General features: G+C 69.5%; 170 protein-coding genes, 2 tRNA genes and 2 pseudogenes (1 of these 174 running past the window's edge). 108 read left to right on the top strand and 66 right to left on the bottom strand.

Annotation, left to right across the window (positions count from 1 at the left end; genetic code table 11):
* Nucleotides 1-519: 519 nt before the first annotated feature.
* A complete protein-coding gene (locus AB7E03_RS12545) occupies nt 520-1,497 on the bottom strand; it encodes a carbohydrate ABC transporter permease (protein WP_441784107.1) in 978 nt (325 codons plus the stop codon).
* On the bottom strand, nt 1,497-2,468 hold the full coding sequence (locus AB7E03_RS12540) for a carbohydrate ABC transporter permease (protein WP_489941730.1): 972 nt from the start codon (nt 2,466-2,468) through the stop codon (nt 1,497-1,499). The genes AB7E03_RS12545 and AB7E03_RS12540 overlap by 1 nt, the downstream gene beginning before the upstream one ends.
* Before the next feature lie 526 nt (nt 2,469-2,994).
* Between AB7E03_RS12540 and AB7E03_RS12535 the strand changes: the two genes are divergently transcribed.
* The 9 genes from AB7E03_RS12535 to AB7E03_RS12495 all read left to right on the top strand — a co-directional run bounded on the left by AB7E03_RS12535 (nt 2,995) and on the right by AB7E03_RS12495 (nt 11,047).
* Complete coding sequence (locus tag AB7E03_RS12535; protein WP_489941729.1) at nt 2,995-4,029, top strand: LacI family DNA-binding transcriptional regulator; 1,035 nt, start codon at nt 2,995-2,997, stop codon at nt 4,027-4,029.
* Nucleotides 4,030-4,163: 134 nt separating this feature from the next.
* The gene (locus tag AB7E03_RS12530) at nt 4,164-5,201 is read left to right on the top strand and encodes an N-acetylglucosamine kinase (RefSeq protein ID WP_489941728.1); all 1,038 of its coding nucleotides are present in this window, start codon (nt 4,164-4,166) and stop codon (nt 5,199-5,201) included.
* Nucleotides 5,198-6,475: a 6-phospho-beta-glucosidase gene (locus tag AB7E03_RS12525; protein WP_489941727.1), complete on the top strand. Its 1,278-nt coding sequence runs from the start codon at nt 5,198-5,200 to the stop codon at nt 6,473-6,475. Before AB7E03_RS12530 ends, AB7E03_RS12525 begins: the two co-directional genes overlap by 4 nt.
* Nucleotides 6,472-8,022, top strand: a complete 1,551-nt coding sequence (locus AB7E03_RS12520; protein WP_489941726.1) for an FAD-dependent oxidoreductase — start codon at nt 6,472-6,474, stop codon at nt 8,020-8,022. Before AB7E03_RS12525 ends, AB7E03_RS12520 begins: the two co-directional genes overlap by 4 nt.
* Nucleotides 8,023-8,095: 73 nt before the next feature.
* The gene (locus AB7E03_RS12515; protein WP_441784100.1) at nt 8,096-8,410 is read left to right on the top strand and encodes a DUF7882 family protein; all 315 of its coding nucleotides are present in this window, start codon (nt 8,096-8,098) and stop codon (nt 8,408-8,410) included.
* Nucleotides 8,411-8,505: 95 nt separating this feature from the next.
* On the top strand, nt 8,506-8,997 hold the full coding sequence (locus AB7E03_RS12510; RefSeq protein WP_489941725.1) for a hypothetical protein: 492 nt from the start codon (nt 8,506-8,508) through the stop codon (nt 8,995-8,997).
* Nucleotides 8,978-9,427: a DUF6098 family protein gene (locus AB7E03_RS12505; RefSeq protein WP_489941724.1), complete on the top strand. Its 450-nt coding sequence runs from the start codon at nt 8,978-8,980 to the stop codon at nt 9,425-9,427. The genes AB7E03_RS12510 and AB7E03_RS12505 overlap by 20 nt, the downstream gene beginning before the upstream one ends.
* Nucleotides 9,420-10,085, top strand: a complete 666-nt coding sequence (locus tag AB7E03_RS12500; protein ID WP_489941723.1) for a hypothetical protein — start codon at nt 9,420-9,422, stop codon at nt 10,083-10,085. The genes AB7E03_RS12505 and AB7E03_RS12500 overlap by 8 nt, the downstream gene beginning before the upstream one ends.
* On the top strand, nt 10,082-11,047 hold the full coding sequence (locus AB7E03_RS12495; protein WP_489941722.1) for a glycosyltransferase: 966 nt from the start codon (nt 10,082-10,084) through the stop codon (nt 11,045-11,047). Before AB7E03_RS12500 ends, AB7E03_RS12495 begins: the two co-directional genes overlap by 4 nt.
* A gap of 15 nt (nt 11,048-11,062) precedes the next feature.
* Here AB7E03_RS12495 and AB7E03_RS12490 read toward each other — a convergent pair whose 3' ends face one another.
* The 5 genes from AB7E03_RS12490 to AB7E03_RS12470 form a co-directional block, all read right to left on the bottom strand.
* Nucleotides 11,063-11,959 (bottom strand): hypothetical protein, encoded by an 897-nt coding sequence (locus AB7E03_RS12490; RefSeq protein WP_489941721.1) that lies wholly within the window; start codon nt 11,957-11,959, stop codon nt 11,063-11,065.
* 100 nt (nt 11,960-12,059) lie between these two features.
* Nucleotides 12,060-12,752, bottom strand: coding sequence for a hypothetical protein (locus AB7E03_RS12485; RefSeq protein ID WP_489941720.1), 693 nt, complete (start codon nt 12,750-12,752; stop codon nt 12,060-12,062).
* 96 nt (nt 12,753-12,848) lie between these two features.
* The gene (locus AB7E03_RS12480; RefSeq protein ID WP_489941719.1) at nt 12,849-14,384 is read right to left on the bottom strand and encodes an FAD-dependent oxidoreductase; all 1,536 of its coding nucleotides are present in this window, start codon (nt 14,382-14,384) and stop codon (nt 12,849-12,851) included.
* Between the two features lie 45 nt (nt 14,385-14,429).
* Complete coding sequence (locus AB7E03_RS12475) at nt 14,430-14,711, bottom strand: hypothetical protein (protein ID WP_489941718.1); 282 nt, start codon at nt 14,709-14,711, stop codon at nt 14,430-14,432.
* An 82-nt stretch (nt 14,712-14,793) separates the two neighbouring features.
* Complete coding sequence (locus AB7E03_RS12470) at nt 14,794-15,132, bottom strand: hypothetical protein (RefSeq protein WP_489941717.1); 339 nt, start codon at nt 15,130-15,132, stop codon at nt 14,794-14,796.
* Between the two features lie 87 nt (nt 15,133-15,219).
* On the opposite strand from AB7E03_RS12470, the gene AB7E03_RS12465 reads away from it, so the two are divergent.
* The 7 genes from AB7E03_RS12465 (at nt 15,220) to AB7E03_RS12435 (ending at nt 20,402) form a co-directional block, all read left to right on the top strand.
* Entirely contained in the window at nt 15,220-15,831 is a 612-nt protein-coding gene (locus tag AB7E03_RS12465; RefSeq protein WP_489941716.1) for a flavodoxin family protein, read from the top strand.
* A 101-nt stretch (nt 15,832-15,932) separates the two neighbouring features.
* The gene (locus AB7E03_RS12460; protein ID WP_489941715.1) at nt 15,933-16,277 is read left to right on the top strand and encodes a hypothetical protein; all 345 of its coding nucleotides are present in this window, start codon (nt 15,933-15,935) and stop codon (nt 16,275-16,277) included.
* A 57-nt stretch (nt 16,278-16,334) separates the two neighbouring features.
* Complete coding sequence (locus AB7E03_RS12455; protein ID WP_489941714.1) at nt 16,335-17,036, top strand: GAF and ANTAR domain-containing protein; 702 nt, start codon at nt 16,335-16,337, stop codon at nt 17,034-17,036.
* Complete coding sequence (locus AB7E03_RS12450; protein ID WP_489941713.1) at nt 17,033-17,743, top strand: GAF and ANTAR domain-containing protein; 711 nt, start codon at nt 17,033-17,035, stop codon at nt 17,741-17,743. The genes AB7E03_RS12455 and AB7E03_RS12450 overlap by 4 nt, the downstream gene beginning before the upstream one ends.
* 26 nt (nt 17,744-17,769) lie before the next feature.
* Nucleotides 17,770-18,564: a putative protein N(5)-glutamine methyltransferase gene (locus tag AB7E03_RS12445; RefSeq protein WP_489941712.1), complete on the top strand. Its 795-nt coding sequence runs from the start codon at nt 17,770-17,772 to the stop codon at nt 18,562-18,564.
* 62 nt (nt 18,565-18,626) lie between these two features.
* Nucleotides 18,627-19,442, top strand: coding sequence for a TspO-related membrane protein (locus tag AB7E03_RS12440; RefSeq protein WP_489941711.1), 816 nt, complete (start codon nt 18,627-18,629; stop codon nt 19,440-19,442).
* A gap of 36 nt (nt 19,443-19,478) precedes the next feature.
* A complete protein-coding gene (locus AB7E03_RS12435) occupies nt 19,479-20,402 on the top strand; it encodes an AEC family transporter (protein ID WP_489941710.1) in 924 nt (307 codons plus the stop codon).
* A 7-nt stretch (nt 20,403-20,409) separates the two neighbouring features.
* On the opposite strand, the gene AB7E03_RS12430 is transcribed toward AB7E03_RS12435, so the two are convergent.
* The 3 genes from AB7E03_RS12430 to AB7E03_RS12420 are packed head-to-tail and all read right to left on the bottom strand — an operon-like array spanning nt 20,410 to nt 22,388.
* Nucleotides 20,410-20,925 (bottom strand): tetratricopeptide repeat protein, encoded by a 516-nt coding sequence (locus tag AB7E03_RS12430; protein WP_489941709.1) that lies wholly within the window; start codon nt 20,923-20,925, stop codon nt 20,410-20,412.
* A 9-nt stretch (nt 20,926-20,934) separates the two neighbouring features.
* Nucleotides 20,935-21,480: a TOPRIM nucleotidyl transferase/hydrolase domain-containing protein gene (locus AB7E03_RS12425; protein WP_489941708.1), complete on the bottom strand. Its 546-nt coding sequence runs from the start codon at nt 21,478-21,480 to the stop codon at nt 20,935-20,937.
* 32 nt (nt 21,481-21,512) lie between these two features.
* A complete protein-coding gene (locus AB7E03_RS12420) occupies nt 21,513-22,388 on the bottom strand; it encodes a serine hydrolase domain-containing protein (protein ID WP_489941707.1) in 876 nt (291 codons plus the stop codon).
* Nucleotides 22,389-22,503: 115 nt separating this feature from the next.
* On the opposite strand from AB7E03_RS12420, the gene AB7E03_RS12415 reads away from it, so the two are divergent.
* Entirely contained in the window at nt 22,504-22,800 is a 297-nt protein-coding gene (locus AB7E03_RS12415) for a hypothetical protein (RefSeq protein WP_441784080.1), read from the top strand.
* 15 nt (nt 22,801-22,815) lie between these two features.
* Here AB7E03_RS12415 and AB7E03_RS12410 read toward each other — a convergent pair whose 3' ends face one another.
* Both AB7E03_RS12410 and AB7E03_RS12405 read right to left on the bottom strand, forming a co-directional pair.
* Complete coding sequence (locus AB7E03_RS12410; RefSeq protein ID WP_489941706.1) at nt 22,816-23,349, bottom strand: hypothetical protein; 534 nt, start codon at nt 23,347-23,349, stop codon at nt 22,816-22,818.
* Between the two features lie 40 nt (nt 23,350-23,389).
* The gene (locus AB7E03_RS12405; RefSeq protein WP_489941705.1) at nt 23,390-23,662 is read right to left on the bottom strand and encodes a TetR family transcriptional regulator; all 273 of its coding nucleotides are present in this window, start codon (nt 23,660-23,662) and stop codon (nt 23,390-23,392) included.
* An 83-nt stretch (nt 23,663-23,745) separates the two neighbouring features.
* Between AB7E03_RS12405 and AB7E03_RS12400 the strand changes: the two genes are divergently transcribed.
* Together AB7E03_RS12400 and AB7E03_RS12395 are read left to right on the top strand one after the other, a co-directional pair.
* On the top strand, nt 23,746-24,675 hold the full coding sequence (locus tag AB7E03_RS12400; RefSeq protein WP_489941704.1) for an aldo/keto reductase: 930 nt from the start codon (nt 23,746-23,748) through the stop codon (nt 24,673-24,675).
* A 95-nt stretch (nt 24,676-24,770) separates the two neighbouring features.
* Nucleotides 24,771-25,973: a GDSL-type esterase/lipase family protein gene (locus AB7E03_RS12395; RefSeq protein ID WP_489941703.1), complete on the top strand. Its 1,203-nt coding sequence runs from the start codon at nt 24,771-24,773 to the stop codon at nt 25,971-25,973.
* Nucleotides 25,974-26,009: 36 nt separating this feature from the next.
* Here the strand turns inward: AB7E03_RS12395 and AB7E03_RS12390 are convergent, their stop codons facing one another.
* Nucleotides 26,010-26,918, bottom strand: a complete 909-nt coding sequence (locus AB7E03_RS12390; protein ID WP_489942908.1) for a 5'-3' exonuclease — start codon at nt 26,916-26,918, stop codon at nt 26,010-26,012.
* 109 nt (nt 26,919-27,027) lie between these two features.
* Here AB7E03_RS12390 and AB7E03_RS12385 point away from each other — a divergent pair, with 109 nt between their 5' ends.
* The 4 genes from AB7E03_RS12385 (at nt 27,028) to AB7E03_RS12370 (ending at nt 30,008) form a co-directional block, all read left to right on the top strand.
* Nucleotides 27,028-27,432, top strand: coding sequence for an NUDIX hydrolase (locus tag AB7E03_RS12385; RefSeq protein ID WP_489941702.1), 405 nt, complete (start codon nt 27,028-27,030; stop codon nt 27,430-27,432).
* A 101-nt stretch (nt 27,433-27,533) separates the two neighbouring features.
* Nucleotides 27,534-28,748, top strand: a complete 1,215-nt coding sequence (locus tag AB7E03_RS12380; RefSeq protein WP_489941701.1) for an alpha/beta hydrolase family protein — start codon at nt 27,534-27,536, stop codon at nt 28,746-28,748.
* A gap of 41 nt (nt 28,749-28,789) precedes the next feature.
* Entirely contained in the window at nt 28,790-29,155 is a 366-nt protein-coding gene (locus tag AB7E03_RS12375) for a VOC family protein (protein ID WP_489941700.1), read from the top strand.
* A gap of 1 nt (nt 29,156) precedes the next feature.
* On the top strand, nt 29,157-30,008 hold the full coding sequence (locus tag AB7E03_RS12370; protein ID WP_489941699.1) for an SDR family oxidoreductase: 852 nt from the start codon (nt 29,157-29,159) through the stop codon (nt 30,006-30,008).
* 108 nt (nt 30,009-30,116) lie between these two features.
* Here AB7E03_RS12370 and AB7E03_RS12365 read toward each other — a convergent pair whose 3' ends face one another.
* From AB7E03_RS12365 to AB7E03_RS12355, 3 genes are read right to left on the bottom strand one after another with little or no spacing between them, the layout of a single operon-like run.
* Complete coding sequence (locus AB7E03_RS12365) at nt 30,117-31,805, bottom strand: phospholipase C (protein ID WP_489941698.1); 1,689 nt, start codon at nt 31,803-31,805, stop codon at nt 30,117-30,119.
* A gap of 59 nt (nt 31,806-31,864) precedes the next feature.
* Entirely contained in the window at nt 31,865-33,100 is a 1,236-nt protein-coding gene (gene efeB, locus AB7E03_RS12360) for an iron uptake transporter deferrochelatase/peroxidase subunit (RefSeq protein WP_489941697.1), read from the bottom strand.
* On the bottom strand, nt 33,097-34,314 hold the full coding sequence (locus AB7E03_RS12355) for an EfeM/EfeO family lipoprotein (RefSeq protein ID WP_489941696.1): 1,218 nt from the start codon (nt 34,312-34,314) through the stop codon (nt 33,097-33,099). Before AB7E03_RS12355 ends, efeB begins: the two co-directional genes overlap by 4 nt.
* A gap of 227 nt (nt 34,315-34,541) precedes the next feature.
* On the opposite strand from AB7E03_RS12355, the gene AB7E03_RS12350 reads away from it, so the two are divergent.
* A complete protein-coding gene (locus tag AB7E03_RS12350; RefSeq protein WP_489941695.1) occupies nt 34,542-34,760 on the top strand; it encodes a hypothetical protein in 219 nt (72 codons plus the stop codon).
* Between the two features lie 3 nt (nt 34,761-34,763).
* Here the strand turns inward: AB7E03_RS12350 and AB7E03_RS12345 are convergent, their stop codons facing one another.
* On the bottom strand, nt 34,764-35,411 hold the full coding sequence (locus AB7E03_RS12345) for a response regulator (protein ID WP_489941694.1): 648 nt from the start codon (nt 35,409-35,411) through the stop codon (nt 34,764-34,766).
* Nucleotides 35,412-35,427: 16 nt separating this feature from the next.
* On the bottom strand, nt 35,428-35,682 hold the full coding sequence (locus AB7E03_RS12340) for a hypothetical protein (protein ID WP_489941693.1): 255 nt from the start codon (nt 35,680-35,682) through the stop codon (nt 35,428-35,430).
* A 40-nt stretch (nt 35,683-35,722) separates the two neighbouring features.
* Here AB7E03_RS12340 and AB7E03_RS12335 point away from each other — a divergent pair, with 40 nt between their 5' ends.
* The 18 genes from AB7E03_RS12335 (at nt 35,723) to AB7E03_RS12250 (ending at nt 52,333) form a co-directional block, all read left to right on the top strand.
* The gene (locus AB7E03_RS12335; RefSeq protein ID WP_489941692.1) at nt 35,723-38,692 is read left to right on the top strand and encodes a PAS domain-containing sensor histidine kinase; all 2,970 of its coding nucleotides are present in this window, start codon (nt 35,723-35,725) and stop codon (nt 38,690-38,692) included.
* Nucleotides 38,693-38,848: 156 nt separating this feature from the next.
* Nucleotides 38,849-39,154: a hypothetical protein gene (locus AB7E03_RS12330; protein ID WP_441784064.1), complete on the top strand. Its 306-nt coding sequence runs from the start codon at nt 38,849-38,851 to the stop codon at nt 39,152-39,154.
* A gap of 61 nt (nt 39,155-39,215) precedes the next feature.
* Nucleotides 39,216-39,665, top strand: coding sequence for a hypothetical protein (locus tag AB7E03_RS12325; protein ID WP_489941691.1), 450 nt, complete (start codon nt 39,216-39,218; stop codon nt 39,663-39,665).
* Nucleotides 39,662-40,894 (top strand): NRAMP family divalent metal transporter, encoded by a 1,233-nt coding sequence (locus AB7E03_RS12320; RefSeq protein ID WP_489941690.1) that lies wholly within the window; start codon nt 39,662-39,664, stop codon nt 40,892-40,894. The genes AB7E03_RS12325 and AB7E03_RS12320 overlap by 4 nt, the downstream gene beginning before the upstream one ends.
* Entirely contained in the window at nt 40,891-41,295 is a 405-nt protein-coding gene (locus AB7E03_RS12315; protein WP_489941689.1) for a hypothetical protein, read from the top strand. The genes AB7E03_RS12320 and AB7E03_RS12315 overlap by 4 nt, the downstream gene beginning before the upstream one ends.
* Nucleotides 41,282-41,626: a PRC-barrel domain-containing protein gene (locus AB7E03_RS12310; protein ID WP_489941688.1), complete on the top strand. Its 345-nt coding sequence runs from the start codon at nt 41,282-41,284 to the stop codon at nt 41,624-41,626. The genes AB7E03_RS12315 and AB7E03_RS12310 overlap by 14 nt, the downstream gene beginning before the upstream one ends.
* 72 nt (nt 41,627-41,698) lie before the next feature.
* Entirely contained in the window at nt 41,699-42,193 is a 495-nt protein-coding gene (locus AB7E03_RS12305) for a DUF4383 domain-containing protein (RefSeq protein WP_489941687.1), read from the top strand.
* A gap of 8 nt (nt 42,194-42,201) precedes the next feature.
* Nucleotides 42,202-43,461: a cytochrome P450 gene (locus AB7E03_RS12300; RefSeq protein ID WP_489941686.1), complete on the top strand. Its 1,260-nt coding sequence runs from the start codon at nt 42,202-42,204 to the stop codon at nt 43,459-43,461.
* Nucleotides 43,458-44,438 (top strand): glycosyltransferase family 2 protein, encoded by a 981-nt coding sequence (locus AB7E03_RS12295; protein ID WP_489941685.1) that lies wholly within the window; start codon nt 43,458-43,460, stop codon nt 44,436-44,438. Before AB7E03_RS12300 ends, AB7E03_RS12295 begins: the two co-directional genes overlap by 4 nt.
* A gap of 31 nt (nt 44,439-44,469) precedes the next feature.
* Complete coding sequence (locus tag AB7E03_RS12290) at nt 44,470-45,507, top strand: iron-containing redox enzyme family protein (protein ID WP_489941684.1); 1,038 nt, start codon at nt 44,470-44,472, stop codon at nt 45,505-45,507.
* Nucleotides 45,504-45,710 (top strand): CDGSH iron-sulfur domain-containing protein, encoded by a 207-nt coding sequence (locus tag AB7E03_RS12285; protein ID WP_489941683.1) that lies wholly within the window; start codon nt 45,504-45,506, stop codon nt 45,708-45,710. Before AB7E03_RS12290 ends, AB7E03_RS12285 begins: the two co-directional genes overlap by 4 nt.
* 165 nt (nt 45,711-45,875) lie before the next feature.
* Nucleotides 45,876-46,355: a CinA family protein gene (locus AB7E03_RS12280; protein ID WP_489941682.1), complete on the top strand. Its 480-nt coding sequence runs from the start codon at nt 45,876-45,878 to the stop codon at nt 46,353-46,355.
* A complete protein-coding gene (locus AB7E03_RS12275) occupies nt 46,352-46,858 on the top strand; it encodes a DUF6328 family protein (protein WP_489941681.1) in 507 nt (168 codons plus the stop codon). The genes AB7E03_RS12280 and AB7E03_RS12275 overlap by 4 nt, the downstream gene beginning before the upstream one ends.
* 62 nt (nt 46,859-46,920) lie before the next feature.
* Nucleotides 46,921-49,293: a molybdopterin oxidoreductase family protein gene (locus tag AB7E03_RS12270; protein WP_489941680.1), complete on the top strand. Its 2,373-nt coding sequence runs from the start codon at nt 46,921-46,923 to the stop codon at nt 49,291-49,293.
* A complete protein-coding gene (locus AB7E03_RS12265; RefSeq protein WP_489941679.1) occupies nt 49,290-49,751 on the top strand; it encodes a hypothetical protein in 462 nt (153 codons plus the stop codon). The genes AB7E03_RS12270 and AB7E03_RS12265 overlap by 4 nt, the downstream gene beginning before the upstream one ends.
* Before the next feature lie 7 nt (nt 49,752-49,758).
* Complete coding sequence (locus AB7E03_RS12260; protein WP_489941678.1) at nt 49,759-50,295, top strand: HPP family protein; 537 nt, start codon at nt 49,759-49,761, stop codon at nt 50,293-50,295.
* Entirely contained in the window at nt 50,292-51,170 is an 879-nt protein-coding gene (locus tag AB7E03_RS12255; RefSeq protein ID WP_489941677.1) for a DUF6457 domain-containing protein, read from the top strand. The genes AB7E03_RS12260 and AB7E03_RS12255 overlap by 4 nt, the downstream gene beginning before the upstream one ends.
* On the top strand, nt 51,167-52,333 hold the full coding sequence (locus AB7E03_RS12250) for a molybdopterin molybdotransferase MoeA (RefSeq protein ID WP_489941676.1): 1,167 nt from the start codon (nt 51,167-51,169) through the stop codon (nt 52,331-52,333). The genes AB7E03_RS12255 and AB7E03_RS12250 overlap by 4 nt, the downstream gene beginning before the upstream one ends.
* Before the next feature lie 15 nt (nt 52,334-52,348).
* Here AB7E03_RS12250 and AB7E03_RS12245 read toward each other — a convergent pair whose 3' ends face one another.
* Nucleotides 52,349-53,245 (bottom strand): glucose 1-dehydrogenase, encoded by an 897-nt coding sequence (locus tag AB7E03_RS12245; RefSeq protein ID WP_489941675.1) that lies wholly within the window; start codon nt 53,243-53,245, stop codon nt 52,349-52,351.
* 284 nt (nt 53,246-53,529) lie between these two features.
* Between AB7E03_RS12245 and AB7E03_RS12240 the strand changes: the two genes are divergently transcribed.
* The 8 genes from AB7E03_RS12240 to AB7E03_RS12205 all read left to right on the top strand — a co-directional run bounded on the left by AB7E03_RS12240 (nt 53,530) and on the right by AB7E03_RS12205 (nt 62,318).
* A complete protein-coding gene (locus AB7E03_RS12240; protein ID WP_489941674.1) occupies nt 53,530-54,531 on the top strand; it encodes an SIS domain-containing protein in 1,002 nt (333 codons plus the stop codon).
* A 10-nt stretch (nt 54,532-54,541) separates the two neighbouring features.
* Nucleotides 54,542-55,465 (top strand): PfkB family carbohydrate kinase, encoded by a 924-nt coding sequence (locus tag AB7E03_RS12235; RefSeq protein WP_489941673.1) that lies wholly within the window; start codon nt 54,542-54,544, stop codon nt 55,463-55,465.
* Nucleotides 55,466-55,500: 35 nt separating this feature from the next.
* Nucleotides 55,501-56,598 carry a LacI family DNA-binding transcriptional regulator gene (locus AB7E03_RS12230; protein WP_489941672.1) on the top strand — a complete coding sequence of 366 codons (1,098 nt, stop codon included), beginning with the start codon at nt 55,501-55,503 and terminating at the stop codon, nt 56,596-56,598.
* Between the two features lie 308 nt (nt 56,599-56,906).
* Nucleotides 56,907-58,232: an ABC transporter substrate-binding protein gene (locus AB7E03_RS12225; RefSeq protein WP_489941671.1), complete on the top strand. Its 1,326-nt coding sequence runs from the start codon at nt 56,907-56,909 to the stop codon at nt 58,230-58,232.
* Nucleotides 58,229-59,227, top strand: a complete 999-nt coding sequence (locus tag AB7E03_RS12220) for a carbohydrate ABC transporter permease (protein ID WP_489941670.1) — start codon at nt 58,229-58,231, stop codon at nt 59,225-59,227. Before AB7E03_RS12225 ends, AB7E03_RS12220 begins: the two co-directional genes overlap by 4 nt.
* Complete coding sequence (locus tag AB7E03_RS12215; protein ID WP_489941669.1) at nt 59,221-60,057, top strand: carbohydrate ABC transporter permease; 837 nt, start codon at nt 59,221-59,223, stop codon at nt 60,055-60,057. The genes AB7E03_RS12220 and AB7E03_RS12215 overlap by 7 nt, the downstream gene beginning before the upstream one ends.
* Nucleotides 60,058-60,329: 272 nt before the next feature.
* Nucleotides 60,330-61,211 carry an MFS transporter gene (locus AB7E03_RS12210; RefSeq protein ID WP_489941668.1) on the top strand — a complete coding sequence of 294 codons (882 nt, stop codon included), beginning with the start codon at nt 60,330-60,332 and terminating at the stop codon, nt 61,209-61,211.
* 225 nt (nt 61,212-61,436) lie between these two features.
* Nucleotides 61,437-62,318, top strand: coding sequence for a manganese catalase (locus tag AB7E03_RS12205; protein WP_441784041.1), 882 nt, complete (start codon nt 61,437-61,439; stop codon nt 62,316-62,318).
* A gap of 3 nt (nt 62,319-62,321) precedes the next feature.
* On the opposite strand, the gene AB7E03_RS12200 is transcribed toward AB7E03_RS12205, so the two are convergent.
* From AB7E03_RS12200 to AB7E03_RS12180, 5 genes are read right to left on the bottom strand one after another with little or no spacing between them, the layout of a single operon-like run.
* A complete protein-coding gene (locus AB7E03_RS12200; protein ID WP_489941667.1) occupies nt 62,322-63,794 on the bottom strand; it encodes an aminotransferase class I/II-fold pyridoxal phosphate-dependent enzyme in 1,473 nt (490 codons plus the stop codon).
* 43 nt (nt 63,795-63,837) lie between these two features.
* Nucleotides 63,838-65,031 carry an MFS transporter gene (locus tag AB7E03_RS12195; RefSeq protein ID WP_489941666.1) on the bottom strand — a complete coding sequence of 398 codons (1,194 nt, stop codon included), beginning with the start codon at nt 65,029-65,031 and terminating at the stop codon, nt 63,838-63,840.
* 55 nt (nt 65,032-65,086) lie between these two features.
* Nucleotides 65,087-66,025, bottom strand: a complete 939-nt coding sequence (locus AB7E03_RS12190; protein WP_489941665.1) for a helix-turn-helix transcriptional regulator — start codon at nt 66,023-66,025, stop codon at nt 65,087-65,089.
* A 54-nt stretch (nt 66,026-66,079) separates the two neighbouring features.
* Nucleotides 66,080-66,253 carry a hypothetical protein gene (locus AB7E03_RS12185; RefSeq protein ID WP_489941664.1) on the bottom strand — a complete coding sequence of 58 codons (174 nt, stop codon included), beginning with the start codon at nt 66,251-66,253 and terminating at the stop codon, nt 66,080-66,082.
* Nucleotides 66,250-66,657, bottom strand: coding sequence for a ChaB family protein (locus AB7E03_RS12180; RefSeq protein ID WP_489941663.1), 408 nt, complete (start codon nt 66,655-66,657; stop codon nt 66,250-66,252). Before AB7E03_RS12180 ends, AB7E03_RS12185 begins: the two co-directional genes overlap by 4 nt.
* A gap of 185 nt (nt 66,658-66,842) precedes the next feature.
* Between AB7E03_RS12180 and AB7E03_RS12175 the strand changes: the two genes are divergently transcribed.
* The 6 genes from AB7E03_RS12175 (at nt 66,843) to gadC (ending at nt 73,312) form a co-directional block, all read left to right on the top strand.
* Nucleotides 66,843-68,057: a zinc-dependent alcohol dehydrogenase gene (locus tag AB7E03_RS12175; protein ID WP_489941662.1), complete on the top strand. Its 1,215-nt coding sequence runs from the start codon at nt 66,843-66,845 to the stop codon at nt 68,055-68,057.
* A 27-nt stretch (nt 68,058-68,084) separates the two neighbouring features.
* Nucleotides 68,085-68,846 carry an alpha/beta fold hydrolase gene (locus tag AB7E03_RS12170; protein WP_489941661.1) on the top strand — a complete coding sequence of 254 codons (762 nt, stop codon included), beginning with the start codon at nt 68,085-68,087 and terminating at the stop codon, nt 68,844-68,846.
* Nucleotides 68,843-69,529: an esterase/lipase family protein gene (locus AB7E03_RS12165; RefSeq protein ID WP_489941660.1), complete on the top strand. Its 687-nt coding sequence runs from the start codon at nt 68,843-68,845 to the stop codon at nt 69,527-69,529. The genes AB7E03_RS12170 and AB7E03_RS12165 overlap by 4 nt, the downstream gene beginning before the upstream one ends.
* 78 nt (nt 69,530-69,607) lie before the next feature.
* Nucleotides 69,608-69,982, top strand: a complete 375-nt coding sequence (locus AB7E03_RS12160) for an META domain-containing protein (RefSeq protein WP_441784033.1) — start codon at nt 69,608-69,610, stop codon at nt 69,980-69,982.
* A gap of 150 nt (nt 69,983-70,132) precedes the next feature.
* Nucleotides 70,133-71,569, top strand: coding sequence for a glutamate decarboxylase (gene gad, locus AB7E03_RS12155; protein ID WP_489941659.1), 1,437 nt, complete (start codon nt 70,133-70,135; stop codon nt 71,567-71,569).
* A gap of 60 nt (nt 71,570-71,629) precedes the next feature.
* Nucleotides 71,630-73,312 carry a glutamate/gamma-aminobutyrate antiporter GadC gene (gadC, locus tag AB7E03_RS12150; protein ID WP_489941658.1) on the top strand — a complete coding sequence of 561 codons (1,683 nt, stop codon included), beginning with the start codon at nt 71,630-71,632 and terminating at the stop codon, nt 73,310-73,312.
* An 80-nt stretch (nt 73,313-73,392) separates the two neighbouring features.
* Here the strand turns inward: gadC and AB7E03_RS12145 are convergent, their stop codons facing one another.
* From AB7E03_RS12145 to AB7E03_RS12135, 3 genes are all read right to left on the bottom strand, one after another.
* On the bottom strand, nt 73,393-73,854 hold the full coding sequence (locus tag AB7E03_RS12145) for a hypothetical protein (protein ID WP_489941657.1): 462 nt from the start codon (nt 73,852-73,854) through the stop codon (nt 73,393-73,395).
* Entirely contained in the window at nt 73,851-74,312 is a 462-nt protein-coding gene (locus AB7E03_RS12140; protein ID WP_489941656.1) for a hypothetical protein, read from the bottom strand. The genes AB7E03_RS12145 and AB7E03_RS12140 overlap by 4 nt, the downstream gene beginning before the upstream one ends.
* Before the next feature lie 177 nt (nt 74,313-74,489).
* Nucleotides 74,490-75,395: an SDR family oxidoreductase gene (locus tag AB7E03_RS12135; RefSeq protein ID WP_489941655.1), complete on the bottom strand. Its 906-nt coding sequence runs from the start codon at nt 75,393-75,395 to the stop codon at nt 74,490-74,492.
* Between the two features lie 106 nt (nt 75,396-75,501).
* Between AB7E03_RS12135 and AB7E03_RS12130 the strand changes: the two genes are divergently transcribed.
* Nucleotides 75,502-76,065 carry a TetR/AcrR family transcriptional regulator gene (locus AB7E03_RS12130; protein ID WP_489941654.1) on the top strand — a complete coding sequence of 188 codons (564 nt, stop codon included), beginning with the start codon at nt 75,502-75,504 and terminating at the stop codon, nt 76,063-76,065.
* A gap of 85 nt (nt 76,066-76,150) precedes the next feature.
* Nucleotides 76,151-77,089: a PrsW family intramembrane metalloprotease gene (locus AB7E03_RS12125; protein WP_489941653.1), complete on the top strand. Its 939-nt coding sequence runs from the start codon at nt 76,151-76,153 to the stop codon at nt 77,087-77,089.
* Nucleotides 77,090-77,105: 16 nt separating this feature from the next.
* Here the strand turns inward: AB7E03_RS12125 and AB7E03_RS12120 are convergent, their stop codons facing one another.
* Nucleotides 77,106-77,783 (bottom strand): helix-turn-helix transcriptional regulator, encoded by a 678-nt coding sequence (locus AB7E03_RS12120; RefSeq protein ID WP_489941652.1) that lies wholly within the window; start codon nt 77,781-77,783, stop codon nt 77,106-77,108.
* 85 nt (nt 77,784-77,868) lie between these two features.
* Here AB7E03_RS12120 and folE point away from each other — a divergent pair, with 85 nt between their 5' ends.
* Together folE and tal are read left to right on the top strand one after the other, a co-directional pair.
* On the top strand, nt 77,869-78,450 hold the full coding sequence (folE, locus tag AB7E03_RS12115) for a GTP cyclohydrolase I (RefSeq protein ID WP_489941651.1): 582 nt from the start codon (nt 77,869-77,871) through the stop codon (nt 78,448-78,450).
* A gap of 29 nt (nt 78,451-78,479) precedes the next feature.
* Nucleotides 78,480-79,583, top strand: coding sequence for a transaldolase (tal, locus tag AB7E03_RS12110; RefSeq protein WP_489941650.1), 1,104 nt, complete (start codon nt 78,480-78,482; stop codon nt 79,581-79,583).
* Here the strand turns inward: tal and rimK are convergent.
* Nucleotides 79,570-80,769 carry a 30S ribosomal protein S6--L-glutamate ligase gene (rimK, locus tag AB7E03_RS12105; RefSeq protein WP_489941649.1) on the bottom strand — a complete coding sequence of 400 codons (1,200 nt, stop codon included), beginning with the start codon at nt 80,767-80,769 and terminating at the stop codon, nt 79,570-79,572. The two genes, tal and rimK, sit on opposite strands and share 14 nt — an antisense overlap.
* A 26-nt stretch (nt 80,770-80,795) precedes the next feature.
* Here rimK and AB7E03_RS12100 point away from each other — a divergent pair, with 26 nt between their 5' ends.
* Nucleotides 80,796-81,278, top strand: a complete 483-nt coding sequence (locus AB7E03_RS12100) for an ATP-dependent zinc protease family protein (protein ID WP_489941648.1) — start codon at nt 80,796-80,798, stop codon at nt 81,276-81,278.
* 72 nt (nt 81,279-81,350) lie between these two features.
* Here AB7E03_RS12100 and AB7E03_RS12095 read toward each other — a convergent pair whose 3' ends face one another.
* Nucleotides 81,351-82,232 (bottom strand): hypothetical protein, encoded by an 882-nt coding sequence (locus AB7E03_RS12095; protein WP_489941647.1) that lies wholly within the window; start codon nt 82,230-82,232, stop codon nt 81,351-81,353.
* A 31-nt stretch (nt 82,233-82,263) separates the two neighbouring features.
* Here AB7E03_RS12095 and AB7E03_RS12090 point away from each other — a divergent pair, with 31 nt between their 5' ends.
* Nucleotides 82,264-83,151: a DNA-methyltransferase gene (locus tag AB7E03_RS12090; protein WP_489941646.1), complete on the top strand. Its 888-nt coding sequence runs from the start codon at nt 82,264-82,266 to the stop codon at nt 83,149-83,151.
* A 71-nt stretch (nt 83,152-83,222) separates the two neighbouring features.
* Nucleotides 83,223-84,047, top strand: coding sequence for a phosphatase PAP2 family protein (locus AB7E03_RS12085; protein ID WP_489941645.1), 825 nt, complete (start codon nt 83,223-83,225; stop codon nt 84,045-84,047).
* A gap of 9 nt (nt 84,048-84,056) precedes the next feature.
* Here the strand turns inward: AB7E03_RS12085 and AB7E03_RS12080 are convergent, their stop codons facing one another.
* Both AB7E03_RS12080 and AB7E03_RS12075 read right to left on the bottom strand, forming a co-directional pair.
* Complete coding sequence (locus tag AB7E03_RS12080; RefSeq protein WP_489941644.1) at nt 84,057-84,920, bottom strand: alpha/beta fold hydrolase; 864 nt, start codon at nt 84,918-84,920, stop codon at nt 84,057-84,059.
* An 11-nt stretch (nt 84,921-84,931) separates the two neighbouring features.
* Nucleotides 84,932-86,593 carry a hypothetical protein gene (locus tag AB7E03_RS12075; protein WP_489941643.1) on the bottom strand — a complete coding sequence of 554 codons (1,662 nt, stop codon included), beginning with the start codon at nt 86,591-86,593 and terminating at the stop codon, nt 84,932-84,934.
* Nucleotides 86,594-86,629: 36 nt separating this feature from the next.
* Here AB7E03_RS12075 and AB7E03_RS12070 point away from each other — a divergent pair, with 36 nt between their 5' ends.
* Nucleotides 86,630-87,175 (top strand): CGNR zinc finger domain-containing protein, encoded by a 546-nt coding sequence (locus AB7E03_RS12070; RefSeq protein WP_489941642.1) that lies wholly within the window; start codon nt 86,630-86,632, stop codon nt 87,173-87,175.
* A 7-nt stretch (nt 87,176-87,182) separates the two neighbouring features.
* Here AB7E03_RS12070 and AB7E03_RS12065 read toward each other — a convergent pair whose 3' ends face one another.
* The 6 genes from AB7E03_RS12065 to AB7E03_RS12040 form a co-directional block, all read right to left on the bottom strand.
* On the bottom strand, nt 87,183-88,205 hold the full coding sequence (locus AB7E03_RS12065; RefSeq protein ID WP_489941641.1) for a LacI family DNA-binding transcriptional regulator: 1,023 nt from the start codon (nt 88,203-88,205) through the stop codon (nt 87,183-87,185).
* Between the two features lie 27 nt (nt 88,206-88,232).
* Nucleotides 88,233-89,693 carry a GH1 family beta-glucosidase gene (locus AB7E03_RS12060; protein ID WP_489941640.1) on the bottom strand — a complete coding sequence of 487 codons (1,461 nt, stop codon included), beginning with the start codon at nt 89,691-89,693 and terminating at the stop codon, nt 88,233-88,235.
* A 2-nt stretch (nt 89,694-89,695) separates the two neighbouring features.
* Entirely contained in the window at nt 89,696-90,592 is an 897-nt protein-coding gene (locus tag AB7E03_RS12055) for a carbohydrate ABC transporter permease (protein WP_489941639.1), read from the bottom strand.
* Nucleotides 90,589-91,668, bottom strand: coding sequence for a carbohydrate ABC transporter permease (locus tag AB7E03_RS12050; protein ID WP_489941638.1), 1,080 nt, complete (start codon nt 91,666-91,668; stop codon nt 90,589-90,591). Before AB7E03_RS12050 ends, AB7E03_RS12055 begins: the two co-directional genes overlap by 4 nt.
* Before the next feature lie 67 nt (nt 91,669-91,735).
* Entirely contained in the window at nt 91,736-93,058 is a 1,323-nt protein-coding gene (locus tag AB7E03_RS12045) for an ABC transporter substrate-binding protein (RefSeq protein WP_489941637.1), read from the bottom strand.
* A gap of 219 nt (nt 93,059-93,277) precedes the next feature.
* The gene (locus AB7E03_RS12040) at nt 93,278-95,299 is read right to left on the bottom strand and encodes an MDR family MFS transporter (RefSeq protein WP_489941636.1); all 2,022 of its coding nucleotides are present in this window, start codon (nt 95,297-95,299) and stop codon (nt 93,278-93,280) included.
* A gap of 354 nt (nt 95,300-95,653) precedes the next feature.
* Here AB7E03_RS12040 and AB7E03_RS12035 point away from each other — a divergent pair, with 354 nt between their 5' ends.
* Together AB7E03_RS12035 and AB7E03_RS12030 are read left to right on the top strand one after the other, a co-directional pair.
* Complete coding sequence (locus AB7E03_RS12035; RefSeq protein WP_489941635.1) at nt 95,654-96,553, top strand: amidase domain-containing protein; 900 nt, start codon at nt 95,654-95,656, stop codon at nt 96,551-96,553.
* Between the two features lie 60 nt (nt 96,554-96,613).
* Nucleotides 96,614-97,444 carry a M15 family metallopeptidase gene (locus AB7E03_RS12030; RefSeq protein ID WP_489941634.1) on the top strand — a complete coding sequence of 277 codons (831 nt, stop codon included), beginning with the start codon at nt 96,614-96,616 and terminating at the stop codon, nt 97,442-97,444.
* 3 nt (nt 97,445-97,447) lie between these two features.
* Here the strand turns inward: AB7E03_RS12030 and pgm are convergent, their stop codons facing one another.
* The gene (gene pgm, locus AB7E03_RS12025) at nt 97,448-99,067 is read right to left on the bottom strand and encodes a phosphoglucomutase (alpha-D-glucose-1,6-bisphosphate-dependent) (RefSeq protein ID WP_489941633.1); all 1,620 of its coding nucleotides are present in this window, start codon (nt 99,065-99,067) and stop codon (nt 97,448-97,450) included.
* A 56-nt stretch (nt 99,068-99,123) separates the two neighbouring features.
* On the opposite strand from pgm, the gene pheA reads away from it, so the two are divergent.
* Entirely contained in the window at nt 99,124-100,110 is a 987-nt protein-coding gene (pheA, locus tag AB7E03_RS12020) for a prephenate dehydratase (protein WP_489941632.1), read from the top strand.
* Nucleotides 100,111-100,155: 45 nt separating this feature from the next.
* Complete coding sequence (locus tag AB7E03_RS12015; protein ID WP_489941631.1) at nt 100,156-100,854, top strand: hypothetical protein; 699 nt, start codon at nt 100,156-100,158, stop codon at nt 100,852-100,854.
* Here AB7E03_RS12015 and AB7E03_RS12010 read toward each other — a convergent pair.
* Nucleotides 100,851-101,867 (bottom strand): diacylglycerol/lipid kinase family protein, encoded by a 1,017-nt coding sequence (locus AB7E03_RS12010; protein WP_489941630.1) that lies wholly within the window; start codon nt 101,865-101,867, stop codon nt 100,851-100,853. The two genes, AB7E03_RS12015 and AB7E03_RS12010, sit on opposite strands and share 4 nt — an antisense overlap.
* A gap of 44 nt (nt 101,868-101,911) precedes the next feature.
* Between AB7E03_RS12010 and serS the strand changes: the two genes are divergently transcribed.
* From serS to AB7E03_RS11995, 3 genes are all read left to right on the top strand, one after another.
* Nucleotides 101,912-103,177 (top strand): serine--tRNA ligase, encoded by a 1,266-nt coding sequence (serS, locus tag AB7E03_RS12005; RefSeq protein WP_489941629.1) that lies wholly within the window; start codon nt 101,912-101,914, stop codon nt 103,175-103,177.
* Complete coding sequence (locus AB7E03_RS12000; protein ID WP_489941628.1) at nt 103,174-103,977, top strand: HAD family hydrolase; 804 nt, start codon at nt 103,174-103,176, stop codon at nt 103,975-103,977. Before serS ends, AB7E03_RS12000 begins: the two co-directional genes overlap by 4 nt.
* A gap of 142 nt (nt 103,978-104,119) precedes the next feature.
* Nucleotides 104,120-105,409 carry an LCP family protein gene (locus tag AB7E03_RS11995; RefSeq protein ID WP_489941627.1) on the top strand — a complete coding sequence of 430 codons (1,290 nt, stop codon included), beginning with the start codon at nt 104,120-104,122 and terminating at the stop codon, nt 105,407-105,409.
* A gap of 50 nt (nt 105,410-105,459) precedes the next feature.
* Here the strand turns inward: AB7E03_RS11995 and AB7E03_RS11990 are convergent, their stop codons facing one another.
* Nucleotides 105,460-105,876 carry a hypothetical protein gene (locus AB7E03_RS11990; RefSeq protein WP_489941626.1) on the bottom strand — a complete coding sequence of 139 codons (417 nt, stop codon included), beginning with the start codon at nt 105,874-105,876 and terminating at the stop codon, nt 105,460-105,462.
* Nucleotides 105,877-106,000: 124 nt separating this feature from the next.
* On the opposite strand from AB7E03_RS11990, the gene AB7E03_RS11985 reads away from it, so the two are divergent.
* A tRNA-Ser gene (locus AB7E03_RS11985) sits at nt 106,001-106,085 on the top strand.
* A 54-nt stretch (nt 106,086-106,139) separates the two neighbouring features.
* Here AB7E03_RS11985 and AB7E03_RS11980 read toward each other — a convergent pair.
* Nucleotides 106,140-106,889: a CDP-alcohol phosphatidyltransferase family protein gene (locus AB7E03_RS11980; RefSeq protein ID WP_489941625.1), complete on the bottom strand. Its 750-nt coding sequence runs from the start codon at nt 106,887-106,889 to the stop codon at nt 106,140-106,142.
* A 95-nt stretch (nt 106,890-106,984) separates the two neighbouring features.
* Between AB7E03_RS11980 and AB7E03_RS11975 the strand changes: the two genes are divergently transcribed.
* The 8 genes from AB7E03_RS11975 to AB7E03_RS11940 all read left to right on the top strand — a co-directional run bounded on the left by AB7E03_RS11975 (nt 106,985) and on the right by AB7E03_RS11940 (nt 114,064).
* Complete coding sequence (locus AB7E03_RS11975) at nt 106,985-107,962, top strand: zinc-dependent alcohol dehydrogenase (protein WP_489941624.1); 978 nt, start codon at nt 106,985-106,987, stop codon at nt 107,960-107,962.
* Entirely contained in the window at nt 107,962-108,357 is a 396-nt protein-coding gene (locus AB7E03_RS11970; RefSeq protein ID WP_489941623.1) for a 6-pyruvoyl trahydropterin synthase family protein, read from the top strand. The genes AB7E03_RS11975 and AB7E03_RS11970 overlap by 1 nt, the downstream gene beginning before the upstream one ends.
* Complete coding sequence (locus AB7E03_RS11965; protein WP_489941622.1) at nt 108,354-109,427, top strand: glycosyltransferase family 4 protein; 1,074 nt, start codon at nt 108,354-108,356, stop codon at nt 109,425-109,427. Before AB7E03_RS11970 ends, AB7E03_RS11965 begins: the two co-directional genes overlap by 4 nt.
* Complete coding sequence (locus AB7E03_RS11960; RefSeq protein ID WP_489941621.1) at nt 109,424-110,242, top strand: SAM-dependent methyltransferase; 819 nt, start codon at nt 109,424-109,426, stop codon at nt 110,240-110,242. Before AB7E03_RS11965 ends, AB7E03_RS11960 begins: the two co-directional genes overlap by 4 nt.
* The gene (locus AB7E03_RS11955) at nt 110,239-111,321 is read left to right on the top strand and encodes a lysylphosphatidylglycerol synthase transmembrane domain-containing protein (protein ID WP_489942907.1); all 1,083 of its coding nucleotides are present in this window, start codon (nt 110,239-110,241) and stop codon (nt 111,319-111,321) included. Before AB7E03_RS11960 ends, AB7E03_RS11955 begins: the two co-directional genes overlap by 4 nt.
* The gene (locus AB7E03_RS11950) at nt 111,203-111,946 is read left to right on the top strand and encodes a RibD family protein (RefSeq protein ID WP_489941620.1); all 744 of its coding nucleotides are present in this window, start codon (nt 111,203-111,205) and stop codon (nt 111,944-111,946) included. The genes AB7E03_RS11955 and AB7E03_RS11950 overlap by 119 nt, the downstream gene beginning before the upstream one ends.
* Nucleotides 111,943-113,583 (top strand): alkaline phosphatase family protein, encoded by a 1,641-nt coding sequence (locus AB7E03_RS11945; protein ID WP_489941619.1) that lies wholly within the window; start codon nt 111,943-111,945, stop codon nt 113,581-113,583. The genes AB7E03_RS11950 and AB7E03_RS11945 overlap by 4 nt, the downstream gene beginning before the upstream one ends.
* 76 nt (nt 113,584-113,659) lie before the next feature.
* Nucleotides 113,660-114,064 (top strand): hypothetical protein, encoded by a 405-nt coding sequence (locus tag AB7E03_RS11940; RefSeq protein WP_489941618.1) that lies wholly within the window; start codon nt 113,660-113,662, stop codon nt 114,062-114,064.
* A gap of 43 nt (nt 114,065-114,107) precedes the next feature.
* Here AB7E03_RS11940 and AB7E03_RS11935 read toward each other — a convergent pair whose 3' ends face one another.
* On the bottom strand, nt 114,108-115,760 hold the full coding sequence (locus tag AB7E03_RS11935) for a thiamine pyrophosphate-binding protein (RefSeq protein WP_489941617.1): 1,653 nt from the start codon (nt 115,758-115,760) through the stop codon (nt 114,108-114,110).
* Nucleotides 115,761-115,899: 139 nt separating this feature from the next.
* Nucleotides 115,900-116,715, bottom strand: coding sequence for an MIP/aquaporin family protein (locus tag AB7E03_RS11930; RefSeq protein WP_489941616.1), 816 nt, complete (start codon nt 116,713-116,715; stop codon nt 115,900-115,902).
* Between the two features lie 182 nt (nt 116,716-116,897).
* Between AB7E03_RS11930 and AB7E03_RS11925 the strand changes: the two genes are divergently transcribed.
* The 3 genes from AB7E03_RS11925 (at nt 116,898) to AB7E03_RS11915 (ending at nt 118,251) form a co-directional block, all read left to right on the top strand.
* Entirely contained in the window at nt 116,898-117,221 is a 324-nt protein-coding gene (locus tag AB7E03_RS11925) for a hypothetical protein (protein ID WP_489941615.1), read from the top strand.
* A gap of 2 nt (nt 117,222-117,223) precedes the next feature.
* Nucleotides 117,224-117,862 carry a DUF2510 domain-containing protein gene (locus tag AB7E03_RS11920; RefSeq protein ID WP_489941614.1) on the top strand — a complete coding sequence of 213 codons (639 nt, stop codon included), beginning with the start codon at nt 117,224-117,226 and terminating at the stop codon, nt 117,860-117,862.
* A gap of 300 nt (nt 117,863-118,162) precedes the next feature.
* A tRNA-Ser gene (locus AB7E03_RS11915) sits at nt 118,163-118,251 on the top strand.
* Between the two features lie 41 nt (nt 118,252-118,292).
* On the opposite strand, the pseudogene AB7E03_RS11910 reads toward AB7E03_RS11915, so the two are convergent.
* A pseudogene (locus AB7E03_RS11910) lies at nt 118,293-118,703 on the bottom strand (tyrosine-type recombinase/integrase); the annotation flags it as partial.
* A 353-nt stretch (nt 118,704-119,056) separates the two neighbouring features.
* Between AB7E03_RS11910 and AB7E03_RS11905 the strand changes: the two are divergent.
* Both AB7E03_RS11905 and AB7E03_RS11900 read left to right on the top strand, forming a co-directional pair.
* Nucleotides 119,057-119,503: a hypothetical protein gene (locus AB7E03_RS11905; RefSeq protein WP_489941613.1), complete on the top strand. Its 447-nt coding sequence runs from the start codon at nt 119,057-119,059 to the stop codon at nt 119,501-119,503.
* A gap of 380 nt (nt 119,504-119,883) precedes the next feature.
* Nucleotides 119,884-120,714 carry a hypothetical protein gene (locus tag AB7E03_RS11900; RefSeq protein ID WP_489941612.1) on the top strand — a complete coding sequence of 277 codons (831 nt, stop codon included), beginning with the start codon at nt 119,884-119,886 and terminating at the stop codon, nt 120,712-120,714.
* Here AB7E03_RS11900 and AB7E03_RS11895 read toward each other — a convergent pair.
* Nucleotides 120,711-122,336, bottom strand: a complete 1,626-nt coding sequence (locus AB7E03_RS11895) for a DUF8189 domain-containing protein (protein WP_489941611.1) — start codon at nt 122,334-122,336, stop codon at nt 120,711-120,713. The genes AB7E03_RS11900 and AB7E03_RS11895 overlap by 4 nt on opposite strands.
* An 849-nt stretch (nt 122,337-123,185) precedes the next feature.
* Between AB7E03_RS11895 and AB7E03_RS11890 the strand changes: the two genes are divergently transcribed.
* Nucleotides 123,186-123,599 (top strand): hypothetical protein, encoded by a 414-nt coding sequence (locus AB7E03_RS11890; RefSeq protein ID WP_489941610.1) that lies wholly within the window; start codon nt 123,186-123,188, stop codon nt 123,597-123,599.
* Between the two features lie 11 nt (nt 123,600-123,610).
* Here AB7E03_RS11890 and AB7E03_RS11885 read toward each other — a convergent pair whose 3' ends face one another.
* The 3 genes from AB7E03_RS11885 to AB7E03_RS11875 all read right to left on the bottom strand — a co-directional run bounded on the left by AB7E03_RS11885 (nt 123,611) and on the right by AB7E03_RS11875 (nt 127,139).
* On the bottom strand, nt 123,611-124,714 hold the full coding sequence (locus tag AB7E03_RS11885) for a hypothetical protein (RefSeq protein ID WP_489941609.1): 1,104 nt from the start codon (nt 124,712-124,714) through the stop codon (nt 123,611-123,613).
* Between the two features lie 621 nt (nt 124,715-125,335).
* Nucleotides 125,336-126,232, bottom strand: a complete 897-nt coding sequence (locus tag AB7E03_RS11880) for a serine hydrolase (protein WP_489941608.1) — start codon at nt 126,230-126,232, stop codon at nt 125,336-125,338.
* Nucleotides 126,225-127,139, bottom strand: a complete 915-nt coding sequence (locus AB7E03_RS11875; RefSeq protein WP_489941607.1) for a LysR family transcriptional regulator — start codon at nt 127,137-127,139, stop codon at nt 126,225-126,227. The genes AB7E03_RS11880 and AB7E03_RS11875 overlap by 8 nt, the downstream gene beginning before the upstream one ends.
* A gap of 87 nt (nt 127,140-127,226) precedes the next feature.
* Here AB7E03_RS11875 and bla point away from each other — a divergent pair, with 87 nt between their 5' ends.
* Nucleotides 127,227-128,153 carry a class A beta-lactamase gene (gene bla, locus AB7E03_RS11870; RefSeq protein WP_489941606.1) on the top strand — a complete coding sequence of 309 codons (927 nt, stop codon included), beginning with the start codon at nt 127,227-127,229 and terminating at the stop codon, nt 128,151-128,153.
* Between the two features lie 182 nt (nt 128,154-128,335).
* Here bla and AB7E03_RS11865 read toward each other — a convergent pair whose 3' ends face one another.
* Nucleotides 128,336-129,274 carry a DUF389 domain-containing protein gene (locus tag AB7E03_RS11865; RefSeq protein ID WP_489941605.1) on the bottom strand — a complete coding sequence of 313 codons (939 nt, stop codon included), beginning with the start codon at nt 129,272-129,274 and terminating at the stop codon, nt 128,336-128,338.
* A 110-nt stretch (nt 129,275-129,384) separates the two neighbouring features.
* On the opposite strand from AB7E03_RS11865, the gene AB7E03_RS11860 reads away from it, so the two are divergent.
* Nucleotides 129,385-129,678, top strand: coding sequence for a putative quinol monooxygenase (locus AB7E03_RS11860; protein WP_489941604.1), 294 nt, complete (start codon nt 129,385-129,387; stop codon nt 129,676-129,678).
* A 682-nt stretch (nt 129,679-130,360) separates the two neighbouring features.
* Here the strand turns inward: AB7E03_RS11860 and AB7E03_RS11855 are convergent.
* Nucleotides 130,361-132,613, bottom strand: coding sequence for a choice-of-anchor D domain-containing protein (locus AB7E03_RS11855; protein ID WP_489941603.1), 2,253 nt, complete (start codon nt 132,611-132,613; stop codon nt 130,361-130,363).
* A 265-nt stretch (nt 132,614-132,878) separates the two neighbouring features.
* Between AB7E03_RS11855 and AB7E03_RS11850 the strand changes: the two genes are divergently transcribed.
* Nucleotides 132,879-134,192 (top strand): MFS transporter, encoded by a 1,314-nt coding sequence (locus AB7E03_RS11850; protein ID WP_489941602.1) that lies wholly within the window; start codon nt 132,879-132,881, stop codon nt 134,190-134,192.
* Nucleotides 134,193-134,233: 41 nt separating this feature from the next.
* Here AB7E03_RS11850 and AB7E03_RS11845 read toward each other — a convergent pair whose 3' ends face one another.
* A complete protein-coding gene (locus tag AB7E03_RS11845) occupies nt 134,234-135,427 on the bottom strand; it encodes an ROK family protein (RefSeq protein WP_489941601.1) in 1,194 nt (397 codons plus the stop codon).
* 461 nt (nt 135,428-135,888) lie between these two features.
* On the opposite strand from AB7E03_RS11845, the gene AB7E03_RS11840 reads away from it, so the two are divergent.
* The 3 genes from AB7E03_RS11840 (at nt 135,889) to AB7E03_RS11830 (ending at nt 139,506) form a co-directional block, all read left to right on the top strand.
* Entirely contained in the window at nt 135,889-136,797 is a 909-nt protein-coding gene (locus AB7E03_RS11840; RefSeq protein ID WP_489941600.1) for an ABC transporter permease, read from the top strand.
* Nucleotides 136,791-137,741: a carbohydrate ABC transporter permease gene (locus tag AB7E03_RS11835; RefSeq protein WP_489941599.1), complete on the top strand. Its 951-nt coding sequence runs from the start codon at nt 136,791-136,793 to the stop codon at nt 137,739-137,741. Before AB7E03_RS11840 ends, AB7E03_RS11835 begins: the two co-directional genes overlap by 7 nt.
* Before the next feature lie 82 nt (nt 137,742-137,823).
* Nucleotides 137,824-139,506, top strand: coding sequence for a type 2 periplasmic-binding domain-containing protein (locus tag AB7E03_RS11830; protein WP_489941598.1), 1,683 nt, complete (start codon nt 137,824-137,826; stop codon nt 139,504-139,506).
* A gap of 197 nt (nt 139,507-139,703) precedes the next feature.
* Here the strand turns inward: AB7E03_RS11830 and AB7E03_RS11825 are convergent, their stop codons facing one another.
* The 4 genes from AB7E03_RS11825 to AB7E03_RS11810 form a co-directional block, all read right to left on the bottom strand.
* Nucleotides 139,704-140,966 carry an alpha-hydroxy acid oxidase gene (locus AB7E03_RS11825; RefSeq protein ID WP_489941597.1) on the bottom strand — a complete coding sequence of 421 codons (1,263 nt, stop codon included), beginning with the start codon at nt 140,964-140,966 and terminating at the stop codon, nt 139,704-139,706.
* A complete protein-coding gene (locus AB7E03_RS11820) occupies nt 140,960-142,243 on the bottom strand; it encodes an enolase C-terminal domain-like protein (protein WP_489941596.1) in 1,284 nt (427 codons plus the stop codon). The genes AB7E03_RS11825 and AB7E03_RS11820 overlap by 7 nt, the downstream gene beginning before the upstream one ends.
* A gap of 97 nt (nt 142,244-142,340) precedes the next feature.
* Nucleotides 142,341-143,042, bottom strand: coding sequence for a GntR family transcriptional regulator (locus tag AB7E03_RS11815; RefSeq protein ID WP_489941595.1), 702 nt, complete (start codon nt 143,040-143,042; stop codon nt 142,341-142,343).
* Between the two features lie 29 nt (nt 143,043-143,071).
* Nucleotides 143,072-144,166, bottom strand: coding sequence for a mandelate racemase/muconate lactonizing enzyme family protein (locus tag AB7E03_RS11810; protein ID WP_489941594.1), 1,095 nt, complete (start codon nt 144,164-144,166; stop codon nt 143,072-143,074).
* Nucleotides 144,167-144,218: 52 nt separating this feature from the next.
* On the opposite strand from AB7E03_RS11810, the gene AB7E03_RS11805 reads away from it, so the two are divergent.
* Complete coding sequence (locus tag AB7E03_RS11805; protein ID WP_489941593.1) at nt 144,219-145,058, top strand: amidohydrolase family protein; 840 nt, start codon at nt 144,219-144,221, stop codon at nt 145,056-145,058.
* Nucleotides 145,059-145,064: 6 nt separating this feature from the next.
* On the opposite strand, the gene AB7E03_RS11800 is transcribed toward AB7E03_RS11805, so the two are convergent.
* From AB7E03_RS11800 to AB7E03_RS11785, 4 genes are read right to left on the bottom strand one after another with little or no spacing between them, the layout of a single operon-like run.
* Nucleotides 145,065-145,811: an SDR family NAD(P)-dependent oxidoreductase gene (locus AB7E03_RS11800; RefSeq protein ID WP_489941592.1), complete on the bottom strand. Its 747-nt coding sequence runs from the start codon at nt 145,809-145,811 to the stop codon at nt 145,065-145,067.
* A 28-nt stretch (nt 145,812-145,839) separates the two neighbouring features.
* Nucleotides 145,840-146,691, bottom strand: coding sequence for a fumarylacetoacetate hydrolase family protein (locus AB7E03_RS11795; protein ID WP_489941591.1), 852 nt, complete (start codon nt 146,689-146,691; stop codon nt 145,840-145,842).
* Nucleotides 146,692-146,701: 10 nt separating this feature from the next.
* Nucleotides 146,702-147,868, bottom strand: a complete 1,167-nt coding sequence (locus tag AB7E03_RS11790) for an ROK family protein (protein ID WP_489941590.1) — start codon at nt 147,866-147,868, stop codon at nt 146,702-146,704.
* A 14-nt stretch (nt 147,869-147,882) separates the two neighbouring features.
* A complete protein-coding gene (locus AB7E03_RS11785; protein WP_489941589.1) occupies nt 147,883-150,294 on the bottom strand; it encodes a glycosyl hydrolase family 95 catalytic domain-containing protein in 2,412 nt (803 codons plus the stop codon).
* Between the two features lie 87 nt (nt 150,295-150,381).
* Between AB7E03_RS11785 and AB7E03_RS11780 the strand changes: the two genes are divergently transcribed.
* From AB7E03_RS11780 to AB7E03_RS11745, 8 genes and pseudogenes are all read left to right on the top strand, one after another.
* The gene (locus AB7E03_RS11780; protein ID WP_489941588.1) at nt 150,382-152,580 is read left to right on the top strand and encodes an alpha-galactosidase; all 2,199 of its coding nucleotides are present in this window, start codon (nt 150,382-150,384) and stop codon (nt 152,578-152,580) included.
* Between the two features lie 93 nt (nt 152,581-152,673).
* A complete protein-coding gene (locus AB7E03_RS11775) occupies nt 152,674-155,271 on the top strand; it encodes a X2-like carbohydrate binding domain-containing protein (protein ID WP_489941587.1) in 2,598 nt (865 codons plus the stop codon).
* Nucleotides 155,272-155,328: 57 nt separating this feature from the next.
* Nucleotides 155,329-156,417, top strand: a complete 1,089-nt coding sequence (locus AB7E03_RS11770) for an enolase C-terminal domain-like protein (RefSeq protein ID WP_489941586.1) — start codon at nt 155,329-155,331, stop codon at nt 156,415-156,417.
* The gene (locus AB7E03_RS11765; protein WP_489941585.1) at nt 156,414-157,358 is read left to right on the top strand and encodes an acetylxylan esterase; all 945 of its coding nucleotides are present in this window, start codon (nt 156,414-156,416) and stop codon (nt 157,356-157,358) included. The genes AB7E03_RS11770 and AB7E03_RS11765 overlap by 4 nt, the downstream gene beginning before the upstream one ends.
* A pseudogene (locus tag AB7E03_RS11760) lies at nt 157,355-159,490 on the top strand (glycosyl hydrolase family 95 catalytic domain-containing protein); the annotation flags it as partial. The gene AB7E03_RS11765 and the pseudogene AB7E03_RS11760, both read left to right, overlap by 4 nt.
* Complete coding sequence (locus AB7E03_RS11755; RefSeq protein ID WP_489942906.1) at nt 159,488-159,769, top strand: glycoside hydrolase family 95-like protein; 282 nt, start codon at nt 159,488-159,490, stop codon at nt 159,767-159,769. The pseudogene AB7E03_RS11760 and the gene AB7E03_RS11755, both read left to right, overlap by 3 nt.
* Nucleotides 159,738-160,727 carry an aldo/keto reductase gene (locus AB7E03_RS11750; RefSeq protein ID WP_489941584.1) on the top strand — a complete coding sequence of 330 codons (990 nt, stop codon included), beginning with the start codon at nt 159,738-159,740 and terminating at the stop codon, nt 160,725-160,727. Before AB7E03_RS11755 ends, AB7E03_RS11750 begins: the two co-directional genes overlap by 32 nt.
* 112 nt (nt 160,728-160,839) lie before the next feature.
* On the top strand, nt 160,840-161,571 hold the full coding sequence (locus AB7E03_RS11745) for a flavodoxin family protein (RefSeq protein ID WP_489941583.1): 732 nt from the start codon (nt 160,840-160,842) through the stop codon (nt 161,569-161,571).
* A 63-nt stretch (nt 161,572-161,634) separates the two neighbouring features.
* On the opposite strand, the gene ykgO is transcribed toward AB7E03_RS11745, so the two are convergent.
* Together ykgO and AB7E03_RS11735 are read right to left on the bottom strand one after the other, a co-directional pair.
* Nucleotides 161,635-161,757 (bottom strand): type B 50S ribosomal protein L36, encoded by a 123-nt coding sequence (gene ykgO, locus AB7E03_RS11740; RefSeq protein ID WP_089907341.1) that lies wholly within the window; start codon nt 161,755-161,757, stop codon nt 161,635-161,637.
* A gap of 66 nt (nt 161,758-161,823) precedes the next feature.
* Nucleotides 161,824-162,675 (bottom strand): trypsin-like serine protease, encoded by an 852-nt coding sequence (locus tag AB7E03_RS11735; RefSeq protein ID WP_489941582.1) that lies wholly within the window; start codon nt 162,673-162,675, stop codon nt 161,824-161,826.
* 299 nt (nt 162,676-162,974) lie between these two features.
* On the opposite strand from AB7E03_RS11735, the gene AB7E03_RS11730 reads away from it, so the two are divergent.
* Both AB7E03_RS11730 and AB7E03_RS11725 read left to right on the top strand, forming a co-directional pair.
* A complete protein-coding gene (locus AB7E03_RS11730) occupies nt 162,975-163,256 on the top strand; it encodes an antibiotic biosynthesis monooxygenase (protein WP_489941581.1) in 282 nt (93 codons plus the stop codon).
* 155 nt (nt 163,257-163,411) lie between these two features.
* Nucleotides 163,412-165,025 carry an LPXTG cell wall anchor domain-containing protein gene (locus tag AB7E03_RS11725; RefSeq protein ID WP_489941580.1) on the top strand — a complete coding sequence of 538 codons (1,614 nt, stop codon included), beginning with the start codon at nt 163,412-163,414 and terminating at the stop codon, nt 165,023-165,025.
* Nucleotides 165,026-165,051: 26 nt separating this feature from the next.
* Here the strand turns inward: AB7E03_RS11725 and AB7E03_RS11720 are convergent, their stop codons facing one another.
* Both AB7E03_RS11720 and AB7E03_RS11715 read right to left on the bottom strand, forming a co-directional pair.
* On the bottom strand, nt 165,052-167,112 hold the full coding sequence (locus AB7E03_RS11720) for a sigma-70 family RNA polymerase sigma factor (protein WP_489941579.1): 2,061 nt from the start codon (nt 167,110-167,112) through the stop codon (nt 165,052-165,054).
* 355 nt (nt 167,113-167,467) lie between these two features.
* Entirely contained in the window at nt 167,468-169,069 is a 1,602-nt protein-coding gene (locus AB7E03_RS11715) for a helix-turn-helix transcriptional regulator (protein ID WP_489941578.1), read from the bottom strand.
* Nucleotides 169,070-169,209: 140 nt separating this feature from the next.
* Between AB7E03_RS11715 and AB7E03_RS11710 the strand changes: the two genes are divergently transcribed.
* From AB7E03_RS11710 to AB7E03_RS11695, 4 genes are all read left to right on the top strand, one after another.
* Nucleotides 169,210-170,880: an ABC transporter ATP-binding protein gene (locus tag AB7E03_RS11710; protein WP_489941577.1), complete on the top strand. Its 1,671-nt coding sequence runs from the start codon at nt 169,210-169,212 to the stop codon at nt 170,878-170,880.
* Nucleotides 170,877-171,602 carry an energy-coupling factor transporter transmembrane component T gene (locus AB7E03_RS11705; protein ID WP_489941576.1) on the top strand — a complete coding sequence of 242 codons (726 nt, stop codon included), beginning with the start codon at nt 170,877-170,879 and terminating at the stop codon, nt 171,600-171,602. Before AB7E03_RS11710 ends, AB7E03_RS11705 begins: the two co-directional genes overlap by 4 nt.
* A gap of 260 nt (nt 171,603-171,862) precedes the next feature.
* Nucleotides 171,863-179,317 carry a DUF5979 domain-containing protein gene (locus tag AB7E03_RS11700; RefSeq protein WP_489941575.1) on the top strand — a complete coding sequence of 2,485 codons (7,455 nt, stop codon included), beginning with the start codon at nt 171,863-171,865 and terminating at the stop codon, nt 179,315-179,317.
* A 298-nt stretch (nt 179,318-179,615) separates the two neighbouring features.
* The gene (locus AB7E03_RS11695) at nt 179,616-180,194 is read left to right on the top strand and encodes a hypothetical protein (RefSeq protein WP_489941574.1); all 579 of its coding nucleotides are present in this window, start codon (nt 179,616-179,618) and stop codon (nt 180,192-180,194) included.
* Here the strand turns inward: AB7E03_RS11695 and AB7E03_RS11690 are convergent.
* A complete protein-coding gene (locus AB7E03_RS11690) occupies nt 180,170-181,744 on the bottom strand; it encodes a helix-turn-helix transcriptional regulator (RefSeq protein WP_489941573.1) in 1,575 nt (524 codons plus the stop codon). The two genes, AB7E03_RS11695 and AB7E03_RS11690, sit on opposite strands and share 25 nt — an antisense overlap.
* A gap of 213 nt (nt 181,745-181,957) precedes the next feature.
* On the bottom strand, nt 181,958-182,773 hold the full coding sequence (locus AB7E03_RS11685) for a hypothetical protein (RefSeq protein WP_489941572.1): 816 nt from the start codon (nt 182,771-182,773) through the stop codon (nt 181,958-181,960).
* Nucleotides 182,774-182,987: 214 nt separating this feature from the next.
* On the opposite strand from AB7E03_RS11685, the gene AB7E03_RS11680 reads away from it, so the two are divergent.
* Nucleotides 182,988-184,705, top strand: partial view of a DUF7507 domain-containing protein gene (locus AB7E03_RS11680; protein WP_489942905.1) — the 5' portion only. It continues 1,699 nt past the right edge of the window; only the first 1,718 of its 3,417 coding nucleotides appear in the window; it begins with the start codon at nt 182,988-182,990; its stop codon lies beyond the right edge, outside the window.

Here is a 184,705-nt window from a genome sequence, read left to right as displayed (position 1 = left end):
TGCGGCGTCTCAGGGCGGCAGGAACCGTGAGGTGCTCGTAGTGGCGGCGCGGTGCGGCGTGTCGGGCGCACCTGCGAGCACCTCGCCGATGTGGGGTGACGGGCAGCGGGAGCTGCTTCGGAGCACGGCCGCCCGAGTGACACGTAGTCGCTACTCGCGTGCCATTCCAGCATCCACTTACCACTCGCGCTGCTCCGGCCGCTGCGGCGTCTCAGGGCGGCAGGAACCGTGAGGTGCTCGTAGTGGCGGCGCGGTGCGGCGTGTCGGGCGCACCTGCGAGCCCCTCGCCGAAGTGGGCGGGAGCGGGAGGCTCCTTCGGAGCCATCACCGACCGGAGGTAGTTGCGGTCGAGGCAGGCAGGCAGGACGCCGACGACATCTCTGGCGACCAGCGGCGGCCCCGTCGAACCCGGAACGGATGGTCCCCTTCCACCCGGGGCTGATCCGAAATCGTCGCTAGGGGTTAACGCCACCGGGCGCGGTGGACGATGTCCGACCGCGCCCGGTAACGGGTGAGCGCTCAGCCCTTGCGGCCCTGAGTCGCCACGCCTTCGATGAAGTACCGCTGGCCGAATCCGAACAGCAGCAGCATGGGCAGTGTCACGATGAGGGCCGCGACCATGACGTACTGGTAGTCGCCGTGCCCGCCGTTGGTCGGGCTGAAGGTCGTCATCGCGTACGAGATTCCCAGCGGAACGGTGAAGCCCTCGACGCCTCCCGCGTTCAGGTAGATCAGCGCTGCCTGGAGGTTGTTCCAGCTGGCCTGGAACTCGAACAGGAAGATGATGATGAACGACGGGATGCTGAGCGGCATCGCGATCTTGGTGAACAGCTTCCAGTAGCTCGCGCCGTCGAGGCGTGCGGCCTCGAACAGCTCACGCGGCAGCCCCATGAAGAACTGCCGTTGCAGGAAGATGTAGAACGCCGACCCGAACAGGTTCATCCCGAACAGTGGCAACCACGTGCCGATGAGGCCCAGGTTCTTCCAGATCAGGTACTGCGGAACCATGGTCACCGCGCCCGGCAGCATCATCGTCGCTAGCACCAGGCCGAACAACAGCGTCCGCCCCGGGAACTTGAAGTACGCGAACCCGAACGCGACGACCGAGCTCGAGATGGCGACGAGGCCGGCGGCGAGGATCGCGATGAGGACGCTGTTGCCGATCCAGTTGAGCAGGGGCAGCTTGTCCCATACGTCGACGTAGTTCTGCGGCGTGAACGTCTTCGGCCACAGGGAGTTGTCGAAGACCTCCTGCCGGGGCTTCAGGCTCGCGGCCAGCAGCCAGGCGAACGGGTAGAGGAACAGCAGCGCGAAGCCGATGGCGACGATCCAGAGAACCGTCTTGCCGACGATCGTCTTCGGCTTGTACCAGCGGCCGCCGACGGGCTTGTCGCCGCGCCTGTTGGGGGCGCCGCTGCCTTGCAGCTGGGGGGCGTCCAACTCGGAGGCGAGCGGGGCCAGGGCCGCGGCAGCGGTGGACTGGGTCGCGGAGGACATCACTTGTCTCCTTCGTAGTAGACGAGGCGGTTGCTGACCTTCACCTGGATGAGCGTGATCAGCAGGATGATCACGAACAGCAGCCAGGCCATGGCCGCGGCGAAGCCGAAGTTGAACTGGCGGAAGGCCTGCTGGAAGAGGTACACGCCGTAGAACAAGGATGAGTCGGGCGAGGCGTTCGTCTGATCTCGCCAGAACAGCAGATACGCCTGGTCGAAGACTTGCAGCGCGGCGATGGTGAGCACGACCACGTTGAAGAAGATGGCCGGCGAGATCATCGGGATGGTGATCGTGATGAACTTGCGGATCGGACCGGCCCCGTCGAGCGACGCCACCTCGTAGAGGTCCTGCGGCACGTTCTTGAGTGCCGCGAGGAAGATGACCATCGTGCCGCTGACGCCCCACAGGGTCATCAGGACGATGGACGGCTTCACCCAGTTCGGGTCGATCAGCCACTGCGGGCCTTCGATGCCGAAGATCGCGAGGAACCGGTTGATCGCTCCCGTGTTGCCGTTGAGCAGCAGCAGGAAGATGGATGCGGTCGCCACGGCCGGCGTCATCTTCGGCAGGTAGTAGATGGTGCGGAAGGCCCCAGCTCCGCGTCCCACCCAGTTGAGCAGGAGGGCGAGGAGGAGCGCGAAGATGATTTCCAGCGGCACGGCCATGACCGCGTAGAAGAGCGTGTTCCCGAGCGACAGTGCGACCTTGGGGTCGTTGAAGAGCTCGGCGTAGTTGTCGAATCCAGCAGGGCTCGCGGTGTTCGTCGCCAGGTTGTAGTTGCTGAACGAAATGAAGAGGCTGTACAGCATGGCGCCGAGCGTGAACACCAGGAAGCCGATGATCCACGGGCTGATGAAGAGGTAGCCCGCGATCGCCTCGCGCCTGTTGTACTTGGTCCCGCGCTTCTTCTTGGCGGGCTTGCGGTCGCCCGTTCGGGTTGTGCTGCCTGACGTGTCAGTGAGGACGGCCATCACCGGCCCCCTTTCGCGTCATCGAGCTCGGTGATCCTCATCGCCACCCTTTCGATCCGTCCCCCGCCTCGTCGGCGCGGTGTGGCATCGTTACCACATAGCAGCGACTATAAGTCCTTCCGAGCGTGCCTTGCAACCGGAGCCCAGGCCTTTCCCGGGCGGGGACCGGCCTCGACGCGGATGCGACCCGTCTCGGCTATGTGGGCGGTGCCGACGGGGGAACTGCCTGTGTGAGGCGAACGGTACACCCGCATCCCGGCACCGTCACCCGGTCGCTCGGCGCACTCGCCGTCGTACCGCACCCTCCTCACCCCTCCTCCGCACCCCCACGACGGTGAGGTGCTCGTAGTTGTGCGTTCGGGCGGCGTGTCGGGCGCAACTACGTGCCCCTCGTCGTTCAACGGGGAGGGAGGGGTGGAGGGAGGGAGGGAGGGAGGAGGGAGGGGGCTGGCGCCGGGCGCGGGCGGTGAGCATTAGGGTGGGATCGCCGGGCGTCAGGCCGTCCGGCGCCCGTGGGAAGGGTGCGATGATCGAGAACGACGCCGATGGGGCACCGCGTCGTGCCACGCTGAAGGATGTCGCGCTGGCGGCCGGCGTGTCGCAGTCGACGACGTCGCGCGCGCTCAGCGGTGAGGGGTATGTCGCCGCGGGAGTCCGCGAGCGCGTCCTCGCCGCAGCCGAATCCCTCGGCTACGTGCCCCACGCCATGGCCCGCAGTCTGCGCAAGCAGGACAGTCGCACGATCGGGGTGCTCGTCTCCGACCTGCGCAACGCCTTCTACGCCGACCTGGCTGCCGGTATCGCCGCCCGGGCCCGCCGCGAGGGCTACACGATGATGCTGGTCGATGACCAGGGGTCGACCGAGGCCGAGATGGATGCGGCGCGGGCGTTCGTCGCGACGCGGGTCGCCGGCGTGATCGTCACTCCGCTCTCGGGCGACGTCTCCAACTACCTGATGCGCCAGCACATCCCCGTCATCGAGGCCGACAGGCAGTTCTCGGCGGGCCGCACCGACGGCGTGATCGTCGACAATGCGGGCGTCGCGAAGCGGATGACGGACCACCTGATCGACCTCGGCCACCGCCGGATCGCCCTGTTCATCGACGAGACGACCTGGACCACCGGTGGCGAGCGAGCCGCCGGCTACCGCAACTCGCTCGAGGGATCGGGGATCCCGGCCGACCCGTCCCTGGTGATCTCGACCGGGTGGGATGCTGACGGCGCCCGCAAGTCGGCGATCGACATTCTGGCCCGCCGCGACCACCCCACCGCGATCTTCGCGGCGAACAACCTGCTCGCCGAGGGCGTGTGGCGGGCGACGAACGACTTAGGCCTCCGCATCCCGGAGGATCTGAGCGTCGTGTCGTTCGACGACTCCGAGTGGATGAGCATGGTGAGCCCCGGAATCACCGCCGTGGCGCAGGATGCGGTGTCGCTCGGCGAGACGGCGCTCGGCCGCCTGCTCGGCCGCCTGGCGAACCCGGCCGCCGAGCCGCAGACCGTCGTGTTGGAGGCCCAGGTGCTGCCCCGGGGGTCCACGGCGGCGCCCCGCGCGCTCTAGTCGCGGAAGTCGCGCGCGTCGCGCGCACGCGCACGTCCGCGAGTCGCGAGGTCTCGTCCCGACTCGACGCGCAATCCCGCAACGACTCACGCTTCGGCACGCGGGAGTGGAAACGATCCCATAAGTGCGGCAGGATGGGGCCCGTCGAAAGGACGGACGTCATCACGCACACGCACATCACCTCGGCTCCCGGGCTGGTCGTCGCGCTCGACGGCGGCAACTCCAAGACGGAGATCGTCGTGCTCACCGACGGCCCCGGCGGCCTGAAGGAGCAGGTGCGCGCGATCGGAGCGGGCAGCGGGGCAGGGCCCCACGCGGTCGGGGCGGCGGTGGCAACCCTCCTGCAGGAGCACGGCATCGACGCGACGCGGGTACGCCGGGTCTCCGCTGCTGTCGCCGGACTCGACTTCCCCGGTGACGAGGAGGGACACACTGCCGCGCTTGCGACCCTCTTCCCGGCCGCGGCGATCACCGTCGTCGGCGACGCGATCGCCGTTCTCGAGGCAGGCGGCGGGGCGGGGGATGCGCTGGCGATCGTCTGCGGCGCCGGACTGAACGCGGTCGCCCGCGGCCCTCGCGGGCTGGCGACGGTGCCGGCCCTCGGCTGGGCGAGCGGCGACTGGGGCGGCGGCGACGAACTCGGCCGCGAGGCGGTGCGTGCGGCGGCGCGGGCCGAGGACGGTCGCGGTCCGGCCACAGCCCTCCTCGGCCTCGTCCTCGCCGAGACGGGGATGACGGACACCGTTGAGCTGGCACGCGCGATCCGCGACGGGAGAGTGCCGACGCGCCAGGTGGGCGCCCTGGCAACCACGGTCGCGGGGGCGGCCGCCCGGGGCGATGAGGTCGCAGCAGAGCTGATCGGCCGTGTGGCGCGCGAGGCCGTGCTGCTGGCCGACGTGGTCGCGGGACGCGCCTGGGCGGACGGAGTCGTCCCGCCCCACACCCCCGCAACACTGGCGGGCGGGCTGTTCGCCGACGACGGGTTCCGCACGGCGGTCTCCGACGGTCTGCGCGACCGCGGCTTCGATCCGCGCCCGCTGGAGTTCCGTCCCGTGGACGGGCTGGTGCGCGCCCTTCGCGACCGCGCCGCTACCGGGACTGCTTCTGCACCGGTATCTACGCCCGCCGGGCGCATCCTGAACCCCCATCCTCGAAGAAAGGACCCGCGATGAAGGTCACGGTCATCGGCGCCGGCTCCACCTACACGCCCGAGCTCGTCTCTGGCCTGTGGAACGAGCGCGAGCGTCTCACGGTCGACGAGCTGTGGCTCATGGACATCGACGGGCCGCGCCTCGAGATCGTCGGCGGCATGGTGCGGCGGATGCTCGCCCGGCAAGGGGCCGACGTCTCGGTCACGCTGACCACCGACCGCACCGCCGCGATCGAGGGGGCGGATGCCGTCCTCATCCAGCTGCGCGTCGGGGGCCAGAGCGCGCGCCTGCAGGACGAACTGTTCCCGCTGGCGTGCGGCTGCGTCGGTCAGGAGACGACCGGCGCAGGAGGGCTCGCGAAGGCGCTGCGTACGGTTCCCGTCGTGCTGGACATCGCCCGCGAGGCGCGGGAGCGGGCGAATCCGGACGCCTGGATCGTCGACTTCACAAATCCGGTCGGCATCAACACGCGCGCCCTGCTCGACGACGGCCACAAGGCCATCGGACTCTGCAACTTCGCGATCGGCGTGCAGCGCTGGATCGCGCGCGAGCAGAGCGTCGAGCCTCACCGTGTGGAGGTCGATCCGGTGGGGCTCAACCACCTCTCGTGGGTCCGGCACATCCGGGTCGACGGCGTGGATGTGCTCCCGGCGATGATCGAGGAGCGCTCCGACGAGCTCGGGCGCCGTGGTGGCGTGCCGGGCGAGCTCATCCGCGATCTCGGCGTTCTGCCCTCCTACTACCTGAAGTACTACTACGCGCACGACGCAACGGTCGCCGAAATGAACGCGGGAACGCCGCGCGCGACCGTCGTCGCAGACGTCGAACGAGAACTGCTCGCGCTGTACGCGGACCCGTCCGTCGACACGAAGCCGCCCCAGCTGGAGGCGCGCGGCGGCGCGTTCTACAGCGAGGCGGCCACCGCGCTCCTCGCCTCGCTGGTCGCAGGGACGGGCGACACGCACGTCGTGAACGTCCGCAACAACGGCCTGATCGCGGGGCTGGCCGACGACGACGTGGTCGAGACGCTCTGCCGTGTGGATGCGTCCGGCGCCACTCCCTTGCGGCAGGCGCCGGTGGCGCCGGAACTGCTGGGGCTGATCCAGCACGTCAGCTCGTACGAGCGGCTTGCCGCGCGTGCCGCGGTCACCGGTGACCGGCGGCTGGTGCGGATGGCGCTGCTCGCGCATCCACTCGTCGGCCAGTGGGACCTGGTGACGGCGCTGGAGAGGGGCCTGTTCGAGACCGGCGGCGACCTGCTGCCGCAGTTCGCGGCGGGAACGGCGCGAGCATGAGCCGCTCCGCCGAAGTCGTCGTCTACGGCGCGACGTCGGCGGGCGTCGCTGCAGCTGTCGCCGCGGCCGAGGCCGGCGTTCGCACTCTGCTGGTGGAGCCGGGAGGGCACTTGGGTGGGATGACGTCGGGCGGCCTCGGGTACACCGACGTGGGCGACGTGCGGGCCTTGGGCGGCGCGGCGGCTCGGCTGCGCGCCGACATCGCCGAGCACTACGGCACCGCTCCCGGCCACTATGCGGGACCTGAGCCGCACGTCGCCGAGGGCATCTTCCGGCGCTGGCTGGAGCGGGCCGGGGTGGACGTGCTGTTCCGGGAGCGCCTGACCGGCGTCGAGACGGTCGAGGGTCGCGACGGCCGGGAGCTGCGCGCGATCACCGTCACGAGCGGCGAGCGGATCGAGGCGGGCGTGTTCATCGATGCGGGTTACGAAGGCGATCTGCTCGCCGAGGCCGGCGTCCCGTACCGGGTCGGGCGCGAGGATCGCAGTCTGTACGGCGAACGGTTCGCCGGGCGGCAGGAACTGGTCCCGGGGATGCACAACATGCCGCCGTGGGTGTCGCCGTTCGCCGGCGACCCGACCGGCCGCACCGAGGGGCGCATCCTGCCTCAGCTGCACAACCGGCCGCTCGCAGCACTGGGCGAGGGCGACGGCGGCGTCATGTCGTACGGGTTCCGGGTGTGCCTGACGACCGCGCCCGATCGCATCCCGTTCGACCGGCCGGACGACTACGACGAGGAGTACTGGGAGCTGGGTCGCCGGCTCTTCGCGCGGGACCGGCATGAGGGAGTCGAACGGACGGCCGGGCGCATGCTGGGCCTGGAGCCGAACCTGCCGGGCGGGATGGCGGACGGCAACTCGCTCGGTCCCGTGTCGCTGAGCGTGCTCGACGGGTCGGCGTGGGAGTACCCGGATGCGTCGCCCGAGCGCCGCGAGGAGCTGCGCCGGCATCACATCGCGCACACCCGCGGGTTCCTGTACTTCCTGTCGCACGACCCCGGGGTGCCGTCGGCGATCCGCCGGGAGCTGTCCCGCTGGGGGCTGCCGCGCGAGGAGTTCGCCGACACCGGGCACCTTCCGCACCAGCTGTACGTGCGGGAGGCGCGGCGGATGGTCGGCGAGCGCGTGCTGACCGAGCACGACCTCCTCGCGGGCGCCATCCCGGCCGACACGGTGGCGCTCGGTTCGTACCACATCGACATCCGCGAGGTGCAGCGGATCTGGCGCTGGGTGTACGAGCACCCCGAGCCGATCGGCACCGTCTTCACCGAGGGGTACCTCTCGGTGCCCGTGCCTCTGTACGGCATCCCCTACTCGGCGCTGCTCCCGCGGCGTCAGGATGCGGGCAATCTGCTGGTGCCGGTGTGCCTGTCGGCCTCCGCGGTGGCTTTCGCGTCCATCCGGATGGAGCCGCAGTACATGATGCTCGGGCAGGCGGCCGGTGTTGCGGCGGCGCTCGCCGTGGACTCAGGCCAGGCGTTGCACGACCTCGATCGCGAGGTGCTCACGGGGCGTCTGCGCGACTCCGGACAGGCGATCGGACGATAACCACGGTCTGGTACCGGTGTCAATCCCCCTGACACGACAGGAATCCGGTGCCTCGTTAGGGCACTATGAGGGCATGGGAAAACTCGTCTACGGAGCGGGGCAGGAGTACGACCTCGATGACCGCGTGCTCAGTCACGTCAAGCTCGCCATCGTCGCCAAGCTCCGACGGCACGAGAGTTTCCTCCTCAACTGGGATGTGCCCGTCGAGCAGGGGTCCGGCCGCGTCTCGCTCTGGATCAGCCGCGAGGTCCCGCTCGCGTTCCAGTTCAGCGGAAGCCGCCCGCCCGCGATCAACCCGCAGTGGCTCGAAGCCCTGATGCACACCTCTCAGCGCACCGGCGGGATGGTCATCATGCCCGAGGACGACGTCGCACGGCACCTGCCGTAAGCAACCACCGGGCAACCTCCGGGCCGCACCCAGCACGATCCGGGCACATCGTCAATCCCGTGTTTTCGAGTCGCACCCGACTTAGCTTTGGTTGTATGGGCGATATGACCGCGACGGCGGTGCTGATGATGCTGCCGCGCCGTGCCCGGACCCCGGTCGGCGTGCTGGTGGATGGGCCGGTCCCGTCGTCGCTCCGGCTGGACGCGTTCGGCGGACGCGACCTCTTCGTGCGTATGCGCCGTGGTCCCGGAGTGCACGGGCTCAGCGAGCCGTACCGCGAGCAGCCGCGCGACGACTACCCGGCCGAGTCCGAGCCGGCCATCATCGTGAACTCCGACCGGTACGTCCAGGCGCGGTTCGCGTGCTCGGCGTCCGTCTTCGGAGCGAACGACGTCGTCGTACTGGTGCCCCTCGACGACGAGGGCGAAGCGCCGGCGCACATCCGCATCCCGATCCCCTCGCTCGACCGGCCGTCCTGGCACGAGTTCGAGCTCGTCTCGCGCACCCGCATGGAGTGCCGCTATCGCGTCGCGGGGCTGCGCGACGCCGTCCCGACCGGAGGTTCTCGTGCTGTATCAGCTGTCTGAGGTCGAACGCCTTCTCGACGACGAGCCCGGACTGTACGTCCGCTTCTCGGCGGGCTTCGCGGCCGACCTCGAGTCCGGATCCGTCGACGCCGAGAGTGGTCTGCCGCTTCCTGGTCTCGCAGCGCATCCCCTCGACCCCGAGGAGTGGTGGACGCTGCCCAGCCGCGAGTGGGTCGCCCGCCAGCTGACCCGTCTCCCGGCCCCGCGGCATGCCCCGAAGGACGGAGTGCGTCCTGAGCGCTTCGCGTGGCTGCTGCGCGGTCGCCCGGCCGGTCACGGTCCGGAGGGCGAGGTGCTGGTCACCGACATCGAGGTGGTCGGCCGGTTGGCCGAGTGCCTGATCGAGCAGGCCGACCGGGTGTGGGGTGAGCGTTTCGACGCCGAACTGGGGCGGCGCGAGGCGGAGTTGGTGTCGGTTGCGCATGCCTGAGGTCTCGTCCGCCGAGGCCGCGCACGCCGACGTCACGCGTGTGGAGGCGACCGCGATCCTGCAGCTCATCTCGGACAGCCCGTCCGGCGGGACGGCGATCCTGTTGCGCACGCCGGAGGCCCCGCCGTTCGTCGTGATGGGGGACGACTCCGAAGAGGGGTTCTCGCGGCTCCGCCGCGGCGCGATCGCGTACGGCGTTCCCGAGCTGTACCAGGTGCTTCCGCGCGACATGCTCCGCGCCGGCCACATCCTGCACGTCCGCGAGGACCACCGGCCCGCGCATGTCGACAAGGCCGGTTCGGTGTTCGGTCCGGCCCCGGAGAAGTTGTGGGTTCCGCTGGCCGACGACGGCCGGCCTTTCGAGAGGGTGTGCGTGCCGCTCCCGTCGCTGGAGCGCCCGGCATTCGTGGAGTTCGTTCTGGAGCACGACGGGGATGTGCTGGAGTACCGGCTCGACGGCGAGGCCCGCATGGGCGACGGTTACATCTGCTCGTACTGCGGCAAGCTGTGTCCGCAGAAGGAGCCGCACACCGCCGCGCACGGCGTCGCGGGCCACACGCACGCCGGCGTCTCCGCCGGGCAGGACCAGGACGGGCCGGCTCCGGAGACCGGCCCCCTCGAGGTCCGGGGTCACCCCGGCCCCGGGGCTCACCTGTGAGCCGCGCTCTGCGGCTGCTCGTCTGGCAGGTCCACGGCGGCTGGATGGATGCGTTCGTCCGCGGGCGTCACACCTACCTGCTGCCGGTGGATGCGGCGGGCGAGGGCGGTGTCGGGGCCCGCGACTGGCCGGCGAACGTGGTCGATGTTCCGGAGGCGGAGCTGTCGTCCACCCCGTTCGATGCCGTGGTCTTGCAGCGGCTGGAGGAGTTCGACCTGGTCGAGCGGCTCACCGGCCGCAAGCCCGGGGTGGACGTGCCGGTGGTGTTCGTCGAGCACAACACTCCGCAGGAGGGTGTGCCGAACTCGCGGCATCCACTCGCCGACCGTGACGACCTGATCATCGCCCACGTCACGCACTTCAATGCTCTCTACTGGGACACAGGATCCACCCGGACGACGGTCATCGAGCACGGGGTCGTCGACTACGGCACCTTCTTCACCGGCGAGCTGCCGAGGGCGGCGGCGGTGATCAACGAGCCGGTGCGGCGCTGGCGGGTGACCGGATCCGACCTGCTCGGAGGGTTCGCCGCGGTGGCGCCCGTGGACGTGTTCGGGATGCAGGTGGACGGGCTGGCGCAGGCGCTCGGCGTCGGTGCGGACCGCGTCGTCGCGGCGGGTGATATCGAGGCGCCGCGGCTGTTCTCGGAGGTGGGGCGGAGGCGCGTCTACGTGCATCCGAACCGCTGGACGTCGCTGGGGCTGTCGCTGCTGGAGTCGATGACGGCCGGGGTCCCTGTGGTGGCGCTGGATGCGACGGATGCCCGCCGCGCGGTGGTGCCGGGCGTCGGCGCGATCTCCACGGATGTGACGGAGCTGCACGACGCCGTCCGCGCGTTCGTCGACGACCCGGGCCGCGGGGCGGTGGCGGGCGAGCGGGCGCGCGAGTGGGCGCTGGAGCGGTTCGGCCTGGGCCGCTACCAGGCCGACTGGGATGCGCTCCTGGAGCGCTGGGTGGGCTGACCCGGCCCCTGAGCGTCAGTCTTCGCGAGCGTCGCGGAGGGCCCTCTCAGCCTCGCGGACGGCCCGCTGCGCGTCCGAGAGGCGGCTCCGCAGGTCCCGCTCGGTGCCCCGGGTCTCGGTGAGCTCGTCGGCGACGCGTTGCAGCCTCCGCTGCAGCGACTCTCGCTCGGCCTGGAGGTCGCCGCGCCGGTCGACCATCTCATCCAGCTCGTCATCGAGGGCGTCGGCGTCGTGCCGGGCGCGTTCGACGGCCTTTTCGGCGGCGCGGATGCGTCGCTGGCGCTCACGGCGCTCGCTCGGCGACTCCTCCGCCTCGGCGGGCTCCTCGGCCTCCTCGGGCTCCTCGCCCTCTTCGGCCTCCGGCGACGAGCCGTCCTCGTCACCGCCGGCGACCGGCTCGGCCGCCTTCCGCCGTCGGGCTTTCGGCGCGGGGAAGTCCTCGATCTCGACCGGCAGGGCGACCGCATCCGACACGTCGACCTGTTCGAGGCCCGTCGACTCCAGGGCCCGCACCAGCATCCCGCTGCGCACCGCGGCCGCAGCGGCGGGGTCGATCACCGCCGCCTGCAGCGTCTCCTCGACCTCGCGCTGCACCGCCGGGCTCAAGTCGAGGCCCTCGGTGGTGCGCTGGAGAATTCGTTGGCGTTCCTGCGTGAGCGAGCGGATCTCGGCGCGGTCGCGCGCGGCGAAGGCGTCGCGCATCCGTGAGCCGATGTCCAGCACGTCGCCGATGAGGTCCGGGTGCTCGCGCACCAGCGCGTTGATGGCGGCGGCGGATGCCGACGGCTTCCGGAGCGTCTTGATCTGCTTGGCGGTGGACCGGTCGGCCGACGCCGCAGCGGCGTTGCGCCGGGCGATGAAGTCGTCGGATGCTCCGGCGTACAGCTCGCCGGCCACATCCCGCAGGTCCATGCGGCGAGTGTACGCGCAGAACGCCGCCGCGGCCGGGCGGGTGCCCGGGACGCGGCGGCGTTCGAGGTGTCGGCGGCCGCTCAGCGGCCGATCCGGTGCGTCAGGTGCGCGGGACCTTGGTGGCCTTCACTGCGGAGAAGTACTCGTTGGACGGACGCAGCCACATCAGGACCAGCGCCACGACGGTGGCGACGAACTGGATGAAGCCGACGCCGTAGCCGGCGAGGACATTGAAGAGCGACAGAGCCGTGAGGACCGTGAGGATGATGCGCGCCCAGTTGGCGCCGCGGCGCATGAAGAAGGCGAACAGCACGAACGTCACCGCCCAGAAGATCAGCGTGACGATCGCCCACACCGTGGCGCCGGCGATGACCGCATCCACCACGCTCTGCGCGTTCTGGCCGTTCGTCTGGTTCGAGTCCTGGACGCTGCGCAGGAACTGGTCGCGCTGGCCGCCGATCGTGGCGACCGTGATGATGCCGCTGATGACGCTGAGCACAGCGCCGGCGACGTACAGCCAGAAGGCGATGTTGACGGTCCGCGGCGGCGCGGTGGGCGCGGCGACCGGCCCTCCGGCGGCGTTCCCGTACGAAGCCGGGTAGGCGGCGGGCGGGGGCGGGGGAGCGGCCGGGAAGCCCTGGCTTTCAGCTGGGGGCGTCGGTGCGGCTGGGGGCGTCGGTGCGGCAGGAGGCGTCGGCTCGGCTGCGGACGTCGGCTCGGCTGCGGGCGGCGGGGTCGTCGGCTCGCCGGACCCGGCGGGGCGCGGCGTGCTCTCGTCGTCAGGAATCGTCATGCGGCGACCCTACTCCCGCGCGGAAGCGCCTGACTAGGGGCGCGCGGGCGATGGCGAGAGCCGCAAAGAACCGTCCCGATCCGCGAGGCCCAGCGGTCAGGCGGTGGTCTCCTCCGACTGGACGGCCGGCGCGGGGGCCGGTGCGGGGGACAGCGGCTGGGTGGCCGGGCCTTCCAACACGGTGCCGTCGGGTGCGAACCGGGATCCGTGCAGCGGGCAGTCCCACGACAGTTCGGCGTCGTTCCAGCGCACCACGCCGCCGAGGTGGCTGCAGACGGCGGTCAGCGCGCACGTGGTCCCGTCGACGGTGGAGACGGCGACGGGGGTGCGGCCCCGGCGACCGACCGTTCCGGTCCCTTCGGCGACGGGGGCCTCGCCGAGCTCGGGAGCCGTCTGGGCCGCCGCCCAGTCGGTGACGGCTGCCTTGCCGACGCCCGCGTTGATCGCGACGCCCGACGCGATGTCGACCGGGCGGGTGACCCGGTGGTGCATCACGCGCGCCCATTCGAGCGTCTCGCCGGTGAGGTCGGCGGTGAGGCTGAGCGCCGAGGCGACGGCGTTGGTCATGCCCCATTTGTCGTAGCCGGTCGCCAGGTAGACCCGCCCGCGGCCGCGTGGCAGCCAGCCGACGAAGGGGATGCGGTTGGCCGAACGGTAGTCCTGCGCGGCCCACCAGTGGGTGCGTTCGGCGCCCGGGAAGGTCCGCTCCGCCCAAGCGGTGAGGTCGGCGAGCTTCTCGGCGGGTGAGTCGGCTCGCCCGGCCGGGTGGCCGTTCCCGCCGACGAGCAGCAGGGTGCTGCCGTCTGCGGCCGTCGCTGTGCGCAGAGAGCGCGTCGGGGAGTCCGCCGAGATGTACATACCCTGCGGCACCTCCCCCGGCACGCGGAAAGCGGTCACGTACGACCGGGTCGGCTCGACCTTCGCGAAGTACAGGCCGCGGTCGAGGATGGGCGTGCCCGTCGCGATGACGACCTGATCGGCCCGGGCGGTGCCGGAGGTGCTGGTCACCACGGCCGGCTTGGCCGCCGACACATCGGTGACGCGTTCCCCCTCGACGATCCGTCCGCCGAGCCGGCGGAACTCAGCGGCGAGGGCGGCGAGCACCTTCAGAGGGTGGACCTGCGCCTGGCCGGCGAGGGTCAGCGCGCCCTCCACGCCGAAGGGCAGCTCGGTGGTCCGCTCCTCGGTCGCGGCGAGGCCGGCGATGCGCGCGGCGGCGAGTTCCGCATCCAGCTTGTCCAGTCCGTCGAGCGTCGTGGCGTAGGTGACGGCGTCCCGCACCTCGTAGGGAACGCGCTGCTCCTCCAGGAAATCGAGCAGCCAGCCCTGCCCAGCGGTGTTGCCGTCGACGTAGGCGCACAGGGTCGCCTCGGAGGCGTGGCGGCGAATGGAGGAGAACGTCGTGCCCTGAAGCAGGCTGACTTTTCCGGTCGTGTTGCCGGTTGTGACGGCTCCGACGGTACGCGCCTCGAGCACGAGCACGTGCATCCCCGAGCGAGCCAGCATGAGTGCGGTCGCGAGACCGGTCAGGCCCGCTCCGACGACGATCGTGTCGTAGTGGCCGTCCCACTCGAAGGAGTCGGTGGGGATGGGAGGGGCGGTCTCGAGCCAGAGGGACGTCGACGTCGGCATGTGACGAGCATCCCCCGTCACGCTGCTGTGTGGAAGCGGTTGACTTCAGGCCAGTGAATCGAAGTCGAACCAGAAGGCGTCGTCGTCGTCTTCGCCGGAGGCGGATCCGTTGGCCACCGGGTCGCGAGGGATGGTGGCCGTCTCGATGCGAACGCGGGTCTGCGCGGTGACGAAGATCTCGCTGGGCGGGCGGCTGGACTGCGAGATCGCGACGAAATCGCCGTCGCTTCGACTCGCCTCGACGACCCGGGCTTTCAGCTCCTCGACCGGGGCGCGGTCGACGAAGGTGAATCTCAGGTCGTCGATGTAGACGTGAAACACCTGCATTACCTCTCCCCGGTCGTCAGTTTCCTGCCCGATAGTACGCGGCGATGAGGGTTGCGCCAGTCCGGTCCGATTCCCGGCGTCGTCACATGAGATCGAAGTCGGCATCGGGAAGCTCGTCCGTCCCGTGCTCGACGTAGGTGGCGCGTTGCGGCCCGAGTGCCGCGATCTTGTGCTCGAACTCGGCGACGAAACGCTCGTCGTGGAGTTCGGCGCCGCCGTACTCCTCGTGCTCGGCGAGCATCTGGCTGGACGGCCCGAGCAGCAGAAGGACATCGTCCTTTCCGCCGCCTTCGGTCACGGCCGGCGCGCGCACCTCCGCCGCATCATTGTTGTGCGCCAGTGCGGCGGCGAAGCGCACGAGGACATCGGCGATGTCGTCTCCGGTGAGGAGCGAACCGCTCGCATAGTGGATGCGCTTCATCACCCATCCATACGATCAGGTCGTCCGCAGGTCAAGCTTCGTGCGGCAGACCTTGCGCTTCACGGGTGCCGCGCGTTCACTCACGGCATGACCGATGACACGCGCCCTCTGACCGCAATCGCCCTCGTCTGCACCCTGAAGCCCTCCCCGGGGGAGTCGAGCAGCCAGCTCCTCGCCCGGCAGGTGCTCGATGAGCTTGCGACGCACGATGTGACGGGCACGGCCGTGCGCCTGGCGGACTACGACATCAAGCCCGGTGTGCAGGTCGACGAGGGCGACGGCGACCAGTGGCCGCACATCCGCGAGCAGATCCTGGCCTCCGACATCCTGCTGATCGTCACGCCGACCTGGATGGGGCACCTCTCGTCGATCGCGCAGCGGGCTCTCGAGCGACTGGATGCGGAGCTGTCCGAGACCGACGACGCCGGACGCCCGCTCGTCGAGGGCAAGGTCGCGATCGTGGGAGTCGTCGGCAACGAGGACGGCGCACACGGCATCATCGCGGACATCTTCCAGGCGCTCAACGACGTCGGCTTCAGCATCCCGTCGCAGGGCTCGACCTACTGGAACGGCGAGGCGATGGGGTCGGTGGACTACAAGGACCTGGACGAGACCCCCGAGGCGGTCGAGAGCACCAACGCGACCGTCGCGAAGAACGCCGCCCACCTCGCCCGGCTGCTCGCCGACCGTCCGTACTGAGGTCTCGTCGGGGTTGATTCCGGAGCGATTGCTCCTAGTCTTGGGAGAGTCATTGGAGCGCCCCGGACCCTGGCGCCTCTGTCGTGAGAAGAGGCGTGGAGATGAAGTCCATACGTACCCGGGTGGGTACCTTCCTGACCGGCTCGGAGATCGCCGACGCGGTGCTGCATCTGTCGGCGGCGTCCGCCAACGTTCAGCGCCAGGAGACCGTGGACATCCCGGTGGTCCTGGATCGTCGCATCCATCGTGCCCGTTTCATGGTCGGCTGGATGACGGACGTGTGCGTCCTCACCTCGGCGGAGGATGCGGACGAGCTGGAGGAGCCGGCCTCGGTCATCGCTCTCCTCGACCGTGCCGCCATGGTCGGGGTCCGCAAGGCGCGTCCGTTCACCGCGGAAGAGATGGGTTCCCTTCCGGACCTCGACCCGGACATCGACCTCGATTGAGGTGTCGGTGAGCCCAGGGCCGCCACGCCACCGGCAAGCGGTCTTACAGTAGACACTGTGGGCGCACAGGAGGATGAGGTGACCGGGGGCGACCGCCAGGAGCTGGCGCGCTCCTTCCTCCGTGCCCTGCCCGTGGCCGGCACCGCGGTGTCGACGATCGGCGATCTGCTCGGCACCGAGACGGTCGCGGCGAGCGACGCGACCGCGGCCCGCCTCGACGAAATGCAGTTCGACCTCGGTGAAGGACCGTGCTGGGATGCGGTGAGATTGCGTCGTCCGGTGCTCCATCCCGATCTGCGTACGGTCAACGCCGCGCTGTGGCCGGCTTTCTCGCACGCGGTCCTCGCCGAGGACGTCCGTGCGCTGTTCGCGTTCCCGCTGCTGGTCGGACCGCTGCAGGTCGGTGCCGTGGATCTGTATTCGCGCCGGCCGATGACGCTGAACAGCGACCAGACCCGGCGCGCCTCCGAGCTCGCCGATGTGACGGCCCGGCAGGTGCTGCAGCGTGCGCTGGCTTCGATGGCCACCGAGCCGGGGGACGACGTAGCGCCTGACGACAATCCGTATTCGCGGAAGATCGTGCACCAGGCGACGGGGATGGTGCTGGCGCAGCTGAGGATCAGCGCCGACGATGCGCGGTTGGTCATCCAGGCGCACGCGTTCGCGAACAACCGGTCGATGATGGAGGTCGCCCAGGACATCCTGGATCGCCGCATCGACCTCTCCGACCCGGACATCTCATCGGGGAGCCGGTCATGACGGCGACGCGGGAACAGCAGCTGGTGAGGGCGTTCGCCGTACTGGCCGACACGATGGTGGACGACTACGACGTCGTCGACCTGCTCCAGACACTGGTCGACACGTGCAACGAACTGCTCGGGACCACAGCCTCCGGTGTCCTGCTGGCCGATGACAACGACGAGCTGGATGTGATCGCCTCCACCAGCGAGGCGAGCCGGCTGGTCGAGGTGATGCAGCTGAGCGCCTCCGCTGGGCCGTGCATCGAGAGCTTCCAGACGGGGAGGGTCGTCTCCGTTCCTGACATCAGCCGAGCGCCGGACGAGTGGTCGAAGTTCCGGGCGAAGGCGCTCGACGTCGGCTTCAACGCGGTGGACGCCGTCCCGATGCGGTTGCGGGATCACACCATCGGCACCTTGAACCTGCTGCGTGCGGAGACGGGCGACCTCCCGGAGGACGACCTCATCGCGGCCCGGGCCTTCGCGGATGTCGCGACCATCGGGATCCTGCACGAGCGCACGCTGGCCGAGAGCAGCCGCGTACGGCAGCAGTTGCAGACCGCGCTCGACAGTCGCGTGCTCATCGAGCAGGCGAAGGGCGTGGTCGCGTACACGCGCCGCATCTCTGTGGAGGAGGCGTTCACGGTCATCCGCGAGTACGCGCGCTCCCATCAGGCCCGACTGTCCGTGGTGGCGCAGGCGATCATCGAGCGGACGCTGGAGCTCTGAGCTCTCCTCGCCGCTAGCATTGCGGCGTGCCCGAAGCCCCCGCCGTTGCTGCCGTCGTCGCGCGCCTCCGTGCTGCGGGATGCGTCTTCGCCGAAGACGAGGCGCGCCTGCTGATCGAGGCGGCCGGTTCTCCGGCAGAGCTGGAAGAGCTGGTGTCCCGGCGGGTGGCCGGCGAGCCGCTGGAGCCGCTGCTCGGCTGGGTCGAGTTCGGCGGCCTGCGGCTCCGCGTGGAGTCGGGGGTGTTCGTCCCCCGCAGGCGAACGGAGCTGCTCGCCCGGCGGGCGGCCGCGCTCGCGGCGGACCGCATCCGCACCCACGGCCGCGCGGTCGTCGTCGACCTCTGCTGCGGCGTCGGGGCGATCGGCGCTGTCGTGGCTTCGCTTGCCCCCGGTGCTGATGTGTACGCGGCCGACCTGGACCCGGCGGCCATCCGCTGCGCCCGGCTCAACCTGCCCGCCGGCCGCGTCTTCGAGGGGGACCTCTTCTCGGCGTTGCCCTCCGAACTGGGTCGTCGCGTCGACGTCCTCGCCGTGAACGCACCATACGTGCCGACCGAGGCGATCGCACTGATGCCGCCGGAGGCCCGCGACCACGAGCCGGCCCTTGCGCTGGATGGAGGAGCGGACGGGCTCGACTTCCACCGCCGCATCGCCGCCGAGGCGACGGACTGGCTCGCCCCGGGCGGATCGCTGCTCATCGAGGCCGGCGCTGAGCAGGCAGACGTGTCGGCCGCCCTCTTCGTCGCGGAGGGCCTGGCGGCGCACGTCGAGTCGGACGACGAACTCGGGTCGACCGTCGTGATCGCCGTCTCCCCGCCCTAGGCGCCGGGGCGGCGGCCGCGCATCCCTTCCGGGGCGGGCGTCTCGGGACTACGGTGCAGGGCATGAGCACGCTCGCCGCCGCGCGGCCCATGCCGGTCGACCGCGTCCGCCAGTCCCTCGTCATCGCCGGCACGGTGGTGGCACTGGTGGGAGCCGTGGTCGGGTCCGGCTTCGCAGGTGGGACGCCCATCCCGGAGGTCGCCGGCGGAGCATTGAGTGCGGATGCGACGCTGCTGGCACCGGCCGGCCCCGCCTTCGCGATCTGGTCGGTGATCTACGCCGGCCTCGTCGCCTACGCGATCTGGCAGGCGCTTCCGTCGCAGGCCGCCCGCGAGCGCCAGCGCCGGGTGGGGTTCTGGGTACTCGCGTCGCTGCTGCTGAATGCCGCGTGGATTCTGTCCGTGCAGGCCGGGCAGCTCGCGCTCTCGGTCGTCGCCATCCTCGCGCTGCTGGTGGTGCTGGTCGTGGCGTTCGTCATTCTCCGCCGGAATCCCGGTGACTCGACGGCCGACGGCATCCTGCTCGACGGGGTCATCGGCCTCTACCTGGGCTGGGTGATGGTGGCGAGCGTCGCGAACGTGACTTCGCTGCTCCAGGTCGCCGGATTCCACGGTTTCGGGGCCAGCCCGCACGCCTGGGCGATCGGGATGCTGGCTGCCTTCACCGTGATCGGGTGCGCACTCGCCGTCTGGGACGGTGGCCGGTTCGCTCCCGTTGTCGCGTCGGCGTGGGGGCTGGCGTGGATCGGCGTCTCACGGCTGACCGGATCCCTGCCCTCGGCTCCGGTCGCGATCACGGCCTTCGCCGGAGCGGCGCTGATCCTGCTCGTCGCGCTCGCCGTCCGTGTCGCCCGGCCGACGGGCGGCCGCCGCCGCTGATCGCGACGACCCCCGGACCTCCCGTACGCTGGAGGAGTGGGCGGTGTGCTGACCGGGTTCGGGATCATCGCCTTCGTCATCCTCGTCGGCTACCTGGCAGGACGATTGCGGATCGGCGGCCCGACCGCACCGTTCGTGCTCAACCGGATCGCGTTCTTCGTGACCAACCCGGCACTGCTCTTCGTGACGCTCGCGCGCGCCGACCTGCACGTCGTCTTCTCGACCCAGCTGCTGGTGGCGGCGATCGCCGCGGTCGTGTCGGCCGGGCTCTTCGTCGCTCTGTCGCGCGCCTTCTTCCGGGCGAAGGCTCCGGAGACCACCATCGGGGCCCTGGGCGCCGGCTATGTCAACGCGAACAACATCGGGCTCCCGGTGGCGGTGTACGTGCTCGGCAGCGCGTCGTTCGTGGCACCTGTCCTGCTGCTCCAGTTGATCGTGTTCGCGCCGATCGCGCTCACGGTGCTCGACTCCACCAGCCGCGGGTCGGTGTCGGTCCGGTCGATCCTGACCCAGCCGGTGCGCAACCCGATGATCATCGCCTCACTGCTCGGCATCCTGGTCGACGTGAGCGGCGTGAAGCTGCCGGATGCGGTGTTCAAGCCGTTCGAACTGCTCGGCGGAGCCGCCGTTCCGCTCGTCCTTCTGGCCTTCGGGATGTCGCTCGTCGGCTCACGCCCGCTGCAGGCGGGGGCGGGACGCGCGCAGATCATCGTCGCGGTCGCCCTCAAATCCGCGGTGATGCCGCTCGTCGCTTTCGCCGCCGGGCGTTACCTCTTCGGTCTGGAGGGGCAGTCGCTGTTCGCCGCGGTCGCTCTCGCCGCCCTGCCGACGGCGCAGAACGTCTACAACTTCGCCGCACGCTACGAGCGCGGCGTCGCGGTGGCGCGCGACGTCGTGCTGCTCACCACGATCTTCGCTGTGCCGGCGCTGCTGCTGATCGCCGCGCTGCTGGCCCCGTGACGCCCGCTCAGCGTCCGGAGTCGAGCGAGCGCAGGTAGTCGGCGTTGCCGCGCACGGCCGCCTCGTAGCGCAGCAGGTCGGGTGTGCGGATGCGGTCGGCGGCCAGCTCCATCAGCTCCGCGACCGCCCGGTCGCTGCGACCCGCGGCGTGCAGCGACAGCGCGTGCCAGACGCGAATGGACTCCGACTCCGGAAAGAGATCTCGCGCGCGGTCGAGCGCCGCAAGCGACTCGTCGAAGCGGTCGAGATTGCGCAGGGTGCTGCCGTACTGCAGCAGGCAGCGTCGCAGGGTGTCGCCCGCCAGCCCCGCCCCGAGCGCGCGCTCGTAGTATCCCGCCGCCGTCTCTTCCTCACCGGCAGTGTCGTAGGCGCCCCCGACCTCGTAGAGCACGTGCGGGTCGGTGGGATGCGCCTCCAGCACCGCGAGCAGCGCCGCGATGGTGGGTGCCATGTCGCCGCGGTCGCGGGCGTCGAACAGCTCCTTCAGGCGTGCGAGCAGGGCGGGATCGGTCGTGACGGACATCCCGCCACCCTAGACCGGCGACGGCTGCGACAGGACGACACCGCGCAGGGGTGCCGGTAGTTCATCGGCGGCGAGCGCCGCGGTGAGGACGGCGCCGTAGTGCTCCTTCCGGCCGGAGGTCGTGCCGAGGAACCGGTGGAGCTGCGCCTCCACGGGCCGCGCGCGCTGCGCAGGCTGCTGCTGGAACATCCGAAACAGCCGGAGGTCGCCCTCCGCCTCGAGCACCGCCTCGGCCCTGCCGATGCCGAGAGCGCGGAGAAGCTCGGCCTCCAGATCGGGGCGGCAGAGGTAGATGTCCGGCGAAGCAAGCCCTGCCCGCTCGAAGAAGCGCACCTCGCCCGCATCGCACAGCCCGCGAAGCCGGAGTCCCGCCCCGGCGGGCCCGAGCTCCGCGGCGAAGCGGCGGACGCTCATCGCGCCGCCCATCGGCACCACGGAGACGCCTCCCGACGCGAGGTCCATGCCGAGCAGCCGCGCGGCCTCCAGCACCGCGGCGCGGTCGCTGGCACCCTCGACCAGGATCACCGACGTGGTGCTCGTGCGCTCTGTCGTCACGGGGACATTGTGCTCCCGGCGTGAGGGCTCGGTCAGCCGAGGACTGCCTCGTGAGCCGCCTCCAGCAGGCGGCCTGTGCGGAACTCCTCGTGGGCCGTGACGGTGAGGACGGCGCCGTGGGCGTCGTCCACCACCACGTACTGGCCGTAGCGCCCATCGAATCGCCACAGGCCCGACGGGCCCTCCCACGTGCCGATGCCGTAGTGCGCAGACGTCGCGGCCTCGCCGGTCTCGCGCCAGTCCGTATGCATACCGTCGATCCAGGCGGCGCTGACGATGCGCGAGCCGTGCCACTCACCGCGGTCGCGCAGCACCCTGCCGATGCGCGCCAACTCCTCCGTGCGCAGCAGGAGCCCGCTCCCGGCGACGATCCAGCCCAGCGGGCACCGCATCCACTGCGGGTTGTCGATTCCAAGCGGCTCGAAGAGGCGCGGGATGAGCCAGTCGCGCACATCGCCGACGGCAGCGCCGAGCATCCGCATGGCGACGTAGGTGCTCGCGTCCGAGTAGAGGAAGTGCTCCCCCGGCCCGCGAGTGGGGTGGCGCAGCATCTCCTGAGCGAGGTCAGGGCCCGGCACCGGCTGGTCGCCGAACCAGACGAACGGGATACCGCTCGACATGGTGAGCAGGTGGCGGAGGGTCACCCGCTCCACCCCCTCCCCGAGCTCGAACTGCGGGAGGGCCTCGGCGACGGAGGTCTCGAGCGAGAGGAGGCCCTCGTCCACGGCGATGCCCGCGGCCAGCGCGCTCACGCCTTTCGAAACGGAGTACAGGTTGACGCGGTCGTCGCTGCGCCAACGGTGCTGAGCCTCCTCGTCGGCAACGAGCGCATGGGCGCCGTAGACGGCCAAGCCCTCTTGATCGACGGTGCGGACGAAACGGGCGAGGAGAGCTTCGGCGGCGGTCATGTCCCTATTCTGGCGAGCTGCCGCACGCGAGGCACCCTCATCCTCGCTGTTCGGGGCCCTCGTCGCGCGCGTTCGGCCCTGTCGCGTTCGGCCGCTCGCGCGTACCGTGCAGGCCATGAAGATCATCACCTTTGCCGCAGGAGTCGCCGTCGGTTTCATCATCGGGTCGCGCGCAGGCCGTGGGGCCTACGAGGACATGCGCCGCAAGTGGCGCGGGTTCGCGGAGTCCGACACCATCCAGAACGTGAAGGGCGACGTGAAGGACTTCGCCGGGCGTGCCGCATCCGATGTCGGGGGCAAGGTCAGTGAGACCGTCAGCAAGGTGACCGATAAGGCGTCGGCCAAGATCGACGAGGTCACCGGCAAGGGCGGGAACGACTCCGGCCCGGCCTCCCCCGCTCCCGCAGTCTGACTCGATTTCCTGAATTCAGGCGCCCACGGGCGGGTGGGCCAGGAGGTCCACCCGCTCGGCCAGGTAGCCGCTGAAGTCACGCGCTCCGGCGTCACCGGCTGTCGGACTCCAGCGCACCAGCGCCTCGCCGTCACGCAGGAACAGCGGGCCGCGCGCCTCCCGCAGGGCCGCTGCCTCCAGAGGGATGGTCGGGGCGTCGAAGTTCACCGTCTCGCCGTCCCGGAACCGGCCTCGCTGGGCCGCGGCCCGGAGCGAGCGGCGTTCCTCCGCAGACTGCGATTGGTAATGCGGCCGCCCGGGCGGGGTCGCACGGACCAGCGTGCCGGTCGCCCGGAGTTCGCCCTCCGCATCGAGCAGGAAGACGCCGAGGCGCCACACGCTGCCGATCCGGCGCAGCTTGGGCTCGCGGTGGATCACCAGCGTCCGGTGGGCCGGGACGAACTCTGCAAGGGCTTCCTGCCGCGCGTCGGCGACCGAGAGGGCGGCGACGGCGGCACCGATGGCGGCGTGGATGCGTGCGATCGCGCCCTCGTCCGTGCCGGCATCCACGCGAGAAGCTTACGACCGCGGTCCTGCGCCCCGGCTGCGGTTACGGCGCCGTACGGATCGAGAACGAGTTGTCGTCGGTGACCAGCAGGAGCTCGACGCCCGCCTCATGGCGCAGCACGACGAGCGCGGAAGCGTCGGTGGCCGCCACCCGCTCGACCTGGTTCAGGAAGATGCGCGCCATCTCGTCGGTGACCCGGAAATCACGCCCCAAGGCATGGACGATGTAGCCCGTCCGGAGCGCCGGGTGATGACCCAGCTCCGTCTCCTCTGCGAAGTCGTCGACAGCGACGCGGAAGTCGGGGGTCATGGTCATGCGCGGCTCCTTCTTTAGCATCACAGACGGTAGTCGCAGAATTCCGCAGATCCAGGGGGTTGACGAGGGGTTAGATGGAAGGCATGAAGACGTTCACTTTCCCCCGCACCGACATCTCCGCGTCGAACATCATCCTCGGGCTGATGCGCATCTCGTCGCTCGACGACGAACAGATCCGCACCCTCGTCCACACCGCACGCGACGAGGGCATCACCATGTTCGACCACGCCGACATCTACGGCACCGAACGTCACGGGTGCGAACGCCGCTTCGGCGACGCCGGTGCCATCCCTGCTTCGGAGCGCGACCAGGTCGTCATCCAGTCGAAGGTCGGCATCCGCGAGGGCTACTTCGACTTCTCGCGCGAGCACATCCTGCGATCGGTGGATGAATCCCTCGCCGCCCTGCGGACCGACTACCTCGACATCCTGCTGCTCCACCGCCCGGACACCCTGATCGAGCCGGACGACGTCGCGCTCGCCTTCGACGAGCTCCAGAGCGCCGGAAAGGTGCGCGCGTTCGGCGTCTCGAATCAGACGCCCGGCCAGATCGAGCTGCTCCAGCGCTCCCTCTCGCAGCCCCTCGTCGCCAACCAGGTGCAGCTGAGCATCACGCACGCGCCGATCATCGCGCAGGGTGTAGCCGCCAACATGGCAGGACTCGACCAGTCGATCTCCCGTGACAACGGCATCCTCGACTACGCCCGCCTGCACGACATCGTGCTGCAGGCGTGGTCGCCGTTCCAGAAGGGCTTCTTCGACGGCGTCTTCCTCGACGACCGGGAGAACTTCGCCGACCTCAACGATGTGCTCGACGAGCTGGCCCAGAAGTACGGCGTGACGCCGACCGGGATCGCGGTCGCCTGGATCACCCGCCACCCCGCCAACATGCAGGTGGTGCTCGGAACGACCAACGCCCAGCGCGTGCGCGACTCGGCGGCCGGCTCCGACATCCCGCTCACCCGTGAGGAGTGGTACCGCCTGTTCACCGCGGCAGGGCACACGCTGCCGTAACGCGCACGGCCCCGTCGCCCCGGAGGAGTGGCGTCAGCGAACAGAACGTACCGCCCGATTGGGAGACGCGCCGAACGGCGGGTTACGGTCGAGAGGTGGACGACGAACGGCTGTCGCTGCCCCTCCGGGTGGCGACACGCGCGCGACTCGCGCGCGTGACTACGGTTCACGCTGGGCTGGCGCGGCCCCTGGGCGGCCGCCAGGCCCACGTCGCCGGCCGCCTGCCGAATCGCGTGCTGTTGATCGGCTCCGGGCCGGTCATCGGCTGGGGCGTCGGCAGCCACGACCTGGCGCTCCCTGGCGCCATCGCGCGGGCGCTCGCCGCCTGCACCGGACACGGAGTGGTCGTCGATGTGGTGCCGCGGGCGTCCGTCGGCGTCCGGAGGCTGAGGCGGATGCTCGCCGCGGCCGACCCTGCGCGGTACGACGCGATCGTGCTCAGCGGTGCGGTCTCGGACGCGCTCCGGCTGGCGGAGCCGCAGGCGTGGAAGCAGCAGCTTCGGCGGCTCCTGCAGGACGCGCGGTCGGATGGCGCCCGCGTGGCGGTGTGGATCAGCGCACAGCCGGTCAGTTCCATCCCGGGCTTCGACTCCGCCGCCGGGCGCGTCGCCGAGAGGCACGCCGATCAGCTCAATGCGATCGCGCAGGATGTGTGCCACGAGACGGGCGCGCTGTTCGCACCCCTCGGCGCCCCTCACCAGAGAGACGCGCAGAGGCACCGCTCACCCGACGACTATTTGGTCTGGGGCCGTCAGATCGTGGATGTGCTCGGCCCTGCACTGCAGGAGCGGTCGCCGGAGCGACGGGCGCCGAGCAGCCAGGGGGAGAAGCGCGTCGCCGCCATCGAGCGGCTCAAGCTGAGCCGGCGCGGGGGTGACTCTCGACTCGACGGCATCGTCGGCACGGCCAAGCGGACCCTGGGGACGGAGATCGCTATGTTCACCGTGCTGGACGACGTGCGGCAGTGGCCCCTCTCGTCGACGGGGTCCGTGTTCGCCGAGATCCCGATCGAGCAATCGGCATGCATCCACACCATCCAGAGTCCCGATGGGATGGTCGTGCCGGACGCAGAGGACGACGAGCGCTTCGCGGGCAACGCGCTCCTCAACGGACCCGGTGGACTGCGGTACTACGCCGGGTACCCGGTCGAGGCACCGGACGGGACACGGATCGGGGCGCTCTGCGTGTTCGGCCGCACTCCCCGGGAACGCTCCGACGGCGAAGCGGACCTCGACGTACTCCGCGAGCTGGCCCTGCTGGCGCAGCGCGAGTTGTGGCGCTGGGATCCCGGCACCTAAGCCGGTTCCTTCTCGGAGCCCGGCCGCGGTCGGCGCTCAGCCCTCGAGCGCGGTGAGCAGCCGATCGAGCGAGCCGCCCAGCCCCCACCGCTCCGAAAGCACCCGCAGCGCCGCCCGTCCCGCATCGCTCGGTGGCGTCACCCGCGCATCCACCTCGGGCAGCGGGAGGTCGCGAACGACCTCCACCACCCGCGGCGCCACCGCCAGATAGTCGGTCGCGGCCGCGAAGCGCGCTCGCGCTGCCGGCTTTATGCCGCTCCCGGAATCTTCTGCCGCGGCGATGATGCCGGCCAGGTCACCGTAGTCCGCGAGCAGCGCTGCGGCGGTCTTCTCGCCGATGCCCGCGACGCCCGGCAGGCCGTCGGAGGTGTCGCCGCGCATCGCTGCGAAGTCGGCGTACTGGTCGGCGCGGACGCCGTATTTGCCCTGTACCACGTCGCCGGTCAGCACTTCCAGATTGCTCATGCCGCGAGCGGTATAGATGACCCGGACGCCGTGCGCATCGTCCACCAGCTGAAACAGATCGCGGTCGCCGGTCACCACATCCACGGGGCCGGGAGTGCGCGTGGCGAGGGTTCCGATCACGTCGTCCGCCTCGTGCTCGGCCGCTCCCACGATCGGAATGCCCACCGCATCCAGCACCTCGCGGATGATCGGGACCTGGACGACCAGGGCGGCCGGCGTCTCCTCCACGTCGACACCTCCGGGCACGGCTTTCGCCACCCGGTGCGCCTTGTAGCTCGGGATGAGTTCCACCCGCCAGCCTGGGCGCCAGTCGTTGTCCCAGCACGCGATCAGGGCGCTCGGCCGGTAGTCCGTGACGAGCTTCGCGATGATGTCCAGGAAGCCGCGTACCGCGTTCACCGGAGTGCCATCTGGCGCCTTCACCGTGTCGGGCACTCCGTAGAAGGCGCGGAAGTAGAGGGAAGCACTGTCGAGGAGCATCGTCGGGCCGGTCACGCTCCGATCCTGGCAGACGGAGGCTCGTGCGGGAACGGTCGCCGTGACGGGCCGCCGGGCCGCCGCTCGGTGACGCTCCCGCTAGCGTGGACGGGTGATCCCCGCTCCCCTGATCGTGTCCGCCGTCGCCCTCGTGCGCGACCGCACCGTGCTCATGGTGACGGCGCGCGACCGCGACGTGTACTACATGCCGGGCGGCAAGGTGGATCCCGGGGAGACCAGTGCGCAGGCCGCCGCCCGCGAGGCCTTCGAAGAGGTGTCGCTCCGCCTCTCGCCCGACGACCTGGAGGAACTGTTCGAAGTGCGCACCCAGGCGCACGGCGAGCCCGACGGCCGGCAGGTGCACATGCGCGTGTTCCGGGCGTGGACCGACGACGAGCCGGTCGCGTCGAACGAGGTGGGCGCCATCCACTGGACGACGAGCGGGGATGCGGATCGCTGCCCGCCGGCCGGCGTCGAGGTGCTGCGGCGGCTGGTCGAGCTGGGGCTCATCGACTGACGAGCGATAGACGAGCGGCTGCCGAGCGCGGCGAACGGACCGCATCGCCTACCCCGCATGAGGGATGGCGGCCGCCCGCCGTCACCGGCCAGGCTGGGGTCATGGCGCGTTCGCACGAATTCCGGTTCTCCGGCGATCCCGACTTCGACTTCGAAATCCGCACCACCATCGGCCAGGCGTTCAGCGGCGCCGCCGACATCGGGGAGGTGCTGGCCGCCGTCCACGGCATCCGCGAGAAGGACCACGACGGGTGGTTTCGCGCGTGGCTCGGCCTCGGCGACCGCGTCCTGGCTCAAGCCGATACCTCGGCCGAGGCAGGCCACCGGGTGAGTGCGGCGAGCGCTTACCTGCGCGCCGCGTCGTACTACGCGACGGCGGTCAACGCGGTGGCGTCGCTGGCCTCGGAGGATGAGCTGCTGCCGACGTTCCGCAAGCACCGAGCCGCCTGGGATCGCTGGGTGGATCTGGTCGACCTGGAGATCGCGCGGGTCGACATCCCCTACGAAGACACCACCCTGCCCGGTTACCTGTTCCGTGCACCCGGTGCGGCGGCCGGCGCCCGTCCGCTGCTCATCGTCGCCAACGGGAGTGACGGTGCGCTCACCGGGCTGTGGTCGTCCGCCGTCTCCGGCGCCCTGCGGCGTGGCTATGACGCGCTCGTCTTCGACGGGCCGGGCCAGCAGTCGATGCTGTTCGAGCGGAACGTGCCGTTCCGCCCCGACTGGGAGGCGGTGCTCACCCCGGTTCTCGACTTCGCCCTCGCCCAGCCGGGAGTGGATGCCGAGCGCGTCGCCGTCTACGGCATCAGCCAGGCGGGCTACTGGGTGCCGCGGGCCCTCGCGTTCGAGCACCGGTTCGCCGCCGCGATCGCCGACCCCGGCGTCGTGGATGTGTCCACCTCGTGGACCGAGCATCTCCCGGCGAACATGCGAAAGCTCCTCGACGAGGGGCAGGACGAGAAGTTCGACCGTGACATGCAGCTGGGGATGAAGTTCTCGCACGACCTTGCAAACACCTGGCGCTTCCGTGCACGCCCGTACGGCACGACCGGCTACGCCGACACGATGCGCGCGGTGCTGCAGTACTCGGTGAAGGATGTCGCGGCGCAGATCACCACCCCGCTGCTGATCACCGACCCCGAGCACGAGCAGTTCTGGCCGGGCCAGTCGGAGCAGCTGGTGGCCCTGACCTCCTCCGTGTCGACGCTGGTCCGCTTCACTGCGGCGGAGGGCGCCGACTTCCACGTCCAGCCGCTGGCGCGGGCCCTGACCGAGCAGCGGATGTTCGACTGGCTGGACGAGCGCCTCGGTCGCTGACCGCTCTTGCCGGTGTCGGTGGTGTGGGGTTGGATTCTGTCATGCAGATCAGACGCCAGATCGTCGTGTTCGACACTCCTGACCTGGAGCGCGAGTCGTCCTTCTGGGCGGCGCTGATGGGAGGCGAGGTGCGCGGCGACGAGGACGATTGGCGTTCCGTCTACGTCGACGGCGAGCCACGACTCGGCTTCCAGCTGGCGCCGAATCACGAGCGCCCGGACTGGCCGGACGGCGCGCAGCAGCAGCTGCACCTCGACCTCTACGTCGACGACATCCGCGAGGCGCACGAGCACGCCGTCTCTGTGGGCGCGACGCTGCTGCGACCGGCCGACGATCTGGATGCCGCCGACGGCTTCCAGGTCTACGAGGACCCGTCGGGTCATCCCTTCTGCCTGTGCTGGGGCTGACGTGACCGAGGCAGAGCCCGCACTCGCCCTCACCGGTGTGACCGGCGCGGTCGGCCGGAGGACGGCGGACGCCCTCGCCGACGCCGGTGTTCCGTTCCGCATGCTCGCGCGCTCACCCGAGCGTGCGCCGCGCTACCCAGGTTCGTCGGTGGTCGCGGCGTCCTACGGCGACAGGGATGCGGCGCTCGCGGCACTCGACGGAGTCGAGACGCTCCTGATGGTGTCCGCCGCGGAGAACGCCGAGCGGCTGAGCCAGCACCTCGCGTTCGTGGAGGCCGCCGCGGAAGCCGACGTCCAGCACATCGTCTACACCTCGTTCTTCGGGGCGGCTCCGGATGCGGCATTCACGCTGGCGCGCGACCACTACGCGACCGAGCAGCGCATCCGCTCGTCCGGCATGCGGTTCACCCTCCTCCGCGACAACCTGTACCTCGACTTCGCCGAGCAGCTGGTGGGCGAGGACGGCGTCATCCGCGGTCCGGCGGGCGATGGCCGGGCGGCGATGGTCGCGCGCGCCGATGTCGCACACGTGGCGGCCGAGGTGCTGCAGCATCCGGAAGCCCACATCGATGCGACATACGACCTGACCGGCCCGGAGGAGCTCACCCTGGCCGAGGTGGCAGAGAAACTGAGCGCGCACACCCGCCGCCCGGTCTCCTACCACGATGAGACCATCCCGGAGGCGTACGAGTCGCGTGCGAAGTGGAACGCCCCCGACTGGCAGGTCGATGCCTGGGTGTCGACGTACACCGCGATCGCGTCCGGGGAGCTCGCCGGCGTCAGCGAAGACGTCGAGCGCATCACAGGCCGGCGTCCGCTCTCGCTCGACGAGCTGCTGCGCGACCACGATTAGCCAGGCGACCGCCGACACGACGACCGCTGACTCGACGACCGCTGACACGACGACCGCTGACACGACGAAGGGCGGCCCGCACACTGCGGACCGCCCCTCGCGGTGACGTTACGGCTGCGTCGACCAGCCGCCGCGCGGCGGCGTCGGCCAGTGCGGCTTCGTCGAGACGACCGAGCTGACGGCGCCGGTCGCCGGGTCGAGCAGCACCTGACGCTGCTGCGGGTGCCGCCAGTCGAACATCCCGCCGAGCGATCCGGCACGGCTGTCGAAGGAGGCGTCGCCGATGCGGCCGGTCAGCCAGTTGCTCTCGATGAAGCGCAGCACGCTGGTCTGCTCGACCGGGGTGTGGTCGACGCGGTTCTGCGCGGCCCAGGGCGAGATGACCAGCATCGGGAGACGCTGGCTGGGCCCGCAGCGGTCGGCGTAGCCGCCTGCCGCGTGCTTCACGGTCGTGCACACAGTCGAGTCGACCGCGGGGTCGTTCGAGCCGTTCGCGATCTTCGGCGCGACGTGGTCGTACCAGCCGTCGGAGTCGTCGTACGCGACGACGACCGCCGTGCTCGACCAGCTGTCCGACTTCTGGATGGCGTTGATCTCGTTCACGAGGAACTTCTGCTCATCGATCGGGTTGGAGTAGCCGGCGTGGCCGTCCTGCGCCTCCGGTGCCTTCAGGAACGAGACGGCAGGCAGGTTGTCGCCCTTGAGCGCCGCGTCGAACGAGGTCAGGTCGTACTGGTGGTTCGCCTGGTCCGTGTGCCCGACCGCCTTCACCGAGGTCGGCGGCAGGTGGTGCGGGTTGGACGTCGACTTGTAGTACTGGAACGGCGAGTGGTGCGGCGAGTAGTCCTTCGGCGTCGCGCCCGCGATGTTGGCCGTGACGGCGTCGCACTTGGCGTACGAGCCGGCCTGCCCGTTCCAGGCAGTGGTCGGCGTGAAGCCGCCCTGGAACCATCCCCAGGTCACGCCACGCGCGTTCAGCAGGTCGCCGACATTGCGGCCGGACATTCCGACGACGGCGGAGGCCGCCGTGTGGTCGTTGTCGGAGCAGTCGTCGTAGGCCGGGTCGGGGTCGCCGATCACCGTGCCGACGCCCTGGGCGTTCGCCGACTGAACCGCGGTGGAGGTGGTGAGCACGGCTCCGGTTTTCGGGTCGTACGCGGTGCCGCCGTGCGTCTGACCGGAGATGAGGTTCAGCGCGCCGGGCGTGGACGGACCGAACACCGTGTCCCAGCTGTTGTCGCTCATGGCGTAGTTCTGCGCGTAGTTCCACAGGCCGGTGACGGTGTTGCCGTCGTAGTAGTCCATGACGAGCCCCGGAGCGCCGTACGCGCCCGTACACGTGTCGGTCTCGGTCTTCTGGACGAACTGGTCCATCTTGCCGCCGTCGACGGCGGCCTGCTCCGCCGCGTAGCTGTGGTTCTGGTCGCAGGTCACCGCCTGGGCAGAGCTGAGACGCTTGGGTGCATACAGGTTGGGGTTGTTCGTCAGTGTGCCGGACGAGGCGAGGGTGTTCGCGCGGGGCGTGTTCGCGGCCGCGGTGAACGTGGTCCCGTCGGTGTTCGCCGCCTTCGGGTAGGTGCCGAAGTAGTGGTCGAACGAGACGTTCTCGTCGAAGATGACGACGAGGTGCTTGATCGGGGTGAGGGTGTGATCGGAGTGGTCGGCGTGCGAACCGCCGGGCGAGGCGACCGCGGGCGCACCCGCGAGGATTCCGGCGCCCGCGAGAGCTGCCGCGCCGGCGAGCGCGACGCCCGCGAGGGCGATCGGGGAGCGGCGCAGACGTGAGGGTCTGAACACGATTCCTTCTTCCTGTTTTTCATGTGCCCGGCACGGTCGTGACGGGTGGCCTCCGCTGGTCAGGCGAGCATCGTGCGCCCGAGCCAGTCGGAGGAGTCGCGCGCCCCGGGGAGGGCGAAGTAGTAGCCGCCGCCGAAGGGCTGGATGTAGTCGGCGAGCGGTTCGCCGGCGAGGCGTTTCTGCACGGTGACGAACTGCCGGTCGAGGTCCTGGTTGAAGGCCACGAAGATCAGGCCCATGTCGAGGTTGCCGTTGGCGTCGAGCCCACCGTCGTAGTTGTAGGCGCGGCGCAGCATCCGCTGACCGTCGGTGTCGTGGGTGCGCGGGTTGGCCAGCCGGATGTGCGCGTCCAGCTGGATGACATCGCCGGTGGGATCGTTCTCGAAGTGCGGGTCGTCGAACTCGGCGGATGCGGTGAGCGGCGCTCCGCTGTCGCGGCGGCGGCCGATCATGTTCTCCTGCTCGTGGAGGTTCACGCGGTCCCAGAACTCCACCAACATCCGGATGACCCGGACGACGTGGTAGCTGCCTCCGGCCACCCAGTCCGGCTCAACGCCGCCGGCTTTGGTCCACACCAGGCGCGACATCTCCGCTGCATCCCCGATGTCGGGGTTGCTGGTGCCGTCCTTGAATCCCATCAGGTTGCGCGGTGTTCCGCTCGGGCGGGGCGGCGAGACGAAGCCGTCCTGGCGCCAGCGCACCTGCATGGCTCCGCGCGTCGCCCTCGCGATCTCGCGGACGGCGTGCGTGACGGCGTCCCGGTCGGCGGCGCACACCTGCAGCAGTAGGTCGCCGTCACTGACCTCGCGCCGTAGCGCGTCGTCGGGGAACTCGTCCATCGTCCGCAGTCGGGCGGGCTTCACGCCGGCGAGTCCGAACCGCCCGTCGAAGAGGGATGCGCCCGCCGACAGGGTGACGGTGAGGGAGTCGGGCACGACCGTCGGCCCGAGCACGCCGGAGTCGCGGGGCGGAGCGGTGATTCCCGGATCCGGCGGCGTGCCGCCTGTCGTGAGGAAGCGCGCTCGCTCGGTGACGGTCTTCAGCAGGTCGGCGAGCTCGGCCCTCGTCGTCGCGGTGACGTCCAGCGCGACGAAAGACGACTCCCGCTGTGGCGGGGTGAGGATGCCGTGCTGGTGTGACCCGTGGAAGGGGACGGCGGCGGCGTGGGCCGGGCTACTACCCGTAGTCGTCGTCGCGGATGCGGGAGGCACCGCCGACAGGGCGCCGGCGGCGGCTGCGCCGGCAGCGGTCGTTGCGGTCGCCTGCAGGAAGCGCCGTCGTCCGATCGCGGTCATGAGTCCCTCCGGGGGTCGCAGATGGCGGCGACGGGAGCCAGCAGTTCCGCCGCCTGGCCGAGGGCCGCATCCACTCGCTCCCGGGATGGGCGATCGAGGGCGTCTAGCGGTGTCCACCTGCCGTCGGCTGAGCGGTACGACTCGACGAGTGCCCGCGCGTCGGCAAGCGCCTGCTGGGTATCCGCGAGGCGGTCGTACCGTCCGGTGAGCACAGTTGCCAGCGGGGCGAGCGCTTCGCCGGCCCCGGTCAGCTGGGCGTCCACGGTCGCCAGGGACGTTCCGGACCCGGCGTCGGTCGCTCCGGTCAGGGTGTCCTGAATGGCGTCTTCCACGATCTCGTGCGCGCGGAGTGCGATGTCGCCCGGGTCCAGCTGCGCGTCGGCGAACTGTGTCTGGAGGCGATCGACGAGCGACCCGAGGTCTCGAGCGGACACGGCCACAGCCGGCGCAGGCGCTCCCTGCCAGAGCTGCGACTCGACCAGGTGGAAGCCGGTCAGCCCGCGGTGCGGCAGCCCGTCGAGCTGATCGCCGAGCTCGCCGAAGGCGTCGTATGCCGCGCCGAGCGTCTCATAGGTGAAGTGGGCGGTCAGCCAGTCCCGTTTGGCCGCCGGTAAGTCGCCCTCCTCGGCGTCGGCCGCCACCGCGGCGACCTGCGCGCGGAGCGCGGGCAGACGTGACGACACCCAGCCGGTGTACGCCTTCGCGACCGGGATGAGGTCGGTCCGGGTGACGGGTACGACGCCAGGTGTGAGCCGCGAGCCGGGTGGTGCCGTGCCTACCGCGACGGTGGGACCACGCACAGGGTCGATGTCGGCGGCCAGGCAGACGAATCGGTAGCGGCCCGCTCCGAGGGTGATCCGGGCGGCGGCGTGGGCTCCGGCGCCGAGGCTCTCCAGGTCGAGATACACACGTTTGCTGTCCACCGACTGGAGATACACCTCCATGCCGCCCACTGTGGTGTTCGTCACGGTGAAGGTCTGGTCGCCGCCGGCGACGTGCGCCGTGCCGCTTTCGCCGGTAGCGCCGCCGGTACTGGTGGCCGCGTCGCCGCCCCACCCTCGCCCGCAGTCGTCCAGCCCCGCCGTCACCTCGAAGGCCGAGGGTGCCGCGGCCGAGACCGCCATCGGCCGCAGCACGATGGTGAGGACCGCGGCGATCACGACGAGCGCACCCAGTGCCGCGAAGAGCGCGGTCAGGCGGGCGCGAGTCGACATCGGCGGATGGCTCCAGTGGGGGTCGGATGCCGGCGACGACCGGCGTCAGCGATCCTAGAAGCGCCCGCGGAGCCGTGGAGGCCGCTTCACGCGGTGTTCACGTCGTCGTCACCCGGGCGCCCTCGAACGGGGGACAGCGGCAGTGCGCGCGCGTTCGGGAGACGAATAGGGCTCTCTAGGCATCTGGCCTAACAAGCGCATGATGGGACCGAGGGAAAGGGGGATGGATGCGTGAATCGACGTGTCCGCAGTGCCGTGGCGCCGCGCGTCTCATCGCCAACCCCTACTACGGTGCAGGCCTCGCCGTGCACCGCGATCTGCTCGTCTGCGAGGACTGCGGGTTCTCGGGCTTCGCCGAGAATGCCCTCGCGGAGAGCGAGGAAGCCGTCACCTCGCCCTACGAGAGCGCCCTGCGGCGGATTCTGCGGCGGCTCGCCGGCCGCTGACGATCAGCGGATCCGCACGCGGCCCTGCTGCCACATCCGTGCGGCGGTGACGCGCGGGTTCGCCTGCTCGTCCGCATCCACGCCGAGTGCTGTGTAAAGGCGGGCCAGCATGGTCTCGACCGCGCGCACGCTGGTTCCGCGCTCGGCGGCGATGCGGCGAGTGGATGCGCCGGAAGCGACGAGTCTCAGCACCTCGGCCTGCGCCCGGGTGACCGTGCGGACGTCGCCGTCCGGCTCTGCAGCCTGGTGCTCGCCGCCCACGATCGCGGCGTCGACGGCCGCGACGAGTACGTCCACATCCTTCACCTGCGACTTCACGAGGTACACGACGGAGGGCGGGAGGGTGTCGTCGCCGACGGCAAGCTCCGGCGAGAGGTGCGAAGTGAGCACCACGAGCCCGACCCAGGGCAGTTCCCGGTGGACGCGCCACAGCAGCTCGGCCCCCGAGTCACCCCCGCCGAAGTCGAGGTCTGTGACGATCGCGTTGGGTTCGATCTCGACGATGGCGTCCCACGCCTCGGCGGCGCTGACGGCCTGCGTCGCCTCTATGCCCGTCGAGCGCAGGGCGGAGGCGACCATGGATGCCGTGAAGACGTCGTCGTCGGCCACCACGGCGCGCAGGGTCCGGGCTCGCGTGGAAGTGTCGGTCATCGTTTTGGCTCCTGCCCTAAGTCACCGTCCCGGAGCTGGACGCCACGAGCGTCTCCGGCCGGGCCGGAGCACCGCTCCTCCCCAGTATCGGCTGGGCGCGGTCGTCGCTCCGGCGGCGGACGGCCTCATCGTTTTCGCTGAGCGAACGTCGGACCCGGGCCTCCGGGGGCGCGACGAGGCCCCGATCGGTGTCGCCTGCGCTCAGTGCGGTCCCGATGAGCGGGCCCTCGTCGACGATGACGAGGCCCTGGTCCGGGGTTTCCGTGCCCATGGCGGTCAGTGTAGGCCGATCTCCGCCTACAATCCCTCCCATGCCCCACCCGACCGGTCCGCGCCCGTCGCTGACGACCCCCGAGGACGCCCTGCGCCTCAACGGACTGGACGCCCTGTTCCACGGTCATCCGGACGGCGTCTGCGTGGTCGACGTCTCCGGCACCTTCGTCGAGTGCAACAGCGCGCTCGCCGCCCTGACCGGGTACCCGGTCGAGGAACTGACAGGGATGACGTTCTCGCGGCTGCTGCATCCGGCCTACATCGACTACACGCTCGCCCGTTTCGGGGAGGCGCTCGCTGGCGACAACCGGCGGTACGTGACGCGCATCATCACCCAGGAGGGGCAGACGCGTTCGCTGGATGTGACGATCATCCCGTTGCGCGGCAGCGACGACGAAGTGGCCGCGGTGCTGGCCATCGCGCGCGACATCGGTGACGTCGAGCGGTCGGCCGCGGCGGCGGCCGGCAACGAGGCCCTGGTGCGGATGGCGGCGCGCATCGCCGGGTTCGCCGGCTGGGTCGTCGACGTGGCCACCGGCGAGATCGTCTGGAGCGAGGGCCTCTTCCGTCTGCTCGGGATGGAGCCGGGCCGCGTGCCCGTTGACGCGGAGGCACTGGCGCTCTTCCAGCCGGAGGACCGGCGCGCCGTGCGGGCCGCGTTCCAGCGCACGGTGAACTACGGCGACCCGCTCGACCTGCACGCGACGATCGTGGATGCCTCCGGCCGGCTGCTGCACGCGCACCTCGTCGGCGAGCCGGAGCGCAACGAGAACGGTGACATCGTGCGCATCAATGGCGCCTTCCACGACGTCAGCGCGCTGGTGCGGCACCGCGAGGAGCAGCGCGCGATGGCCCGGCTGCTGCGCAGTTCCCTCGACCAGGTGCACGACGCGATCGGCTTCGTCGACCGCTCCTGGCGGCTGACGTTCGCGAACTCGTGGGCGCTGCAACTGGTGGGACTGGACGAGGCGCGGCTGCGGGACCGCACGATGTGGGAGCTGTTCCCGACGGCGCTCGGCAGTCCGTTCGAGAAGATCTACCGCGACGCCATGGAGGAGGGGACGGCCGGGAGCGCACGCGCCTTCTCGCCGGAGTGGGGTTCGTGGTTCGAGGTGGATGCGCATCCCACCGAGGAAGGCATCGCGATCATCGTGCGCGACGTCACCGAAGACCAGGAGGCGCGGCGCAAGCTGGAGCAGTACACGCGCCGCGTCGCATCGCAGGCCGCACTGCTGGACGCCGCGCGCGACGCGATCCTCGTCCGCGACCTCTCCGGTGTCATCCGCTACTGGAACCGCGGCGCGGAGACGATCTACGGCGTCTCGGCGGCGGACGCCGTCGGCCGGTCCGTCCGCGACCTGCTGTACGAGGACCCGACGGAGTTCGACCGGGCGACCACGGCACTGCTGCGGGACGGCTTCTGGGTGGGCGAGCTGCGCCAGCGGCGTGCCGACGGCTCGGTCCTCCTCGCGGACTGCCGGTGGCAGTTGTCCCACAGCGAGGACGGGGAGGTGACCGTGTTCGCCGTGAACTCGGACATCACGGAGCACCGCAGGCAGGAGGAGCAGCGGATCCGGGCCCAGCGCCTCGAGAGCCTCGGCACCCTGGCCGGCGGGATCGCGCACGACCTCAACAACGTGATGACGCCCATCCTCATGTCGGTGCAGCTGCTTCGCCGGGAGGAGGAGGACGCCCGCCGCCGCGACACACTCGACGCTCTGGATGCTGCGGCCCAGCGGGGCGCCGCGATGATCCGCCAGGTGCTCTCCTTCGCCCGGGGAACGGAAGGCCGTAAGGAGCTTGTCGACCTGACCGGGCTGCTCTGGGAACTCGAGCGGTTCTGCCGCGAGACGCTGCCCCGACACATCGAGTTCCGAGTGGAGGCGCCCGAAGGGATGCCGCCGGTCCTGGGCGACGGAACAGAGCTGTTCCAGGTGCTCGTCAACCTGATCACGAACGCCCGCGACGCGATGCCCGGCGGCGGGGTGCTGACCCTCCGAGCCGCTGTCAGCGACGAGACGGTCTGGCTGGAGGTCCAGGACACCGGGTCGGGGATGGATGACGCGACCCGCGCGCGCATCCTGGAGCCCTTCTTCACCACGAAGGAGACCGGAACCGGGCTGGGCCTGCCGACGTCCGCCGCCATCGTCACCGCGCACGGTGGAGAGCTCAAGGTGGACACCTCGCCGGGCGAAGGGACGACGATCGGATTCGCGTTGCCGACGGCGAGGCTCGGCTTCGAAGCTCCTGCCATCGTCGACGGGCCGGCGCCGCGGCCGGGCGACGGCCGGCGCATCCTGGTGGTGGACGACGAAGCAGCGATCTGCGAGCTGGTGCGGCAGACGCTCGACCACCACGGGTTCGTCACCGAGGTGGCCCAGGGGAGGGAGGCGCTGGAGCTGATCGCTGCGGGCCGGCGGTTCGACGCTGTGCTGACCGACATCATGATGCCCGGGGTGTCCGGCGACGTGATCGCCCGGCGAGTGGCCGAGGAGCAGCCGCATGCGGCGGTCGTGCTGATGAGCGGGCTTCTGCCCGGGCCGGCGGCGAGAGCCGCGATCGAACGCGACGGAGCGCACTTCCTGGCCAAGCCGTTCACCCCGGCGACTCTGCTCTCGACCCTCGACGCCGCTTTGGAGCAGCGCAGCGACCACGACGCGGCCCCTCGAGCGGATGAGGTGCTGAACTCCCTGCTGGAGCCGGCGCTTCGGGAGGCGGCGGAGGCGCTGGCGGCCGGTGCTCCGTCCGACGCCGAGCGGGATCGGCTGCAGCGACTGCTCGCGGCCGCGGCGGAGGCGTCGCAACTCGCGCTCGGCGACCGGGCGCGCGATCCGCGCATCCATCGCATCGTCGGGGCGGCAGCGTCGTCGGCGATGGCGCTGTCCTTCGGCGCGGATGCGGTGCCCGCGGAGGATGTCCGGCGGCGGCTCCTGGACGGAGTGGCCCTCCTCACGGCGGGATCCCGGCCACCCGAAGACCGGGATCCCACCGACGAGGTGTCGCGCTGACGCCGCCGTGGACCGGGGGGACGAGGCGGCGTCGAGCACGCGACGACTTGATCTTCGGCGCGTTGCGATGGTCGTGCAACATCGCAGGACGACGGTTGTACGTTGCGCGAACAAAAAAGTAGCGCGGAGAGCGCTCTCCTGTGCGAAGCTTCAGACATGAAGGAATCTCACGCTGTTGAACTGACGGAGCCGGCGTCCGTTCACGGGCCGGGGCGCGCCCCGGCCGGGATGCCCCTCACCATCCGCCTCGGGGAGCGCGAATTCGCCGCCCTGGTCCGGATCGCCCGTTCGCGGGACACGACCGCCGCCACCCTCGTCGAACAACTCGTCCTGCACGCACTGAGCAAGGCGGAAGTGCCCCCGCCGGCGGACTCACACCCCGCCCGACGGCACACCACCTACGAAGAGGCGACGGCGGGCTTCCGCCAGGACGAGCCCGTGAGGACGCCGCCCGACATGTGAACCGTCGAGGAGGAGTGCCCGGGTCCTGGCACCGCTTCACAGCGGGCGTACAGTCCTGGGCGTGATCCATCGACATCTCGTTGCCGGGGTGTCGGCGCTGATCGTGATCGGCGCCCTCTCCGGCTGTTCAGCGGACAGCGCAGCGCGAGGCAGCCTGTCCCAGTCGGCCGGTACCGCGGCCTCGGCGGCGCGCTCCGCCGGACTCGCCCTCGGTCTCGATGAAGACGACCACCTGCTGCCGACGGTCCTCGACACGGGCCTTTCCGATTCCGCCGACCGTCTGGGGCAGGAAGCGCAGGCCGTCGCGACCATGACCGCGATCGGCGGCATCGGCGCCAGCCGTGACAGCGTGCTCGCCGACATCCGTGCCGCCCAGGACGCCGTCGCATCCGCCCAGCGCGCGGTCGCAGCCGGACGCGACTCGGGGCATGTCCTCGACCGGCAGCGGCGCGAACTCGATCGCCTGGCGAAGGACCTCGACGCGGCCTCCAAGCGGCTGGAGCGCGGATGAAGGCGATCTTCGCGGTCGCGCTCGGCGTCCTCACGGCGATCGGCGGTTTCGTCGACATCGGCGACCTCGTCACGAGCAGTGTGGTGGGTTCCCGGTTCGGGATGACGCTCAGCTGGGTGCTCCTGGTGGGCGTCATCGGAATCTGCATCTTCGCGCAGATGTCTGGGCGCGTGGCCGCCGTGAGCGGACGCGCGACGTTCGAGATCATCCGCGAACGGCTGGGCGCACGGATGGCTCTCGCCAACCTGTCCGCCTCGTTCCTGATCAACCTCCTGACCCTGGCCGCCGAGGTCGGAGGCATCGCGCTCTCGCTGCAGCTCGCCTCCAGCATCTCGCCGGCCCTGTGGTTCCCTGTGGCGGCGTTCGCGGTCTGGATCGTCGTCTGGCGGGTGAAGTTCTCGATCCTCGAGAACGTCACGGGCCTGCTCGGCCTCGCCCTGGTGGTGTTCGCCGTCGCGCTCTTCGCGCTCCACCCCGACTGGGCGTCGCTCGGTTCCCAGGTGCTCCTTCAGCCCTCCCCGCACACCGACGAGTCGCCGGCGACCTACTGGTACTACGCCGTCGCCCTGTTCGGCGCCGCGATGACTCCCTACGAAGTGTTCTTCTTCTCCTCCGGGGCGATCGAGGAGAAGTGGAAGACGAAAGACCTCGCACAGTCCCGGCTCAACGTGCTGGTCGGCTTCCCCCTCGGGGGCCTGCTGTCCCTGTCGATCGCCGCGTGCGCCGCGGTCGTCCTGCTACCGAAGGGCATCGCGGTGGATTCGCTGTTCGAGACGGCACTGCCGGTGGCGCAGGCGCTGGGCAAGATCGGGCTCATCGTCGCCATCCTGGGCTTCGTCGCCGCGACGTTCGGCGCAGCGCTCGAGGTGACGCTGTCGAGCGGGTACACGCTCGCGCAGTTCTTCGGCTGGCCGTGGGGCAAGTTCCGGCGGCCGGCGGCGGCGTCGCGGTTCCACGCGGCCATGATCCTGTCGCTGGTGGTCGCCCTCGGCATCCTCTTCACCGGGGTCGACCCGGTCCAGGTCACGGAGTTCTCCGTCGTGTTCTCGGCGATCGCCCTGCCGCTGACCTACTTGCCGGTCCTCATCATCGCCAACGACCCGAAATACATGGGCGACAAGGTCAACGGCAAGGCGACGAACTTCTTCGGGCTGATCTATCTGGGCATCATCCTGGTGGCGTCGATCGCCGCCATCCCTCTCATGATCGTGACGGGAGCCGGAGCATGACGAAACAGCGCGACCTTCCCTCGCCGCCGCGGGTCGCCGGCCGGGTCATCGACGCCGGGCTCGACCTCCTCGACCGGCAGCTCCTCGACCCGGACGGCGTACCGGTCAGCACGGTCGACGACTTGGAACTGAGCACACCGGACGACCTCGGGCGCCTCGACGCCGAGCACCCGCCGGTCGTCACGGCGCTGCTCACCGGGCCCATCCTGCTGACTCGGGTGTTCGGCGGCCGCCTGCCGGACTCCCGCTTCATCCGCATCCCCTGGAAGGTCGTCTCCGATGTCGGGATCGTCGTCACCGTCGGTGTGGCGGCCGACTCGCTGGACGCCAGCTGGACCGAGAGGTGGATGCGCGAGCACGTGATCGGCCGCATCCCGGGAGGCCGCCATGATCCTGAGTGACCTGCTCGGAAACACTGTGCTCACGGCGGAGGGCGAACGCGTCGGCGAGGTGGTGGATGCGCGCCTCGCGCTCGACGGACCGCCCGACGGCATGCTCGCGGCGGCGCGGCTGTACGGGCTGGTGGTCAGCCCGCACTCGCACAGCTCCTTCGCGGGGTACGAGCGGAGCGGGGTGGACGCCCCGGCGCTGGTCGCACGCTTCCTCCGCTGGCGGGGCCGGGGCTCCGTCCTGGTGCTGTGGCCGGACCTCGCCTCGATCGGGGATCACGTCCTGCAGCTGCGCCCCGGTGCGACCCTCTACTCGCCGCTGCTGAAGGAGTCGGGCGAATGAGAGCCGCGATGTCAAGGGCTCCTGAAGACGGCCTGCCGCTGGTTGCCTGATTCGGTAACGAAAGGAGTCATCATGACGACCGCTGATCCTTCCGACCGGGCATTCGCCGACCGCGATGACCGTCGCTACGCAGGCACCGCCGTCCAGAAGGCCGCACTGATCGCGGGGATCGTGTTCCTCGTGGTCGGTCTCGCGGGCTTCATCCCCGGGTTGACCACCAACTACGGCGACATGTCGTTCGCCGGGCACGATTCCATGGCACTGCTGCTGGGCGTGTTCCAGGTCTCGGTCCTGCACAACCTCGTCCACCTCCTCTACGGCGTCGCCGGAATCGCGTTCGCGCGCTCGCGGATGGGCTCGCGCAACTACCTGGTGATCGGCGGCGTGGTGTACGCGGTGATCTGGCTGTACGGGCTGTTCTTCAGCGGCGACCACCCGGCGAACTTCGTCCCGCTGAACAGCGCTGACAACTGGCTGCACCTCTTCCTCGCAGTGGCCATGATCGCCCTCGGCATTTTCCTGAGCCCGCGCGGCGCGGGCGTCGACCGGCCCGCCACAAGGGTCTGAGGCGGCGGATGGGTGACAGCAGCCTGAGGTTCGTGCGCGACGGTTACCTGTTCGGGACGCGCGGCTTCCGCGCCGCCGGCAGCGACCGGTTCCGCACGCGCCTCCTCGGCCGGTCGGTCCTGGTGATCCGGGGAGCGGACGCGGCGCGCTTCTTCTACGAGGGCGGCCGGTTCTCGCGCGCGGGTGCGATGCCACGTTCGGTGCTGAAGGTGCTGCAGGACGTGGGAAGCGTCCAGTCGCTGGAGGGGGATGCGCACCGCCGGCGCAAGGAGTTGTTCATCGGCCTGCTGAGCGGGCCGTCGGGCGAGGCGTTGGTGGACCGCTTCCGCGACGAGGTCCGGCGAGCGGTGGCCGACAGCGGTAGCGCAGAGGTCGTGATGCTCGACCTCTTCCACGACGTCCTCACCCGCGCCGTCACCACCTGGGCCGGGCTCCCCGAGTCGGTCTCCGCCGATCTGCGGCGAAGCGGAGTGCTGGCCGAGATGGTGGAGGCAGCGGGCATGGTCGGCCCCGGGAATTGGGCTGTTCGGTGGAGGCGGTCGGCGGCCGAGCGGATGCTCGCCGAGACGGTCGCGCGGGAGAGGGCGACGCCGCGGGCGCCGGACGGTTCCGCGCTCGCCGTGGTGGCCGCGTACACGGAGCCGGACGGGTCGGCGCCATCGGGGTCATCGGACGAGGCGCCGCTTCCGCCGGGGGTCGCCGCGGTCGAACTCCTGAACCTCCTGCGTCCGACTGTCGCGATCGGCCGGTTCCTCACCTTCGCCGCTCTCGCACTGCACCGCCATCCCGGCTGGCGCGACGACCTCGCGGCGGGCGACGACATCGGCGTGCGCTGGTTCGCCCAGGAGGTTCGGCGGTTCTACCCGTTCTTTCCCCTCATCGGCGGACGTGCGACGCGCGACCTGGAGTGGCAGGGCGAGCGGGTTCGCACCGGCGACTGGGTCTTGCTCGACCTGTATGGCACGACCCACGATCCGGCGATCTGGGAGCAGCCGGACCGCTTCCTGCCCCAGCGCTTCGACGGCCTCGTCGTTGAGCCCAACACGCTCATCCCGCAGGGCGGCGGCAGCATGCACGCGGACCACCGTTGCCCGGGTGAGCCGGTGACGATCGACCTGCTCGAGGAGGGCATCCGGATGCTGACGCGCGAGCTGCAGTACGAGGTCCCGGAGCAGGATCTCCGCGTGAGCCTCCGCACCTTCCCGGCCCGCCCGGAGAGCGGGTTCGTCGTGAGAGGTCTCCGCGAGACCCAGCGGGCCGTGGCGTGACGGTCGACGCCGAGTACGTCCTTCCCCTGCGGTGGACGGACGACGCCGGCCTGGATGAACTGGTCGCCTACCTGACGGACCTGCGCGACCTCATCGACGTGACGGTCGTCGACGGCTCGTCGCCGGAACGCTTCGCCGCGCATGCGCGCGCGATTCCGGCCGGCGTCCGGCACCTCTCCCTCGATCCGTGGCCAGGGCACAACGGCAAGGTGGCGGGCGTGATGACGGGGCTTCGCGGGGCGCGTCACGATCGTGTCGTGATCGCCGACGACGACGTGCGCTACGACGAGGGGGCGCTCCGGGCGGTGGTCGGGATGCTCGAGTCGGCCGACCTGGTGCGACCGCAGAACGTGTTCGTCCCGGCACCCTGGCATGCGCGCTGGGACACGGGACGCACCCTCCTCAATCGCGCGCTCGGCCACGACTACCCGGGCACGCTCGCGCTGCGGCGGCGGATAGTCATCGACGCGGGCGGGTACGACGGCGACGTCCTGTTCGAGAACCTGGAACTCATCCGCACGGTGCGCGCCGCGGGCGGCCGGGTCGTCGCGGCCGACCGGATCGGCGTGGTGCGCCGGCCGCCGGAGGTGCGCCACTTCCTCCGGCAGCGCGTGCGGCAGGCCTACGACGACTTCGCGCAGCCGGCGAGGCTGCTGACCGAATTGGCCGTGCTGCCGCTGGTGCTGCTCTCCGTCCGCCGGCCGCGCCGGTTGCTGGCGGGCATCGCCGCGGTGGTCGCCCTGGCCGAGTTGGGGCGGCGGCGGGCGGGCGGTCGGCGCCTCTTTCCGGCGACCGCGGCGCTGTGGGCGCCGCTCTGGCTCGCCGAGCGCGCCGTCTGCGTGTGGCTGGCGCTCGCATCCCGGCTCCGCGGTGGCGTCCGGTACTCCGATGGCCGGTTACGGCGGGCGGCGACCCCCCTCCGCGAGCTGCGTCGCCGCCGTGCAGAGCACGCAAGCCGCGCGGGGGCAACCACTTGACCGGCGGCCCTCCCGCCGGTTCTCTCGGGGTATGACACCACGCATCACCCCGCGGGGGCCGGTGAGCGAGGCGCTGCTCGACGCGCTGCGAACCGCACCCTCCGCCGCTTCGGACGACGTCGTCCGATTCTCCGACAACGCCGGCGCCGCGCTGGACGCCCAGCCGGACCTCCTCACCGATGACGACCTCCAGCTCACCCTGCTGCTGCTCTACGGGCTCCACTATGGCGGCACCGTCGACGCCGACGACGAATGGGAGTGGAATCCCGAGCTGCTGCGCGTCCGCCGGACCATCGAGCGCGAGTTCGAGCGGCAGCTGCGGGCACGCGTCCCGGTCGGCGACCTCCCCGAGCCGAACGCGGACGCCGTCGCCGCGTACCTGTTCGACCTGACGTCGGAGGACTCCGGCCCCAGCCTCTCCCGCTACCTCGCCAAGAAGGCCACCGAGGAGCAGGCCGTGGAGTTCGTCATCCAGCGCTCCATCTACACCCGCAAAGAGGCCGACCCGCATTCGTGGGCCATCCCGCGACTCACCGGACGGGCGAAGGCCGCTCTGGTCGAGGTGCAGGCGGACGAGTACGGCGGCGGGCGGCCCGAGCGCATCCACGCGGAGATCTTCGGCCGGACCATGCGCAACCTGGGGCTCCAGGATGCCTACGGCGCCTACATCGACAACGTGCCCGCGATCACTCTCGCGTCGTTCACGATGATGTCGATGTTCGGGCTCAACCGGTCGCTTCGAGGTGCCATCACCGGTCACCTGGCGGCGTTCGAGATGACCTCGTCCATCCCGAACCGCTTCTACGGCAACGGTTTCCGGCGTCTCGGCCACGACGACGACGTCACCTGGTACTACGACGAGCACGTCGAAGCGGATGCGGTGCACGAGCAGATCGCCGGCCGTGACCTCGCCGGAGGCCTGGCGGAGCAGCATCCCGAACTCCTGCCCGACATCGTCTTCGGCGCCGCGGCCTGCCTCTACGTCGACGGCCTCGCCGCCCAGCACATGCTGGAGAGCTTCGAGGCCGGCAGGAGTTCGCTCCGCCAGCCTTTGGCGGTGCCCGCATGAGCGCGCACGAGGAGGAGCCCGTCATCGTCGCCTGTCCCGACGGGCCGTTGCTCGTCCGGGGCCACATCGACCTGACGACACCCGACGGGACCCCGATCGAGCAGCACCGGCGTACGGTCGCGCTGTGCCGGTGCGGGGTCTCCACGATCAAGCCGTTCTGCGACGGCAGCCACAAAGCGGTGCACTTCCGCACCGACACGTGACCGAACCGACACCTGACCGAACGAGAAGGAGTGAAAATGTCCGACCAGCGGAACACAGAGGATGACCGTCACGACGACGACACGAAGGCGGAGCAGCAGATCATCGACAAGCCCTCGCAGGCGGAAGGCGACGAGGGCGACAGCGACGCCGGTTAGGGTTCATGCATGACGACGGAGAACATCACCGATCTGGGTGAACGCATCGCCGACCTCGCGTCGTCCGCTGGCATGACCATCGCGGTCGCCGAGTCGCTCACCAGCGGCGCGATCGCCTCGGCGCTGGGTGCTTCGCCCCAGGCCGGCGACTGGTTCGCGGGCGGCGTCGTGGCGTACTCCGAGCACGTCAAGTTCGACCTGCTCGGAGTCACGCCCGGGCCGGTCATCACGGCGGAGTGCGCCGAACAGATGGCGTCCGGTGTCGCGCGGCTGCTGTCGGCGGACATGGTGGCCGCCGTGACGGGCGCGGGCGGACCCGGACCGCAGGAGGGCAAGGATGCGGGCACTGTGTTCCTCGCGCACGGCAGGCCGGACGCCGTGCGGGTGGAGGAGCTCCACCTCGACGGCGACCCGGAGGACGTCGTGAAGGGCACCGTGGATGCGGCCCTCCGCGCGCTCGCCGCAGACCTGGAGGAGGCCCGGCGGTGAGTGAGGGCCAGGATGCCGCCCCCGGCGACGGCCGCAACGAGACCAGGGAGCAGCGCGCAGACCGCAACTGGAACGAGCTGCTGCAGGAGTTCCGTGTCTTCCAGACCGGGACGCAGATCCTCGCGGCCTTCCTGCTGACACTGCCCTTCCAGCAGCGCTTCACGAAGCTGTCGCCGTTCGACCTCGGCGTGTACCTGGTTCTCGTCTTCCTCGCGGTGGTCACCACGCTGCTGGCGCTCGCGCCGGTCGCCCTGCACCGGCTGCTGTTCCGTCAGCGGGCGAAGACCGAACTGGTGGGTCTCGGCAGCAAGATCCTGATCCTGTGCCTTGCGGCGGCATCCCTGCTGTTCACGGGCATCGTGCTCTTCATCGTCGACTTCCTGCTGAACCCGACCGCGGGGATCATCTCGGCGGGCTGCGTCTTCGTGCTGCTGCTGGTGATCTGGGTGGTGCTGCCGTTGGTGATCCGGGCGCAGCGGCGGAGGCACGTCGGGGCATCCTGAAAACGCACGAAGGATGCCGCCAGGGGATTGAATCGCCGCCGCCCTGAGCCGACAGTGGCTGCATGGACCAGCCAACGACGGTGTCCGCAGGAGACCGATCCCGTATTCAGGATGTGTGGGGCCACCGCACCCCCTTCGCACAAGGTGCCCTCTGGCCAGAGCGCGCCGACCTCATGCTCCAGGAGGGCCTCAGCGAGAGCGATGTGGACGCGTGGGTGCGCAGCGCCTGCGTCCTCTGCAGCAACGGCTGCGGCTGCGACATCGCGGTCAAGGACGGGCGGATGGTCGGCATCCGCGGCCGCACCGACGACCCGATCAACCGCGGCCGGCTCGGACCGAAGGGTCTCTACGCCAGCTGGGAGGGGATGCGCGGGCGCGACCGCCTGACGCATCCCCTCATCCGCCGCGACGGCGAGCTGGTGCAGGCGACCTGGGACGAGGCGATGTCCGCGATCGTCCATCGCAGCCGCGCGCTCCTCGACGAGGCCGGGCCGCTGAGTCACGGCTTCTACACGTCCGGTCAGCTCTTCCTCGAGGAGTACTACGCGCTGGGTGTGATCGGGAAGGCCGGCATCGGCACCCCGCACATGGACGGCAACACCCGTCTCTGCACAGCGACCGCCGCATCCTCTCTGAAGGAGACCTTCGGCGCCGACGGGCAGCCGGGATGCTACGACGACATCGACGAGTGTGACGCGATGTTCCTGTGGGGGCACAACCTGGCGGCCACGCAGACCGTCACCTGGGCGCGCGTGCTCGACCGTCTCGCCGGTCCGAATCCGCCGCGGCTGGTCGTCATCGACCCGCGGCGGACAGCGACGGCCGAGCAGGCCGAGGTGCACCTGGCACTGCGCCCCGGAACCAACCTCGCCCTCCTGCTCAGCCTCGAGCGCGAACTGATCCAGAACGGCTGGATCGACGACGACTACGTGTCTGCGCACACGATCGGCCTCGACGAGCTGAAGGGCCAGGCGGAGCAGTGGACGCCCGAGCGCGCCGCCGAGGTGTGCGGCGTGCCAGCGGACGACATCCGCCGGGCCGCCCGCATCTTCGCCGAGTCGCCGCGCGTCCTGTCCACGGTGCTGCAGGGTTTCTACCAGGCGCCGCAAGCCACCGCATCGGCATGTCAGGTGAACAACCTGCACCTCCTGCGCGGGATGATCGGCCGGCCGGGCGCGGGCATCCTCCAGATGAACGGGCAGCCCACCGCGCAGAACAACCGCGAGTGCGGCGCGGACGGCGACCTGCCGGGCTTCCGCAATTGGGAGAACGTGGAGCACGTGAAGCAGCTCGCCGAGCTGTGGGGCGTCGACCCGCTGGTCATCCCGCACTGGGCGCCGCCGACGCACGCAATGCAACTGTTCCGGTACGTGGAACAGGGCTCGATCCCGTTCCTCTGGGTGTCGGCGACGAACCCGGCGGTGTCGTTGCCTCAGCTGCTGCGCATTCGCGAGATCCTGGCAAAGCCGGAGCTCTTCCTCGTCGTGCAGGACCTGTACCTGACCGAGACGGCTCAGCTCGCCGACGTGGTGCTGCCGGCGGCCGGGTGGGGCGAGAAGACGGGCACCTTCACGAACGCGACGCGCACCGTCCACCTCTCCGAGAAGGCGGTGGAGCCGCCCGGGGAGGCGCGGGCCGACCTCGACATCTTCCTCGATTACGCCAAGCGGATGGACTTCCGCCGCTCTGACGGCGCTCCCCTGATCGAGTGGCGGACTCCCGAGGACGTCTACAGGGCCTGGCAGGAATGCTCGCGCGGCCGGCCGTGCGACTACACGGGAATCTCGTACGACGACCTGCGACGCGAGTCGGGCATCCAATGGCCGCGCCGGGAGGGAGAGACGGAGAGCGTGACGCGCCTGTACGCCGACGCGGACTTCCCGTCGCACGCCGACTACTGCGAGAGCTTCGGCCACGACCTCCTCACGGGCGCCACCGTCGGCGAGGAGGCGTTCCGTGCGCTGCGGCCCGACGGCCGGGCTCTCCTCAAGTCGGCCCCGTATTCAGGACCGCACGAGCCGCCGGACGACGAGTTCCCCCTGCAGCTGACCACGGGCCGCAGCGTCTACCACTTCCACACCCGCACGAAGACGGGCCGCAGTCAGGAGCTTACGGATGCAGCCCCGCACGTCTGGGTGGAGCTGGCCGCGTCCGACGCGGAGTCGCGTGGCGTCGCCGACGGCGACCTCGTCGAGGTGGTGTCGCGGCGCGGGCGGCTGGTGGCGCCCGTCCGGATCGGCAAGGCGCGCAGCGGCACGGTGTTCGCGCCCTTCCACTACGGGTACTGGGATGCTCCGCCCGGGGCGGAGGAGCGGCATCCCACCGCGGCCAATGAGCTCACGGCGACCGAGTGGGATCCCGTCTCGAAGCAGCCCGTCTTCAAATCGGCCGCGGTTCAGGTGCGAAAGCTGGATGCGACGGGAGCTGCGTCATGAAGCTCCCGGTCTATCTGGCGCTGCTCGCCGAATCCGAGTCGACGCTCGCCCGTTCGTTCCGGCAGGTGGCCGACGCGCACGGCGACGAGCCGGATGTGCACTTCCTCTGCCTCACGCTCGCGCAGCAGTGCGAGAGCCACCGCGAGAAGCTGGATCCCGTGATCGAGCGGTTCGGCGCCGCGGGGACGGACGATGAGCCGGAGCGGCTGCACGCGGACGCCATCGAGGAGGCGCGCTCCGGTCCGCTCGGACTGCTCCGCGACCTGCAGGACCTCTACCTGCTCGCCAGCCTGACCGACGTCACCTGGACGATGGTGAAGCAGGCGGCCCAGGCGCTGCAGGACGCTCACTTGCTCCAGGTGATCACCGGCTGCGAGCATGAGACGTCGGTTCAGCTGCGCTGGCTGATGACCAGGATGAAGCAGGCCGCACCGCAGGCCCTGATCGCGGCGAGGTGAGCATCCGATGAAACCGTCACTGTTGTCACGTGCGTCGAAGCGGGCCGGCGAGGCGGGAGCCGGTGTCTACACCGGCGTCCTGTCGCTGATCGTGCTCGCCGCCTCCGGTGCAATCGGCCTGCTGCTGAGTTCGCCCTGGCTCTTCCCCAGCCTCGGCCCGACCGTCATGCTCATCTTCGGCGCTCCGTCGGAGCGGTCCTCGCGCCCGGTGAACGCCGCCGTCGGCCATGCCGTGGCGATCGTCGCCGGCGTGGTGTGCCTTTTCCTGTTCGGGATGAACGGCAAGCCATCGGCGCCGTCTGCAGGGCTCACCGTGGGGTATGTGCTCGCCGGCGCCCTCTCGGTCGCGATCACGGCGTTCGTGCTGCACGTGCTGAAGCTGCAGCATCCACCCGCCGGGGCCACGACGCTGATCGTCAGCCTGGGGGTGATCGCCACACCGCCGGGCATCCTGTCGATGGCTGCGGCGATCGCGTTCACGATCGTCGTCGGGTGGGGCGTCAACTGGGCTCTCGGCGAGCGTCCGCCCGGCGTGACGGCATGACACGTGTCGAGGCGGTGATCGTGGTGGCCGGCGGGCGATCCAGCCGGTTCGGCTCCGACAAGCTGGAGCACCGCGTCGGCGGGCTCACCCTGCTGGAGCGGACGGTGGATGCTGCCGGTGCGGCCGGCCGGGTGGTGCTGGTGTCGGCGGCGGAGGTTCCCGCCGGCGTTGCGGTCGCGGTGTCGGAGAGTCCCCGCTGGGGCGGGCCGTGCGCGGCGATCGCGGCGGGGCTGGATGCGGCGGTGCGGGATGCGGCGGTGCTGGATGCGGCGGACGCGGATGTGTCCGCCGGCGACGTCCTGATCCTGCCAGCCGACCTCGCTGATCCGTACGCCGCCGTCGCCGCATTGACCGAGATCGACGAGGGCGTCCTCACCGACGCCGACGGTCATTCGCAGTGGCTGCTCGCCCGCGCACCGCTGGCTGCCCTGCTGCGCCGCGCTGCCCAACTGCGACAGGAACGCCGGGAATTGGACGGGGTGTCCGCCCGCGACCTGCTCGGTTCCATCCACGGCCGCCATTCCGTCGCCGCAGCCGTCTCGACCGACATCGATACCCGGGACGACCTTGGCGCCCTAGACGGACCCGCGCCCGACGAGCCGACCCTCCCATCCGCCGCCCCCGAGAGGAACCACGCCATGGAACCGTCCGAACTCGACGCCTGGGCCGACGAGGCCGCCGCTGTCGTCGGCACCCGGCTGGAGCCCGGCGACGTCGCCGCCGTTCTCGACCTGGCCAGGGACGCCGCCCACGGCATCGCGCGCCCGGCCGCGCCGCTGACGACGTTCATCGCCGGGATCGCCGTCGGTCGGGGTCAGCCGCTCCCAGAGGCCATTGCGGCACTTCTCGCTGCGATCGACAGGCGGTCGTCGTGACCTCCTGGCGGGAGGCGCGGCGGATCGCGGAACAGCTGGGACGCGAGACGCCGACCCGGGTGCTGACCGTGCCGGTCGGCCGGGCGGCCGGTCTCGTCCTCGCGGCGGACGTCTGCTGCGGGCGCCCGCTGCCTCCGTTCGACAACTCCGCGATGGACGGCTGGGCGGTCGCCGGCGACGGCCCGTGGCGCGTGGGCGAGCCCGTGCTCGCGGGCAGTATCCCTCCGGCGCTTCCCCTCGCGCCGGGCGAGGCGCGCCCCGTCGCCACCGGCGCGCCCGTGCCGCCGGGGACACTGACGGTGCTCCGCACGGAGGACGCCGTGGTGGAGGGTGCAGCAGCGGACGAGGGCGCCGACCTCCTCGATGTGCCCGGGTCGTGGATCCCGGGCCGCGACATCCGGCGGGCGGGTGAAGAGGCGGATCAGGGGGAGGTGCTGCTCACGGCGGGGTCGGTGCTCACGCCTCCCGCTCTGGGCCTCGTCAGCGCTGCGGGCGTGCGGCACATCGACGTCTCATCGCCGCCGCTCGTGACCTTCGTGGCGATCGGGGACGAACTCGCCGGTGCGGAGCCGGCCCCCGGTCAGCTCATCGACAGCCTCACCCCGATGATGCCGTCGGTACTCGCAGGCCTCGGCGGGCGCTGCGCGACGACCGCGCGGTCCTTGGATCGCCCGGCGGAAGTCGCCGCGGCGATACGCCGCGCCCGCACCGAGACCGTGGTCACGTCCGGCGGAACAGCCCATGGCCCGGCCGACCCGGTGCGCGAGGCGCTCGACCGGCTCGGGGCGCGCATCCTGATCGACGGGATCGACCTGCGGCCCGGCGGCTCGCTCCTGCTGGCGCGCCTGGATGACGACCGTCACGTGCTGTCGTTGCCGGGCAATCCGCTCGCCGCCGTCGTGGCGCTGCTCATGGTCGGCTGGCCGCTGCTCCAGGGCCGGCTCGGTCGCGCGGCGCCCGAGCCGGCGCCCTGTGCGGCCCCGACCGGATCCGCGGGCGACGACCGCGAGCGGGCGGTGGCCTGCGCGCTGGTGGACGGCGTACCCGTCGCGCTGCCGTACCAGCGGTCCGGGATGCTTCGCGGGATCGCGTCCGCATCCCACCTCGCGCTCGTCCGCAGGACCCAGGCGGAGCTGTTGCGGCTCCCCTGGGCCTGCGACTGAGCGCGTGGGCGCTTCTTACGGCGTGGGCATCCCGCCGGTCACCGCGAGGGTCTCGCCGAGGACGTAGCTCGACTCCGGCGAGGCGAGGAAGACATACGCGGGCGCGAGCTCGGCCGGCTGGCCCGCGCGCCCGAGCGGGGTCTGCTGCCCGAACTCGGGGATCGCCTCGGGCAGCTGGCCCTTGCTGACCTGCAGCGGCGTCCAGATCGGGCCGGGTGCGACGGCGTTCACGCGGATGCCCTTGGGCGCCAACTGCTGGGCGAGGGCCTTGGTGAACGCGTTGATCGCGGCCTTGGTCGTTGCGTACTCGACGAGCTGCTCGCCCGGCTGATACGCCTGGATGGACGTGGTGTTGATGATCGTCGCGCCTGCCGGCAGGTGCGGGAGCGCCGCCCGGGTCAGCCAGAACATCGCATAGACGTTCGTCTTCATCGTGTGGTCGAACTGGTCGTCGGGGACATCGGTGAGACTCTCGGTGGCGACCTGCTTGCCGGCGTTGTTCACCAGGATGTCGATCCCACCGAGCTCGTCGAGCGCGCGGCGGACGATCTCGTCGCTGAACGCGCGCTCCTTGAGGTCGCCGGGGATGGTGACCGCGGTGCGGCCGGCGTCACGGATGATCCCGGCGATGCGCTGAGCATCCTCTTCCTCTTCTGGCAGGTAGACGATCGCGACGTCGGCGCCCTCGCGGGCGAAGGCGATGGCGGTCGCTGCGCCGATCCCGGAGTCGCCGCCGGTCACGATCGCCTTGCGCCCCGTGAGGCGGCCGGTGCCGACGTAGCTGTCCTCGCCAAGGTCGGCGGCCGGGTTGAGGTCGCTCTCGAGGCCTGGCTCGGGGACCTGCTCCTCGTCGGGGGAGATGGACGGATAGCGGTCGACGGGGTTGTCGAAGGTGTACTGGTTCTCTGGCATACCCTCACGCAATCACGCCTCGCGCACGCGTCCAGGGGGATGCATCACGCCCGCCCTTGGGGTACTGGCCCGTCCCTCCCGTCCCTCCCCTCCCGCGCCTCGCCCATCCCTCACCGTCGAGTGGTGACATCTCGTCACCACTCGACGCGCGAACCCGCAACGACTCACCACTCGACCAAGGGATGCGACGAAACGGAGGGATGGATGTTGCGCGATGGCGGAGCGTGTGCCAGCATTGAGACGAATTGATACCGGTACCAAAACGGATCGGTGGAGGGAGACACATGCTGGGCTTCAACGAAGAGGAATTCCTGGAGCAGGTGCGGAGCACCGTCGCGCTCCGGTCGCAGATCGAGGAGCTGGCCGAGCGCGTGAGCGCAGGCCGCTGGAAGAACATCTACTTCATCGGCGCGGGCGGCACCTACGCCGCAGCGCTGCCGTACGAGCGCTTCTTCCAGACGCGCTCCGCGTTCCCGGTGCGCGCCGTCATCGGCAAGGAGTTCGTGCTCGCGCCGGACCCGCAGTTCGGCCCCGACTCGGTCGCGATCTTCGCCTCCGTCTCCGGTACGACCGAGGACATCCTCGACTGCGTCGAGTTCGCCCGCGAGAAGGGCGCCCTGACCATCGGCTTCACCGGTCAGGCCGACAGCCCGATCGCATCCGCCGTGGATGAGGTGCTCCTGTCGGCGCCCAAGGCGTGGCCGTTCGACGTGCAGTTCCTCACCTTCGGCGCGAAGTTCCTCTCGCTCCGCGGCGAGTTCGACGGCTACGACCGTCTCGTGAAGGACCTCGAGGCGATCCCGGAGGCGCTGATCGCGGTGACGAAGCAGGCCGACCCGATCGGCAAGGCCTTCGCCGAGAAGCACGCCGAGAACGACTACCACTTCCTGACCGGCGCCGGCCAGCTGTGGGGCTTCACCTACCTCTACTCGATGTGCATCCTCGAGGAGATGCAGTGGCTCAAGACGACGCGCGTCCACGCCGCCGAGTTCTTCCACGGCTCGCTGGAGCTCATCGAGAAGGACACCAGCATCATCGTGTTCGCCGGTGAGGATGAGACCCGGCCGCTCACCGACCGCGTCATCTCCTTCGCCAAGGAGTACAGCGACGACGTCACCGTCATCGACACCAAGGAGTACGAGCTGCCGGGCGTGAGCGACGAGTTCCGCGGTCTTCTGGCTCCGATCGTCGTGGATGCTGTCGTCGACCGCTTCAGCAAGCACCTCGCCCAGGTGCGCGACCACTCCCTCGACCTGCGCCGCTACTACCGCGTCGTGGCGTACTGAGCAGGCACCGATGAGCACGGTGCGCGTCCTCGGTCTCGGGGACAACATCGTCGACCGGTTCGTCGACCGCGGGGTCGAGTATCCGGGAGGGAACGCCGTGAACGTCGCGGTGTTCGCGCGGCAGCTCGGCGCCGAGGCAGCCTACCTCGGGGTCTTCGGCGACGATGAGCAGGGGCGCTTCGTGCGGCAGGCCATCGAGGACTGCGGGGTCGACACCTCGCGGTCCTCGGTGCGCCCTGGCCCGAACGGCGTGACGGAGATCGAGACGGTCGACGGCGAGCGACGGTTCCTCGGCTGGAACCACGGCGGCGTCACCCTCAGCGATCCGGTCGTGCTGGGGGAGGAGGACGTGCGTTACGCGGCGGGCTTCTCGCTCATCCACTCGAGTGCGTACTCCGGCGTCATCCCGGAGCTGCCGAAGCTCAGCGCCACGCGGACCCTGCGATCGTACGACTTCTCGTCCGAGCCGGAGTACCGCACCGGGGAGTACCTGGATGCGGTCGGCCCGTGGATCGACCTGGCCCTGGTCTCGCTCGGCGGGATGTCGCGCACCGACACGTGGGCGGAGCTGCGCCGCATCGCATCACACGGTCCGTCGCTCGTGCTGGGGACCCTGGGCGACGCCGGAGCCGTGCTGTTCGACGGCGACGCCTACTACTACTCCGACGCGGCCCCCGTGCCGGGTCCGTTCCTCGACACGATGGGATGCGGCGACGCGTACGTGAGCGCGTTCGTGGTTGAATTGCTGCGGTCCGGCTGGCGCAGGAATGCGCGACCGGGTGGCGCGGCGCTGCATCGGTCGATGCGGCGTGCGGCGCAGTTCGCCGCACGGCAGTGCACGGCCGAGGGGGCGTTCGGTCACGGACGTCCGGTTGACGAGACGGCGCGGACGGTCGGCTCGCTGCCGCCGGTGGCGGCGGGCGACGTGGGCTGAGGGCGTGAGCCGCCCCGGATCAGGAAGGGGTGGCGATGTCCACGGAACGCGACCACCGCATCCCGTCGCCGACGATCTCCGAGGTGGCGGCCGCGGCCGGTGTCGGCCGTGCCACCGTCGCGCGCACGCTCGGCGGCTACGGCTCGGTCAGCCCCAAGACGCGTGACCGCATCCTCGCCGTCGCGAAGGAGCTCGGCTACCGGCCGAACTCGATCGCGCGGAGCATGACCACCGGCGAGACGCGGACGCTCGGCGTCGTGCTGGCCGACGTCGGCAACCCGTTCTTCGCGGGCGTGCTGCGCGGCATCACCGATGCCGCCCGTAAGGCCGACTACGACGTGCTCGTGCTGAGCACCGACGAGGATCTGCAGCTGGAGGCGGCGGCCATCGAGGTGCTCGTCGACAAGCAGGTCGACGGGATCGCGCTGGCGCCGGCCGCAGGCCGCACGGCCGAACTGCCGCACCTTGACATCGTCGCCAAGCGCGAGATCCCGCTGGTGCTTCTCGACCGGCTGGTGGACACGGTGGAGGCGGACGCGGTCGTCATCAACAACCGTGAGGCGTCGCGGCAGGCCGTCACGGCGCTGATCGAGCGGGGACACCGGCGGATCGCGTTCGTCTGGGGGCCGGTCACCAACGAGCCGGCGGCCGACGCGGACGACCTCCGCCGCATCCTCGACCACGCCCTGTGGAGCGACGGCGAGCGTCTGCTCGGGTACCTGGATGCGCTGGAGCTCGCCGGCATCCCCTTCGACACGTCGCTGGTGACTCATGTGCTCAAGAACGAGTCCCAGGCGACCAGGGCGGTGCTCGGGATGCTGTCCCTCTCCGACCCGCCGACCGCGATCTTCGCGACCGAGACGGATGCGCTGACCGGTTCGCTGCGCGCGATGCGGCAGCGCGGGCTGCGCTGCCCGGAAGACGTGTCGCTGATCGGCTTCGACGACAGCTCGTGGGCGAGCGTCATGACGCCGCCCATGTCCGTCGTCGCGCAGCCGATGCACCAGCTCGGCGAGCTGACCGCCGAGTGCCTGCTGGCGCGGGTCGCCGGCAGCGACGCTCCCGTCGCCACGCACGTCCTGGAGGCCGACTTCGTGGAGCGCGACTCCGTCGCGGCCCCGCCCCGCCGCTAGCGCGCCGCCGCCCTCCCCGCCCCGCGAGTAGCGACATCTAGTCACCACTCGCCCGGAATAGGCGCATCCACTCACCACTCGCCGAACGAGGTGCTCGTAGTTGCGCGCGACACGCCGCGCACGACCGCACCTGCGAGCACCTCACGAGGCACTGGAGGGAACGGCCGGCGGAACACCGCGCGTTGGTCAGTGTTGATACCGGTACCAAAATCACGTATAGTCATCGCAACCGGCCGCAGGAGCGGCCCAGTACCGATCCAAAGACGGGTCAGCGGACACCCCCGACCGCACGACCCGCACGACGGGAGATGAGCGTGAAGAAGATCAGGACCATCACGGCAGCGGCGGCGGGCGTCATGGCGCTAGCGCTCACTGCCTGCTCCTCCGGCGGCGGCGGCGCATCGGCTGACATCGCGGCGAAGCCCGACTACTCCGGCAGCATCAGCATCCTCACTGCGGCAGCGGGCGACCCGCTCGGCTCGTACTTCGAGAACCTGGTGAAGGACTACAAGAAGCTCCATCCCGACGTGAAGATCACGCTGGCGCAGGAGACCGACGACAACGCGATCAAGGACAAGGAGAAGGTCCTGATCGGGTCGCAGTCGCTGCCGGACATCTACTTCAGCTACGCCGGCAACTGGGGCGAGAACTTCGCCGCCAACGGTCTGGCCGTCGACCTCAGCTCCGTCATCGCGCCCGGCACGACCTGGGGCGACACCTTCGGCGAGGGATCGCTCAACGCCTTCAAGTACGACGGCAAGTACTACGGCATCCCGCAGTACGTCGACGGCAAGTTCATGGGCTACAACAAGAAGATCTTCTCCGACCTCGGACTCGACGTGCCGAAGAGCCTCGACGAGCTGATCTCCGACTGCTCGACCATCAAGGCCGCCGGCTACGTGCCCGTCGCGTTCGGCAACAAGGACGGCTGGCCGGGCCTCCACTACCTCGGGCAGCTGTTCGCCTACGACGTGCCGCAGAAGACCCTCCAGGCCGACCTGCTGCCGAAGACGGCGAAGTACACCGACGAGGGCTACCTGAAGGGCATGAAGCAGTTCCAGCAGCTGGTCACCGAATGCACCGGCGACGCCGGGAATTCAAACGGTGTCACCTACACGACGGCTCAGCAGCAGCAGGCGACCGGCAAGGCAGCCATGTACTACCAGGAGCTCATCGAGTTCGACTCCGTCAACACGAAGGACAGCCAGCTCAGCAAGGACGGCTTCGGCATCTTCCCGCTGCCGGCCGCCGAGGGAGCGAAGGGCGACACCTCCACGCTGGAGGCAGCACCTGAGGGTTACATGATCAACAAGAAGAGCAAGAACGCCGCTCTCGCCCTCGACTTCATGAAGTTCGTCATGAACAAGAAGAACGCGACCACGCTCTCCTCGCCGCCGTACGGTCAGCCGAGCGCGGTGAAGGATGTGGTGACCGACCAGATCGCGACCCCGGCCGTCGCCGAAGGCACCAAGCTGGTCAACGACGCGAAGTCGACGGTCGTCTGGCTCGACATGGCCAACGTCCCGTCGGTCGGCGACGCGTGGGTCTCCGTGTCCGAAGGTCTCGTCTCCGGCAGCCTCACCCCCGAGGCGGCTCTGAAGGCCGTGCGACAGGCGTCCGAGAAGGCGAAATGACCACCACCCAGGCGCCTCAGGCCCCCGTGGGGCCGCGTCCGATCCCCACCCGGGGATCCGGGCGCGGCCGCACGGCCGCAGCTCCCGGCGACGCGTCCCCGCGTGCGGCGAAGCGCGGCGTCGCGCGCTGGCGGGGCCTGGTCTGGCTGATCCCGGCGCTGGCCGTCCTGGCGGTCTTCGTCTACTGGCCGCTGCTGCAGAACATCGTCTTCAGCTTCCTGAAGTGGAACATCTACAGCGGCGAGCAGACCTTCGTCGGCGGTGACAACTACGCCGACCTGGCTCAGGATCCCGTGTTCTGGCGGGCCCTCGGCAACAACACCTGGTACGCCGCCCTGTCGATCGTGTTCCAGGTCTTCGGCGCTCTGGTGCTCGCCGCGATCGTCGAGAGCGTGCGCAATGAGCGCTGGCGCAAGGCGTTCCGCGCGATCTACTTCATCCCCTCGGCGATCTCGCTGACCGTCGCGGGCCTCCTGTTCTACTTCATCTACCAGCCCCAGACCGGGATGCTGAACGTCTTCCTCGACAACGTCGGGCTCGGCCAGTTCTCGCAGGCGTGGCTGGGCCACGAGGGCACGGCCATCTTCGCGATCATCGCGATGAGCCAGTGGCAGGGCTTCGGCTACAGCGTCCTGCTGTTCTCGGTGGCGCTGCAGCGCATCCCTCAGGAGCTGTACGAAGCGGCGAACCTCGATGGCGTGGGACCGATCCGCCGCTTCTTCCAGGTATCGCTGCCGCTGGTGCGGGAGATGACAGGCCTGATGATGATCGTCACGATCTCGGGGGCGTTCCAGGTCTTCAACGAGGTCATGGTGATGACGAGCGGAGGCCCGAACAACTCAAGTCAGGTGCTCGGCACGTGGCTGTACCACGCCGGGTTCGTCACCAACGACTTCGGCTCGGCGGCCGCGATCGGCGTCGCCATCTTCGTCATCACCCTGCTGCTGGCCGCCGCCCAGCTGGCCTACTCGCGCAAGAGGAGAGTGGAATGGTAGCCCTCGCCCGTCTCGGCCGCGGCGTCCGCGCCGCCCTCGTCTGGGCCCTGCTGGTCGCCCTTGCGGTCATCGTCCTCTACCCGCTGTTGTGGATGGTGACCAACGCTCTGAAGACCAACGCGGAGCTGTTCGGCAACCCGTTCGCGCTGCCCACGGAGTGGCTGTGGCGCAACTTCGCGACGGCCTGGCGGCAGGGCGTCGGCGACTTCGTCCTCACGAGCGTGTCGCTGACGGTGATCGCGACGCTGATCACCGAACTGATCAGCGCGTGGGCGGCCTACGGTCTGACGCGGGTGAACATCCCACTGAACCGCACGTTCACCGTCATCGTGCTCGCCGGCCTGATGCTGGCGCCGACCGTCGCTCTGATTCCGCTGGTGAAGCTCTTCCAGGCGTGGGGGCTGTACGACACCTTCTTCGGGCTGCTGATCCTGTACACGGCGTTCCGCATCCCGTTCACCGTCTTCCTGATGCGGGCGTACATGCTCGACCTGCCGCGGGAAGTGGATGAGGCCGCCTCGATCGACGGCGCCTCGCGGGCGGCGACGTTCTGGCGCATCATCCTGCCGATGAGCATGCCGATCGTCGCGACGACCATCGTGCTGAACGTGCTGCAGAACTGGAACGAGTACCTGTTCGCGATGATCTTCACCAGCGGAACGGGCGTCCAGACCCTGCCGGTCGGCCTCGCCGACATGATGTCGAAGAACGGCACGCAGTACCCGGTCGTCTTCGCCGGGATGGTGATGGCCGCGCTCCCGATGGTGATCCTTTTCTTCGTGTGCCAGCGCTACTTCGTGCGCGGTCTCGCCGGCGGCGTTGGCAAGTAGCGGGGTGCGGACGTACCTGGAGCTCGTCCGCGTCCCCGGCGTCCTGCGGGTCACCGTCTCGCAGCTGGTGGCGCGCTTCCCGCTCGGGATGCTGTCGCTGGCCGTGTTGCTCCACGTCCGGCACGCGACCGGGTCGTACGCCCTTGCGAGGCTCGTGGTCGCCAGTGTGAGAGTCGGCGAGGCGGTGGCCATGCCGCTCGTGAGCCGATCGGTCGGCGTGCTGGGCATCCGCCCGCCGGTGCTGGTGGCCGCCAGTACTGAACGCGACCGGGATGCTGCTGCTCGCGTTCGGCCCGTCGGAGCCCGCGCTGCTCGTCGGGGTCGGGGTCATGATCGGCGCCTCCGTCCCTCCGCTGATGCCGGTCGTCCGCGCGCTGTACCCGCGGCTGGTGCCGCGTCGGGCGGTGCCGGCGCTGTTCGCCCTCGACACGTCGGCGCAGGAGCTGATCTGGATCACGGGGCCGGTCGCCGCGACGCTGCTCAGCGGTGCCGTCTCGACGCAGGCGCCGCTCGTGCTCGCCGCCGCCGTCACCCTCGGTGGCACCGTCTGGTTCCTGCTCACCCCGCACATCGCGGGTGTCCGGCTGCCCCGCAGCGAGTCGCGGCCGGGCACGGTGTTGCTCACGCGCGCTGTACGGCTGGCCGCGGCATCCAGCTTCGCCCTCATCGCGTCATTCGCGGCGCTGGAGATCGCGCTGGTGGCGCGGTTCGAGGGTCACGGCGTGCTCGCGGGGCTCGCCATCGCGGTGTCGAGCCTCGGTTCGCTGATCGGCGGGATCGCCTTCGGGCATCGGCGCATCGGTCCGAAGGGCCTCGCTGCGGTACTCGGCGGGGTGGCCGTCGCGACGGCGGCCGCGGGGCTCGTGCCGGGCATCCCGCTGCTCTACGGCGTGCTGTTCCTCTCGGGGCTCGGCTTCGCGCCCTCCCTCGCCGCGCTCTATGCCATGGTCTCGGGTGCCCTCCCGGAGTCGTCGACGCCGGAGGCGTTCGGCTGGCTCAACACGGCCGGGCTGGTGGGGGGCGCCGCCGGCACCGCCGTCGCGGGGGTGCTCGGCGACGCCCTCGGCCCCGCCGGCCCGTTCGTCGCGGCGACCGCTGCCTCGGCCGTCGCCGCCCTCCTGCCGCTGCTGCCCGGCCTCCGCCCGCGCGCCTGAATAGCGCCGACGCGGGGCGAACGCCGCTCTGCGTCACGTCTGCGCCTGCGCGCGCAGCCGCGCACGTTACGGGAGGCGGCGCTCGCGGGCTAGGAGCTAGGGCCCGAGAGCGCGAGCGGGCAGAAAACGTGTCCCCATTGAGCCCTTCAGCGTGCGACCTGTCAACGGCTGGGATGCCCCGATGTCGCGCGTAGACGTGGAGGCAACCAGAAAGGGGACACTCGTATGTTCTTCCACCGTCAGGAGATGCAGCACACCGCAAAGCCGGACAAGCCGGATGCCGTCTACGCCCGCAAACTTCAGGAGGTGCTCGGCGGTCAGTACGGCGAGATCACCGTCGCGATGCAGTACGGCTTCCAGGCCTGGAACGCGCACATCCCGGGCAAGTACCGCGACCTCCTCTACGGCATCGGGGCTGAGGAGTTCGGCCACGTCGAGATGCTGGCCGTCATGATCGCCCAGCTGCTGGAGAAGTCGCCGCTCGGGATCACCGAGGACGCCGTCCAGGACGACCCGGTCGTCGCGGCGGTCGTCGGGGGCACGGATGTGCAGCACGCCATCGTCGCGGGCGCCGGCGCGCGTCCCGTCGACAGCAACGGCAACCCGTGGCAGGGCAGCTTCATCACGGCCAGCGGCAACCTGCTGGCCGACTTCACCGCGAACGCCAACGCGGAGATGCAGGGGCGCCTCCAGGTCGCGCGGCTGTACCACATGACCGACGACGCGGGCGTTCGTGACCTGCTCTCGTTCCTGCTGGCCCGCGACACCATGCACCAGAACCAGTGGATCGCCGCGGCCGCCGAACTGCGGGAGGAAGGGACGGAGGACCTCCCGGTCCCGAGCAACTTCCCGCTCAGCAAGGAGGACCGCGACGTGGCCTACGAGTACATCAACTTCTCGGACGGCCCCGCCGCAGCCGAAGGTCGGTGGGCGAGCGGCCCGACGCCCGACGGCAAGGGCGAGTTCACCTACCTCGACGGCCCGCAGGCGACGGTTCCGATGCCGCCGCCCACGCATCCCGATTCGCGGTTCTACGGCACCACCGAGCTGCCGAACACCGTCGAAAAGGTCGCCGGAGCGGTTCAGGACAAGCTCAACAAGGAGTGATCGTCAGTCCTGGTGTGGCAGGCCCCGGGCCACTCGGAACGTGTCGAGGCTCGGGTCTGCCGCATCGGGGATGACCATCCCCGCTTTCACGCCGCTCCGCAGGTAGTCGATGACCGCCTGGTTGATGATCTCGCCGGGCAGGACGGCCGGGATGCCAGGCGGGTACGGCGTCACCTGCTCGGCGGCGACGCGACCGGCCGCCTCCTCAACAGGAACAGCCTCGACGGGTCCGAAGAAGGCGTCGCGCGGCAGAGAGGCCATGACCGGCTGCAGGTCCTTCGCCGTAGGCAGTGTGACGGGCGACGGTTCCGGCATCCCCTCGGCCGCCTCAGGCAGCTGGCCGAGAACGTCGAGCAGGCGACCGGTCGTCTCCTCGTCGTCGGCGATGGAGAGGGTCGCCTCGATGCGGCGGTGGTCGTTGATGCCCACGTCGATCCGGTGCTCGGCACGCAGCCAGTCGGCGACCTGATAGCCGGAGACCCCGAGCTCGCTCACATCGATGAGCACGTGCATCGGGTCGAAGTCGTGCGAGGCCTCCTCCGCGAGCAGCTCGTCGTGCAGAACATGCAGGCCCGGGATGCGCTCGATCGCCTCCCGCGTGCGGGCCGTGAGCGCGAGTGTGTCGCCGAGCAGCTGCGTTCCGTGCTGCACCATCTGCCGCCGCCACCCGTCGATCGCCGCATACAGCAGGACGTTGGCGCTCGTGGTCGCGAGCACGTCGGCACACTGGGAGAGACGGACCGGGTCCACCAGCGAGCCCTGCAGGTGGTAGACGGAGCCCTGCTCGAACCCGATGCCCATCTTGTGGACGCTGACGACGCAGATGTCGGCCCCCGCATCCATCGCCCAGGTCGGCAGATCGTTGTGGAACGGCAGGTGCGCGCCCCACGCTTCGTCGACGATCACCGGCTTGCCGCGCGAGTGGCACACGTCGACGATCGCCTGCAGGTCGGCGCAGGTGCCGTACGGCGTCGGGCTGGTGACGAGGGCCGCGGACGCGTCGGGGTAGCGCTGCCACATCCGCTCGAACTCCTCCGGACCCGGCGGATGCGCGATGTGCTGCTCCTCGTCGTAGCGCGTCGGCACCCACCGCGGCTGCAGCCCGGAGAGGACGAGACCGGCGACGACGGACTTGTGCGCATCCCGCCCGATGATCAGCTCGCCCTCGCCGCGTGTGACGGCCAGGATGGACGCCTTCACCGACAGCGAGCTGCCACAGGTCGAGAAGAAGGCCTGGTCGGCGCCGACGGCGTCCGCCATGAGTTCTTCGGCCGTCGAGAGGTAGCCGTTCGAGGACTTACGGTCGTCGAGCCCCGCCGTCGAGAGCACGTCCTCCCGGAGCGCCCCGCCGAGAACGGCGTTCACGCGCTCGTCGGCGCCGCGACCCTGCCGGTGGCCGGGCGGCGTGAAGCCGTAGCGGTCGAGGCGGTGATAGTCGGCCAGTGCATCCAGAATGGGAGCCTGAGTGTGATCCATACTTCTTCGGTACACCGGCTCTGCGACGAGCGGGAGGGTCTTGTCAGGACGCGTCGACCGGTTCGATGCCGGCTGACCGGCGGCGGAACGCGGGGAGGAGGAATGACAGCCCCGCGAGCACCGCGAACGCGACCGCACACGCGATGATCCCGCCCAGGGAACCTGAGTGGTCGAGCACCAGACCGGCGAGCACCGGTGTGATCGGCGCGAGGAGGCCGGCGATCAGCACCATCGTCGACTGCACCCGACCGACCAGCTCGTCGGGCACGCGCCGGGCGACCTCACCGAACAGCGACGCGGAGACCACCGGTGCAGAGAGGAACGCGACCGCTCCTGCGACACCGATGAGCACCGGCGACTGCAACGGGATGAGTGCAAGCGTCGCCGCGGTGTCGAGCACTGCCGCCGCCCGGAAGACCGCCCCCGGGCGGAGTCTGCGCTGCGCGGCCGGCGTGACCAAGGCGCCGACCAGACCACCGGCCGCACTGATGCTCGACATGAGGCCGATGCCCGCGCTCCCCGCACCGCGATCCTGCGCCACGACGATGACGATCAGGCCAACGGCCGAGAATGTCGCCGTCAGGCCCGCTACCCAGAGCCCGGCGGTGAGGAGCAGCGCATCCTGTCGCAGCCACCGCCACGCGCCGCCCGACGTTGTCGCGTTCGAACGGCTGAGCGGTAGGGACGGCACGGCAGCCACCAGAACCAGCGAGGCCAGGTAGCTGACCGCGTCCACGGCGAAGGGCAGCCACGGAGCCATGCCGAAGAGGACGCCCCCGGCGAGCGGACCCACGAGCCCTGCGAGCTGAGCGCGCGACTGCATCCGTCCGACCGCGATCGCGCGCTGCGGTGCCGGCGTGATCGCCCGCACCATCCGGAACTCCGCCGGCCCGAACACTGCCCCCGCGGTCACTTCGAGGGCGACGATCGCGATCACGAGGCCGGTGCCCGCCACACCCGTGCCGACGGATGCGGCAAGCACGGCCAGCAGGGCACATCGCATCCCATCGGCGGCCAGCATGAGCCCACGTGGGGGCCGCCGGTCGGCCAACGCTCCGGCCGGGATGCGCGTCAGCAGGCCGGCCGCCGCGACCGCCGCGCCCACCAGCCCGGCCTGCGCCGCCGACCCGGTCAACTGCAGGATCAGAAGCGGATACGCCAGCGACGAGACGCTCGTCCCGAACTGGGAGAGCGCCTGCGAGACCCACAGCAGGGCGAAGGAACGGCGCGGGTCCATCCGCGGATTCTACAAATTCTGCGGGCCTGGATGTCAGTGCGCCGGCCTCATGAATTCATCGCGCGAGTGTGGCGGATGGGGACTCGCCGTACTGGTCGCGGTAGCGCCGGGAGAAGCGGTCCAGGTCGGCGAAGCCCCAGCGCGCGGCCACGTCGGCGAGGTCGGTCGTCGGGTCGGAGACCCGCAGCTCGGTGTGGGCGGCCGACAGGCGCACGCGCTGGAGGTAGCCGCGTGCGGTCGTGCCCGAGTGGACGCGGAACGCGGCGTTCAGCTGCGCAAGGGTGGCGCCCGCCGCGCCCGCGATGTCGACGACCGTGATGGGCAGGGACGCGTGATCCTCGATGAACCCGGCGGCCCGGCGGAACTTCTCGAGCTGGCCGGCGGGCGAAAGCGTGCGCTCCTGCGGATCCGCACTCAGGGGAAAGCACTGCAGGGCTGCCATGGACAGCGAGTGGAAGAGGCTCGCACGCACCAGCGGATGCCGAAACGTACCGGCCTGCATGTACTCCGCCGCGGCGGTGGCGGCGTTCAGCATGTGCTCCGAGTGCGACGCGCTGATCGTCTCCGGGGAGTCGAACACGACCGCCAGGTCCTCGTCGCCGTAGGCGGTGCGTGCCACATCCTGCAATGCATCAGGGGATAGGAAGATGTTGACGACGTCGATGCCCTCGGCGTAGCAGGAGAAGTCGTGGCCGGGTCGCACGAGGAACGGCGACCGCGTGCCGACTCCCTGTTGACCGTCGATGTCCCAGCGGTACCGGCCCGAGGTGACGTTCACGATCACCAGGTCGTCGAAGTCGCCGGAAGTCTCCCACTCGCCGCCGATCGCGTAGTGGGCGACCGAAAAGGACTCGTCGGTCGCGACGTCGACATCGAACGAGAACCCGGCATCCGGTTCGGAGGCGAACGCGAAGTGGCCGCCGGATTGCGCGAGCAGGGCGTCTGCTTCAGCGGGATCCGAGGTCTGGCTGTGCAGGCGGGTGAAATCAGCCATCGTTCGACGCTACCCCCGCTTCTCCCACGGCAGGAAGGGATTCCCGGCTGCTACTCAGTCGGCGTGGCCGAGAACCCCGACGGGTATGCCGAACGAGAGCGCGATGCAGATGATGCCGGCGAAGAAGACCAGCCCCTGCCAGCCCGGGAGGGTGTCCGCCAGACCGAGCAGGAAGATCCCGAGCAGGAAGAGGACGAAGCACCCGATGAAAGCCAGAACGTCGCTCACGATTTACCTTTCTTCCGCTGCGCGGACGTCTCGCGGCGGTTGGCTTTTTTGATCTCGTCGACCAGTTCGTCCTTGTTCATCCGGGTGCGGCCGGAGATGTCGAGACGCTTGGCGACATCCAGTAGGTGCGCCTTGGAGGCGTTGGCGTCGACGCCTTCCTGGGTAGACGCCTTGGTGTCGCGGCCGCCTGCCGCTTTGCGGTCGGAAGGTCCGTTCTTGGACTTCCGCTCCCAGTGGTCGCCGACCTTCTCGTACTCGTTCTTCAGGGCGGCGAACGCCGTGCGGTGGGCGCGTTCTCCTTCGCCGTATTCGTCGACGGCGGAGTCGTGCGCCTTCGACCAGAGGTTCTGCGCGTGCTTCTCCGAACGTTCCAGGGTGGAGGGCAGCTCCTGTGATGCGGGCATGATCCTGTGGTACTCCTTCCGATCCGTTTCGGGCTAGTACTTCTCCACAGCTACCCCCTTCATCCGGGTTTTCAACCGTCTCCCGGTCTCGCCGCCGCGGCGCGTACCGTCGCGCCAGTCTGAAGGGAAGACGGGGCCCGACTACGGGCCAACAAGACGAACAGACGGACCCGGGAGGAGACAGCATGAAGGCGATCGTGTGGCACGGGGTGGGCGACATCAGGTTGGACGACGTTCCCGACCCGACGATCCAGGAACCGACGGATGCGATCGTGCGCATCACGACGAGCGCGATCTGCGGCACCGACCTGCATATGATCCGGGGCACGATGTCCGGGATGAAGCCGGGAACGGTCCTCGGCCACGAGGCGATCGGCGTGGTGGAGGAGGTGGGGGATGCCGTCCGCGGGTTCTCCCCGGGCGACCGTGTGATCGTGTGCTCGACGATGTCGTGCGGCGTGTGTCCCCAGTGTCGCGCCGGGAACACGGCGCAGTGCGATGTTGCGAACCCCAATGGTCCGGCAGCCGGCACCGCCTTCTTCGGCGGCCCGGAGCAGACCGGTCCGGTGAACGGCCTGCAGGCTCAGTACGCCCGCATCCCGTGGGCACAGCACACGCTGATCCCGCTGCCCGAGGCGGTCAGCGACGAGCAAGCCATCCTGCTCTCCGACATCTTTCCCACCGCCTGGTTCGGTGCCGAGCTGGCTGGCGTGAAGCGCGGCGACACCGTCGCGGTGTTCGGTGCGGGCATCGTGGGCCAGCTGGCGATCGCGTCCGCTTTCCGCCAGGGCGCCGGCCGGGTGTTCGCCGTCGACGGCATCCAGACGCGGCTCGCGCAGGCGCTCGAGCAGAACGCCGAGATCATCGACTTCAACGCCGAGGCTCCGGTCGATGTCATCCTCGAGCTCACACGCGGAGCGGGCGTGGATGCGGTGATCGATGCCGTCGGGATCGACGCGCAGCGCCCCAAGAGCGGGCCGGCCGCCGCGCAAGCCGCGGAGCAGGCGTCGGAGTTCGAGGAGGCGCAGCAGCAGGTGGCGCCCGAGACCAACAGCCAGGGCGACCTGTGGGTGCCTGGCGACGCCCCGACGCTCGTGTCGCAGTGGGCCGTGGAGTCGGTGGCCAAGGCCGGCCGGATCGGCATCATCGGCGTCTACTCGCCGCAGCTCACCCACTATCCGATCGGCGCGGCGATGAACAAGAACCTGACCGTGAAGATGGGCAACTGCAACCACCGCGCTGTGACGCCGCCCTTGATCGACCTGGTGGCCGCCGGGCTGTTCGACCCGACCCGCTTCATCACCCAGCAGGTCGGTGTCGTGGATGCCGTCGAGGCGTATGAGAGCTTCGACCGTCGCGAGGAGGGGTGGCTGAAGACGGTGCTCGAGCCGTCGGCGTGAGAGGGAGCGTACGGGTAGCGTGAAGGGGTGACCGACCGACGCGCGTCCCCGCAGCCACCTCGCGCGCTCGTCACGGTCGACCGAGATCCCATCGGCGTTGCAGACGCCGCCAGCCCGGTCTTCGTGCTGGTGCATGGGATCGGCGTGAGTTCGCGCTACTTCGAACGGCTGGTTCCGGCGCTCGCCGAGCAGGGGCGGGTCGTCGCCGTCGACCTCCCCGGATTCGGGAAGGCGAAGCCGCGGCGACGGTGGCCCGCGCTGTCCATCGACGACTTCGCGGACGCCGTCGCGCAGGCGATGGACGGCCTGGGCATCACGGCGGCGATCATCGTCGGCCACTCCATGGGGACGCAGATCGCGGTGAGCCTGGCCGGCCGGCGGCCCGACCTCGTGAGCGCGGTCGCGTTGCTCGGACCGGTGATGGCGCCACAGGATCGCAACGCCTTCAGGGCTGCCCTGCTGCTGGGCATCGACATCCTCCGCGAGGATGCGCGCGGAAACCGGATCGTGGTCGGCGACTACCTGCACGCCGGCCTCCGCTGGTACCTCGCGACCCTCCCCGCGATGCTCGGCTACGAGACGGAGCGCGAACTCGAGGCCGTGACCGTGCCGACGCTCGTCGTGCGGGGCGCCCGCGATCCCATCGCCCGCAACGACTGGGTCGCCGAGCTCGGGCACCGCTCCGGCGGCCGCGCAGCCGTCGTCCCGTCCGTCGCCCACCTCGTCATGCACGGCGCGCCCTGGCGCACCGCCGCTCTGATCTCCCAATTGGCCACGGTCCACCGATGAGACGCACCGTGCTGCGTCGAGTGGGCGTCCTCGCGCTGGACTACCTCTACGCGGGCCGTCACCAGCTGCGAGCCTTTCTCGACCGCGGAACCCCGGACGCGCTGGTGGCGGGCTCCGGTCACCTGGCCCCCGTGGTGCTGCTGCCGGGCATCTTCGAGACGTGGCGCTTCCTGCGCCCCCTCGCGCAGCACATCCACTCGGGCGGCCACCCGGTGCACGTCGTCACGGCGCTGGAGGACAACCGGATGTCGGTTCCCGAGGCCGCTGCGCTGGTCGCCCGGCACCTGCAGGAGCAGGACCTCACCGACGTGGTCATCGTCGCGCACAGCAAAGGCGGGCTGGTCGCCAAGTACCTGATGGGGATGCCGGACTCCGGTCCGCGCATCCGCGCCGCCGTGACGGTCGCGACGCCGTTCGGCGGTTCGTCGCTCGCCCGCTTCATCCCGCTTCCGAGCGTGCGCGCGCTGATGCCGACGGCTCCCGGCCTCCTCCGGCTGGCGCTCAGCCGCGCGGTCAACGCCCAGATCGTCTCGGTCTGGGGATGGTTCGACCCGCACGTCCCCGCCGGGAGCCGACTCGAGGGCGCCCGGAACATCGAGCTCGACGTCGGTGGACATTTCCGTATCCTGGCCCGGCCGGAACTGCTCGCGATCGTGGACGAGGTGCTGGCGACGGCGGACTGACCCGACGGCCGGGCTCAACTGGCCCCTGTCGCGCTTCGCGGGCACGACGCTACCCTTCCACCGAGAGCGGGAGGGATCATGCTGCTGAACCGACGCATTCGGGGGATGGCGGTGGCTGCTGCCGTCGTCCTGATGCTGGCCGGCTGCGCCGGCACCCCGAGCGGCCAGGCCGTGGTCGGCCGGTGGGGTTCGACGTCCTCCGGGCAGCCGAACCTCGACATCCAGAACGACGGCACGTTCGCCGGCTCCGACGGCTGCAACACGCTCAGCGGCAAAGGACTCATCGACGGCGACGAGATCACCTTCGGTGCCATCTCCTCGACACTGATGGCCTGCGAGAACGTCGACACCTGGCTGAGCAAGGCCGCGACCGGCAACGTCAACGGGAGCACGATGACGGTGCTCGACGACGGCGGCTCAACGATCGGCACCCTGAAGCGCTCCGGTTCCTGACACCACTCTTTTCGGCAACTGTCTATCGCGGCTCGGAGCGCCCTCGTTACTTTGGCTCTGCCACGCCCGACCACGGTACGGCCGGGCGGTCCGGTTCAGGGAACGTCCACTGCGCGAGCGTGAGCTCGTGCCGTCCGAGGAGCGAAGCGAATGACACTTGCAGAATCGCGGAAGGAGCGGGCCACCGGCGCACAGCAGCCCGCGACCGCGTACACCGGCATCACCGACCGGACCCAGCTCAACCCGATCTTCGCCCGCCCGGGCGAGGACAGCGACCTCCCGCTCGACCGCATCCCGGACGGCGAGTCGCTGCCGGAGACGGCGTACCAGATCGTGCACGACGAGTCGATGCTCGACGGCAACGCACGTCTGAACCTGGCCACGTTCGTCGGTACCTGGATGGACGACTACGCGTCGCGACTGTATGCCGAATCCGCCGACAAGAACATGATCGACAAGGACGAGTACCCGCAGACGGCGGCGATCGAGACGCGCTGCTGGAAGATGGTGGCGGGTCTGTGGAACGCGCCCGACCGGGAGAAGGCGATCGGCACCTCCACCATCGGGTCCTCCGAGGCGTGCATGCTCGGCGGCCTGGCCCTGAAGCGCCGCTGGCAACAGGCTCGCAGGGCTGAAGGCAAGCCGACCGACAAGCCGAACCTGGTGCTCTCCAGCGCCGTGCAGGTCTGCTGGGAGAAGTTCTGCAACTACTGGGATGTCGAGGCCCGCTACGTTCCGATCTCGGACGAGCACAAGGTGCTCGACGGCTTCGAGCTCGAGAAGTACGTCGACGAGAACACCATCGGCGTGGTCGCCATCATGGGCGTGACCTACACCGGGATGTACGAACCCGTCGCGCAGATCTCCGAAGCGCTCGACCGCATCCAGCAGGACACCGGCCTCGACATCAAGATCCACGTCGACGGTGCGTCGGGCGGGATGATCGCGCCGTTCCTCCAGCCGCAGCTGGCGTGGGACTTCCGCGTCGACCGCGTCGTCTCGATCAGCACCTCCGCCCACAAGTACGGTCTCGTCTACCCGGGCCTCGGCTGGGTGGTGTGGCGCACGGTCGAGGACCTTCCGGCCGACCTCGTCTTCGACGTCACCTACCTCGGCGGCCACATGCCCAGCTTCGCGCTCAACTTCTCGAGGCCCGGCGCGCAGGTGCTGCTGCAGTACTACCTGTTCCTCCGGCTCGGATTCGACGGCTACTACCGCGTGCAGAAGGCGTCGCAGGATGTCGCGCTCTACCTCTCCGGTGAGATCGCGAAGATGCCGGCGTTCGAACTCTGGAACGACGGCTCCGACATCCCCGTCTTCGCCTGGCAGTTGAAGAAGGACCACACTGACAAGTGGACGCTCTACCACCTGTCGGAGCGGCTGCGCCTGAAGGGCTGGCTGATCCCGGCCTACCCGATGCCGGACAACCTGACCGACCTGACGGTGCAGCGGATCGTCGTGCGCAACGGCCTCAGCCGCAACCTCGCCGAGTCGCTCGTGCTCGACATCCAGGAGGCCGTCGACTACCTCGACCGCCTCGAGAGCCCGATGCCGACCGAAGGCCTGGCCGCCTCTTTCACCCACTGACCGCCGACCTGGCGATCCAACAACGGGCGCGCTGCGCCCTCTGACGAGCGGGAGTAGATCATGACCGCAACAAGCGAGCCCGGCCCGGCCGCCGGGCAGCCGGCGCGAGCGGATGGCACGCCGGCGCCCAGTCCGGATCACGTGAAGCCGCATCCCTTCGCGAAGGTGCCGCACAAGCCGGCCATCGGCGCGCCCGGGACGACGGCGTCGAAGTTCATGAGCATCAGCCAACTGGCGATGCTGACGGTCGTGGCCGTCGCGTCGCTGCGCAGCCTGCCCGCCATGGCGGGTTACGGGCTGGGCTCGGTGACGCTGTTCATCATCCCGGCCATCTTCTTCCTGATCCCGGTGGCGCTCGTCGCCGCCGAGCTCGCGACCGGCTGGAAAGGCGGAGTGTTCACCTGGGTGCGGATGGCGTTCGGCGAACGCTGGGGGTTCCAGGCGATCTGGCTGCAGTGGGTGCAGAACGTCGTCTGGTATCCGACCCAGATCGCCTTCATCGCGGCATCGCTGGCCTTCGTGTTCTTCGACCCCAACCTGGCGAACTCCGGCTTCTACACGGCGGTCGTCATCCTCGTCATCTACTGGTTCTCGACCTACATCACGCTGCGCGGCGGCAACCTGTTCGCCAAGGTCGGTTCCTGGTCGGGTCTGGCCGGCACCATCTTCCCCGGCGTGCTCCTGATCCTCTTCGGGATCATCTGGCTGACGACCGGCCATACGAGCGAGACGCCGCTGACGGCGTCCGCGATCATCCCGCCGTTCACCGGAATCGCATCCATCGTGCTGATCGTCTCCAACGTGCTCGCCTACGCGGGCATGGAGGTGAACGCGGTGCACGCGAACGACCTGAAGAGCCCGGGCAGCGGCTACCCGAAGACGGTGCTGATCTCATCCATCCTGATCCTCTGCATCTTCATCTTCCCGACGATCGCCATCGCCGTGGCGGTGCCGTCGTCCCAGCTGGGACTCACTACCGGCATCAACCTGGCCTTCAAAACGTTCTTCGACGCCTGGGGGATGGCGTGGGCGACGCCCGTCATCTCGCTGCTGATCGCGCTCGGTGCGTTCGCCTCGGTCGTCACCTGGATCGCCGGTCCCTCCCGAGGTCTGCTCGCTGCCGCCCGCTCCGGCTACCTCCCGGTGTTCCTGCAGAAGCGGAACAAGGCGGGTGTGCAGATCGGCATCCTGAACGTGCAGGGCATCGTCGTCACGCTGCTCGCCTCGCTGTTCATCTTCGTGCCGAACATCAACACGGCGTTCATCCTGCTGGTCGACATGGCGGCGGCCCTCTACCTGATCATGTACATGCTGATGTTCGCGTCGGCGATGCGGTTGCGCCGCACCCACCCGCAGGTGGTGCGCAGCTATCGGACGCCCGCCATGGGCCTCATCGCGACGATCGGGTTCCTCGCCTGCCTGGCGGCCTTCGCGCTCGGCTTCGTACCTCCGTCGGGCTTCGGGGCGGGGGCTCCTGGTTGGGCGTACCCGGTGCTGGTGGGGGTCGTCGTCATCTTCCTCGGCGTCCCACCGCTGATCTTCTACGCGGCCCGCAGGCCCGGCTGGGACCAGCGCACGGCGGCGGAGAAGGCGACGTTCGACGACGTCCTCGTGAACCCGCCGACGACCCCTGCGCCCGGTGCGCCGACGGGGTCTGCTGGAGTGGCCGATCCGGTCGAGCCGGTTCCGCCGGTCCCGCCGGCCGCGCCCGCCCCACGGGGCACCGCCCCCGGCCCGGCGTGACGGCGCCCGAGGCTGATCAGGCGGCCGCGCGGCTGAAGTAGTGGCCCGCGGCCAGGCCGTCGAGGAGCCGGCTTAGTGGCTCACGGTTGGTTGCCAGGACTTGCTGTGTGCCTGAAGACGACACGACTTCCGGGCGAGTCTGGGTCACCGATGAAGAGAACCAGGTCCGTGGAGAACCATCCGTTCTCGGCGTAGATCGACGTGTTGTAGGTCCCTTCAACGAAAATGCTGGGCTGACTCGTATCCGGGAAGAACGACCACTCGCAGTCACCACTCAGCGGATGGTTTTTGTCATCACGCGACTGTGGAAGTGGCGCACCGCTGATAACCAAGACATCGCCGTGCTTGAACTCGAGCGTTGTTGGATGGGGGCGATCGCTCACCCAGGTGCCGTACACGTCCCGTTCCGTGAACTGGATCGGGCGTTGCATCCAGAACCAATCGCCGATCGCCCATGCGATGAAGGCGAAAGTGATGCCCAGAATCAGCCATAGCAGCCAGATCGGGTTTTCCTTGCTCGATCTTCTCAGCGCCGACCTCATGGCATCCGGACGGTTGCTGTCCAGGTGATGTCCTGTCGTATCGGCTGGTATCCGCCGAATACGTCCTGGATGAATTTCATGGAGGCGTACGGGCCGACATAGTAGGGGCCAAAGGGCTTGTCGCTGGTGCCGGGGATGCGCGTCGCCGACTCGACGTTGGTCCCCCGGAACGGCGCGACCAGGTCGACGCCCATATCAATCTCTGCGGCCGCTTGATGGTCCCGGCTCACCTGCGCGGTCGTCGCCGCCGTCACCAGCTGGTGCACGGCACCCAGGTCATCCGCTGTCCCGGTCGTCATCGTCTTCCACCAGTCCTCGAGACCGGTCCGCGCAGTCTCGACCGTCTGGTCCCCGACCCCCACCACAGGCGGCAACCAACCCGAAGGCAGTGACCCTCGAACGCCGGCGAGCGTCGACGCGCCCTGCATCACCGCGTCTGGCGCGATACTCACCTTCACAGCAACGACCTCACAATCCTCGATGGGATGTTGTCCTCCACATCTCAGACTGCAAATGTAGCGCGCGATCCAGGCGTGCCCTCCAATTGAGGCCATCGGTCGCGCGCCAAGATGTCGCCACTTACCCCGCCCCGCCGGGCACCGCCCCGGGCCCGGCGTGACGGCGCCCGAGGCTGATCAGGCCGCCGCGCGGCGGAAGTAGTGGCCCGCGGCCAGGTCGTCGAGGAGCCCTGCCTCGGTCGGCTGCCACCCCAGGCGCTCGCGGGTCAGTGCGCTGGAGGCCGGGACGTCGAGGGCGAAGAACGCGCCGATCCAGCCGAAGTGCGCCTCCACGTCGTCCGGGTCGATGGATGCGACCGGCACTCCGGCCCCACGGCCGATGGCTTCGGCGATCGCCCGGGCGGGCACGCCCTCCTCGCCGATGGCGTGAACGATGCGAGCAGCGTCCGGATCCTCCAAGGCCCGCACCACGAGTCGTGCGGCGTCGTCGCGGTGCACGGCGGGCCAGCGGTTCGCGCCGTCGCCGACGTATCCGGCCACGCCCTTCTCGCGGGCGATGCCGACCAGCGTCGCCAGGAAACCGTGGTCGCCTGTGCCGTGGACGGTGGGGGCGAAGCGCAGGGCGATCGGGCGGATGCCGCGGTCCGCGAAGCCGAGGGCCAGTGCCTCCGCTCCTCCGCGCGGGGCCTCGGATCCGGTGAAGGGCGAGGCGTCCTCCTCGGTCACGACCTGGCCGGGACGGACGAGGGCGACGCCGGAGGCGAACAACAGCGGCTTGCCGGTGCCCGCGAGCACCTCGCCGAAGGTCTCCATGGCGGCCCGCTCCGAGCGCCCGGACGCCGCGAAGTCGCTGAAGTCGTGCTTGAAGGCCAGGTGGATGACCGCGTCCGCGTTCTCCGCGCCCGACCGGAGGCTGCCCAGGTCGTCGAGGCCGCCGGGCACGGGCTCCACTCCGGCCGCGCGAAGCCGTGCCGCCGACTGCTCCGACCGGGCGAGCCCGCGGACCTGGTGGCCTGCGGCGACGAGTTCGGGCACGACGCCCGACCCGATCCATCCCGAGGCGCCTGTGACGAATACCTGCATTGTGTGCTCCTTCACGTGTCGTGCATCACCGTCGTATGACGGTGATGTCAGAAACTGTCGTCAGCGTAGCACTCATGTCAGGATGTGTCATCACTATGATCGACGTATGGGACGTTGGGAGCCGGGTGCGCGCGGGCGCCTGATGCGCGCTGCCCTCGAGCTGTACCTCGATCCTGGATACGAGCAGACGACGGTCGCCGACATCGCGGCCCGCGCGGGCGTGACGGAGCGCACGTTCTTCCGTCACTTCGCCGACAAGCGCGAGGTGCTGTTCGACGGCTCAGCCGAATTCCAGACGACGGTGCTCGCGGCGATCGCGGAGGCGCCTGCCACGGCGTCGGTCCTCGCCGCGGCGGTGGCGGGGATGGATGCGGCAGCCGCGTTCCTGCAGAGCAACCCCGACCGCGACTTCCCGCGCCGCCGCGCCGCGGTCATCTCCGCGAACCCCAGCCTGCAGGAGCGCGAGCTGCTCAAGCTCGCCTCGGTGACTGCGGCATCCACACGGGCACTGACCGCCCGCGGCGCCGACCCGGCCGAGGCCGCCGTCGCGGCAGAGGTGGCGATGGCCGCCTTCCGGCTCGCTTTCGAGAGGTGGACCACCGCGGAGGAGCCCCTGAACCTCCGCGACCTCCTCGCGGACGCCGTCGCCAGGTTCCGCGCCCTCTCCTGAGTCCGTTTCGGGCCTTGCCCCGCCGCGACCCGGTGGGAGGATGACGCTAAACGCCCGCTCGGGCGTCCGAGCGAGGGGATGACCGATGGCGGCAGAGACCTGGGTGGACCGTCCTGACCTGGCACCGCATCCCCACCACCATCACGGCTGGTGGTGGAAGACGCTGCTCGCCGGTCTCGCCTTGTGGATTCTCACGATCGTCGTCACGATGGCGACCTCCAACACCAACCTGATCCCGACGCTGATCCTGCTGGGCAGCTTTCTGGTGCCCTTCTGCGTCGTGCTGTTCGCGATCGAGCGGGTGACCGGCAGCGTGAGTTCGCTGCAGCTGGTCCTCGCGTTCTTCGTCGGCGGTATCTTCGGCGTGCTCGGCGCCTCCCTGCTGGAAGTGAACCTGCACCAGAGCTACTGGTTGTACCTGCTCGTCGGCCTGATCGAGGAGCTCGTGAAGGGCATCCTGCTGGTCATCATCGGCTGGCGGGTGGTGCCGAAGACGGCGAGGCAGGGCGCGCTGCTCGGTGCGACGGTCGGTGCCGGGTTCGCCGCGTTCGAGTCGGCGGGGTATGCGTTCAACGCGGCCATCACCTCCCAGGGCATCGATCTGGTGTCGCTGCTGCAGACGGAGGTGCTGCGCGCCATCCTCGCGCCGGTCGGCCACGTGCTCTGGACGGCCGTGCTCGGCGCGGTGCTGTTCGGGGCGGCACGTGGGCGCGATCGCTTCCGCTTCTCGATCTGGATCGTGGTCACCTACGTCGGCGTCGCGATCCTGCACGGACTGTGGGATGCGGCGGGCGACCTGGCTGCCGTGCTCGCGCTGATCGTGAACGGCCGGGCACTGGAGGAGCTCACGACCTCCGGCGGCCTCAGCACGCAGACCGCTTCGGCCGTAACCGCTCTGGCGGGCATCCTGTACATCGTCGTGCTGATCGTGGTCGCCGCCGGCGGCATCCTGACGCTATGGCTCGTGCTGCGCCACTACCGCCATGCCGAACGGCGGAGGATGGCAGAGCAGCCGATCGTGTGAGCGCGGAGGTGCAAATTCAGGACGCGCTGCTCAGCACGACGCAGCAGCGCCCCTCCTGGGGGAAGAGGTGCGCGCGGTCGGGGTCGTCATCATGCCCGGCGAGCAGCCCTCGGAGCAGAGCGTGGTTGACGCCGCACACCAGGTCGGTGTGACGCTGGGCCAGCCGGTGGAACGGGCAGTTGCGCAGGGTGGTCTCCGAGCCCGCCGAGCCCTCGGGGCCGGCCTCGGATGCAGGCTCGTAGCCACGCTCGGCAAGGTCGTCGCCCAGCGAGCGGTCGGGTGACGCGCTCCGCCTGCCCTCCGCCTCCGCCGCCACCAGGAGCGCCTCTCGCAACCGGCCGCCACCGTCGGCGGCGACCGCGTCGGTCAACAACTCGGCGAGCAGCCGGTAGTCGCGGGGCGGGACGGACGCGGTCAGCTCGCGCGCACTGCGGACGTACCGCTTAGCAGGCCGTCCTGCGCCGGGGCCGGCGCGCCCCGCGTCGCGGGAGTACCCGGCGTCGAGGAGGCCTGCGTCGGTAAGGCGGTCGAGGTGGTAGGCGGCCAGGGTTCGGCTCATCCCCGTCGCCGTCGCGGCTTCCTCCCTGCCGACCGGCGCAGTGCGGGAGGTCACGTAGTCGTAGAGCCTCCGCCGGGCAGGATCCGACAGCGCGCTAATCGCATCCAGGGCCGGATCGCGGCGGTGCTCGTCCATGGCGACATTCTAACAACAATGGATCTTGACAAAAAGCCCTGAGCGGTCGCACCCTGAAAGAGGATCGACGGCGAGAGGCTGAACGATGGGCGAGACGGTACTGGTACGCGGTGGGATCGACGCGGTGGCGGCCGAAGTCGCGGCGGAGGCGTTCCTGGCGGCCCTCGGCGTGCCGCTCGACTCCGATCACCTGCGTGAGACACCGGGCAGGATGGCGCGGGCCTGGGCAGAAATGCTGACGCCGCGGCCGTTCGAACTGACCACGTTCCCGAACGACGAGGGCTACGACGAGCTCGTCGTGGCGCGCAACATCCCGGTGCGGTCGGTCTGCGAGCACCACCTGCTGCCGTTCACGGGAAGAGCCTGGGTCGCCTACCTGCCCGGCGACCGCATCCTCGGGCTCTCCAAGCTCGCCCGGGTGGTGGAGCTGTTCGCCTGCCGTCCGCAGACGCAGGAGCGGCTGACGAAGCAGGTGGCCGACTGGCTGCAGGACCGCCTGCAGCCGCGGGCGGTCGGTGTCGTGATCGCCGCCGAGCACTCGTGCATGACGTTGCGCGGCGCGAACGCGGTCGGATCGAGCACCGTCACCTCGACGCTGCTGGGCACCCTGCGCGACGACCCCCGCTCGCGCGCCGAGTTCCTGGCCGTCACCGGCATCGCGCCCTGACGCCCGGAACCGAAGGAAGGACACCGATCATGACCGATCCGCTTGCCGCGCTGGCCGACGCCGGCGTCTCCATCTGGCTGGACGACCTCGGCCGGGGGATGCTGCGCTCTGGCCGCCTCGCATCCCTCGTCGAGAGCCGCTACGTGACCGGCGTCACCACCAACCCGACGATCTTCGCCGCCGCCATCGGGAAGCGCGAGTCGTATCAGGCGCAGCTCGACGACCTGGCCGCTCGCGGAGCGGAGGTCGGCGAGGCGTTGCGGGAGCTGACGGCCCACGACGTGCGCGACGCCTGCGACGTGCTCCGTCCCTGCTTCGACGCGACCGGCGGCGTCGACGGGCGTGTCTCCATCGAGGTGGATGCGCGGCTCGCGCACGACGCCACGGGCATGATCGCCGAGGCGCGCTCACTGTGGTGGGCCGTCGACCGCCCCAACCTGTTCATCAAGATCCCGGCGACCCTCGAAGGGCTTCCCGCGATCAGTGCGTGCCTGGCCGAGGGGATCAGCGTCAACGTGACGCTCATCTTCTCGCTCGCGCGGTACGGCCAGGTGATGGATGCGTTCCTCGACGGCATGCGGCGGGCCGTGCGCAACGGTCATGATCCGGCCGGCATCGCATCCGTCGCCTCGTTCTTCGTGTCCCGCGTCGACAGCGAGGTCGACAAGCGACTCGACGTGACCGGGACACCGGAGGCCGGGCGCCTGCGCGGGCAGGCGGCGATCGCCAACGCGCGGCTCGCCTTCCAGGCCTACGAGAGGATGCTCGACGGAGACGAGTGGAGGCAGCTTCAGGCGGCAGGCGCGCTCCCGCAGCGCCCGCTGTGGGCCTCTACCTCGACGAAGGATCCGACGTACCCGGACACCCGCTACGTCGTCGACCTCGTCACCCGCGGGGTCGTCAACACGATGACCGAGGGGACGCTCGACGCGATCGCCGATCACGGCGTCATCCCCGCCGACTCCGTGCGCGGGACGTACGACGAGGCACGCGCCCTGCTCGACACGCTCGCCGCGGTCGGGGTCGACTACGACGACGTCGTCGCCGTGCTGGAGGACGAAGGGATCGCGAAGTTCGCCGACGCCTGGAGCCGGCTGTCGGACGAACTCGCTGCTGCGCTCAGTCCTCGCTGAGCGCCTCCTGCGCTTCCTTCGGCAGCTTGCGGACCTTGGAGCGACGCTTGCGGCGGTCCGGGATCATGGACCGCATCTCTTCCAGCCGGCCGAAGCAGAGCAGGCGGTCGCCCGCCTCCAGCACGACGCCGCTCCGCGGGTTCGGGATGACGGATGCGCCGCGGTGCAGCGTCAGGACCGTGATGTCGCGTTCCCACAGTCCCGAGTCGCGCAGCGACTTTCCGACGATGTCCGCATTGGAGTGCACGAGGAGCTCGGCCACCCCGTAGCCGGTGGAGACGCTGAGCCGCTGCCGCACGTCGATCTCAGGGAAGCCCACCTGGTTGTCGATGAAGTCGATGATGGCGCCCGCCACATCCAGTCCCGTCGCCCGCTCGATGCCCTCGAGCCCCGGCGAGGAGTTGACCTCCATCACGAGCGGACCGTCGTTGCCTTCGAGCATGTCAACGCCGGCCACCCGCAGCCCCATGATCTGCGCCGACCGCACCGCGGCCTCCTCGAACTCCGGCGTCAGCTCCACCTTCTCGACCGTGCCGCCGCGGTGCACGTTGGAGCGGAACTCGTCGCCGCTCGCCACGCGCCGCATCGCCGCGACGACCCGGTCGCCGACGACGAGGGCGCGGATGTCGCGGCCGCGGCTCTCGGCGATGAAGCTCTGGATGAGGACGTTCTGCTTCGTCGAGTGGAGCGTCTCGATGATGGACTCGGCGATCTTCGCCTCCGGGGCGAGGATGACGCCGATGCCCTGGGTGCCCTCCAGCAGTTTGATGACCACCGGCGCGCCGCCGACCCGCTCGATCGCCATGCGGACGTCCGCCCGGCTGTTCACGAAGGCCGTCCGCGGCATCCCGATGTTGTGGCGGGAGAGGATCTGCGTCGCGCGCAGCTTGTCGCGGGAGTTGGTGATGCCGTTGGCGGTGTTCGGCGTGTACACATCCATCTGCTCGAACTGCCGGACCACCGCTGTGCCGTAGTACGTGATCGAGTTGCCGATGCGGGGCAGGACGGCGTCGTAATCGGAGAGCAGGCGGCCCCGGTACTGCAGGTCCGGTTCGTCGCCGGACAGGTCGATCGCGAACCGCAGGGTGTTGAGCACCTTCACCGTGTGGCCGCGGTTCTCGGCGGCGGAGCGCAGCCGTTGCGTCGAGTACGCGTGCGGGGCGCGCGAGAGGATGGCGAGTTTCACGGGGGAGCTCCTGCGAAGATGGGGGGATGGCCGACACCCATCCAACCACCGACACGGTCGGCTGGCGCGAGTGGGCGAGCCTGCCCGGTGTCGGCGTGCCGTGGATCAAGGTGAAGGTGGACACCGGCGCGCGCAGCTCCTCCCTCCACGCGTTCGACATCGAGGAGCTCCCCGGCGACCGGGTGCGTTTCCGGGTGCAGCCGTGGCAGGACTCCGAACGGGATGCGGTGCTCACCGAGTGCGCGGTCCACGACCGCCGCGTGGTGCGCAGCTCCTCCGGGCATACCGAGGAGCGGATCGTCGTGCTGCTGGACCTCGTGCTCGGCGGTCGTCGGGTCAGGGCCGAGACGACGCTGACGAACCGCGACCAGATGGGCTTCCGGATGCTGGTGGGCCGCGAGGCGCTGCGCCAAGGATTCGTGGTGGACCCGGCCCGCTCCTTCCTCGGCGGTCGCGCGCCCCGCGAGATCCGCCGCCGCAACCGCGGCCGCGAGCTCTCCGCTCCCTAGTGAGTGCCGCCGCTTGTCACGTCCGCTGCTGTTCGCCCGGGCGCTCAGGTGACGTCGGGCGGCGCACGTCGCTCACTCCCTGAGGCCGAGCTCGCGCCGCCAGTGGGCGAGGAACTCGGCGCCCGCGTCGTCGTGGATGGCGTCGCCGATGGTGATCACCTCGTAGGGCCGCTTCAGGATGCCGTCGGCCGGGCGCACATCCACGTGGGCCACCTCGTAGCCGGCGTCGTGCACGAAGTCGGCCATCTTGTAGTCGCTGCGTGAGTCGCCGACCGAGCGCCAGCGTCGCGGGAGAGGCCCACGCGCCGCAAAGTAGTCGAAGGCGCGCTGTGCGCCGCGGTCCTTGTCGAGGAGGACCGACTCGATGTCGGTGGAGATGATCGTCGGGTCGATCCGGTACGGCACCTGGCCGTCGGCGTCCGGCGCGACGCGCTCGCCGTAGCGGAGGCCGACGCCGAGGCCCGCGAGCAGGTCGAACGCCGCATCCTGGAACTGCGCCTGCGCCTCGGCGTATGCTTGCGCATCCACGTCGGTGCGCTGCTCGACCGAGATCATCGCGCGCTTCGTCTCGTCGAAGAACATCGTGTCGGCGAAGCGGTCTCGCACCAGCCGGCGGATGCCGTCGACCGCCTCGGGCGCGAAGGCGACCGTCTCATCCACGGTGACCTCGCCCATCCCGTCGCCCGTGATCGGCGCCCAGGCGCCACCCTTCTCGAAGACGCCGAACATCCGCGCCCCGTGCTGATCGAGCGCGTCGCCGAGCCCGGCATCGCAGAGCGGGTTCACCACCTGGTTGCGGATGAAATCGCCCGAGCGACCGGTGATGAACGCGATCGGCACGCCCGCCGCCGCCATGGAGACCAGGTCGGTGACGATGCTGCGGATGGCGATGGTACGCGTGACGGGACTGGCGATGGGACCGTCGACGTCGAAGAGGAGACCGAGATTGTGCACAGTCCATTCTCCCCACTGCGACAATGGACGCATGTCGCATCCCGTCCCCGCAGCTCGCCCGCTGTGGCACCCGGATGCACCGAGCACCGTCGCGCAGGCCGACAACCTCGAGGTTCTCGCCGCACTGCCGGACGCCTCGTTCCGGCTGATCTACCTCGACCCGCCGTTCAACACCGGCCGCCCGCAGGCACGGCAAACGCTCACCTCGGTGCGGTCCGAGGGCGGAGCGGGTAGCGTGATCGGCTTCAAGGGCCGCAGCTACGAGCGCATCAAAGGGGATCTGCTCAGCTACGACGACCGCTTCGAGGACTACTGGGGGTTCCTCGAGCCACGGCTGATCGAGGCGTGGCGGGTGCTCGCCGACGACGGCACCCTCTACCTGCACCTCGACTATCGCGAGGCGCACTACGCCAAGGTCCTCCTGGACGCGCTGTTCGGTCGCGAGTCGTTCCTCAACGAGATCATCTGGGCGTACGACTACGGCGCGAAGCCGAAGAACCGGTGGCCGGCGAAGCACGACACGATCCTCGTCTATGTGAAGGATCCGTCCGCGTACTACTTCGACTCCGCCGCGGTGGACCGGGAGCCGTACATGGCGCCAGGGCTGGTGACGCCCGAGAAGGCGCAACTGGGCAAGCTTCCGACGGACGTCTGGTGGCACACCATCGTCTCGCCGACGGGGCGCGAGAAGACCGGCTACCCGACGCAGAAGCCGGAGGGAGTGCTGCGTCGCATCGTCCAGGCGTCGAGCAGCGAAGGCGACTGGGTTCTCGACTTCTTCGCAGGCAGCGGCACCACGGGCGCCGTCGCGTCCGCCCTCGGTCGTCGTTTCCTGCTCGTCGACAGCAATCCGGCCGCGATAGCGGTCATGCGCGACAGGCTCGCCGCCAGCGATCACGTCGTCCGCTTCGTCGACTGAAGGGCGCTCTCCACACCTCCCCGGCGTTCATCCGGAATTCTCAGGGCGGTGTGTGGAAGGGTGGATGCACTATGCGATCGACCCTGCGAGCACTGCCCTTCCTCTGGGGTGCGCTGGTGTCGGCGGGGCTGTTCGCAGCCGTGTACCTGATCTTCGTGCGGAGCTACATCGGCCAGGTGATCGACGAGCGCGCCTTTGCCGGGGCGGATGCTTGGAAGGGCGCTGTGATCGACTTCGCGCAGAGCTTCCTCGACGCGCTGCCCGTCGCCTCCGTCGTCATCGGGGCGATCGTCGCGGTGATCATCGTGCTGGTGCGCCGCAATTGGTTGGTGTTCGCCATCGCCGTGGGCGCCGCCATCGGCGCGAACGTGAGCACGCAGCTGCTGAAGTACACCATCCTGTCCCGGCCCGAGAAGGGCGTGGATGTGGGGCTCGCCAATTCCCTCCCCTCCGGGCACACGGCGGTGGCGGCGTCGGCAGCGCTCGTCGTCTTCCTCCTGGCGTCGCCGCGGTACCGGCCGCTTGCGGCCATCGTCGGCTCGGTGTTCGCCATCGCGGCCGGGGCCTCCACGCTGGTGGAGCAGTGGCACCGACCGAGCGACGTGGTGGCGGGGATGCTGGTCGTGGCGTTCTGGGGGTGCCTGGCCGGGATCGTGCTGTCGTGGCTGCGGCTGCCCGGTGCCGAGCCGCCGGTGCGCAGCAAGCTGTGGCCGCTCGTCTGGATCGGAGCGGTGTGCGGGATCGGGTCCGTCGTGGCGCTCCTGGTGACCTACTTCTCGGCGCAGACGGGCACCGAGCACCTGTTCATCGCGTATGCGGGCGGGGTTGCGGCGATCGTTGCGACCGGATTCGTGCTGGCGGCGGCCGGCAATCGGCTCTACCGGCAGCTGGCGTGAGCGGCGTGCTCAGCGCTCGCTGAAGAACTCAGCGAGCGCAGAGGTCAGCTGCTCCGGAGCCTCCTCGGCGACGTGGTGACCCGAGTCGATTCCGTACCCTTGCACATCCACCGCCCAGTCCCGCCAGATGGTCAGCGGGTCGCCGAACAGCCGCTCGAGGTCGTCGCGCAGTGACCAGAGGATGAGCGTGGGGATGGTCAGCCGTCGCCCGGCGCTGCGGTCGGCCTCCTCGTTCGCGCGGTCGACGGTGAGCCCGGCCCGGTAGTCCTCGAGCATCGCCCGAACGACTTCCGGCCGGTGGATCGCCTCCCGGCGCTCGGCGAAGTTCTCCACGCCCATGGCCTGTGGATCGCCGTGGTACCAGGCGTTCGGGTCGGCGTCGATCACGCGCTCCGGCACCTCCGGCTGGGCGAAGAAGAACCAGTGATACCACGCGGTGGCGAACTCCGGGGTGATGCGGTCGAGGTGCTCGACGATCGGGAGGCAGTCGAGCAGCGCGACGCGCCGCACGGCGTCGGGATGATCCATCGCGAGCCGGAACGCTGCGTAGCTGCCGCGGTCGTGGCCGACGAGGTCGAAGCGGTCGTGGCCGAGAGCGTTCATGAGCGCGAGGATGTCGCCGGCCATGGCGCGCTTGGACGCCTGCGAATGATCCGATCGCGGCGGCGGCGCGCTCGAGCGGCCGTAGCCGCGCAAGTCGGGGACGATGACTGTGAACCCGCGCTCCACCAGCAGGGGCGCCACCCTGTGCCAGGTCGCTCCGGTGCGGGGATGCCCGTGCAGCAGCACGAGCGGTGGACCGTCTCCGCCGTGGCGGACGTGGATGGTCGCCTCGCCGACATCCACGTCGGCGATCTCGAATCCGTCGAACATGCTCGGGAGGGTCAGGCCTTCTCGCGCAGGTTTCCGGCGATCTTCTCCAGCGATCCGTCGAGCGCCTGCTGCATCCCGTCGAACACCTGCGTCGTGTGGATGGTCAGCTCGACGCCGTCATCGGTGAGCCGCAGCGAGCCGTGGTAGTCGTGCGGGCCCGGCGCGGACCAGCGCACCTCGCGAGCGGCGCGGTCCACGTCGAAGTTCGCCTCGGAGGTGACCGTCTCGTCGGTGCCGTCGTGCTCGGCGTCCACATGGGCGGTCGTCTCGACCTTGCCGTCGGGGAGCTCGTGCGCCTCGGTCATGCGCGGGAAGTAGGCGGGGAGGTTCTCCGGGTCGGAGACGTAGTCGAAGTACTCGTCGGCATCGCCCTCGAGGGGCCGCGTCGCAGTGTAGGTGGGCATGCCGCGACGGTACGCCCGTCGGCTCCGACCGCAAGCCGCCGCATCCACTGAGACGGCCGCGAGGGTCAGCGCGCAGACGACAGCGGCGCACAGGGTGAGCGGAGCGGCGCCGAGCGGGGCGACCAGCCCGGCTGCGGCGACGCCGATGGCGCTGCCGGCGACCTTGACGCCCGCGACCGTCGCGAAGACACGGGCGGTGGCGCCGGGTGGCGAGTACTCCGTCCGTGCGGCGAGTGTCGCGGCGAACAGGACCGAGCTGACGGCGCCGACGACCGCGAACGCCGCGCCGCCGGTGGCGGTGCCGGCCGTGGGGAACGGAAGCGCCAGCAATGGGAGCAGCAGCGCGGCTCCGGCGGCCGCCACGCCGAGGCGGACCAGCCGCTCGGGCGTGCCCGTCAGCGGACGCACGATGAGAAGGAGGGAGGCGACCAGGCCGCCGGTTCCGTAGAGGCACATCAGCACGGCGGCGGAGGACGGGGATGCGCCCCGCTGCCTCGCCAGAGCGGCGGCGATCACCGGCGCGGCGGCGAGGGCGGTGGCCGAGCCGACGGTCGCGACGGTGGTCCGGCGGAGCGGAGGGATGACAAGCAGCAGGCGCAGGACGCCGCCGGATGCCGTGCGCGAGGGTGTGCGGGAGGAGCCGGGAAGCCAGAGCACGGGAACGGCCGCCAGGACCAGCAGGCCCGCGGTCGCCGCCAGGGCGCCGCGCGGGGTCAGGACGGTCGCGGCGACGGCGATCGCCGCGGGACCGACGGCTCCCGCGACCCCGTAGGTGAGCGCGTCGATGGCCTGGCCACGCCGCTGGCGCGGACTCGCAGCATCGGTGTCGGTGTCGGTGTCGGTGCCGTCCGGCCGTTCCGTCCGCCCCTCCGCCGCACGCGCGCGCTTCTCCAGCAGCGGAGCGAGCCGGCTGCTGAGGCCGCCGGTGACCAGCGGCCCTGCGCATCCCGCCGCCGCCAGGGCGACCGCCGCTGCCGCCGTGCTGACCGGCAGGAGGAGCGCCGCCGCAACGATGAACATCGCGTACCAGCCGAACGCGCCCGCGAGCACCGGACCCGGTCGCCGTCGCGCATCCAGAAGGCGTCCGGCGAGCGGACCGACCAGGTGGGGGATGGTGAGGGCGCCGGCGAGCAGGCCGCCGACGGCCGGACCGCCGGTCGCCGTGCCCGCGAGCACGGCCGCCACGATCGCGCCCGCATCGGCCGACCGTGCAGGGACCGCCGCGGCCACGTAGGCGATCAGTCCGCTTCTTCTGCTCACCATCGGCACGTTGCCCTCCTCCGCGTCACCTGTCAAGATGGTGACGTGGCATTCGAGTTCGTGGCGGGCAACCTCGCCCTCGACTTCGTCGCGACCGTCGCCGAGCGACGCACGACGGCGGTCGAGCGCGTTCCCACTCCGGCATCGCTCGGCGAATGGTTCGCCGACGCGGGACTCGTGGATGCGCCTCCCGCCGTCACGGAGGCCCAGCATGCGGAGGCGCTGGTGCTTCGGGAGACCATCTGGGCGCTGCTGACCAGCGACCCCGGACGGCCGCTCGACGCGGCCGCCGTCCGTACCCTCGATCGCTACGCCGCGTCGAGCATCCCCGTCGCCGTGCTGGCCGCCGACCGTTCGGTCACCACCACCGGCGACTCGACGTCGTGTCTCGCGGCGATCGCGCGCGCGGCCGTCGACGCCTTCCGCCCCGAGAACGTCGCGCACCTCAAGTGGTGCGAGGGAACCGACTGCACGCGCCCGTTCCTCGACGCGTCACGCGCCGCGAACCGCCGCTGGTGCGGCATGGCCGGCTGCGGCGACCGCGCCAAGGCGGCTGCCTACCGCGCCCGCAAGCGCACCGCCCGCTCCTGAAGCCGCGTCAGCTGCTCTGGCGTACGACGAGTTCGGTCGGCAGGAGCGTCACGCGCTCGACGTGCTCGCCCGCGAGCCGCCGGACCAGCACTCGCGCCATCGCCTCGCCCAGGCCGATGGACGGCTGGTGCACGGTCGTCAGCGGCGGCGTCGACATCAGCCCGAAGCTGTCGTCGTCGTACCCGACCACCGCGATGTCGCCAGGGATGCTGAGGCCGGCCTCGTGGATCGCGGAGTACGCGCCCGCGGCCATCTGGTCGTTCGCCGCGAACAGCGCATCGATCGGGCGGCCGTCCGCGAGCAGCCGGCGCATGGCCTCCAGGCCCGAGGCGGGCGAGAAGTCGCCGTACGCGACCATCGTGGTGTCGAGGCCCGCCGCATCCATCGCCCGCTTCCAGCCGTTGAAGCGGTCGAGGCCGGCGGGCATGTCCTGCGGGCCGGTGATGAGGGCGATGCGACGGCGGCCTCGGTCGATCAGGTGCTGGGTGGCGACCTCGGCGCCGGCGACGTTGTCCACATCCACGTAGTACGACAGGTGCTCGGTCTCGCTGACCGGGCGTCCGCCGAAGACCAGCGGGAGGGTGGTGCCGAGCTGCGCATACGAGTGGTCGCCCGAGTGGTGAGACACGACCAGGGCTCCGTCGACGTTCCCGCCCATGAGGTAGCGCCGCGTCTTGTCCGGCGTCGTCTCCGACGCGATGACCATGTTGAGCGTGTACTCGGTGTCGGCGAGGCTCAGCGCGACGCCCTGCACGATGGATGCGAAGAACGGGTCGGCGAAGACCTTGGCCGTCGACTCGGGCACGACCAGCGCGATGACCTGCGTTCGGCGGGACGCGAGCGAACGCGCAGCACGATTGGGGACATAATTCAGGTCGGCGATGGCGCGCTCGACCACCGCGACGACCTCCGCCGTGACCTTCGGCGACCCGTTGACGACGCGCGACACGGTCGCTCGCGACACGCCTGCGCGCGCGGCCACCGCCTCCAGCGTGGGCACAGCCCCGCCGGTGATCTGCTCGGTCGTCATCCGGTCTCCTCGTCGCTTGCGTCCATGCTAGACGCGTGACGCGGCGGCCTCCTCCACGACCTCCGCGACCTCACCGGCCCGTGCTTCTGCGATGATCCTGGCGAAGGCGTGACCCGAGTCCTTCACGGTGCGCTCCTGGGTCTCGTAGTCGACCCGCACGATGCCGAACCGCTTCGCGTATCCCCACGCCCACTCGAAGTTGTCGAGCAGCGACCACACGAAGTAGCCCCGAACGTCGGCGCCCTCGTCGATCGCGCGTCGGACCGCGTCGATGTGGGCGAGGATGTACGCCTCGCGCTCCACATCGTGAACGGCGCCGTCCGCCGAGACGGTGTCGTCGTAGGACGCACCGTTCTCGGTGATGTAGAGCGGGGGCAGCGTCGGGTAGTCGCGGGTGAGGCGCACGAGCAGTGCGCGCAGGCCGTCAGGGTTGACCTCCCAGCCCATCGCCGTGGTCGGCAGGTGCCGCGACGGGAAGGTCACGTACTCGCTGCCGACGAACGGCGACGAGGTCGGCCGGGGAGTCGGCACGACGGCCGCGGGCTGGTCCGTCCCGAGTGGATGCCCGCTCACGTTGTCGTCGTGGTAGTGGTTCACGCCGAGGAAGTCGATCGGCTGCGCGATGGTAGCCAGGTCGCCGTCGAGCACAAGCTCCTCGAAGCGGTGCTCGCGTACGTCCTGCAGCACGTCCTCTGGATACGCACCGAGGAGCAGCGGCTCCAGGTACATCCGGTTCCACAGCCCGTCGATGCGTCGCGCCGCCTCCCGGTCCACCGGATCGGTGGGGTCGTCCGGCACCGCGGTGGTCAGGTTGAGGGTGATGCCGAGCTTCAGCTCGGACGCCGTGCCCCGCTCGCCGGCCAGCGACCGGATCGCCGAGGCGGCGAGTCCGTGCGCGAGGTGCTGGTGGTGGAGGGCTGCGAGTCCCGCGCGTGGCTCCTGACGACCCGGCGCGTGCTCACCTCCGGCGTACCCGATCAGGGAGGAGCACAGCGGCTCGTTGAAGGTGGTCCAGTGGTCCACGCGGTCGCCGAGGGCGTCGTACACGGCGACCGCGTAGTCGCGGAACCGGTACGCCGTGTCGCGGGTCGCCCATCCGCCCTTCTCTTCGAGCGCCTGCGGCAGATCCCAGTGGTAGAGGGTCAGCCAGGGCAGGATGCCCGCGCCGAGCAGTTCGTCGACCAGCCGGTCGTAAAACGCCAGCCCCGCTGTATTGACGAAGCGGTCGCCCGGTTTGACGCGCGCCCAGGAGGTCGAGAATCGGTACGACTGCAGGCCGAGCGACGCCATCAGCGCGACGTCCGACGGCATCCGGTGGTAGTGATCCACCGCAACCTCGGGGGTGTCGCCGCCGGCGATCGCACCGGGGACGCGTGCGAACGCATCCCAGATCGAGTCCTCTTTGCCGTCCTCGTGGGCGGCGCCCTCGATCTGTGCGGCCGCGGTGGCCGACCCCCAGAGGAAGCCATTCGGCCAGGTGCGGTTCATTCTCAACCTTTCACCGCGCCCGCCATGATGCCGGAGACAAGCTGCCGGCCGGCGAGCACGAAGAGTATCAGCAGCGGGACGGTGGCGAGCACGGCTCCGGCGAGCACGATCGAGTAGTCGACGTACTTGGCCGATTGCAGCTGGCTGAGCGCCACCTGCAGCGTCGGATTCTGCGGCGCGACGAGCAGCGGCCAGAGGTAGTCCGTCCACGCGGTCATGAAGGTGAAGAGGCCGAGGATCGCCATCGCGGGACGCGCAGCCGGGACTCCGACATGCCAGAAGGTGCGGATCATGCTGGCTCCGTCGACACGGGCGGCCTCGATGAGCTCCTCCGGGATGACGTCGACCAGGTACTGCCGCATGAAGAACACGCCGAACGCGGTGACCAGGGTCGGCACGATGACCGCGCCGAGCGTGCCGGTCCAGCCGAACTGCTTCATCACCATGAACAGCGGGATGATGCCGAGCTGCGTCGGGACGGCCAGCGTGCCCACCACGAAGATCATCAGGCCCTCCCGTCCGCGGAAGCGCAACTTCGCGAACGCGTAGCCGGCGAGAGTGGAGAACGCGACGACGGACAGTGTGATGACCGAGGCGACGATGATCGAGTTGCCGAGCGCGAGCCAGAACGGCACGGTGTCCAGCACCTGGCCGACGTTCGTCCAGAACTGTCCACCTGGCAGGAGCGGCGGCCAGGTGGAGGTCAGCACGGTGCTGTTGCTCGACCCTGCGACGAACGACCACCACAGCGGATAGGCGCCGCCGATGAAGAGGGCGAGCAGGATGCCGTAGGTCAGGAAGCCAGGCCGGCGGTCGATCCCGAGCGCACGGCGCTTGGGGGCGCGGGCTGCTGCCGGTCGGATGGGTGCGGTGCGCTCGGTGCGCGCTGTGGCGGTCACAGGTTCTTCTCCTCGCTCGCTGCGGCCAGGATGCGCGAGGCCTGCAGTCGTCTGGCGGTCCGTTTACGATGTAGCCGCGACTCGGTGGAGGCGATCCGACGTGAGATCAGGAAGTTCAGGACGCCGAAGATCACGATGAGCAGGAACAGCATCCAGGCGATCGCGGAGGCCTTGCCGAAGTTCTGCCGGTTGAACGCCATATCCCACAGGTAGAGGACGGTCGTCTGGTACTGCCGCTGCGGACCACCCGGCACGGCGCTCGACGGGTTGAACAGCTTCGGCTCCGTGAAGATCTGCAGGCCGCCGATGGTGGCCGTGATGATCACGAAGATCATGGTCGGGCGGATGCTCGGCAGCGTGATCGAGAAGAAGCGGCGGAACGACCCGGCGCCGTCGAGGGCGGCCGACTCGTGGATGTCGCGCGGCACCGCCTGCATGGCGGCCAGCAGGATGAGCGCGTTGTAGCCGGTCCAGCGCCAGTTCACCATGGAGGCGATGGCGACGTGCGACGGGAACGTCTCGGTCTTCCACATCACGGGGTCGAGGCCGATGGCCTGGAGCATGTTGTTGATCAGGCCGTACTTCTCGTCGAACGCGCTGGAGAAGATCAGGGTCACCGCGACCGGGGTCACGACGTAGGGGAGCAGCACGCTCATCCGCCAGAACGTCTTCGACCGGATGTTCTGGTCGAGGATCGCGGCGATGAAGACGGCGGCGATCAGCTGCGGGATGGCGGAGAGCAGGAAGATGCTGATGGTGTTGAACAGGGAGTTCCAGAAGAACGGATCGCTCAGTTCGGTCGCATAGTTCTTGAAGCCGACCCACTCTCCCGGCCCTGTCAGCAGGTTCCAGTTGTTGAGCGAGACGACGAACGTGTAAATGAGCGGGAACAGCCCGACGAGGGCGAAGAGCACGAAGAACGGCGCGATGTAGAAGTACGGCGACGCCTTCACGTCGAAGCGGTTCAGTCGCTGCTTGTAGGTGAGTTCGGTGCGCGGTGCGCGTTTGCGCGGCGACGGCGGTGCAGCGTGTGCTGCTGCGGCATCATCCCGGGCGGTGGTGGCAGTGGTGGTCATGGTGGATCTCCCCGTGGTGCGGGCCCCCGCCGTTCGGGTACAGCGGGGGCCCGGGTGTGGTTTCGGGTTATTTGTTGACGACCAGCTGGTTGAGCAGCGTCATCGCGTTGCTCCACGCCTGGTCGCCGTTCGCCTTGCCGGAGTCGAGCTGCTGCACGGACGGCCCGAAGACCTGCGACTGGATGACGGAGTCGTCCGGTCCCTTGTACTGGGCGACGACACCCTTCGCGCGCTCCCCGAGGATCTGGCCGACGGGAGCGTTGTTGAAGAACTTCGTCAGGTCGCTCTCACCGGTCACACCGGAGTCGGTCTGCGCCTCGGTCACGGACGGGAAGGTGCCGGCAGCCTGGAAGGTCTGGACCTGCGACTTGGCTGTGGTCAGCCAGGCGGCGAGGGCGGCGGCCTCCTTCGGGTGCTTCGACTGCTTCGGGACCGTCAGGAACGATCCCCCCCAGTTGGCTGCGCCGCCCGGGAACACGTTGGCGAAGTCCCAGCCGGTGGTGGCGTCTCCGCCGCCGGCCTTGACCTGACCCTGCACGACACCGAGCATCCAGCCCGGGCAGACGAACGTGGCGAACGAGCCGTCGGTGAACGCCTTGCCCTTGCCCCAGTCCCACTGGGTCTGGTTGGAGGAGAGCCCGGCAGCAGCGCCGCCTGCGAGCTTCGACCACAGCGCCTTGAGGTCGCTGTTGTCCTCGATGTTGAGCTTGCCGTCCTTGGTGTAATAGCCCTCATCCTGCTGGTTCACCATGGCGTTCCAGATGAAGCCGGACTGGTCGTAGAACGCCTTGCCGGTGGCGGCGTGGTACTGCTCGCCAACCTTGAAGAAGTCGTCCCAGGTGGCGTTCTCGCCGCCGAACAGCTTCGCGACCGACTCGCGGTCGCTGGGGAGGCCCGCCGCGGCGAGGAGCTTGCCGTTGTAGCAGAGGCCCTCCGGGCCGATGTCGGTGCCGTAGCCGATGATGCGGCCGCTCTTGTCGGTGGCCTGCTTCAGCTTCCAGTCGACCCAGCGGTCCTTGATGTCATTCGCGCCGTAGTCCTTGAGGTCGTTGAACTGGTCCGAGACCTGCATGACCTTGCTGAGCCAGCCTTCTTCGACCGCCTGGACGTCGGGGAGGCCGCTTCCGGCCGCCTGCTTCGTCTGCCAGTCGGTGAGGGCGTTGTCACCGGTGTCGATGTTGGTGGCCTTGATCTTGACCCCCGGGTGCTCCTTCTCGTACTGCGAGTAGAGCTTGTCGAAGCCCATCGTGCCGAACGTGGTGACGGTCAGGTTGACGGGGTCCGAGCTGGAACCGCCGCCGCCGCTCGATGAGCATCCGGCTGCGATGAGGGCGAAGGATGCCGCGCCGGCGACGGCTGCGGCGATCCTGGTGCGTCGTGAAAGCTTCACGGGTCACTCCTTTGTGCGTGTGTGTGTGCGCCTGGTGCGCTTGAGAGCGCTCTCATTCGAAGGGCGTGAGAGCGCTCTCACGCGTTCGAAAAGAATCTAGATCGTCGATCCTGCTTGTGTCAAGTCTTTTATGATCGCGCTCTCATTGGCGTCTTTCCGCCAGATACGCGAAACGGCCGCCACCCCAGTGGGGTGACGGCCGAATGCGGTGAGCGAGGGTCAGTCGATCGCGGGCCGAGGGCGCTGAGCCCGAGTGGATGCGGTGTCCGCACCCGGCTCGACCAGCGCCCCGAACTCGTTCGCTGCGCGGTTCGCGAGGAGCCCGACGTCGTAGTTCTCGGCGTCATCGTCCTCGGCCGCCGACGCCAGCACGCCGGCCGGCGTGAGCGCCCGATCCTTCTCGGCCTGGGCGTCCGCCGCGTCCGCGGCGTCGTCCGCGGCCTCCTGCAGCGCCGACTTGGCACGCAGCGGCGGGGTCTTGAAGAACAGCGACAGCACGAACGCGATCAGCACCACGATCATGGCAACCCAGTAGACCGTCACAGCGGACGCGTTGAACGCGACGAGGAACGGCTTCGAGAGGCGCGGGTCCGCGTCGTTCAGGAACGACGTGTCGTTCACGTCAGCGCTGCTCGAGCCGCTGTCGGACGCCTTGAGCTTGTCCTCGACCGCCGGTGCGGCCTTGTCGACCACTGCCTGGCGCTGGTCCGCGTTCGAGAAGTCGATCGGCGCGGCAGGGACCTGCTGCTCGGCGACATCCTGCGGGATGCCCTTCGCGACCAGGGACTGGACGCCGGCAGCGTGGGCCGCGGTCTGCGCCTGCTTCTCCAACGGTGTGACGATCGGAGTGTAGATCTGCTCCATGATCTGCTTGTTCTCGGGTGCGCTCGCGACCGACGGGGTGAGTGCCGCATCCAGAGCGCTGGTCAGTGTCGGAGTGTCGACCAGGGCGGTCTTGATGTTCGACGGGAACACCGTGAACAGCAGCGAGAGCAGGACGGCCGTGCCCAGCGTTCCACCGATCTGGCGGAAGAAGGTTGATGCGCTGGTCGCGACACCCATATCCCGCAGGCCCACCGAGTTCTGGCTGGCGATGGTGAGCGTCTGCATCAGCTGGCCGAGGCCCAGGCCGATGAGGAGCATTGCGCCCGCGATGAACCAGTACGAGTCGTCGTACTTGATGAAGGTCAGGTAGAAGAAGCCGCCGGCGAGCATCGCCGTTCCGATGATCGGGAACTGCCGGTAGCGGCCCGTTCGCGCAATGATCTGGCCGGAGACGATCGAGGAGATCATCAGGCCGAGGATCATCGGCAGCAGCTGCAGGCCCGACTCGGTCGGGGTCGAGCCGAGCACCAGCTGCAGGTAGAGCGGCAGGGTCAGCATGGCGCCGAACATCCCGAAGCCGACGAAGACGCCGATGATGGTCGCCATCGAGAAGGTGCTCGAGCGGAACAGCTTGATCGGGATGAGCGCGTCGTCCTTCATCGCGATCTCGATCAGGATGAACGCGATGATGCCGACGCCGCCGATGATGTAGCAGGCGATCGACGCCGGGCTGTCCCAGCCCCACTCGCGGCCCTGCTCGGCCACCAATAGCAGCGGCACCAGGGCGACGATGACACCCGCGGCGCCCCACCAGTCGATGCGGGCGGACCCGCGTTCGCGCTTGGGCAGGTGAAGGAAGCGCAGGACCATCGCGAGCGCGATCAGGCCGATCGGCACGTTGATCAGGAACACCCAGCGCCAGCCGGTGATCCCCAGGATCTGGTCCGCGCCGGCGAATAGGCCGCCGATCAGCGGGCCGATGAGGCTGGAGACGCCGAAGACGGCGAGGAAGTACCCCTGGTACTTCGCTCGCTCGCGTGGCGCGAGCATGTCGCCCATGATCGCCAGCGGCATCGACATCAGACCACCGGCGCCGAGGCCCTGGATGGCACGGAAGGCCGCGAGCTCCACCATCGAGGTCGAGAACGAGGCGAGGATCGAGCCGGCGATGAAGATCAGGATGGCGATCACGAACAGCGGGCGACGGCCGAAGATGTCGGAGAGCTTGCCGTAGATCGGCGTCGAGATCGTCGAGACGATCAGGTAGCCGGTGGTGACCCACGCCTGCTGGCTCAGACCGTGCAGGTCGTCGCCGATGGTGCGGATCGCCGTTCCGACGATCGTCTGATCGAGGGCGGAGAGGAACATGCCGGCCATGAGGCCGAAGATCACGAGCAGGATCGCGCGATGCGACATGATCGGTTGCGGGGCGGCTGGCGCCGTACTGGTCTGACTGGACATCTGTCTCCGTGTCGAGAGTCGGGTGAGGGGACGCCCGGCACGCGGAACGTCACACCGGTGTGGGGCAAAGAAAATTTTGCGGAGACTGCAAAGTTACACCCCGTGCCACCTGTGCCACAACGCATTGGGCCGGGCCGCGGGGCGGGTGCGTTCGCCAGGGGCGAACGGCGGCTGACGCCGGGGTGTTCCAGGGCTGGCGAGGTGGCGTAAAACGAACGGATCTGCCCCCCATCCAGGTTACGCAAAAGAAGCAGGCGTACCGTGAAAGTGCAGATGTCCGACCGCCTCTGAAACCCCCTCGAAAGTTGTATGAGTTCTCTCAGCCGCACCCGCCGAATCTTCGCCGCAGCCGCCGTGGCGGCATCCGCAGCGCTCGTCTTCTCCGCTTGCGCAGGCGAGCCTTCTCCGGTGACGAAGGCCGTCGCGCAGGCTGCCGCTCCGACTCCGTCGCCCGCAGCGACGGTCGTCTCGTCGGTCCAGCCGGCCGCCGGTAGCGTCTCGGGCGGCACGGTGACCCTGACGGGCACGAACCTCGAGAAGGTCGCCGCCGTCCAGGTGGGCGGCCAGCCCGCGAGCGTCGCGCAGGCGACCGACGACAAGGTGGTCGTGAACGTCCCCGCCGCCGCCAACTTCCAGGCGGGCAGCGTGCCGATCACCGTCACCGACAAGAGCGGGAAGCCCGTCAGCACGACCGCGAGCACGTACGACTACCAGGTCCAGACGCCGGTCGACAAGCAGCTGGCCTACGCGCTGACCTACTGGAAGAACTACAACTCGAAGGAGTTCGGCGACCTCAACCCGGTGGGTGGAGACTGCGCCAACTTCGTCAGCCAGACCCTCCTCGCGCGCGGCTGGCAGATGAACGGCGAGTGGTACAACCACGACGCCGCCGCTGACTGGAGCCCGGCTTGGGGCTACGTGCCCGCGATGGACAACTACTTCCGCGAGAACGCGGCGCAGCTGGGGCTCACGGAGTACTCGTTCGACCAGCGCGACAAGATCAAGGTCGGCGACATCGTCATGTTCGACTGGAACGACAACAACTCGCTCGACCACGTGCAGATCGTGTCCGGCGTGCAGAACGTCAACGGTCAGATCAAGATCAAAATGGTGGGTCACAACGAGGACAGCGACTACCGCGACCTCGACGAGGCCATCACGGTGGACCACCCGGGTGGCATCGGCCACTTCTGGAGCCTGTCGAAGTAGGGCGGATGATTCCGGCCACACCTTCGTGGCCGCGACACGCGCGTGAGCTATGCTCAGCGCGTGACTCTGGGGGGTGCCCGCGTGCGGCGGGCAAGTGGGCTGCGCGCTGTCGTGACGGCGTGCGCCGTGATGGCGGTGCTGGTTCTGACGGGATGCGCAACGGGGCCTGTTTCAGCGGCCGCGACGCACCGCTCGACGCCCCACCGGTCCTCGCCTACTCCGCGGCCGCCGCGTCCGACGCCGACCCCGTCCATCCCGCCGATCCCCCTCATCGTCGGGTTCGACAAGGCGGCGCAGTCGACCGATGACCCGGCCAGCCCCTGGGTCGTGGTCAACAAGCCGCGTGGACTGAACCCGCTGCAGTTCGTGCCGTCCGACCTCACGTACCCGGACGTCCCGAACCTGAACCACCAGCCGATGCGTCAGGAGACGGCGGCGGCCCTGGTCACCATGTTCCACGCGGGCAAGGCTGAGGCGGGCCTCGACTTCGCCGTGCAGAGCGCATATCGGTCCCTCGAGTCGCAGACCGGGGTGTACGACGACGACGTCGCGCGCAATGGCCAGGCCTACGCCGACACGGACACCGCGCGACCCGGCCACAGCGAGCACCAGACCGGGCTGGCCGTCGACATCAGCGCCGTCCCTGCGCAGTGCTCGCTGGACGCGTGCTTCGGCGACACCGCGCAGGGCCGCTGGCTCGCGGCGAACTCCTGGCGGTTCGGCTTCATCCTGCGGTATCCCGCCGACAAGGTCGCCGTCACCGGCTTCACCTATGAGCCGTGGCACTTCCGCTACATCGGCGTACCGCTGTCCACGCAGCTGCACACCACCGGCGTGACCACCCTGGAGGAGTTCTTCGCCCTCCCCGGCGGCACCGCGTACCCCGGCTAGGCGTCAGCCGCCGAGCGCCTCGCCTACGATGCGCTTGGCCTCCTCCTGCACCTCGCGCAGGTTGTCCTCGCCCGCGAACGACTCGGCGTAGATCTTGTAGACGTTCTCGGTGCCGGATGGGCGAGCGGCGAACCAAGCCGTCTCCGTCTGCACCTTGACGCCGCCGAGCGCCGCGTCGTTGCCGGGGGCGCGGCTGAGCTTCGCCGTGATCGGCTCGCCGGCAAGCTCGGTGGCGGTGATCGCGTCGCCGTCGAGCTTCGAGAGCGCGGCCTTCTGCTCGGGGCTCGCGGGCGCATCCACCCGCTGGTACACCGGGTCGCCGAAGCGCTCGGTCAGCTCTCGGTACAGCTCCGACGGCGACTTCCCCGTCACCGCGCGGATCTCACTGGCCAGCAGGGCGAGCAGGATGCCGTCCTTGTCGGTCGTCCACGCCGTCCCGTCGAAGCGGAGGAAGCTGGCGCCGGCGCTCTCCTCGCCGCCGAAGCCGACCGTACCGTCGATGAGGCCGGGCACGAACCACTTGAAGCCGACCGGGACCTCCCACAGCCGGCGTCCGAGCGACTCGGCCACGCGGTCGATGATCGACGACGAGACGAGGGTTTTGCCGACCGCCGCATCCTTTCGCCACTCTGTCCGCGTGCGGAACAGGTAGTCGATCGCCACCGCGAGGTAGTGGTTGGGGTTCATCAGTCCGCCGTCGGGCGTCACGATGCCGTGGCGGTCGGCGTCCGCATCGTTGCCGGTGAGGATGTCGAAGTCGGCGCGGCGGGCGACCACCGAGGCCATCGCCGAGGGGCTCGACGGGTCCATCCGGATCTTGCCGTCCCAGTCGAGCGTCATGAAGCTCCACGTCGGGTCGACGTCAGGGTTCACCACGGTCAGGTCGAGCTCGTAGCGTTCGGCGATCGCCTGCCAATAGTTGACGCTCGCGCCGCCGAGGGGGTCGGCGCCGATGCGGATGCCGCTGTCCTTGATCGCGCGGAAGTCGATGATGTTCTCGAGGTCGGCGACGTAGTTCCCGCGGAAGTCGTAGGTCTCGACACCGGACGGCTCCGCCATCCGCACCTCGGTCATCCCGTTCGCGATGATCTCGTTCGCGCGCTTCGCGATCCAGCTGGTCGCGTCCGTGTCGGCCGGGCCGCCGTGCGGCGGGTTGTACTTGAACCCGCCGTCGGAGGGCGGGTTGTGGCTGGGGGTGACGACGATGCCGTCGGCCTGGTCGTCATGGCCGGCGCGGTTGTACCGGATGATGGCGTGCGACACGGCGGGAGTGGGCACCCAGTCGTCGAACTCGTCGACCAGCACCCGCACCTCGTTCGCGACCAGCACGGCGAGGGCCGTCGTCGTGGCGAACTCGCTGAGCAGGTGGGTGTCGGCGCCGATGAAGAGCGGCCCGGTGATGCCCTGGCTGTTGCGGTACTCCACGATCGCCTGCGTGGTGGCGGCGATGTGGTCCTCATTGAAGGCCGTATTCAGCGACGAACCGCGATGGCCGGAGGTGCCGAAGACCACGCGCTGCTCCGGGATGTTCACATCCGGCTTCAGCTCGTAGTACGCGCGCCGCAGGGCGTCGACGTCGATCAGGTCGGAAGGCTGCGCGGGGGTGCCGGCTCGTTCGTCCATTCCCCTACTCTTCCACGGCGAAGGGGCCAGGCCAACGGCTCGGTAAGCTGAGCGGCATGTCCACCGACCCGGCCGACGACCCCGTCGGCGCCCGCGCTGAGCTGCCCGCCTCCGTCGACGACGTGTACAGCTTCCTCGGGCCGTCGGGCACGTTCACGGAGGCGGCGCTCAAGCAGGTCCCCGAAGCCCGCGGCAAGCAGTGGCGTGCGGTCAACAACCTGGGCGAGGCGCTCGCCGACGTGGTGGAGGGCCGCAGCGTCGCCGCCATGATCGCGATCGAGAACTCGATCGAGGGCGGCGTCTCGGTTGCTCAGGATGCCTTGGCCACCATCCCCGGGCTCCGCATCATCGGCGAGTACCTCGTGCCGGTGAACTTCGTCCTCGTCGCCCGCCCGGGCACCACCCTCGCAGACGTGCGCACCGTGAACGCGCATCCCGTCGCATACGCGCAGTGCCACCAGTGGCTCGACCGTCACCTGCCCGAGCACGGGCACATCCCGGCGTCCAGCAATGTGGCGGCGGCCGCGTCGCTGTTCGAGGGGAGTGCCGCGGATGCGGCGGTCGCCCCTCCCGGGATCGTCGACCACCACGACGTCGTCGTGCTCGCCGAGAACATCGGCGACAACCCGAACGCGGTGACCCGGTTCGTCCTGGTGAGCACCACCCGCAGCGTGCCGGAGTCCACGGGCGCCGACAAGACCAGCCTCATCGCCGAGCTGCCCGACGACCGGCCCGGAAGCCTGCTCGACCTGCTCGAGCAGTTCTCCACCCGCGGCGTCAACCTGAGCCTCATCGAGTCCCGACCGATCGGCGACGCCCTCGGCCGGTACCGGTTCGTGATCGACGCCGACGGTCACATCCACGACGAGCGGGTCGCCGACGCACTGCTGGGCCTCCGGCGGTTCAGCCCGTCGGTCATCTTCCTCGGCTCGTACCCGCGCGCGGACGGCCAGGCGGTGGAGTTCGACCAGCGCTACCGCGACGACGTCTTCACCGAGGCGCGGCAGTGGCTCACCTCTCTCATCGACGACGCCCCGGCGTAGGCTGCGCACAGAAGAGGCTGCGCACAGGAGAGCCGGGAGGTCATCATGGTCGCCGAGGAACGTGACGACAGCGGCGGCGGCGGCTTCGATCCGCGCTACGACGCCGCTTTTCAGCGCGGCTACCAGCCGCAGCCCGGTGAGCGGCCGCGCACCCGCGTCCGCGCCGACGCCCCGGATGCCGCGTACCGGCGACCGTCGTCACTGTTGCGCGGCCGAGAGGCGTCGACCGCTCCCGCGACCGCTGCGCCGGCAGAACCGGTGAGCCCGTACGAAATGGCGTCGCTCGCGCTCGCCGACGACCGCGCGACGACGGTGGGCGACGACCCGTCGGCATTCGCCACGCCTTCGTCGGCAAGCCCCGGATACGCGCCCGGCTATGGCCTAGGAGACCCGGCCGCCGGTGCTCCCCCTACTGCCGGCGCCGGTTTCTGGGACCGCCTCGAACTCGACCCGCGGCGCAACCCGATCGTGCTGGCTCTGTGGCTGGTCGGCGGCGGGTTCGTCGTGCTCGGCATCGTCCTCTACTGCATCTCCGTGACGTCGTCGTACAGCGGTCCGACGCCGAGCACCGACGTCGGCTCGCTCGTCTTCGCCCAACTGGGGTGGATGCTTGCGAGCCCGTTGATCACGGTGGGGCTGCTCACCCTCGTCGGACTGCTCTTCCTGACCGCTGTGGCGGGCCGTCGCACCCGCAGGCAGGGCGCCACGGGTGACCGCATCGGCCCGGACCTGGACGAGCTCTAGAGCGCGCCGGCCGGCACCTTCACGCGGAGTCCGAGTTCGTCGACCCGCAGGTCGAGGCCGAGCACCTCGCCGAACGCGTCCCCGTCGAGCTCGAACGGCTCCGGCGCGTCCACCTCCAGCTGCACCGACGCACCGCGCAGGTAGCTGAGGCGGGTGCGCACCGCGCGATCGGTGAAGCGGATGATGCGCCGGCCGACGCTCGACTTGCGGAGCACCCGGTTCTCCCACGTCACCTTCCGCCAGATGGCAAGCCAGCCGAACACGGTGGCGGGCTGCAGGATCGCGACATCGAGCATCCCGTCGTCGACCGCGCCGTCCGGGATCAGTTCGATGTTCCCCGGCATCGTGCCGACATTGGTGACCAGGATGGTGCTGACGTGCGCCGACCGCTCGTGCCCGTGGTCGAGGCGGTACCGGATGCGGACCTTCGACGACGTCGGCAGTGCCCGGAACGCCGCGTCGACGTAAGCCAGCCAGCCGAACCTGCGCTTCAGCGACGGGCTGGCGGTCGCGATCACGGCGGCGTCGATCCCCACGCCCGCCATGACCAGGAACGCGTGCTCGCTCACCGACCCGTCCGGCCGATGCGCCGAGGCGATGCCGAGGTCGATGCGCCGCGTGTCGCCGGAGAAGGCCACAGCGCAGGCGTTCTCGACGCTCGCGAACGGGATGCCGAGATTGCGGGCGAGCAGGTTGCCCGTGCCTCCGGGGATGATGCCGAGGGTCGCATCCCGGTCGCGCAGTTCCTCGGCGACCGCCCGCACCGTGCCGTCCCCTCCCGCGGCCAGCACCAGCGTTGCGCCCGCGTCGAGTGCCTCGCGGACCTGTGCCTGACCGCCTTCGTCCGGGGTGGTCTCGAGCCACAGCAGTTCGTGTCCAGTGGTCTCAGGGGTCGCAGCTTCGGCCGCGGCGACGGCCGCCTCCACGGCGGCGCGGACGCGGGGCACATCCACCCGGATCGGGTTGTAGACGACCGCGACGATGGTGCGCTGCTCCCCGCCCCGTCCGTTCACGAGCTTCACGCTACCTGTTCGGCAGCGGTCGATAAGCTGGTCAGGTGATCGATCCTGTGCTCCTCCGCGAGAATCCCGATGTCATCCGGCGCTCCCAGGAGGCCCGCGGCGACTCCGTGCAGCTGGTGGATGAGGCCATCCAGGCCGACATCGAGCGTCGCGCGGCCATCACCGCGTTCGAGGAGCTGCGTGCCGAGCAGAACGCGTTCGGCAAGCAGGTCGCCCAGGCGCCCAAGGAGCAGAAGAAGGAGCTCGTCGCCCAGGCCCAGCAGCTCGCCGGTCGGGTGAAGGAGGCGCAGCAGGCCGCGAACGACGCCGATGCGCGCTTCGAGCAGCTGGTCCGCAGCATCGGGAACCCCATCGTGGAGGGTGTGCCTGCAGGCGGCGAGGACGACTACGTCGTCCTGAAGACGGTCGGCGACATCCCGGAGTTCGGCTTCGAGCCGCGCGACCACCTCGAGCTCGGTGAGCTGCTCGGCGCGATCGACATGGTCCGCGGCGCGAAGGTCGCGGGGGCCCGGTTCTCCTACCTCCGCGGAATCGGCGCGCGCCTCGAGCTCGCGCTCATGAACATGGCGCTCGACAAGGCGCTGCAGAACGACTTCATCCCCATGATCACGCCGACACTGGTGAAGCCGGAGATCATGCAGGGCACCGGATTCCTCGGCGCTCACGCTGACGAGGTGTACCACCTCGAGAACGACGACCTCTATCTGACCGGTACGAGCGAGGTCGCCCTGGCCGGCTACCACTCCGACGAGATCATCGAGGTCGACCAGCCGATCCGCTACGCAGGTTGGTCCACCTGTTACCGCCGCGAGGCCGGTTCCGCGGGCAAGGACACCCGGGGCATCATCCGCGTCCACCAGTTCGACAAGCTCGAGATGTTCGTCTACACCCGCCCCGAGGCGGCGCAGGCCGAGCATGAGCGCCTCCTCGGCTGGCAGGAGGAGATGATGCAGGAGCTGGGACTGCGCTACCGCGTCATCGACACGGCCGCGGGCGACCTGGGCTCCAGCGCCGCGCGTAAGTACGACGTCGAGGCGTGGATCCCCACTCAGGGCCGCTACCGCGAGCTCACCTCGACGTCGAACTGCACCACGTTCCAGGCCCGCCGCCTCGACATCCGGTATCGCACCGAGAGTGGGAAGACCGCGCCGGTCGCCACCCTCAACGGGACGCTGGCCACCACCCGATGGCTGGTGGCGATCCTCGAGACGCACCAGCAGGAGGACGGCTCTGTGCGGGTGCCGGAGCCGCTGCGCCCGTACCTGGGCGGGCTGGAATTGCTGGAGCCGACGCGTCGGTGAGCGATCCATCCCGGCTGCTGATCGCGCTCGACGTCGACGGCACGCTCATCCACGAGGACGAGACCATCGGCGACGCCGTCCGTGCCGCTGTCGCGCGCGTCCGCGATGCCGGGCACGAGGTCATGCTGGCCACCGGCCGCAGCTGGGAGACCGCGCGGCCGGTCCACGAGAAGTTCGGGCTGACCAGCGAGTTCGTCGTCTGCGCGAACGGCGCTCTGACCATGAAACGGGATGACACCCTCGAGGGCGGTTACCGCCGAGAGTTCATCGAGGTGTTCGACCCGACCGAGGTGCTGGAGACCATCCGCCCGCATCTGCCCGGCGGCAGCTTCATGGTGGAGGATCCGAGCGGGTTCCGCCGCTACACCGAAGGCATGACCGACTGGGAGCTGGTGAACGCCGAGCAGGTGTCGTTCGAGGAGCTGCTGCGGCATCCCGCGACCCGCGTCGTCGTGGTCTCGCCCGAGCACGACACGGAGGAGTTCCTCTCCATCGTCGACCGGATGGGACTCCAGCGCGTCACCTATGCGATCGGCTGGACCGCGTGGCTCGACATCTCGCCCGACGGCGTGAGCAAGGCGACGGCGATGGAGCGGGTGCGCCACGCCCTCGACATCCCCCGCTCGAACGTCGTCGCGGTCGGAGACGGACGGAACGACATCGAACTGCTGACCTGGGCCGCCGAGCAGGGACTCGGCGTCGCGATGGGGCAGGCGCCCGACGAGGTGAAGGCGGTCGCGACGAGGGCCACCGCGCCGGTCGTCGACGACGGCCTGGCCGAGGTGCTCGCCGCGCTCTGAGCCTCGACGGGGCGACTCGATTTCCGGAAGGACGCGCGCCCATCCAGAGCATTGCCAGCCTGCCATGCCAGTCTTTAAGACGGCGTGTGCTCTTTCGGGCATGCGCCTCTGAACGTGAACACGCCCGGCCGGAAGGAAGTGAATGAACGAGATGCCCACGCGCGCCCAGGTGCGCGCGCAGGAGAAGGCGGCAGGACCAGCGGTCCGCCACGGACGACTGAAGCAGCACCGTCCCTTCACCGCCCTTCTCAAGATCGTCGTGGCGGTCATCGCCGTCTTCGGCGTGACGGGCGTCTCGCTCGCGGCGTACGCGGCGGTGGATGTGGTCGCCAGCGTGAAGAAGTCGGTCAAGCTCGTCGACACCAAGGGCAACACCGTCACGCCGGGTGTCGGCGCCATGAACGGTGCGTTCAACGTCCTGCTCGCCGGCAGCGACAGCGGCGGCGGCAACTCCGCCTACGGCGATCGCGGCGAGAACCTCAACGACGTGACGATGCTGCTGCACGTCTCCGCCGACCACAAGAACGCGACCGTCGTGAGCTTCCCCCGCGACATGTACGTGTCCATCCCGTCGTGCCCCGACCCCAAGGGCGGCAGCTTCGACTCGATGAGCCGCCAGAAGATCAACAACTCCCTCAGCTACGGCGGCCTCGCGTGCACCGTGCTGACGGTCGAGAAGCTGACCGGCCTCGACATCCCGTACGCCGGTGTCATCCAGTTCGACGGCGTGATCGAGATGTCCAACGCCGTCGGTGGCGTGCCCGTCTGCGTCGCCGGCGACATCGAGGACCCGTACACGGGCCTGAATGTGAAGGCCGGCCAGAACGTGCTGCAGGGCCAGCAGGCGCTCGCCTTCCTCCGCACCCGCCACGGCGTCGGTGACGGCTCGGACCTCGGCCGGATCAGCAACCAGCAGGTTTTCCTGTCGTCGCTCGTCCGCACCGTGAAGAGCGCTGACGTGCTGAGCAACCCGGTCAAGCTGTATGGCCTGGCGAAGGCGGCGACGAGCAACATCACCCTGTCGGACAGCCTCAACAATCCGACCACCATCGTCTCGATGGCCATGGCGTTGAAGAACATCGACATCAGCAAGGTCGTGTTCGTGCAGTACCCCAACCACTACGAGGGTGACGGCGTCGCGCCGACCAAGGATGCCGCGCAGCAGCTCATGGGCGCGCTGCAGAACGACCAGCCGGTGGCCCTCACCGGCGACACCGGTGTCGGTTCGCAGGCCGACCCGAACGCGCCCGCCACGCAGGCGCCGTCGACACAGGCTCCCGCGACCGAGGCTCCCGCCACTCAGGCGCCCGCGACGGACGCGCCCGCCACGCAGGCCCCTGCGACCGGCGCCGATGGCTCGGTCGAGCTGCCCTCGGACGTGCACGGCCAGACCGCCGCGCAGTACACCTGCTCCAAGCCGTTCCAAGACTGACGTCCGTCGCGACTCGGTTGCGTCTTTAACGCGTCCTGAACAGGCTCGGGTCAGCTGTTCTTGGCGATGGTGTAGTGCACCTGGCCGGAGGTTCCTTCCAGGGTGACCTTCCACTTGGTGCTGGTGTAGACCGTGCCCTTGGCCGTGAAGCCGGCGCCCACGAGCTTCGTGCCGGCGTCCTTCACCGCATTCGAGCGGCCGGTCTTCAGCGCCAGCTGGAAGTCGCCGGTGGCCTGGTCGCCGGTCGCCTTGGCCTCGTTGTAGTCCGTGAGGAACGGGATGTCGGACGGAAGGGAGGCCAGGTTGGTGTCCTTGCCGTCGACCGAGAAGCTCCAGCCGCTGCTGTCAGCAGCGGAGGTGGAGGTGGTCTTGACATCGTCGGTGGCCACGCTGGCGCAGCCGGAGAGCGACGCGACGGCGAGAGCGGTGACGGCGGCGGACAGCAGGATGGACTTCTTGAGTGACATACGGGTTTCCTTCGTAAGTGATTGCGACCGGTAATCGGCCTCGGGTATTGAGACGGTGAATGTCGGCAATCGTGACGGAGACCCAGGTTCGTTAGAATCGGGCGACGCCGGTCACTCCGGCGTAGGAGGGCTGTCCGAGCGGCCGATGGAGCCAGTCTTGAAAACTGGTGGGCAGAAATGTCTCGTGGGTTCGAATCCCACGCCCTCCGCAAACGACGCTTTTTGGTCACCACGACTCTGCTTTCCGCCGAAGCACGAACGGGCTACAGCGGCCGCTTCAGTTCTGCGGGTCGCTGCACGAGCGCGACGTCGTGACGACGGCGGAACAGCCAGATCACATCTCGGCCGAATGACTCCACCAGCAGGGCAAGCGCCAGGATGACGAGCAGCGTCGCGGTCACAGGCGCCGCACCGGACGCGGCGAGGGCGAGCGCGATGCCGGCGACGGCGGTCACGACCTTGCGCCAGTAGCGGGCGGGCAGTGTGCGATTCAGCCAGGGCAGCATCCAGCAGGCGACCACGAAGGCGTACCGCAGCAGTCCGATCGCGAGCACCCAGGGGCCGAGGGTGCGGGCGACGAAGACGCTCAGCACGAGCAGCAGGAACGCATCGACCTCCATGTCGAAGCGTGCGCCCAGTTCGCTGACGCTGCCGGTGCGGCGCGCCACCCAGCCGTCGACGGCGTCGAGCGCGAGCGCGAGCACGACGACGGCGGTCAGGAAGCCGGGGTCGAGCGGCCCGGAGATGGACGCGATCACGAGGGCGAAGACCACACCCACGAGTGACGAGCGCAGGGTGGTGACGATGTTGGCGGCGCCGAACCGGTCCGCCCGGCGCCGGACCAGGCCGCGCAGGAGCAGCGCAGTGCAGGTCAGCAGGTACGCGGCCAGCGCCGCCCAGCCGGCCACGGCCGGGGGTGCGGCGCCGGTCGCGACGGCGAGTGCCTGCCCGGCGAGGGCGAGCGCGCCGCCGCCGGCCGCCCATCCTGTCGCCTCGATGTGAACTCTTTCCACGTCTGCCTCGTGTTCTCGTGTATGACGCCCTCGCTGTGTAACACGAGGTGTGGGCGCCGCAGGTTCACAGCCGCAGGTTCACGGAAGGGGACGACGTGTCGGAGGCCACAGCCTTCTGGATCGAGCGCCCGGGCGTCGGCGCGCTCCGCACGGAGCCGGTTCGCATGCCGGGCGACGGCGAGGTGCTGGTGCGCACCCTCCACACGGGGGTGAGCCGAGGGACCGAGACGACGGTGTTCGGCGGGCTCGTGCCCGCGAGCGAGCACGAGCGGATGCGTGCACCCTTCCAGGAGGGCGACTTCGCCGGGCCGGTCAAGTACGGCTACCTGAACGTCGGTCGCGTCGAGCAGGGGCCGGAGGCGCTCCTGGACCGCATCGTCTTCACCCTGTACCCGCACCAGTCCGCCTTCGTGGTTCCCGAGGCCGCCGTCATCCCGGTTCCGGACGACGTGCCCGCTCGGCGTGCTGTGCTGGCAGGCGCCGTGGAGACCGCGGTCAACGTCCTGTGGGATGCGGCGCCGCTCGTCGGCGACCGGGTCTCGGTGATCGGCGGCGGGATGATCGGGTGCTGCGTCGCTCGGCTGGCCGGCGCAATCCCCGGGGCGGAGGTCACGCTGGTCGACTCGGATCCGGGCCGTCGCGCGGTCGCCGAGCGGCTGGGGGTGCGCTTCGCGGACGCCGACGCGGCTCCGCGCGCGCAGGATCTGGTGGTCGACACGAGTGGAGCGGAGGCGGGGCTGCGGCTCGCGCTCGAGACCGTCGTCGACGAGGGCGTGATCATCGAGGCGAGCTGGTTCGGGGACCGGCCGGTCACCCTCCCGCTCGGGGGCGACTTCCACTCGCGGCGGCTGACGATCCGCTCGAGCCAGGTCGGGTCGGTGTCGCCGCGCCGCCGCGACCGGCGCAGCACGACCGACCGGCTCCGGCTCGCCCTCGACCTGCTCCGGGATCCGGCGTTCGACGTGCTGCTGACCGGGTCGTCCTCCTGGCGCGACCTGCCCGAGGTGATGGCCGGTCTCGCCACGGCGCCGGACGGCGCGCTCTGCCACACCATCGACTGGAGGGATGCCTGATGCCGTACACGGTGACCGTGCGCGACCACATGATGATCGCGCACAGCTTCACGGGAGAGGTCTTCGGGCCGGCGCAGCGGCTGCACGGCGCCACCTTCGTCGTGGATGCGACGTTCGGCGCCGACGAACTGGATGCGGACGGCGTGGTGGTGGACATCGGCCGCGCGTCGGCGGCTCTCGCCGAGATCACCGGATCGCTGACCTACCGCAACCTCGACGAGGACCCGGAGTTCGCCGGGCGCAACACCACGACCGAGGTGCTCTGCCGGGTCGTCGCCGACCGTCTGGCCGAGCGGGTCGCGGCAGGGGAGCTGGGGGCCGGGTCGCCCTCCTCCGTCACTGTGACCCTCCATGAGTCGCACATCGCGTGGGCGAGTTACTCGAGGCCGTTGTGAGCGAGCGTCCTCCGCTGTGGTTCGCGGTTCCCGAGGGGGTCGACGACCCAGCGCGCGTGAGCGGCGGCAACGTCTACGACCGCCGGATCCGCGACGGCCTCCGCGCGGACGGGTGGGAGGTGCGGATGCTGGGCGTCCGCGATGCCGTCGACGGGCTGCAGCGCGCACTCGCGGGAGTGCCGGACGGCGCCCTGCTCCTCGTGGACGGCCTCCTCGCCGGCCGCGAACCGGGCGCGCTGATCCGCCACGGCGACCGGCTGCGGTTCGTGCTGCTGGCGCACATGCCGCCCGGGAATGACGACAGCGCCGCCGCCGACGGGTTACGCAGCGCGTTCCGCGGCGCGCGGCTCGTCATCGCGACGAGCGCCTGGACGCGGTCCGAACTGATCGCGGAGGACGCTGTCGCGCCCGGCCGGATCGTGGTCGCGCATCCAGGTGCCGACATCACCGCCGAGGCCGAGTCCCACCCCTCCGCGGACGGCGGCCGACTGCTCTGCGTCGGGGTCGTCGCGCCGCATAAGGGGCAGGACGTCCTGGTGGAGGCGCTGAGCAGCCTCCGGGACGTGCCCGCCTGGTCGTGCACATTCGCCGGATCGCTCGACGTCGATCCCGATTTCGTGGCCCGCCTGCGGGCAACCGTCGCGGAGACGGGCCTGGCCGAGCGGGTGGACTTCGCCGGGGCGCTGACCGGATCGGCGCTCGACGAGGCGTCCGCCCGCGCCGACCTGCTGGTCGCACCGTCCCGCAGCGAGAGTTTCGGGATGGCGGTCGCCGACGCCCTCGCCTGCGGCATACCCGTGCTGGCATCGGGCGTCGGCGGCATCCCGGAGGCCGTCGCCGGCAACCGGGGGGCTGTGACCGTCCCGCCGGGCGACTCGTGGGCGCTCGAACGGGTGCTGCGTCGGTGGTGGGGCGACCAGGAGTGGCGGGCCGAGCTCACAGCGGCCGCGCGGGAGGGCCGCGGGGCGATGCGGACCTGGGCGGACGCCTCGGCGATCGTCGGGCGGGCACTGCAGGAGGTGGCCCGTGGCCGTCATCCCGGCCGGGTCGGATCGGCGGTGCGCCCGTGAGCGGCGTGCTGGAGGTCAGCAGCGAATGGCTCGCCCTGCGCGAGGCGGAGGACGCCCGCGCGCGCTCACTGCCGCTGGCCGAGGCCGCCGCAGCGCTGCTGCCTCCTGGGCCGGTGACCGTGCACGATCTGGGCAGCGGCACCGGCTCGATGGCGCGCTGGCTGGCGCCCCTGCTTCCCGGGCCGCAGACCTGGGTACTGCACGACTGGAACGCCGACCTCACCGCCCACGCCCAGCGCGGCGACGCGCCACGCGACCGCCACGGCTCGGCGGTGGCGCTCCGCTCCAGCGTCGAGCCGCTCGAGCAGCTGACCGCCGCGCATCTCGCCGCCGGTTCGCTGGTCACCGCCTCCGCGCTCCTCGACGTGCTCACGGCCGGGGAGGCGCACGCCATCGTCGACGCCTGCGTCGCCGCCCGGGTGCCGGCGCTGCTCTCCCTCAGCGTCACCGGAGACGTGGAGCTGCGGCCGCGCGACCCGCGCGACCGGCGGATCGCGACTGCGTTCAATCACCACCAACGACGCGAGGTCGAGGGGCGGCGGCTGCTCGGCCCGTATGCCGGGCGCATCGTCGAAGGGCTGTTCTCGCTCGCCGGCTGGAACGTGCGGCGTGCGCTCACGACCTGGCGGCTCTCCGACCGCGACCCGCGGCTGCTCACCGAGTGGTTCGACGGCTGGGTGGAGGCGGCGGAACAGCAGGACCCGCGCCTCCTGGGCGAGGCGTCCGGCTTCCGCGAGCTCCGTCACGCGCAGCTCCGGCGGGGCGAGTTCTCCGCCGTCGTCTACCACCTCGACCTGTTGGCGTGGCCGCGATGACCCGCCTGGCCGCCGCCGGTGCACGAATCGGGGGGATCGTCCGATCGCGACGCTTCCTGCTGATCGCGCGGTACGTGGTGGCCGGGGCCGCGCTCGCGGCGGTCGTCGTGCGCGTCGGAGCCGGTCCGTTCCTGCACGGGCTGCTGAGCCTCCGTCCGCCGCTCGTCGTCGCGGCGCTCGCGCTCGCCTTCGTCGCGACGGCCGCGGCGGCGTGGCGGTGGCACGTCGTCGCCGGGCGTCTCGGTGTCGGTGTCGGCTGGAAGCGTGCGGTCGGGATGTACTACCGGTCGCAGTTCCTCAACACCGTCCTCCCGGGCGGCGTGCTCGGCGACGTCCATCGGGCGGTCGATCACGGCCGCAGCACCGACAGCTTGGGCAAGGCGGCGCAGGCCGTCGCGGGTGAGCGGATCGCGGGCCAGGTGGTGCAGTTCATCCTCACCGTCGGAGTTCTGTTCGCCGTCGGCGGGACCGTCGGCGGCGTGCTGTTCCCCGGGATCGGGATCGGCCTCGCCGTGCTCGCGGTCGTGGTGGCCGTCGTCACGGCGGTCGTCGCCACCGTGAGCGTCCGCTCCCGCCGCGCGCTCGGACGAGCCGTGAGAGGGATGCGCACCGCTGCGGGAGACCCCTTCGCCTTCCTGCAGATCGTCGCGGCCTCCGTGATCGTCGTCGCCTGTCACGTCGCGACCTTCGCACTCGCGGCGGTCGCGGTCGGAGCGCAGGTCCCACCCGCACGGCTGCTGACGCTGGCCGTCGTCGTGCTGCTTGCAGCCTCCATCCCGGTCAACATCGGCGGCTGGGGTCCGCGCGAAGGCGTCGCCGCGTGGGCGTTCGCCGTCGGCGGCTCCACGGCAGCCACCGGTGTCTCGGCCGCGACCCTGATGGGCGTTCTCGCCATCGTCTCCGTCGTCCCGGGCGTGCTCGTGGCTGCTCTCGCCCCTCTGATCTCGAGGAGGACCTCTCGTGTCCGATCGTCCCTACGTGACCGTCAACTGCGCCGTCTCCCTCGACGGCTACCTCGACTCGGCCGACCCGCCGCGCCTGCAGCTGTCGAACGCGGCCGACTTCGACCGGGTGGATGAGCTGCGCGCTCGCAGCGACGTCATCCTGGTCGGCGCCAGAACCGTGCGCCGCGACAACCCGCGGCTGCTGGTGCGCAGCACCGAGCGGCAGGGCCGGCGCGAGGCGTCGGGTGCCGAGCGCTCGCCCTGGAAGGCGACCGTGACCGCCACCGGCGACCTCGACCCGCAGGCCGCGTTCTTCACCGAAGGCGACTCCCGCAAGCTCGTCTACTGCCCCCGGCAGGAGGAGCGCCGTATCGGCCGGCGCCTCGGCCACGTCGCCGAGGTCGTCGGGCTCGGCGCGGAGGTCCGGATGGCCGACCTGCTCGACGACCTCGGCGGTCGTGGGGTGCGCCGGCTCATGGTGGAGGGAGGCGGCGTGACACTGACGCAGTTCCTCGCGGAGGGGCTGGTCGACGAGCTGACCGTGGCGATTGCGCCCTTCTTCGTCGGCGACCGCCGTGCCCCGCGCTTCGTGGGCGACGCGGTGCTGCCGTGGTCGGCCGAGCGTCATGCGACGCTCGTGGAGGTGCGTCCGATCGACGACGTCGTGCTGCTTCGGTACGCGCTCTCCGACCGGTTCGAGGGGGCGGCCGCCGCGGTGGCGGACCGTCGCCGCGGCGGCGAACAGGGGATGGACGCATGACGCCGGGACGCAGGACGCCCCGCCCCCGCCTCCGCCGGGCTCTCGCCCGGCTGCTCGACGTGCTCTCGGTCGTCGTCGTGGTCCTCGCCACCCTCGCGCCCGGGCTGATCGCCACCGACTCGGCGCTCGCGCTGGTTCGCATCCCGCTGGAGGCCGTTCTGGCCGTCGCGCTGCTGGTACTCCTGCCGTGGCGGACGGCGCGACGCGTGGTCGCCGTGGTCGTCGCCGTCCTGCTGGTGCTCACCGCCCTCCTGAGCGGTCTGGACCGGGCCTTCACCACCACGGTCGGCCGCCCCTTCGACCCGGTGAGCGGCTGGCCCGAGCTGTCCGACGGCTACGGCGTCGTCAGCGACTCCACGGGGCCGGTGGGCGCCGCGGCGCTGCTGGTGCTGGCGGGCGTCGTCATCGTCGCCGCTGTCGCGCTGGTCGCCGCCGCGCTTCTGCGAGTCACGCGCCTCCTCGGCCGGTACCGCCGTGCGGTGCTGATCGCCGCGCCCGCGGTCACTGCCGGCTGGCTGGTCGTCGCGCTGTTCGGCGTGCAACTCGTGCCCGGCGAGCCGGTCGCGGCCGCCGACACCGTCACGACCGGGATCGACAAGACCCGGGAGGCCGTGGCGACCGCGCGAGATCAGGCTGCGCTCGCGCACGCCGCCGGCTCGGACCCCTACGCCACGCTGCCCGGGTCCGACCTCCTCACCGGGTTACGCGGCAAGGACGTGATCGTCGCGTTCGTCGAGAGCTATGGGCAGACGGCCGTCCAGGGGTCCACCTTCTCTCCGGGGGTGGCGGCGGTCCTTCGTCGCGGCAACACGGAGCTCGCCGCGAAGGGATACTCCGAGCGCAGCGCTTTCCTCACCTCCTCGACCTTCGGGGGCATTAGTTGGCTCGCGCACTCGACCCTCCAGACGGGCCTGTGGATCGACTCCCAGCAGAAGTACGACCAGGTCACCGCAAGCGACCGCTTCACCCTCAGCGCGGCATTCCGGAAGGCCGGCTGGCGAACGGTGAGCGACGTCCCCTCCGACACCAAGCCGTGGCCGGTGGGCAGCTCGTTCTACCACTACGAGCAGCAGCTGAACGGAACCAACGTCGGCTACCAGGGTCCGCGGTTCAGTTACGCGCGCGTTCCGGACCAATACACCTGGGCGTACTTCCAGAAGCACGAGTTGGCGAAACCGCACGCGCCGGTCATGGCCGAGATCGACCTCGTGTCCTCGCATACGCCGTGGACGCCGCTGCCCAAGCTGGTGCCCTGGAGTTCGATCGGCGACGGGTCCGTCTACGACCCGCAACCGGCGCAGGGCCTCCCGCCGAGTGTGGTCTGGCAGGACCCGAAGCACGTCCAGCAGCTGTACGGGGAGTCGGTGCAGTACTCGCTGAACTCTCTGTTCTCGTTTTTGACCACGTTCGACGACCCCAACCTGGTGCTCGTCGTACTCGGCGACCACCAGCCCGCCAGCGTGGTGAGCGGCGCGGGCGCCAATCACGACGTCCCGATCAGTGTCATCGCCAAGGACCCGACCGTGATGAGCCGCATCTCGTCCTGGGAGTGGGACCCGGGGATGCTGCCGTCGCGCACGGCGCCGGTGTGGCGGATGGATGCCTTCCGCGATCGGTTCTTCTCCGCTTTCGGGTGAACTATCCGGGAGCGTATCTCGTGTTCTCGATGGGAGGCCTCCATCGCGGGGGCCGAAATGGAAGCAGGTGTCCCTCATGACCGAATGGAGCCGCGGCCCAGTGCTGGCCTTGCGCATCCTCAGCGCGATCCTCCTCGCCCTGGCGGGAGGCATCCATCTCTCCCTGCTCTTCGTCGGAGTGGGCGGCCTGCTCGGCGTGCTCTTCGTGCTCAACGGCATCGCGGGACTGGTGCTCGCGATCGGGATGCTGCTCACGCGGGGCACGCTGCTGCGCATCACGACGGTGCTCAGCCTGTTGTTCCTCATCGCGAGCCTCGCCGCGCTGCTGCTCGCCCTCACGGTCGGGCTGTTCGGGATCACGGAGTCGTGGGACTTCACGCTGGTTCCCCAGACGGTCATCGTCGAGGCGATCGGTATCGTCGTCCTGGCGATCACGACCGTCGTCGTCTCCCGCGCCCCCCGTGCGTCGCGCGTGGCCTGACCACGCTGTCGCGGCGCCGCGCTACCCTCCACTGGAGCAGGCTTCAGCTGTTCACCCGGATGATCTCCTCCTGGTACGGAGCGACGACCGACCCGGAGATGCGCAGGTCGAGCAGCAGGAAGGGGCGCTCGCCGGCGGGTCGCGCGGTCCATTCGCCGAGCGCATCCAGGTCATCGAGGGTGCGGACGACGACTGCCTCCGCTCCCATCGCCCGCGCCACGCCGGCGAAGTCGACTTCGGGGATGAGCATGGGCTCCTGCGCCAGGCCCTTGAGGCCGTAGAGGTTCACCTCGGCCCCGTACGCGCCGTCGTTCCAGACCACCGCGAGGCCGCGGCCTCCTGCGACGCGGATGGCGGATTCGAGGTCGGACAGGGCCATCAGCCCGCCGCCGTCGCCCGTCGTGAGCACCACTGTCGCGTCAGGCACGCCCAGGGCGGCCCCGGCCACGCTCGGGAAGCCGAGGCCGATCGACTGGTACGCGGTACCCACCATGATCATGCGATCCGGGCTGGCGACAGGCCAGTACATGTTCGCCCAGCCGATGAAGTGCCCACCGTCGGAGACGACGACCCGGTTCTCCGGCAGGAGCTCGGCGATGCGAGACGCGGCCGAGCGGGGATCGAGGCGGCCGTCCGCCGCCAGCGGGTCTCCGGGGTCTTGCGTACGTGCCGCGGCGACGTCGACCTGTTCGCGCCAACCGCCGGAGCGCGCGTCCCGTTGCGGGAGACTGTCGAGCAGCCGTCGGGCGATCACATCCGCGTCACCCCGCAGGTAGCTCCTGACCTGCGGATGGGTCGCCGAGGGGGCCACATCCACCTGGATGACCTGGGTATCGGGCGCGAACAGGCTGCCGAAACGCATCGTGAACTGGTTGAGCCCGGCCCCGAACACGACGGCGACATCGGCTGTGCCGACAAGTCGCATCGCCTCCTCGGCGCCGAAGCCGCCCGTGACGCCGAGGTCGTAGCGGGAGTCGGGGAAGACGCCCCGACCGAGGGCGGTCGTCGCCGTCAACGCACCCGTCGCTTCGGCGAGTTCGCCGAGCGTTCGCCCTGCACCTGCCAGCCAGGCACCGCGGCCGGCGAGCAGTAGCGGCCTCTCCGCCTTCGCGAGGGCAGCGGCCGCCGCCTCGATCCGGGCCGATGTGTACGCATCGGTGGGTGAAAGAGGTGCGGGCAGGGAGAGTGCGGGGGCCGACGGGATCGGTCCGGCGTCGGAGGTCGCCACGTCGTACGGGATGGCGAGCACGCTCGGCGACCGATACGCCAGGGCGTGCTCCACAGCGATCGCGGTGGTCGCGACCGCGTCGGCCCGACCCACCGTGTACGTACGGGCCCCCACGGCCGCCGCAAGGGCGACCTGATCGACGTCCCACGGTCGCGGCCCGGAGGTGGGCTCGTCCCCGACGACGAGGATGAGCGGGATGCGCGCTTGAGCCGCCTCGGCCAGCGCCGTCAGCGTGTTCGTGAAACCGGCGCCGTAGGTGACCGTCGCGACGGCGAGGCTCCCGGTGGCGCGATGGAACGCATCGGCGGCGACCACCGCGCCCGCTTCGTGACGCATGGCCGTGTAGCGGACGTCGCCCTGGCGGACCAGCGCGTCGAGGAAGTGGGCGTTGCCGTTGCCCATGACGCCGAAGGCGTGCTGGGTGTGTGCGGCAAGCGCAACGGCGACGTGGGCGGATACCGAGGGCATGCTGAAGCCTTTCGAGACGTACGGAGAACGGATTCCGTATGTGTCTCGCACGCCGGCGCGGGCGGCTTCGTGCCCATTTTTCGAGCACCGGCGACGAGGTCGTCGTCGGACAACGGGATCCTATCGCGGCGCGCTGCCTTCAGGCCTGGCCCGGCCGGTCGAATTCGGTGCCCAGGTCGCCCTGCGCCGCGGCGGAACCACTCCGGCCGCCGCCGTAACCGCGCAGCACGAACGCGAAGCCGACCGCCAGCACGGCGCCGGCCACCGGGCCGGCGACGTAGACCCAGTAGTCGCTGAAGTCGAGAGAGATCAGGTCGGGGCCGAAGGTGCGCGCGGGGTTCATGGACGTTCCCGAGATCGGGCTCGCCCAGAGTCCGGCCAGTGCGATGTAACCACCGACCGCGAGGGCGCCGACGACGCCGATGTTCTGGGCCCCGGAGGCCGTGCCCAGGATGACGCTGACGAGCCCCAGAGTGAGGACCAGCTCCATCCAGAAGGCTTGGACACCGTCGGCGCCCTCGCCCGGATAGTTCGATCCGTACGATGCGGACACCCCGACGACGGCGTGCAGGAACCAGGCCGCGAGTGTCGCCCCGAGCAGCTGCATCGCGATGTAGCCGGGGACACGCCACCACGGGAAGTCCCGCCGGAGCGAGAACGCGAGCGTCACCGCCGGATTCAGGTGGGCGCCGGACACTTTGCCCATGAACAGGATGATCGCCATCACCATGAGCCCCGGGGCGACGACCGCAGCCTGCCGGCTGATGCTGCCGGGGAACGCCTGGCCGATCATCCCTCCGCCCGCGGCGACCAGCACGAGGAAGAACGTCCCGAACAGCTCCGACACGAGCCGCCGCCATTCCTGCTTGGAGTCGCTGAAGTCGGTCATCGGATCGATGACCTCAGTCTGGAACCACTGGTCGAAGCGTCCGCGTAGCTGGGCCTCGCGTGTCATCGCTGCCTCCCTCGTCGGGCGGGCGTTCCCTGGATGCCTGCTCGGGCAGACACTAACCCCGCCCGGACCGCCGCGATAGCACGCACTGCGCCGGGGATTCGGCGACTTCGCGATACGATCGGCAGCATCCACCGGCTCGAACCGAGCTCGGATCCGACGCCTCCTCGACCGACGGGAATCGCATGACCGACAGCCCTGCCCCGCTCTTTCAGCTGCTCGCGGCACAGCTTCTGGAGGACCCCGACCTCGACGTCTCGGTGACCGCGACCGGTCTCCACGTGCACGGGCGACTCTTCGCCTACCAGGACGGAACCGACCTCGTCCTCGATCTGCCCGCCGGCCGCACGAACGACCTCGTGGAGCGGGAGGTCGCCACCCCCGTCCCCGCCGGCCGCAGCGATGCGAAGGGGTCGTGGGTGCGGATCTCAGACCCGGAAGATTGGCCCGAGCTCGCCTCCGAGTCGCACCAGTTCGTCGGGGAGCCGGCCGTCGGCAAGGACTCCTGACGATGACGGACGGCGTCGCCCCGGCACCGGGCTGGTATCCGGACCCGTACGGTTCCGGTGCGGTGCGCTGGTGGGACGGCGTCCGCTGGACGGACCAGCTCGCGTCCCCGCCGCCCGCCCCGGCCGCGCCGGTGTACGGAGCGCCGACGCGCCGGCCGCTACCCGCGGATACGCCGATCTACACCGTCTGGATCTGGCTGGTCGCCGTGCTGCCGCTCCTGAGCGGCCTCCTCCTCTTCCTGCTGCATCCGGAACCGCTGTTCCGCCAGGAGGCGGGGAGCACCACCCTTCACATCACCAACCCGTTCGCCCTCCTCGGCGGACCGATGTACTTCCTCGTGATGGGGATCAACTGGCTGATCGGCGCGGCGCTGATCGTGTTCTCCTGGCTGGACTACCGGGAGCTCGCCCGCCGCGGTGTCGAGCGACCGTTCCACTGGGCGTGGTCGTTCCTCACCCTCGTGTATCCGATCGGCCGCAGCGTCGTCGTCCGCGGTGTCGCCGGTGGGCGTGGCCTCGCCCCGATGTGGGCGGCGATCGCGGCCTACGTCGTCGCTTTCGCGCTGGCCGCCATCTGGACGATCATGCTCGTCGCGCAGATCATCGGCACCGCCTCGCTGAACGTTCCGACTGGCGCATAACCGCACATTCGCCAGCGACTTCCTCTTCCCCGACGGGATTCTGCGAGGTACTCTTTCCTCGTCTTCCCGCCCAGACCCCGCGTCGACGACCACTTCGACTCGTCCGCAGAGGTCACCGGGGGCGGCCTCTTCGGACCCGTGGAGCCACGCACGGCTCCCGACGGGCGCGGAGGCATGTGGACCCGAGGGCATGCTTCCCGCCCGTCACCTCTGTCAGCCGTCCATCCTGAACGGAAGGTGTCAGGACGCTCCGGCATCGTCCGTTATGATGGTCGTCGTGCGTTCGCTCGCGAGCGCGCTGGAGACGTCGCATAGTTCGGCCTAGTGCACCACCCTGCTAAGGTGGAGTCCCCGTAAGGGGACCGAGGGTTCAAATCCCTCCGTCTCCGCCGATCGAAACCCCCGGAATCCCAGCGATTTTGGAGGTTTTTCACGTCGTGGAAGTCGGGCTTGCCCACATTTTGCCCACATCTGTGGCGGAGACGGCCGCCTTCAGGCGCATGGCGACGTCATCGAGGTCGTCGTCGAAGAGGTCAGCATAGAGATCGAGGGTCATCGCGGCGGAGGCGTGCCCGAGCATGCGCTGGACCGCTTTGACGTTGGCGCCGGAGCTGATGGCGAGCGAAGCGGCGGTGTGGCGGAGGTCGTGAAGCGTCATTGGGGGATAGGAAACGTCGCGTCGCTTATGCGTCTTGGGTGTTCCGATCTCGATGACCCCGGCGACCTCGACGGCGTTGACCGTCACTGTGATCCGTCGACGGCGAGGGTCGACGTCGTGAATACGCAGCCCGATCGCTTCACCCCCGACGAGGGCAATCCAAACTGCTACGGCTTCAAGGCTTGCGGCGATGGCCTGAGCTCACTCGCATCAGCAACCCGTGCTGGAGCCAAGCTAGCGCCGGCCACCTCGGAGGGCTACCGGCAACGATCAGCGCGCTACCTATCGGGCGCACCAAACCCGTCGTCTCCGACGTGACGCAACTCGAGGAGCTGTTTGTCCGATCACTCAGGGGCCAGCCCTGGCCGCTCGCTTAGTACAAAGGGAGGATACTCAATACAGCAGTACGCGCTTGACGACGGAACGATGGTCCAATGACGCAACGATTCACGTTCCGGAGACCCCACCATCGAAATCCGCGGCCCAGGGATACCGAAAGGGACTAAGATCCACGTCGGCGAACCGGGAAAGTGACGATGGTTGAACGTATCCCACCTCGAGGCGAGATCCACTACCGCGAACTCTCGCTCATGGAAAATGTGCTACTCAACGGCACGGACGACTGGATCAGCGCGAACGACGTGCGAAATATCGTGTGGTTGTCTCTGGGCGCTCCCGATCGGAACTCCGCGCGTGCTGGCGAGCTCGGATGCATCGCTACCCTCTTCGCGGGTGGTCTCGCCGAGCTTTCGCCGTTTGCGCAGGAGGACTTTCCGAAAGCGTCCAACGCAAAGTTCTGGAACTGGTTGATAGATAGCTGGCGTGAGGGCGAAAGCCACATGGGCTACTTCTACGCTCCGTGGATCGCTCTCACCCGACAAGGTCTGACGAGTGGGGGGAGGGCAGGTGAGAAGCTGGGGTGGAAGTGGCGCTACTCAGAAGAGCGAGATCTCCTCGAATGGGACACCAGCGAATGTAAATAAATGACCCAGCTCCTGGCACGGCTCAGGAACAAACTCACACCAGGCACGGTGAACCAGAGCTGTGAAGCAACGCTTGGTCCTGACGACGTAGTTCGTCAAGCGAATGAGCGAGTCCACGCAGATAGGCGATGGCTCGGTCGCGTCCGCCCCAACGGGACTCGAGCTCTCCGAGTGAGTCAGCCGTGCGCCGGTCTGCCTCGCGCTGAATCCGCTGCTCGGCCCGTTGCACTGCCGTCGCGTCGTGCGCTTGGCGCTGTCTCGCAAACGACACTTCGCGTCGTTTCCGCGTGGCCGAACTTCGAGGTTTTGCCATGCAACCTGGTTTACATCCGACCCCTGTCATTCCGGGCGCAGCAGCGCCTTCCACTTAAAGTGCGTACGTGCATTCGCCTTTGTTGTTCGTTCTGTCTCTCTTTGCTTTGCTCGCAGCCTTTGCTGTTCGTTGTGTCTCTCTTTGCTTTGCTCGCAGCCTTTCTTTCTCTGCCGGTTCGCACTTCCATCTCGTCTCCATCTCTCTCGTTGTCATTCCCGGTTCGAACTCCTACGAGATCTACGTCGTCACCGTGTCCACGCACATCAGGGCTGGTCAGACGGTCAACAGAAAAGGGCGTCATCCGGCGAACGCCAGTGACGACTACTACGGCGATGTGGACACGAACGAAACCAGGATCGGCCCCGGGGGAGCCGTGTGGTTCCGCCTCACGGACATCTTGTCAATCACGACCGTCGTCTTCGAGCACGACGAAGGGGACCCCGACTACTACCGCGACGAGGTCGAAACTTTCGTCGAGGGTGCGTTCGCCGTCGGAAGTGCCTCTATCCAGGAGGAAAGGAACTGTTCGAAAAACGAAGACCTGGTCGACGCGCTATCGATCGGAATCACCTGGTTGCTCGGTTCGGGGGATGACACGATCGAATCGGTCTATACCGTTCTGGAGCTGCCCACCCTGGAGAGATACTCCAGGAAGCCGCTCCTGCACGTGTGCTGGCATCGCGGCCGATGCCGTATCCTCGTGGCCAACATCCTGTCCGCGCCGATCTCTAGAGCCGCCAAAGCCGGACTGGATAACGGGTTACCTCATGCGGGTATACCTCAGGCTGGTGTATTGCCGCGCCGTAGACACGAGGCGGAGTACGAGAACCTCCTGGGTTGTGTTGGCGGCGACGGCCGCCGTGCCCGCGCCAGGAGGTTCTCGTCGGTCTGGTCCTAGAGGATCGGGATCCAGACGCCGAATGATCCTCCGGACGTGCTCTGACTGCTGCCCGTAACAGTGCCATCCGAGGTGTTTCCGTAGACGACGATCAGGCCGCTTTGAGTCTGCTTCGCTGTCACCGCTGTCACGACGGATGCACCCGTTCCGATTTCGGCCCATCCAGCTGCAGACGTCTGCCCAGGCGTGATCACGGTTCCCTTCACGCTCTTGTCGCTGACGCTTGCGTAAAGCGCGAGCGCCCCAGTCGACAGAGGAATGAGGGAGGGAGTGGACACGAGCGTAGCTCCACCGTTGCCGTAATTGACCCACGCGCCGAATGACTGCCCTGCTGCAGGCTGTGTTACTCCAGCCAGCGTTCCAGCCGCGATGGCGTACACGCTGATGCGTCCGTCTGTTCCGACGGAGACGATTGGCTCGCCGTCGATTCCTGCGCCGCTGGAACCGATTCCAGACCAGGTCTGGAAGTTTCCCCCGGCGGCGGTCTGTCCGCTTCCGTAGATGTGTCCATCAGTGCTGCGAGAGTAGATGACCATCCGGCCATCCGCGAGCTGAACGACTGCGGGGCGTAGTTTCAGGCCGATCGGCGAACTCCCGATCGCCTGCCAGGTACCGAAATTTCCGCCCGGACTCGTTTGGGCGACACCCGCAACGGTCTGTCCGGCAGTAGTCGCATAGATCGCGATGACACCCGACTGGAGCTGGAGGGCCGCTGGGTCGCTGGCAATGCCTCCGCCGTTGGCTCCAACTGTTTGCCACGGAGAGAAGTTTTCGCCGGGAGCAGTTTGGCTCGTGCCGACGATCGTTCCTGCGGTTGTGCGTGCGTATGCCGCGATCAGGCCAGCGTTCGTTCGAATTACGGCAGGTCGACCAACGAGAGACCCGTTGCTGCCGCCAATGAGTTGCCAGCCAGCGAAATTACCGCCCGCGGACTGCTGGGTGGCACCCCAGAGATTGCCGTCGCTGCGAACGGTGTAAAGCGCAAGCTGCCCCGAGGGGAGCACCAGCGGTGTGACGCCATTGGCAGCTGGAAGGGATCCGGGCGTAGTGGTGTTGATATTGCGTAGTTGGCCGGTGCTGGCTGCGAGGTCGACGTGTTGGTGGTCGCAGTCGTCGGCGAAGCGAGAGATGTTACCGAGGGACGGCATCGCGTAGTTGCCGCAGTAGACGCCTCTGGCTCCCGAATTGTTGGCGATCTGGCCTGCGCGTGAGCCGGCGGGGAGGAAGGTGTCTAGGAAGGTCAGCAGGCCGGAGGACGCGGCGTCGTTTCCACGGGTCCTGTCCCCGCCTACGTAAGTGATATCGACGGCGTTGACGTTGCCGTACGGCACACAGTGGTAAGAGGAGGGGTTGCTAGTGCACGTCGCCGTTCCGTCGTTGGCACACCGGCGGCTGAGGTCGCTGATCTGCACTGACCCGTATCGGCGGATGATGATCACCAGCATCTGCAGGGTGCGGGCATCGATGCCGCATCCGGGGTTTTGCGATATCGACCCGTCGGCGATCGGCTGGATCTCTTTGGGGATGATGTCGGCTTCGGCCATCTCGACGATGAACTTGTTGGCCTTGTTGTCGGCGATGAGCTGGGCCGCGGCGCCGGCCGCGCTTGCCGGCACGCCCACGCAGGGAGCCCCGCAGTCGGCAGCCTGGGCGGCTGTTGGGACCGATATCGTGAGTCCGGCAACGGCCAGGGCAACGGCGGTGACGATTGACGCGAAGGTTTGACGCAGCCGCCCCCGAGGTCGTGGTGTTCTCATTCGGTGTCTTTCTGGTGAGCTGGAGATCGCGAGCGGCTAAGTGGGATCAGTCGTTGGCCACGGGGACGTGGGCGAGGGTGTCACAGGCGGCGGCGGCGGCGTGCGAGTCATCAATGGTTTGCTGCGGGCCCTGCCCGGTATTCGGGTCGATTGGGTGGTCTCGTACAAACGTCAGACGCGTGGCGAGCGGTGCCCACTTGGAGTCGATCGCGGCTGCCTGCACTGCCAGGGGGGTAGCGACAGCGACCCGATCCGCGGAGAGGCCTGGGCGGATGGCCTCACACGCCTTGACGGCGAGAGCGGCGGCGTCGCTGGGCGTCGAACTCTTAGGCGCTGGTGTCGAGTTCGTGTTTGTCGAGGTTGGCGTGCTGCTCGTCGGGGGTGCCGAAGGACGCGGCGACGCAGACGCTGATGAATGCCTCGGACTGGAGGAAGAGCCCGTGCGTTGGTAGTTAGATTCTTGCGATGGAGAGCAGCCGGTGACACCCAGAGTCAAAGCGATCGCCAGCAGGGTCGCACTCGCACACGTGCGCCCGCTCACGGACACACTCCAGCAGAAACGCGCCTCAACATCCCCAAAGATCCCCCAAATTGGCTGGTCGATCGCTCGTCGACCAACAACGCGAAAGCTGTATGACACTAGCAGGGCGTGCGTCGTCACCGGTGACGTTCAGTACCAGGTATGTCGGCAAGCAGTACCCTTCAGTACTCGAGGTGAGAGAGCACAAGGGCAGCGGACCGCGATTCACTCGAAAGGCTTTGCCTGCCCGAGGCGGCAACGCGCCCGCAGCCAAGTATCGAATCGCTGATCAGATGGCGTGCTTGCAGACCGGTCGTCGTGGGGTGCCGCATGACCTCGTCGCGTTTGTCGAAGGGGAGCCCAGCTCCATTTCCGCATGGCTCAACGGTATCCGGGCTCCTGACACCACTCCCCTGCGCCGTCAGCGGGCCGAGGTGACGCTCGCGCTGCTGTCCCTGGCCATCGGATGCGCGTCGCGCTTTCGGTGCACGCTTCCGGGCGGTGGTGACCGCGTCGCGCGGGTGTCAGGCCGGGTCTGCTGCGGCGGTGAGTCGGGCGTCGATCACTTTGCGCGGGCAGCGGCCAAGGTGATGCTCGCGCCGCCTTAGGCGTTGGGGCCTCAACCGGTCTTGGCCGGGTGGTTCGCTACCCACTCCACGACGTCTGCACAGGCCTGCGGGTCCTGGCCGTTGCCGCGGAACTGTATCCAGGTATCGCCGACGAGCGTGTCCGCGACGCCCTCTGTGACGCCGCCGGACGTCGCGCTCCAGACGAGCGCGGGTACCGCTTGATCCTTCACCGTGATGGTCGCGCCGGACGCCGTCGGGTTCGCTGCGAGCACCGCCGAGCGCTCCACCGCGTATTCGTCGGTTGCGCCGTGCAGCACCGAGACGCTCCCGAGGTGACCGAAGCCCTCGACGTCATCGGATTGGAACTGGCAGACGCTCAGACGATCGATGAACAACGGCGCGTCATCGATCCGGAACATCACCTCGATGCCCCCGTTCGCAACCGACTGAAGGCCGAGGGCCGACTTCATGTGCGCCAGGAGATCCGCGTCCTCGCAGCCGATGTCCTTCATCGCCGGCAACAGCGGCGCGCCCGCGACGGCGTTCGCCGTCACAGGCAGCATGCGCTGGACGATGTCGTGGAACACCTGCTCGGTGAACCCGGCGCCGGCCCCGGCCGATACCTCGACCGCGAGCCAGGCCTCGGCGACGAGCACATTCGTCTGGCAGAAGGAGCTCGTGGTGAAGTCGCAATCGCCGCCGCGGGACTCGCCGCCTTCGTAGGGGGCGCCCGGCGTGGATCCGTGCTCGCCGGACAGGATCGCCCACGCCTTCGTCGCATGCGGCAGGATCCGCACCTTCAGGGAGGCGGTGCCGGCCGTCCAGGTGCAGGCGCCCCCGCCCGCCGCGGGGAGAGCGAGGGGTCCGCGCGCGGCCTCTGTGTCGGTCACAGACTCGTGGTCCTCCGACGGAGCCGCCGCGGGCCCGAGCAGGGTCGTGAGGTCGCTCGGGCTCACCAGCGCTCCGCAGTCGAGCGTCAGCGATGTCGGCGCTGCGGTCGCGGTCGGGGCTGCAGTCCCGCTCGATTCCGGGCGCGAAGTACTCACCGCCGCGCCCGGAGTGCAGCCGCTCAGCGCCAACGGAACGATCAGTGCCAGTGCGGCCAGCGGGAGCGCGGACGGCGCGCCCATCCTGCGCAGCGATCGAGGCGGCATGTGCGGCGCTCCTCTCCCCGGGTGAGAGGACTATAGCGGCCCAGCCCCCGCCGCGGCACGCCAAAAGGCGCCTCCCGTACGGGAGACGCCCTCTCGTTCAGGACCGTGTGGCGGCCGGACTCAGAAGTCCATGCCACCGCCATGATCTGCCACCCTCCGTCTATCTTCCGATGCCGCGGTCTTAATCGGGCCCGGTCGCGGGCTTGTAGGGCTTTGCGGGTTCGACCTTTGTCGGCAGCGGCGCCCCTGCCTGTGATGCGCTCAGGCCGGTCTGCGCGACATAGTATTTGCCCACCTTAGTGCCGACGCTTGGTCGAGATCACGAGAGAACTATTGAGGTCACGCTGTTCTGATTGGTCGCGAAATCACGCGGATCTCCGCCAGATGCGACACCTCTGGGGGTCCCAGAAAAGAGTTCAAATCCCTCCGTCTCCGCTCACCGAACCCCCGGAATCTCAGTGATTCTGGGGGTTTTTCTGCCCAGGCCTGCCCACACACCACAAAACCCCACAACTGAGCCGACCTCGGTCTTCGCGGAGATGGGTCGACCCATTCGCCTCATCAGGTCGTCACAGTCACGGAGGCGAGGACCTTCGAGTGGCCTTCTACGCGCTCAGTCGCCTACGCCCGCAGCCATTCGTGGAGCTGGCGGGTGGCCGCGCCGAGCGCTGCTTCGGCAGCCGGCTGGGTAGAGGCGGGAACAATCGAGGTGCTGAGCGCGACGACGACGAAACGTGAGCCGTCGCGGTGTTCGAGGACGCCGGCTTCGTGCCGAAGGTTCAGGAGGGTGCCGGTCTTCGAGGACCATCGCGCGTCATCGGACGCCAGGTCCGGTGCCAGCCGGTGACGTAACATGTTGCCGCCCAGGTGCTCGCGGAGGCGTGCGCCAGCTTCGTGGCTCACCCCTCGCTCGTTCCAGATCGCGACCAAGAGGTCCGCGAATCCGCGAGCCGTCAGCGTGTTGGTCCTCGCTATGTCGAGCTGGCGTATGGGGTGGCCCTGCGTGGGGGTGCTGGCCCGGATCGCCAGCGCCTGTGCCAAGTGGGCCTCGGCAGGAGCGAACCGCTCGAGTGGCGTGTCGCTGAGCTCGGAGAACGGGTGCCGCACCGTGATTCCGCGGATCCCCATGCGGTTGAGATCAGCCATCACCTCATCGGCCGGCACGAGCCGCAGCAGGGCATCGGCGGCGCCGTTGTCGCTGATCGTGAGGGCGAGGGACACAAGGTCATCGACGGCGATGGTCGCGGGATGGCGGAACCTGCCGGTGCCCGGGGTGCTTTCGGCCGGATCCCCTGGAGGGACCGTCACCTGCATGCCGCCGTCGATGCGCCCGTCAGCGACGCGTTCGAGCACGGAGAGAGCGATCGGCAGCTTGGCGAGTGAGGCCGCGGGGGTGACGACATCATCGTCGATGGTGATCTGCTGGCCGGAGTCGAGCTCGCGCACGACGATGGAGGCGCGCAGACCCGCCTCGGCCAGTTGGGCCCGGACGCCCGCTATCCGTCGTTCGTCACGCATCCGCGGTCTCCGGATCCCGCGAAACGACCTTCGCTCCGAGCGCGCCGGCGATTTCGTCCTCGAGGTTCTCGCGAACCGCACGCACGTCGTGGGCGCTGTCGCCCGCGAGTGTGAAGCCGCGGTTGAGGTCCAGCCCGGTGAAGGGGCGCCAGTGGAGCCCGAGATCGAGTGATTCGGCTTCCGTGCAGAGGAGCAGGTCGCCCTCGGCGAGCACTGCTGCGAGGGCTGACGTGGTCGAGGTGTCGACCTGGATCTGACCGGGGATGAGTCCGCCGGCGAATGCAGCCCGAGTGAGGACGTCGCGGATGTGAGGCAGATCGTCTTCGGGGCCGATATGGATGGATGAGCCGGCGATACCGTCTCGCGGCGCCCGTATGTGCCGGCTCGGACGCAGGCTTGCCAGTCGCAGCGGGCGATCGGAGGGGCGCCTACCGGCCGCCCCGAGTTCTGCGACCCAGAGGGCCTCGTCGGAGGGCACGGCCAGCGCGGCGACGCGCACGCTCAGCGTGGAGATGAGCTGTGCGCGGCGTTGAGGCGGCGCCCCCACGAATTCGATGCGGAGCCCTGCCTCTCTGGCAGCGGCGTCTGCGACGGCCAGGTCGCGGGTCGTGCAATCCTCTGGAACGCCGATCGTCACCGGTCGAAGCCGCGCCCGCTCGACATCGAGCTCGAGTTCATCGGCCAGCAGCACCAATCGGCGGGCCGCCCCCAGCACGTCGCGCCCGAACGGAGTGAGCACGGCTGCACGGGCGTTTCGTTCAAGCAGCGGCGAACCGAAATGCTTCTCCAGCGCCAGGATGCGTCTGCTCGCCACGGACTGGGCGATTCGCAAGGCGGCGGCTGCACGGGTGACCGATCCACGCTCGTCGACCTCGAGTAGCACCCGGCAGGCCGCGACCATATCCATCGTTGCAGCCTAGATCAATGCGCTTTGCGCATGGTTCGGCGCGAAACGGTCTTCGACGGGATGTCCGCAACGAGTGAGGCTGGGCCCATGAGACCTCGCAATCGAATCCTCCGCATCTCCCTGGCAGCTCTGACTGCGACACTCGCCGCCGTCCCGTTGTCGACCGCCGTCCTGGCTCCCGCCGATGCCGTTTCCGCGGTCAGCGACGCCCCGCAGGTGTCAGGCTCTGCCGCTACCGCACGGGCCTTCGCCGCACTCGAACGCTCCCATGACGCGACTCTCGGTGTGCAGGCGGTCGACACCGGCACCGGCCGCAGTGCGTCCTACCGTCCTGATGTGCGCTTCCCCTTCGCCTCGTCCAACAAAGTCTTCATCGCAGCGGCCGTACTGGCGCGCTCCTCGGGTTCCGAGCTCGACACCGTCGTCCACTACACGCAAGGCGATCTGCTGGACTACGCGCCGATCACGAGTCGGTTCGTCGATTCCGGCATGACCGTGCGCGAGCTGCTCGACGCCATGCTCCGTTTCAGCGACAACACGGCAGCGAACCTGCTCGTCGCTCGGCTCGGGGGACCCCAGTCGGTCGAGCAGTGGCTGCGCAGCATCGGCGATCGGACCACGAATGTCGACCGCGTGGAGCCCGAATTGAACGAAGCCGTGCCCGGCGACCCGCGCGACACGACCACTCCAGCCCAGTTCGCCTCCGACCTGCGCGAGGTCGTTCTGGACCGGACCCTGGATACCGCCGATCGCGTCCTGCTTCGCAACACGATGCTGGACAACACGACCGGGGACGCCACGATCCGTGCCGGCGTCGACGCCGCGTGGCCCGTGGCCGACAAAACAGGCACGGGAGAGTATGGCGTCCGCGCGGACATCGCCGTCGTCTACCCGATCGGCCGCGCACCGGTCATCGTCGTCACTTTCTCGCGCAAGGACACCCCCGACGCTGTGCCGGACAACGCTCTCCTGGCCGAAGCGACCAGGATCGCGGTGGCGGCGCTTCGTCGCTGAGGCGCTGTGCCCCGTCCCGGACGAGGGCCGCCGCTACTACCCCTGGCCGGGCGTATCGTACGTGCCGTTGTCTGACGCTGAGCCTGCACGGTGGGCGCTTATCGCCCGACGAGATCGCATGCGCCCGATCGTCAACGACTTCGTTCAGGTCGCCCGTCGACTCAGAGCGAGTGTGCCGGGGATCACCCGGTGATCGCCTGTGCTGCTCGCCGTCGCTGGATCACGCGCTGCACAATCAGGGTCGCCACCCCGCCGAGTGTGATCGCAGCGAGGTTGATGACCAACTGGATGAGCGCACCGACGGACTGCTCGGTGGCCCCGTAAGCGAGGGCGACAGCGGCGTTCGCGGCGGCCGGAATCGTCGTCACCGAGATCAGCACTCCGATGAGGGCGCCCGACTTCGCGGTGGACAGAGACAGTAGGCCGGCGATGCCGGCGAGGAAACCGACCACCCAGCTGAGCACGTTCGGTCTCCAGATGAAATCAGTCAGAGGCCGGGAGCGCAGCAGGTCGGCGGGTGACATCAGGTGCAGCACTGTGAGCAGCAAGGTGAACAGGATGGTGATCACGATAGCAACGGCGAACCCGACGGCGAGTGCGAGGACGGATTGAGCGATCATCCGGCGTCGCCACCGCACGATGCCCACTGAGAGCGCAGCAAGCGGGCCGAAGTCTGGGCCGACGACCATCGCGCCGACGATGAGGATGGGTTCGTCGAAGACCACACCGATCGCACCGATCATGGTGGCGACGGACATGAACGTCAGGAAGGTGGGAGAGAGGCTGGTCTCTTCATGAGTGCGCTGCTCGATCTCTTGCCACACAACCGCGTCCGCGGCGTGCCCGGGGGCGGCGCGGCTTGCGCGCTTCGCCGCATCCGAGATCTCGATGCCGATGTCGTCGACGGAGATCGAGCCCTCGTGCTGCACCCCGAGCTGCTGAAGTTGGTCGAGCAGGATGCTCAACCCTTCGCGGGCGACATCGCAGAGCACCAGGTCGCCTGCAGGTCGGGTGGCTGCATCCGGGATGCGAACGATGTTGGTCGTCGCCACGTTGTCCTGGAGGATCGTGAGCACCTGGTCGACGAGGGTGGCGGGGGCGATGATTCGCAGATGCTGCACGTGGCCAGTGTCACCGCAATCGAGCCGCGCGCCTGGCGATCGGGGGCGTGTCGGTGAACGAGGCCGCGCGTGCGTCCCGTGAGCGTCGTCCTGGTGCTAGCGTCGCCCGCATGACTGTCACCTCCCTCCTCGACATGCGCTTTGCGGCCGACCACCTCGAGGACGGACCGCGCGCGCTGCTCGACATCCTCGCGGACACGCGCGCGTTCGACGGCTGCCTTGGGGTGCAGATCGTCACGGACGTCACCGACCCCGCACACGTGATTGCGGTCGAGCATTGGGAGTCGTTCGAGCATGACGAGGCCTACCGCGCCTGGCGGGCTGGGCCCGGCGCTTCCGGACTGGGCGACTACTTGGCCGGGCCGCCAGTACTGACACGGTTCACGGACGTCGTCTCGCTGTGACTTTTGATGGACTGGTTCTGCCGGTCGCATCGGTGTTAGCGAGGGTCTCTATGTCGGGGGACGTCGGCTACGCATGGGCGTGGTGACGGGATGAGAATTCTCCCTTGGGTCCCGATAGGTATTTACGCGGTTGCAGCAGGTCTCGGTCTCGCGGGTCTGTTCACCGGCGTGTCGAGCGTGCTCCTGAACAGCGGGGTTCTCATCCTTGCTGCGGTCTTCTTTGCTCTGTCGTTGGCGGCTTCATACTTCACGGTTAGAGGAGACACGCGGCCTACATCGAGCGCTTTAATCGGGCAGCTATTCGCCATAGGTTTTTGGGGCGGTTCTCGCTTTTTCCGCGTAAGTTTCCTGGTGCTGGCAACAACTGCTGTGCTTACGTTCTCCGCCGGAGCAGTCGTCCTGCCCCGCGGGACGATGGTTGAAAAGGTCGGAAACACGTACTCCAGAGCCGACTCCGGTCGACCCGTTGCATTGACCTCAGCGGAGGCTGACTATCTCCAAAACGCACAGAACATCCTTGTTCCCATAGGCGGTGCGATGGTACTCAGCATCTTTTCCGCAGGGTTGCTGCGCGGTGTGTCGATTGTTCGGCGGCAGAGTTCGGGTCGTGGTTTGACACCGGACCTGCTGCAGTGATGGGTGCCGTTGCGGTAGGTCGCGCCGGGCTTTCGGCGCTCAGCGGTCACCCAGCCACTACGGAGCAGTCGTCGTAGGTGATCGAGCCGGTCGCCGAGGTCTGATTCGTCGAGTAGATCTGGGGCACCATCCGCTCGCCTGAGCGTTGAGCCGTGCCCGCCCAGGTGACCTTCGTCCAGGTGTTGACGGGTAGTGAGGCGATGCTGGTCATTGGCAGGTGGATATCGCTGCTGAAGTTCTGCGTGTACTCGAGGAATTCGGCGCGGATGTTGAGCCCGCCGGAACTCGGGCGCACCCAGCACGAGGCGGTGTATGCGGTGCCCGCGACGGAGTTCGCGACGACCGTGTTCTGCGTCAGCCCGACGAGCCCGGGAGACGCCGTGGGCGCCGTGACGCGAAGGGCGAACGTTCCGCCGTGGACGGGTGATGCGACGGTCGCGAGGGTGCCCGTGACGAAGGCCTTCCAGCCTCCTGCACCGGACTCGAACCCTGGATCCGGGAGAAGCTGGGTGGGTGCGGGCGGCGGTGGTGGCGGGGGCGTGCTGGAGGCGATGGGGCTCACGATCACGTCCGCTTGCGCGCCGTAGCCGGCCGCGTTCACGGCACGGACGGTGTACTGGAAATGGAATCCATTGGGCAGTCCCGTGACCGTGACCCTCCGTGCCGTACTCGGCACCAGGGTGGTCGCGCCGGTGTTGCCGTTGCGGATCTCGTACTGAGTAATGGGAAGGTTGCCGTCGCTTACCGGGGGCGAGAAGGAGATCACGCCTCCTCCATCCGTGGAGACTGCGGAGACGGCGGTGGGAGCGCTTGGCACCGTGTATGGCGTTTGCGGTGTACCGACCGTGAACGTCGAGGTGGCGGGTGCGCTGACGTTACCGCTGGTGTCGACAGCCCAGACCGCCGCCGTGTATTGACCGGCCGTCAGAGTCGGTGACGTCGCCGAGCTGGCTGCCCCGTCGGAGAGCGGGACGCCGCTGAGGATGCCCACGGCGGACGCGCCGCCGGGCGAGACTCTTGCGATGGTGTGCGCCACATCGGAGGAGGCAGACGGCTTCCAACTGATTGTCGGCGCCGATCCCGACCCGACCGTCACACCGCTGGGCGCCGCTGGCGCGACCGAATCCGAGCGCAACTGCCAGAGCAGCGTTCCGGTCATCGGGTTGGAGTTCGGGAGCCCGGCGCAACGCTCGGAGAACGTGATCTTGGCCATCTCGACGAGGCCCAGGGCATCGACGATGAGGTTCTGGACGTTGATCGTGCCCGTCATGGGCGCGCCGCACGAGTGGCTGTCCAGCGTCACTTGGAAGCCGTACTGGGCTGTCGGGACCGCGCCGTTCCACGGAGCGGTGGTGTGGACGCCGGCAGTCAGCGGAGGACCGTTGTTGGCGGGGCCCCCGCCGATGGGTGTGATGACGACCTGTGCGTTCTTCGAAGCGTCGGTGGAGGTCGCGGTCCAGGCATACCCGCCGTTGCGGATGGATTCCGCAACGACGTACGGACCGTTCGCGTAGGTGTTGGTGGCGCCGAGATCGAGCGGGTCGTCACCCGATGTCGTGATCGACGACGACCCGATCGCGGCCGCGCCGGTCAGAGCCACCGACTGCGTGGACCCGCCGACGGCGATGCGCAGCGTCGCGGTCCGCGGTCCGGCCGTCTTCGGCGAGAAGCCGACCTTGAACGAACAGGTGGCGCCAGCCGCGAGAGTGCTGCGGCAGGTGCTTCCAGACGCTGTGAAGTCGGCGGCGCCCGCACCGGTGAAGGTGGGAGCCCCGAGAGAGACCGAAGAGGACGTGGTGTTGTGCAGCCACTCGGCCTGCTGCGCCGGAACGCTCGAGAACCCGATCGGGGTGGCGGGGAAGGCGAGGGTCCGTGCGCCCAGATCGACGCCGCCTGGCTGCGGCTCATTCATGCTGACCTCGCCGACGCCCTGCAGCACGAGGTCGAACGTGTAGAGCTGGCCGATGGTGTTCCACTGCAGGTCGCGAATGTCGAGCTCCCCGGTGAACCCGCTCGTGAGACCGCCAGAATCGAGCCGTACCTGCGGCTGGGTGTTGTCCGACTGATTCCCGTTTACGACGGCGTAGTCTCCCATCCGCAACGGTTGCCCCGGTGGTGGCGTCACGGTGACGGAGACGGCCGCTGTTCCGGCCGAGATGCCGCGAGACAGGGTCGCGTAATTGATCTTCGCCGTCCCGTTGTCGCCGAACTGGAAAGCGGGCTGGGATGCCTGGTCGACGCCGAACTTGAGCGAGAGGATGGGCGGCGCGGTTGCGGCTTGCGCGCTCGTGGTGGTCACCGCGGTCGCCGTCAAGGAAAGTGCTCCGACCATTGTCACGATCGCCGCCGTGCGCATCGTCTTTCGCATATTGCCCCCACGCTCGCTGAGAGGACGCTGATCCGCATCCGCGGCCGCGACGCTACGCTGGCGCAGATCGGCGCGCAAGACTTCTGAGCAAAACTCATCAATGTAGTTCGGTTTCGAATCGTTCGTTGCCATGCCCGCCCGTTCGGGTCCATCATGCGTGGGTGACGAGTCGGGATGAGCCGGTAGGTCGCGGGTCATGAATCCGGCGGCTCGTCGAGTGCAGCGCGTCTACTTGACCTTGATGCTCGGCAACACGCTCGCTGCGTCGTTGATCTGGGGCATCAATACGCTCTTCCTGCTCGACGCCGGGCTCTCGAACTTCGAGGCGTTCGCCGCGAACGCGTTCTTCACCGCCGGCATGGTGATCTTCGAGATTCCGACGGGCGTCGTCGCCGACACGGTCGGACGGAAAGCGTCGTACCTGCTGGGAACGATCACCCTGTCGGTGACGACCGGCCTGTACTGGATGCTGTGGCTCTGGCACGCGCCGTTCGTCTGGTGGGCGATCGTGTCGGTGCTGCTCGGCCTGGGCTTCACGTTCTTCTCCGGCGCGGTGGATGCGTGGCTCGTCGACGCGCTGGCGTTCGCCAAGTACGCCGGGAGTCTCGAGGCCGTGTTCGGCCGAGGCCTGGTCGTCATCGGGATCGCGACCTTCGTCGGATCGGTTCTCGGCGGCATCATCGCCCAGGCGACCAATCTGGGGGTGCCTTTCCTCCTGAGGGCCGCGGTGCTGGTCATCATGCTGGTGTTCGCCGCCATCGTGATGAAAGACCTGGGCTTCACACCCGACCACTCGATGCGCCCGCTCGCGGCGACCAGGAATGTGCTGAAGCAATCGATCGATCACGGGCTGCGCAGGCGGTCGGTGCGGTGGGTGATCCTGTCGGCGCCGTTCGCCTCCGGTGTCGGGATCTACGCCTTCTACGCGCTGCAGCCGTACCTGCTCGAGCTCTACGGGGACAAGACCGCGTACTCGATCGCCGGGCTCGCGGCCGCCATCCTGTCGTTGGCGCAGATCGCGGGCGGCATACTCTCCTCGCGCGTCCGGGGGCTGTTCGCGAAGCGCACCACGACGGTGATCGGGGCGTCGCTTGTGAGCATCCTGATCCTCGTGGCGCTGGGGCTGACCAGCCTGTTCTGGCTCGCCGTCGTCTTCCTGGTGATCTGGGGTTTCGTGTTCGCGGTGGCCGGGCCGGTTCGTCAGGCCTACCTGAACGACATGATCCCGTCGAAGCAGCGTGCGACCGTGCTGTCGTTCGATTCGCTGTTCGGAAGCCTCGGCGGCGTCTTCATCCAGCCGGCGCTCGGACGCGCGGCCGACCTCTGGGGCTACGGCACGTCGCTCGTCATCGGCGGAGCGGTCGAGCTGATCGGCATCCCGTTCCTGTTCGCCAGCCGGCGCCAGAAGGACCCGGCCGACACCAACAGGGTGCAGACGGACTCCGCGCCGGTCGAGCCGGGCCCCGCAGCGGCGGGCGGCCCGGATGCGGGCGGGCCGAGGCCTTTGTGAAGTCCGAGCTGTGAGCTCCGACCTCCGAGCCTCGAATCGGGTCAGTCGACGGGAGATCCGGCGGAGACCGCGATCGCCTCGCGGAGAGCCGCGACCGCAGCGCCTCGCGCCCAATCGGTGAAGGTGTGGCGGCGGACGACCAGGCGACAGTTGGCGGCGGCACCGAATGCGTGCGCGAGGAACTCCTCACGGAAGCGACGCTCATAGAGGTCGTAGTCCATGACCCCTTCGCCGGCGATCACGACGACCTCGGGCCCGAAGAGGTTCACGGTGGCCGCCAGTGCGGCGCCGATCGCCGTGCCGGCGTCCTCGAACGCGTCGACCGCGGTGGGGTCGCCCTCGTGCGCGAGGCGGATGGCGTCCGCCAGGGTCAGCTCCGGCTCGCCGCGCCCGCGCCGGACGGAGTCGAGAATGGCGTTCGACGACGCGACCGCTTCGACGCATCCCCGCCGACCGCACACGCAGACGGCGTCGGATGACGCGAGAGGCAGATGCCCGATCTCACCCGCGACACCGTGGGATCCGACCACCACATCGCCGTTCACGTAGATCCCGCACCCGATGCCGGCGCCGATGGTGACGATCGCGAACGAGCTCGCATCCTTGCCCACGCCGAACCAATGCTCCGACTTCGCAAGGGCCCGGACGTCGTTCTCCACCGTGATCGGGAGCCGCAGGCGCTCGGCGAGTTCGCTCCCGAGCGGCACGTGGGTCCAGTTCAGCAGGGGCGAATCCCGGACGGTCCCCGTGCTCGTGTCGATATCTCCGGACACCGAGACGCCGACGCCGCTGAGGTGCGTCGCGTCATCGCCGAGCTGCTCGATCAGGGAGGTCACCGATGTCGCGATCGCCGCGATCGTCGTCTCCGGGTCGTGGCTTTTGAGTCTCCGGCGCGTCGAGCCGAGCACTTCGTTGGCGAGGTTCACGGTGACGGCGAAGATCTCCTCCGCGTTGACCTTGACCCCGACGGCGATCATGGAGCGCGGGACCACACTCAACGGCCGGACCGGCCGGCCGGGGAACGAGTGCTCCGCATGCTCGCCGACCGTGACGTAACCGCCTTCGATCAGCGGACTCACCGTCTTCGTGACCTTGGCTTGCGAAAGCCCGGTGAGGCGGCCGATATCGAGCCTGCTGACGGGCCCGTGGGTGATGATCCGCGTGAAGATCTCCGCCGACTTGGCAGTACCCAGCGTGGGCCGGCGGCCGACGCCGATCGGCGCGGTCGAGGTCATCGTGAGCCCTGGGCTCGTGGCCCAGGACGCGCTGCGCCTCCGCGCTGCCCGTCTCTGCCAGTCTTGTATCGCACGCTCTGAGGCTAACGCACACCGCCCGGTTTGTTCCTGCCGTGTTCTAATTCGGTTTCACCTCCCGACGCTGGGGTGCTCCTATGTGGCGCGTACTTCGCGAGGTGACCCAGACCCTCCCATCGGAAATTATTGACAACGGCAAAAAAATACGTTTTGCTTTACGCAGTCCCCGCTGGGGCGAGATCGACCTAATGGGAGTCTTCGATGACGAAGGTGAGAAACACAGTGGCACACGCCGATGCGCGAAGCACCTGCCGCGTGCACGAGAGGTGCGTCGCGTGACGAGCGCCCCGCCCGTTACGAGCGCACCGCCACCGGCAAGTACGCCGCAGACGCCGAGAGCACCCGGAGCTGGGACCGCTCGGGTGCCGCGTCGCCGGCGAAGCGTGGGCCAGCGTTGGCGGATCGCCCTCCGGCGTCACTGGCAGCTCTATCTGCTCACGATCCTGCCTCTCGCGTACTTCGTGATCTTCAAGTACGTGCCGATCTCCAACGCGATCATCGCCTTCAAGAACTACAGCCCCGTTCTCGGGGTGTGGGGGAGCCCGTGGGTCGGCTGGACCAACTTCCAGCTGATGCTGCAGAACCCGCAGTTCCCCACGCTGCTCGCAAACACCCTCCTGCTGTCCGGCTACGCGGTGCTGGCGAGCTTCCCCATCCCGATCATCCTCGCCCTCGCCCTCAACGAGGTGCGCCACCGCTGGTTCCAGAAGACCGTGCAGTTGGTCACGTACGCGCCCTACTTCATCTCGACGGTCGTGGTCGTGTCGATGCTGATCCTGATCATGGCCCCGAGAATGGGCATCCTCAGCGAGGTGTTCGGATTCTTCGGGGTCCCGGCGCCGGACTTCCTCGGCGATCCCGACTACTTCCGGCACGTGTACGTGTGGTCGGATGTCTGGCAGACGGCCGGGTACTCCGCGGTCATCTACATGGCGGCGCTGTCGGGGATCGATCCGTCGCTCTATGAGGCGGCGAAGGTGGATGGCGCCTCCCGGCTCCGCAAGATCTGGCATGTGGACATCCCCGGGATCATGCCGACGGCGATGATCGTCCTGATCCTGAGCGTCGGCAACATCATGGCGATCGGATTCGAGAAGGCCTTCCTGCTGCAGAACCCGCTGAACCTCGGCCAGTCCGAGATCATCGCAACGTATGTCTACAAGCTGGGCATCCTCAACGCCGACTTCGGGACGGCGACCGCCGTCGGCCTCTTCAACTCGGTGATCAACCTGGTGCTGCTCCTCGTCGTCAACTGGGTGGCACGTCGCGTGAGTGGGAGTGGACTGTGGTAACCCTCGACCGTCTGGCTGACCGTGCCAAGGTGCGCGTCAACGCCCGCCCGAAGAAGCCTCGCCGCATCCGGGAATCACCCTCCGACCGCGCGCTGCTGACTGTGATCTACCTCGGCCTCATCCTGGCCGCGCTGGTCGTGCTCCTGCCGCTGCTGTTCATCCTCGCCAGCTCGTTCTCCTCACCGCATGCGGTGACCGCCGGGGAGGTGTTCCTCTGGCCGGTCGACTTCACCCTCAAGGGCTACCAGACGGTGCTGGCCGACCCGCAGGTTCTGATGGGGTACGCGAACTCGCTGTTCTACATGGTGGCGGGCACGGTGATCAGTACGACGTTGACGGTGTGCATCGCGTGGCCGCTGTCGCGCCGGACCTTCATGGGCCGGAACGTGATCATGTCCATCCTGCTGTTCACGATGCTGTTCAGCGGCGGCCTGATCCCGACGTACATGGTGGTCCAGAACCTCGGACTGCTCGACACCCGCTGGGCGCTGCTTCTCCCGCAGGCCGTCGCGGTCTGGCAGGTGATCATCGCGCGGACCTTCTTCCGTTCGGCGATCCCAGAAGAGCTGGTCGAAGCGGCGGAGCTCGACGGCGCGAGCGAGTGGCGCTTCCTCTGGACGATGGTGCTCCCGCTCTCCAAGCCTCTGATCGCCGTCATCGCCCTGATGTACGCGATCGGCCAGTGGAACGGCTACTTCGACGCGCTGCTCTACCTGAAGAGCTCCGATCTGTTCCCGCTCCAGCTCGTGCTGCGCAACATCCTGGTGCTCAATGCCACGAACGGCGGCGCGAACGACCTGGCCGCCCAGGCGCAGAACCAAGAGCTCGTCAACCTGCTCAAATACGCCCTCATCGTGATCACCAGTGTCCCGGTGCTGGTCATCTACCCGTTCGTCGCCCGCTACTTCAACAAGGGAGTGCTCATCGGGTCGGTCAAGGGCTAAGCCCGGCCGGCACCTGCACTCCTCGCCCCCGAACCCACCACTGCACATCCCGTCCCGCGATCCATGTTCCAAAGGAGGAACCATGTTTTCCATCACAGACAGTCGCGCCCGCAGGCGTCGGCGCTCGGCAGTGCTCGCTGTCGCGCTGAGCGGCACGGCGCTGCTCGCGCTCTCCGCCTGCACTCCCTCCCAGTCGTCCGCAGCCGATGACAAGATCGGCGGGACGGCACACCTGAGCGTCTTCGCGCAGCAGGGCACCGGGCAGGATCTCGCCACGAACGCCTTCACCAAGGAGGTCGAGAAGAAGTTCAACATCAAGTTCGACTGGCAGACCACCACCCAGGACTCCTCGGTGGCGCCCGAGAAGCGGCAGATCCTCATGGCTAGCGGCGACTACCCGGACGCCTTCCTGCTCATTCCGTGGGTGGACCAGTTCAACCAGGTCGACGTCGAGAAGCTCGCACAGCAGGGTGTGGCCGTCCCGTTGAACGACCTCATCAAGCAGTACGCCCCCGACATCCAGAAGGTGCTCGACAAGAACCCGGACTACAAGGCGATGGCGACCTCCCCGGACGGCAAGATCTACGGACTGCCGCAGCTGGCCGAGACCTTGCACATCCAGTACCCGGCGAAGCTGTGGATGAACACCGATTGGCTGAAGAAGCTCGGGCTTCAGATGCCGAAGACGACCGACGACATGACGAAAGTCCTCGAGGCGTTCAAGAACGGCGACCCCAACGGCGACGGGAAGCAGGACGAGATCCCGCTCAGCGGTGACTCGCACGACACCCTCATTCCCTTCTTCATGAACGCTTTCATCTACGACCCGCAGAACCCGGACAAGGGCACCCAGTCGACGACGGTGCTCAACAAGGGCAAGGTCGACATCCAGGCCAACAAGGACGGATGGCGCGAGGGACTCAAGTACATCAAGTCGCTCTGGGACGCCGGCCTGATCGACAAGGGAGCGTTCACCCAGAACCCCGCGGCGCTTGCGCAGGAGGGCAACAACTCCGGCCCCGTCGTGCTCGGCAGCGCCAGCTCACTCCACCCGTACATCTTCGTGAGCCCGGGTGCCAAGGACGGCCGTGACAAGCAGTACGACGCTGTGCCGCCGCTGACCGGGCCCGACGGCGCGGACTATGCGACGTACGCCTTCGGCAGCACCCCCGGTGCGACGTTCCTGCTGACCAACAAGGCGTCGAAGAATGACCAGGTCGCCGCGATCAAGATGGTCAACTACCTGTTCACCGAGAAGGGACAGCTCGACGGCAACTTCGGTCCGGAAGGCAAGGGATGGGCGAAGGCGGACGCCGGCGACGAGGCGCTCGACCCGGGCGTGAAGGCCCAGTTCAAGAACCTCCAGCTGTCTCAGGATGAGGCGAACGCCGTCCAGTGGGGAGCCCTCTCGACCTACAACCAGAACGAGGCGTTCCGCGGGTCGCAGGCTGAGCCGACCGACCTCTACGACACCTCCGGTTACGAGCGCCGACTGTTCGAAGCCACCCAGCTGTACAAGGGACACGAGGACGAGAGCCAGATCTACCCGTCGTGGCGGGTGTGGCCGGACCCGGCCAAGGCCACGCAGGTCGCCACAGCGCAGACGAACATCGACAACTACGTGACGCAGAACGCCCTGGCCTTCATCACCGGATCGAAGAACCTGGACACCGACTGGGATGCGTACGTGAAGGGCTTCGACGGGCTCGGCCTGAAGGACTACCTGAGCACGCTGCAGACCGCGTACGACAAGTCGAAGAAGTAAGGCGTAGCAGCAACGCGAGGAACTCTGGTCGGGCCCGGATGCGGGCTCGACCAGAGTTCTTTTTGTGTGCGGGCGCGTGTGCGCGCGGGCTACCGCGGGGCGGACGCGGCCGGTAATCGAAGGAGATTCAGACGGATTCCGGCCGAATCTCCTTCAGCACTGCCAATCGAAGGAGATTCGGGGCGGGTTGTCCGTCGTTAGCGGTCGGCGGTTTCGGGGGCTGGGTCGCGGCGCAGCGGTTGGAGGCGGGCGAGTTGGGTGACGTGGTGGGGGCCGAGTTCGGCGAGGGTGTTGACCTGGAGCAGTTTCATGGTGCGGGTGAGTTGGTCGGTGAGGATCTGGATGGTGCGGTCGACACCGTCCCGGCCGCCGGCCATGAGGCCGTAGAGGTAGGCGCGCCCGATGAGGGTGAACTTGGCGCCGAGGGCGTAGGCGGCGATGATGTCGGCGCCGTTCATGATGCCGGTGTCGATCGCGATCTCGGTGTGCTGACCGACCTCCCGCACCACGGATGGGAGCAGGTGGAAGGGGATGGGTGCCCGGTCCAGTTGGCGTCCGCCGTGGTTGGAGAGCACGATCCCATCCACCCCGTGATCGACCAGGGTCTTGGCGTCTTCCACGTTCTGCACGCCCTTGATCACGAGCTTCCCCGGCCACATGGCCCGGATGATCTTCAAGTCCTCGTAGTTGATGGAGGGGTCCATGGCCGCGTTGAGCAGGTCACCGACGGTGCCGCCGGTGGCGGACAGGGACGCGAACTCCAGCTTCGGGGTGGTCAGAAAGTCGTACCACCACCACGGGCGGGGGATCGCGTTCACGATCGTCCCCAACGTCAACTGCGGTGGGATGGAGAACCCGTTCTTCTTATCCCGCAACCGGGCCCCGGCGATCGGGGTGTCCACCGTGAAGAACAGGGTGTCGAACCCCGCCCGCGCGGCCCGCTCCACCAAACCGTAGGAGATCTCCCGTTGCCGCATCACATACAACTGGAACCAGTTCCGGCCGTGCGGGTTCGCCGCCTTCACATTCTCGATCGACGTGGTGCCCAGGGTGGAGAGGGTGAACGGGATCCCCGCCGCCGCAGCAGCCCCCGCCCCGGCGGTCTCCCCCTCGGTCTGCATCAACCGGGTGAACCCGGTCGGTGCGATCCCGAACGGCAACGCCGACGGGCCACCCCAAATCTGGCACGACGTGTCCACCGTGGACACATCCCGCAGGATCGACGGGTGGAACTCCACATCCTGAAACGCCTGCCGTGCCCGCGCCAACGACAACTCGCCCTCCGCCGCACCCTCGGTGTAATCGAACGCCGCCTTCGGTGTGCGCCGGCGAGCGATCCGCGCCAAATCCTCGATCGTCAACGCCGACGACAACCGCCGCTTCTTCAGATTCAGCTCCGGACGCTTGAACTGCATCAACTCCAGCAACTCGACCGGACGAGGAAACTGACGGGTCACCATGCGGTCATCCGGTGGTCGTGGAGCGACTCCGCGCGCATCTCCATGCCGTTGCCGGGGGTGAGCGGGGCGAGATAGCGCCCGTTCTCGAGGCGGACCGGCGAGACGAAGTGCTCGTGCAGGTGGGTGGTGTACTCGATCATGCGGCCCTCCTGGCTGCCCGAGAGCGCGACGAAGTCGAACATCGAGAAGTGCTGCACCGCCTCGCAGAGGCCGACGCCGCCCGCGTGCGGGCACACCGGCACACCGAACTTGGCGGCGAGCAGCAGGATGGCGATGTTCTCGTTCACGCCGGCGACCCGCGTCGCGTCGATCTGGACGATGGCGGTGGCGCCAGCCTGCAGCAGCTGCTTGAAGAGCACCCGGTTCATCCCGTGCTCGCCGGTCGCGATCGGCACAGGCGCGACCTCCCGTGCGATGGCCGCGTGGGCCAGGATGTCGTCCGGACTCGTCGGCTCCTCCACCCACGCCAGGTCGAAGGGCTGGAGTGCCCGAATCCACTCGATCGCCTGATCGCGATCCCAGCGCTGGTTGGCGTCGATGGCGATGCGGATGTCAGGGCCGACCTCGTCCCGGGCGATGGCGAGCCTCCGGAGGTCGTCCTCGAGCCGGTCTCCCACCTTGAGCTTGATCTGCGCGAAGCCGTCGTCGACGGCCTCCCGTGCGAGCCTGCGGAGTTTGTCGTCCGAGTATCCGAGCCAGCCGGGTGTCGTGGTGTAGCCGGGGTAGCCGGTCGCGAGCAGCTCCGCCTCCCGTTGCGCCCGTCCGGGCTGGGCTGCGCGCAACAGGGCGAGCGCCTCGTCCGGTGTCAGGGCGTCGGAGAGGTAGCGGAAGTCGACGAGCGAGACCAGCTCCTCGGGCGTCATGCGCGCGAGCAGCTGCCAGAGCGGCAGGCCTGCGCGCTTCGCCTTGAGGTCCCACAGGGCGTTGACGACCGCGCCGATCGCCATGTGCATCACACCCTTCTCCGGCCCCAGCCAGCGCAGCTGCGAGTCGTGCACCAGCTCACGCCAGAGGCCTCCGAGGTCGTCCAGGATCTCCTCGACATCCCGGCCGATCATGCGTCGGGCGACCGTGTCGATGGCGGCGACCTGGATGTCGTTGCCTCGGCCGATCGTGAACACGAAAGCGTGGCCCTCGTGCCCGTCGGCGGCGTCCGTCGTCAGCCGCAGGTAGGCGGCGGAGTAGTCGGGGTCGGGGTTCATGGCGTCCGAGCCGTCCAGCATGGCGGATGTCTCGAAGCGCACATCGACGGTTTCGAACGCGGTGACGGTACTCACAGGGGTGGCCTCCTTCGGCTTTCCAATATCCTATTGGATATAGGCACAAGCGAGGCAACGAAGAGGCACTGCGACGGTGCCGCTACGGGCACAGCGATCAGTCCGCCTGCTCCGCGAGGCTCGCCGAGATGCGCGCGTGCGACCGGTCGATGTGCTCGCGCATCGCCCGCTCGGCACCATCGGGGTCGTGCGCGCTGAGTGCCCGCAGCACGGCACGATGCTCCTCCGACGTCTCGTCGACGACCCCGTGACGGAAGTAGATCCGGTACTGGTGCGTGTGCGCGCGAAGCCGTCCGATCGCATCACCGAGGAGCGCGTTGCCGGCATGCTCGGCGATGAGGCGGTGGAACTCTGCGTCCTGCTCGGCGAACTCCTTGTAGTCCTCGAAGCGGTCGTCGCCGCTCTGCGTCGCTCGCCCGCTGCGCCGCATCCCGTCGCACAGCTGCTCCAGCCGGCCGAGCGTCCCGTCGTCGAGCTCGGTCGCGGCGCGGTGCGCGGCGTACGGCTCCAGCAGCCGCCGCATCTCGAAGAGCTGCTCCAGTCCGGAGGCGTCGAGCAGGGGAGTGGCGGTGTACCCCTTCAGCGCCTTCTTGACGACGAGACCCTCCGACTCGAGCCGCGCGAGCGCTTCCCGCACCGGGGTGGGCGAGACGTTGAGCTGCCTGGCGATGCCGTCGATGCTCGCCCGGCTGCCCGGCTCGATGACCTGGTCCATCAGCAGGCCGAGCACCGCGTCGTAGACGTCGTCGGCCAGTGCCCTGCGCGCGGGCAGGAAGCGCTCACCGGATGGGATGGTCATGGGCACATCCTAGGTCGGCCGTCCGCGACTCACGCGACTCGGGCAGCGTCGACGGCCTCGAGGTTCCACTCGATACCGAGTCCTGGCGTAGACGGCGCGATGGCTCGTCCGTCGTGCACGGTCAGCTCGGAGTGCGTGATGGCGCGCAACTGCGGGATGTGCTCCAGGTACAGCGCATTCGGAATGGCGCAGCACAGGGAGACGTGCAACTCCATGAGGAAGTGCGGCGCGACGGACACGTTGAACGCCTCGGCCAGGTGGGCGACCTTCAACCACGGCGTGATGCCGCCGACCCGGGCCACGTCCACCTGCACGATCGACGCCGCCTCCGACTGCAGGTACTCGCGGAAGTGCCCGACCGAGTACATCGACTCGCCGACGGCGATCGGGACGCTGGTCGAGGCGGCCAGGCGGCGGTGACCGGAGATGTCGTCGGCCGGCAGCGGCTCCTCGAACCAGAAGATATCGAGCTGCTCGAACAGCGCGGCCCGGCGGATCGCTTCGGCGGCGGTCAGCGACTGGTTGGCGTCGACCATGATGTCCATCGTGTCGCCCACGGCCGCACGGACGGCGGCGAGCCTCTCGTAGTCTTCGCGGGCCCGAGGTTTCCCGACCTTGATCTTGACGCCGCCGAGTCCGCGGCGCTGCGACTCCAGCGCCTGCGTGACCAGCTCGTCGGTGGTGAAGTGCAGCCAGCCGCCCTCGGTGTCGTAGAGCGGGATGTCGGGCTGGGCGCCGCCCGCAGCGACCCACAAGGGAACCCCGGCCGACCGGCACCGCGCGTCCCACACCGCCGTGTCGACGGCCGCGAGCGCGAGGGAGGTGATCACTCCGACGGTCGTGGCGCGGGTGGCCGAGTGGAGCGTGCGCCAGATCTCCTCCGGACGATTGACATCCATCCCGAGGACCACCTCCAGCAGCGTCTCGCGGAGGAGGCTGAGGACGGCGCGGCCACCGGTGCCGATCGTGTAGCTGTAGCCGAGTCCCTCCACTCCTCCGGCGGTGCGCAGCCTTACGAAGATCGTCTCCTGTTTCAGGAACGACTGGACCGCGTCGGTGCGGACGGTCTCCACCGCCAGGTCGCTGAGCCAGGCTTCGGCGCTGACGATCGTTCCGTCGGTCATGGGACTCCGGTCTCCTCTAGGGCTGAAATGCTATTGCCTATAGGATATTGCAGTGACCATCGACGCGCATCTCCACCTCTGGGATCTCGAGCACGGCCACTATGCGTGGCTCGCACAGGCACCGGAGAAGATCAACCGCACGTTCGGCATCGCCGAGGTCGAGCCGCAGCTGCGCGCGTCCGGCGTCGACGGCGCGGTGCTGGTGCAGGCCGCGAACACGGCCGACGACACAGCGGCGATGTTCGCCGTCGCCGCTGACGCACCGGTCGTCGCGGGCGTGGTCGGCTGGGCGGACCTACTCGACCCCGACGGCCTCGCCCCGACGCTGGACGACTACGCGGCGTCGGGCCCGCTGGTCGGGCTGCGCCACCTCATCCACGACGAGCCGGATCCGGACTGGCTGGGGCAGCCGCAGGTGCGCGCGTCGCTCGCCCAGCTCGCCTCCCGCGATCTCACGTACGACGTGATCGGCGTGCTCCCGCGCCACCTCGAGCACGCGATCGGACTGGCCGACGAACTGCCTGGGCTCCGGCTGGTGATCGACCATCTCGGGACGCCGCCCGTCGGAGCGGCCGCGCGACCATCCCGCTGGAGCGACCTGATGACCGAACTCGCGGCGCGGCCGAACGTCTTCGTGAAGCTCTCCGGGCTGACCACGTTGGGTCCGGCGGACCGGGCGTCGATCGACGAGCTGCGGCCGTTCAGCGACATGGCGCTGGAGACGTTCGGCCCCGGCCGCCTCCTGTTCGGCGGCGACTGGCCGGTGTCCACGCTCGCGACGACCTACGCCCAGACGATGCGCAGCACCCTCGCACTGCTCTCCGGCCTCGACGAGGACCAGCGACGCGAGGTGCTGGGCGGCACCGCCGAGCGGGTCTATCGTCTGCGCTGAGCGGCCTCAGCGGCGCGGCCGCAGCGAGTACATACCGCCGTCGACCGGCAGGATGACGCCGTTGCTCGATCCGGAGGTCGGCGACGCGAGGTAGGCGACCGCCTCCGCGACCTCCTGGGGCTGGACCAGCCGCCCGCTGGGCTGCCGCGCCTCCAGGGCTGCGCGCTCGGCATCCGGGTCAGTCGCCGAGCCGAGCAGTCGTCCCACCCAGGGTGTGTCGGCGGTGCCCGGAGCCACGGCGTTCACCCGGATGCCGAGCGGCAGGCAGTCGGCGGCGATGGCCAGGGTCATCGCCGAGATGGCGCCCTTCGACGCGGCGTACAACACGCGCTGGGGCAGGCCCGCCCACGCGGCGATGGAGCTGGTGAGCACGATCGCAGGCGAAGGCGAGTGGCGCAGGTGCGGCAGGGCGTGACGGACCGTGCGGGCCGAGCCGATGACGTTGACGTTGAGCACACGCATCCACTCGTCGTCGTCGTTCGCCTCGATGTCGCCCTGCGCACCGATGCCGGCGTTGGCGATCACGATGTCGAGGCGTCCGGCCTCGCCGACCACGCTGCTGATGGCGTCGCGGACGCTGGCGTCGTCGCCGATGTCGCAAAGCACTCCGGTGTGCGGCGCTTCCACCGCGTCGGGGTTGAGGTCGAGCGCGAAGACGCGGGCGCCGTGCGAGGCCAGCTCGTCCGCGATGGCCCGGCCGAGGCCGGAGGCGCCGCCGGTGACGGCGGCGACGAGTCCGTCGAAGTGGGACATGGGTTCTCCTTGCAGGTCGAGGGCGGGCTCAGGACGCGGGACGGACGACGGAGCGGTGCTCGCCCAGCCCCTCGATGCCCAGTTCGACGATGTCGCCGGCCGCGAGGTAGGGGAAGCGGCCGGACAATCCGACGCCCTCCGGGGTTCCGGTGTTGATGAGGTCTCCGGGCTCCAGCACCATGAAGCGGCTGAGGCGGTGCACGATCTCGGCGACGCCGAAGATGAGGTCGCTGGTGGACGACTCCTGCCGGCGCTCGCCGTTGACGCGGGAGCCGATGTTCAGGCCGGATCCGTCGCCGACCTGCGCGGTCGGCACCAGCCACGGGCCGAGCGGGTTGAACGTCTCGAAGCTCTTGCCCTTGCTCCACTGCCCGAGCGACCGCTGGAGCTGGTACTCGCGCTCCGACACGTCGTTGGCCACGGCGAAGCCGGCGACATGCGCCAGCGCCTCCTCGGGCGAGTCGAGGTATCGCGCGCGGGTTCCGATGACCGCGGCCAGCTCGACCTCCCAGTCGGTGGTCGTCGAGCCGGGCGGCAGGAGGATGTCGTCGTACGGACCGACGACGGTGTTGGGGTGCTTGTAGAAGACGACGATGTCGCTCGGCGGCTCGGATCCGGACTCGCGCGCATGCGCGGCGTAGTTCATCCCGATGCAGATCACGGCCTGGGGCCGGGCGATCGGGGCGCCGATGCGGAGCCCTGCCGGGTCGAGCTCGGGCAGCTCGCCGGCGGCCGCAGCGGCCTCGGCCCGTGCGAGGCCGCCCGCGGCGAGGAAGGCGCCGTCGATGTCTGCAGTGAGGGAGCGGAGATCCCAGGTGGTGGTGCCGTCGCTGACGGCGGGGATCTCGGCACCGGGATCGCCGAGGCGCAGGAAATGCATGGGGTTCCTTTCAGACGACGAGGGAGCGGATAGCGGTCGCGGCGGCGCCGCGCGCCCAGTCCTCGAAGGTGTGGGGCCGGACGACGATGCGGCAGCGGTCAGCTGATCCGAACACGTGCTCGGTGTAGGTGCGGCGCAGCGACTCCTCGAACAGGTCGAAGTTGGCGACACCCTCTCCGCCGATGATGACGAGTTCGGGGCCGACCATGTTCACCAGGCTGGCGATGGCGGCGCCGATGACGGCGCCCGCTTCGCCGAACGCCTGGACGGCGGCGGTGTCGCCCGCGCGGGCCAGCTCGACCGCCTCCTCGAGGGAGACGGGCCTGTCGTGCGCGGCGGAGACCGCAGCGATGATCGCGCTGGTCGCAGCGACCGCCTCCACGCACCCGCGCCGCCCGCACGCGCAGATGCGGTCGGGCGAGGTGAGGGGGAGGTGGCCGATTTCGCCGGCCACGCCGTAGGCACCCTCGACGACCTCGCCGTTCAGGTGCAGGCCGCTCCCGATTCCGCGGCCGATGGTGACGATCGCGAACGAGCTGGTGCCGAGTCCCACCCCGAACCAGTGCTCGCCGATCGTCAGCGCGCTGACATCGTTCACGACCACGATGCTCGGGCTGAGGCGCTCACGCAGGGACGCGCCGAGGTCGACGCCCCGCCAGCCCATCTGGGCAGAGTCTCGGACCACACCGGTCTCACTGTCGACGTCGCCCGACACGGCGACGCCGATGCACGCCAGTCGGGACTTCAGGCCGCCGAGCCCCTCCTGGAGGCGTCCGTACAGCTCCACGATGGCGTCGGCGACCGCGACCGGATCGTGCGAGGTGAGCGGCAGGCGGTCGGAGCTGATGATGCGGGTGGTGAGGTCGGTCGCGACGCCGACCAGTTCGTCGACGTTCACCTTCACACCCAGGGCGACGACGGCGTCCGGCACGACCGCGACAGGATTCACCGGTCGGCCGGGCAGGCCGGTCGGCGTCGCTTCGAGGGAGTCGTTGACGAGACCCGCGGCGACGAGCGGGGTGACCGCCTTGGTCACGGCGGCCTGCGACAACCCGGTGAGCCGGGAGACGTCGATGCGGCTGATCGGACTGCGGGTGAGGATGGTGGTGAAGACGCGGGTTGCCGCATCCGACGACGATCCGAGCAGCGCGGTCCGCGTCTGCGTCTCGTCGTTCATGGGTTCTCCGTGCATCACCTGAAGGATGCCTCACATTCGCCCCCGCCGGGGATATTGAGGTCGATCTCGGTGGTCCCGTAACGCACCCGGACCTCGCGCGACGCTGGGCGCACGTTGTGCAGCACCGCCGACTCGAGGCGTCCGCCGGACCAGACGAGGTCGACGGTCAGGCCGCCGCGTGCGCCGAGGCCCAGCACATGGCCGTCGGGCCACGCCGTGGGGAGTGCGGGCAGCAGCTGGACGATCCCCGCGTGGCTCTGCAGCAGCAGCTCTGCGATCGCCGCCGGGAACCCGAGGTTGCCGTCGATCTGGAACGGCGGGTGCGTGCTGAAGAGGTTCGGAAGGAGGCCGCCCCACTCGGAGCCGTCGACCGGTCCGTGGCGGCGGGCGTCGCCGTCGTAGGGGGTGAGTGCCTGATCCAGCAGGTCGTGCGCCGCGTCGCCGTCGCCCAGGCGGGCGCGGAGCGCGATCTTCCACGCCCACGACCATCCCATCGCGCCGGGCCCGCGGGCATCGAGGAACCGCCGCGCAGCCTCGGTGAGCGCCGGTGTGTCCTGAGGAGTGATGAGGTCGAGAGGGTAGAGACCGACCAGCGCCGACAGGTGGCGGTGGGCGGGCTCGTGCTCCGTGACCTCCTCGGACCATTCGAGCAGCCGTCCGTCGCGGCCGATGCCCGGTTCGGGCAGGGCGGCGAGCGCCGCCTCGATCTCGGGGCGCAGCGGGTCGTCCGCTCCGAGCACGTCGAGCGCTCGGAGCGTGCGCTGGAAGAGGGATTGGATCAGCTCGCGATCCATCGTCGCCGTGAGACCGAGCGCGCGAGGCGTCCCGTCTGCGTCGACATAGGAGTTCTCGGGGGAGGTGGAGGGAGCGAGGAAGGCGACGCCGTCCTCGCCCACCTGCAGCCAGTCGAGGCAGAACTCGGCGGCCCCGCGCAGGAGCGGCCAGATGCGTTCGCGGAGCAAATCGTCATCGGCGGCGAACTCGTAGTGGTCCCAGAGCGAGTGGGTGAGCCAGACGCCACCCATCATCCAGATCGCCCAGCTGGGCGCTCCGTGTCCCATGCCGACGGGCAGGCTCCAGCCCCACAGGTCGCTGTTGTGGTGTGCGACCCAGCCGCGGCAGCCGTAGAGCTCGCGGGCGACGTCGCGGCCGGTGGCGGCGAGGCGCTCGACGAGCGCGATCAGGGGCTCGGCGTTGTCGGTCACGCCCAACGGGCCGGCCGCCCAGTAGTTCATCTGGGTGTTGATGTTGATCGTGTAGTTCGAGGACCAGGCGGGACGCAGCTCGCCGTTCCAGATTCCCTGCAGGTTGGCGGCGGGGCCGCCGGCCCGCGAGGACGACGTGAGGAGGTACCGGCCCCATTCGGCGGCGACGGTCGCCTTCAGCCCGTCGTCACCCCCGCGAAGGATGTCGGACTCCACATCCCACCGCCCTTCGCGCCTGCCGCCGATCGCGAACCGCGCCGCCCTCGGATGACGCGGTTCGTCATCCGAGAGTGGTTCCGAGGCCCCGGCGAGAGCGCCGAGGACGCGGGACCTTGCGCGGTCCCGGATCGTCTCCGTGGAGACGGTCCGCCACTCGTCGTCCGCGCCGGCCCACCACGACTCAGCGCGGGTCGACGACGAGAGGGCGATCAGCAGGCGACGGGCATGACGGACGGTGAGACCCGAATCTCCCGCGTCCGTCGTGCCGTCACTTCGCACCGCGAGGAACGCGGTGGCGAAGCCGTCATACGTTCCGTCATCCGGATCCGCGTAACGCAGCGGCGGGACGACGGACTGTTCGTGAAGGGGCGCGCCGTCGATGGGGACGGCGATGTTCAGCGAGAGCGTCCCGTCGGCCACGGTGCGCGTGAGTTCGCGGAGCGGTGTGCTCAGGGCGATGCGGACCTCCGGGATCGGCGCATCCCCGACGAGCTCGATGAGCAGGGTCCGGTCGACGACGCGGGAGATCCGGTGAACCCGGACGGAACCGAGCTGCAGTGATTCCTCGACGACGGCGCGGTCGAGGTCCAGCACACGCGCGGGAGAGCCCTCCTGGGTCGTAGCCCCCGGCAGCTCCACGGATACGTCCACGAACGGGAGGAATTCCTGGCTGTAGCGTCCCTCGAAGGTCATGAGCAGCTCCTCCGCCCGGTCGAGGTCGCCGCCGGCGAGCGCTGTGCGAACCTCCCGGAGCCGGTCCGGCCCTGCGCCCTCGGCGACCACGCGCCGGAGTTCCTCGGCGGGTGTGCTGGGCGTGCCCGACCAGACCGTGGAGTCGTTCACCTGATAGCGACCGGTGGCACCGCCGAACACCATCGCACCGAGGTGCCCGTCGCCGATCGGGATGGCCTCTTCCCAGTGCGTGGCAGGCTCGCGCCAGGCGAGTTGAAGGGTCTCTTCGTCGCCGGAAAGCGGTATGGCCGGTGTGTCGGAGATCATCATCGGTCTTCCTTGTCGGGGTTGCAGTTGACACATTAGGCATGGTTAATTGACACTGTCAAATAACCGACATCCTCTAGGAGCCCCTTCATGCTCGACGGCTATGGCGCCGTTCTGGCCCTGCGTGCCGCAGGCACCTCCCTCGTCCTCGACACGGCGGGACGCGTGCCGCGCGTTCTGCACTGGGGGTCCGACATCGGGGTGCTCGACCAGGCGTCGGCCGAGGCCCTCCGCGAGACCGCCGGCCCCGCTGTGCTCAACAACTCGCCGGACATCCCGCGTGCGTTCAGCCTGTGGCCGACCGAGTACGAGGGATGGGCGGGCACGCCGGCGCAGGAGGGTCACGCGGCCGGAACGGCCACCACGCCGCGTCCGCGGACCGAGGCCGTGCGCTACCGCGACGACGGCGAGCGGGGCGGCGTCATCGAGATCGAGCTCGCCGACGAGATGACCGGCCTGCGGTCGACCATGACGCTCGTCCTCGATCCGTTCGGAGTGCTGTCCGTCGACGTCGCCGTGATCCGCGACGGCGCGCTGGCGCGCGACGGTGCAGAGACGCCGTACACGCTGGACGCCCTGCGCGTGCTGCTGCCGGTGCCGGAGCGGGCCGTCGACGTGCTCGACTTCACCGGCAAGTGGTGCCGGGAACGGGCACCGCAGCGTGGCCCGCTGTTCTTCGGCAGCCACGTGCGACGCGCCCACCGCGGCAAGCCGGGCCACGACGCGCCCTTCCTGGTCGTCGCCGGAACCCAGGACCTCGGCTTCACCCGTGGAGAGGCGTGGGCGACCCATCTGGCCTGGAGCGGAGACGGCGAATACGTCGTCGAGCGCTTCACCGAGGGCGCCGGAGCGTTCTCGGCCACACTCGGTGCAGGCGAGGGACTGCGCCCGGGCGAGATCGCCCTCCGGGACGGCGACCGGTACGTCGCACCGACCGCGCTCTTCGTGTGGTCCGGCGCCGGGCTCGACGGGATCGCCGACCGGCTGCACCGTCGCCTGCGTGCGCGGCCGTCGCATCCCCGTTCTCCGCGCCCGCTCACGCTCAACTCGTGGGAGGCGGTGTACTTCGACCACGACCTCGACCGGCTCACCGCACTGGTGGAGCGCGCGGCGCGGGTCGGGGTCGAGCGGTTCGTACTCGACGATGGATGGTTCCACGACCGTCGTGACGCGAACGCCGGCCTCGGCGACTGGGTCGTCGACCGCACGGTCTGGCCCGACGGTCTCACGCCGCTGGTCGACCGCGTCCGGGAGCACGGGATGCAGTTCGGCATCTGGTTCGAGCCGGAGATGGTCAACCTCGACTCGGATCTGGCGCGCGCCCATCCCGAGTGGGTGCTCGGACCGCGCGAGCTCGGGGCACCGGCACGCGATCAGTACGTGCTCGACCTCACCCGCCCGGACGCCTACGAGCACATCCTCGGCCAGATCAGCGCGATCGTCGACGAGTACGCCGTCGACTACATCAAGTGGGATCACAACCGCGACCTGTCCGAGGCGGTCAGCGGCTACGCGGGAATCGACCGCCCTGCGGTGCACGAGCAGACGCTCGCCCTGTACCGGATGCTGGACACGCTCCGCGCTCGGCACCCGCACCTCGAGATCGAGACCTGCTCGGGCGGTGGCGGACGCGTCGACCTCGGGATCCTGCAGCGCACCGACCGCGTCTGGGCCTCCGACTGCAACGACCCGGTCGAACGCCTGCAGATCGAGCGCTGGACGCGGATGCTGGTCCCGCCGGAGCTCATCGGCTCACACCTCGGCGCGGCCCGCTCGCACACCACCTCTCGGCGGACGGATCTGTCCTTCCGGCTGGTGGTCGCCATCACCGCCCACGCCGGCATCGAGTGGGACCTGCAGGAGGCGGACGACGACGAGCTGGAGGCGATCGCCCGCTGGAGCGCGGTCTACCGCGAACTTCGCGAGCTCGTCCACTCCGGCCGGGTGGTCAACGCCGACCTGGCCGACGACGCCACCGCATTGACCGGCATCGTGGCACAGGACGGCGGCCGCGCGCTCTACACCTGGGCGCGGCTGGCCACCTCGGCGCCGGGGCAGTCCGGGCGGGTCCGATTCCCGGGGCTCGACGCGGACGCCCGGTACACGGTCCGCATCCGTCATGAGTTCGGGGAGGCCAGCCGGCACCAGAGCGCGGATCCCTCCTGGATCGCCGCTGCCCACGCCCCAGAGGGCGTGGCGCTGCCCGGCTCCGTTCTCGCCGTGGCCGGTGTACCCATGCCCACCCTCAATCCGCAGCAGGGGATGCTGTTCGACCTGATCCGCCACTGACCCGGGCGACGCGTTCGCTCCACACCCACAGACGGCCCACCGCATCACCGCTCGACGCGCCGACGCGCCGGGCTCTTCAGAGAGGAAGAACGCATGACCCGCACGACACCACGCGCGCGTCGCGGCCTGCAGGCCGCGACCGTGATGGTCGCGGCGCTGGGACTGATGGCGGGCGCCGCATTGCCCGCCACAGCGACACCCGCGCCTACGACCACGCCCGAGCCGACCTCCACGCCGAGCGCCACGCCGAGCGCCACTCCGACGCCGACCGAGACGCCGACGTCGACCGCAACGCCGAAGCCCAGCACCACGCCGAAGCCGACGGCCGCGCCGAAGGCGACTGCCACATCCAAGACGGCCGACGTGCCCACGCCCATCCCGCCCGCGGCCTCCACCGCCGACCCGTGGGCCCAGAAGCCGTACCTCGGCTGGAGCAGCTACAGCATGCAGGTCTACTCGGGTAACTCGAAGTGGATCACCGCCGACCAGCTCATCGCCCAGTCCGACGCGATGAAGGCCAAGCTGGGCAAGGCCGGCTACGACCGCATCAACGTCGACGCCGGCTGGAACGACGGGGTCGACGCCAACGGCCGGCCCACTCCGAGTGCGACCCTCTACCCGCAGGGGCTGAAGAAGGTCATCGACCACGTGCACGCCAACGGCCAGAAGTTCGGCGTGTACCTGATCCCCGGCATCTCGCTGGAGCTGGCCGAGAAGGCATACCCGATCGCGAACGCGCCGGGATGCACCACGCACGACATCCTGAAGCAGCCGCTCCAGCAGGCCGACTACTGGAAGATCGGCTACCGCATCGACTTCTCGAACCCGTGTTCGCAGAAGTACATCGACTCCATCGTCGACGAGTTGGCGGCCTGGGGCGTGAACTTCGTCAAGTTCGACAGCGTCACCCCCGGTTCGGGCATCAGCGACGGCTCGGTGGATGCGCGCGACGACGTCGCCGCGTGGTCGAAGGCGCTGAAGGCGCACAACATCTGGTTCGAGCTCTCCTGGGCGCTCGACATCAACTACGCCGACTACTGGAAGCAGTACGCGAACGGCTGGCGCGTGGACTGGGACGTCGAGTGCTACTGCAGCGGCGAAGCCCTCACCCAGTGGGACAACATCAACCGGCTCTTCCCGCGAGCGGCCGACTGGTGGCGGCACGCGGGTCCAGGAGGCTGGAACGACTTCGACTCGCTCGACGTCGGCAACGGCAAGATGGACGGCCTCACCCCGGATGAGCGGCGCACGGCCACCACTCTGTGGGCGATCTCGGCCGTGCCGATGTACACCGGCAACGACCTGACGAACCTCGACAAGCTGGGCGTCGACCTCCTCACCAACCCCGAGGTCGTCGCCGTCGATCAGGCGGGCGTGCCCGCCCGTCCCGTCGCCACGACCTCGAAGCAGCAGGTCTGGTACGCCCTGAACGCCGACGGCAGCTACACCGTCGCGCTGTTCAACCTGGGCCGCGCCGAGTCGGATGTGACCGCGAAGTGGTCCGACATCGGACTCACCGGCCCGGCGACGGTCCGCGATCTGTGGGCCCGCAAAGACCTGGGCCGCGCCGCCACCGGCTTCACCGCCTCCGACGTGCCGATCCACGGCGTCCGGCTGCTGAAGGTGACGCCGGGCAAGGGCGCGACCGCGACGGTCAACGACGACGCACTCGGGATGAAGTACGGCGGCACCTGGACGCGCAACGGCGGGGCCGAGGTCGCTGCGACCTCGCAGCCGCTCACGGTGAACGTGACGGACACGGGCACGCCCGCGCCGTCCACCTCCACCGGGCCGACGCGCACCACGAGCGTCAACGACTCCGACCCCGGCATCGTCTACTCCGGCCAGTGGGGCTACAGCAACGGCCGCAGCTTCGGTGACTACCAGGATGACGTGCACTACGCCGAACATCCCGGCAGCGACTCGTTCTCGTACACCTTCACCGGCACCGGTGTCTCGTACGTGACCGAGCTCGACTCCTCGGAGGGCGACGCGGACGTGTACATCGACGGGCAGCTGGTTAAGACGATCAGCGCTCACATCCCGACCGCTTCGCACACCGCCCAGCAGACGGTCTTCACGACGAACGACCTCACCAATGGGCAGCACACGCTGCGCGTGGTGATGAAGTCCGGCCAGTTCATGCTGATCGACCGGCTGGACGTCATCCAGCCGAACTTGATCGACCCGTCCTCGGTGTCCTTCGACACCAAGGCGCCGGCCCCGGCGACCTTCTCGGTCCTCCGCGACCCCGACGAGTTCACCGGGATCACGGCGAACGGCAAGGCGCTCGCGAAGGGCACCGACTACACCGTGTCCGGGTCCACCGTCACGCTGAGCACGAAGTACCTCGGGACGCTCCCGGTCGGCGCCGCCACGGTGAACGTCGGCTTCCGGGGCGACTACCTGGACGACATCCACTCGACGAAGGATGCCGGCGCCTCGGTGTCGTACGCCTTCACCGGGACGGGTGTCGACTGGGTCGGTCCGAGCGGCCCCGATCAGGGCGTCGTCGACGTGTACATCGACGGCAAGCTCGTGAAGCGCGTCGACACGCACAGCGATACCCGTCGCACGCAGCAGACGCTGTTCAGCACTTCGGGGCTGCGCAACGGCAAGCACACCTTCATGGCCGTGAAGGAGTCGGGCGACGTGATGCGCACGGACGCCGTCCGCTACACCGTCCGCTGATCCCCCGGGTGGGCCGGGCACCCGGCCCGGCCCACCCCTTGCTCTGGAGCACCGCAAATGAAGATCACGCACGTGGATGCGTTCCGCGTCCCCGTCCCGCCCGCCGACCCGCCCTTCCGCTGGCGGACGGGCCTGAGCGGCAGCCCGGCGAGCGGCGACGGCGCCGTCCTCCGCATCGGCACCGACACCGGCGCGGAGGGTGTCGCGTTCCTGTCGCGCCCTGGCGCCTGGGCGATGCTCTCGTACCTCACCGAGAACGTGTTCCGGCCGGAGCTGATCGGAGCGGATCCGCTGCAGCGGGAGTGGCTGTGGCACCGGGTGTGGGAACTCGACCGCATCCACGAGCTTCCCCTCTTCGTGCTCGGGCTGGTCGACACCGCACTCTGGGACCTGGCCGCGCGCCTCTACGACATGCCCGTCTGGCAGCTGCTCGGAGGGTTCCGCACCGAGATCCCCGCCTACGCGTCGACGAGCACGTTCGCCGACATCGCCGAGTTCCTCGACGTGGCCGACCAATCCCTCGCCCTCGGCTACCGGGGTGTGAAGCTGCACGCGTGGGGTGACGCCCGCCGGGATGCCGAGCTGTCCCTCGCGCTGCGCGAGCACGTCGGCGACGACATCCCCCTCATGTACGACGGATCCGCAGGGTTCGACCTGCCCGACGCGCTCTACCTGGGCGATGCACTCGCGGACGCCGGATACCTCTGGTACGAGGAGCCGATGCGCGAGTTCAGCGTGACCGCGTACGCGCAGCTGGCCCGGTCGGTGCGCATCCCCCTGCTGGTGGGCGAGACCTCCGACGGCGCTCACATGAACTCCGCGGACTTCATCCGTGCCGGCGCCGCCACGTTCGGCGTCCGCACGAGCTCGAACCTGCGGGGCGGCATCACCGGCGCCATGCGCACAGCGCACCTCGCCGACTCCTTCCTGCTCCGGGCCGAGGTGCACGGATCGGACATCCCGACGCATCATCTGACCATGGCGATCTCCAACACCACCTTTTACGAGTCGCTCGTCACCTCGCACCCGGTCCGCCGTGAGCCGGCGGTCGACGCCGATGGGATGCTGCGGGCGCCGACCGCTCCCGGCATCGCCCTCCCCGCCGGGCTCGACTACCCGGCCGGCCTGGAACGGTTCGCCGCATGAGCCGCCCCGAGTTCCCGGCTCTGCTCGGTTGCGAGCCGCTGCCGACGCCCGACGACTACGACGCGTTCTGGGCGGAGGCGCTGGATGGCGCTCGCCGGCATCCACTCGACCTTCGCCGTGAGCTGGTCGACACCGGCCTTTCCGCCATCGATGTGTTCGACGTCTCGTTCGCCGGTCACGAGGGCCGGCGGGTGCGCGGCTGGCTGCGGTTGCCCCACCACCGCACCGGTCCTGTCCCGGCCGTGGTGCACGCGAACGGCTACGGCGCCGGTCGCCTCTCGCCGATCGACGACCTCACCTGGCCGGCGGCGGGGTTCGCGCAGCTGCTCCTCGACACTCACCGGCAGGGCGGTGGCAGCATCGGGCACCTCCTGGAGGGCGTCGAGGACCCGCGCACCTCTTACTACCGGGGCGTCTTCGTGGATGCCGCGCGCGCAGTCGACGTGCTGCGCTCGCTCGCCGAGGTGGACGGGACGCACGTCGCAGCGATCGGCAACAGCCAGGGCGGCGGTATCGCCCTGGGCGTCGGCGCGCTCGTTCCGGACCTCGTCGCCGTGCTCGCCCAGGCGCCGTTCCTCACCGACGCGCCGGACGGCATCCGGCTGGCGGCTCAGGGACCGTGGCTCGAGGTGCGCGAGTACCTCAGCGAGCATCCCGATCGCGCTGAGGTCGTCGCGCGCACGCTCTCGTACGTGGACGGGGTGACGTCCGCACGGCACGCCGTCGCACCCGGCTGGATCAGCGATGGACTCGACGACGACATCTGCCCACCGGAGACGGCGCGTGCGGCGGCCGACGCCTACGCGTCGCCCGTGACGTTCAGAGAGTGGCCAGGGGCCGGGCATGAGGCCGGCGGAACGGCCGACCGCCAGGGCGCGTTGGCAATCCTTCGCGAGCGGTTCGGCATCGGCGCGGCCGGCGGAACCGGGAGCGACGCATGACGCGGCGGCTGCGCTGGGAGGGACCGCCCAGCCGGTGGATCGACGGGTGCCCCATCGGCAATGGCCGGCTCGGCGCGATGATCCTCGGCGGGACGGACGGCTTCCACCTGCAGGTCAACGACGGCACCGTGTGGTCGGGAGCGCCCGATGCGTGGCGCGCCGAGCTCGATGCGCTGGTGCGCGCCGGCGCTGGCCCGGAGGCGCTCGAGGAGGTGCGGAAGGCCGTCCGTGAGGATCGCCTGGATGACGCCGAGCGCAAGCTGATGGCGTTCGAGGGCACCTATAGTCAGGAATTCCTGCCATACGTCGACCTGCGGGCGCGGTTCAGCGCGGCGGGCGCATCCTTCGCCTTCGAGCAGCGCACGCTCGACCTGGAGGACGCCGTCTACACCGACCGCATCTGGAACGACCTCGTGTCCGTCGTGCGCCGATCCTGGGCGAGCCGGCCTGACGATGCGATCCACGTCGAGCTCACTGCCGAGCGCGGGCGCTTCGACGTCTCGCTCCAGCTGACCACGCGACTGCGGCAGCGGTCGCTGCAGATCGCCCCCGGCATCCTGAAGGTCGGCGTCGAGGTCCCCGTGGACGGCGCGCCGCTCCACGAGACGGATGTCGACGGCTTCCGCTGGGCCGGTGACCCGGTTCGTCCCGGCCACCCCGCGGACGGCGTGGTCGACGGCTGGGAGAACGTGGCGGCGGCGGTGGCGGCGATCACCACGGACGGCGAGCAGGCGGTCGTCGGCGACGTCCTGGAGATCCGGGACGCCTCGACCGTCCGGATCGCGGTCGCCTCCTCGACGGCCGCGGAGGACTGGTTTCGCGATCGCACCTCCGCCCCCGGGCTTGATCGGCACCTGACCCGAGCGACGGCGCGAGCGCAGGAGGCGCTCCGGCCCCCGGCCGACCAGGCCCTGCGCCGGCACATCGCCGACGTGCGCCCCCTCCTCACTGCCGCCTCCTTCCGGCTGGCCGGGACACCGGATGAGGTGGTCGTCGACCGCCTGCCCGACGACGGCGACCAGGCCGCCATCGCCCCTGCGCTCTTCCAGTACGGCCGCTACCTGCTCGTCTCCTCGTCCAGAGCGGGCGGGCCGGCGGTGAACCTGCAGGGGCTGTGGAATGACGACATCCGGCCGCCGTGGTCGTCGAACTACACGACGAACATCAACGTCCCCATGCATTACTGGGCCGCCGAGACCACCGGACTGGCCGACACCGTCGAGCCGCTCGTGCACCTGCTCGAGGTCATGGCCGAGACCGGCGCCGTCGCCGCGAACGCCCTCTATGGCGCGCGCGGATGGGTCGGCCACCACAACACAGACCTCTGGGGCTGGCCGCTGCCCGTCGGCCGCGGTCAGGCCGACCCCGCGTGGGCCATCTGGATGACCGGCGGCACGTGGCTGACGACGCACCTGATGGAGCACTTCCGCTTCACCGTCGACCGCGCGTGGCTGGAGAGGCGTGCGTGGCCCATCCTCCATGGGGCGGCCGCCTTCGCGCTCGATTGGCTGGTCGATGAGGGCGGACGGTGGCTCGTGACCAACCCGTCCACCTAGCCGGAGAACCACTTCGTGCACGGCGACGGCGTCGCGGCGATCGACCGGGCGACGGCCATCGACCGCGCGCTGATCTCACAGATCCTCGGCGATCTCGTGGAGGCCGCGGTCGTGCTGGGAGGCGACGAGGATGAGCTGGTCGTTCGTGCCCGCGCTGCCCTGCCGCGGATCGAGCCGGACGCTATCGGCGCCGACGACCGCATCCGCGAGTGGCACGTCGACCGCGACGATCCGAACCCGGCGCACGGCCACTTCTCGGCGCTGGTGAGCCTGTACCCGCTCGGCCGGATCGACACCGACCGCGATCCTGAGCTCGCGGACGCCGCCGCGGGTTTCGTGTCCGGGAGGTCGCATCCCGCCGAGGGCTGGCCCTGGACCTGGTCGATCGCGCTCCGTGCCAGGCTGCGCGATGGAGCCGCGGCCGAGGCGGTGCTGCGGAGTACGTTCCTGCCGCCCGAGGGCGACCCGGAACTGCGTGGTGCGCCGCGGTGGGCGTGGGGCGGACTCGTCCCGACGTTCCTGCGGGCTCACTGGCCGTTCCAGGTCGACGTCAGCCTCGGCCTCCCCGCTGCGATCGCCGAACTGCTGCTGCAGAGCCACGCCGGCGAGATCGTGCTCCTGCCTGCCCTTCCGCCGAGCTGGTCCGCGGGCTCTGCGATCGGCCTCCGTGCGCGCGGCGGCGTCGCTGTCGAGCTGGAGTGGGAGCGCGGCGCATTCATGCGGGCGACCCTGACGCGCACGGCAGGCGCCGGCGAGGTCGTCGTACGACACGGCGATGCCCGTCTGGCGCTGACCCTCGAACCGGGCGAGGAGGTGACGCTGGATGCCGACTCCTTCCTCCGAGCCGCGGGCTGACCGCGACAGTCGTCTGCCGCTCCCCCTCGGCCCGATCGGTTACGGCGCGGCGGCGCTCGGCAACCTCTACGGTGCCCGCCCGGACGATGTCTGGCGCGGCATCGTGCCCGCGGCGTGGGACGCGGGCATCCGGTACTTCGACACCGCGCCGCACTACGGACTCGGCCTCTCCGAAAGGCGACTAGGGGAGTCACTGCGCGGCCTCCCGCGCGACCACTACGTGCTCTCGACGAAGGTCGGCCGCCTCATCGAGCCGAACCCGGACTACCGCCCGGGCGACACCGACGTCGCGAACCTGTTCGACGTCCCCGCCACCGAGCGGCGGCGCGTCGACTACTCCCGCGACGGCGTCTTGCGTTCGGTCGAGGACTCCCTCGCGCGGCTGGGCGTGGACAGCATCGACCTGCTGCTGGTCCACGACCCGGACGAGCACCAGCGGGAGGCGCTCGAATCCGCCTTCCCGGCGCTCGACGAGCTGCGGTCGCAGGGCGTCATCCGTGCATACGGAGCCGGGATGAACCAGTCGGCCATGCTGACCCGCTTCGTCCGCGAGACGGACCTCGACGTGGTGATGTGCGCCGGTCGCTACACGCTGCTCGACCGTTCGGCCGCCGACGACCTGCTGCCCGCGGCGCAGGAACGCGGGGTGCAGGTCGTGGTCGCTGCCGTGTTCAACTCGGGCCTCCTTGCAACAGAGCGGCCACTCGCTCACGCGCGCTTCGATTACGCGGAGCCGCCTGCCCAGGTCGTCGCGCGGACGAACCGCATCGCAGACATCGCGGCCTCCTACGGCGTGACCGTCCCGCAGCTGGCCGTGCAGTTCCCCCTCCGCCATCCGGCCGTCTCGACCGTGGTACTGGGCGCCGACACACCCGACCAGGTCTCGGCCAACGCCCGATTGAGGGATGCACCGATTCCCGAGGAGTTGTGGGCGGAGCTCGGAGAAATCCCGGTGTGACCGCGCTGGACCTCTTGATTGAGGATGCGACCGACTTTTTCCTGCATCCGGGCCGCCGCACGTTTCGATGGCTCTGTAGCCAGGTTGCCGTCCGCTCTCTACCGTGAGACCCATGAGCTCCCGGGACACCGACTACAGCGATCTGCGCGCACTGTTCATCAACACGACGCTGACCCGGTCGCCGGGTCGCAGCCACACGCAGTCGCTGATCGACGCGAGCGCGTCGATCATGGTGGGGAACGGGGTGGAGGTCGATCAGTTCCGCTCGGTCGACCACCCGATCGCTTCCGGCGTCTACCCCGACATGCGCGAGCATGGCTGGGAGGTGGATGCGTGGCCTGAGCTCTTTCCCCGAGTGCTTGCCGCGGACATCCTCGTGATCGCCGGCCCGATCTGGCTCGGCGACAACAGCAGCGAGACCAAGAAGGTGATCGAGCGGCTGTATGCGCACTCGAGCGAGCTGAACGAGAAGGGCCAATGGCTCTACTACGGCCGGACGGGCGGCTGCCTGATCACCGGCAATGAGGACGGCATCAAGCATTGCGCGTCCAACATCCTGTACAGCCTGCAGCACATCGGCTACGCGGTGCCGCCGCAGGCGGACGCCGGATGGATCGGGGAGGCCGGCCCCGGCCCGAGCTACGGTGACGACCTCGGCGACGGCGGTCGCGTGGGCTTCGACAACGACTTCACCAACAGGAACACGACCTTCCTCACCTGGAACCTCCTCCACCTCGCTCGCCTGCTGAAGGACGCGGGCGGCTTCCCCGCTCACGGCAACCAGCGCCGGGAGTGGGACGCCGGAACGCGCTTCGACTTCCCCAATCCCGAATACCGGTCCTGAGCGGCGGGTCGACGCCGAAGGGCGCAGGGTCGGTGACCCTGCGCCCTTCCTTCCGCGTGCTCCTTAGCCCTGGCGGGCCTTCATCCGCGGGTTCTTCTTGTTGATGATGAACGTGCGGCCCCGGCGACGCACCACCTGAGCGCCGGGCATCGCCTTGAGCGAGCTCAATGAGTTGCGTACCTTCATAACGGACCTCCCTTGTTGAAACCTATTCTCAATAACAACGGAGGGCCGCGATTTATTCACCCGCGGCTACACCCCGAACGTCGCCAGCCAGGAGTCGACCACCGGGATGTCGAGACGCTGGTAGCCACCGATGTAGCGGCAGTTCGCCGTCAGACCGTAGCTGGTCACGGCGACCAGCTGATCACCGAGGAACACCGGCCCGCCCGAGTCGCCGAAGCAGGTTCCGCCTGTCCCTCTCGTGTCGTTCGGATTGCCGTTCGTCTGCAGGATCTGCGGTGTCAGTTTCTGGCCGGGCATGTCCACATAGCGGCGGATGAGCGGGTAGCTCATCGGCTGCGGCTTCTGGGGTCCGGACTCCGGCTTACGGACTTCTGTGCCGTAACCGACCGCGGTGAACAAGGTCTTCGACAGGTTGCTGGTCTTGATCGCATCCAGCGTGCCGACGGGCGCGAGCTGGGGGTAGCCGGAGCCGAACGAGGCCACGGGGTGATCGAGCACAATGACGCCGACGTCGTTCCAGTTCGCGGTGTCGGTGAAGTCCGAGTAGTTCGGGTGGGTGTACGCCGTTCCGGAGAGGTAGCCGGCGGCGGCGATCTCGGCGGCGGTGTACCCGACCCTCGGGTCGGCGGCCACCGGGAACGGCGCGGGCGGCTGCTCGGCGATCACGGAGTCGAACGTGACCAGCGTCTTGCCCAGCGTCCCCGAGGTGCAGTGGGCGGCGGTCACCACGACGGTCGGCGACACCAGCGTCGCCGAGCACCGGAAGCGCCCGTCCGCGTCGTAGAACAGGATCAGGCCGACGTCAGGATGCTTTGTCCCGTCGGCAGCCCCGCCCGTGCTGGCGACAGCGGGTGCGCCGACGGCCAGCCCGGCGAATGTGGTCAACGCGATGGCGGCGGCCAGGATTCCTTTACGCATGGATCCCCCTTTGGATCTCGAAGCGGTTTCGATGCTCCGAGTATGCACATCCCACGGGCCGGGGCCAAGGAGTCGCAATTGTGAGGCACGTCCGGCGGCGGGAGGGACCAGCCGTGCTCTGCTTGGCGCTACCGTGGGGCCGCCTGAAACCCGGTGCTCCCGCTCTTACCTCACGGCTCGACCGGACGTGTCGAAAGCTCAGACCACTTCCGTGGTCGGTTTGTGACACCGATTAATGCACATCCCGCGGCCCGGATCTGCGGGGTGGACGAGGTGCGCGTGAAGTGTTCGAATGAAGCATGACCTACGCCGTCGTATCCGTTCATACACCGCTGCCGGAGCACCGCGCAGCGGTGCTCGACTCGATGCAGCGCTATGGCCGGGTCGCCAGAGCTCAGCCGGGCCTGGTGTGGACGGGCGTCGTCGATGACGACAGCGGACGGTTCGTGGGGATCGCGTTGTGGGATTCCGCTGACGCGGCGGCGGCAGCCCGAGGGGCGCTGATGGACGAGGTCGGTGACGACCCCTTCACGACGTGGGACGAGCGGCCCATCGACAGTCTGCGGGGGCTGGTGCTCTGACGATGTCGGCTCTCTAGCACAGGGTGAAGGCAGGGTGAAAACGCCCGGCCGACGTGCTGGTGCCCCTAGCATGTGAACGGTCTCTCGCCGGTCGCAGGTGTCGTGTGGGAGCTCATTCAACGTCGCCCGACCGCGACAGAAGCAGAGGATTTTCTGTGTCGAAGACTCGTGCCGGCAAGGTAGCCGCTGTCCTCGCGGCGGCAGGACTGGCGTTGGGCGGACTGCTCGCGATCGGTGTTCCGTCCGGAGCCGCGCAGGCGGCGCCGATGGGATGCCGCAGTAGTTTCTTTTACGCCAACACTGCGCAACTGCGCATCTGGGAACGGACGGTGTCGGGGACGGACGTTCTGGCGGCGACGAGTTCGGTGCCGATCAATGGTCTTGCCCAGGATCCGACGACCGGCAACCTGTACGCGTTCTCGAGCGGCGCCGGACTGACCTCGCACCTGTTCCGCGCGGACGCTGACGGGTCGGTCACCGACCTGGGAGTCATCGCGGGAGTGTCCGACGCCAACGGCCAGGTGTACTCGGCGGCTTTCGACCACACGGGGAAGCTGTGGGCGGAGTACAGGGCGCCCGGTAACCAGCTGTTCCCGATCGACGTGGCGAATGTGACAGCCGGGACACCGGTGCCTCTCAGCGCAGGCCCGAGCCAGGACATGGCCGAGCTGAACGGCACCATGTACGCCACGCGCAGCACCACACTGGAGCGAATCGACCTGACCACCGGGACCGTGACATCCGTGCCGCTGCCCGGCCTCATCTTCCCCTCCGGACCCTCCCTGTGGTCGATGGATGGGCACCTCTACGTCAGCACGGGAGGCACCCGCATTTCAGAGATCCAGAATCCGACAAGCGCGACGCCGACCCTCAGCCCCACCGTGGCGACCCTGCTGACGGTGGTGGCCGGAGACGGCGCATCCTGCGAGACGGCCGGCAACCCGTTCCTGAACGCCGTGGCCGACGACCTGACCGGTACCACCGTGTACTCAGGTGTCGGGGGAGCTGCCGGGAACGTCTTCGCCAACGACCTGCTCAACGGTGCAGCCTTCCAATCGGCCGATGTGACCACCTCCGTGCTGAGTGACGGTGGCCTGACCGGCGTTGCCGTTGCCGCTGACGGCGCCCTGACAGTTCCGGCGGCGGCACCGGCCGGCACCTACGCCGTCGGCTATCGGATCTGCCAGACCGCTGACGGCCGCACCGCGGTGTGCGATACCGCTACCGCCACGGTCCGGGTCACCGCAGTCCCCGTAGTGGATGCGGTCGATGACAACTTCACCGCGACCCCGATCGCCGCGGGCACCGCCGGTACTGCGGGTAATGTCTTCGCCGATGACACCGTGGACGGCGCCCCTGTCGCTCCGGCATCCGTCACGGCGACCATCACCGCCGGCGGCGGCCTCACCGGCGCGGCTCTGACTGCTGCTGGCGATCTCACGGTTCCGGCCACAGCCGCACTGGGTACCTACGCGGTCGCCTACCAGCTGTGCGCGGTCACGCCATCCACCGCGTGCGACACCGCCACTGCAACCGTGCGGGTCGTCGCAGCTACCACTCCTGTGACGCCGCCCGGCGCGGGCACGCCCGGCAGTTCCGCGCCTGTCGGTTCTGGTGTCACGCCCGTGACTCCGGTTGCCGAGGACCTGGCATCCACCGGCTCCGACATCACCACCACGGCGGGTGCGACCCTGGGTGGAGTCGCCGCCGTGATCGCGGGTAGCGCCCTCTGGCTGCTAGCCCGTCGCCGCAGAGCCTCCGCATTCTGATTCGCAGCCCCGACCCACCCCGCCCCTCAGGGCAGGGTGACCGGCGCATCTGACAGGACGCCGTGCCGCGTTCCGAAGAGATACACGACACCGATGCGATGGTCGCCCGCTGTCCACCCATAGACCGCGCTCGCGGCACCCGCACCGTCCAGGGTGAGGATGTACTGCGTCGCGACCCCGTCGGCCCACACCTGGGCTTTAGCACCGGCCAGCCCATCCTGCACGAAAAGCGAGACCGTATTCGGAGCGCCGCTCGCTGCGACCGTGGGGACGCCGACACTGCCGCTCGCCGGTGAACTCTGCGGCGACATGTTGCCGAGACGATCTGTCTGCTCGGCGGAGAGCGCGTAGTCAGGGTTCACCGTGATCAGCTCGGGAGAGACCCACGCACCCTGTTGGTCGGCCAGCACGGTGCCCAACGGGCTCCCGTGGTCGAACAGCTCCACGGTCGCTCCGGGCTCGGCCGTGCCGGTCACCACGGGCGCGAGAAGTGCTGCGGTGGCACCGGTGCCAGTGTCCACTGAGGTGATGACCGGGGCAAGCGCGGTGCGATCGATGCTGACCTGCACCGTGGCGGGTGAGGATGCGCCGCCGGCGGTCGTCTGGGTGATGGAGAGCGTCCAGCCGCCGTCGCTCAGCGCAGAGAGGTCGGCAACGAGGCTCCACGTCCCCTGCGCCGAGACCGTGGCCGACCCGACGGCTGGCGACGCCGTGATGGTGGCGCCCGGCTCGCCGGTACCCTCGAGCGGCAGGGTGCCGGCAGCGGTCGTGAAGCCCGGGGGGAGCACGGTGGTCACGGCGGGGACGCCAGGAATCGGGACGACGACCGGCGGAGAAGTCGGTGTGACCGGGACAGCGGGCGACGCGGGGGCGGCCGGAGCAGCCGGCGCATCCGCGACGACGGGTGCAGCGATCGGCGGGGGAGTCGTGTCCGGGGTGTCTCCTCCGTCGTCGGGCCGGCCGGGTGGCGGCGCGACGGGAAGCGGGGTCGAGGGCTCCTTTGTGGGTGACGTCGGGGGCGAGACGGATGGGGACGGCTGCGCGGTCGATGCCTCAGCCGTGGTCGCGCGGTCCTGATCGGCTACGAAGAACCGCGGTCCCAGGACCGCCGCGCCCGCGATGCCGGCTGCGACCAGGACGCCGGCCGCGGATGCCGCGACGATCACAGTGCCGCGCCCACTGGTCCTGCCCACCCTCTTCACTGCGGCGGAACCCGATGGGATGCCGTGCGCGGCGGACGCGGCCCCAGCCGCAACCTGCGCAGCGCCCGCCTTGACGGAGGCCGCGTAGGCGGCCGCGCCGCCGATCCCCAGGAACAGCGGGAGCAGCACGAGAGTCAGATGGGATCCGACCTTGTGCGCCTCCGCAGCGACGATCGCGCATTTCGCGCATTCGGCCAGGTGCCGGTCCATTCGGGCGGTCTCCCGCTTTCCGAGCCCGCTGCGGCTGTACGCCCCGAGGCGCTCGGTCACCCACCGGTGCTCCGAACCCTCAGGACTGGACTGGATGTGCGCCTGGATCCACGCCTGACGCAGTCCCTCCCGCGCGCGGTACGAGAGCGCGGCGACACCGTTGGCCGTCAGGCCGAGCAGCGGCGCCACGGCCGCCGGCGGCATCCGCTCGACTTCCGAGTACCACAGCACCTCCTGCCAGCGCGCCGGCAGCGACCGGAAGGCGAGCGCCGTCAGCGACCGGTCGAGCGCATCCATGCTCGCGGCCTCGGTCGAGGACGGGTCCTCGACGGCTGTCGCATCCTCCAGCGCGACCTCGCGGCGGCCTGAGCCCCAGGACGCGGCCACGTTCCGGATCGTCGTGAACAGGTAGGGCCGGAACCCGGCGGTGGGCCCGCGGCCCTGCCGGACGGCGGTCAGGATACGCGCATACGCCTCCGAGACGACATCGTCGGGGTCGGCGTCGGTGAACCCCCGGGCGACGGTGAGGCCGGCGGAAGCGTGGCGCCTCCACAGCTCGGCGTAGGCCTGGTCGTCGCCCGCGCGCGCCGCATCGACGAGGTCGGAATCCGATGGCTCGGGCGTCGTGACCAGGTCTTCCTCCTCTGCCTCCCCGGGGAGCGATGAACGGGTCACGAACCGGCGCACTCTCTGACTGTGCACGCCGAGAGCACCCGCCTCACGTCGGCGGGTGCTCTCGGCGTCGATCGGGATTCGGGTCTCCCGTCGAAGCCGCCGTCGGGTCGGCGTCGACACGTTCCAGCACCGATTCGGGCGGCGCCGGTGATGCGTATTCGGGTTACGCACCGACAGAGAGACGAGGAAAGTCGTGAATCATGACGCGACTTCGAAGATATATTTGTCCGCCCGCGCCCGATGAGGGTTTCGTCGAGCGTCATGTCGCACACGGTACCGGGGGAACGCACCTCGAATCGCGGTTTTCACCCGCGGATCACCCTGCACCCGCGGAACGCCCTGAGGCCGTGAGCCGTCAGTCGCGCTCCACTAGGAGGTGACGATCGAGCGCCACAGCGATCGCGTCCTCCCGGTTCGTTACCCCGAGCTTCCGGTAGATGCTGCGCAGCTGCGTCTTCACCGTGTTGGACGATACGACCAGCGCCGAGGCGATCTCGGCGATGGATCCGGTCTCGAGCAACCGAGCGAGCACCGCGAGTTCGCGGCTGCTGAGCAGCAGATCCGGCCCCCGCTCCGTGAGCAGCGCGCGGAGAGGAGCGGACTCCACCAGTTCGGCGTAGCCGGCGTCGCGCAGCGCATCCATGACTCTGACGAAGTCGCCGCTGGGGAGGAGCGTGACCGCCAAGCGCTGCTCCGTCCGCTCGAGCAGGGCACCGAGGTGGTCGATCACGCCGCGGCTGCGGGCGGTGGGAGAGAAACGGGTCAGGATGGCCGCCTCGAGTGCCGCGGCTTCCGCCGCGGCACGGGGCGTCAGGTGCTGCGTCGTCGCCCGCTTGAGCTGATTCAGGGCCGACCCTGTCCGCTCCAGTGAGAGGTCCACCCGCGCCTGCTCGATCTGGCGAAGGGCACCGGGAGGGGCGTCGCGCTCCACGATCGCCGCCGCCGCATCCGGGTTTCCGAGCGCCAGCTGGAGCAGAGAACGGCTGCGGGCGAGGCGGGCGCGCGCCGTCGCCGACCGGCCCTCGGCGCCACGCAGCGACACGTAGGCCTCCAGGCCGGCCAGAGCCTTGCCCGGCTGGCCCTCGACGAGGCCCGCGGCAGCCTCCACCTCCGCCTCGGCGATCCAATGCTCGATCGTCGTGCGGTCATGTACCAAGGCATCCAGGTGCCCTCGCGCTGCAGACGTATCGAACGCTTCCAGGGCGAGCACGGCCTCCGCCAGCCGGTAGAAGGTTCCGGTGTACATGCTGCGCTGTCGATCGTTCCAGGGGCCGGTCCGCGCATACTCCACAGCCGCGCGAGCCTCGGGGAGCTCCCCCTGGAAGGCGTGGATGCCGGCGGTCATCGCCAGATTGCCGAAGCCGGAGGACGGCGGTGTGGTGGGCGTCTCCGCCAGCCCCTTGGCGAAGGTCTCCAGGGCGCGGTCCGTGTCACCGCTGTAGTACTGGGAGATGCCGACCTGCGCGTACATCCGGGGCAGATCCCGGACGCCGGACCGCTCCTCATCGCTGAGGCGGTCCAGGGCCTGGACCGCTGCCTGAGCCGCTTTCGCTGCCATCCCCATTCGACCCAGTAGCCGATAGGCGGCTGCCTCCGCGGACCGGATCAGGGCGCGGTCGACAGGATTCAGGGTTAGGTTGCGCGGGGCACGCGCGGCGCGGACGGCGATCACGAAGTATCGCAAGGCCCGGACGCGGTGATACCCGATCGTGTTGTAGATCAGCCCGAGCATCATCGCCAACAGCGGCTGCGATCGCAGCGTGGGGACGGGCGCGCGCTCCAGGAGGACCCGTGTCGCCTCGCCGTGCTCACTGACCAACGGGAACCACCCCGACCGGACGGCTGCCGATGCCGCCGCCCAGTCGTCCCGATCGACCGCGGCCTTCAGTGCGTCGAGGGAGTCCCGGCCTGAGGAGGCGTGCTCGTATGCAGTTCCACGATTCGCGTTCTCACTCACTTGCCCTCCATACTCCATTGTCCTGGACGGCCGGTCGGAATGTTCCACCACGTGCGAGCCAGTCGCACATTCGTGCCGTAGCGTTGTGCTGCTGAAGGGGGAGAGCCACGACACCGCAACCGATCGCCGCGGCCAGCTCCGTGCGGGTACGCCACGACGGCGCATCCGCGTGGACACCGGACGGCGTCGACGTCGAGGTCGCCCCTGGCGAGGTGCTGCTCGTTCTCGGTCCCAGCGGCTGCGGCAAGTCGACCTTCGCCTTGACCTTCAACGGGCTGATCCCCCACGCCGTCCCGGCGGAGCTGGAGGGGACCGTTACCGTCGGCGGTGTGCCGACGGCCGGCGTGGGAGTCGCCGAACTGAGCGTCCGGGTCGGGATGGTGTTCCAGGATCCGGAGGCCCAGCTCGTGACCCGCACGGTGCTCGACGAGGTGTGCTTCGGTCCGGAGAATCTGCTCCTGGCGGCAGCCGAGGTGGAGCGTCGGGCCGAGGCGGCGCTCCGCGCGGTGGGACTCTGGGACCGGCGCGATGATGCCCCCGACATCCTCTCCGGCGGCGGCAAGCAGCGGCTCGCCATCGCCTGCGCGCTCGCCATGCAGCCGTCCCTCCTGGTGCTCGACGAGCCCACCTCGAACCTCGACCCCGCAGGCGCCGAGGAGGTCTACCGTCTGCTCGGCGAACTGATCGCCTCCGACCCGAGCCGGTCGATCGTGCTGGTCGAGCACAACGTCGACCTGGCGTTGACGGTGGCGGACACGGTGCTCGTCCTGGACGCCGACGGGCGGCCGTTCGCGAGGGGACCGGCGCGTGAGGTGCTGCGGGCCCGCGCGGAGGAGCTGGACGAGCTCGGTGTCTGGCTGCCCACGCCCACGTCGGCGGCCCTACGGCTGCGGCGCGCGGGCGCCCGGATCGATCCTCTGCCGCTCACGGCCGAGGAGTTGGCGGAGGCGCTGGCCGGATCGGACATCAGCGTTCAGGAGCGGCCTGGGCTCGCCGCGGCCGCACGTCCGCTCCCCGCGGTGACGGTGCGCGACCTCACGGTCACCGTCGGCGGCCGCCGCATCCTGGACGAGGTCTCGCTGCAGGTGGATCGGGGCGAGTTCATCGCCATCGTCGGACCGAACGGAGCCGGGAAATCGACGCTCGTCCAGCTCCTCGCCGGGGTGCGCCGCGCGCCCCGCCGGGCGGTCGAGGTGCTCGGGATGGATCCGTCACGCACCGCCGGCCGATCGGCCAGGCAGGCAGTCGGCTTCGTTTTCCAGAACCCGGAGCACCAATTCGTCGCCGACACCGTGGAGGCGGAGCTCGCCTTCGGACTGCGGCAGCGGCGGCTCGCAGACGAGGAGATCGGGGATCGGGTCGAACGGATGCTGACCCGGCTCGACCTGAGCGCTCAGCGCACTTCGCATCCCTTCCTGCTCTCCGGTGGGCAGAAGCGCCGTCTCTCGGTCGGCACGGCTCTCATCGAGGATGCGCCCATCCTGGTGCTCGACGAGCCGACGTTCGGCCAGGACCACGCGCGCGCGAACGAGCTGCTCGACCTCCTCGCGCGGTTGAACGACGAGGGCACGACCGTCATCGTCGTCACGCACGATCTCGGGCTGATCGGTGAGTACGCGACTCGCATGGTTATCCTCGACGGCGGACGGGTGGTCGCTCAGGATGAGACCGCCCGCATCCTGGGCGATATTTGGCTGCTCGAGGAGCACGCACTGCGGCAGCCGCCGCTCGTGCGGGCTCTGGCCGGACCCGACATCCCTGATGGGCTTCGCGGCGTGACGCGGCTGGCCGACCTGCCGGGGGCGCCATGACGGCACCGGCCCTCCGCCTTTCTGCGCCGCCGCCCAGGGCGTTCCTGTACCGGCTCAACCCGTTGGCGAAGGTCGCGGCGGTCGTGCCGGCGTGGATCGGCTTGCTCGTCGCGCGAGACATCGGCGTTTCGCTCGCGCTCGCCCTCGCCGCACTCGTGCTCGTTCTCGTCGGGGCGAGGCCGCGGAGTGCGGCGCTCCTGCTTCTGCTGGTCGCCTTCCCGGCCGGCGTCCTCGTGACCTCGCTCGGGTTCGCGCTGTGGGCGCCGTCGTTCGGCGCCGGGCTCGCGACGGGTGTGCGGCTGGGTGCGCTGGTCGCCCTCGGTCTGGTGGGTGGGCTCACGACCAGTGGTCCCGACTTCGCGCGGGCGCTCACGGCGCAGCTGCGCATCCCGTACCGCTTCAGCCAGGCGGCGGTCGCGGCGTTCCGGTTCGTGCCGCGGTCGGCTGCGGAGCTCACGCTCATCCGGCAGGCGTTGAGGGTGCGCGGGGTGTTCCCGGGCCGCGGCCCGATCGCTGCGGTGCGGCGGGCGACCGCGACGGTGGTGCCGCTTCTCGTGTCGAGCATCCGGCATGCCGATCGCGTCGCGCTGGCGATGGAGTCGCGGGCGTTCGGCGCGCACCCGCAGCGGACGGAGCGCCGCCCCGTGCGATGGCGCGCGAGCGACACGGTGTTCGTCGTCGCGGGATGGATCGTGATAGCGGGCGCGCTGGCCCTGATCTGAAGATGGGGCGGAATCCGCCCCCCAGCCAGGGGTGATTCCGGCCCGCTCAGGGTGAACCGGGGGTGAAAACCGACCGTTCGGGTGCCAGATACCGACACACTCTGTGTAAATCCCGATAGCGGTCGTGTTCCCGCGCGCCCGCCCCGTTCTGCTCGAAGGACACCGTGTTGCTTACCCGTCTGCGCTCTCTTCTCCTTCCGTCCCGCGGCCGCCACAGCCGCCGTACGCTTCGCGCCCCGGCGAGTGTCGCCGCGGGCATCGTGCTGGCACTGATCGGCGCCGTCGCCATCGGCGCCCCAGCGGCCAACGCCGACGACCTCGGCTCGGGTGTGCTGAACCTCTCGAAGACGGCGAATGTCACCGAGGTGGACCCGGGGCAGAGCTTCCTCTACACGATCAACTACGGCTGTTCCTCCACGACCACGGGCTGCGTGAACGCGACGCTGACCGATCCGGTCCCGGCGCCGCTGCAGATCGTCGGCAAGCCGAACGTGGTCGGCGCGGGCAGCGTGACCACGACGGTCAACGGCAACACGGTGACGGTCGCGTTCGCCGACAACGTGCCCAACACGGTGCCGGCCAGCACGGGCCTCGCCGCGGGAACCACCGGGTCGGTGCAGATCCAGGTGACGATGCCGGTGGATGTGGACAAGAGTTTCGACGGGGTCCAGCTGACCAACACGGCCACGTTCCAGGCGACCAACGCCTCGACGGTCAGCGGCGCCGTGCCTGTCACCGTCCACGTTCCGGATGTGATCCAGGCGAGCGTCTCGAAGACCTGGACGCCCGGTTCGACGCAGTACAACCCGGGCGAGACCTCGCAGGTCGCGCTGTCCGTGAGGAACACGTCCAACATCCCGGCCACCAGCCTCACGATCGCCGAGCCCGCCGATCCGGCGGCGCCCAGCAGCACCTTCTCGTACTACGACCTGGCCGGATTCGGCGCCGTGACGTTCCCGGAGGGTGCGGACCAGGTGCAGGTGATCGCCCTGACCGCGGGCGGCCCGGCCGCCGGCCCCGTCGGCGCGACGCCTCAGCTGGCCGCAGGCGTGCAGCCGGGCGACGTGACCGGACTGCAGTTCGTGTTCTCCTCCAGCACCGGTGACACCATCGCGGCCGGAGGCGCGGCCGGCTCTGTCGCTCTCACCCTCGCCCAGCGCGCCGCCGACCGCACCACCGCCGCGAGCCTCGTGACCGGTGGCACACGTACCAACCAGGTAGGCGCGACCGTCAGCACGCCGAACGGCGATGGTCAGGCTCCGCCCGCCTCCGCACAGCAGGTCGTCGCCCCGCTGACCGTGAGCGTCGCGGCCGACAAGTCGTTCGTCGAGCGGCAGATCCCGGCGGGCGAGTCCTCCGTCGGAACCCTCGTCGCGCGCAACACCTCCACCGGTCCGCTCACGAGTCTCACCGTCCGTGAGCCCGGAACCGGCAGCTTCTTCACCGACAAGGTAACCTTCGGCGGCTTCGCGACGGGCGCGGCCTGGCCGCAGGGCGCGACCGGCGCGACCGTGCAGTGGTTCGTCAACACGGGTACTGCCCCGGCCGACTCGTCCTTCGATGCAGCCTCCGGCCTGCCCGCCGCTCCGACGCTCACCGGCGGTCAGTACCTGACCGGTTTCCAGGTCGTCTACACGGGCACCATCGCCACCGGCGCCTCCGCCACCATCCCCTTCACCGTGAACACCACGACGGATTCCGGCCCGACCGGCTCCGGCTTCGTCAGCTACCCGAACACCGTTACCGTCACCGGCGCCAACCCGGCGGGTACAGCGACGGATGACGCCACGGCGAACCTCGACGTCTACTTCCCCGAAGTGAAGCTGACGCTCGACAAGACCGTGACCCCGAGCACGGTCATCCCCGGCGGCACCACTCTGGTGCAGCTCTCGGCCCAGACGCCGACGGGCACCAGCTCCGTGCGACCGAACACCATCGTCGTCAGCGAGCCGCAGGACACGGCGAACGCGCCGTACTGGAACGCGTTCGACGCCACGTCGATCGCTTCGACGGCCGTGCCGTCCGGGTCGACCCTGACGATCGAGTACACCACCGACGGCACCACCTGGAAGACGCTGACCGTGGTGGATGCGACCGCGGCCTCCAAGACCTACTCCGCGGTGCTCGACAGTGTGCTTCCCGCCGGGACCACCCACTCCGACCTCCGCGGCCTGCGCTTCACCTTCACCGACAGCGACGGCTTCGGCCAGGCGACGAACGTCAAGCCGGCCATCGGCTTCACCGCCCGCGCTGACCTGCGCGACGGCTCCGGTCCCACGAACCCCGGCGCCTACCCGGCGACCACGCCCTACCAGAACTGCGCGCAGAGCCTGGCGAGCGGGAAGGTGGCCGGCGGCACGACGGTCACCAGTCAGCCGGCCGTCGACTGCGCAACGGTCAGCGTTCAGGCCACCCAGGGCGGCCCCGGTTCGCTGCTCGCTTCCAAGAGCTGGGACGGCACCAAGGTGCTGCAGGCCCAGTCCGGAACCACGACCGGCGTGACACTGGGCTGGGGCAGCCAGGTCAGCGGGATGCAGTCGATGACGATCCAGGACCCGGCCGTGCCGAGCCCGGTCGACGGCAGCGTCTTCCAGGCCTTCGACCTCGCCCGCATCGACGCGATCACCCCCACGGTGACGCAGGGCGCGGCCTTCGACCCGCTCATCCGCTGGGACAAGGTCTCCAAGGTGGAGCTGTTCGACGGGGCGCAATGGAACGACATCACGTCGGAGGCCTGCGTCTCCGCCAACGCCTGTGACGGCATCTTCCCCGGCTACACCCTGACATCCGCTGAGCGGGCCTCCACCCAGGGCGTGCGCCTGACGGTGATCGAGAGCCCGAACCGGGCCGCGCGCATCTCCTCGACCGGTGACCCGACCGCGCCGGCCGTCGGCAGCGGCGTGGCCAGCGTGAGCGCCAGCACCCAGCCGGGCGGCCGGACCATGCACCTCGACCTCACCATCCGCAACAGCGTGCGCGGCAGCACCGCGACGGACTGGGTGACCGGGACTCGCACCTACAACCTCGCGGGCTCGCCCGGCGCCGTGGACAACACCGTCCGGGTCGGCGCCCAGCCGTTCTCCGGCGCGCCCACCACCCGTGACGCAGCCGACCACGTCACGATCGTCGACCCGACCTTCACCACCAAGGTGACCAAGACCGCGTCGCCGCAGACGCTGGTCATCCCGCAGCCGGATGTGCCCGCGGCCAACTACCCGACGACGACGTACACGACCTCGGCCGTGAACACGTCGAACAGCAGCACCTGGCAGCTGCGGCTGTCGGACCCGGCGGAGTGCACCAACGCGACGACCACGAATCCGTGCGCGTTCGCGCCGTATGACGCCGCGAGCAACCCGTTCGAGCAGCTCACCCTGACCAAGATCGTCGTCGACCTGAGCCAGGCCACCGGCGTGCAGACCTCGCAGAGCAGCGTCTCGCTGCTGCATCGCGCCGCCGACGGCACCGAGACGACCCAGACGCTCAGCATCGCGGCCGCCATGGCTCTCACGCCGGCACAGCTGAACGATGTCGTCGGCGTCAGCTCGCTCTTCCGCGGAACCAACGCCCAGGGGCCGGACGGCACCGGCGGCACCATCGCGCCGCAGCAGAAGGTCGTCCTCACCCTCACCGCGCAGTTGCGGCAGACGACGCGCACGGGAGGGACCACTCCCATCCCCGGCATGATCGACAACACCGCCCACGCGACGCTGCACGACGACGTCTACCCCGGCGTGCAGGCGGCCGACCAGCAGGGCACCACTCTGACCCTGCAGAACGGCAACCTCCAGGTCACGACGGGCAAGTCCTTCAACCCGACGAGCACGCTGCAGGCGAAGCCCGCCGACCCGATCCAGGTCAACCTGCGCGCTCGCTCGACCGGGACGCTCGCGCCGAAGGTCCTGGTGATCCAGGATGCGGCGGACACGTTCTGGAACGCTTTCACCCTGAAGTCGTTCACATTGCCCAACACGCCGACGGGCGCCGACCGGGTGCAGGTGGATGCGCGCACCGGCTGGGGCGCCTCCGCCCAGTGGCAGTCGGGCACGCCGACGGCCATCGGTTCCGCAGCACTCCCCGCGGGGGTGTCGGCGAGCGACGTGACCGGGCTCCGGTTCACGTACACCCGTGCCGACGGCGCCTCCTTCGCCGCATCGAACAACGTCGACAACGTGCAGCTGAACCTGTCGCTGCGCACCACGCTCCGCGACGGCAGCGGACCGGTCACCTCGACCGTCGTCGCCCAGCCGATGCCGGGCGAGACCGCGCCGGGAACCATCTCCGACACCGTCACGGCCGACGCCTCGTACAACGGCGTGATCGCTCCGCAGGCCACGGCCACCGCGACCTTCAGCGTCGACCCGGGCACGGCCAAGCTGGCCGTCGAGAAGACGAGCCCCGGACAGGCGGCCTCGGGCCGCGAGGTCAATTGGACGCTCCGGTTCAAGAACACGGGAACGGGCAGCCTGCCGAACCCGGTCGTGACCGACACCCTGCCGGCCGACGGTTCGCTGCTCTTCGTGCCCACCAACGTCCCGACGTACAGCACCTCCACCGGAGGGACGCTGCCGGTGGACGGCGCGGCGATCGTCCGCACCTACGACGCGGCCTCCGGAACGATCCGGTTCTCCTGGCCAGCCGGATCGCAGCTCGCTCCCGGTGAGACCTACAGCATCACCATCGGCCTGCAGATCAAGCCGGGGCTCGCCCCCGCCTCGACCGCGCTCAACGGTTTCGGGGTGACGACGGACCGTCAGCTGACCTCCGCCGACTGCACCGCTCTGAACCCGAGCAACGGCCGCCCGGTGAGCTTCACCGCGAACACCTGCTCGACCAACAACGTCGTGACCACCCTCTCGCAGGGATCGTTCACCGCCTCCAAGGGCGTGAAGTCGTCGACCGGTCTGGCGCAGAACATCGTCAACCCGGCCATCCCCTGCACCGCGGACACCGACGGCTATTACCGCTACCCCTGTGCGGCGGTGAGCGCGATCGGCGCCACCGACGACTGGAAGCTCGACATGGTGAACGGCGGAAACGTGCCCGCCAAGGCGCTGACGGCGGTGGACGTGTTCCCGTACCCGGGTGACGTCGGCGTGGTCGACTCCTCCGCCCGCGGGTCGGTCTACACCCCGCGGTTCAACGGTGACCTGACCTTCGTCCCGTCGGCGGATGCCGCGGGCGCGACGATGACCTGGTACGTCACCACCGCGGCGAAGCCGTGCGCCGACGACATCACGCCGGGCAAGTCCTGCGCCCCGGGTTCGTGGCTGCCCTCGAGCCAGGTGGGCTCGACCATCCAGGCGGCGGATGTGACCGGCGTGAAGATGGTGTTCGACTTCACTGGTACCGCGACCGGCACCCTCGCGGCCGGCGCTGCGGTGAAGGTGACCTACACCAGCACCAACGTGCCCACCACGACGGCGAACGACCACCGCGCGCCCGTCGACGCACCCGTCACCGGCGTGCGGGCCTGGAACTCGTTCGGCTTCTACCCGACGTACGTGTCGGGCTCGCAGCCGGCCGGTCCGCAGGAGCCGATCAAGGCGGGAGTCATCCTCACCGGAGGCCCGCTGCAGATCACGAAGACTGTCACCGGTGCGGCGGCGCAGTACGCGCCGACCAGCTTCCAGGCCGACGTCTCCTGCACCGTGGGCGGCGTCGCCGTCGGTCTCGGCGCCAACGCTGCCGTCACGCTCAGCGCGGCGAACCAGTACACCGCGCGGATCGACGGCATCCCGACCGGCGCCCAGTGCGCCATCGTGGAGCACGGCACCGACGGGTCGTACGGCGAGGCGAGCCGCAGCGTGACGCCGGGCACGGTGACGATCACGGCAGCGGATGCCACAGCTCCCGTGCCGGACGCGCAGAAGGTCGCGATCGTCAACGACTACCCCACCACGGACCTCGTGGTGACGAAGCACGTCGACACCGCCGCGACGGCGGGCTCGTTCGGGCCCTTCGGCGTCGGCGTGGTCTGCACGGCACCGCTCGGCCAGAGCATCCCGCTTGTCGCCGCTGACGCCGCGTTCACGCTGCAGGACGGCGGGTCGCACACCATCGCCGGCCTTCCGGCGCACGCGAAGTGCGTCGTGACCGAGACCGATCCGGATGGCGCCGCGGCCACCCCGAACCATGTCGGGTTCTCGATCGACGGTGCAGCCGCGACCGACGGCTCGCAGGCGACGGTGACGCTCGGCGACGGCGCTCAGCCGACCGACGCGGAGATCGTCAACCACTACGCGGCCGGCGCCCTCGCGATCACCAAGATCGTGGACGGCGACGCGGCGGCGGACTACGGAGACGGCCCGTTCACGGTGCACGTCACCTGCGTCTACGACGGTGACCAGACCCTGTTCGACGGCGATCTCAGCATCGCCGGCGGCGAGACCCTGACCGTTCCAGGCCTCTACCCCGCGGGCACGGCGTGCTCGGTTGTCGAGACCACGAACGGCGGTGCGACCGGCAGCACGGTGGACACGCCGACCGTCACCATCCCGGGGGCGGCCGACGGCTCGGTCCCGACTGTGACGGTGAGCGTGACCAACACGTTCTCCGCCGGCAGCGTCAGCATCGTGAAGGAGCGCACCGGAGACGGCGTCGCGCGGTACGGCGCGGGCCCCTTCACCGCGCAGCTCGTCTGCACCTGGCAGAAGGACGGACAGACGCTGACCATCCCGCTGCCCGATGCCGGCGTCGTCACGCTGGATGACGCCAACGGCTACACCGCGACCGTCACCGGCCTCATCCAGGGCGCTCACTGCGACACCACCGAGACGGGCACCGGCGGCGCGACAGCTGTGGCCGTCGCTCCGGCCAACGGCGTGACCGTGCCGGCCGGGGCCCCGGCCCAGGTGACGATCACCAACACGTTCGACACCGGCTCACTCGTCATCGACAAGAAGCGCATCGGCGACGGCGTGGCGAAGTTCGGCGCCGGCCCCTTCACCATGCAGGTCACCTGCACGTACGACGTGGATGGCGTGGTCACCCCGATCACGCTGGCCGATGCCGGGAAGGTCGTCCTGTCGAAGGACAACGGCTACACCGCCACCATCGGCGGCCTCATCGTCGGCGCATCCTGCGCGGTCGAGGAGACCGACGCGGGCCTGGCGACCGCCACGACGATGGACCCCAAGGACGGCACCGTGACGATCGGCTCAGGGTCTCCTGTGACGGTCACCGTGACCAACCGCTTCGACGTGGGCCACCTTCGCATCGCGAAGACGGCCGACCGCTCGACCGCGGCCGTCGGAGACACGATCGTCTACACGATCACCGTGACCAACGACGGACAGATCGACGCGAAGGATGTCGGAGTGACGGACGTCATGCCCGGTGGCCTCCGCACGGTCAGCACGACGCCGAGCGCGACGACCACGAGTGGCGGGCTGCACTGGGTGATCCCGGGCATCGCGAAGGGCGCCTCCGCGAGTATCCGGGTGGTCGCGACACTGATCGCGCCGCAGGACACGACCAACAAGGCCACGCTGGACCCGCAGGCCGGACCGTGGGATCCCTCCACAGGTGACGGTCAGTGCGGCGACGGGGCGACGGCGTGCGCCACGGTCACTGATCCGGCTGTGCACGGACTCGCGAGCACCGGCAGCGACCTGTTCGGCTCGCTGGCTTGGGCGATGACCGCGCTGGCGGCGTTGATCGCCGGCGCCGGGCTGCTGCTGCTGCGTCGTCGCCCGCGACTCCGGAAGCGATGAACCAGACGGGATCTGGTTGGCGACCGGCCGAAGGAGGGGAAGGGTAAGCCCTCTCCGTCGAGCGGCGGGGAGGACGGGAACCTCCCCGCCGCAACCTTTTCCGTGAACTGGCGTCATGATCCGGCCCTAACGGACTCTCTTAAGCGGGTCGCCCGACACGGCCCGTCGGTCTCGGCGCATTCGGCCCGTCGAACGGCGTGACGTGCGGTGCGGTCGCGGTGAGCCGGGTTTTCCCGGCCTGGCTCACCGCACCAGCATGCATGATGGGAGTCTCGCACTTTTGACGGAGGTTCGCTTGATGACGAGGTCGCCCCAGCCCGCAGCACGCCGGCTCAGCACACGGTCGCTGCTGATCATCGCCGCGTTCGCCGCGCTCGGGGCCCTGGTGCTCATCCTCATCGCCCCGGTTACCGCCACTCTGGCCGCGCTGTTCCCGCCGGCGTACGCGCTGGTGGCGGGAGTGCACAGCGTGCTGCCGTTCCTTGCCAGGAGGCTGGTCGGCTTCGCGTGGGCGACGACGGTCACCTGCGCTCTCGTCGGGATCTTGACGATCGGATTCACGCCGCTGGGGGTGCTCATCCTCGTCCCCCTGGTCATCACCGGCCTCGGTTTCGACCTGACCCTGCTGCTGCTCGGTCGTCGCGGACAGGTGCGGCCGTGGCACTACGTCATTGCAGCGGTCGTCACGGCTGTGCTGCTGTTCGTGGTCTCGCTGCCGGTCATGTCGCCCGACGATCTGGCCGTGCCGATCCTTCTGTTGACCTTGCTGGGCCGGCTCGCCGGACAGCTCGCCGCGGTGGCGGCGGCGTGGGCGATCGGGACGCGGGTGCTGAAGGCCGGGATCATGCGGGCTCACTCCTTCTCCACCAGCAGGTGACGCTCCAGCGCGACGGCGATGGCCTGATCGCGCGTCGAGACGTCGAGTTTCCGGTACACGCTCCGAAGCTGCGACTTGACCGTGTTCACCGACACGCTCAGCTGCGCGGCGATGGCCGTGTGCGACGAATGGGTCAGCAGGGCGGCGAGCACCGCCGTCTCCCGGCGAGTGAGGATGACCCCGGGGCCGGCGTCGGGCAGTACCGAGCGCAGCGTAGCGGCGGACGCGACCTCCTCGTAGCCGAGGGAGTCCAGCGCTCGCGTCACTCTCATCAGGTCCTGCGGTGGCAGAAGAGCCAGCGGGAGGAGCAGCTCCCTGCTGTTCGAGAGGATCGCACCCAGGTGGTCCAGCACCGGTGCCGCCCGCTGCTCGCTCGAGAAACGCAGCAGAGCGGCCGCCTCCAGGGCGGACGCTTCGGAGCTCTGGCGGACCGACAGGTTCATCGCCGCGAGTGGCCGGAGTTGCTGCAGAGCGGCGCCGTGGCGGCCGAGCACCAGCTCCACGCGGGCGGTGCCGATCCGGCGGGCGACCTCCCCGACAGGCTCCCTGCGAAGAACCGCCGAGGCAGCGTCGGGGTGGCCGAGCGACAGCTGCAGAACGGCACGAACCGGTGCCAGAGCGGCCCTAGCGGCCTCCGAGCGTCCCTCGGCGCCGCCCTCCCGGACGGACTGGTCGAGGAACGCGAGCGCGCGGCCGGGGTAGCCGTTGAGGAGCTCGGCCGACGCGGTGGCCACAACGAAGGGGATCCAGTGCCCGGCACGTCCGGCGGCGCCCGCCACGCGGGCCAGCAGTCCGGTCGCGGTCGGCGCATCCAGCCGGTCGACGGCGAGGATCGCCTCCGCCGTGCGGAACATCGCGGCATCGTCCGGCCGCGCCGGTGCGGCGTCCGCCGCGGCCGCCACCAGGTTGCCGGCCCGGCTGGTGTCCCCGTGGCGTGCGTGGACGGATGCCAGCATCGCGAGGTTCGCTGACGCAGAGGGCAGAGCCTCGTCGTGCGCGGACTCGAGTCCCTTGACGAACGTGTCGAGAGCCTCCTCGGTCGCTGCCCCGTCGAGCACGGACGAGTCGAGCAGGGATGCGCCGAACCGGGCGTACAGGCCGCTCACGGTGTCGGCGAGGTTCGCATCCACCACCGGAAGGGCATCGAGCTCGGCGATCCCGGCCCGCGCCGCTGAGGCGACCCGATCGGGTCGCCCCTCCCGCCGGTGAAGCTCGACGTCAGCCGCCAGGATGATCGCCCGGTCGATCGTCATCATAGTGCTGGATGGGTCGCCCAGCGAGGGGATCGCCGCCTTCCAGCGCCGTAGGGCGCTTCGTCCGCCCGAGCGGTCGAGCGCCATCAGCGCGAACAGCGTGGCGAGCACCGGCTCCTCCACAGCAGCGTCGGGACGCTGTGCGATAGGGTCCGGGCCTGGCGCAGGCCAGGCGAGAAGGTCGAACCAGTGCTCCCGGGCGACCTGGGCCGCCTGAGCTGTCTGGCTCGACCGCAGTGCTTCATGCAGTTCCGACCAGCCGTTCGTGCGGTTGGTCGTGTCATTCGCTCGTTCCACGAGCCGTCCTCCGACAATCTGGACGCGCGTTCACGCGGCAGGGCGGAACGGCGCGACGATGTCCGAGGAGGCGAACGCGCTCGCTCCGGCCCCGCAGTGCATGTCGGCGCGTCGGCTCCGCGCCCCGAGTGGGCGCTCTTCGAGCCGGCGCAGCACCGTGTTCGGGCCGCTACCGGAAGGGGAGGCGAAGCGCCTCCGGCCGGAGGGGAGGGATCAGCCAGGACTGACGTCGTGTTCGCCCGGCGGTGCTGTCGGAGCACGATCGGACGACGAAGAGAAGGATTTCGCGCCGGGCACGGCGGGCGGAAGCCACGCGCCGTTCAGCTCAGCGGCGGGAGCGGAAGCGGACGAACCGGAGGAAATGGGGACGCCGCCTGCCGCGGTGGCATCGCCGGGGAAGTGGGGCTGGGCGGGCGGATCGACAGCCGGCCCACCGCTCCCGGCGGAACCACCGATGGATGCCGCCGTGCCCGCACCGACCGGTGCTGCGTAGGGGGATCCCGTGGCGGCCGAGAATTCGGGGCGGACCTCGGCCGGGGGTGCGGCCGAGGGCGCAGGCGTCGTCGCCGTAGTCGTCGGGGCTGCCGTGACGGGGGATGGTGCAGGAGGGGCCGACGTGTCGCCGCCACCGTCCGATCCCGCCGGCGGAGCCGAGCCGTCTCCACCGGGGGGCGCCGGTGTCCCGGGAGACGCGGAGCCGCCACCTGGAGCCGTCACCACTCCGACGACGCCATCCACGATGTTGTCGACCGCACCGACCACGGGCGTCGTGATCGAACTCGTAGGTGTGGAACCGAGAAGAGAGTCGACGGTGCTGCCGACCACCGGGACGGAGCTCACGATCGTGTCGACACCCGATGTCACGGGCGCCAGCACGGAACCGAGCAGGCCACCACCGGCGGCAGCGCCCTGACCCGAGGTCGAACCGGCGGCCGGCCGCTCCTCGGCCGACGCGGCCTGAGAATTCATCAGCAGAGCCAGGCCGGTCAGGATGCCTGCTGCGGCGAGGCCCAGCAGCATCGCACGCACGAGGGAGTGAGAGGAACGGACCAGAGAGTCAGGCGCAGACGGAAGCGACGAGCGCATCGATCCCCCCTCCTTGCCTCAGACAGTCAGACTCTATCGGAGCCGACGCATCCGCCCCATCACATTTCTGGGGAAATGCTGGCAACTGATTGACTTTCGGATATTTTGATAACGCTGCGTCCACTCGCGGGCGGCATCGGAGGAGCTCTCAGTGACCATGAACAGTGACGGAGTCCGTTCGAAGCCGTCCGGTCGGGTGCGCCGAACGCATTCGCCGGTCAAGCGCTTCGCGGCCATCCTCGCCGCAGCTGCGACCGTTGCCGCCGGATTCATCGGCTTCGGCGTCGCGTCTTTCCCGGAAGCGGCAGCGGCAGCCGGCCAGGGATGCAACTACGCGAACAACACCCCGAACAACGGCAACTACGCCAACACCACCTGCTGGTTCGACTTCACCTCCTTCAACGAGACGACGGCTCGCTCCACGAACGGTCAGGCGATGCAGGTGACGCTCTCCGGCGGCTACGTCGCGAGCTTCACCGCGAAAATCGCGGACGTAACGGGGTACAGCGTGATGCACGTCGCGGCCGTCACGACCCCGATCGAGACACGATTCGCGTTCGGGCAGACCCAGTACGTCGGGGTGACCGGCAAGCCGTCGCTCTACAGCCTCCCCGGGGCCGGGACGAAGTCAGCCACGCTCACCTTCAGCAACATCCAGGTGACCGACTCGCAGGGCCACCCGGTCAGCGGGTACTCCTTCGTGGCGGCGGACACCGAGGACAACGTCCTGGGCGAGTCCTTCACGTGGACCTCGGACAAGCCCATCAACGAGCTCGAGCGTCTCGCCCCGAACGGCAATTGGGGATGCAAGGCACCGGTAGGGCTCGGAACGACCACGGTCAGCTGTGCCGGCACGGGCGCCGGCGGCACAACGATCGCCGGTGGGAGGTCGACAGCGCTGCTCGTCGGCGCGGACAGCCCGACGTCGTTCGCGACGCAGTGGGTGACTGCGCAGCGCTCGGGCATCGCGATCGGCATCCAGACCGCGAAGCTGACGCTTGTGAAGCAGGTCGCCAGCCGCATCAACGCGGCCGACTCGTTCGACATCGCCGCTCAGGCGCCCGGCAACGTTCCGGTCGGTTCCGCAACCACTGGCGCCACGAACTCCGCGACGACCGGAGCGGTCGATGTGCTGCCCAACGGTGGCGCGTACACACTGAGCGAGGCGATGTCGGCCGGCAGCCCGACACCACTGACGAGCTACCAGGGCTCCTGGGCGTGTACGAACATCGCCGCCAACAGCCCCACCGTCCTGCCGTCGGGCACCGGCCCGTCCAAGACCATCTCGCCGACGATCGGCGACGACATCACCTGCACCATCACCAACACGGCGATCCACCCGGCGCTGACGCTGGTGAAGTCTGCGACCCCGTCCGACTCGGCCAGCTACGTCGCCGGGCAGCCGGTGACCTACAGCTTCGTCCTGACCAACACGGGCGACGTGCCGCTCACCGGCGTGGCGGTGGACGATTCCACCTTCTCGGGCACAGGTTCTCTTTCGGCGGTCAACTGTCCCGCATCGGCGGCTACCCTCGACCCGGCCGAGCAGGCGACCTGCACCGCGACCTACACCCTCACCCAGCAGGATGTGGACAACGGGAAGGTGACCAACGCGGCCACCGCGACCGCCACCACCCCGACCGGGGCAACGATCACGACGACGCCGTCGAGCGCCATCATCCCGATCAACCCCGCTCCCGCCGTCAGCCTGACCAAGTCCGCCGACCCGGCGACGGCACACCACGCCGGTGATCCGATCGCGTACTCCTTCCTGGTGACGAACACCGGCAATGTGTCGCTCTCGGCGGCCTCCGTGACCGAGACGGCGTTCTCCGGAACCGGAACCGCGCCGACCGTGACCTGCCCCGCCGGCAG

Source organism: Leifsonia sp. RCC_180, from assembly GCF_058138205.1.
Note: the sequence above shows the minus strand (reverse complement) of the source record. Positions and strands in the feature narration are given on the sequence as shown.

What these genes read in the sequence shown, in the direction of transcription:
- AB7E03_RS12545 (WP_441784107.1), bottom strand. Translation starts at nt 1,497, where the DNA reads ATGTCCTCCGCGACCCAGTCCACCGCTGCCGCGGCCCTGGCCCCGCTC.
- AB7E03_RS12540 (WP_489941730.1), bottom strand. Translation starts at nt 2,468, where the DNA reads ATGGCCGTCCTCACTGACACGTCAGGCAGCACAACCCGAACGGGCGAC.
- AB7E03_RS12535 (WP_489941729.1), top strand. Translation starts at nt 2,995, where the DNA reads ATGATCGAGAACGACGCCGATGGGGCACCGCGTCGTGCCACGCTGAAG.
- AB7E03_RS12530 (WP_489941728.1), top strand. Translation starts at nt 4,164, where the DNA reads ATGGGGCCCGTCGAAAGGACGGACGTCATCACGCACACGCACATCACC.
- AB7E03_RS12525 (WP_489941727.1), top strand. Translation starts at nt 5,198, where the DNA reads ATGAAGGTCACGGTCATCGGCGCCGGCTCCACCTACACGCCCGAGCTC.
- AB7E03_RS12520 (WP_489941726.1), top strand. Translation starts at nt 6,472, where the DNA reads ATGAGCCGCTCCGCCGAAGTCGTCGTCTACGGCGCGACGTCGGCGGGC.
- AB7E03_RS12515 (WP_441784100.1), top strand. Translation starts at nt 8,096, where the DNA reads ATGGGAAAACTCGTCTACGGAGCGGGGCAGGAGTACGACCTCGATGAC.
- AB7E03_RS12510 (WP_489941725.1), top strand. Translation starts at nt 8,506, where the DNA reads ATGGGCGATATGACCGCGACGGCGGTGCTGATGATGCTGCCGCGCCGT.
- AB7E03_RS12500 (WP_489941723.1), top strand. Translation starts at nt 9,420, where the DNA reads ATGCCTGAGGTCTCGTCCGCCGAGGCCGCGCACGCCGACGTCACGCGT.
- AB7E03_RS12490 (WP_489941721.1), bottom strand. Translation starts at nt 11,959, where the DNA reads ATGGACCTGCGGGATGTGGCCGGCGAGCTGTACGCCGGAGCATCCGAC.
- AB7E03_RS12485 (WP_489941720.1), bottom strand. Translation starts at nt 12,752, where the DNA reads ATGACGATTCCTGACGACGAGAGCACGCCGCGCCCCGCCGGGTCCGGC.
- AB7E03_RS12480 (WP_489941719.1), bottom strand. Translation starts at nt 14,384, where the DNA reads ATGCCGACGTCGACGTCCCTCTGGCTCGAGACCGCCCCTCCCATCCCC.
- AB7E03_RS12475 (WP_489941718.1), bottom strand. Translation starts at nt 14,711, where the DNA reads ATGCAGGTGTTTCACGTCTACATCGACGACCTGAGATTCACCTTCGTC.
- AB7E03_RS12470 (WP_489941717.1), bottom strand. Translation starts at nt 15,132, where the DNA reads ATGAAGCGCATCCACTATGCGAGCGGTTCGCTCCTCACCGGAGACGAC.
- AB7E03_RS12465 (WP_489941716.1), top strand. Translation starts at nt 15,220, where the DNA reads ATGACCGATGACACGCGCCCTCTGACCGCAATCGCCCTCGTCTGCACC.
- AB7E03_RS12460 (WP_489941715.1), top strand. Translation starts at nt 15,933, where the DNA reads ATGAAGTCCATACGTACCCGGGTGGGTACCTTCCTGACCGGCTCGGAG.
- AB7E03_RS12450 (WP_489941713.1), top strand. Translation starts at nt 17,033, where the DNA reads ATGACGGCGACGCGGGAACAGCAGCTGGTGAGGGCGTTCGCCGTACTG.
- AB7E03_RS12440 (WP_489941711.1), top strand. Translation starts at nt 18,627, where the DNA reads ATGAGCACGCTCGCCGCCGCGCGGCCCATGCCGGTCGACCGCGTCCGC.
- AB7E03_RS12430 (WP_489941709.1), bottom strand. Translation starts at nt 20,925, where the DNA reads ATGTCCGTCACGACCGATCCCGCCCTGCTCGCACGCCTGAAGGAGCTG.
- AB7E03_RS12420 (WP_489941707.1), bottom strand. Translation starts at nt 22,388, where the DNA reads ATGACCGCCGCCGAAGCTCTCCTCGCCCGTTTCGTCCGCACCGTCGAT.
- AB7E03_RS12415 (WP_441784080.1), top strand. Translation starts at nt 22,504, where the DNA reads ATGAAGATCATCACCTTTGCCGCAGGAGTCGCCGTCGGTTTCATCATC.
- AB7E03_RS12405 (WP_489941705.1), bottom strand. Translation starts at nt 23,662, where the DNA reads ATGACCATGACCCCCGACTTCCGCGTCGCTGTCGACGACTTCGCAGAG.
- AB7E03_RS12400 (WP_489941704.1), top strand. Translation starts at nt 23,746, where the DNA reads ATGAAGACGTTCACTTTCCCCCGCACCGACATCTCCGCGTCGAACATC.
- AB7E03_RS12390 (WP_489942908.1), bottom strand. Translation starts at nt 26,918, where the DNA reads ATGCTCCTCGACAGTGCTTCCCTCTACTTCCGCGCCTTCTACGGAGTG.
- AB7E03_RS12380 (WP_489941701.1), top strand. Translation starts at nt 27,534, where the DNA reads ATGGCGCGTTCGCACGAATTCCGGTTCTCCGGCGATCCCGACTTCGAC.
- AB7E03_RS12375 (WP_489941700.1), top strand. Translation starts at nt 28,790, where the DNA reads ATGCAGATCAGACGCCAGATCGTCGTGTTCGACACTCCTGACCTGGAG.
- efeB (WP_489941697.1), bottom strand. Translation starts at nt 33,100, where the DNA reads ATGACCGCGATCGGACGACGGCGCTTCCTGCAGGCGACCGCAACGACC.
- AB7E03_RS12355 (WP_489941696.1), bottom strand. Translation starts at nt 34,314, where the DNA reads ATGTCGACTCGCGCCCGCCTGACCGCGCTCTTCGCGGCACTGGGTGCG.
- AB7E03_RS12350 (WP_489941695.1), top strand. Translation starts at nt 34,542, where the DNA reads ATGCGTGAATCGACGTGTCCGCAGTGCCGTGGCGCCGCGCGTCTCATC.
- AB7E03_RS12345 (WP_489941694.1), bottom strand. Translation starts at nt 35,411, where the DNA reads ATGACCGACACTTCCACGCGAGCCCGGACCCTGCGCGCCGTGGTGGCC.
- AB7E03_RS12340 (WP_489941693.1), bottom strand. Translation starts at nt 35,682, where the DNA reads ATGGGCACGGAAACCCCGGACCAGGGCCTCGTCATCGTCGACGAGGGC.
- AB7E03_RS12335 (WP_489941692.1), top strand. Translation starts at nt 35,723, where the DNA reads ATGCCCCACCCGACCGGTCCGCGCCCGTCGCTGACGACCCCCGAGGAC.
- AB7E03_RS12330 (WP_441784064.1), top strand. Translation starts at nt 38,849, where the DNA reads ATGAAGGAATCTCACGCTGTTGAACTGACGGAGCCGGCGTCCGTTCAC.
- AB7E03_RS12320 (WP_489941690.1), top strand. Translation starts at nt 39,662, where the DNA reads ATGAAGGCGATCTTCGCGGTCGCGCTCGGCGTCCTCACGGCGATCGGC.
- AB7E03_RS12315 (WP_489941689.1), top strand. Translation starts at nt 40,891, where the DNA reads ATGACGAAACAGCGCGACCTTCCCTCGCCGCCGCGGGTCGCCGGCCGG.
- AB7E03_RS12310 (WP_489941688.1), top strand. Translation starts at nt 41,282, where the DNA reads ATGATCCTGAGTGACCTGCTCGGAAACACTGTGCTCACGGCGGAGGGC.
- AB7E03_RS12305 (WP_489941687.1), top strand. Translation starts at nt 41,699, where the DNA reads ATGACGACCGCTGATCCTTCCGACCGGGCATTCGCCGACCGCGATGAC.
- AB7E03_RS12300 (WP_489941686.1), top strand. Translation starts at nt 42,202, where the DNA reads ATGGGTGACAGCAGCCTGAGGTTCGTGCGCGACGGTTACCTGTTCGGG.
- AB7E03_RS12290 (WP_489941684.1), top strand. Translation starts at nt 44,470, where the DNA reads ATGACACCACGCATCACCCCGCGGGGGCCGGTGAGCGAGGCGCTGCTC.
- AB7E03_RS12285 (WP_489941683.1), top strand. Translation starts at nt 45,504, where the DNA reads ATGAGCGCGCACGAGGAGGAGCCCGTCATCGTCGCCTGTCCCGACGGG.
- AB7E03_RS12280 (WP_489941682.1), top strand. Translation starts at nt 45,876, where the DNA reads ATGACGACGGAGAACATCACCGATCTGGGTGAACGCATCGCCGACCTC.
- AB7E03_RS12270 (WP_489941680.1), top strand. Translation starts at nt 46,921, where the DNA reads ATGGACCAGCCAACGACGGTGTCCGCAGGAGACCGATCCCGTATTCAG.
- AB7E03_RS12265 (WP_489941679.1), top strand. Translation starts at nt 49,290, where the DNA reads ATGAAGCTCCCGGTCTATCTGGCGCTGCTCGCCGAATCCGAGTCGACG.
- AB7E03_RS12260 (WP_489941678.1), top strand. Translation starts at nt 49,759, where the DNA reads ATGAAACCGTCACTGTTGTCACGTGCGTCGAAGCGGGCCGGCGAGGCG.
- AB7E03_RS12255 (WP_489941677.1), top strand. Translation starts at nt 50,292, where the DNA reads ATGACACGTGTCGAGGCGGTGATCGTGGTGGCCGGCGGGCGATCCAGC.
- AB7E03_RS12245 (WP_489941675.1), bottom strand. Translation starts at nt 53,245, where the DNA reads ATGCCAGAGAACCAGTACACCTTCGACAACCCCGTCGACCGCTATCCG.
- AB7E03_RS12240 (WP_489941674.1), top strand. Translation starts at nt 53,530, where the DNA reads ATGCTGGGCTTCAACGAAGAGGAATTCCTGGAGCAGGTGCGGAGCACC.
- AB7E03_RS12235 (WP_489941673.1), top strand. Translation starts at nt 54,542, where the DNA reads ATGAGCACGGTGCGCGTCCTCGGTCTCGGGGACAACATCGTCGACCGG.
- AB7E03_RS12230 (WP_489941672.1), top strand. Translation starts at nt 55,501, where the DNA reads ATGTCCACGGAACGCGACCACCGCATCCCGTCGCCGACGATCTCCGAG.
- AB7E03_RS12225 (WP_489941671.1), top strand. Translation starts at nt 56,907, where the DNA reads ATGAGCGTGAAGAAGATCAGGACCATCACGGCAGCGGCGGCGGGCGTC.
- AB7E03_RS12220 (WP_489941670.1), top strand. Translation starts at nt 58,229, where the DNA reads ATGACCACCACCCAGGCGCCTCAGGCCCCCGTGGGGCCGCGTCCGATC.
- AB7E03_RS12215 (WP_489941669.1), top strand. Translation starts at nt 59,221, where the DNA reads ATGGTAGCCCTCGCCCGTCTCGGCCGCGGCGTCCGCGCCGCCCTCGTC.
- AB7E03_RS12210 (WP_489941668.1), top strand. Translation starts at nt 60,330, where the DNA reads ATGCTGCTGCTCGCGTTCGGCCCGTCGGAGCCCGCGCTGCTCGTCGGG.
- AB7E03_RS12205 (WP_441784041.1), top strand. Translation starts at nt 61,437, where the DNA reads ATGTTCTTCCACCGTCAGGAGATGCAGCACACCGCAAAGCCGGACAAG.
- AB7E03_RS12200 (WP_489941667.1), bottom strand. Translation starts at nt 63,794, where the DNA reads ATGGATCACACTCAGGCTCCCATTCTGGATGCACTGGCCGACTATCAC.
- AB7E03_RS12195 (WP_489941666.1), bottom strand. Translation starts at nt 65,031, where the DNA reads ATGGACCCGCGCCGTTCCTTCGCCCTGCTGTGGGTCTCGCAGGCGCTC.
- AB7E03_RS12190 (WP_489941665.1), bottom strand. Translation starts at nt 66,025, where the DNA reads ATGGCTGATTTCACCCGCCTGCACAGCCAGACCTCGGATCCCGCTGAA.
- AB7E03_RS12180 (WP_489941663.1), bottom strand. Translation starts at nt 66,657, where the DNA reads ATGCCCGCATCACAGGAGCTGCCCTCCACCCTGGAACGTTCGGAGAAG.
- AB7E03_RS12175 (WP_489941662.1), top strand. Translation starts at nt 66,843, where the DNA reads ATGAAGGCGATCGTGTGGCACGGGGTGGGCGACATCAGGTTGGACGAC.
- AB7E03_RS12165 (WP_489941660.1), top strand. Translation starts at nt 68,843, where the DNA reads ATGAGACGCACCGTGCTGCGTCGAGTGGGCGTCCTCGCGCTGGACTAC.
- AB7E03_RS12160 (WP_441784033.1), top strand. Translation starts at nt 69,608, where the DNA reads ATGCTGCTGAACCGACGCATTCGGGGGATGGCGGTGGCTGCTGCCGTC.
- gad (WP_489941659.1), top strand. Translation starts at nt 70,133, where the DNA reads ATGACACTTGCAGAATCGCGGAAGGAGCGGGCCACCGGCGCACAGCAG.
- gadC (WP_489941658.1), top strand. Translation starts at nt 71,630, where the DNA reads ATGACCGCAACAAGCGAGCCCGGCCCGGCCGCCGGGCAGCCGGCGCGA.
- AB7E03_RS12145 (WP_489941657.1), bottom strand. Translation starts at nt 73,854, where the DNA reads ATGAGGTCGGCGCTGAGAAGATCGAGCAAGGAAAACCCGATCTGGCTG.
- AB7E03_RS12135 (WP_489941655.1), bottom strand. Translation starts at nt 75,395, where the DNA reads ATGCAGGTATTCGTCACAGGCGCCTCGGGATGGATCGGGTCGGGCGTC.
- AB7E03_RS12130 (WP_489941654.1), top strand. Translation starts at nt 75,502, where the DNA reads ATGGGACGTTGGGAGCCGGGTGCGCGCGGGCGCCTGATGCGCGCTGCC.
- AB7E03_RS12125 (WP_489941653.1), top strand. Translation starts at nt 76,151, where the DNA reads ATGGCGGCAGAGACCTGGGTGGACCGTCCTGACCTGGCACCGCATCCC.
- AB7E03_RS12120 (WP_489941652.1), bottom strand. Translation starts at nt 77,783, where the DNA reads ATGGACGAGCACCGCCGCGATCCGGCCCTGGATGCGATTAGCGCGCTG.
- folE (WP_489941651.1), top strand. Translation starts at nt 77,869, where the DNA reads ATGGGCGAGACGGTACTGGTACGCGGTGGGATCGACGCGGTGGCGGCC.
- tal (WP_489941650.1), top strand. Translation starts at nt 78,480, where the DNA reads ATGACCGATCCGCTTGCCGCGCTGGCCGACGCCGGCGTCTCCATCTGG.
- AB7E03_RS12100 (WP_489941648.1), top strand. Translation starts at nt 80,796, where the DNA reads ATGGCCGACACCCATCCAACCACCGACACGGTCGGCTGGCGCGAGTGG.
- AB7E03_RS12090 (WP_489941646.1), top strand. Translation starts at nt 82,264, where the DNA reads ATGTCGCATCCCGTCCCCGCAGCTCGCCCGCTGTGGCACCCGGATGCA.
- AB7E03_RS12085 (WP_489941645.1), top strand. Translation starts at nt 83,223, where the DNA reads ATGCGATCGACCCTGCGAGCACTGCCCTTCCTCTGGGGTGCGCTGGTG.
- AB7E03_RS12080 (WP_489941644.1), bottom strand. Translation starts at nt 84,920, where the DNA reads ATGTTCGACGGATTCGAGATCGCCGACGTGGATGTCGGCGAGGCGACC.
- AB7E03_RS12065 (WP_489941641.1), bottom strand. Translation starts at nt 88,205, where the DNA reads ATGACGACCGAGCAGATCACCGGCGGGGCTGTGCCCACGCTGGAGGCG.
- AB7E03_RS12060 (WP_489941640.1), bottom strand. Translation starts at nt 89,693, where the DNA reads ATGAACCGCACCTGGCCGAATGGCTTCCTCTGGGGGTCGGCCACCGCG.
- AB7E03_RS12050 (WP_489941638.1), bottom strand. Translation starts at nt 91,668, where the DNA reads ATGACCACCACTGCCACCACCGCCCGGGATGATGCCGCAGCAGCACAC.
- AB7E03_RS12040 (WP_489941636.1), bottom strand. Translation starts at nt 95,299, where the DNA reads ATGTCGCATCGCGCGATCCTGCTCGTGATCTTCGGCCTCATGGCCGGC.
- AB7E03_RS12035 (WP_489941635.1), top strand. Translation starts at nt 95,654, where the DNA reads ATGAGTTCTCTCAGCCGCACCCGCCGAATCTTCGCCGCAGCCGCCGTG.
- pgm (WP_489941633.1), bottom strand. Translation starts at nt 99,067, where the DNA reads ATGGACGAACGAGCCGGCACCCCCGCGCAGCCTTCCGACCTGATCGAC.
- pheA (WP_489941632.1), top strand. Translation starts at nt 99,124, where the DNA reads ATGTCCACCGACCCGGCCGACGACCCCGTCGGCGCCCGCGCTGAGCTG.
- AB7E03_RS12015 (WP_489941631.1), top strand. Translation starts at nt 100,156, where the DNA reads ATGGTCGCCGAGGAACGTGACGACAGCGGCGGCGGCGGCTTCGATCCG.
- AB7E03_RS11995 (WP_489941627.1), top strand. Translation starts at nt 104,120, where the DNA reads ATGAACGAGATGCCCACGCGCGCCCAGGTGCGCGCGCAGGAGAAGGCG.
- AB7E03_RS11990 (WP_489941626.1), bottom strand. Translation starts at nt 105,876, where the DNA reads ATGTCACTCAAGAAGTCCATCCTGCTGTCCGCCGCCGTCACCGCTCTC.
- AB7E03_RS11970 (WP_489941623.1), top strand. Translation starts at nt 107,962, where the DNA reads ATGCCGTACACGGTGACCGTGCGCGACCACATGATGATCGCGCACAGC.
- AB7E03_RS11955 (WP_489942907.1), top strand. Translation starts at nt 110,239, where the DNA reads ATGACCCGCCTGGCCGCCGCCGGTGCACGAATCGGGGGGATCGTCCGA.
- AB7E03_RS11945 (WP_489941619.1), top strand. Translation starts at nt 111,943, where the DNA reads ATGACGCCGGGACGCAGGACGCCCCGCCCCCGCCTCCGCCGGGCTCTC.
- AB7E03_RS11940 (WP_489941618.1), top strand. Translation starts at nt 113,660, where the DNA reads ATGACCGAATGGAGCCGCGGCCCAGTGCTGGCCTTGCGCATCCTCAGC.
- AB7E03_RS11935 (WP_489941617.1), bottom strand. Translation starts at nt 115,760, where the DNA reads ATGCCCTCGGTATCCGCCCACGTCGCCGTTGCGCTTGCCGCACACACC.
- AB7E03_RS11930 (WP_489941616.1), bottom strand. Translation starts at nt 116,715, where the DNA reads ATGACACGCGAGGCCCAGCTACGCGGACGCTTCGACCAGTGGTTCCAG.
- AB7E03_RS11925 (WP_489941615.1), top strand. Translation starts at nt 116,898, where the DNA reads ATGACCGACAGCCCTGCCCCGCTCTTTCAGCTGCTCGCGGCACAGCTT.
- AB7E03_RS11920 (WP_489941614.1), top strand. Translation starts at nt 117,224, where the DNA reads ATGACGGACGGCGTCGCCCCGGCACCGGGCTGGTATCCGGACCCGTAC.
- AB7E03_RS11905 (WP_489941613.1), top strand. Translation starts at nt 119,057, where the DNA reads ATGGTTGAACGTATCCCACCTCGAGGCGAGATCCACTACCGCGAACTC.
- AB7E03_RS11885 (WP_489941609.1), bottom strand. Translation starts at nt 124,714, where the DNA reads ATGCCGCCTCGATCGCTGCGCAGGATGGGCGCGCCGTCCGCGCTCCCG.
- AB7E03_RS11880 (WP_489941608.1), bottom strand. Translation starts at nt 126,232, where the DNA reads ATGCGTGACGAACGACGGATAGCGGGCGTCCGGGCCCAACTGGCCGAG.
- AB7E03_RS11875 (WP_489941607.1), bottom strand. Translation starts at nt 127,139, where the DNA reads ATGGATATGGTCGCGGCCTGCCGGGTGCTACTCGAGGTCGACGAGCGT.
- bla (WP_489941606.1), top strand. Translation starts at nt 127,227, where the DNA reads ATGAGACCTCGCAATCGAATCCTCCGCATCTCCCTGGCAGCTCTGACT.
- AB7E03_RS11860 (WP_489941604.1), top strand. Translation starts at nt 129,385, where the DNA reads ATGACTGTCACCTCCCTCCTCGACATGCGCTTTGCGGCCGACCACCTC.
- AB7E03_RS11850 (WP_489941602.1), top strand. Translation starts at nt 132,879, where the DNA reads ATGAATCCGGCGGCTCGTCGAGTGCAGCGCGTCTACTTGACCTTGATG.
- AB7E03_RS11845 (WP_489941601.1), bottom strand. Translation starts at nt 135,427, where the DNA reads ATGACCTCGACCGCGCCGATCGGCGTCGGCCGCCGGCCCACGCTGGGT.
- AB7E03_RS11830 (WP_489941598.1), top strand. Translation starts at nt 137,824, where the DNA reads ATGTTTTCCATCACAGACAGTCGCGCCCGCAGGCGTCGGCGCTCGGCA.
- AB7E03_RS11825 (WP_489941597.1), bottom strand. Translation starts at nt 140,966, where the DNA reads ATGGTGACCCGTCAGTTTCCTCGTCCGGTCGAGTTGCTGGAGTTGATG.
- AB7E03_RS11815 (WP_489941595.1), bottom strand. Translation starts at nt 143,042, where the DNA reads ATGACCATCCCATCCGGTGAGCGCTTCCTGCCCGCGCGCAGGGCACTG.
- AB7E03_RS11810 (WP_489941594.1), bottom strand. Translation starts at nt 144,166, where the DNA reads ATGACCGACGGAACGATCGTCAGCGCCGAAGCCTGGCTCAGCGACCTG.
- AB7E03_RS11800 (WP_489941592.1), bottom strand. Translation starts at nt 145,811, where the DNA reads ATGTCCCACTTCGACGGACTCGTCGCCGCCGTCACCGGCGGCGCCTCC.
- AB7E03_RS11795 (WP_489941591.1), bottom strand. Translation starts at nt 146,691, where the DNA reads ATGCATTTCCTGCGCCTCGGCGATCCCGGTGCCGAGATCCCCGCCGTC.
- AB7E03_RS11790 (WP_489941590.1), bottom strand. Translation starts at nt 147,868, where the DNA reads ATGAACGACGAGACGCAGACGCGGACCGCGCTGCTCGGATCGTCGTCG.
- AB7E03_RS11785 (WP_489941589.1), bottom strand. Translation starts at nt 150,294, where the DNA reads ATGATGATCTCCGACACACCGGCCATACCGCTTTCCGGCGACGAAGAG.
- AB7E03_RS11780 (WP_489941588.1), top strand. Translation starts at nt 150,382, where the DNA reads ATGCTCGACGGCTATGGCGCCGTTCTGGCCCTGCGTGCCGCAGGCACC.
- AB7E03_RS11775 (WP_489941587.1), top strand. Translation starts at nt 152,674, where the DNA reads ATGACCCGCACGACACCACGCGCGCGTCGCGGCCTGCAGGCCGCGACC.
- AB7E03_RS11770 (WP_489941586.1), top strand. Translation starts at nt 155,329, where the DNA reads ATGAAGATCACGCACGTGGATGCGTTCCGCGTCCCCGTCCCGCCCGCC.
- AB7E03_RS11765 (WP_489941585.1), top strand. Translation starts at nt 156,414, where the DNA reads ATGAGCCGCCCCGAGTTCCCGGCTCTGCTCGGTTGCGAGCCGCTGCCG.
- AB7E03_RS11750 (WP_489941584.1), top strand. Translation starts at nt 159,738, where the DNA reads ATGCCGACTCCTTCCTCCGAGCCGCGGGCTGACCGCGACAGTCGTCTG.
- AB7E03_RS11745 (WP_489941583.1), top strand. Translation starts at nt 160,840, where the DNA reads ATGAGCTCCCGGGACACCGACTACAGCGATCTGCGCGCACTGTTCATC.
- ykgO (WP_089907341.1), bottom strand. Translation starts at nt 161,757, where the DNA reads ATGAAGGTACGCAACTCATTGAGCTCGCTCAAGGCGATGCCCGGCGCT.
- AB7E03_RS11735 (WP_489941582.1), bottom strand. Translation starts at nt 162,675, where the DNA reads ATGCGTAAAGGAATCCTGGCCGCCGCCATCGCGTTGACCACATTCGCC.
- AB7E03_RS11730 (WP_489941581.1), top strand. Translation starts at nt 162,975, where the DNA reads ATGACCTACGCCGTCGTATCCGTTCATACACCGCTGCCGGAGCACCGC.
- AB7E03_RS11705 (WP_489941576.1), top strand. Translation starts at nt 170,877, where the DNA reads ATGACGGCACCGGCCCTCCGCCTTTCTGCGCCGCCGCCCAGGGCGTTC.
- AB7E03_RS11695 (WP_489941574.1), top strand. Translation starts at nt 179,616, where the DNA reads ATGACGAGGTCGCCCCAGCCCGCAGCACGCCGGCTCAGCACACGGTCG.